Here is a 203,906-nt window from a genome sequence, read left to right as displayed (position 1 = left end):
AACAGACCGCCTAGTCACGCACCCGGGCAGGCGATTCTGCAACAGCCACTATTGAGCAGTGATCCGCCGCATTGCCTATCCGCGGGGTCTAGCTTTCGACGGCCGCCGCGATCAGGAGCGCAGCGGCGGCGTCGACCCGTGATCCGTCCTCGGTGACCAGACCGTCCTGGCACAGCCCCCGCAGCCCGGAGACCACCAGGGTGGCCCGCGCCCGCGCATCGTCGGCGCCGTAGCCGATCGCGGTCAAGGCTTGGGCAATCGGACCGATCATGGTCTCGACCGCGTTGCGGGCTGATCCGCCATAGGTCTGCGGGTCGGTGATGGCCAAGCTGAGGACCTGCAGTAGCAGCCGAACATTGCGCCGTTCACCGCCGAGGGTCAGCTCCCGCCACAATGTCGTTGCCGCATCGACGAATTCGTCGGGGCGGGTGACACGGGCGAACATCTCCCCCAGCTCCGGACGGCTGGCATCGAGGGCCTGTGCCAGGAGTTCGGCCCGGTCACCGAAGTAGTACAGCAGCATGCGCTTGCTCGTGCCCAGGGCCTCGGCCATCGGCGCCAGCGACATCTCGCCGATCCCGTGCTGTTCGAGGTAGCGCACGACGCCCTTCAGCAGCTCTTCACGCTTTGCGGGATCTGCTGGCCGGGCCACCCCTTGACCGTACCGATCGGTACATTTATAGTCAATAGCGTACCGCTCGGTACATTTATCGCGATTGAGGAGAATCTCATGGCTCAGCTACGAGTTGCCGTGGTCGGCGCCGGCATCGGCGGCTTGACCGCCGCGATCGCCATGCGCGCCAACGGAATCGACGCGACCGTGTACGAGCAGGCGCACGAGCTCAAGGCGCTCGGCGCCGGCGTCTCCATCGCGACCAACGGATCCCGCGTCCTGAACACACTGGGGGTGGGCGCTGCGGTTGCCGCGATCGCGGGTCCCGTCACGCATTATCAGTTCCGCACCTGGCAGGCCGAGCCGATCGCCGGTGAGCCGTCTGCCCTCGGCTTCGGGGACCCGGCGACAACGTGGTGCCTGCACCGCGGAGAATTCCAGAAGGTGCTTGCCGACGCGCTGCCCGCCGGCGCCCTGCAGTTGGGTCGTTCCTGCGTCGGGGCCACCGAGCACGGTGACGGGGTCCTGGTCGAATTCTCCGACGGCACAACCGTGGACGCAGACCTTCTGGTCGGCGCGGACGGCATCCACTCCCGCTTGCAGGGCAGGGTGACTCGCCCGGCCGCACCCGTGAGCGAGGGAATCATGGCCTACCGCGGACTCATTCCCGCCGAGCGGCTGCGCGGCGTCGTCGATATGAATGCCAGCGCGATGTGGCTGGGCCCCCGGCAGAGTTTCCTGGCCTACCCGGTGTCCGCCGGCGACCTGCTCAACATCGTCGCGTTCGTCCCCACTAATCTCACCGTGGCCGAATCCTGGACCGCCCCTGGCGATGTCGCCGAACTCGCCGCCGCCTACCAGGGCTGGGACCCGACCGTTCTGTCGATCATCGACGCGATGGACTCCACGTTCCGGTGGGGAATCTACGACCGGGAACCGTTGGACCGCTGGTCCACCGACCGGATCACCCTCCTGGGTGACAGTGCCCATGCGGTCACGCCCCACCTCGGGCAGGGCGCCAATCAGGCCATCGAGGACGCCATGACGCTGGCCGTGCTTCTGCGCGGTGCGCAGCCCGAGGAGATCGCTGCGCGGCTGCGTCGCTACGAAGACCTGCGCATGAATCGCACCCGCCACGTGCGGCGCCAGGCGCGGGCCGCCGGACTCATCTACCGCTCGACCGAACTCGCCCCGCATGCACAGGCAGAGCAACTGCACGCGATCCTCGACAGCGTCGCCATCAACACCTACGACGCCGAGCGGGTCGCCGAGGACGCGGAACTGGCCGCGTGAACCGTCAGGGCCACAACCACCCCTAATTCACCGGGTGAGCAGTGCCGCTTCCTGCTCGGTGACCAGGCGCTCCTGCTTGGCGGGATACCGCCGGCTCTTGATGGGGCAACGGATCAGCGAAAGGGCGATCCGCGTGGTGCGCGTGTCAACTGTTCGGCTGAGGTACACGATGGTTCACTCCGTTCCGCTGATTGATCGTTCTCGGCTTGGTATCGGATACACGGTGCATCGAGGCACTGGGTTCACGGCTCCCCGGGGAGCATCGGGTAGGCACCGCTGGGTTGCTCAACGGTGCCTACCGGTTGCCGAGCAGCGCCGACCGGCCCGCCGAGGCCGGGCTGAGCACTGTGGCCTCCGGTCAGTATCGACAACAGGGACGCGTAGTCGTCGATGGCGTTGACCAACGCGCCCGGGTCGAACGGCACCGCGGGCGTCTGGTCGTCGGACGGCAACGGCGCCCGCGGCGCAGCCGCCGCCATCCCGTGGCTGACCGTCAGTGCCGCCAGCGCGCCGGCGACGCTCAGCGCCGTGTAACCGAACAGTCGTCCGAAGGTGGCGTGCGCCGTCATGGTGGTCCTCCCCGATCTGACGTGGAGTGCATCAGTGCACTTGTGTCACTCGGGCAACACTGGTCCGCAAGGGTCACATTCAGGCCACGACACCATCACGAATCGCACGCTATGGCGTGGCTTGGTCTTTGCCTGCAGTCCGCTGTGAGAAGGTGCCGCACTCCGCGCGAGGTCAGTTGTCCTTCAGCCCCATGGCGCGGGCCATCGTGAAGAACAGGTCGGTCTGGTCGCTGAGGCCGACGACATTGGCCGCGCTCGGACCGTAGGCCGCGATACGCAACTGCGCTCCCGTGTGGCCCTGGTCCATGGCATCGAGGTTGTCCGACGTGCCGTAGGAGATGGTCAGGTCCTGCCCGTCCTTACCGCGCAGCACGCGGGTCAGGCCCGGGTAGATGGCGTCGCGGGTGACCTCGAACGGCAGCTTGGCCTCGGCCGCGGCATCGCGGACGTCATCGACACTCATGGTCTCGACGATCTGGCTGCTGTGGGCGTGGTCGGCGGTCACGATCACCAGGGTGTCCTTGTTCTCCTCGGCGAAGTCGAGGGCCACCTTCGCGGCCTCGTCGAGGTCGACGGTTTCGCCGATCTGCCCGCACGGATTGGCAGCGTGATCCTGCTTGTCGATCGACGCCCCCTCGACCTGCAGGAAGAATCCGTTCTCATTGCCCTTGAGCAGGTCGATGGACTTCTGGGTCATGGCGGCCAGCGTCGGCACCGACGCGCTGCGCTCCGGGTTGTCCTTGCATTCGACGGCCGGTTCCAGGTAGCCGCCCTTGCCCGCCACCGGGCCGCTCCACCGGGTCGGCATGTTGCCCTCGGCGAACAGGCCGAGCAATGGGGCCTCCTGGCCGGCCTTGTCCACCTTGCCGAGTTCGTCGGCGTTGCGCACGATGGTGAAGCCGCGCTCCTTGGCCTGAACCTCGAGCGTCTTGCCTTGGTAGTCACCGGCTTTGGCGACCTGCTGGAAGGTTTCGGCGCCGCCGCCCATCACGACGTCGGCACGCGTGCTCAGCAGCTGCTCGGTGATCGACCCGTTGCCGCCCTTCTCCAGCGCATTGGTCGGGCATTTCGCGGTCGTCTCATCCGGCCCGTAGCACTTGCGTCCGGTGACGTGCGCGAGTTGCACCGCCGGTGTGGCGTCCTGGATCTCGGCGGTGGAGATGTCTCCGGTCGCCTTGCCCGCGTCCTTGGCAAGCTGCAGCAGCGTCTGCTGCTCCTTGCCGTGGATGTCTACCGAGATCGCGCCGTTGTAGGTCTTGGTCCCGGTGGCCCAGGCCGATCCGCTGGCGGCCGAATCGGTCACGTAAGTGGGCTTGCCGTCCTTGTCCAACGAGTAGTGGGTGTACTGGCCGGTCAGCGGGAAGGCGTCGAGACCCGGGAAGGCGCCGCCGGCTCCCTGTGCGTAGTTGCGGGCCACCGTGATCTCTGAATCGCCCATCCCGTCGCCGATCAACAGGATGACGTTCTTGGCGCCGGTGTTCTTGATGGATTCGGCGATCAGCGAGCTGCGGTCGTCGCCGGCGCGGGTCGCTCCACCGTGTTCGGACAGGGTGCCCTTGGCGGCGGGGTCCAGCAGCGGAAGGGACGCGTCGTCCTCCTTGCCGCCATTGCAGGCGGCAACCAGGGCCGCTGTACACACCAACGCTGCCACCACCGGGTACCGCCTGCGCCTCATCCATGTCTCCGTATCGTCGTCATCTCCGTCAAGCCCACACATGGTTGAAGCCGCACGTGAACCGATACTTTCCCGACAGTCGACACCCGGGTAACGACAATCAAACAGATAGCCGGTCTATCGGCACCGATGGTTGCGGTAGCCGGCATGACGCGTTGTTGCAATCGGAACGACCTGTGGTTTCTCGCGTCAATATTGTCCAAACGTCTTTGCCTGCGTTGGTAGCGTGCGGCGAGACGAACGGGGATGCCATGACGAAGCACACCACGACCTGCCTCATCGGGGCGTTGGCAATCGGTCTGGCCGCCACGGCGTGCAGTCCGGTCACCGAGAAGGCCGAGGCCACCACGACGACGGCGCCGGTCGGCACCAGTGCCACCACCACCGCGGGCGGGGGCAGCGCGGCGATGGCGGCACTGGTGCCGACACCCGCGGACGTGCAGCAGACCAGAGGGCCCGACGACATCGCCGACGGCGGAATCCACGTGCACTACCAGGTCAACGGGTCTCCGAATGACGTGATGACCGCGTACAAGGACGCGCTACAGAGCAAGGGGTGGACGGTCACCACGATCATCACTTCGGGCGGCGGCGGAGGCGGCGGTGCCACCTACACCGGCACCCACGGCGACGCCTACGGCGTGTTCGACGGCGGTGGGTACGCCAACACCACTTACATCGACGTGTGCAGTTGGCCTGCCAAGCCGGCGAATCCGAACTGCAGTCGCGGCGATCGTTAGCGACGCTGCGTCGGCCCGGTTGCGCGTCAGGGCGCCGATGCACAGCGGGCAGCGGCCGTCGGCCGTGAGAATCTCATCAGAATCGATAATCCGGGGTTCTGAAATCACAACGTAGCCAACGTGTTGCGTGCGATCTATCCATCGCCGGCCGCTGAGCGCCTTACGCTTGAGGACATGTCCGGCCCGCCACCGCGGTCGCGGTCTACGGTTGCCAAGTTGGCCATGCACTGTGTGCTGGCCGGTTTACTCGCGGCGGTCTTGATGTTTCCCGTCGTCGGCGGCATCGGCATGATGACAGCACGGCTGTCCGACACGGTGGCACAGGATTCGGCGGAGGTGCTCAAAGGGGACGCACCGCTCGTCACCACCATGGTCGACATCACGGGCAAACCGATCGCCTGGCTGTACGAGCAGCGCCGATGGGTGGTTCCTCCCGATCGGATCGCCGACACCATGAAGCTGGCGATCGTCTCGGTGGAGGACAAGCGCTTCGTCGAACACAACGGAGTGGATGTCCAGGGCACGCTGAACGGACTCTTCGGCTATCTGCGAGGCATCGACGAGGTCCGCGGCGGGTCCACCATCGAGCAGCAGTACGTCAAGAACTACAACCTTCTGGTCAAGGCGAACACCAACGCCGAGCGTCTGGCCGCGGTCGAGGTCAGCCCCGCACGCAAGCTGCGCGAGATCCGTATCGCGCTGGCGATGGACAAGACCCTCCCCAAAAGCGAGATCCTGGCCCGGTACCTGAACCTCGTGTCGTTCGGCAACGGAGCCTTCGGAGTTCAGGACGCCGCGCGTACCTATTTCGGCGTCGATGCCGCCGACCTCACCTGGCCGCAGGCCGCCCTGTTGGCCGGCGTGGTGCGGTCCACCAGCGCACTGGACCCCTATACCAATCCCGACGGCGCCCTGGCCCGACGCAACCTCGTGCTCGACACGCTGATCGACTATCTGCCGGACCGCGCCGAGGAACTGCGCGCCGCCAAGGCGACACCGCTCGGGGTACTCCCCCAGGCAGACCCACTTCCGCAAGGCTGCATCGCCGCCGGGAATCGGGCCTTCTTCTGCGAATATGTGCTGAACTACCTGGCGCGCTCCGGTCTCACGATGAAGGACGTCGCGCGCAACGGTTACCTGATCCGCACCACGCTGGACCCCAAGGTGCAGGACAGCGTCCAGTCGGCCATCGAGAAATATGCGGACCCCAACGCCGCCGGGGTCGCGAGCGTGATGAGCGTGATCACTCCCGGCAAGGACTCCCACCGATTGATCGCGATGGGCGACAGTCGCACCTACGGACTCGATCTCGATGCCAACCAGACCGTGCAACCGCAGCCCTTTTCGTTGGTCGGTGACGGCGCCGGGTCGATCTTCAAGATCTTCACCACCGCAGCCGCACTGGATATGGGCATGGGCATCAACTCCCCACTCGATGTCCCCGGAACATTTGCGGGCAAGGGACTGGGCAGCAGCGACACCCCTGGGTGTCCGAGGGAAACCTGGTGCGTGCGCAACGTGCACGGTTTCCGCAGCCCGCTGAGTGTCACCGACGCCCTGGCACAATCACCCAATACCGCCTTCGCCAAACTCATCTCACAGATCGGGGTACCGCGCGCGGTGGACATGGCGGTCCGACTGGGGCTGAGGTCCTACGCCGAACCCGGTAGCGCGCGTGACTACAACCCGGACGGGACAAACCCCGACGAGAGCATCGCCGACTACGTCAAGCGGCAGAACATCGGCTCCTTCACGCTCGGCCCGTTCGAGCTCAATGCGCTGGAATTGGCGAATGTCGGAGCCACCCTCGCCTCCGGCGGTACCTGGTGTCCCCCGAGCCCGATCGACAAGATCTTCGATCGCAACGGGCATGAAGTGGGTGTGGAGACCGTTCCGTGCGATCAGGCGGTGCCCGAGGGCCTCGCCAACACGTTGTCGAACGCTCTGAGCAAGGATTCCCAGAGCGGAACCGCCGCCGGCGCAGCGAGTTCGGTCGGTTGGAAGCTGCCGATGTCGGGCAAGACGGGCACCACCGAGGCCCACCGTTCATCGGGATTCATCGGCTTCACCAATCGGTACGCCGCCGCGAACTACGTCTTCGACGACTCGTCGTCACCGTCGGGACTGTGCTCGTACCCGTTGCGCAAATGCGGCGACGGCACCCTGTTCGGCGGTACCGAGCCGGCGTTGACCTGGTATGCCGCAATGAGTCCCATTGCCGACGACTTCGGCCCCATCGGCCTACCTCCCACCGACCCGCGCTACGTCGACGGCGGCCCCGGCGGCGAAGTACCGAGCGTGACCGGCCTGAAGGTCGACGACGCCCGGAAACGCCTGCTGGACTCCGGTTTCCGAGTGGCCGACAAACCCACTGCCGTCAACAGCAATGCCACGAAGGGTTCGGTGGTCGGCACCACTCCGAGCGGCAGGACCATTCCCGGCTCGATCGTCACGATCAACACCAGCACGGGGTATGTGCCGCCGCCGGTCTACATCCCGCCGCCGGAAGCGCCACCTCCGCCACCCGGAGACCTGCTCAATCAGCTGGGCCCACCCCCGCCGCCCAACGTCATCGAGATCCCCGGGCTACCGCCGATCACGTTGCCGCCGCCCGCACCGCCACCACCTCCTCCGCCGCCGCCGCCCCCTGCGTAACGGCCGACGGACACCTACGTGCCCGCACGTTTGAATATCGACGGATCTGGCAATTCCTGTCGCCGACAACACTTCGGTTGCTACCTAGAAGGATCGGACTGACCATGATTGTGCTCGGCATCATTCTCCTGTTGATCGGCTATTTCGCCGGCATCTCGATCCTCTACACGATTGGCGGAATCCTCGTGGTGATCGGGATCATCCTCTGGATTCTCGGCGCCGTCGGCCGCCCCGTCGGAGGGCGGAAAGTCTGGTTCTAGCTGTCCCGACTGCCCGGCCGCGATGCCTTCCCGCCCACCGTAATTCGGGCGGGAAGGCTCAGCGGTGGCGTTCGAAATACTTCTGGTAGGCCTCGGCGGACGCAGCCAGATCTGGTCTCGCGGCCAGTACGGGCTCCAGCTTCCTGCGGGCCTCGTCTCGCTTGTACGGGATGAACTCCGTCGGGAAATTTCCCTCGTGCGGGTGGTAATCCCTGAGCACGCGGCGGGCCACCGTGGCCTTGTGTACCTCGTCGACGCCGTCGGCGATGCCCATGGTCGGAGCTCCGGCATACATCGCCTGAAGGGGCGTGAGATCAGTGGTGCCAAGCGAACCGAGAATGTGCAGCGCGTTGAACGACACCTCCCGCAACACCTTCGCCATGGTGAACTTGACGGCAGCGATCTCGGTGCGTGCCTCCTGCGTGGAGGTGTTGTCGATCTTCCACGCCGTTTCGAGTACGAACAGCCGAAGCATCTTGATCGTGGCGTAGGACTCGGCGATCTTCTCCTGCACCATCTGATGTTCGGATATGACCTTGCCGTGAGATTTCCGACTGAGCGCCCGCTCGCACATCATGTCGAACGCCAAGTTGCACTGGGCGATGGTGCGCATCGCGTGGTGAATCCGTCCACCACCAAGACGTCTCTGCGCCAACACCTTTGCCCCGTCCTCCGGGCCGAGCAGGTGGTCGAGCGGAACCCGGACATCGCGGTAGACGATGTGGTTGTGATTTCGCGGCTCGGGCATGATTTCGACACCCGGTGTCGTGCGCGGCACCACGAACATGCCGTTGGTACACATCACGAACAGAATGTCGGCCACCCGGCCGGCCGAGGTGAACCATTTCTCGCCGTTGATCACCCACTCGTCGCCGTCACGCACGGCATGCGTCTTGAACAGGCTGGGGTCGCTACCGCCCTGAGGTTCGGTCATCGAATACGCCGAGAACAGGTCCTGGTTGAGCAGTGGAATCAGCCAGCGTTCTTTCTGTTCGTCGGTGCCGTAGGCGGCGAGCATCTCCATGTTGCCGGTGTCGGGCGCCGACGCTCCGAACATGTGCGGTGCGCCCGCGTATCGTCCGATGATCTCGTTGAGCAACCCGAGCTTGAGCTGTCCAAAACCGGGGCCGCCGAGCTCAGAGTCCAGGAAGATGGCCCACAGGCCCTGATCCTTGACCTCCTGTTGCAGCTCTCGGACATACGATTTCACCACCGGATCGGGTGAACGCACCGCATATGGGAAGACGTGGTCGAGCGGCTCGACCTTGTCCTCACAGAACTGCTTGACCCAGTCGAGCTTTTTCTGGAACTCCGGGTCGGTGCTGAAATCCCATGCCATACAGGCCTCCTCGAGTGATGCCCTGATCGTCAGGCATGGCGGTGATTTACCCGCGCGGTGATGGTGGATCCACCTTCGAGGCGATCTGACTCGCGATATTGGTGGCCGAATCCGCCGGGTTGGCACTACAGGTGTTGACGTCGACGACGACGTTGATGTCAGCGGTCAACGCCCGCCCGCAGGCCCAACCGCCTGCCTTGGCCTGCAGTTGGGTGGTGATCACGCTCAGCATTCCTGCTTTGTTCGAGATGGGTCCGACCTGCCACTGGGTACCGGACTGGGTGTGCCTGTACTGGTGGCACTGCGTCCACTGTTGCGCCGACGCGTCGTAGAAGGCCTTGGCCTTCTCGGCGTCGGGGAACAGCACCACCGCCTGGTGGGCGTAGTGGGTGAAGTTGTCACCATTTCGGAGCGTCACATCCTGCACATCGGTGAAACCGCTGTCGGCGTACACCGCTGCCTGCGCGGCACCGTCGACGGCCAGGCACTCCCGTGGTTCCATCGTCGCGCTGTCGTCCGACAGTTCGGTCTGGGTACTGGTCACGGTCAAATCCGGCGCCCCCGTCGCCGCACCGATCTGCTCCGGGGTGAGCAACAGCTTCGGCAGCGCTTTGTTCAACACCGGCGCCGGGGCGAATGACGTGATCATCGGCCTGGTCGGGGTGCTAGCAGCGGTCGGTTCGGGTGACTCGCCGCAGCCCGCGACAAGGGCACAGGTAGCAGCGATGGTGATCACGGTTGTCGCTAAGCGCATTCGTCATTCCCCCATTTCTGCGCTCACACATCTGGTCCGCGGCGACTTTGGCCATGGTGGACATATCCAGAGAAACAGCAAGGTCGTATTCAATACAGAACATCGCTCGTAACGTGTGAAGACTTTTCGAAACCGTAACCGAATCACCATCTGGGTGGTCACCGAACGTGGTCAGGTGCGCTCGCGCGCACCGCTCAACTGCGGTCCGATGTCAGAAACCAGAGCTCACCGACAGGCGGTAGACCCAGACGCTCGGCAACGCGTTGCGAGGACAGGTTGTCCGCAGAGGTGCTGTAGTACAAGCGTGGGACCCGTTTCGCACATTGGGTTGCCCAGGCACCGACCACCGAAGCCGCCAGACCACGGCCACGCACGCCGGCCAGCGTCCACACACCCGCCTCAGTGCCGTGCACTGACCATCGCGCGGTTTCGCAGACCGCCAGCACCTGACCGCCGTCGGTCGCCGCTGCCCAGGGAAACCCGTTGTTCAGCAGCCGTTCCCACTCATGCTGGCCACCCCAGTCCGGCGCGATGCGCAACTGTGCCGCATCGGCTTCATCCGTGACGTCGGCGGTGATCAGACGAATCCCCTCGGGTGCGACGAGGCCGACCGGCCGGGCACAGTCATAGCTCAGGGTGACCTCCCGGCAAAGCGGGCCTGTCATCGGCTCCACCGCGGGGCGCAACCTGTCTAGCAGCGACGATGCAGTCCCGCCAGGCAGGTCTGCTTCGGCCCACACCAGCTGTCTGGCGTCTTTCGGGAGAGCCGGCGAGACGTGGACACGCCGGCTGCTCCCGGCCTGCGCGATCACTACGGGAGGCATCGACTCGGCGCCCACACTGTCGGATCCCCAGATCACTTCGATCTCGATGGCCAGCGATTCCAACGCTGCATCGTCGTTCGGCACGGCTGCAACCTAGCCAGGGGTCCCACATGTTGTCGAAGGATTAACTTCCAGTGGGAATGCAGCTGGTGGGGCTGTTCAGAGTGGGGCGGGCGGGGCTCGAACCCGCGACCAATGGATTATGAGTCCACGGCTCTAACCGACTGAGCTACCGCCCCCGGGCGCATCTGCGCCGCAATATGGTCGCATACAGCGCAGACACAGACGCCAATGAGGGGCCGCAGGCAGGCCGGTCGCGGTTACGCTCACCGCATGGTCCGCTTTCTGCTGCGTATCGCGATCTTCCTGGCCTCATCGGCCCTCGGTCTGTTGGTCGCCGCGTGGCTGGTACCCGGTGTCTCGGTGTCGGCGTGGGGCTTCATCGCGGCGGTGGTGATCTTCGCGGTCGCGCAGGCCATCCTGTCGCCGTTCTTCCTGAAGATGGCAAGCCGCTACGCGTCGGCGTTCCTCGGCGGTATCGGACTGGTCTCCACCCTGGTCGCGCTGGTCCTGGCCTCGGTGTTCACTCGCGGGCTCAGCATCAGCGGAATCGGCTCCTGGATCGCGGCCACCGTGGTGGTCTGGCTGGTGACGGCGGTGGCCACGGTGGCGCTGCCCGCGCTGTTCCTCAAGAAGAAGGCCACCTCGACGTAGCCATCGCCGGTAGGGATCATGGCGAAGGTGCTGTCTCATGCGTTTGCCTCCGACAATGCCGCGCCCGCCCACCCGAAGGTGGTGGATGCGATCGTCGCAGCCAACCACGACTCCGTCGCGTCCTACGGGAACGACCTCGCCACGCCACGCGCCGCCGACGCCATCAAGGCCGTGTTCGACTCCCCGGACGCCGAGGTGCTGTTCGCGCTCACCGGCACGGCCGCCAACATCATCGCGCTGGCCTCGGCGGTGCGGCCGTGGCAGGAGATCCTGTGCAGCGACATCGCGCACTCGCTGCTCGACGAGGCAGGCGGACCGGGCCGGCTCTCGGGCGCCCCACTGACGAAGCTGTCCAGCGATGACGGCCTGATCGACCCTGCCGCGCTCGACACCGCAGTGGCCCGCCGAGGGCCGGTACACCACTCACACCCACGGATCGTCAGCATCACCCAGTCCACCGAGAACGGCCGGGTCTGGACCCCGCAGTCCGTCAAGGACTTCATCGACCACGCCCACGATCTCGACCTGTTGGTCCATATCGACGGCGCGCGGATCGCCAATGCGATTGCCGCCCTGGGCACCTCTCCCCACGAGGCCATCGCCGACGCCGACATAGTCTCCGTGGGCGGCACCAAGAACGGGATGCTGATGGGCGATGCGATCCTGGTGCGCCGCCCCGACTTGTTCGACGGAATTCGGTTCGTGCAGATGCAGATCGGCCAGCTGGCAAGCAAGCAGCGCTACGTCGCGGCCCAGTTCGAGGCGATGCTGCACGACGGACTGTGGCTGCAGACCGCGGCCCACGCCAACCGGATGGCCGCCCGGCTCAGTGCGGGCTTCCACGAGTGCGGCCTGAGGCTGGCCTCCCCCACCGAGGCCAACGAGGTGTTCGTCGACCTCGAACCCGCGGCCTACACCGCGGTCTCGGCGCGATACGCCGTGCACCGCCCCGATGTGTTGGGGCCCACCGTGCGGTTTGTCTGCTCGTGGGCGACCACCGAATCCGAAGTCGACGACGTTCTGCGGCTCCTGTCGTCGATTTCTACCTGCGAGCGGTAGTTTCGGCGCGGCGACGACCCCCAGGTAGAAAACGGCGCACGCCGGGCGAGACCCTAGCTATAGATGGGCTGCCCGTCAGCGCCCAGCCGGTACTCCTCGGTGCCCTCGTCGACGCGTGCCGCGTCGGCGCCCAACGCGACGGCCACCTTGTTGCAGGCGTTGCGCATGACATCGAGGGTCAGCTCGACAGCTTCTTCTTGCGAAAAATGTTGGCGCAGTTCCTCACCCGACACCTGAGAAGGCGTCCAGATCAGCGCGTCGACGTAGCGCAGCGCGGCCTTGTGCCGATCGGACAGCTCGGAGTTCTCGAAGTCGTCGATACCGTCATAGTCGGACTCGGTGGCACCGGCCTCCAAGGCCGAGGCCTCCCGCAGCGACTTGCACAGCCGGCAGTTGTGCTGGCGGGCCCCGCGCAACCGCACGATCTCGGAGGTCACCGGGTCCAGCGCGCGCATCCGCCCCACGGCCGGGATGAAGGTGTCGAGCACGTAGTCGGCGGGATTGGTTTCGTGGTCCCACATGACTGGACCATCCGGCCAGTCCACTCCCAGTGCGGTCAGCCCGGCACGCATCCGAGGCACGAAGTCGGCCACATAGATCAACGTTGTCACGGTGAACACGTCGGCCCCGAGCAGATCGGAGAACGCCGCCCGCTGGGCGGTGGTGATACCGGTGACGTCGATGCTGAACTGCTCGGCGAACTCGGTGACCATGGGGTCGACCGCGCCGCCACAGGTCTCCGCGGGCAGGGGCGGCAAACCCAGCGTCGACGCGCACACCTCACGCACATCGGCGTTGATAGCGGCCAACTTTGGTGGAGACAACGCGACCAGGTGCGTCAACTCATTGAGCAGATCGGCAGACACACCGGCAGTATGCTCCACCGCGTCCCGCATCGTGGGGTTACCGGGCAGCTGACTGTGGGCGACTCCGTTCTCGACGTTCCCATGGCCACGTCATGAGCGCCCACACACCCGCCACCAAGGCACTGGCCACCAGCACATAGACCGGCCATGGCCCCATCAGGTCGAGCAGCGAGGCGGTGGCGGGTTTGGCATTGAGGAAGCCGTAGTTGGTGCCCGCCATGCCGTTGAACGCCATGGTTCCCACCGCCCACACCACGGTCACCACCACCGCGAACCGATAGTCACGCCACTGCGGACGCATCCCACGACCCCAGGTCAGATAGATCGCGGCCCACACGACGAGCAGATGGATCGACCAGAACGCCAGGAATGCGTAGTGCGGGAAGTCCGGGCTCTTCAGCGCCGGCGAGATGAGTGCCTGCGCGCTCAGCACCAGACCCCAGTAGTAGGTGAGCACGAAGGCCCACTGTCGCTGCGACCACAGCGCATACGCACCGGCGACCGTCGCCAGATCGGTCAACTGCAGCGGTACCGACCGCCCGATCGACGGTGGGATCAGGGTGTAGGCCAGGATCGCGGCATAGATCGCGGCCATCGACGCACCGAGGATGCGGCCGCAAAGCCGGGATTGGCGTTCGGTCTGGCGGCGGCCGAGCCAGACGAGTAGCAGGGCCCCGACGACAAACACGGCGATCACGGCCCAGTGCGACGGGCCGTAGGCCGTGAATTGCCTTTGCGCCGTGGTCATTCGCCTGCCGTCGGCCCCCTAGGTCACTGCGCCTGGCTCACCGAGGACATGTGGAAATCCGGGATCCGCAGCGTCGGCATGGACGCGCGCGTCGCCCAGTCACCCCATTCGCGCGGGAGGGTGACCTCGCTGATGCCCGCCTCGGTGGCGCGCCGCAGCAGGTCCAGCGGGCTCTCGTTGAACCGGAAGTTGTTCACCGCGGCGGTCACCTCGCCGTCCTCGATCAGGTAGACGCCGTCACGGGTCAGCCCGGTCAACAGCAGCACGGTCGGGTCCACCTCGCGGATGTACCACAGCGTGGTCAACAGCAGCCCGCGTTCGGTGCCGGCGATCATGTCCGCCAAATCCTTTGCACCACCGGTCATCAACAGGTTGTCGGCGGGCACGGCGACGGGTGTGCCGTATTCGGCGGCTACCGCCCGTGGATAGGCCAGTGCATTGACCACACCGTCGCGGATCCAGTCCACCCGACCGATGTCCATGCCGTTGTCGAAGATCGACACCCGCTCCGACGAACTCGGCACCGCCACAAACGGTTGGCAGGCCAGCGCGTCGGCGAGCGGATCGGAGTAGAGCGTCAGCCCCAGATCGGTGAGCTTCTCTCCCACCCTGGTCCCCCCGGGCGCCGACAGTGCAGTGCGCCCTTCCTGCGCGCCGCGGCCATCCATGGTCCAGGTCAGGTAGATCATCATGTCGGCCACCGTCGAGGGCGGCATCAGTGTCTCGTACCGGCCGGCCGGCAGCTCCACGGTCCGCTCCGCCCAGCCCAACTTCAGCGACAACTCGTCGAGCAGCGAATCCACCCGCACATCAGCGAAATCCGCGGTGCTCACCCCTGCCCAGGCACTGGCCCCGTCGCGCTTGGCATTGATCTCCACCGACCCCGTCGGCTGGGTGTAACGACGACGCAGACCGGTCGAGGTGGCCACGAACGTGGTCTCCAGGACGTGGCGGGCGTATCCGTAGAGCTGGTCGGACCCGGCGAAACCCTTGGCCAGGTCATCGGCGATGCCGGTGAACACCTGCGCCCCCGTGCCCGCCACCGGTGCATCCCAGTCGACCGGCACTACGGAGCGCGGCAGCGGCGGTGCCGCGTCCCGCGCCTCGGGCGAGGACACCGCTGCCCGCTGCGCGGCGAGAACCAACTCCGGGATCACCGCCGGGTCCACCTCGGTGGAGCGCACCGACCCGACATGGGCTTTGTCCCCGCGGCGCACGATCGAGATCACGGTGATGGTGCGGCTGACCGACTCGCCGTTGGTGGTCATCGAGTTGCCGGCCCACCGTAGCGAGGCGTCGGACCGGTCGGTCACCAACACCATCGTTTCCACGCCTGGATCTGCAGCGCCCAAGGCGATCTCGACGACCTGCTGTGCGCCGATCATCGGCCGCCCTCCGTCCGGGTGTTCAGTACGTTGATGCCGCGGAACAGCGCGCTCGGGCAGCCGTGGCTGACCGGCGCCACCTGCCCGGGCTGCGCCTTGCCACAGTTGAACGCCCCGCCGAGGCGCCAGGTGGACGGTCCGCCAACGGCTTCCATCGCACCCCAGAAATCGGTCGTGGTGGCCTGATACGCCACGTCGCGCAACTGCCCGTCGAGACGGCCGTCACGGATCCGGTAGAAACGTTGGCCGGTGAACTGAAAGTTGTACCGCTGCATGTCGATCGACCAGGATTTGTCGCCGACCATATAGATGCCGTCGGACACCCGCGAGATCAGGTCGTCCGTGCTGAGATCCTCCGGACCTGGCTGCAGCGAAACATTGGCCATCCGCTGGATGGGTACATGGTGGGGCGAATCGGCGTATGAGCAGCCGTTGGAACGGGTCTGACCGAGCCTCGGCGCGAAAACCCGGTCCAACTGGTAGCCGACAAAAACGCCGTCGCGCACCAGGTCCCAGCTCTGGGACCGCACCCCTTCGTCGTCGAAACCGACGGTGGCCAAACCGAATTCGACGGTGCGATCGGCGGTCACGTTCATCACCGGTGAGCCGTAGCGCATGGTGCCGAGCTTGTCCGGGGTGGCGAACGACGTGCCGGCATAGGCCGCCTCATAGCCGATGGCCCGGTCGTATTCCGTGGCGTGCCCGATCGATTCGTGGATGGTGAGCCACAGGTTGGACGGGTCGATCACCAGGTCGGTGGGACCGGCGACGACCGACGGAGCCTTCGTCTTCTCGGCCAGCAGCGTCGGCAGCTCCGCCAGCTCGGAGGTCCAGTCCCACACGTCATCACCGGCCAGCGCCTCCCAGCCCCGTGCGGTCGGCGGCGCCAGCGTGCGCATCGTCTCGAACGACCCGGCAGCGGAGTCGACGGCCACCGCCTCCATCGTCGGCATCACGCGCACCCGCTGCTGGGTGAGAGACGATCCGAAGGTGTCGGCGTAGAAGGTCTGTTCCTTGACCGCATGCACCCCGGCCGACACATGGTCCACACCGTCGGAGGCCAGCAACCGGCCCGAGTACTCGCCGAGCAGCGCGATCTTGTCGGACGCCGGGACCGCGAACGGGTCGACACCGTAATCGGACACCCAGGTCACATCCGTATACACCGGCTCGGCGGCCAACTCGATGCGCTCGGCATTCAGCGGCCCCAGTGTCGTCGCCACCTGCACGGCGCGGCGAGCCGTCTCGGCCGCCACCTCCGGCGCCAGTTCGGCGTTGGAGGCAAACCCCCACGCACCGTCGACGATCACCCGGACCGCCAGACCCACCTCGCGGTTGACCACCGACATCTCCAGCTCACCATCGCGCAGCTGGATGATCTCGGTGGTGATGCGGTGAATCCGCAGATCCGCATAGCTGGCGCCGGCTGCGACTGCCGCGGACAGTGCCGCGTCAGCCAACTCGGACCGGGGCAGCTCCAGAAAATCGGCGTCCACGCGTCGTTGAGCGGTCATGATTCCCCACACTAAAGGGTGCTTGTCACCAAACTCATGCTGCGCACAGCAAGAACCCATAGCCTGACTAAATGGCGGAGCTCAGCAGGCGGACGGTTCTGGGTGGCGCGGCAGTGGCCGCCGGCGCGGCCGCGGTCGGATTCGGCGGCTATGAACTACTGGGCAGACGGACCCAGGACGCGGCCGGTCAGCCCAACATCCTCGTCGTCATCGTCGACCAGATGCGGGCGCCCCAGTGGTTCCCCGATACACAGCAACTGGGTGCGCTGCTGCCGAACCTCGACCGGTTGCGGACGCGGAGCACCTCGTTCGGTTCGCACTACAGCGCATCGAACATGTGCACGCCGTCACGCGGGGTACTGACCACCGGGCTGTACTCACACCAGACCGGGTGCCTCTACACCGGCGAGGGCCCCACCGAGTCGACATTGGCGGCCCGCTTCCCCACCTGGGGCACGATGCTGCGCGACGTGGGCTACCGCACCTGGTGGTGGGGCAAGTGGCACCTGGGCAGCGCGGCCGACAACACCCCCGACGGCCTGGACGTCCACGGCTTCTCCGGTGGCACCTACCCATCGCCCAACGGCGCACCGAACCAGGGTCTGCAGCAAGACCCCTCGATCGTCGATCAGTTCACCGGGTGGTTCGATGCCCACGCGAACGAGGGCCCGTGGTGCACCACCGTGTCCCTGGTCAACCCGCACGACATCTGCTGGTGGCCGAAAAACCCGCTGCCGGAGAATGTTCCGCACGTATTCAGCGCAAAGCCAGTGAACTTCGAGACTGCTGACGATCTGCGTCGCCGCGGCAAGCCCCAGCTGCAGATCGACTACATGAACTTCATGTCCCCGCTCATGACCGGCGCGATGGACTACACCGGACCCGACGCCGCCGCGCAGTGGGCCAGGTGCCTGGACATGTACCTGTGGTTGCATCAGCAGGTGGACACCCAGATCGGCCGGGTGCTCGACACTCTCGCCGCGAGGCCGGACATCGACAACAACACCGTGGTGGTCTTCACCTCCGATCACGGCGAGTACGCGGGGTCGCACGGCCTGCGCGGCAAGGGCGCCGCGGTGTACGAGGAGAGCATCCGGGTGCCGCTCTACATCCGTGACCCGTCCGGTCATCTGACACCTGGACCCGGTGATACCCGTACGCAGTTGACGTCCAGCGCCGACCTGGCGGCGCTGCTCATGACCATCGCCCACGGCGGCGCCGGTTGGCGCTCCGACTCCCGCTACTCCTACCTGTCCGAGCGTGCCGACATCGCCGGGATGGCCGCCGACGCAGCCACACCGGGCCGGCCGTGGATCGCGCACGCCACCGACGACATGTCGGTCGAGGAGATGGCGGCGTTGATGAAATCCCCACTGGCGAAGAAGTTCTTCGGCGCCTCCGGCCCGCCGATGGAGATCCCGACGTCGGCGCCCAGCCACATCGTCGCCGTGCGTACCCCCGAGGCCAAGCTCGGCATGTACACGTACTGGAAACCCGGCACCATGGACATCGACACGTCACGGCCCATCCATCACGAACTGTACGACTACGCAACCGATCCCGGTGTGCAGGAGCTCGACAATCAGGCGGGTCGCAGCCCGAAGCAGGCCGATCTGCAGGCGCTGCTCGACCATCAGGTGCTTCCCGAGCTTCGGGCCCCGTTGCCGAGTTTCCTGGATGAGGCGCAGGAGCAGGGGTTGGCGAATATGAAGGAGCTCGCGACGCTTCGCGGAGGCTGAGCCGAAACCGCTTCCCGGCGGCGTAAGACGTACTAGCGTCCTAGCGACGGTCGTCGCTTGCTAGGAGGTTGGCGTCATGCGCGTGTTGGTCACCGGCGGTACCGGATTTGTGGGCGGCTGGAGCGCGAAAGCGATTGCGGATGCGGGACATTCGGTCCGGTTCCTGGTGCGCAATCCAGACCGGCTACAGACCAGCGTTGCCAAGCTCGGAGTCGATGTCTCCGATCACGCCGTCGGCGACATCACCGATCGCGATTCGGTTCTGCGCGCACTCGAGGGCTGCGACGCTGTCCTGCACAGTGCTGCTCTGGTCGCCACCGACCCGAGCCAGACCGCGCAGATGATGAGCACGAACATGGACGGTGCACGAAATGTGCTCGGCGGCGCCGCAGAACTCGGCCTGGATCCGATCATCCACGTGTCGAGCATCACCGCGTTGTTCAATCCCGATGTGGACACACTGGAAGCCGACCTGCCGGTGTTCGGCGGAACCGACGGCTACGGGCGATCCAAGGCGCAGGTCGAGATCTACGCCCGCGGAATGCAGGACGCCGGCGCACCGGTGAACATCACCTATCCCGGCATGGTCATGGGGCCCCCGGTCGGCAACCAGTTCGGGGAAGCCGGCGAGGGGGTGGCCGCCGCACTGCAACTCGGCGCAATCCCTGGCCGCAGCGCCGCCTGGACCATCGTCGACGGTCGAGACCTGGCGGACCTGCACGTCGCGCTGCTCGAACCTGGACGTGGCCCCCGCCGCTACATGGCCGGCGGTCACCGCATCCCGGTGGACCAGCTGGCCGAGCTGCTCACCGAGGTCGGCAACAAGACGATGTTCGCCGTCCCGGTGCCCGACACCGTGCTGCGCATCGCCGGGCAGGTGCTCGACCGGATGGGGCCGTTCCTGCCGTTCCAGACGCCGTTCACCGAAGCCGGGATGCAGTACTACACACAGATGCCCGCTTCCGACGACTCACCGAGCGAACGCGACCTCGGCGTCACCTACCGGGATCCACGAATCACATTGGCCGACACCGTCGCCGGATTCCGAGACCTCAACAGCTGACGGCCGGAAGCTCAGTCGCTTCCGGCCGTCGGCTTTGGTCCAGTCCGCGTCAGTTTCCGGTGACCTCACCCGCTGTCTGCACCATCGTGGCTGCCGGAGTGCTGCCGCCCAACTGCCGGGCCGCGAAATCGGCTGCCTGAATTGCCATTCCGTTGTCCTTGTAGGAGCTGTGGGCGGCGCGGTTCAAACCGCCGGGGAAGCAGATGGGATCGCCGGGGGCGCACAGCTGGATGGTCTTGGCGACGTACGGCGCGCCGATCGCGATAGGCGGTGCGCTGCGGTCGGCCAGGCCCAGAACCCACTCGTCGGGGGTCCCGAACAACGCCACCGCCGCGACGTGCGAGGCGACCGATGCGGGCATCGGACCGCTGATGCCGGCGGGCAGGACGTATCCGGCGGGCACGGAGCTCGAGGTGGTGTAACCGGCCACCGCGGCGCCCTGCGAGTAACCACCGAGCACGATCTTGGTCGCCGGGCAGGTCGCTGCGATCGACTGGATCCGGTTGCTCGCATCGGCGATGCCGTCGGTCGCCTGACCGAAGTTCAGCGATGCCGGGTAGTTGACCGCGTACACATCCACCGACTTACCGGGCAGATCGGCACTGAGTGCGTCGACGAACGCCTGCCCCGTGGCGCCGACGCCCGGCGCTTCGTTGGTGCCGCGGGCGAACACCACCTCGACGTCGGCACACCCGTCGGCGGCATTGGCCGAGGCGATCGGGCCGGCCAGAGAACCGAAGACCAGCGCGGTCAGCGCGAATGCAGTAAAGATCGCGGACTGTGCCACCGTGGAGATCACGCTGCCCTTTCGGGCTGGCTGCGCTGCGCTCATGAGATAACCCCCGGTCCTTCTGTTGCTGTTACCAGCTACAAGCGCGAAGTCCGGACTTCGATTCCGCAGCGGTCAAGTGATGTACGTCATCTGAGCAAATTTCGCCGACGGGGATGAGAGCCCGGCATTTGGGCGTTGAGGTTGCCCGCCGTGGCGGCCGCAGGCCACGAACCGCTTTAATAGCCCGATGGCCACCTCGCGTGTCCGCACGACCGCACTGGGGTACGCGCTTGTCGCACCCAGCCTGTTCGGCGTCGTCACCTTCCTGCTGCTGCCCATGCTGGTGGTGCTCTGGTTGAGTCTGCAGCGGTGGGATCTGCTCGGCCCGATCGAGTATGTGGGACTGGACAATTGGACGTCCGTACTCACCGATTCGTCGTTCGGCACCTCGCTGGCGGTGACGCTGCTGTTCGTGCTGCTGGTGGTGCCGACGCAGACCGTGCTGGGCCTGATCGCCGCGTCGCTACTGGCTCGGGGACTTCCGGGCACCGGATTCTTCCGCACCGTGTACGTGCTGCCGTGGATCTGTGCGCCGCTGGCCATCGCGGTGTTGTGGAAATGGATCCTGGCCCCCACCGACGGGGCGCTGAGCACCGTGCTCGGCCGGCCGGTCGAGTGGCTGACCGACCCGGGACTCGCCCTGCCGGTGGTGTCCGCGGTGGTGGTGTGGACCAACGTCGGCTACGTGACGCTGTTCTTCCTGGCCGGCATCCTGAACATCCCCGCCGACGTCCACAACGCTGCCCGCACCGACGGCGCGACGGACTGGCAGCGGTTCCGCCACATCACCCTGCCGATGCTGCGGCCGACCATGTTCTTCGTGCTGGTCACCGGAATCGTCAGCGCCGCGCAGGTATTCGACACCGTGTACGCGCTGACCGCGGGCGGGCCGCAGGGCCACACCGATCTGGTGGCCCACCGTATCTATGCCGAGGCATTCGGCGCCGCGGCAGTGGGCCGGGCCTCGGTGATGGCGATCGTGTTGTTCGCCATCCTGGTCGGCATCACGCTCGTCCAGCACTTCTACTTCCGCCGCAGGATCAGCTATGACCTCACGTAACGCACTGATCTACGCGGGCCTGCTCCTCGGCGCGGTCATCACGCTGCTGCCTTTCGGACTCGGACTGCTCACCTCGTTCACCTCGGCCGAGCAGTTCGCGACCGATCCCCCGCTGTCGCTGCCCGCGCCCCCGACCCTGGAGAACTACGTCGGGCTCGCCGACGCCGGATTCGGCCGGGCCATCGTCGTGACCGCGTTGATGACGGCGGTCATCCTGCTGGGGCAACTGGTGTTCTCGGTGCTCGCCGCCTATGCCTTCGCGCGGCTGCAGTTTCCCGGCCGCGACGCGTTGTTCTGGGTCTACATCGCGACGCTGATGGTGCCGGCGACCGTGACCGTGGTGCCGCTGTATCTGATGATGGCCGAGGCGGGATTACGCAACACCTTCTGGGCACTGGTGCTTCCGTTCATGTTCGGCTCGCCGTATGCGATCTTCCTGTTGCGCGAGTACTTTCGGTCGATTCCAGGCGAACTGATCAACGCGGCGCGCCTCGACGGCGCCCATACCCTGGATGTGATCACGCACGTCGTGGTGCCGGCCAGCAGACCGATCCTGGTCACCCTGGCGTTGATCACCGTGGTCAGTCAGTGGAACAACTTCCTGTGGCCGTTGGTGATCACCAGCGGCAGCAAGTGGCAGGTGATCACGGTCGCGACGGCCGGCCTCCAGACGCAGTACAACGCGCAGTGGACGCTGGTGATGGCGGCGACCACGGTGGCGATCGTCCCGCTGATCGTGTTGTTCATCGCGTTCTCGCGCAACATCGTCCGCTCGATCGTGGTGACGGGGATCAAGTGATCGTCGAGATCTACACCAGGGCTGCGAATCCGCGGCCACAACGACCCTCACGTCGATCTCGCGACAGGAAGCGGTCATGAGGCGCTCGACGACGACCGCGATCGGCCTGGCACTGACCATGGCCGTTCTCTTGGTGGCCGCCGTGCTGCTGGGCCACACGTCCGAACCCGAGGGCCGCACCGTGGTCACCGTGCGGCTGTGGGATTCGCAGGTCGCGGCCGCCTACCGGCAGTCCTTCGCCGAGTTCACTCGGGAACACCCCGACATCGAGGTCCGGGTCAACACCGTCGCCTACTCGGCCTACTTCGACAGCCTGCGCACCGATGTGGCGGGCGGCAGCGCCGATGACATCTTCTGGCTGTCCAATGCCTACCTGGCCGGATATGCCGACAACGGCCGGCTGCTGGACATCGGACAGACCTTGGGCGCCAACGCCGCCCGGGCCTGGGAGCCCTCGGTGGTCAACCAGTTCACCCGCAACGACTCCCTGTGGGCGGTTCCGCAGCTGACCGACGCCGGCATCGCGGTGTACTTCAACGCCGACCTGCTCGACGCCGCCGGGGTGGACCTCGCCGACCTGACCACCATGCGGTGGTCGAACGGACCTGACGACACACTGCGGTCACTGGCAGCCCGGCTCACCGTCGACGAGCAGGGCCGCGCGGCCGGCACCGAGGGTTTCGACACCGGCCGGATCCGGCAGTGGGGCTACAACGCCGCCAATGATCTTCAGGGCATCTACCTCAACTACATCGGCTCGGCGGGCGGCATCTTCACCATCGGCGATCGTTTCGCGTTCGACAACCCGCAGGCCGTCGAGGCGTTCACCTACCTGGTTCGGATGATCAACGACGATCACGTCGCCCCGCCGGCGGCGGCCACCAACAACAACGGCGACTTCTCGCGCAACATGTTCCTGCAGGGTCGGATGGCGCTGTTTCAGTCCGGCACCTACAACCTGGCCGCAGTGGCGAACCAGGCCCGGTTCCGGTGGGGCGTGGCGATGCTCCCCGCCGGACCCAAGGGACGGGTCAGCGTCACCAATGGCATTGCCGCAGCCGGGAACTCGGCCACCCATCATCCTGCCGCGGTGCGCGAGGTACTGAACTGGATGGGCAGCAAACGCGGCAACGAATTCCTCGGCGCCGGTGGTGCGGCCATCCCCGCCGTGCTGGCAGCCCAGCCCGTCTACCACGACTACTGGAAGGCGCGTGGCGTGGATGTCAGCCCGTTCTTCCGGGTGCTGCGGGGGCCGCGGATCCCGGCGCCGGGCGCGGCCGGCTTCCCGGCCGGATTTCAGGCACTCAAGCCCTATTTCGACGAGATGTTCCTGGGACGTCGCGATGTGGAGAAGTCGCTGGCCGACGCTCAGTGGGCGGCCAACACGGCCGCAGCGCGCTGACCGGGGGAATATTGCCGCCCGGGAACGCCGGCCGGTCGCTTACATTGGGCTGATGCGCAAGCAAACCAGCGGATCCCGTCACCGCCGCATGACGGTGGCACTGTTTGCCGCGGCCATGTTGGCCGTCGCGCCGGCCTGCGCGGCCGGTCACTCGCCCAATTCCTCGGCACCGGCGGCCACCCAGAGCGATGCCGGGTTCGCCCCAGCCGCACCCGCACCGGTACCCGAAAGCGGTGCAGGGCTGAAAGAAGCGCCGATACCCGCCGACGTCAAGCGGGACATCGTCAAAACCGCGTCGATGTCGATCACCACGGGCAACCCGGGCGCAGTGGCGGACAAAGCCGTATCTCTGGCCACCGATGCCGGCGGCCGGGTCGACAGCCGCTCCGAGGATGCCGGCTCCAGTTCCGGCCGCGCGCGCATCTCACTGTCGCTGCGCGTGCCCGCCGCCGAGCTGGAGGGCACCCTCGACGAGTTCAAGAAGCTGGGCACGGTGCAGACCGTCGAGGTCCGCTCCGACGACGTGACCTCGCAGCGCGTCGATCTCGACGCCCGCATCAAGGCGTTGCAGACTTCGGTGGACCGACTGCTCGGGATCATGCGCGACGCCAAGGACCCCGAGGCGTTGATCAAGGCCGAGGGCGCCTTGTCGCAGCGCCAGGCCGAACTGGACAGCCTGCGTGCCCAGCGCACCCAACTCGGCGACCAGATCGACTACAGCACCGTCAATCTCGACATCACCGCCGAGCAGATCGGCGGCCCGGCACCGCAATATCAGGGGTTCTGGGGGCAGGTCGAGCGTGGTTGGCACGGGCTGGTGTCGGCGGCCTCCGGGCTCGTCATGTTGTTCGGCCTGCTACTGCCCTGGCTGGCGGTCGTCGTCATCGCGGCCGCCCTCATCTTCGCCGTCATCCGGCTGACCCGGTCGCGGACCGGGCAGCGGTCAGCGCCGCGGGAGGCTGGTCGGCAGGACGGTGAGCTCCAGCGCCAAGGCAGTGCCGCAGACCAGAACGAGGATGGCGAAGGCGATCCAGTCGCGCGCCCGGGGACCTGACGGCGCGGCCGAGATCTGGCCGGCGCCACCGCGTGCGGTGATGGCATCGCCCATCTCGTCGCCGCGGCGCAGCGCCACGGTGACCGCGGCGGCCAACAGATCGACCAAATTCGCCACCCGCTGTCGACGTCGCGCCCGGAACGTCTCCGCGGGTTCGACCGGCCGCAACCGGTGCGCCGCATACAGGGTGCGGAACTCGTCGATCAGCATCGGGAAAGCCCGCAGCGCCAACGCAATCGTCACCGCCCAGTCGTGCACCGGGATGCGCAGCGCGCGCAACGGACGGCCCAGGGTGGCCACCGCCGGGGCGATGTCGGCGACATTCGTCGTCCAGGAAACGAGTGCGCCCAGTCCCAGTAGCACGATCGCCAGCGCGGTGATGCGCAGGTAGTTGAGCAACCCGCCCAGACCGATCTGCACCGAACCGATGTCGATGAACGGGGACCCGCCGGCCACTGCGGCGAGCGCCCCGCCCAACACCAGCAGGATCCACAGGAAGAACGGGATCGAGGGCAGCGCTCCGCGCGGAATGTGGGCCAGCCGCGCGGTCACCAGGACCAACACGGCGACGGCGGCGATCGGCACCCAGCCGGGATAGAACGTCAGCAGCACGCCGATTCCCGCCACGGAGAGCAGTTTGGTTCCGGCCCACAGCCGATGGATGACGGTGTCGCCGGGGACCGGACGCAACAGCACGACCGGTTTGCGTTGTCCCCGCGTCGGAGCGGTCATCGCGCACCTCCGGCAGTCGTCGGGGCAAGCGCCAGCTCGCCGTGGTGCAGGTGCAGGGTGCGCGGGCAGAGATTCTCCAGACCGGTGAAATCGTGCGAGATGACGACGACGGTGAGTCCGTTGTTGCGCCGCAGGTCCTCCAGCAACCGCAACAGGCCTCGCTGGCTGGCGGCGTCCAGTCCGGCGAGCGGCTCGTCGAGGATCAACGCGCGCGGCGACCGGGCCAGCAATCCGGCCAGTACGACACGACGCATCTGACCGCCCGAGAGTTGGTCGATGCGCCGCTGGGCCAGCGCCGCATCCAGTCCGACCATTTCCAGCGCGGCCGCGATCCGGTCGGCCTCGTGCCGGGAGAAGCCTGCGGCCGAGGCGATTTCACGGCCGACGGTGCTGCGCATCAACTGCAGGCGGGCAGCCTGGAACGAGATCGCCACCGCACCCACCTGCTGTGACACCGGCACGCCGTCGAGCAGGCACGCGCCATACGTCGGGACCGTCAGCCCGGCCATGATCCAGGCCAGGGTCGATTTGCCCGAGCCGTTCAGGCCGTGCACCAGTACTCCGTCACCCTCGTTGACGGTGAACGTGATGTCGCGCAAAGCCGTTTTCGCCCAAGGTGTTCCGCTGGCGTACTCGTGCCCGACGCCGGTCAGTTCGAGTACCGGCGCGCCCTGGTGGTTGGCAGCCGCGTCGCTGACGGGCACCGCAGAGGTCTGCACCATGTCGGTGTTGTCGGCGGTGCCGCCGTTGCCGCTGAGTTGCACCGAGCGGTCGGCAGAATCGGCCTCGTCGTTGTAGTGCGTGATGTGCACCAGCGACATGTCGTGGTGATCGGTCAACCCGGACAACACATTCATCAACGTGTCGCGGCCCTGCTGGTCGACCATGCTGGTGACCTCGTCGGCGATCAACAGCGAGGGCTCTCGGGCCAGCGCCGCGGCCACTGCCAGGCGTTGCAGTTCGCCACCGGACAATCCCCCGGTGTCGCGTTCGGCCAGCCCGTCGAGCCCCACTTCGGACAGCAGTCGCTCGACGTCGGCGGTAGCGCCGACGGGCAATCCCCACACGACATCGTCGGCCACCCGGGTGCCCAGTACCTGGCTTTCCGGGTGCTGCATCACCACGGCGGTGCCGCCGATGCGGCCCAGTCCCACCCCACCGGCCCGCTCGATGCTGCCCGAAGTGGGTTGGCGACCGGCCAACATGAGCATGAGAGTGGTCTTTCCCGAGCCGTTCGGCCCGGTCACCGCGACATGCTCACCGGGTTGCAACTCCATGGACACCGGACCCAAGGCATCGTGATCGATCCCCGGATAGCGGAACCGTACGTCGGTCAGCCGGGCCGGAACCGGTGCGATCACGGCAGAGTCGTCCGCAGCCTCGGCGTCGAGCTTGTGCACGTCGGGCACGCCCAGCAGCCGCGCCAGAATCCGCGACAGCGCCCACCAGCCGACCATGCTGATCGAGGTGATGGTGAAGATGCCCAGCACCAGCATCAGCAGCGGCCAGTAGTCGATCATGGTGGCGACGGTGGTCCTGAGCGGTTCGGCGATCACGTCGAGCACCGGGATGCGATCCAGTACCTTGGCCAGGCCCTCGACGCTCGCGGTCAGCGAGTCGAAGACCAGATTGCGCAGCCGTGACAGCACCGACAGTGCGACGACTGCGGCCATCCCGAATACCGCCCCGGCCACGATCGAGGCTCCGAATGCCATGGCGGTGCCGCGCCCCCGGCGCTTGACCACACCGGTCAACCCGCCGATGTAGGCGCAGTCGACGACGGTCATCAGCCCGCCCATGCCCGCGATCAGGAAGGCGATCGTGCCGGCGGCGACAGTGGCCGCGAGGAGCACGCGCAGTCGGTAGCGGTAGGCCAGCAGGCCCATCGGCACGGTGCCCAGCACTGAAAGGCCGGCCGCGAACGGCACCACCACGGCGATGATCGCAGTGGCCGCACACAGCGCAGCCATCACCGCGGCCTGCGCAAGCTCGCCGGGAGTGAGGCCGCGCCGAGGCGTCGTCGCCGGTGGTATCGCGGTCATCGTTCGATTCTGCCAGCCGCGATCGCCGGCGTCGGCTGCCCGTTGTGTGAGCGAGCGCACGCCGAGCAGGTAGACTACATAGCAAATCTATGTAAATATGGTGGGTATGCCGACCCCGACCGAGGATGTCACGGTAACCGACGAAACCGAGCTTGGCGCCGACCTGCTGGCGGTCGTCGCCCGGTTGAACCGACTGGCCACCCAACGCACCCGACTGCCGCTCCCCTGGGCTCAGGCCCGGTTGCTGTCGACGATCGAGGATCAGGGCGAGGCCCGCATCTCCGACCTCGCCTACCTCGACCACTGTTCGCAGCCGACCATGACCACCCAGGTCCGCCGCCTCGAAGACGCCGGACTGGTGTCGCGCACCACCGATCCCGGTGATGCCCGCGCCGTGCTGATCAGGATCACCGAGCAGGGGCGGCAGACCCTGGAGCAAGCCCGGGCGGACCGCGCCGCGGCGATCAACCCGAGGCTCGAACGGCTCACCCCAGAGGAGCGCCGGACGCTGGCCGCCTCCGTCGGCATCATCCGCCGGTTGCTCACCGACGTCGACGAGCATCCGCTGTCGCACAAGAACTAGTTAGGAGTCAACGCCCCGATGTGGCGCCAACCCAAGGCCGTATGGGCCGTCGCTTTCGCCTCCGTCGTCGCCTTCATGGGCATCGGACTGGTCGATCCCATTCTCAAACCGATCGCCGACAACCTCAATGCCTCGGCGTCGCAGGTGTCGTTGCTGTTCACCAGCTACATGGCGGTGATGGGCGTGGCGATGCTGATCACGGGTGTGGTGTCCAGTCGCATCGGCCCCAAGCGCACGCTGCTGCTCGGCCTGGTGATCATCATCGCCGGCGCCGGTCTGGCCGGGATGAGCGACACCGTGATGGAGATCGTCGGCTGGCGTGCACTGTGGGGTCTCGGTAACGCACTGTTCATCGCGACCGCGCTGGCCACCATCGTCAACTCCGCGAAAGGTTCTGTGGCGCAAGCGATCATCCTCTACGAGGCGGCACTCGGCCTGGGCATCGCCATCGGCCCACTGGTGGGCGGGGTCCTCGGCTCGATCTCCTGGCGCGGCCCCTTCTTCGGTGTCTCGGCGCTGATGGCCTTCGCCCTGGTGATCACCGCGTTCCTGCTGCCGGCCACCCCGCGGGCCGAACGTGCCACCACGCTGGCCGATCCGTTCCGCGCACTGCGCCACCGCGGGCTGCTCGGTGTCGCGATCACGGCGCTGCTCTACAACTTCGGTTTCTTCACCCTGCTGGCGTTCACGCCGTTCCCGCTGGACATGACCGCTCACCAGATCGGGCTGATCTTCTTCGGCTGGGGTCTGGCGTTGGCATTCACCTCAGTGGTGGTCGCACCGCGGCTGCAGCACCGTTTCGGCACCGTCAAGGTCCTCATTCTCAACCTCATCGCCTTCACTGCCGTGCTGGCCGCGATGGCGGTATGGACGGATTCCAAGACCGTGCTGGCCTCGGGTGTGGTGATCGCCGGTCTGTTCATCGGCATCAACAACACACTGATCACCGAGACCGTGATGAAGGCCGCCCCGGTCGAACGCGGCGTGGCCTCAGCGGCCTACAGCTTCCTCCGCTTCGGCGGGGCTGCTGTTGCACCGTGGTTGGCCGGCGTTCTCGGCGAGCAGATCAGTGTCCACCTGCCGTACTGGGTAGGCGCAGGGGCCGTGCTGGCCGGCGCCGGTGTCCTGTTCCTGACGCGTCCGCACTTGCTCGGGATCGACGTCGAGGAAGACGAACTGGACGAGCTCACCGACGAGGCCACTGCGGTCACCGTCGGCAGCGACACCTAGCCGTCCGGCGGCGCATTCCCGCCCTGAATGCCGGCATTGCTCCCCACAATGGGTGAATGTCGCAGCAGTTCGACGGCGAGGCCCGGTTGTCGTGGGTTCTGGCCGGCCTCGCCGGAGTACTGGGCGCCGCGGCGTTCACCCATTCCGCTGGGTACTTCGTCACCTTCATGACGGGCAACACCGAGCGGGCGTTCCTCGGCTTGTTCCAGGGCGAGGAGTGGCTGGCGATCGGTGCCGCACTGCTGCTGCTCGCCTTCGTGGCCGGAGTGGTGATCGCATCGTTGTGCCGCAGGCACCTCTGGGTCAATCATCCCCACGGTGCGACGGTGCTGACGACGCTTGCGCTGGTGGTGTCCACCGTCGTCGACCTCATCGAGCGCGGCTGGACGGCCCGCGATGTTCCGTACGTCCCAATCCTGTTCGTGGCCTTCGGTATCGGCGCACTGAATACGTCGTTCGTGAAGGGCGGCGAAGTGTCCATCCCGTTGAGTTACGTGACCGGGACGCTCGTGAAGTTGGGCCAGGGCATCGAACGCCACATCAGTGGCGGCGATGTGAGCGACTGGCTGGGGTACTTCCTGCTGTGGGCCGGATTCGCCGGTGGTGCGATCATCGGTGGCTTCATCAGCGTGGTGGTCAGCGGATCCCAGATGCTGCTGGTGGCCACCCTGGTCTGCGCCGTCACCGCCAGCTACACCTACTTCTTCTTCGATCGCCACGCGTTGTTGAAATAGCCGCCGCGCGTTGGAGTCGGCCCCGCACCTACAACGCGAACAGCAGAAACTGCGTCACCTGGGTCGGCGAGAAGTTGTCGTCGCTGACGGCGATCACGGATTGCCGTCCGTCGGGCAGCCTGGGCCCCAACGTGATTCCCTCGATGTTGTCCAGCGGCGCCAGGCCCGGCGTGGTGGTCAGGTCCGCCAGCAGCGTCTTGCGCAACTCAGTTGATCCCTCGACCAGGGTCGCGCGGTAGATCCGCACCGCGACGTGCGTGCCGAAGCCGCGCTCGATCACCAGAAAGCTGCTGTCGTCGAGCGCCACCAGATCCGACAAGCCGTTGTCACCACCCGGACCGGCGCTGACCGGATCCAGCGGGTAGGTGTACCGGCCGTCGAATGCCCCGGACTCCGCATCGAAGCGGACGATGCGCGTCAGCGCGCTGTGCTGCGCGTCGGGCGGCGGACCGTCGTCGTAGCCGGGTCCCTCCATGGCCGCCCACAGATGGCGCCCGTCCGGCGTGAGCGTGAGCCCCTCCAGCGTGCTGTTGCGGCGCGGGCCGTGCGCGCCGGCAGACATTCGCAGATCCTCCGGCAGTGCGAACTCGCCGAGGAAGCTGCCGTCGAGTCCGGCGGACCGCACCCACGGGTCGAGCAGGAGCGGCGCCCCGGGTCCCTCGGTCCGCCGCTCCCCCTCGCTGGCCCAGTACAACCGCTGTCGACCGGCATCGAAGGCGATCGCCTCGGGGTCCGGCGGGATCACCGGCGGCACCGCGTCGATATCCAACGGGTGGAACGGTTGTCCGTCACGATCGAGCCACGGATGGGTGCCGACGAATTCGACGTCACCGATACCGTTGTCCGACACGTTGATCCGCGCGGTGTAGAACCGCGCCGGACTCTTGGCGGAGCGGTCGTCGCTGATGATGTAGTACAGGTCCGCGGCCGGGTCGTAGCTGATTCCCGACAATCCGCCGATGACGGTGCCATCGAACAACGCCGCGGAGGCGATCTGGTGCTGGCCGAGAAACTCGAAACGCCCGTCGGCGCGCGCGGTTGCACATCCGGCCAGCAGCAGGAGGCCGGCCGCCAGGATTCGTGTCCGCATCAGGTGACGGCGGCGCCCACCAGGATGCCGACGCCGTAGGTGGCCGCGATGGCAACGGCACCCAGCAGCAATTGCCGCGCCCCACCGAGGGCGACCGGCTTGCGGGTGAACCGCGCTGCCGCGCCACCGACGATCAACAGACCGACCCCGCCGCATGCCAGCCCGAGCCACAACGATTCGAAGCCCAGCAGGTACGGAATGAGCGGAATGATCGCGCCGATCGCGAACATCACGAAGGACGAGCCGCCCGCCACCCACGGCGACGGCTTCTCCGTTGGGTGCACACCCAGTTCCTGCACGAGGTGAAAGTTCAGGGCCCGATTCTGATCGCGGTGGATTTCCTCACTGGCCTTCGTCGCCGTATCGGGCGTCATCCCCATTTCCTGAAGCATCGCCACGAGTTCGGCCTGCTCGGCCTCCGGGTTCTTGCGGAACGATTTGCGCTCGACCTTGACCTCGGAATCGACCTGCTCGTTCGCGGTCATCACCGAGGTGTACTCGCCGAGCGCCATCGAGAACGCCCCGGCCAACAGGCCGGCCACGCCGCTGAGCACCACGGTCTGAGCCGAGGCACTGGCCCCGACGCCGGCGATCAGCGCGGTGTTGCTGACCAGACCGTCCATCGCACCGAAGGTGGCCGCGCGCAACCAGCCGCCCGTCACGTCGGCGTGCCGGTGATAGCTGACGTGCGGCAAGCCCGTGGGAGACAGCGACTTACCGATCGAGTCCGGCATGTTCGCCAGTCTTTCGCGCCCGGGTGATGCTTGTCCAGGAAGGCTTACCTTCGTTCCAACCGCCACGCCCTGACCCCCACGCACGTACGGTCGGGATATGACCTCCACTGCCGAACATCTGCGAAATGCGCTGGACGGCCGCTGGCGCGACGTCAAAAACGCCATGCGAGCCAGGTTGTCCGACGAGATCTTCCGACCGCACTACACCCCCAACACGGTGATCGCCCGGGCCAAGGTGGGCGAGCAACTCAAGATCATGGCCGCGGCCGGGGCTGCCGAGGACGGCTTCCGCAAGGAACACGGCGGCAACGGCGACGTCGGCGCCGCCATCACCCAGATCGAGATGCTGGCCATGAGCGACCTCTCCCTGATGGTCAAGGCCGGAGTCCAGTGGGGCCTGTTCGGCGGCGCCATCGAGAACCTGGGCACCGAACGCCACCACAAGGCCTACGTCCGACCACTGATCGACCTGGACCTGCTGGGTTGTTTCGCGATGACCGAAACCGGCCACGGCAGCGACGTGCAGTCGCTGGAGACCACCGCCACCTACGATCCGGCGACCCAGGAATTCGTCATCGACTCCCCCACGCCCACCGCCCGCAAGGACTACATCGGTGGGGCCGCCGAAACCGCGCGTGTGTCAACTGTTTTCGCGCAGTTGATCACTCCGGACGGCGAGGTCCACGGCGTACATTGCTTCGTGGTGCCGATCCGCGACGACGAGGGCAACGACCTGCCCGGGGTGACCACGTCGGACTGTCATTACAAGGGTGGGCTGCCGGGCGTCGACAACGGCCGCATCGTGTTCGACCAAGTACGGGTCCCGCGGGAAAACCTGCTGAACCGCTACGCCGACGTTGCCCCCGACGGCACCTACACCTCCCCGATCGAGAACTCGGGCCGGCGGTTCTTCACGATGCTGGGCACGCTGATCCGAGGTCGGGTCACCGTCGGCGGCAGCGCCGCCGCGGCAGCGCGGGTGGCACTGGACATCGCCACCCGATATGCGCTCGAACGCAGGCAGTTCGAAGCACCCAAGAGCACCGAGGAAGTCCTCATCATGGACTACCTCGTGCACCAGCGCCGGCTGTTGCCGCTGATCGCCAAGTCCTACGCCTTGCAGTTCGCCCAGAACGAACTGGTGGCCAAATGCCATGAGCTGCAGACCTCGGACGATCCCGACGCCGAGGAGCAACGCGAACTGGAGGCCCGCGCGGCCGGCCTGAAAGCCGCCAACACCTGGCATGCCAGCCGCGCCATCCAGGAAGCCCGTGAAGCCTGCGGCGGTGCAGGCTATCTCGCCGAGAACCGGCTGATCGCCCTGCGCGCCGACACCGACGTGTTCACCACCTTCGAGGGCGACAACCATGTGCTCACGCAGTTGGTCGCCAAGGAACTGCTGACCGCCTACGCCGACGACATCAAGGGCATGAGCCCGGTCGAATGGGTCCGGTTCGCAGCCAACTACGCCGGCGAGCGGGTACTCAAACGCACGGCCGCCGAGACCATCATCCAGACCGTCCTCGACACCCGCCAGGACAACGAGGAGGAAGGCAGCCTGTTCAACCGCGGTACCCAGGTCAAGATGTTCGAGGACCGCGAGGAGTACATGCTGGCCTCGGTGGCGCGCAGGCTGCAGGGCAAGGCCAAGGAGATGTCGGCGTTCGACGCCTTCAACGCCGTGCAGGATCACGTACTGCACGCCGCGCAGGCGCACATCGACCGGGTCATCCTGGAGGCGTTCGTCGCAGGTATCGACGCCTGCGAGGACGACACCGCGCGCGAGCTTCTCCAAGATGTCTGCGACCTGTACGCGCTGTCGGTGATCGAGGGCGACAAGGCCTGGTTCATCGAGCACCGGTTCCTGTCCACCGAACGCGCCAAGGCCGTCACCCGGGGAATCAACGAACGCTGCCGCTCACTGCGCCCGCACATCGAGATCCTCGTCGACGGGTTCGGCATCCCGGAGCAACTGCGTTACGCGGCGATGCTCGACCCCGCCGAGCTGATCAACGGCTGAGGCGCCTCAGGGCTTCGGAATCGGGTCGACGGCAACCAGTTTGCCGTCGTCCCCGATCCGGAACCGCACGGTGGCGATGCCGGTCGGCGCGGTGGGCGAATCATGGCCCTGCTGCCACTGGTAGTTCACCACCACCGTGTCATCGGCATTGGTGACCACGTTGATGTAGGGCCGGGGTTCCGGGGTGGCCGTGCCGAGCGGGGTCTGCCGGTCGAAGAACAGCAGTTGCCCGGTGCTGTTGGGCTCGGGGTTGGTCTGACCCACCTGGACCCAGTACAGCCGGCAATTGCTCGTGTGGCCGGAGCCGATCTGCGTCCACTGCCTGCCCGCTTCAGGGGCCGGAAGTTTGGCGATCTGATCAGTGACCGCGTCGGCGCTCGGGCCGTCGGTCGGTGCGCAGGTATCGGGCTTCGGAGGCGGCGCGGATGACGGTTTCCAGCCGCAACCAACCGCGAGGAGACCGATGAAGGCGACGATGGCGATCAGCCGTGGGTACACACCCCGAGGGTAGCGAATCAACCCGGCTGAGCGAGTGGGCTGACGACGGCGCGTCGATAGGTGACACTGTTTGCGATCCGACCGGCGATCCGACGGCGGACCACCGCTCACGACCATTACCCAAGGAGACACAGATGGCTTGGTTCCTCGCCATGGAAGGCCCTGCCAACAAGGCCGTCCTCTACCAACTGCAGGAATCAGTCAACGTCCAACAACTCGCCGAGGAGATGTCCAGCGCAGCCACCCTCGATCGTGCGGTCCCCGTTCCGGCCGTGTTGGCCAACAACCGGCAACAGGTGACGGTGTACGTGCGGCCGGCGGCTTGGGGCGTGTGGACGTTCTACCAACTGTCCGAAGAGGAGCGGAAAGCTCTCGCGTCGGCGTCCAATCCGCTGGTGGAGGCGCTTACCCAGGCGGCCCGTCAGGCCCAGGCCCGGCCCCAGTCCTAGGACTGGGGTTTGGAGAACTTGCTCCCCCGATTGGACTCGAACCAATAACCGCCCGATTAACAGTCGGGAGCTCTGCCAATTGAGCTACAGGGGACTACCTTCCGCGGAAGCTCCGCGGCCGAGCGTTGACTCTAGCGTACGGACCGCCGCTGCCGCCAACTCGCTCCCAGACGGGCGCGCCGCGGCGGCGGTGAGGCAGGATGGAGCACAGATGTTGGTTCTCTGGGGGCACGCCGCATTGGGAGGTCCGTCGCTTTGGGAGGTATTCAGTGATCCGCTATGCCGCCGTGATCGCCGTCGGCTACGTGCTGGGCGCCAAGGCCGGGCGACGTCGCTATGAGCAGATCGCCAGCACCTACCGCGCGGTGACGGCCAATCCGGCCACCAAGGCGGTGATCGACGCCGGACGACGCAAGATCGCCAAGCAGGTGTCTCCGGATCCGCAGTTCCTCACCCTGACCCCTATAGACGCAGAAACGTCGGTGCTCGCCACGAAGGAGAGCACCGACGGTTCGGCAAGAAAAGTAGCTGGTAGGGGCTAGCCGATCCCCTGATTGATCGACGTTCCGGGCAGCAGCGGCCCAGTGACGAATCCGCCATTGCCGCCGGCGCCGACCCACGGCGTGCCGATGTTGGCGGGCATGCCATTGGAGTACGACAGGCACTTGCCGTCCTCTTTGTTGCCGAACCAGGCCAGGCAGGCCGGCTGGGCCGTGACCTCGGAACCGGATGTGGATGTCGCGACGAACGCCGGGGCCGCCGCTGCGGCCCCCGTGGCCAGCGCAAATGCGCCAACTGCGACCAACCGTCGCGTCCGCGTGCTGAACAGTGTCACCAGGTCTGCCTCTCTCGCCTGAAGATGCCCGACTGCGCCTTACCCTATCGCGATGTGTCTGATCACGCAGTCAGGTCGTCGCCACTGGCCTGCTCGAGCAGGCTGCGCCGGTAGGACTCCATGGCCACCAGGTCACCGAACAGGGCGTGATATTCGTCTCCCTGCTCCACCGGCGACATGCGCTGCAGTTTGGACTTCACCTCGGCGATCTGGCGGCCCACCCAGACTTCCTGCAGGCGGGCCAGCACGCTGCTGATGTAGCGCGGCAGGTGCTCGTCGTCCTCGACGTTGATGGCCTCGACGCCCAGTTCGTTGACCAGGCTGGCTGCCGCCGGAGATGTGGTCTGCTCACGCGCGGCCTCGATCCACTGGGCCCCAGATTTGCCCGACGCCATGCCGCCGGCCGACTCGATCGCCGAACGCACCGCGGCGTACCCCGGATGGGTGAAGCTCTCGACGGTCAGCGAGTCGAACACCGGCCCGGCGATCGCCGGATACTGCAGGGCAGCCTTGAGGGCCTCGCGCTGCGGCCACAGCGTCGGATCGGCCGGATTGGGGCGCGACACGGGAGCCGCCGCAGGTTTGGCCTGTTGCCGCGCCGGCTGGCGCCGCGAATCCTTGCGGCCACCGCTGGCGTCCTCCCGCACCCGGCCGATCACCTGGGCGACGTTGTCCCAGCCGACCCAGCCGGCCAGCTGCCTGGCGTACTCGTCGCGCAGTGTCTGATCCTTGATCCGGGCTGCGATCGGCACGCAGCGCCGCAGCGCGGCCACCCGGCCCTCGGCACTGTCGAGGTCATGCTCGGCCAGTGCGCTGCGAATCACGAACTCGAACAACGGAGTTCGCCGTGCCACCAGATCGCGCACCGCGCCGTCGCCGGAGCGCAGCCGAAGATCGCACGGATCCATCCCGTCGGGAGCCACCGCCACGAACGACTGACCGGACAGGTTCTGCTCGCCCTCGAAGGCTTTCACCGCGGCGGCCTGGCCCGCGGCGTCACCGTCGAACACGTAGATCAACTCGCCGCGGAAGAAGTTGTCGTCCATCATCAGCCGGCGCAGCATCGACAGGTGCTGCTCACCGAACGCGGTGCCGCATGAGGCCACCGCGGTGGTCACCCCAGCCTGGTGCATGGCCATCACATCGGTGTAGCCCTCGACCACCACGGCCTGGTGCCCCTTGGCGATGTCGCGCTTGGCGCGGTCCAGTCCGAACAGCACCTGCGACTTCTTGTAGAGCACCGTCTCGGGGGTGTTGACGTACTTGGCCTGGTTCTGATCGTCGTCGAACAACCGACGCGCGCCGAAGCCGATGGTCTCGCCCGAGGACACCCGGATCGGCCACAGCAGCCGTCGATGGAACCGGTCCATCGGCCCACGCTTGCCCTCCCGGCTCAGCCCGGCCGCCTCCAACTCCTTGAACTCGAAACCCGAACGCAGCAAATGCTTTGTCAGCTTGTCCCACCCCGACGGCGCGAACCCGCACCCGAACTGGGCGGCCGCGGCGGCGTCGAAGTTGCGCTCGGTCAGGTATTTCCGCGCCTCGGCGGCCTCATCCGAGGCCAGTGCCTCGGCGTAGAACTCCTGGGCGGCGGCATTGGCGGCCAGCAACCGGCTGCGGCTGCCCCGGTCCCGCTGGACATTGGTCGTCGACGAGCCGGTGTAGGTGACGGTGTAGCCGACCTTGTCGGCCAACAACTCGACCGCCTCGACGAACGTGACGTGCTCGATCTTCTGGATGAAGGCGTAGACGTCGCCGCCCTCGCCGCAACCGAAGCAATGGAAGTGACCGTGGTTCGGCCGCACGTGGAACGACGGCGACTTCTCGTCGTGGAACGGGCACAGACCCTTCATCGAGTCGGCCCCGGCCCGCCTCAACTGGACGTAATCACCGACGACATCCTCGATGCGGACCTTTTCACGGATGGCCGCGATATCGCGATCTGAAATCCGGCCGGCCACCGGCCTAGTCTATGCGTGCCCGGAGGCGGCGTTGACCGGGTTCGCCGCCACCTGGGGAAGGATGTGAACTGCGGTGACAAAACTCCCACCCGACTGGATCGAACGCGACGACCGCCGGGTCGCCTTCACCGCCTACGGGCCCGACTCCGGGATGCCGGTGCTGTTCATCGCCGGTGCAGGATGCGGCCGGCTGATGAGGTTCGGCGAACAGCACCTGGAGAACCACCACGTGCGGTTGATCTCGGTGGACCGGCCCGGGATCGGTGCGTCTGGTCCCGACCCGGACAAGACTTTCGACAGTGTCGCCGCGGACTTGGCCGCGGTGATCGATACCGTCGCGGGCGTCCCGGTGCCGGTTGTCGCCAACTCTCAGGGCGCACCGTTCGCGCTCGCCCTGGCCGAGACCGGGCGGATCGACGGACTGGTGCTGGTATCGCCGATCGATGATCTCGGCTATCCGCCGGTGACCGCGCTGTTGACCCCGCCACACCGCGAATTCGTGACGGCGATCGCCGCCGATCCGGACGGCGCCGAGCACGATCTCTCCGGCTACACCGCTACCGCACTCTTCGACATGATCATGACCGACTATCCGGTATCCGACCGCGTCGTCTACGACGATCCCGGCTTTCGCACCATGTTGCGGGCGGCCCTTGTCGACGGATTCGCCCAGGGGCCGGCCGGATACGCCCGCGACACCGTGCTGGCGACTACACCGTGGCCGGCGCATCTGCTGACTCCCGCCACCGATGTGCAGTTGTTGTTCGGCAGCGACGACACCGTGCACTCCCCCGATCTCGGCATCACCCTGGCCGGCCGGATACCCGGAGCCAGTCGAACCGTCGTCGACGGTGTGGGCGGCGCGTTGCTGTGGGCGTACCCCGATCTGGTGCTGCGCCGGTTGAGAACCTAGTCGGACATCGGCCTGGGCGAGCGTGCCTCGTGCACTCGCTCCAGCCGGCTCTCGGTGTAGGACGCAATCTGGTCGACCACCACGCGCAGCCGGGCGCCGTCGTCGGCCGCGAGGTCGAACTCGGGCGCGAACTGCGGGTCCAGACTGCCCGGCGCCTGCGCCCACAATGCGAGGGCCACTTCGTGGATGAGCGTGCGCTGATCGGCCTGGATCTGCAGGTGCCGGTGATCGGACATGATGAACTGCAGCGCCAGCATCTTGAGCAGCACCACCTCGGCGCGGACCAGCGGCGGGACGGTCAGGTCCGCATCGAACCGACGTAGCGGTCCCGCCCCGGCAACCGCCCGGGTCTGCGTGATCGCCGCGTTGGCGAAGCGCCCGACGAGTTCACTGGTCAGGGTCTTCAGCGCGACTGACGAAGCAAGGGTTCCGTCGTACTTCCCCACCGCGGCCACCACCGGAACCTGCGACAACCGCTCAGCGGCGGCCAGCAGATCGTCGTGGGTGACGCTGGGGAAGTTCTTGGCACCCAGGTCCGCCAGCGAAGAGGCCGCATCGGGATCGCCGAGCACCCGCAGGTCGATGCGCCCGGAGATCACGCCGTCCTCGACGTCGTGCACGGAATAGGCGACGTCGTCGGCCCAGTCCATCACCTGGGCCTCCAGGCACGGCCGCTCGGCGGGCGCGCCGGCGCGTACCCACTCGGCGGCCTCTGCGTCGTCGTCGTAGAAGCCGTATTTCTTACGGGTACCGAAGCTTGGCCACGGATACTTCGCCACCGCGTCCAGCGCGGCCCTCGTCAGGTTGAGCCCGGCCGAACGCCCCTCGGCATCAAGAACTTTGGGCTCCAACCGGGTGAGGATCCGGAAGTTCTGGGCATTGCCCTCGAACCCGCCGAAAGGTTTCGCGATCTCGTCGAGCGCGCGCTCGCCGTTGTGCCCGTACGGCGGGTGCCCGATGTCGTGGGCCAACCCGGCCAGGTCCACCAGGTCCGGATCACAGCCCAACCCGATCGCCATGCCGCGTCCGATCTGGGCCACCTCGAGTGAGTGGGTGAGCCGGGTGCGCGGGGTATCGCCATGGCGTGGCCCGACGACCTGGGTCTTGTCGGCCAGCCGCCGCAGCGCCGCACTGTGCAACACGCGGGCCCGATCACGGGCGAAGTCAGTGCGGTGCTCGGTGTCGGTCCCGGGCAGCGCGGCACCCTTGGCCGACTCGACCACCAGACGTTGCCGGTCGAAGTCGTCATACCAGGCCTGCGTATCCCCGTTCACCGACGCACAGTCTGCCAGGAACCGACGCGCCAACCCCGCGGCGCACTAGATTGACGGTCATGCGTATCGCCCGTCTGCCGTCCATGCTGCTCGCGATCCTGATGACCGGCCTGCTGGTTGCCCCCAGCGCCGCAGCCGAGCCGCCGTCGCGGTTGGCCACCCAACTCACCGACAACGCCGGGGCGTTGTCGGCGGCCCAGCGTGGCAATGTGCAGCGCGCGATCGACAGGCTCTACGACGATCGCCACATCAAGTTATGGGTGATCTTCGTCGAGGATTTCTCTGGTCAGGGCCAGGACGACTGGGCCACGAACACCATGCGGCTGAGCGATTTCGGTGACGACGACGCACTGCTCGCGGTCGCCACGGTAGACCGGGCCTTCGCCTTCCGGGTGCCCTCCACGGTGACCGGCGCGGCGCGTGCCAACGACATCCGGCGCGACAGCATCACCCCGGCCCTGCGCCGTGAGGATTGGGCGGGCGCGGCCATCGCTGCGGCCAACGGGCTGAATTCCGCACCCGAATCCTCCGCCGCATCCCCTGCCGCGCCCGGCATCTCGTGGCCGGGCATGCTGATCGCCCTGGGCGTGATAGTGGTGCTGGCCGGGTTGCTGTGGTGGTGGTCGCGCCGGCGCCGGGCCAAGCGCCGCCACGCCGAGTTCGAGGCCGCCAAGCGGGTCGATCCGACCGACCCCGACGCGTTGGCGTCGGTGCCACTGGAGGCGCTCGACGAGCTGTCCCGCTCGATCGTCGTCGACGTCGACAATGCCGTGCGCACCAGTGAGGCCGAGCTCGAACTGGCCGTCGAGGAGTTCGGCGCCAAGCGCACCGAGCCGTTCAGCGCGGCCCTGGAGAATGCGAAAAAGGCTCTGGCCCAGGCCTTCAACGTGCGCCAGACGCTCGATGACGACGTCCCCGAGACCCCACTGCAACAACGAGATCTGCTGACCAAGGTCGTGGTGTCGGCGGCCAGGGCCGACCGCGAACTGGATGCCCAGAGCCAGGCCTTCGAGCAGCTGCGCGATCTGGTGATCAACGCCCCGACGCGGCTGGACGCCATGACCCAGCAGATGGTCGACCTGACCGCCCGCATCGAGCCGTCCAGCCAGAAACTGGACAATCTCCACACCCAATTCGATTCCACCGCACTGAGTTCGGTGTCGACCAATGTGGACACCGCCAAGGAACGCCTGGCGTTCGCCGACCGCAACATCACCACGGCCCGCAACCTGGTATCCCGGCCGGCCACCGATCAGACCGAGCTGGTGGACGCGGTGCGCTCGGCCGAGTCAGCCCTCGATCAGACCCGGACCCTGCTCGACGCCGTGGACAGCGCGGCCTCCGACATCAACCGGGCCCTGGCCGGTCTTCCCGCGGCGATCACGGATATTCAAGCCGGAATCGACCAGGCGAATTCGCTTCTGGGGCAGTCCGGTACGCCGCAGGCCGACAAACTGAGTGCGGCACGTGACGCAGCGAAGAAAGCAGCCGATGACGCGACAGCCAGCGGCAAGGCCGACCCGCTGGGCACCTTTACCCGGCTGACCAAGGCCGACGCCGAACTCGATCAGCTGCTGGCCGGAGTGCACGAACAACAGGAAGCCGCCGAGCGGCTGGCCCGCGCGCTGGAGCAGGCGCTGTTCACCGCCCAGTCACGGATCAAGGCGGTGTCGGACTTCATCGAAACCCGGCGCGGCAGCGTCGGACCGGAGGCGCGCACCCGACTGGCCGAGGCGCAACGGCAACTTCAGGCCGCCGAAGCCAAGCGCATCGAGAATGCCAACGAGGCGGTGGCGCATGCCAACGGGGCGTCGACGCTGGCTGCACAGGCTCAGGGCCTGGCCAACGACGACGTGCGGGCCGCACAACGGTCCTACACCTCGCAGTACGGCGGGGGCGGCGGTTCTGACATGGGCGCCGTGCTCGGCGGCATCCTCATCGGCAACATCCTGCGCGGCGGTGGCGGCGGCTTCGGTGGCGGCTTCGGCGGAGGGTACGGGGGCGGCCGCGGCATGGGGCGCCCGACGTCCTACGGTGGCTCGTCACATTCTTCGGGCCGCAGCTACAGCGGCGGTGGCGGCCGGTTCTGATCGCGTTTCCTTGGCGAGCAGACGTGCCGGTACCCCGGAGCGCGCGGAATCGGGTACCCGCGCGTCTGCTCGGCGTCAGGGGGTGAGCACCACCTTGCCGGAACTGGCCCAGACCCGGTTCGGCGCAGTCGACGTCGACGTCGACGTCGTGCAGTACCTCAGTCCACCGAGTTCGTTTTGACTGATGGCTTTCGTGACGCTCAGCCCAGGAACCGGTTGATGTCCTGGGCGAAATCGGTGATGTGCTGGAACAGGAATCCATGTCCGGCATCACTGTAGAGCAACACCTTGGCATCGGGCAGCCGCTGCGACATCGCGTAGCTGGCATAGGAATTGATCATCACATCGTGCGCACCGTTGGCCACCAGCACCGGCAGCTTCAGCTCGGCGAGCTGGTCATAGTACCCGCCAAATGCGGCGATGGCGCCAAGCTGCGCGCGGTAGGTGTCCGGCTGGACCGCAGCATGCGAGTGCCCGAGCCGAGTGTCCAAACGACGCAACGACACCATACCCGCCGACCGACCCTCGTCGGTCTCCGGAAAGAAGAGATACAAGTAGTCCTCGTCATCGTTGACCGCGTGACCGAGGATTTCGCCGACCCGAGGCCCGGGCGCCGGCTGCTCGGGCACCCCGGCCGGGGTGCTGCCCGCAACAATCAAGCGGCGCACCAGCTCCGGGGCCCGCAATGCGATGCCCTGCGCGACAATCCCACCCAGCGACCAGCCGAGCACGTCGACCTGGGGCAGGCCCAACGCGCGGATGAACGCGATCCCGCCGTCGGCGAGGCCGTCGATAGTGGTGGGCGCGGGTCCACTGGATGCGCTGGTCCCCCGGTTGTCGAACACGATGACCTCACGTTCGGCGGCCAGTTCATCGAGCAACTTCGGATCCCAGTGGTCGATCGTGCCGCGCAGCCTCATGCACAGCACGAGCGGAACCGTCCCGGGCCTACCGAAGCGGCGGTAGTGGAAGCGTTCCCCCTCAGGCCCACCGACGAAACGGTCGTCGGCCTGATCGGACAGGTATGGCATCGTGGTTCCCTTCTGGTTGGAATCTCATTCGACGTTCACATCGGGCGGTCTGGTGCGGTATCCGTCAAATGACCATCACCACCGTGGCTTTCCACCGCGGCGCCGAGCAGGAGCCGCAGGATTCTGACGACGCGGTTGATCGAGCACACCGCCGCCGTCGCAGCCAGAAGTCGAGATCGCCCTCCCCCTGCAGCGGGTGGTCGGCGGGCAGGCCCGGAGCGCCCATGTTCGTCCAGTAGATGTGGCGCCGGTCGGTGTCCACCACGATGCCGTCCGGGAAGGTGGCCAGCCCGGTGACGATCGGTGTGATGGAGCCGTCGGCGATGGTGACCCGGACGATCCGTTGCCGCGGAGTTTCAGTGCGATGAGGCGCGTGAACATGTCAGCCCTCAGCCCAAGGTGAGGTCAGTCAGTTCGATGGACACCACGAGTTGCTCTGGGACCGGGTGGTTGTCGGCGTCGCGGACGTAGATCATCCGGGTACGTGGGATCACCAGACCGTCGATCTCATCGAAATCCGAGATGTAGTGCGCGCCCGGGGATCCCCCGGCAATGTCGACCTGGTAGTCGCGTCGCCGGATCAATCCGTCGGCATCGACGTAGAGGATCTGGTGCGGGCTGTGGGTGGCGATGGTGTCGGGATAGTCGACGTGCAGCGTGCGCCACCGCTGCCCGTCCTCGGTCCAGGGTTCACCTTCTTCGGCACGCACTCCGGGGAAGGTGAGGTTGAACGGTTCGGCGGTGTAGGTCCACATGGCATACCCGGTGAAGTACGCCAACTGCAATGTGGTCCAAGGCGTTTCGAGGGTGTGTCCGGAAAATGACGCGCGCGGGTCGTCGAGTACCTCCACCACGTCCCCGTCTGTTTTCTCGATACCCACCCGCTGCGGGGTGTAGGCGGTCTTCAGATCCGGCGCGGTGAAGGGCCCCAGCGAAGTGCGTTGGTCTTTGATCCAGACGGTGATCTCACCGTCGTCGACGATCCCGGGGACGGCCTTGATGTCCCAGATGGCGCCGCCGAACCGCTTGTGTGCGGTGACCGAGGTCAGTTCGCGCCAGCGGTCGACTCCGCCGTAGGTGTTCAGGACAGTGGTGAGCAGGTCGGTCATGAGTTCTCCTTAACGGCCGAGGAATTGGCGGATGTGCTGGCCGAACTCGGCCGGGTACTGGTCGAGGAATCCGTGGCCTGCGTCGGGGTAGATCCGCAGCTGGGCGCCGCGGATCTTCTCCGCCAGCAGGTAGCTGTTCTTGGTGGACATCATGGTGTCGTTGTCGCCGTCGGCGACCAGCGTCGGCTGGGTGATGGCCGAAAGCCGCTCCAGTTTTGACGATTCCGGGATACCCCAGGTCATCAGGGCCTGGTACTGCGCATCACGGCAGGCCAGACTGGTTTCAGGGTCACGGTCGGTGTCGCGGGCATGGGTGCGGGCCAGGTACTCCCGGCCTCGTTGGACGCTCTGGTCGGAGCCGGAGAAGAACAGCGCGATGAATCCCTCGGCGGTGATCTCGTCGGCGCAGGCGTATGTGTAGACGTCCTCGGACCAGCGGTGCAGATCGGGGGCACCCTGCGGCGCGGTGCCCGCGAGCACCAGTCGGCGCGGCAACCGCGGGCGCACCAGGGCGATCTCCTGGGCGATGTGGCCACCGAGTGAGAAGCCCAGCAGGTCCACCGTGGCGATGCCCAGCGCATCGATGAACTTCAGGGCGTCGCGCGCCATATCCGTGACGTTGTCGGGGGTGGTCCCGGTGGAGCCACCGACACCGCGCAGGTCGACGGTGATCACCTCACGGTCGGCGGCCAGAACGTCGAGCAGTGCCGGGTCCCAGTAGTCGAGGTTGCCGCGGAAATGCTGGAGGAGCACCAATGGGGGCACCGTGGCTGATGGGTTACCGACGCGCCGATATGCGAACCGTTCGCCGTCGACCTCGATGTCGAGGTTGAGTGCGTGTGCGGCGCCCACCGCGGTGACGACGTCCGTCATCTGGAATCTCCCTGCCGTTGTCGATGACACCAGCCTCGGGACCTTCGACCCTCCGTGGGTATCCGTCAATTGACCACGCAGCCGAGAGGACGCGGTAGCACCTGGCGATGGTCGTTTGACGGATGACCCAATCGGGTGCTTGAGGTCAGACTTGCAGCCATGCCGTATATGGAGGGCTCCGACGGGGCGCAGCTGTACTACAAGGACTGGGGCAGCGGGCCGGCGGTGGTCTTCAGTCATGGCTGGCCGCTCAGTGCCGACGCCTGGGATGTGGAGCTGAAACTGCTTGCCGACAACGGTTTCCGTGCCATCGCTCATGACCGGCGGGGGCATGGCCGGTCCGAGCAGACGTGGTCGGGCAACGACATGGACACCTACGCCGCAGACCTGGCGGCTCTGATCGACGGACTCGGATTGTCCGATGTCGTCGTGGTGGGGCACTCCACCGGAGGTGGCGAGGTGGTGCGGTACGCAGCGCGCCACCGCACTGGCCGGGTGCGCAAGGTGATCACTGTCGGCGCGGTACCACCGGTGATGCTGGCATCAGCGGAAAACCCTGAGGGCACACCGCTGTCGGTGTTCGACGACATCCGGGCCCGGGTCCTGGCCGACCGGTCCGCGTATTGGCGGGAACTCGCGGTGGCGTTCTACGGTTTCAACCGGGACGGTGCCGCTGTCTCACAGGGATTGATCGACCATTTCTGGCTGCAGGGCATGCAGGCAGGGCTGGCATCGGCGTACGACTGTGTCAAAGCGTTCTCGGAGACCGACCTGGCCGAGGACCTTCGAGCCCTCGATGTGCCGATCCTGATTGCCCACGGTGACGATGATCAGATCGTCCCGATCCACGATGCAGCGTCGAAGGCGATCGAGCTGGTGCGGTACGGCACCCTACGCGTGTATCCGGGTGCCTCGCACGGGATTCACGGTGACTATCAGCAGCAGTTGGGTCGCGACCTGCTGGACTTCATCCGGAGTTGAGCGTGTCGATGAGGGTGACGTCCCGGGTGGTTACGCCGACGCCGTCACGCCGCCGGAATACCACCAGTGCATGCTCACCGGTGGATTTCTCGATGAACCGGTAGCTGCGGCGTTTGGTGGTGGCCCGGTGTTTGTGACCCCACTGCCCCATCGCGGCGAGCACCGGCACCAGATCATGCCCGGCGTCGGTGAGCACGTAGCGACTGCGCGTTCGCTCGCCGGGCTCCCGGTAATCCTCGACCGCCAGGATGCCGGCGTCCACCAGCTCGGCCAGTCGCGCGCTCAGCACATCGGAGGCCACCCCCAGCCGTTCCCGGAACTCGGAGAACCGGGACCGGCCCAGCAATGCCTCACGGATGATCAGGATGGCCCACCGCTGCCCCAGCACCGCCATGGTGCGGGCGATCGGGCAGGCGTCGTCGGACCACGGGTCGGTGCGCATCCTCACACTCTACCTGGGTTGGCAATGCCAATTCAGCCTGCTAACTTGGCGAGGGTGATAATCGGTCGGTCAGCCGAGTTGGCCAGCGTCACCGACACGCTCGCCACGATCTCCACCACCGGCACAGCGCTGGTCGTCGATGGTGAGGCCGGCATCGGCAAGTCCACGTTGCTATCGGCGATCGCCGACTGGGCGGTGGCCAACGGCTACCGCAGACTTGGCTGTTCGGGCCTGCAAAGCCAGAGCGAGGTGGGCTTCGCCGGCGTCCACGAACTCATCCACCCGGTGCTCGACCACACCGCAGCACTGCCACCCCGCCAACGCACGGCCCTGCTGACCGCCTTCGGGCTGGACGACGGTCCGACACCGGACCGGTTGCTGGTCAGTCTCGCGGTGCTCGGTCTCCTCGAAGAAGCCGCCAGCCGACGCCGAATCATCCTGATCATCGATGACGTGCAGTGGCTGGACCAATCCTCACTGGAGGTTCTGGCGTTCGTCGCGCGCCGACTCGGTAACGCACCGCTGATGATGTTGTGTGCCGAACGCACGGGACTCGACGGCGCCGCACCGTATCTGGACGGTCTACCTCGATTGTCACTGGGCCCACTGGCTCCCGAACACGCCCGACAACTGTTGAACACCACCGCACAGCACGCGGACACCTTGCTGCAGCAGCGGGTGCTCGACCAGGCGGGTGGCAACCCGCTGGCAGTCATCGAGCTGTCCGGCGCCGTCGACGAGCGCGGCAACAGCGCGGTTTTCTCCGGTGAGCCGCTGCCCACCACCCGCCGGGTCGAACGGGCCTTCCTGTCCCAGCTCGACGGGCTGACCGACAACAGTCGCCTGCTGCTGTTACTGATCGCGTCCAGTGATGGGCAGCTGCGTGACATCGACGTCGCAACCGATCTTCTCGGCCTGGCACTCACCGATGAACTGGCCCCGCTGGAGCGGGCGGGTCTGATCACAGCGAGCGGCGGCCGGCTCCACATGCGCCATCCGCTGATTCGGTCGACGGTCTATGGCTCGGCCCCACTGGCCGCGAGGACCGTCGTTCACCGGGCACTCGCCGATGCGACGGTCGACCCGGTCCGTGCAGCCTGGCACCGCGCCGAAGCCACCTTCGGCACCGACGAGCAGGTGGCCACGGACCTCGAAGCCGCCGCCCGCCAGGCCCATGCGCGCGGTGCAGGCGCCGAATCCGCCGCCGCCCTGCGCCGGGCAGCCGTATTGTCCCCCGATCCCGCCGCCCGGGTGCGGCGGTTGGCCGAAGCTGCCGAGATCGCCCGTAGCTCCGGGCTGACCGCCGAGTCCATCAGCATTCTCGGCGAAGCCGAGAGTCTGGGTGACCAGCATTGCAGCACAGGGCAATTGGTGCTCACCCGATTCGTCCTCAACGTCACCGCCGCGATACCGGGCCAGTCGGCCACCGAACTCGTCGCGCTCGCCGGCAAGTTCAGTGACGGCGACATCGAACAGCGTCGGTTGCTGTGGGCTGCAGCCATCGAGTGCCGCCTGCACGGCCTCGCCGAGGAACCCCGTCGCGACGTCGTTGCGGCCCTTCGCCACCTCGATGACGGCGCAGACGATCCGGTGGTGCGCATGGCATTGGCGTTGGTGGACGACACCGGCGCCGGTCAGGGCCTGCGCACACGCCTGCCCCGGCTGATCGACGAAGTTGCCGACGACCCCCTGTTGCTGATGGCGCTGGGGTTCGCCGCCGAGGCGGTCGCCGACCGCATACATGCGCTGCAGTGCTGGAACCGCGTGCAGAGCTTATCCAGGAAATCAGGGTCAGCTGCCGACGAATGCGAAAGTCAACGCGGTGCAGCGCAACTGCTGTTGGGAGAGGGCCGCATCCAGGCCGCGGCAATCGCTGCCGAGAATGCGCTGCGGCTGGCTCAGGACATCAACCTGCCGATGACCGCGGCCTCGGCGGCGGCCACTCTCGCCCGGGTGCAGGTATGGCAGGGCCGGTTCGATCAGGCCCGCGAGACGGTTGCCACGGCGCGTCGGCTGCTGGCGCCCGACCCGGCGATCCTGTGGCATGACGATGCGCACTGGGCGGCGGGTCTGCTGGCGCTCTGCACCGCCGACCCAGCCGACGCATTGGGACACCTGTTGAAGATGACTGGGCACCGGACCTCGCGGCGGTGGGCCATCGCCGATCTCGCCGAGGCTGCGGCCGGAAATGACCGTGCCGACCTGGTGCGGCCGCTGCTCGCTGACATCGAGGATCAAGCCCGACAGCTAGGAACAGGCCTGGAATTGATGCTCGCGCATCGTGCACACGCGCTCCTGGCACAGACCGATGCCGAGGCACAAGAGCATTTCCTGGCCGCTCTGGCCGCTGGCGATGACGCGGCTGCCGAACTCGAAACGGCCCGAACGCATCTGGCATATGGGCAATGGCTGCGTAGACAACGCCGGATCACCGAGGCTCGCACCCACCTGTCGTCGGCGCTGGCCGTGTTCGACGCTGCCGGCGCGGCGCCGTTCGCCGACCGGGCCGCCGCCGAGCTGCGTGCCGCGGGCGTGGCCATTGCCGGTACGCCCCGCCAGGGGCCGGTTTCCAGCCTGACCTCCCAAGAACTTCACATCGCTCAATTAGCCGCCGCCGGCCTGACCAACCGGGAGATCGCCGACCGCATCTACGTTTCACACCGCACCGTCGCGGCCCACCTTTACAAGATGTTCCCCAAACTGGGCATCACCAACCGCAATCAACTGCATACCGTGCTGGACGAACAGTAGTCGTTTCACCGATACCTACGACGCCCACCTTCGATGTGTGCTGAGGACAACCCAAAGGAGATCGACATGACAACAGCAGGGACCCCGGTGAAGGGTGCGGTCGCCCTGGTAACCGGCGGACAGCAAGGCCTGGGTAAGGCGATCGTCGCTGCGTTGCTGGAAGCCGGCGCAGCCAAGGTGTATTCGACCAGCCGCCGCAGCGGAAGCAGCGATGACCCGAGGGTGGTCGTGGTGCAGGCTGACATCACCGAGACCGAGTCCGTAAAGCACCTGGCGCGGGTCGCCGCCGACGCCACCATCGTGGTGAACAACGCCGGCACCCTCGGTGGCCAGTCCCTGGTACGCGATGACCTCGACGATATCCGCGCGGTCCTGGAAACCAACTTCTTCGGCGCGATCCGGGTCACGCAGGCCTTTGCACCGCTCCTTGCCGGCAAGGGCGGTACCATCGTCAACATCGCCTCGGTCCTGTCCTGGCTACCCGGCTACGGTTCGTACGGTGTGTCCAAGGCCGCGCTGTGGTCGGCGACGAATTCGGTGCGACAGGAGTTGAAAGAGCAGGGCACCAACGTGATCGGAGCCTACCTCGGCTACACCGACACCGACATGATCGCCGATCTCGATGTCCCCAAGAACTCCCCCGACGATGTGGCTCGCCAGATCGTCGACGGAATCATTTCTGGCGTACCGGAAGTCCTGGCCGACGACCTCACCCGTCAGGTACACGCACCCATGTTCCCGGTCGCCTAATGTCCGCCTACCGCGCCTACCAAGTCACCGGACAACGGCAATTCGCACTCGTCGAACGTGAGATTGTCCCACCCGCACCTGGCCACGTCAGGGTCCGGGTACACAGCTGCGGTGTCTGCCACAGCGATGTGCTGGCCGTCGAGGGCCTGCGTGCCGACCCGCAGCAACCGGTGGTGCCCGGTCACGAGATCGTCGGCGTCATCGATGCCGTCGGCGACGGTGTCCATACCTGGGTGCCCGGCAACCGAGTGGGCCTGGGATTCCTCGGCGGGCAATGCAATGAGTGTGAGTTCTGCCGCCGCGGGGACTTCGTCAACTGCACCGATCAGCCGACGCCCGGCACCAGCGTGGACGGCGGGTACGCCGAGATCGTCTACGCACGTGCCACCGGACTGGTGCGGGTACCGGATGCTCTCGACGCGTCGGTGGCCGCTCCCCTGCTGTGCGCAGGAATCACCACGTTCAACGCGCTGCGTCACGTTCCGGCTGCGCCGGGTGCATTGGTCGGTGTCCAGGGCCTGGGCGGACTGGGCCACCTCGGCGTGCAATACGCTCATGCACTGGGGTTCCGGGTCGTGGCGATCGCGCGCGGACCTGAAAAAGCTCAACTGGCAACCGATCTCGGCGCGGACATCTACATCGACAGCGCTGCCGAAGACCCGGGCGCTGCGCTAACCGCGCTCGGCGGAGCCGCCGCTGTAGTAGCTACCGCAGCCAGCGGGGCCTCGATGAGCCCGTTGGTAGCCGGGCTGGCTCCCCGCGGGCAGCTCGTCGTGGTCGGCGCCGCACCGGATCCGATCGAAGTGAGCACCTCGGAGCTGATCTTCGGGGGACGGAGCATCGTCGGCAGCCTCACCGGATCGGCTGCCGAGAACGAGGACAATCTGGCGTTCAGCGTTGCCAACGGCATTGCGCCGATGATCGAGCCGGTCCCATTCGAGGATGCCCCGAAAGCATACGACCGCATGATGAGCGGCAAGGCCCGGTTCCGGGTGGTCCTGGAGATCGCAAGGTGAGCACCTTCGTCGAACATCTGAGCCGTCGACTGCTGATCAGCCTTCCCGACAGTTATGAGGATGCGCGCGATCGCTACGAAACACTGGTTCCCACAGTAAATCTCGCGGCGTTCACCAATGCGACCAACTGGGACGACGTTCTTTCCGAGGCAAAACGGCAAGCACCACACGGCTTTCTGCGGTACTTCAGCACCGAAGTCGCACCGGCGATGAGCGGCTCAGCATCGGCATGGACGTGCAGCGAGTACCTGATGGGTAATCACACCATCGCCGAACGTATGTACCGGTACGACCCTGGCGTCATGTTGCATGCTCCGCTGCGCACGCTGTTGTACGACGCCGGGCACGGCACTGTCTTCGCAGTCGACCAGCCCAGCCTGTTGTTCGGCAGTTACGGCCAACCCGAGATCGCAGCTGTCGGAATAGAACTCGACGGTCTACTGGCGAATCTGATCGAACTGCTAGGCGGCAAGCTGCCTCGTACCGAAAGCAGGTGACGATATGAACACCATGTCCGCGGTCGGCTCCTTCGCGGGACTGTCGATCGACGACCCACAATCATTGCAGGACATCACCGTCGAACTACCCACCCTGCGGCCGCACGACATCCTGGTTCGGGTGCTTGCCGTTTCGGTGAACCCGGTCGACATCAAACGACGAGCCGCGCTGCAGGTCTCGGATGTCCCGACAATCCTCGGCTACGACGCCGCAGGCATCGTCGAGGCGATCGGGCCGGCAGTTGCCACACTCGCCGTCGGCGACGAGGTCTGGTACGCGGGCGATGTCAGCCGTGCGGGCACCAATGCGGAGTTCCACGCGGTCGATGAACGCATCGCGGCGCGCAAACCGGCATCGCTGTCGTTCGCCGATGCGGCGGCGCTGCCGCTGACGACCATCACAGCCTGGGAGGCGCTGTTTGAGCGGTTCGCTCTGACCGCCGACTCCACCGGCGACCTGTTGGTGCTCGGCGCGGCCGGCGGCGTGGGTTCGATCATGGTCCAGCTCGCCAAGGCATTGACCGGTGTGCGGGTCATCGCCACCGCCAGCCGGGACGAATCCCGGTCCTGGGCAACCACTCTGGGCGCGGACGTGGTGATCAACCACCACCGCCTACGCGACGAGGCACTGGCCGTCGCCCCCGACGGAATCGACTATCTCTTCTCACCGCATTCAGCGGGCAACGTCGACACCTATGCCGAGATCACGCGTCCGTTCGGACACATCACCGCCATCGACGATCCCGTTGGCCTCGACCTCGGGGCACTGAAAGCCAAGAGCATCGCCTGGCACTGGGAGCTGATGTTCACCCGGCCCCTGTTCGAGTACGACATGACCTATCAGCAGCAGTTGCTCATTCGCACAGCACAATTGGTCGACGAGGGCACCATTCGCAGCACGGCGACCAAGACAATCGACGGCTTCGACGCGGCTGGGCTGCGAGAAGCCCACCGTGATGTCGAGTCGGGCCGTATGGTGGGCAAGGTCGTGGTCACCCGTTCTTGACTCTGTGATCCGACGCGGGGCGGCACTCGCATTGCGGGTGCCGTCCGGTGTACGCGACAAGCCTGTCCAGTGCTGCCGCATCGGTGGTGACGGGCACGGGTTCGTCGAACCCGGCGGTGAGGCGACTGTCGGGAGTGATGATCTGACGGGCCAGGCCCAGCACGAAGTCGGCATGCGCGGCGGTGATGGGCAGTGCGCGGTGCAATGCCTGAGCGAAGTCCCATCCGTGCACCACGAGTTCGATCGACAGTACACCCAGCGCCAGGCGGGCGGCCGTGACATGGCCGGCGAAGACTACGTCACCATCGGTACCCCGACGCCGCCAGGCTTCGATCGTGGTTTCGGCCGCGTCTGCGACGCGAACGTCGATCGGCCGACCATCCGTCACCGAAACGTCCACGCCCGCCGAATCACCCACCATCGTCACGGTTCCGACCAGATGATCAGCGAGACCGGCCACATCGAAACCCTCACACGGAGTGGGTAGGTGCAGCATGTCGACGGTGATCGTGCCGAGTACCGGCACCAGTGCCGCCAACGCCACCTCGGCGCTCGATAGTTCGTCCATGCCAAGGAATTCTTGTCGGTCCGTGTCCTTCCCGGCATAGGACACCTGACTGCAATTCGCAGGCTCAAACCCGCCTCTGCCAGCCGGGATCGGTGACGGCCGCACGGAAGTCGACGTCCGCCGAACAACCGTCAATGTGCTCATACCGCGTCCGTCAGAGATCTGGTGACGTGGTGGCTTAGACGCTCAATCAACCGAGAGGCACTGAAACGATGTCTGCTACCTACCGTTCTGTTGAGGTCGTGGAACCCGGCGGCGCACTGCACCTCGTGGATCGGCCGGTGCCGGAGCCGGCCACCGGTGAGGTCCGGGTACGGGTCGAGGCCTGCGGGGTGTGCCATTCGGACTCGCAGATCGCCGCAGGGTATCTGCCCGGCACCGTGTTCCCGGTGACACCGGGGCATGAAGTTGCCGGTCACATCGAGGCGATCGGTCCGGGCGTCATCGACTGGCACCTCGGCGATCGGGTCGCCATCGGTTGGTTCGGTTTCTACTGCGGAACCTGCTACCGCTGCCGGCGCGGCGACTTCGTACACTGCCAGCGGTCCAAGATCACCGGGGCTGCTTTCCCTGGCGGCTATGCCGAGACGCTCATTGTGCACCAGTCGGGCCTGGCGCGAATTCCCGATGTTCTCAGCGCTATTGAGGCCGCACCGTTGGCGTGCGCCGGCGTGACGATGTTCAACTCGCTGCGGCACACGGGTGCGCGGCCCGGCGACCTGGTCGCGATCCTGGGCATCGGGGGGCTGGGACACCTCGGTGTGCAGTTCGCGGCCCGGATGGGATTCGAAACTGTCGCCATCGCCCGCGGTGCCGAAAAGGAGGTCATGGCACGCCAACTCGGTGCACATCACTACATCGACGCCACCGAAGCCGATGTAGCAGCGGAACTGCGCAAGCTCGGCGGCGCCCGGGTCGTCGCCGCCACCGCCACGAATCGGGCGGCGATCAACGCCGCAGTCGACGGTCTGGCCCCGCATGGGGAACTGCTGACGCTGGCCGTGCTGGACGAGGCGCTCGATGTCACACCACTGCAACTGATCAACAGTTCAGGGACCGTGCACGGACATCCCGCGGGCGTCGCGGCCGACACCGAAGACACCCTCGAATTCGCTGCCCTGCACGGGATCCGGCCATGGGTTGAGCCGATGCCACTGAGCGACGCCGCCGCCGGATACGACCGGATGATGCAAAACAAGGCGCGTTTCCGGGTCGTGCTCACGATGGCGGACTCTGCGAATGCTAGGTGAGCATCCCCAGGAGTTGGTTGAAGCACTCCGCCATCGAAGGGTGCGTGTAGATCTCGTCACGCAGAGCGGCTGCCGTGATCCCATGCCGCATCGCCAGCGCGACCAGATTGATGATCTCCTGGGCATCGTGGCACAGCAGAGCGGCACCCAGGATCTGGTCGGTGGCAGCATCGACCACCACCTTCATCATCCCGGCGGTCTGGCCGACGATGCGGGCCCGGGCCACGGTGGCCAGCTCGACCACGGGGCTCGCAGCGACGCGGATGTCGTAACCTGCGGCGCGGGCCTGGGATTCGGTCAGACCGACCCGGCCCAGCGGTGGCGTGAGGAATAGGCAGTTGGGTACCGCAACCCGCTGTGAGGCGCTCCGGGGCGCGGCGGCACCGGTGAGCTGATCGAGAACAATGCGATAGTCGTCGAGAGAGATGTAAGTGAACTGCGGCCCACCATTGACGTCGCCGACGGCGAAAATGTGCGGTGCACTGGTGCGGCGGTGATCGTCGACCACGATCGCGCCGGCGTCGGTAATCTCCACCCCGGCCAGGTCGAGCCCCAAATCGGCGGTCTTGGGTTTGCGGCCGAGCGCAACGAGTACGTTGTCCGCGTCGACAGTGGCGGAACGGCCGTGGATCAGATACTCCACTCGCGCCGCCGGCGGACCGCCAGGACGCATGATCGTCTGTACCCCAACCACACTCGCCTCCGTGATGATGTCAACCCCACGATCGCCCAACAGTGAACGGGCTGCGCCGGCGACATCGGAGTCCTCGTTCGCCAGCACCGCTGGACGTTGTTCCAGCACAGTGACAGCGCTACCGAACCCGGCGTACATCGATGCGAACTCCAGTCCGATGTAGCCGCCGCCCAGCACCACCAACCGGTCCGGCCGCGCGGCCAGCCGCAGCAGTTCCGCGCTGGTGACCGCCACCGGACAGTCGTGCAGCCCCGGCAGGTCCGGAATCACTGGCGTCGACCCGGTACCAATGACGATCCTCTGAGCGGTAACCACTACGGGTCCGGTGTCGGTGCTGACGACCACGCTGTGGGCGTCGACGAAGCGCGCCCTTCCGGTCAGCACCGTCGCCGTGCGCACGAGGGAGGCCAGGTTTACGGCGCGCAAGCCCGCGGTAAGGCGCTCCACCGACGCGACCCCGTCGGCATACGCTGAGGCGCCGGACACGCCGGGCACACGCTGCTCGCCGTGATAGACCATCGACTTGGTCGGGATGCACCCCGTGTTGATGCATGTGCCGCCGTACATCGCGGCCGACTCCTCGACCAGGACCACGTGCTGGCCGAATTTGCCCATATCGGCGGCCAGGGTTTTACCGCCTTTGCCGAAGCCGATGACCAGAAGGTCGGCGTCGATACGTTTCTGTGCTGAACTCGGTTCCATGCCGAAGATGTTGGCCCAGGTGCAGTGCGATCAGGTATCCGTACGATGACTTATTCCAGCGATGTGGTGATCGGCCGAATCCCGGTGTGTCACTGCCAGACACGCACGCCGGCGACAGATTCAGGCGCCCTTGAGCCGCACCGCCAGGTAGTCCGACACCTTGTCCAGCGCGATGCGCTCCTGGGTCATGGCGTCGCGCTCGCGGATGGTGACCGCGTTGTCCTCCAGGGTGTCGAAATCGACTGTCACGCAATACGGCGTGCCGATCTCGTCCTGACGGCGGTAGCGGCGGCCGATCGCACCGGCGTCGTCGAACTCGACGTTCCAGCTCTTGCGCAGTTCGGCGGCCAGGTCGCGGGCCTTGGGTGACAGGTCGGCATTGCGCGACAGCGGCAGCACCGCAGCCTTGACCGGAGCCAGGCGCGGGTCGAGCTTGAGCACGGTGCGCTTGTCCACACCGCCCTTGGCGTTCGGGGCCTCGTCCTCGGTGTAGGAATCGACCAGGAACGCCATCAGCGAGCGGGTCAGGCCGGCTGCCGGCTCGATCACGTACGGCACGTAGCGGGTGTCGGCGCCCTGATCGTAGAACGACAGATCGACACCGGAATGCTTTGCATGCGTGGACAAGTCGAAGTTGGTGCGGTTGGCGATGCCTTCCAGCTCACCCCACGGGTTGCCGGCGAAACCGAACTTGTACTCGATGTCGACCGTGCCGTCGGAGTAGTGGGACAGCTTCTCCTTGGGATGGTCGTACAGGCGCAGGTTGTCCCGGTTGATGCCGAGGTCGACGTACCACTGCAGTCGCGTCTCGATCCAGTACTTGTGCCATTCCGGCGCGGTCTCCGGCTCGACGAAGAACTCCATCTCCATCTGCTCGAACTCGCGGGTGCGGAAGATGAAGTTGCCCGGGGTGATCTCGTTGCGGAAGCTCTTGCCGATCTGGCCGATGCCGAACGGCGGCTTCTTGCGCGCGGTGGTGACCACGTTGGCGAAGTTCACGAAGATGCCCTGAGCGGTCTCCGGGCGCAGGTAGTGCAGACCCTCCTCCGACTCGATCGGTCCGAGGTAGGTCTTGAGCATCATGTTGAAGTCGCGCGGCTCGGTCCACTGCCCCTTGGTGCCGCAGTCGGGGCAGACGATCTCGTCCATGGACACGGTGTCTGGATCCACGGCGGTGTCGCGCGTACTCTTCTTCGCCGCGTACGCCTCCTGCATGTGGTCCTGGCGATGACGCTTGTGGCAGTTCAGGCACTCCACCAGCGGATCGTTGAACACTTCGACGTGACCGGAGGCCACCCACACCTGGCGCGGCAGGATGATCGCGCTGTCCAGGCCGACGACGTCGTCGCGGCCGGTGATCATCGACTTCCACCACTGGCGCTTGATGTTCTCTTTCAGCTCGACACCGAGTGGGCCGTAATCCCACGCGGACTTGGTGCCGCCGTAGATTTCTCCGGACTGGAAGACCAGGCCGCGGCGTTTCGCCAGGTTCGCAACGGTGTCGATGATGGATGCCACGGTGCATCAGAGTAGCGACCAGCGCGCCGGCAGCGATAATCCGCCGCGGCCGGCGGAGCGGTTGACATGCAATATCGCGCATGTATCCTGGCCCGTAATGGAAACGATTTCCAATTTCACGGCGAATCACCACGACGACGCACGCGGGCACAGCACCGCGCCGGCGCCGGAGTTGCCCTCGCGCGAGGTCCTCGACACCGCGGGCGAGCTGTTGCGCGCGCTGGCCGCCCCGTTGCGGATCGCGATCGTGCTGCAGCTGCAGCAGTCGGCGCGCTGTGTGCACGAACTGGTCGACTCGCTCGACGTGCCGCAACCGCTGGTAAGCCAGCATCTGCGGATCCTCAAGCAGGCCGGAGTGGTGTCCAGCGAGCGCGCGGGACGTGAAGTGCTCTACCAGTTGGTCGACCACCATCTCGCCCACATCGTCGCCGACGCCGTCGCCCACGCCGGCGAGGACCACCGGTGACCGGCGCGGTCCGGTCCACCCGGCAGCGTGCGGCCATCGCCGACCTGCTCAACGAGACCGACGGATTCCGCTCGGCCCAGGAACTGCACGACGAGCTGCGCCGCCGCGGCCAGGGCATCGGACTGACCACGGTGTACCGCACCCTGCAGTCGATGGCCAACACCGGCAACGTCGACACGTTGCGCACCGACACGGGAGAGTCGGTCTACCGGCGATGCTCCGAGGACCACCACCACCATCTGGTGTGCCGGGCCTGCGGCGCGACCGTCGAGATCTCCGGCGGCCAGGTCGAGGTCTGGGCTGCCGACGTGGCACGTGAGCACGGTTTCTCCGACGTCAGCCACACGATCGAGATCTTCGGCATGTGCCGCGGCTGCGGCGACGAGGCCAACTGATCCGACTTTCCGCGTATGAAGCGTGGCGGCGATCGCAGGGACAATTTTTCGCCACAGCGCTTCACACGCGGCACGCGCTAAGCCCGATCGCGCACCAGCTCGAGCACTGCGTGCTCGGTCAGCGGCGCCAACTCGACGTCACCGGGCGCGTGGGGGTCGATCCAGGTCATCTCGTCGATCTCGGCCTGCGGCCGCGGCTCGCCGTCCAGGCTCACCCGGTAGAGCCACGCATCGACCACGTGGCCGGGTTCATTGGCGGCGGGTGCGGTGAAGTGGCCGAGTTCTTCGGCCGCCGAAACATCAAAACCGACGCCGAGCTCCTCGCGAACCTCCCGGGCCAACGCCTCGATCGGCTGCTCCCCCGGCTCGATCTTTCCGCCGGGCTGCATGAACGCCGTCGTACCGCGTTTGCGGACCACGAGTAGCCGGTTGTCCTCACCGAGCACCACGGCCGCGACGATGCGGATGACCGGCCGGCTCACGACATCAGGTCCCGACGCACGTCGGCGCCGGTGGCCAGGACCATGAGGATCAGGGTGCGCAGTGCGTCGTCGGTGAGCCCGGCCGCCGGGAAGTTGTAGCGCAGCATCACGTCGGCCACCTTCTTGGCCGGCCGCTTACGTGCCGCACCTTTGGGCGTCGCGCCGTTGGTGGGAGTGTCGACCAGCTTCTCCACCAACACCACGGTGCCCAGCATGGTCTTACTGGCATGGTCGGACACGCGTTCGCGAATCTTGTTGTCAAGCGGCAGATCCCATGCCAACGGCTGAGTCAGCGAGACCATCTCCAGGTCCTCGGCGATGGCCACGACCCGCACCGAGGCCACCGAACCGTCGACCGTCACGGTCAGCGCGTCGTCGTCTTCCTCGACGACCGACATCACCTCGCCGAGCGCCGAGGACAACTGCTGCAGGAGGCCGGGCATGTCAGGCCCTGCCGAAGCGACGGTTGCGGTTCACGTACTCCTCGCAGGCCGCCCACAGGTCGCGTCGGTCGTAGTCCGGCCACAGCTTGTCCTGGAACACGAACTCGGCGTACGCCGACTGCCACAGCAGGAAGTTGCTGGCCCGCTGCTCCCCCGACGTCCGGATGAACAGATCCACGTCTGGGATGTCGGGGCGGTGCAGATGCTTGGCGAAGGCCGCCTCGGTGATCCGGCTCGGGTTGATCTTGCCCTCGGCAGCTTCGGTGGCCAGCGCCTGCGCGGCCTCGACGAGTTCGGTGCGACCGCCGTAGTTGACGCAGTAGTTGACCGTGATGACGTCATTACCGACGGTCATCTGCTCGGCGATGTCGAACTCTTTGATGACGCTGCGCCACATCTTGGGCCGCGACCCCACCCAGCGCATGTTCACGCCCATGGCGTTGAGATTCTCCCGGCGGCGACGCACCACTTCCCGGTTGAACCCCATCAGGAACCGGACCTCTTCGGCGCTGCGCTTCCAGTTCTCGGTGGAGAAGGCGTAGACGCTCAAGTGTTTGATGCCCAGTTCGATGGCACCGCAGGTGATGTCGATCAGCACGGCCTCGCCCATCTTGTGGCCCTCGGTGCGGCCGAGACCACGCTGGGTGGCCCATCGACCGTTGCCGTCCATCACCACGGCGACGTGGTTGGGTACCTGATCCGCCGGGATGCGAGGCGCGACGGCCTTGGACGTGTGTTGGGGCGGGCGGGCGAAGCGGCCGTTGGTGCCGGCCGGAATCTCGGGGAAGACGACGGGCCAGGTCGAGGTGTCCGGAAAGACCGGATAGTCCTCAGGCGCCGGGGGCAGCTGTGGGTAGGTTGTTTTGCCCTGCTTGTCCCGCTTCAAAGCCATGGGTCATATCCTGCCTGACCAGCGTGGCGCGCTGCTCGGCGACTGTCCGATCGATCCGGTACACCCGCTCGACCAGAGGCAATGTCCGCAGCTGGCGCTCCAGGTGCCACTGCAGGTGCGCGGCGATCAGCCCGCTGGCCTGGCTGCGATGCGTCGATGAGGACGCCTCGGCGTACTCCCAGTCACCCTCGTGCAGCGCCGACATCAGTTCCAGCACGGGTTGGGGCGGAGTACTGGATCCGCTGGGCCGGCAGTGCACGCACACACTGCCGCCGGCGGCGACGTGAAATGCCCGGTGCGGGCCCGGCGTGGCGCAGCGGGCGCACTCGGTCAGCGCCGGCGCCCACCCGGCGATCGTCATCGCCCGCAGCAGATAGGAGTCGAGCACCAACTCGCGGGCCCGGCGACCGTCGGCGACGGCCCTCAGTGCGGCCACCGTGAGCCGGTGCAGGTCGGGCATCGGTGCCCGCTCCTCCCCGGCCAGCCGCTCGGCGGTCTCCAGCATCGCGCACGCACTCGTGTAGCGGCCGTAGTCACTGACGATGTCGGCGGCGAACGCGTCGATGGCCTGCACCTGGGTGACGATGTCGAGGTTGCGCCCCGGATGCAGCTGCACGTCGATATGGGCAAACGGCTCCAGCCGCGCGCCGAACTTGCTGCGGGTACGCCGAACGCCCTTGGCCACCGCGCGCACCAAACCATGGTCGCGGGTGAGCAGGGTGACAATCCGGTCGGCCTCGCCGAGCTTGTGCTGGCGCAGCACCACCGCCCGGTCCCGGTACAGCCGCATCGTGACAGTGTCGCACCATGGCCGGACAGGTTCCGTTACGCATCGCCGATATCCTCGAAAGTGATGGCCAAATCTGCGACTTCTGCTCCTTTTTCCCGCAAGCCCCCCGCCCGGTTCCCCACCCTGACCAATCAGCTCTATCAACTCGCCAGCGGCGCAGTCACTTCTGAGCAACTGGTACAGGAGTCGCTGCACGCCATCACCGCGAGCCAGTCCACCCTCAACGCATTCCGCGTCGTGCTGACCGAGCAGGCGCTGGCCGACGCCGCCAAGGCCGACACGGCTCGCGCAGCCGGCAAACAACTCCCACTGCTGGGAATCCCCATCGCGGTCAAGGATGACGTCGACGTCGCCGGGGTGCCCACCCGGTTCGGCACCGACGGCTCTACCCGCGTCGCCACCGACGACGCCGAGGTGGTGCGCCGGCTGAAGGCTGCCGGCGCGGTGATCGTCGGGAAGACCAATACCTGCGAGCTCGGACAGTGGCCGTTCACCGGCGGGCCGGGGTTCGGCCATACCCGCAACCCGTGGTCGCGCAAGCACAGCCCGGGCGGATCCTCCGGCGGCAGTGCCGCGGCCGTCGCCGCGGGCCTGGTGGCCGCGGCCATCGGATCCGACGGCGCGGGCAGTGTCCGCATCCCCGCCGCGTGGACGCATCTGGTCGGCATCAAGCCGCAGCGCGGACGCATCTCCACCTGGCCTCTGCCCGAGGCGTTCAACGGCATCACCGTCAACGGGGTGCTGGCTCGCACCGTCACCGATGCGGCCCTCGTGCTCGACGCCGCATCCGGTAACGCCGACGGTGATCTGCACAAGCCCGCGCCGATACAGGCCGCGGAACACGTCGGCCGCGCCCCCGGGCCCCTGCGGATCGCGATGTCGACGAAGTTCCCGTTCACCGGCTTCCGGGCCACACTGCACCCAGAGATTCGCAAGGCGCTGCAGACCACCGCCGACCACCTCGGTCAGCTCGGTCACACCGTGGAGGAAAAAGACCCCAACTACAGCCTGCGGATGTCCTGGGACTTCCTGGCCCGCTCCACCTCCGGCCTTCTGGACTGGGCCGACCGCCTGGGCGACGTGGTCTACGACGAGCGCACCGCCACCAACATGAGGATCGGCCGGCTGCTGTCACAGGACATTCTGCGCAAGGCCCGGGCACACGAGGTCGCCGCGCAGCGCCGCATCTCCTGGATCTTCAACCTCGTCGACGTCATCATCGCGCCGACCACGGCCCAACCACCACCGCTCACACACGAATTCGACCGCCGCGGTTGGTCTGCCACCGAACGCGCCTCGATCGCCGCCTGCCCGGTGACCTGGCCGTGGAACCTGCTGGGCTGGCCCTCGATCAACGTGCCCGCCGGCTTCACCTCCGACGGGCTGCCGATCGGCGTCCAACTGATGGGGCCGGCCGACAGTGAGCCGTTGCTGATCTCGCTGGCCGCCGAACTGGAGGCGATCACCGGCTGGGCCGCCGAGCAACCCGACATCTGGTGGACCGCCCCGTCGCAGACCGATGCGTCCCAGGCTGCCGCCGCGATCAACGCGCTCGACGGGTAGTTCGAAGGGCGAGGGCTCAGAAGCCCAGCCGGCCCAGCTGCTTCGGATCGCGCTGCCAGTTCTTGGCGATCTTGACCCGCAGGTCGAGGTAAACCTTTGTGCCGAGCAGCTTTTCGATCTGGGTGCGGGCGGCCGTGCCGACCTCGCGAAGGCGCGCCCCGCCCTTGCCGATCACGATGCCCTTCTGGCTGTCACGCTCGACGTAGAGGATCGCGTGGACGTCGATCAGATCGTCACGGCCTTCTCTCTCTTCGACTTCCTCGATGACAACAGCCAGCGAGTGCGGCAGCTCGTCACGCACACCTTCCAGTGCGGCCTCGCGGATGAGCTCGGCCATCAACACTTCCTCGGGCTCGTCGGTGAGCTCGCCGTCCGGGTAATAGGCAGGCCCCGGCGGCAGTTTGGAGACGAGGACATCGGTGAGCACATCGAGTTGTTCGCCCGCGGTGGCCGAGACCGGCACGATGTCGGCATCCGGCCCCAGGAGTTCGCTTACGGCCATCAGCTGTTCGGCGACACGATCCTTGGGCACCTTGTCGATCTTGGTGACGACGGCAATCAGGGTGGTCCTCGGCGCCACAGCGCGGATCTGCTGATAGATCCAGCGGTCCCCTGGGCCGATGCGCTCATCGGCCGGAATGCACAGACCGATCACGTCGACCTCGGAGTAGGTGTCCTTGACCAGGTCGTTGAGCCGTTGCCCGAGCAGGGTGCGCGGACGGTGCAGGCCGGGGGTGTCGACCAGGATGATCTGGAAGTCGTCGCGGTGCACGATGCCGCGGATGGTGTGCCGGGTGGTCTGCGGGCGGTTCGAGGTGATCGCGACCTTCTGGCCCACCAACGCATTCGTCAGGGTCGACTTGCCGGTGTTGGGCCTGCCGACGAAACAGACGAAGCCGGAACGGAATTCGGTCATGATGGGTTTCCCGCCCGATCGGTGACGATCACCGCGGCGTCCGAGGACAGCTCCCGCACCGCGGCGACACCTGCGTCGTCGGCGGAGCCGCCGACCAGCACCGCGGCCTCGATTCCGGTGGCACCGCTGGACACCGCAGCGGCCACTGCCGCCTGCAGGGCGGTCAATTGCAGCGCCGCGAGGGTCACCGGGGCGCCGGCGTAGGTGCGACCGTCCTGGTCGCGTACCGCCGCACCGGCGGGGGCCTCGGCGCGGCCCATCGCGCCGCGGGCCAGCACGACGAGCTTGCTGTCTTCCGCGTCGAGCTCAGTCATCGCTCTCCTTGTTCGTCGGTTCGGCCGGGGCGACCAGAACTGTGCCGATCCGCACCCGACCACGGTGGTCGGAACCGCCCTCGGCGCGTAACCGTAGACCGTCCCAGGTGACTTCGGCGCCGGGCAGCGGCACCCGACCCAGTTCGAAGGCGACCAGGCCACCGACGGTGTCGACGTCGAGATCCTCGTGGGGCTCCATTTCGTAGAGCTCGCAGAGGTCTTCGAGCGGCAGCCGCGCCGACACGCGGTACCGGCGCTCACCCAGGTCCTCCACCGGAACGACCTCGCCGGCGTCGTACTCGTCGACGATCTCGCCCACGATCTCTTCGAGCACGTCCTCGATGGTGACCAGGCCGGCGATCGCGCCGTACTCGTCGACCAGCAGCGCCATGTGGTTGCGGTCGAGCTGCATCTCCTTGAGCAATTCGTCCAGCGGCTTGGAATCCGGGACGAACACCGCCGGGCGCATCACTTGCGCCACGTTGGTGTCACGACCTCCGTTGGTCGAGTAATAGGTCTGCTGGACAAGGTCTTTCAGGTAGACGACGCCGACGATGTCGTCGACGTTCTCACCGATCACCGGGATGCGGGAATGCCCGCTGCGGACCGCCAATGACGTCGCCTGGCCTGCCGACTTGTCGCTCTCGATCCACACCATCTCGGTACGCGGCACCATGACCTCACGGGCCGGCGTGTCGCCGAGTTCGAACACCGACTGGATCATCCGGCGCTCCTCGTCGGCGACGACGCCGCGCTGCTGGGCCAGGTCGACGACCTCCCGCAACTCGATCTCGGACGCGAACGGGCCGTTGCGAAAACCGCGGCCGGGAGTCAAGGCGTTACCGATCAACACCAGAAGGCGGCTGATCGGAGTGAGCAGCACCGAGATCGCCTGCAGCGGCAACGCCGACATCAGCGCGATGGAATAGGCGTTCTGCCTGCCGACCGTGCGCGGGCCGACACCGATGGCCACGAAACTCGTCACCACCATGATCGCGGCAGAAGCCACCAGACCCCATCCGACACCGAGATGCCCGTCCAGGAAGGACGCCAACAGCACGGTCGCGGTGATCTCGCACGTGATCCGAAGCAGTACAACAAGATTGATGTAGCGAGGCCGTTCAGCGACCACCCGGCTGAGCCGGGCCGCACCCGGACGTTCCTCGCGGACCAGTTCTTCGATGCGCGCGATCGACACGGTCGAGAGCGCGGCGTCGATGGCGGCGAACAGGCCACCGAACGCGACCAGCACCACGGCACCTAGCAGCGGAAGTAAGCCCGTCACGGTTCGTCGAAATATCGGGACTTGTCGAGCAGCCGCTGGTCCTTCTCGCTCTGCCGGTCGGCGTGGTACGCCTCGACCTGATCAGCTACCCACTCCTCGAGAAGCTGACGCTGCAGCGCGAACATCTCTTTTTCCTCGTCCGGCTCGGCGTGGTCGTAGCCGAGCAGATGCAGCACACCGTGAACGGTCAGCAGGGCCAACTCCTGACCGAGCGAGTGCCCCGCCTTGGCCGCCTGCTGCTCGGCGAACTCCGGGCACAACACGATGTCACCGAGCATGGCCGGTCCCGGCTCGGGCGCATCCGGCCGACCCCCGGGCTCCAGCTCATCCATCGGGAAACTCATCACATCGGTCGGACCGGGCAGGTCCATCCACCGCATGTGCAGGTCGGCCATCGCCGCGCTGTCCAGCAGCACCATGGACAGCTCAGCCGCCGGGTTCACATCCATCTTGGCGATGACGAAGCGTGCGACGCTGATCAGCTCGTCCTCGGACACATCGATGCCCGACTCGTTGGATACCTCGATGCTCATGATCGACGGGGCCGTCCGTTCGACGAACGGCGTTGGGCACGGTTGAGCAATGCCGGCTCCTCATGTCGGGCATAGGCGTCCACGATCTCGGACACCAGGCGGTGTCGGACCACGTCGGCACTGGTGAGTTCGGCGAAGTGGATGTCGTCGATACCGTCGAGGATGTTCATCGCCGCCCGCAGGCCGGAGGTGTTGCCGCCGGGCAGATCCACCTGCGTGATGTCGCCGGTGACAACGACTTTGGATCCGAACCCGAGACGGGTCAGGAACATCTTCATCTGTTCAGCGGTGGTGTTCTGCGCCTCGTCGAGGATGATGAACGCGTCATTCAGGGTGTTGTGGGTGAGAAGGAAATCCTCGGTGATGTAGAGCGAGTCCGCCGCCGCCACGCTGATGCAGACGGCTTCTTCGGTACCCTCCGGCTCGATCCGATCGATGAATCGCATTGGCCGACCACCACCGGTCTCGTCGTACTTCGCCGCCTTACGGGTCAGTCGGAACGGTGCCACACCTTCGGGCAGGCGAATATCGAGAATATGGGCATCACAACGATGATGAACCTCGCGCCCCCGGGCTAACCCGGGTTTACGCCCCGCAGCTTTCCGCGTCCGCACATAGACCACACCGCCCAGCGACTCGACGAGAAAGACGACGTCGTCACGCAACTGGTCGGACGCGGTCGTGTATTGGACACGACACGTCCGGCCGCCCTGTGTGACCGGACCTCCATCGGTATCGAGCAGACCCTGCAACACAGCCAAGCGGACTTCCGCCGTATTGAACAGGTAGTCCACCGGAACGAACTTGGTGTCCGATTTCTTGCCGGACAAGCCGAGCTGCCGCACGACACCGGTCACCGGGTTCTCGATCGTGATGACCTCGCCGGGCGTGGTGATCCGGTTCAGCACATAGTCGATGTCGGTCTTACGTCGCGCCGTGATGCCCGGTATCAGGCGTTCCAACGCGTCCGCCAACTCCGGATCTTTGGTCGCAAAGGTGGGCGTCGCTCGGCACGAGAAACATCCGTCACCCAGCAGCAGCCCAAGGGCATAGGGATCCATCGGCACGGACCGTCGCTCAAACTCCACCGGCGAGCTCAACAACGGAAGCTCGTATCGGTGGGCATGAGCCGCACGAAGATTCCCGATCATCTCTTTTGTCTCGAGCACGCGGGCCGGCTTGTTCCGGCGCCGGTCCGAAGCCGTGTACACCGCCCACAGGTGATCGCCGGATGCAAGGGTAGATGCACCGTCCTGGGTGAAGACCCGGTAGATCTCCTTGAAACCCTGAGGGTAGACACCCGTTACCTCTGTCGGTGACCCGTCAGAGCCGATCACGAAGTCGCCGACTTTCAGCTCGCCTATCGGACGGAATCCATTGGGCGTCAACACATTTGCGAACAACGGCTGCGCTCGTCCCCGCATATATGCCAGCGGCGCGACCTCGATTACCCCGGCGCTCATCAGCTTCGGAATGAGCTCGGGATCCATCATGTCGTGCAGTGCGTCGTACAGCGGCCGCAGGTACGGGTCGATCTTCTCGCTCAACGTGCCCGGCAGGAAGCCGAGGCGCTCACCTGCCTCCACCGCGGGGCGAGTCAGGATGATCCGGTTGACCTGCTTGGTCTGCAAGGCGCTAACCGCCTTGGCCATCGCCAGGTAGGTCTTGCCGGTACCGGCCGGGCCAATGCCGAACACGATGGTGTGCGCATCGATTGCGTCGACGTAGCGCTTCTGGTTCAGCGTCTTGGGCCGGATGGTCTTGCCGCGGCGGCTCAGGATGTCGAGCGTGAGCACCTCGGCCGGGGACTCGTCCTCGGCGCCGGTGAGGATGGCGACGCTGTGTCGCACCGCCTCGGGGGTCACCGCCTGGCCGCTGGAGGCTACGGCGATCAACTCGGCGACCACGCGCTCGGCTAGTGCCACGTCGGCTGGTTCGCCGGTGAAGGTGATCTCATTGCCGCGCGCGTGGATATCGGCAGTCAGAAGTCTTTCGAGTGCCCGCAGATTCTCATCAGCCGAGCCGAGCAGGCCCACGATGATGTCGGGCGGAACAGTGATGCTGCTGCGGACCGATTCCGATGCGGTGGCCGACGAGTCAGCGGTCGTGTCGCGGGGCGTCACGTGGAGTTTGTGCCTGCTTTCCGTGTTTTCCTGACGGCCGGCTGCCGTCGTACTGTGGCCAGTTTACCGCTGGTCAACCACACGCCCCAATGGTTAAGCGGGCTGACGCCGATCAGAGCTGCGCGGTTAGCGGCCCCGGCTGGCCGGCCGGGTGAACGCACAGGTCAACCGGCGAATTCCGTCATCTTTGCCTCCACCTCGGTGCCATCCGGCTCTCCGTAGAGCTTGTCGGGAACCCAGTCGAAGAAACTGACCGACGGGCACTCACCGGCCGGGCCGTCCACCGTGCCCAGGCTTTTGATGAACCTACCGGTCCTGGCTTCACGGACCTCGATCTCGTACTGGACGGAGTAATGGTCGATGGTGACCGGCTTGTCCCACGCACTCGACTCGTACTGCCCCGATTTCACCTCGGTGTCGGTTTTGCGTGACAGGCAGGCGACAATGTTGATCTCCGACAGCTCCTCACCACGCTGGTCGGCAACCTCGTACCACGAACCATCCTGCATGCCCTGGAAAAACCCGATGTATTTGTACGGCTGGGCATAGGACGCGGCGTTGCTGACCGAGCCGTCCTTACACACGATCTTGAAATCGCTCGGCCATTCGGCCGTCGTCGGGTTCGCCGCGCGTTGTTCATCGCTCACTGCACCGTTTCCGCTCTTTGACATCTTCACGATGAGCAGCAAGGCACCGAACGCAGCGATGACGGCAACCACCACGACGCCGACGATGAGTCCCGAACGACTCGACGGAGGCGGAGGCGGAGGAACTTGCCATGGCTGCCCCTGATAGGGCGCCCAGTGCGGCTGCTGTTGCCCGTATGGGGGCTGCTGCCCGAAGGGGGGCTGACCGTACGGCGGCGGGCCTTGCGGCGGAAAACTCACCAGTGGAGCGTAATGCCTGGCCAGGCCGACCGTCGGCGCTAAATCGCCCAGCGTCCGGTCAGCGCACCGATCGCGCCCAGCGCGACGGCTGCGGCCGTCGAGGTCCGCAGGACGGTCGGGCCCAACCGGACAGCTTTCGCGCCGGCTGCGGCAAAAGCGGCGATCTCTTCGTCGGCGATGCCGCCTTCGGGCCCGACGATCAGCATCAGTGAACTCGCCTGGGCCAGAGGGAGTTCGGCCAGCGGTTCGGTGGCGGATTCGTGTAGTGCGAGCACCACTGCCCCGGCGGACACGGCGTCGGCCACGCGCCGGGTCAGCGCTGCCGTCGAGACCACGCCCTCGACGGACGGAATGTAAGGACGGCGGGACTGCCGGGCCGCGGAGCGAACCACCGCTTCCCAGCGGCGCAGGCCCTTGTCCACCTTCGGGCCTTCCCAGCGGGCCACACACCGAGTTGCCTGCCAGGCGACGAACCCGTCGGCGCCGGCCTCGGTCGCCAGCTCGACGGCCAGCTCGGAACGATCGGACTTGGGCAGCGCCTGCACCACGGTGACACTCGGGCGTGCGGCCGCGATGTCGACCCGCTCGGTCACCCGCGCCGACAACCAGCCCTTGGCGGTGTCCTCGACGACACAGTGGGCCAGTGTTCCGGCACCGTCGCTCAGGTCTATCGGTTCGCCGACCCGGATGCGTCGGACGTTGGACGCGTGAAAGCCCTCGTCGCCGTCGACGACGGCGAGCTCCCCCGCGCCCGGTAGCGCGTCGACGTAGAAAAGCGCTGAGCTCACGTGACAGCCCGCGGCGTCAGCGGCCGGTGAACGTCTCGCGCAACCGGCTGAACAAACCGCTGGAACTCGCGGAGGACTGCGTCGAACGCACCTCCGTGACGTCGCGGGCGCGGTTCTCCTTCAGCTTGCGCAGCAGGTCGGTATCGGTGCTGTCGAGCCTCGACGGCACCACCACCTCGATGTGGGCATGCAGGTCACCGCGGACCCCGGACCGCAGATGCGGCATACCGTGCCCACGCAGTGTGGTCACCGCACCGGGCTGGGTACCGGCGGGCACGGTCAGTTCGGTGGCCCCGTCGAGGATCGCGTCGACGGTGACCGTGGTGCCGAGCGCAGCGTCCACCATCGGCACCGAGATCGTGCAGTGCAGGTCATCGCCGTCACGGACGAACGTCTCGTGCTGCTTCTCGTGGACCTCGACGTACAGATCGCCTGCCGGCCCGCCGCCCGGTCCGACCTCACCCTGGGCAGCCAGTCGCACCCGCATGCCGTCGCCGACCCCGGCCGGGATCTTGACGCTGATCTCACGGCGGGCACGCACCCGGCCGTCGCCACCGCAGCGGTTGCACGGATCGGGGATGACCTCACCGATACCCCCACACACGGGACACGGGCGGGTCGTCATCACCTGTCCCAGCAGCGAGCGCTGCACGGTCTGGATCTCGCCGCGGCCATCGCAGGTGTCGCAGGCGACCGGCTTGGAATTGCCGTTGGTGCCCTTGCCCTGACACAGGTCGCACAGGACCGCGGTGTCCACGGCAACCTGCTTGGTCACGCCGGTGGCGCACTCCGCGAGGTCCAACCGCATGCGCAGGAGTGAATCGGCGCCGGGCCGGACCCGGCCGATCGGTCCGCGCGACGAGGTGCCGCCACCGAAGAACGCCTCGAACACGTCGCCGAGCCCGCCGAACCCGCTGAACCCACCGGGCGCGCCGCCGACCGACTCCATCGGGTCGCCGCCCATGTCTACGATGCGTCGCTTCTCCGGATCCGACAGCACCTCATAGGCGACCTGGATCTCGGTGAACCGGCTCTGGGCTTCCTCGTCGGGATTGACGTCGGGATGCAGCTCACGCGCCAATCGCCGATAGGCACGTTTGATCTCTGAATCGCTCGCGCCCTTGCTCACTCCGAGCAAGCCGTAATAATCGCGTGCCACGCTGACCTTGCCTGACCTTTCTGTGCCGGATCGACCGGCTGCCTTACCGAGTACCTAGGACTTCGCCGATATAGAGAGCAACCGCCGCGACATTGGCGATCGTTCCCGGGTAGTCCATTCGGGTGGGACCGACCACACCCATTCCGCCGTACACCTTGCCCGAGCTGCCGTACGTGGTGCTCACCACCGACGTTCCCAACATCTGCTCGGCCTCGGTCTCATGACCGATCCGCACAGTTACCTTGCCCGCTTCCTGCTGGGCCGCCAACAGCCGCAGGACCACCACCTGCTCTTCGAGCGCCTCCAGCACCGACCGCAGCGATCCACCGAAATCGGCGGTGTTGCGGGTCAGGTTGGCGGTACCGCCCAGCAGCAATCGCTCTTCGGTGTGCTCGACGAGCGTCTCGACCAGAACTGTCGCCGAGCGGCCGACGGCGTCCGCCAGTGCCCCGTGACCGTTGAGGTGAGTGGCCAGATCGCTCACTGCGACCGACGCCGCTGTCAGTGGCTTGCCCTCCAGCGCCTGCCCCAGCATCTCGCGCAGTTTCGACAACTCATGCTCGTCGATGGCATCACCGAGCTCCACGATACGTTGATCCACCCGGCCCGAATCGGTGATGACCACCAGCAGCAACCGCGCCGGCGTCAGTGCCACCACCTCGAGGTGACGCACGGACGACGTGGAAAGCGTCGGGTACTGCACGATCGCGACCTGACGGGTCAGCTGCGCCAGCAGCCGCACCGCGCGCCGCAGCACGTCGTCCAGGTCAACCCCGGACTCCAGGAAGGACAGAATCGCCCGGCGCTCCGATGAGGACAACGGCTTGACGTTGTCGATCCGGTCGACGAACTCGCGGTAGCCCTTCTCGGTGGGCACCCGCCCCGAGCTCGTATGCGGCTGGGTGATGTAGCCCTCGGCTTCGAGCACCGCCATGTCGTTGCGGACCGTGGCGCTCGATACGCCGAGGTTGTGACGGTCCACCAGAGTCTTGGAACCGATCGGCTCCTTGGTGGCCACGAAGTCGGCGACGATGGCGCGCAGCACCTCGAAACGACGCTCGTCGGCACTCCCCACCTGTTCACCTACCCTTCGCAGCAGCGACGTGTGCATTTAGCTCGGTTCATTTTACTGACCAGCAGCAGGTTTACCGATTCTGCGGTGACAGGTCCGCACCAGCACGCCGAGCGACACCGGCGCCTGCGCTTACCCACAAGCGTATTAACCTAGGCAACTATGCCGATGGCAACACCGCGCGCTACTGCGACGGAGGCGGGCCGGCGATGATCTTCAAGGGCGTCCAAGAGGGCAAACCCTACCCGGAGCACGGGCTCTCCCACCGGGACTGGTCCCGCATCCCGCCGCGGCAGCTGCGCCTCGATGAGCTGGTCACGACCACCACGGTGCTCGCCCTCGACCGGCTGCTCTCCGAAGACTCGACCTTCTACGGCGACCTGTTTCCGCACGCGGTGAAGTGGCGCGGCGACATCTATCTGGAGGACGGGCTGCACCGGGCGGTGCGTTCGGCGCTGCGGAACCGCACCATCCTGCATGCCCGGTTGTTCGACATGGACGCGCTCGCCCCCAACCCGGTGTGAGTCCGGTTACCCGCTAGCGCCGGCCAGCGCCTCACGCAGGCTGCGGGGCCGGATGTCGGGCCAGTTCTGCTCGACGTAACTCAGGCACTCGGCCCGGCCGGCCGCACCGAAGACCACCCGCCAGCCCGCGGGCACCTCGGCGAATGCCGGCCACAGGCTGTGCTGATCCTCATCGTTGACCAGTACGCAGAACGCGCCGTTCTCGTCATCGAACGGATTGGAACTCATCGAGTCTCCTCATCGAGGGGTGCACCAGGTTCGCACCCAGTACCCGGTCGGACAGCAGGCCGAGACAACTCAGGTTCGGGAACCCGGGGCCCTGGGTGAGCCCGGCCAGCCCCGGCAGGAACAACTTGGGGAACACATCGGTCAGAGCCAGGTCATGGCCGATGTGCTCCTGCAGCGAATCACTGCTCAGCGGACCGCCGAGGCCGAGCTCGAGCAGGTCGAGCGCATCCTGGCTGAACAACGGGGCGAACCACAACGCGTCGGCGCCGGACCCGTCGATCACCAGGTCGAAGCCGTGGACCGTCTCGACCGCTTCGCCGCCGGTGTTGGTCGACAGCGTCAGGCGGATCCGCTCGTCGCGGGCCACTGCATGGGCGACCCGGCCCCGCAGGTGACGGATGCGGTCATCGGCCAGCAGGGCATCCTGCACCCGCGCCGAGAACACCCCACGATCGGTGCGGGCCAAGGCATCCCGGCGCTCGGCCAGGGTCAGCCCGGTCCACCCGGTCGGATCGGAGAACAGCGTGTTCTCGAAGAATCCCTCGCCGCGGGTGAACAGGGTGACCGTCGGTGAGATCACGGTGATCGTCGAAACTCGGTGGCGGAAAAGCTCGTTGAGCATCGAAGCGGCCGTCTCGCCGCCGCCGATCACGGCGACCCGCTCCGCGGTGATCATCTCGTGCTTGCCGGCCTGATGCCAGAACTGGGCAATCGACATCACCCGGGGATTACCGGGCAGCACCGAACGTTCGGCCTGACCGGGTCCGGTGATCATCAGGCCGTCGGCGGTGACGGAGTCCTCGGCGGTGCGCAGCACCCAGCGGTGCGCACCTGTCGAACTACCGGCACCGCCGGCGTCACCGTCGACCGAGATCTGTTCCACCTCACCGAGAACCACGTTCATCCCGACGTCCTCGGCCACCCAGCCCAGATACTGGCTCCAGCGCCGGTGGGTCGGTGCGGGCCGGCCGCGGTCGACCCATTCGGCGAATCCGCCTGTGGCGATCAGGTAGGCCTGCCAACTGTGCCGGGTCATCCGTTCGTCGAGTTCGGCGTTACGCCGCGACACCAGAGATGACCGGTAGGGGAAACCGACGTCCTTCTCGGGACCGGTGCCGAGGCGATGGTTGCCATCGGTCCAACCACCGACGGCCTGCCAGTTGGCGGCCACCCCGGCACGTTCGACGACGACGACCTCGGGGGCCGGCGCGCCCATCGCGCGCAGTTCGGCGGCCTTGGCCGCCACCGCGATGGCCTTGGGACCGGCACCGATGACGGCCAGGGTGGGGGCCGATGGGGTACTCATGGGGTCACCTCTCGCAACACCTCTCGTAACGCGTCCAACCACATCTCCTGCAGGGTGGCGATGTCCTCGGCGGACAGAATGTCGGGCACGGTCCGCCACTGGGTGCCGAGCACGGCCGACCCGTCGCGGTCGATCACCGCGGCCATGATCGTCAGCTCATGGCGCACAGCGACATTCGGTTCCGGAATCGGGGTTACGCCGGTCACCAACGACCGGTCCTGCAGCAGGGCGTGATCGGATGCATCCAGTTCGATCCGGCCCAGATAATTGAGCAGTACCTGCGGATCCCGATGAGAACCCAGTCGTTCGGCGGTGTCGTCGCGCAGGTAACGCAGCAGCCCGTAGTCGATGGCATCGCCGGGGATCGCCGCCACCTGCGCGGCCACCCCGTGGGCGTCATCGGCACTCAGACGCAAAGGGTAGATCATGCTGAGCAGCCCGGCGGTATCGCCGGTGTCCACCTCGTCGTGGTCCGACACCACCGCATCCGACCTGCCGTGGGTCTCCATCGCCAACAGTGGCGCCGAGGTCGGCTGGCCGCGGTGGCGGCGCCAATCGGTCAGCGCCCGAGCGGTTGCCGCGGCCAGCACCTCGGTCACCGGCACTGCGCCGGTGAGCAGTCGGGCCGTCACGTCGGGTTCGGCGAAGGCCATCTTGACGGTCACACCGGCCATCCGGTCGGAGGCCGGATCGACCCGGCGCGCCCCGATGTCCGGGTCGTCACCATCGAACTGCCGCTCCCAGAAGCCGCAGGTGTCGAGCGTGGCAGCGCGCTCGGACAGCAGCCGGGACCACTGCCGCAGCGAGGTATGTTCCCTCACCGGCAGCGGTTCCCTCCCGGAAGCCAGTGCATGCCAGGCATTTTCGAGCTCACCGACCAGGATCCGCCACGATGCGGGGTCCAGTGCCAGCACATGGGCGGTGAGGATCAGCAGCCCACCCTGCGTCTGCGGGTGATGCAGCCACACCGCATCGAGCATCGACCCGTTCTCAGGATCGAGGCGTTGCACCGAGAGGTCGGCCTGTTCGGCCACCGCGGCATCGAGCTCACCCGAGCCGGTCGCCTCCGAGAGCACCTCACCGCGCTCATGAGGGACGAGCGTCAGGGTCTCCAGGTCCAAACGGGTGCGCAGCACCTCATGTCCGTCGATCACATTGCGCAGCAGGGTTTCCAGCTGAGCCCGGGTGATCCCGCCGGGCAGCCGGAACACCTCGGTCTGGGCCAGCCGACGAGGGTCGCCGTACTGGTACAGCCAGCGCCCATTGGGCAGCAGCGGGATCGGGGTGGTTTCGGGTACGGCGTGGTCGGCCGCATCTCGGTCCTGCGCGACGGCGTCGGCATCGGCATCGATCGCGGCCGCGAGCTCGCGGACCGTCGCACAATCCAGCATCAGGCGGGCACGCAAGGCCACGCCACGGCGCCGCACAGCCTGCACCACCGACAGGGCCACGATGCTGTCCAGCCCGAGATCGAGGAAGTCGGCGGTCACGTCCACGCCCGCGCCGTCAGTGGTCCCCAGCACCTCGGACAGCACCTGAGCCAGCAGCCGCTCGGTGTCGGTGGCGGGGTGCTCGGCCCCTTCCGAGCGGCCGCCGGTACCCAGCGCCGCCAGCGCAGCGTCGTCGACCTTGCCGTTGGTGGTCAGTGGAATCTCGTCGACGGCCACGATGTGGTGCGGCACCAGATGCCTTGGCAGAGTGTCGGTCAGCATCCCCCGCAACTCGGTGACCGGGGTGTCGGTGACCACATACGCGATCAGGCGCGGCCCGCTGCGGTGCTGCCGTACCGCCACATGGGCATGCCGCACCCCGGGATGGGCGTGCAGCGTCGCGGCCACCTCCCCGGGCTCCACCCGAAAACCACGGATCTTGACCTGATCGTCGCTGCGGCCGAGAAACTCGAGGGCATTCGAGTCGACCCGTCGGCGCACCACGTCACCGGTGCGGTACATCCGGGCACCCGGCGTGAACGGATCGGCGACGAACCGTCCGGACGTCTCCCCTGGCCTGCCGAGGTAGCCGCGGGTCAATTGGCCACCGGCCAAATACAGTTCGCCGCACACGCCGTCAGGGACCGGGCGGAGCCAGCCGTCGAGGACGTAAGTCGCGGTCGACTCTGTGGGACGTCCGATACCGGGCTGCGGATATTCGGCAATCGACGCGACGACGGCTTCCACCGTGGTCTCGGTCGGGCCGTAACAGTTGTGGGCCGACATCCAGGTGCGCTCGCATTCGGCCTGGATCCCCTGCCAGGTGACGGTGTCGATGGCCTCGCCGCCGAGCGCCAGCACCGCCAACGGCACCTGGGTGAGCAGGCCGGCGGCCCGCAGGGATGCGAACATCGACGGCGTGGTGTCGATCATGTCGATGGCGAAGCGCCCGATGGTCTCCACCAGAGCCTCGGCGTCGCGCTGCACCTCGTCGGAGACGATGTGCACGGTGTGCCCGTCGAGCAGGGCTGCCAGCGGCTGCCAAGCCGCATCGAACGTGAACGACCACGCGTGGGCGACGCGCAGCGGACGACCGAGGCGCTCGGCCGCCGGCCGCAGCACCTGACGGGCATGGTCGGCGCAATAGGCCAGCAGCGCCTGATGGGTTCCGATGACGCCCTTGGGTTTTCCGGTCGTCCCCGAGGTGAACACGATGTAGGCGCCCTGCTCGGGATACACCGGTGCGGGCCGGTAGTCGGTGTCCGCTCCGGAATCGACAGATGCCAGCAGGGTTTCGTCGACGACCAGCGCGTGACGGCCTGAGCCGATCTGGCGGAGGATCTCGGCAACCCGCTCGTCGGGCATGGCCGGATCCAGTGGCACGATCAGCGCGCCCGCCTTGAGCACCGCGAGCATCGCCACCACGTAGTCGGGCCCACGTCGCAACCGGATCGGGACCGGAATCTCGACGGACACGCCACGGCGGACCAGCTCGGCAGCCAGGCGGTCGGCCGCCTCGTCGAGTTCGCGATAGCTGAGCTCTCCCCCGTCCCAGCTCAGTGCCACCGAACCGAGGCGCTCGGCGGCGGTCTCGCTGAAACTGGTGTGGAAACCACCGTCGCGCTGGGTGATCGGTGGCGCACCGACGGGCCGAGGCTCGTCATCGAGGGTGACCGCGACTTCGCGCAGCGGACGCTCCCAGCTGTCCAACAGCCGCTGGACCACGGTCAGCACCCGCAGTCCCAGAGCCCGCGGATCGAGCTGTCCCAGTGCCCCGTCGAGGGTTTCGACGAGCACCGTGAGCCGGCCATGGGTCGGATGCGCGGCGATGGTGACCGGGAAGTGGGACAGGCTCTCCAACGCCGCGGGCCGCAACACGGCCTCACCGAGAGCGAACTCGTCGCTGCCGACCAGCCCCCCGGGCGGGAAGTTCTCGTAGACGAGCAGCGTGTCGTACAGCTCGCCGATCCCACCGAGTGAACGCAACTCAGTGTGGCTGAGGTAGCTGTGCTCGCGCAGCTCGGCGGCTTCGCGTTGCAGCGCCAGGCACTGACCGCCGACCGGAAGGCCGGGGTCGACCCGGACCCGTAGCGGCACCGTGTTGATGAACAGGCCGACCATCGACTCGACGCCGGCCAGCTCGTCCGGGCGGCCCGACACCGTGACGCCGTACACCACGTCGGTACGGTCGGTGAAGACCGAAAGAATTGTCGCCCAAGCCATCTGGAACAGGGTGTTGACTGTGACGCCACGTTTCCGGGCGGCCTCGAAGATCGCAGCGGACTGTTGCTCGTCGAGGGTCACCTCGGTGCGAGCCGGCAGACCCGGCTCGGCCGCCCGTCCGGACAACGCCGGCGACAACAAAGTGGGGGCGTCCATGTCGTACAGATGCGCCTGCCACCGAGCCCGGCTGTCCGCCTGATCGCGCCCGGCCAGCCAGCCGATGTAGTCGCGATACGGGCGCACCGCCGAGGGCAACGCGGTCGCGTCCCCCTTCGCCCCGTAGAGCGCGATCAGCTCACCGACGAACACCGGCAACGACCAGCCGTCGATCGCGATGTGATGGGCAACGATCACCAGACGCCAACGTTGCCCAGGCTTTTCGATGAGCAGGAATCGGATCAGCGGCCCGCGACCCAGGTCGAAGCGCCGGGCACGTTCCTCGGATTCCAGGACGAGCGTCTGCGCGTCATCGGCCTGCACATGCCGCCACGGCAGTTCGACGGCCGACGGGACCACTGCGACCGGGCGGCTCAGGTTTCCCTGGAAGAAGCTGGCCCGCAGGTTGGGATGGCGCACCAGCATCGCCTCGGCACAGGCCCGCAGCAACTCGGCGTCCACTGCCCCGTCGATGTCGGCGGCCATCGCGATGAGGTAGGGGTCCGCCCCCTCGTCACCCTCGGTCAGACCGGCCAGGGAGTACAGCCCCTGTTGCAGTGGGCTCAGCGCAAGGACATCCTCGACGCCCGGTGGCGTTCCGGTGGTCGTCATGTCGAGATCCCCTGGTCCTGTCCCCATCCCGCGGTCAACGCGGCGAGTTCGTCGGGCGACAGGCCCGAGGCGGACATCGGCTCATGATGCACGTCAGCAGTTACGGTGTCGCCGTCGTCACCGGCGCGGTCGATCGCGGCGGCCAGGTCGGCCAGCCCGGGATACTCGAACACCATGCGGGCCGTCATCGCCACGCCGGCATCCCGGGCCCGCGCCGCGAGTTGCACGGCCAGGATGCTGTCGCCGCCGAGAGTGAAGAAGTCGTCGTACCGGCCCACGTCGGTGGCACCGAGCAGGGTCACCAGCATCGCCGCCAGCGTCACCTCGGTCGGAGTGGCCGGCGGTTCGGCGGGCGCCGTCGTGGTGATCCGCGGACGGGTCAGCCCGGCGGGCTCGATGCTCTCGACGACCGTCAGCACCGCCCCGACGAATTCCTCTGGCAGCGCAGCTCGCACGGTCTCCAGGACGGTCTCGGTGTCGACGGTTCCGGGCTCGAGGACCACGTAGCCGGCCAGGGTGGTGGCACCGCGGGTCTCCCAATGCCGGGTCGCCGCGGCAGCCACCCCGTCGAGCCCTTCCAGGACAGCCTGCAGACGCGGTTCACCGGTGGTGATGGGCTCCAGCCGGCCGTCGACGGTCCAGCGGGCCCGGTCTCCGGTGCGATACAACCGCCCGCCCCCAAACAGGTTGGGCGCGAAGCGATCGGCACCGACGCCGGTGGCCGCGCCGGCTGCCTCGTCCACCGCACCGCCGGCGTAGTAGACGTCACCCACGACACCGATGGCCGCTGGTTGCCGCCATTCGTCCAGCAGGTAGACGCGATCTGCGCCCTCGGTCTGCGGCAGCCCGGCCGGCGGCGCCGCCTTGCGGCTCCAGTCATCGACCAGCAGGTCGCGTTCGGCTGCATCGAGCACCGCGATGTCGCGCACCGTCTGGTCGGCATCACCGGCGAATGCCCCGACGATGCGGTGCAGCCAGTCCACGAGACGCTCTGCGGTGGCCGCCTCGTAGAGCTCGGTGCGGTAGATGACGGTGGCCCGATATCCGGCACCGGCTTCGGCGAAGAAATTGAGCGACAGATCTGCATGGGCCACGTCGAACGTGGGTTCCAGTGCGGTGAAAAGGGTTTCACCGTCGGCACCGGTATCGATGACCTGACTTGCCGGCAGGTCCTCACGCACGTGCACCACCACGCCGAACAGCGGGTTGCGTGCCAGCGAGCGCACCGGGCTCACCGCGTCGACCACCCGGTCGAACGGCAGGTCCTGGTGCTTGTACGCGGCCAGCGCCATGTCACGGGAACGCCGCAGCACCTCCCGCAGTGTCGGGTTGCCGGACAGGTCGTTGCGCAGCACCACGATGTTGATGAAGAACCCGATCAGCGCGTCGAGCTCAGGTGCGGTGCGTCCGGCCACCGGTGTGCCCAGCGCGATGTCGGTGCCCTGCCCGGATTTGTGCAAGGCGATCGCAACGGCGGCCTGCAGCACCATGAACTCGGTGACGCCGAGTTCACGGGCGAGTTCGACGAGCTTGTCCCGGACGCCCACGTCGATGGTGAAATCGAGCGCCTTACCCTCGCCGGTCGGCACCGGCGGGCGGGGAAAGTCCGGTTGCAGGCCGTTCTCGACATCATGGTCGGCCGACAGACCGGCCAGTTGCCTTGTCCAGTAGTCGCGTTGCTCGGCGATCCGCTCGTCTGCGCCCGAAAGCACTTCGGCCTGCCAGTCCGCGAAGTCGGCGTACTGGACCGGCAACGGCGCCCAGTCGGGTGCCGTGCCGGCGCGGCGGGCGTGGTAGGCGGTCATCAGATCGGTGAACAGCACCGCGCCCGACCAGTGGTCGGCGGCGATGTGGTGCACGATCAGCGACAGGACGTGCGCACCCGGAGTGGACAGCACCGCCGCGCGGATCGGCCACTCGTTCTCCAGGTCGAAGCAGTAGCGCCGCTCGGTATCGAGTTCGCTCTGCAACCAGTCCTCACCGGAGCCGTCGGCACGGCGGACCGTGACCGGGGCCGCGGGATGGATGACCTGGTAAGGGACACCGTCGATTTCGCGGTAGGTGGTGCGCAGGATCTCGTGTCGGGAAACCACATCGCTGACCGCCGCTGCCAGGGCCTCGACGTCGCAGGGTCCGGTCAGCCGGGCCGCAAAGGGCACGTTGTTGACCGGGTTGGGTCCGTCGATGCGGAACTGGAACCACTGCCGGTGCTGGGCCGGCGACATCTGCGACGGTCCGCTGTGTTGTGCGGCCACGATCGGGGGCAGGCCGACGCCGGTGCCCGAGGCCTGCAATTCGTCGACCCGAGCGGCCAGACCCGCCACCGTGGCGTTCTCGAACACGTCGGCCACCCCGAGATCGACCCCGAACCGGGCCCGTACCGCGGCAACGAGTTTGGTGGCCAGCAGGGAGTGACCGCCAAGATCGAAGAACGAATCGTCGGCGCCGACACCGTCTCGCTCGAGCAGGTCACCGAACAGGGCGACGATCTCGTGTTCGGTTTCGGTGTCCGGTGCGCGGAATTCGGTGGCCGAACGGATCTCCGGTTCTGGCAGTGCCCGCCGATCGATCTTGCCGTGCGCAGTGATCGGGATCTCGGCCAGCTCGACGAACGCTGCCGGGATCATGTACTCGGGCAGTGCGGCGGTCACCCTGGCCCGGATGCGGTCGATCTCGACCCGTTCGGCGCCGGCGGCCGGCGTGATGTAGGCGACCAGGCTCTTGCCCAGCGACGGCAGGTCGCTGACGACCACCACGGCCTGCCCCACCGACGGGTCGACGGAAATGGCCGAGGAGACCTCGCCCAGTTCGATTCGGAAGCCGCGGACCTTGACCTGCTCGTCGGCGCGGCCGACGAACTCGATGTCACCGTCGGCGTTCCGCCGAGCCAGGTCACCGGATCGGTACATCCGTCCGCCGGGATTGAACGGGTCGGCGACGAACCGTTCCGCGGTGAGTCGCGGGCGGTCGTGATACCCGTGCGCGACATGTGTTCCACCGATGTAGATCTCGCCGATCACGCCGACAGGAACGGGCTGCAGCGCGTCGTCGAGCAGGTGGATCGTGGTGTTGATCTTCGGCGTGCCGATCGGCACGATCCGGGAGCCCTGCTTGCCCTCCACCTTGTAACGGGTGCAGTTGAGCACCGTTTCGGTGGGTCCGTAGAAGTTGTGCAGCAGGGAATCGAAGGTGGCGAGGAACTTGTCGGCGATCTCCCCGGGCAACGCCTCGCCACCGATCGGCACGCGCTGCAGCGTGCGCCACTCGTTGACACCGGGCAGCGACAGGAACAGCCCGAGCAATGACGGGACGAAGTGCATCGAGGTGATGCCCTCGTTGCGCAGCAGGTCGGTGAGATAGCCGATGTCGCCCAGGCCACCGGGCTTCGGGATCACCAGGCGCGCACCCGCGGCGAGCATGCCGAAGATCTCACCGATCGACACGTCGAAGCTCTGCGAGGCCACCTGCAGCAGGCGTTCGTCCTCGGTGACCTCGTAATCGCCGCCGAACCAGACGAAGTACTCGGCGATCGGCCGGTGCGGCACCGGCACGCCCTTGGGCAGGCCGGTGGATCCCGAGGTGTAGATCAGGTATGCGGTGTTGTCGGGGCGCAGCGGGCGGATCCGCTCGGCGTCGGTGGGATCGGTGGCCGGATAGTTCTCCAGCCCGTCGACCGGCTCGCGCAGAATGGTTTTCGGGTCGGAGTCGGAAAGAATGTAGGTGAGCCGGTCCTCGGGATAGGTCGGGTCCACCGGCAGGTACACCGCACCGGCCTTGACGATGCCCAGTGCCGTGATGACCAGCTCGGGCGACTTCTCCAGCAGCACCGCCACCCGGTCCTCGGTGCCGATGCCCTGCTCGATCAGCCAGTGCGCCAGCCGGTTAGCCGACTCGTTGATCTCGCGATAGCTGTAGTGGCGGCCCTCGTAGACCACCGCGATGGCATCGGGGGTACGAGCGGCCTGCTCGGTGACGAGTGCTGCCAATGTGGTTGCGGGCGTGTCGAACTGCTCACCCGTCGACACCGAACGCATCCACTCGGTGTCCTCGGAGGTGAACAGGTCCAGCGCGGCCAGCGGCCGGTCGGGCTCGGCGAGCGCACTGTCGAGCAGTACCCCGAAGTGTCGCAGCATCTGGGCGGCGAGGTCGGCATCCAGCACCTCGGTGAGATGTTCGGCCTCCACCACCGCACCCTCGGCGTCCAGTTCGACCATGAAACCCAACGGCAGCTGGGTGTGTTGGCCGCGTAGCTCTGCGCGTTCGCACGTCACAACGTCCGGGCGGAACCCGCCGCCGTCGGGCTCGCGGAACCCGAAACTCACCCGGGTCATCCGCTCGGCGCCGTGGCGCCGGTCCGGGTTCAGTTCGGCCACCACGCGGTCGAGGTTGACCCGCTGATGTGTGAAGGCACCGATGGCGGTGTCGCGGGTGGCCTCGACCAGTCCTCGGAATCCGAGCGTGGCCTGTGGCCGCAGTCGCATCGCCACCGTGTTGCCGTAGTAGCCGATGGTTTCGTCGGTGTCGCGGTTCAGAACCGGCGTGGCGACCAGGAAGTCGTCGGTGTGGGTGTAGCGGTGGACGAGTGCACCGAACGCCGCGAGCAACACCATGTAGGGGGTGGCCCCGGTGTCGCGGGCCAGTGCCGCCACCTGCCGGACGGTCTCGGCGGACAGCCGGACCGTGCTGCGCTGGGAACGAAACCCGCTGGGCACCACCGAACCCGCGGGTCCAGGGAGCTCCAGAGGCTCCGGCGGAGCGGCCAGCACCTCGCGCCAGTACGCCAGGTCCGCGTCACCGTCCGGAGCCTCGGCTACCGTGACGCGCGGCGTCTCGGCGAGCTGCGCTCCGCCGTACGCCCGGGTCAGGTCGGCGAAGAACACCCGCCACGAGCCGTCGTCCCAGGCAATGTGATGCGCCACAAGCAGCATCACGTGTTCGCTCGGGCCGGTCTTGATCAACGTGATCCGCAGCGGCGAATCGCTACCCAGGTCGAAGGCGGTGCCGAATTCACGCTGAGCCAGCACCTCGAGGCGCAGCTTGCGCGCCCGCTCGGACTTGTCGGACAGGTCGTGCACCGTCCACCCCGGGGTCAGGTCGTCCTGCACCGTCGCCGTCGGCTCGCCGTTCTCGTCGGCCCGGTAGGTGGTGCGCAGGATCGGGTGCCGTTGTGCCACCGCAATCAGCGCGTCGTGCAGGCGCTCGGCGTCGATCACGCCGTCGAGTCGATAGGACAGGCAGATGTTGAGCAGGACCCCGCTCGGATCGAAACCCTGCACGAACCACATCCGCCGCTGCCCGTCCGACAGCACGGTGGGATCGACCGGCGCGCTCGCGGCGCCTGCGTCCCCCTGACCGGACTCCCCCGAGGCTGACGCGAGGCCCCGCTCGGCAAGCCTGCGCCGCATCAGCTCCAGACGCGCGTCGGAGGTGCTTGGGGCTGCCGAATCGGCACTAACCATGTCAGTCACGCGAAAATGCTTCCTTTTCAGGTCTTTCCAAATGCTCGATCACTTCGGCGGCGGTGGCGCCACCGAGGATGGTGGCCAGCGGCACGGCACGGCCGGTGGCCTTCTTGAGCTTCTTACGTAGGTCGATCGCGAGTAGCGAGTCGACGCCGAGATCCAGCAGGGACGCGTCGAGATCCAGTCCGGTGGTGTCGTCGAGCTTCAACACCGCACCGAGCGCGATCCGCATCGCGCCGGTGGCATCGGCCGTCTCCCCGGCGTCCTCGGGCGGAGCCTCGGCAGTGTCGAGGACCGGATCGGGTTGGGCCGCTGCACCGAGGAAGGTCCGCAGCCGTTCGGCGTCGGCCGTGAACACGAGTGGATCGGCCGGGTAATCACGCAGCCCGGCTTCCACTGCCCGGTCGGGTGCCATGGCCCGCAGGCCCGACCGCTCGACCCGGCTGATCTCACCCGAATCGATGATGCCGTCTCCCGGCCACAGTCCCCACCGCACCGAGGTGCAGTGCCGACCGCGTTCACGCAGCTGCGCACCGAGGGCGTCGAGCAGCCGGTTGGCCGCCGAGTACGCGGCGTGGCCATACCCGCCCCACAGGCCGGACACCGAGGAGCACAACACGATCCGGACATCCGGGCGCATCGGCCAGGCCGCGGCCAGGTTGGCCAGTCCGCTCACCTTGGCCGCAAGAGTATCCCGCACCGTCGGCCCGGTCAGCTCGTCGCCGGCGGCGATCGTGGCGGACGCGGCCGCGTGGATCACCAGCGAGGCCGGGCCGACCGCGAGTTCGGCGACCGTCGCGGCGATCTGTGCCGGGTCGGTGAGATCGCACCGGGGAGCGACGATCTCGGTGCCGGGGGCGGCCAGCGCGGCCAGTTGCGTGTCATCGAGGCCGCTGCGGCTGAGCAGCACGATGCGCCGGGCCCCCTGCCCGGCCAGGTGACGGGCATAGTGCAGGCCCACCGCGCCGGCTCCGCCGGTGATGACCACCTCGTCGAACACCCCCGATTCGGCGGTCCAGGACCGGGCATCGGAGGTGTCATCGCGCATCCCACGGTGCCAGACCTCGAGTGCGGAACCGTTGCCCCGCAAGGCGATGTCTTCGGCATCGGTCAGCATGGCGGTGATCGCAGTCACCGCGGTGGCGGGGTCGACGACCGACTCGGCCAGATCCAGGTGGCGGAAGGTCTGGTCGGGCTGTTCGTAGCCCAGGCTACGGTGCATCGCCGCCAGTGCGGCAGCCTCGGGCCGTGGGCGCTGCGCTCCGTCGCCGGTGGTTTCACCACCGACGGTGACCAGCCAGACGTCGCGGGTCTCCGGCGAGATCGCCCCGACATAACCCAGGAGCCCCTCATCGACGCGGCGGCTCAGGGATTCTGCCGCGGCCACGGCACCGTCGTGCTCGGCCACCGGCGCGACCACGACCAGCAGATCGGCGTCGGCGGGGGCGACCGCGGTGGTTACGTCCATCTCCTCGACTGCACGTTGCAGCGTGGCGGCGGGTCCCTGTCCGGCTGCCAGATCGAGCACCGCGATCCGGCGCTGCCCGGCAGGCGCGGTGGGACGGCCGTGGTTCTGCCAATGCTCGACGGCCACCGTCAAGCCGTCGACCGGTGGTAGCGGTTGTGCTGTGGCCCAGAGGTGTTCGGCACGCATCGGCGCGAACGGGAAGTCGCGCAGCGACTCGGCGCCATGGTTCGGGAGATCGCTCCAGCGGTAGCCGGCGTCGGCCATCGCGACGGAGACGATGTTGGCACTGAGCCGGTCGGGGACCGGTTCGTCGCGCCGGCCCGATCCCACCATCACCACCGGCCCGCCGGTGAGTTCGGCAGCGTCGTCAAGCAGGTCGCCCATGGCGAACAGCAGCGCCGGATGTGCGGAGAGTTCGACGAAGATCCGGGCGCCGCGCCGCGCGGCCATCTCGATGGCGCGGTCGAAGCGCACCGTGCTGCGCAGGTTGGTGTACCAGTAGTCGGCGAATCCGGTTCCGGCCGCCACCACGTCGGCGGTGGCCGAGCCGATGAACTGCACCGGTGACTCAGTGAATCCTGCTGAGGGAAGCAGTGATTCGAGCTCACCGCGCGACCCATCCAGCGCAGTGGTGTGTGCCGGGAACCACATCTCGATCTCTTTGGCGAACGCTCCGCGCCCGGCCACGATCGCCACCGCTGCGGCCACCGCTTCGGTCTCCCCCGACACCGCAACCGATGAGCGGGAGTTCACCACCGACAGTTCCAGCCAACCCGGGGTTTCGTCGATCACCTTCGAGGCTTCCTCGGGTGTGATCCCGAGGACCGCGACGCGGTAGGGCCCGGTCAACCGGTCCAACACGGTGGCGCGGGCGATCACCACGGCCACTGCGTCGGGCAGGGTGATGGTGCCGGCCACGTAGGCCGCGCCGATCTCGCCGAGGCTGTGACCGACGGTGATGTCGGGCAGCACACCGCAGGACCGCCACACCCGGGCCAGCGCCACACCGTGGACGAACTGAGCGCCCTGGATCTGCACCTGGGAGAAATCATTGGTGACGGCAGCCGAATCCGGCTCGGCCAGAAGGTAGTCCAGCGGCGAAGCGGCGCCGGCGGCCTCGAACTGCGCGGCACACCTGTCGACCTCGGCCCGATAGGCAGGAAGCCGCTCGTAGGCCGCTACACCCATCGACGGCCATTGACTGCCCTGGCCGGGGAACACAAAGGCGATGCGGGCACTCGAACGTGATCCCGGTGAACCCCCTTGAGCGCGGGTGACCAGCGGATGGTCCGTGCCGTCGGCCAATGCACGCAGACCCGCAGCCAGTTCGTCGCGGTCGGCGGCCCGGACCACGGCGCGGTGGCGGCGCAGGCGCCGGGTGGCCCACAGGGTGGTGGCGACATCGTCCGCACTCACCTCGGGTCGGGTGTCGAGATAGCGCAGGATGGCCGCGGCGTCGGTTCCGATCAGTTCCTCGGCGTGGGCACTGAGCAGGACCGGTGTGCGCCCGTCGGGAAGTGAGTGGACTTCGCACTCAGGCAGCATGATTCGCTCGCAAGCTTCGCTCATGCCGCAGCCTCACCGGCCGCATCGGGCACCGCGACGATCGCGTGCGCGTTGGTGCCGCTCATGCCGAAGGCCGAGACCGCGCCGATGCGCTGGCCGTTGACCGCGGGCCATTGGGTGAGCTTGGTGGCCAGCCGCAGACCTTGGCTGTCCCAGTCGATCTCCCGGCTGACCTCGTCGACGTGCAGGGTGGCCGGGATGGCCGCACGCTCGGCCGCCAGGATCACCTTCGCCAGGCCGAGCCCGCCTGCGGCCGCCTGGGAGTGCCCGACGTTGGATTTCACCGAGCCCAACAGCGCGCCGGACCCGGGCTCGGTGGCCCCGTATGTCTGTGCCAACGAATGTAATTCGGTCCGGTCACCGAGTCGGGTTCCGGTGCCGTGGCCCTCGATCATGCCGACGTCCTCCGGGCGGACGGCGGCCCGCTCGATCGCCTTGGCGAACAGGCGCTGCTGTGCGGCGCCGCTGGGTGCGGTCAGACCGGTGGTCCGACCGTCCTGGTTCACCGCCGTGGCGCGCACCTCGGCCAGGATTCGCCGACCGTCCCGTACGGCCGCCGATTTGCGTTGCAGGACGAACATCGCCGCCCCTTCGGCCCAGACCGTGCCACTGGCGTGTGCGCTGTACGGCCGGCAGTGCCCGTCGTCGGACAGTGCGTGCTGCTTGGAGAACTCCACGAAGTACCCGGGGGTACCCATCACGCAGACCCCGCCGGTCAGTGCCATGTCGCAGTCCCCCGCGCGTACCGCACCGACCGCGGTGTGGAACGCCGTCAACGCCGACGAGCACGAGGTGTCGATGGTCAGTGCCGGACCGCACAGGTCCAGCGTGTAGGCGATCCGGCCGGAGATGACGCCGAGCGAGGTGCCGGTGATCAGATGTCCGCTGTGGTGGGAGAACTCCGACAGCGCCGGCCCGTACTCCAGGCCCGATGCACCGACGTAGCAACCCACGTCGTGCCCGGCTAGATCATCGGGGTTGATGCCGCTGTTCTCCAGCGCACGCCACGCGATCCGCAGCCCGATGCGTTGTTGCGGATCCATCGCCACTGCCTCACGCGGCGAGATCCCGAAGAAGGCGGGATCGAATGTCGCTGCACTGGAGAGGAATCCGCCCAGGTCATGGATACGCTTGAACCCGTCGCGGCGCGAGCCGTCGAACAGTTCGCGAACGGACCAACCGCGGTCGGCGGGAAATCGGCCGAGGGCTTCGCGCTGCTCGGTCAGCAGCGACCAGTAGTCGTCGGCAGTTTCGATTCCGCCCGGCGCCTCGAGGGCCATCCCCACGATCACCACCGGATCACTGCTGTCGGGTCCGGGAAGCTGGCGGCTAGAGCTCATTCACCAGCTCCGCCACGTCCTCGAGCTGGGTGTTGAGGTAGAAATGCCCGCCGTCGAACATCGAGCACGTGTAGGCACCGGTGGTGTGGGTTTCCCAGCGCCGCAACATGTCCTCACTGATGCGGTGGTCACTTTCCCCACCCAGTGCGTAGATGTCCGCGGCGATCGTCACGTCGGCGTCACACGCGTAGCGGTTGAAGGCGCTGTAGTCGGCCCGCACCGCCATCAGCAGTAGTTCGACGAAGTCGTCGTCGGCGAGCAGCGCCTCATCGGTGCCGCCGAGATCGACCATCTCAGCGATGATCTCGGACTCGGCCATCGGCAGTGCGGGCGCAGCGGCCACGGTTGACGGCGCCTCGCTGGCCGACACCCACAGGGCGTCGATCCTCACGCCGTTTCTTTCGGCGATCCGGGCGAATTCGAAGGCCACCACGGCGCCCATGCAGTGTCCGAACAACCGGAGCGACCCGATCCCGGCCCAATCCCCGGCGTCGAAGAGATCCTTGGCGAGGTCACCCACCGTCGGCGCCGCCGGATGCGACAGCCGGTCGCCGCGCTGCGGGTACTGCATGACATAGGCATCGGAGCCGGCCGCGGCCAGTGCCGCTCCGAATCCCCGGTAGGCCACGGCCGCTCCCCCGGCGTGCGGGAAAACCAGTGTGGCTGTCGAACTTTGGGACCCTGGATAACGCTTGACCCAGGGCTTGACGGTGATCTGGGTATCCGGCCCGGTCACGACGGCACAGCGGTGTCGAGAGCGGCCACCGCATCCCGATGCCGCACAGCGAGGGCGAAGCCGTTCATCCCCCGCTCGGGGTTGCGGCGCGGGGCATCGTCGGCAACGACGATGCCTGCGCCTGCGGTCAGTGCGACCAGCATCATCAGGATCGGAGCCGCGGCGCCCGCAGCCGAGAACGCACCGATGCGGTCTTCGGCGTGGACGCCGAGCCGGGCGGTGAGCTCCACGACCGCGTCGTGAGCGGCAGCGTGGGTCACCACCGCATACCCCGACTCGTCGACCGAGCCCAGGAACGCGGGGTCGCCGGGCGCGGAACGCACCGGGGTGACGCCACTGGTGCGGGCCCCGATCCGCAGCGCCTCGGAGACCGTGAGCGCCGGCAGCCAGTTGGGCGGTCCGTCACCGGTGAACAGAGCCATCCGCACGCCCGTGTGCTCCAGCACCGGCTCGGCCGGGGCAGCCGTGTCGATCGGCACGCAGACGCCGCCGGCGGCCAGGATTCCCAGTGAGGCGATCACCGTGTCCAGGCCGGTGGGCCCCACGACGGCGACCCGGTCGCCGACGCGTACCCCGGCAACCGCGAGCGCACCGGAAACCGCAAGCGCCTGCTCACGCAGCTGCCCGTAGGTCCAGCGAGTGGTCGGGCCGACCACCGCGATGTCGTCGGGCGCACCCTGCGCATGCGTGAAGAACCCCTGGTGCAGCGGCTCTGTCGCCACTGCGTGCATGGTCTGCGTAGTCGTGCGACTCACCGCGTCCACAACGACCTCCTGACGATAAGCAAAGCCTGCCCTAACTGAAGTAACTCTAACCTTAGTTGCCGAACGCTGGTTCTGGGGATGTGCGTGCCAACTCGGAGGCCACATCGGCGCTGTCCATGCCCGTGACCTCGAGATACAGCTCCGACACCAGCTGCAGCCGGTCCGCGTTGGATTCCCGGCCGACCAGCAATGCAGCCATCTTCGCCACGGTTCGGGCGGCGAAGACGTCGGCGACCATCACCGTCGACGTGTCCAGCCAGTCCCTGATCCGCGCCACCAGCTGCGTACCCAGCACCGAGTCCCCGCCGAGGGCGAAGAAATCGTCGTCGACACCGACGCCGGACTGCCCGAGAACATCGCCGACGAGCGCGCACAGGGCCGTTTCCAGCGGGTCCGACGGCGCCCGGTAACCCCGGCTCTCCGGAGCACCGAGTGCGGCGAGCATCCGAACCGCTGCGGCGCGGTCGGTCTTGCCGCGGGCATAGGGAATCTCGTCGGCCACCAGCAGCACCTGCGGGATCATGTGCGCGGGTACCCACTCAGCCATCGCTGTGGCGACCACCCCGGCGTCGAGACCAGGCTGACCTGCCCGCACCACCGCGCCCAGCAGATCGTGACCGCCCTCGACCGGGACCAGCACCGCCACCGCCGCATCCACACCAGGAACGCGGCACAGTGCGCCCTCGACCTCACCCAGTTCGATCCGGAATCCGCTGACCTTGATCCGGTGGTCGGCCCGGCCGACGAACTCCAGCGTGCCGTCGGGCCATGACCGCACCAGGTCCCCGGTGCGGTACCAGCGACGCCCGTCGTGCTCGACGAACCGTTCGGCGGTCAGGTCGGGACGTCCACGGTAGCCACGGGCGATACCGCGCCCACCGACCCACAGCTCGCCCGGGACCCAGTCGGGGCAGTCCGCACCCCGCGCGTCGACCACGCGGCAGCAGTTGTTCGTCAGCGGCACACCGAACGGCACCGAGGTCCAGTTCGACTGCAGGGCGTCGTCGTCGAATCCGACTTCGAAGATCGTGTTGTGCGTCGCGGTCTCGGTGGCCCCGCCGAGTCCGGCGAAACGCACCCGCGGCGCCGCGGCGCGCAGCGCCCGCACCAGGTCCGGACGCACCCAGTCGCCACCGGTGGGCACCACCCGCAATGAGGACAAAGGACCAGCGCCTGTGTCGGATGCGCCGGCTCCGCCGGCGACCAGCATCTCCAGCCAACCGGTCAGGAAGTGCAGCACCGTCACCTGGTGTTCGTCGATCAGCGTGACCCAGACGTCTGGATCGCGGCGCTGTTCCTCGTCGACGACCACCAGCGAGCCGCCCGAACGCAGCGTCCCGTAAACGTCGATCACCGACAGGTCGCACTCCAGGTGCGACAGCGCCAGGCACCGGTCGGCCGGGCCGATGTCGAAGTGGTCGTTGATGAACTCGATGGTGTTCATCGCCGCGTCGTGAGTGATCTCGACGCCCTTGGGCTCACCGGTGGAGCCCGACGTGAACAACACATACGCCAAGTCGTCCGGAGTCGTCGCCACCGGCTCGAAATGTGCTGGGTCACCGATGATCTCGGCGTCGGTAACCGTCAGGTGCGGCAAGTCCGGATGGTCGGGACCCGAGCCGCAGACCAGGGCGAAGTCCACCCCACCGGTGTGCAGGATGCGCGCGGCCCGATCAGCGGGCTGATCCACCCCGACCGGCAGGTATGCGGCGCCGACCATCGAGATGGCCAGCAGTGCGACGACCTGTTCGACGCTCTTGGGGCCCAGCACCGCGACCACCTCGCCGCGGCACACCCCGCGGGACTGCAGGGCGGCCGCCACCGCCAGTACCCTGTCGTGCAGCTCGCCGTAACTGAGGTTCCCGGCGCTGCAGAACACCGCGGGCGCGTTCGGGGTTGCGGCAGCATTGGCCAGGAACCCGGCGTGCAGCACGTCGCCACTGGGAGTCGACGTCGACGCGTTCAGCTCAGCCCGCACCCGGCGTTGCGACTCGGAGGCCGCCGGCGGATCGGCCGCATCCCAGGCGGCATCGTCGGCGGCCAGGCGGCGTAGTTCGGCCAGGTGGTAGGCGAACATGGCCTCGGCAACGCCGGGCCGGAAGGCCTCGGTCCGGACGTCCCAGTTGATCATCAGGCCTTCGGCGAGCGGGGTCGCCTGAGCATCGATGAGCACCTGAGGTCCCTGCGAGATGGTCCACACCGGCGCCCCGAAGTGATCGGTGACGTCACCGGCGAAAAGGTCGCCCAGTCCGAGCGCGCTCGTGTAGACGATGGTGGCCAGGGTCTGGCTGCCGCGGTGGCGGCTCACGTCACGCAGCACATCGAGCCCGGACACCGAGGAATGCGCGGCAGTGGCGTGCAGTGTCTCCTGGACCACCCTGGCCCGCGCCGCGGCGGTATCGGCCCCGGTCAGGTCGATGTCGAGCAGCAGCGAGGACGTGAAGTCACCGACCAGCTTGTCCACGTCGGGGTGGTACGGCTCCCTGCCGAACATCGGCAGGTTGAGCAGGAACCTGGACTGCGTCGACCAGCGCGCCAGCGCGTTCGCGTACGACGCCCCGACCGCCATCGCCGGGGTGATGCCGCGCCGCTGCGCCGCCGCGAACAATGCGTCGCGGGTCGGCACGTCGAGGGTTTCCCAGAGCCGGATACTGCGGTGTGGGTTGCGCTGATCGGACAGCGGAACCAGTGGCAGCGCAGGCGGATCCGGCAGATCCGGCACCCGATCGGCCCACCACTGCCGGTCCGGCTCCGGGGGCGGCGGCGTCGTGGCGGTCAGCCGGGCCCGGTACTCGCGGTAGGTATAGCCCAACTCCGGCAGGTCGACGCCGCGATAGAACGCGGCCAGATCAGCCATGAAGTTGCGATAGCTCACCGCGTCGGCGGCCTGCATGTCCATGTCCACGTGCAGCCGGGTACGCCCACCTGGCAGCAGCGACAGGCTCAGCTGGAGCACCTCGTCGTGCAGCATCTGGTGGGACTTGGATTCCCTGATGAGCTCCAATTGTGCTTGCGCTGCAGCCTCATCCAGGTCCTCCAGTTCGTAGACGGTGACCGGCAGCGGGCGGTCGCCGATCCGCTGGGTACCGTCGGGCAGGATCTCGACCCGCAGCATCGGGTGGCGCGCGGCCAGTTTCTCCGCGGCGACCCGAAGTCGCTGCGGATCGACTCCGGCTCCGTCGAACTCGACGTACAGATGCGCGCCGACCCCACCCAGTTGCTGGTCCTGGTTGCGGCCCACCCAGAAAGCGTGCTGGATCGGGGCGAGCGGGAAGGTGTCGCCCTCGGCATCGGCGATGTCCGGGACGGACTCTTCGGCGGGGACATCAGGAGCGTGCTCGGCGACCAGTTCGATCCAGGCGGCGACGGTGGGATTGGCTGCCAGGGCCGCGAATCCGACGTTGATGCCCTGCTTACGCCAGCGGCCGGACAACGACATCATCCGGATCGAATCGAGCCCGGAGGCAATCAGGTCGGCGTCGGGATCGACGGCGTCGGGGCTGACCCCCAGGAGTTCGGCGACCTCGTCGCGGACCGTCTGGGAACTCGTCGCCACCACGCTCACCATCCTCCGAACAATTAGTAAAGGCTGCCCTAACTTAGTGGAGGTTACCCTATATTCGATCTGCCGACACACTCACCCGACGGGAGCCAGAACACCCATGACCACCGGTTTTGACCGTGAACAGGACGAACTGGCAAACGGATTCACCCGATTCCCCGAGGACCGTGCCGAGGTGTACCGCCGGGCGGGCTACTGGCAGGGCAAAGCACTCGACAGCATCCTGCGCGAGGCCGCCCAGCGCTGGCCAGACAAGCCGGCCGTGGTCGACGCCTCGGGTACCTATACCTTTGCCGAACTGGACGCTCTCGCCGACCGTGTCGGTGCGGCGCTCGCGGCCCGGGGCATCAAGGCGGGCGACCGCATCCTCGTGCAACTGCCGAACTCTCGCGAATTCGCGGTCGCCGCTTTCGGTTTGCTTCGCGCCGGGACGGTCCCGGTGCTGTGCCTGCCCGGCCACCGGTCGGCCGAGCTGGGCCACTTCGCCGACGTCAGCGGCGCCGTCGGACTCGTGATCCCCGATGCCATCGCCGGATTCGACTATCGCGAGCTAGCCACCCAACTCGTTTCCGAACACCCCCGGCTGCGCCACGTCCTCGTCGACGGTGACCCCGGCACCTTCGAATCCTGGTCCGCTCTCAAGGATTTCGACGCCCCAGGACCACCGAACATCGCCGTCGACACCAGTGACCCCGCGGTCCTGCTGGTGTCCGGCGGCACCACCGGCCTGCCGAAGCTGATCCCCCGCACCCATGACGACTATCTCTACAACGCCGCGGCCTGCGCGCAGGCCTGCGAAATGGTCCATGACGACGTCTATCTGGCGGTCTTGCCCGCCGGCCACAACTTCCCGTTCGCCTGCCCGGGCCTGCTGGGCTCGATGACAGTCGGGGCGACGACGGTCTACACCGACGACCCGAGCCCCGAATCGGCCTTCGCCCTGATCAACACCCACGGCGTCACGGTGACCGGCCTCGTCAACGCCCTGGCCAAGCTGTGGACCCAGGCCTGCGACTGGGAACCGGTGCTGCCCACCTCGTTACGTGTGGTCCAGGTGGGTGGCTCGCGGATGTCCCCCGAGGAAGCCCGTTTCATCCACGAAGGCCTGAGCCCGGGACTGCAGCAGATCTTCGGAATGGCCGAAGGCATGCTGAATTTCACCCGCCCCGGCGATCCGGCGGACGTGGTGGAGAACACCCAGGGCCGGCCGATGTCGCCGCACGATGAGATGCGGGTGGTCGACGAGGACGGCCAGGAGGTCGCCCCCGGCCAGGAGGGTGAGTTGCTGGTGCGCGGACCGTACACCCTCAACGGTTACTACCGCGCCGACGAGGCGAATGCCCGGTCCTTCAGCCCCGACGGGTTCTACCGCACCGGCGATCGTGTCCGGATCTTCACCGACGGCCCGCGGGCCGGCTACGTCGAGGTGACCGGCCGGATCAAGGACGTCATCCACCGCGGCGGCGAGACGGTGTCGGCCACCGACCTCGAGGATCACCTGCTGACCCATCCCGCGGTGTACGCGGCGGCGGCAGTGGCCTTGCCCGACGACTACCTGGGCGAGAAGATCTGTGCCGCCGTGGTTTTCAAGGGTGCACCGATCAACCTGGTTCAGCTCAACGAGTTCCTCGACGAGCGTGGCGCATCCGCCCATGCCCGGCCCGATGTACTGGTCGCAATGCCAACCTTGCCCACGACCGCCGTCGGCAAGGTCGACAAGAAGAAACTGATCGCCGCGATCACCGAGTGAGGTCCCGCCGGACTCGGCACGGCCATCTTATTGTTTTCATAATTTTCCCTTACTTTTCTTAGAGTTGAGGTAGGCTCGGTTCTCGTACCAGGGGGCCGATGTCGCATCTGCGCTCGGAACGGAGGGGACCGTTATGGCCGAATCGCGTTCACATGCCGTGGTTCTGGGGGCAGGCATCGCCGGCCTGTTGACCGCCCGGGCGCTGGCAGAGTTCTACGCGTCGGTGACACTGATCGAGCGGGACACGCTGCCTGATCACCCAGAACCGCGCAAGGGCGTGCCACAGGGGCGCCATCTACACAACTTCCTCAGTCGCGGCACCCAGATACTCGAGGAGCTCTTCCCCGGACTCTTGGCAGAACTTGCCGCCGCTGGGGCCGCTGTCGACGATGGCGATGACCTGTCACGGATCTACGTGCACGCGGTGGGCTATGACGTCAGGCCGGCAGGACGCCTGAGCGACCCGGGATCACTGGCCGCCTACCAGGCCAGCCGCCCCTTCATGGAGTGTCACATTCGCCGACGCGTTGCCGCGCTGGACAATGTCACCCTCCTCGACAACCACGAGGTGGTCGAACCAGTGCTCACGGACGACACCGTCACCGGTGCACGAATCATCAACCACGACAACGGCATCGCCACCTCACTAGCTGCGGATGTGGTGATCGACGCGACGGGGCGTGCCGCGCGTACCGCGCGTTTCCTGGAGAGTTGCGGATTCGGCTCCGTACCCGAACTGCACGTGCCTTCGGTCGGCGGCTACTCCAGCCAGTTGATCCGCGTCCCGCCCGGCCGGATCGCCGAGCGGATGGCGTTCGTCAACCGAGGCAGCAGGTCACCCGGATTGTTACTGGTGGCCTACGAACACGACACCTGGATGCTGGCGACCACTTGCCCGGACGGGTACGGCACCCCCGCAACCGATTTCACCGCGATGCTGGAAGCGGCCGAGCACATGCTGCCCGACACGATCATGGCAGGGCTACGCGACGCGACACCCGTCGGGCAGGTCTCGATTTCCCGCAGCACCGCCGCCACCTGGCGACGCTATGACCAGATGTCGCGCCTGCCCGGCGGCCTGGTGGTAGTCGGTGACGCGCTGTGCCACCTCAATCCGCTGTACGGACAAGGCATGACGATGGCCGCTCTGCAGGCACTGGCGCTCCGGGACTGCCTGCTCGCCGGCCGTGCCGATCTGCCTGGCCGGTTCTACCGGCTGGCCACCGAACTCATCGAGCCGGTGTGGTCGGAGAACCGAGCCAACGATCTCGCGACGTCCACGAGCGGAAAGCGGAACCCTGCGAAACGGCTGCGCAGCTGGGCCCAGCACGCAGCGTTGAAAGCCGCGACCAACGACATCGTCGTGGCCGAACGGATCTTTCGCGTCCGCGGCATGATCGATCCACCTACGCGCCTTCAGGACCCGGCCCTGCTCATGCGGATCCTACTGTTCAACCTCCGCCATCCGCATCCGAAGCCGTCGGCCGACCCTACGAGGAGCTTACCGATGAGACCCGAACCGACAATGCTTGAGCAGGCTTATCGCGCGGTCCGCGGTCGGGTGAGTGACCTGGCCGCCACGCTGACCGACGAACAGTGTCTGATGCTGGTACCGGCCACCCCACGCTGGACGGTGCACGAGTTGTTGGCGCATCTGGTCGGATGTGCTGCCGACGCGGCCAGTGGACGGTTGGACGGGGTGACGAGCGATCAATGGACGGCGCGCCACGTCGAGGAACGCCGGCACAACCCGATTGACGAACTTCTTGCCGAATGGGATCGGATCGGCCCGGCAGCTGACGCCTGCCTGACAGACGACCAGATCTTCGGACCCAACCTGGCCGCGGATGCGATCTGTCACGAGGCGGATCTACGTGAAGCGCTGGGGTTTCCTCAGGTGGACCGTGAACATTGGCAGCCGTTCCTGGAGGTGATGATGCTGTACCTCGGAAGGCGACTCCGGGAGTCCACGACCGTGCTGATTCACGACGAGCTGGGGCAGCAATGGAATTGCGGCTCAGGGCAGCCGGCCACCCGGTTGCACACCCACGGCTACGAATTGCTTCGCGCGTCCTTCAGCCGCCGCTCCCGGCGCCAGATTGCCGCATGGGAATGGACACCTGACCCCACCGAGCAGATGATCGAAAGCTTCGGATTCTTCGGCCCACGACATGACGACCAGCCGATTCCACCGGCCGAGACGCCCTCCGGCTAGCCCCCGGCCCGAACTTCGCATTCCACCGCGGGGGCCATCAGCTCGATGATCCTGGCGGTGACTGCGGCTGCGGTGGGATGCTCCCACAGCAGGGTCGGCGGTAGCGACAGCCCGGTCTGCTTCTCCAGCTGGCGGCGCAGCCGCACCGTCATGATCGAATCGACGCCCAGCTCCACCAACGGCAGGTCGACGTTCACGTCGGTCTCCGACAGCCCCAATTGGCCTGCCACTGCGGTCAATACGCGGGCGGCGAGCTGTTCGGGATCGTACTGCCCCGCGGTGGACGGCGACGAGTCGTCGTCAGGCTCCTCTTCAGGCGCCACGTCGACCAGGATCGGTACCGCAGCGGCAGGCGGGAGGACCGGGAGCACCACGACATTGGCGGTGTCTTCACGCATCGCCTGATCGAGGGCACGGATCGCATCGTCGGCACCGACCATCCCCATGCCGAGTGCATCGAGCTGGGTGGCCACGAATTCCGACGCCGAGCCCATGCCCAGCCCGCGCCACGCGGTCCAGGCAACCGCGGTGGTGCGGTCCCCGAGTCCACGCCGGTGCCGGGCCATCACGTCGAGGAACGAGTTGGCGCAGCCGTAGGCACCCTGGCCGGGGAAACCGGCCAGATAACCGCAGGAGGAGAACAGCACCATCCAGTCAAGTTGTTCGGGCGGGAAAACCTCGTGCAGGACCAGGGTGCCGTGCACCTTGGGATGCATGGCCGCGGCGAACTCGTCGGAGGTTGTATTCATCAGCAGCGCACCAGCTTCCACACCCGCGGCATGGATCACCCCGCGCACCGGCGGCAGCGGACGCAGCAGGTCTCGCAGAGCATCGGCCGAGCCGGGTGCGCCGATATCGACGGCGGCGACGGTGACCGACACGCCGCGCTCCTCCAGTGCGGTGACCGCACGGACCGCAGCCGACTGCTCGTTGCCCACCCAGGAAGAGCGCTCTCCCAGGCCTGAGCGCGACAGCAGCACGAGGCGGCGGGCACCGAGGTCGGCGAGCCGCTGAGCCATTCGCAGACCGAGCACGCCGGTGCCACCGGTGATCAGGTAGGTACCACCCGGTGTGCACTGCATCGGGTTGGCCTGCGTGGCAACGGCCGAACTCGACGCCGCGAGGCGGGCGGCCTGGGCCACCCCGTCGCGGACCACCAGGACGCCGTGTCCGGCCAGCGATCCCAGCGCCGTCAGCGGCAGGCGTCCGTCGGCCACATCCAGCACGCCGCCCCACAGCTGCGGATGCTCGGCAGCGGCGACCCGGCCCAGCCCCCACAACGGCGCGTGGGTCACGTTGTCGCCCTCGTGCACGCCGACGGTGAGCGCCCACAGCCGGGCTGACAGGCCGAGTTGCTGCTGCAGCGTGAGTGTTCTGGTCACCAGTTCGACGGCACCTTCGGGCGAGTCATCGTCCCGGGGCAACACCAGCACCACCGCGGAATCGCCGAGTTCTGCCGGCAACGAACCGAATTCGACGATCGATGCCAGCTCAGCAGGATCTTCGAACGCACGGTAGGGCACCCCGGCACCGGTCAGGTCATCGACTGCGGCTTCCAGCCGGTCGACGTCGCCGCCAACCAACACGACCCCGCTGGGTGCCCTCTCGTCACGGGCCGATACCGGATGCCAGGCCATCCGGTGCACGATCCGGCGTGTGTCCGCGGCCGACATTTCGCGCCCCGGATTCTCCAGTTCCTCGAAGGTCATCCCGCCGATGGACAGCAGAACCGACCCGGATTCGTCGGCGATCACCACATCGGTGGTGGTGGTCCCGGCCCGGCGCCGGACCGACAGCATCGCGGTGGCCGGCGGTGCGGCGTGCACCTGGACCCGTTCGATGCGGGCGGGCATCCGCAGCCGCGGCGGCCCGTCGAAAATCGTCGAGGCGGCCGAGGTCGCCGCGTCCACCAGCGACGCCCAGGTGCCGGGCTGCGCGCCGTCGGACGCGGAGCTCACCCGGGCCAGCAGTTCGCCGTCACCACGGTGCAGATCCTTGATGTCCCAATCGAATCCCATCGCAGCGACCCCGAGAGCGGCGAGGGTGTCGATCACGTGGCGCGGCGCCAACCGCTCGGGGCAGCGTGCCCGGGCCGCAGCCAGGTCGACGGACAGCTCGACCTTCTCGTCGGCGTCGGCATGACCGACCACCGCACTGCTGTGCGTCAACCATCCGCCATCCTGATCCTCGGCGGCATCAGCCAACCGTGAGGCCAGGGTCAGCTCGCGATCGGCCAGCACCACCTGCAGATCGCGGGCGCGAGCTGGGGCCACGGGCGTGCGCAGCCGCACCTCGGTGAGTGCGGCGCCCGCACCGGACTCCGATACGGCGCCCGCGCCGGCCGCCGTCAGGAAGGTGTTCAACAGCACTGCGGCAGGAACGATTTCGGCGCCCTGCACCGGGTGGTCGCCGGGGTAGGGCCGGGTGTCGAAGTCCAGCCGGGTCTGCCACATCCGGGTGGCGACGGTTCCGGCCACCTCGGTGCGTCCCCCCAACAGCGTGTGACTGCTGGTGTCGTGCACCGCGCTCGCGCCGGCCGCCGCGGTGGGTACCCGCCAGAAGCGGCGGTGCTGCCATTGAGTGACCGGCAGGTCGGCATCCCACGGATCGTCTTGGGCGACACCGTGTTCGATGTCGGCACCGTGGCAGTACAGGGACGCGATGGCGGTGGTGACGGCGGACGGTTCGGATGCGTTACGACGCAGCAGCGGGATGACCGCGTGCTCGTCCATACCCAGGTGCAGCAGGGTTTCGACGATGGAGTGCGACACCACCGGATGAGCGGACACCTCAAGAAACAGCCGGTGTCCGTCCTCGGCGGCCGCCGTGACAGCCTCGGCGAACCGGACCTGCCCGCGCAGGTTGTGCACCCAGTAGGCGGCGTCGCGCGGCGCGGTGGAACGCGGATCGGCCAACGCGGTGGTGTACAACGGGATCGCCGCGTCGCGCGGCGGATGGAGGCCTGCGACATTGTCGGCCAGGGCGCCGGTCAGGTCGTCCATGGCGGGACTGTGGAATGCCACGTCGGTGTTGACCCGACGCACCACGACACCCTGCTCGGCCCAGGCTTCGCACACCTCCTCGACAGCTGCCGTGACACCCGAGATGACGCAGGATTCCGCCGACGCACTGATGGCCGCCACCACATCGGTGCGGCCGGCGAGCCGCTGCTCAGCCTGGTCGAACGGCAGCCGCACCAAAGCCATCGCGCCGCAACCCATCACGGAGCGGAAACCGCGGGCCCGATAGCAGGCCACCGCTGCACCCTGGCGTAGGTCGAACACGCCGGAGACCACGCACGCCGCGACCTCGCCGACCGAGTGCCCGATCACCGCCGCCGGTCGCACACCGCGCTCGCGCAGCACTGCCGCCAGCCCGACCTGCATCGCGAAGGTCAACGCCTGGATCCGGTCCGTGCCACCGAGGTCTTCGCTGCTCAGCGCGGCCCGGGCAGAGAACCCGAGTTCAGGCCCGAACACCTCGTCGACCTCGTCGATCACTCGGGCGAAAGTGGCTTCGGCGGTGAGCAATTCACGGCCCATGCCGACCCAGTGTGAACCGTGCCCGGAGAAGACCCAGACCGCATCCCGAGGCTGGCCGCCCGGCACGGCTCCGGTGACCAGGTTGTCGAGGGATTCGTTGCGGGCCAACGCGTCGAGGCCGGCGATCAACTCATGCCGGTGCTCGGCGACGACCGCGGCCCGGACCGGTTCGTGACTGCGCCGGGCCCACAAGGTGGCGGCCACCGGAGCCACGTCCTGGTGTCCGGCCCGCAGGCGGTCGGCCAGCGCTTCGGCCTGGCGGGCCAGTCGCTGTCCGGAACGTGCGGAGATCGGGACGATCAGTGCACCAGAACTACTGTGCTCCAAAGGATCCGAATCCACCGGGCCCTCTTCGAGGAGTATGTGCGCGATCGTGCCGCCGTAGCCGTAACTGCACACCGCGGCCTGGCGTGGGGTGTCGGTGCGGCTCCAAGGCTCGACTTCGGTGGGCACCCGCAGGCCGCTGTTGGCCCAGTCGACCGCACCGGTGAGTTGCCGCAGTCCGGCGGTGGGCGGGATCGCCTCATGGTGCAGCGCCAGGACCGTCTTGATCAGGCCCATCACACCGGCGCCGCCTTCGAGGTGGCCGATGTTGGGTTTGACCGATCCGATGCGGCACCGGTCCGTCTCGGCCCGTCCGACGCCGTATACCTCGGCGAGTGCGCCGACCTCGGTGGGATCACCTGTGGGAGTTCCGGTTCCGTGCGCCTCGATGTACCCGACGCCGGCCGGGTCGACGCCCGACATCCGGCAGGCGAGCCGGAACATGTCCGCCTGGGCGGCGCCGTTGGGAGACATGATGCCCACGGTGCGGCCATCCTGGGCCGTGGCACCGCCGCGCACCACCGCCAGGACACGGTCACCGTCGCGCTGTGCATCCGCGAGCCGCTTGAGCACGACGACGCCTGCGCCTTCGCCGCGGCCGTATCCGTCGGCGGCGGCGTCGAAGGTCTTGCAACGGCCGTCGGGGGCGGTGGCCCCGGCCTCGTCCAGTACGCGGGTGAGGCCCGGGCCGATCAGCGCGCTGACGCCACCGGCCAGTGCCAGCGACGTCTCACCGGCCCGCAGCATCTGACATGCCTGGTGCACCGCGACCAACGAGGCCGCACACGCCGCGTCCAGCGCCACGCTCGGGCCGCGAAGATCGAGCAGGTGCGATACCCGATTGGCGATACCGCACAGCGAGGTTCCGATGCCTGTCCAGGCATCGATGCCGGGCAGGTCTTCCATGATCAACTTGCCGTAGTCGTCGGAGTTGACGCCCATCAGCACCGCGGTGTCACTGCCGGCCAGTGCCCTCGGTGACACCCCGGCGTGTTCGAGTGCCTCCCAGCTGACCTCCAGTGCCAGCCGCTGCTGGGGGTCCATGACCTCGGCCTCGCGCGGTGCGACGCCGAAGAACTCGGCGTCGAAACCGGGCAGGTCGTCGAGGAAGGTGCCCAGCCGGGTGACCTCGCGCAGGACCGCGGCGTTTCGCGGGTCGCGCCGCAGGTACGGCTCCCATCGCTCGTCGGGCACCTCGGTGACGTTGCTGCGCCCTTCCAGCAGAAAGTTCCAGAACTCTGACGGGGTCGCGACGTTGCCGGCGACGCGGCAGCCCAGCCCGATGACGGCGATGGGCTCCGGGGTCGAAGCTTCGGTTGCCATGTCAGCAGGATTCCGACTGGGTCGAAGTCTGGATAGCCTTGCCTAAATAGGGTGCCGACATGCGGACAATAGTGGCACATCGCCCGACGAATCAGGGGTTGTACCCCGAACCGATCCTGTGAATCCACTGGGAGGCCCTCCAGTGGTGATGACGTGCGTGTTTACTGTTCGATGGGCCCGGAATGCCTACCGTCGTCGACATTGCCCGGGACCGCGGCCAGGTGTTAGCTCACTCACATGTCAGCGGGCCTCCTCCGCCGCGACGAGGTAGGGCGACAACGTGCCCAGCTTCTCGCAGGTCTCCTCGAACTCCCGGTCAGGCGTGGACTCGGCGATGATGCCGGCCCCGGCCCGCAGCCAGGTGTGCCCGTCGACTTCATAGGCCGCCCGGAGCGCCAGCGCGGCATCGAGGGAGCCGTCGGCCGAGAAGATCGCCACCGCGCCCGAGTACAGACCCCGGGGCAGTTCGTCGTGTCGGAGGATCGCATCGACCCCCTCTGCCTTGGGGATGCCGGAGGCCGTCACCGCGGGGAACAGCGCCTCCAGCGCGTCCATGCGGTCCATCGACGGGTCGAGACGAGCGCCCACCGTGGAACCGAGGTGTTGCACACTTCCGCGCTCACGGATCGTCATGAAGTCGGTGACGGTCGCCGTGCCCGGCTCGGCCACCTCGGCAATCTCCTTCAGGGAGCTGCGCACCGATATCGCGTGCTCCACGATTTCCTTGGAGTTGGATTCGAGATCGTCGCGGGCCGCCTGATCGTTGGCGGCGCCGCGACCGAACGCCCGGGTGCCCGCCAACGGCTCGGTCACCACCAGGCCGTCCCCGTGCACGGCGGCGACGAGTTCGGGGCTGTAACCGAGCGCGCGAAGTGAGCCGAGCCGCAAGAGGAATGATCGGGCCGGATTGTTGTGCCTGCGGCCCAGCCGGTAGGTGGACGGGAAGTCGAGGCGGAACGGCACGTCGAAACGCCGCGACAGGATGACCTTCTGGTACCGGCCGCCGGTGATCTCGTCGATCGCGGCCGCCACCCGGTCGCGGTAGGCGCTGCCGTCCTGCCGGATGTCGACGGCGCGCGGGGTGCCCGCGGGCGACAGCCCCTCGGCGATCACCTGCCGCACCACCTCGCGATGGCTCCCGTCGCCGCCGCGCACTGTGACCTGCTCGGCGGTGACCTCGATCTGAGTGATCGGAACGAACACCCGGGCCAGCGGTGTCTTCGGCGCCAGCCGGTCCTGGAGGCCGAACTTGAACGCGCCGAATTCGAATGCGACCCAACCGAACGCGGCGTCAATTCCGGCTTCGGCATCGGCGAGCAGCCGGCCCACGACTTCGCCGAGCGCGACGCCGGGCCGGCCGGTCCACGACCGACTTTCCGTTATGACGCCGTCCCTGGTGAGTCGCAGCTCGTCACTGTCCAATTCGATCCCGCATCGCGCACCGGAAGCCAGCAGCCACCGGTTTCCGCGTTCGTAGACCAAGTAGTCGCTGCCGTCGGCATCGGAAAGGGCACGGGCGATCTCGGCGACCCAGTCGGCCGGGCCGATCGCGTCATCACCCGTGGGCAGCTCGAACGAGGCGGGCGCAACCAAGTCATTGCAGTCGGCTTGGGCATTCGTTGTGAGCATTTGCCGAAGCGTAGCCTCACCTAACTCATTGCGCAGACCTACGTATCTACTACGAAATTCACATCATTCGCATGAGCTTCAGGCACCGAACACAGTTGGCTCACAGGTTCTTCACAGAACACCCGGCAGGGAGGCCCTCTACCCCAGCAGGTCGCGGACGACCCCATCGGCGAGCAACCGGCCACGATCGGTCAACACCAGTGCCTCCCCTTGCCGCAGGAGAAGTCCTTCACCGCAGAGATTCTCAGCCCGAGCCAGTTCGTCGGCGTTGAGCAGCGACGTCGGCAGGCCGTCACGCACCCGGACCCGCAACATCACTTCTTCCATATGCCGGTCGCGGTCGTCGAGCTCCTCGAAATCCGCTATCGGCAAGTGGTTTTCAGCAAGAGCCTGCGCATAGGCATTGGGATGCTTGACATTCCACCACCGGGTGTCGCCGAGGAAGCCGTGGGCTCCCGGCCCGGCACCCCACCACTCGCCACCGTCCCAGTAACCGAGGTTGTGCCGGCACTCCCCGCCGTCGGTGCTCCAGTTCGACACCTCGTACCAGTGCAGGCCCGCCGCCGAAAGGCGGCTGTCGAGCAGTTCGTAGCGCTGAGCGAGCACGTCGTCGTCGGGCCGGGCGATCTCGCCGCGGCGCACCCGGCGTGCCAGGGCGGTACCGTCCTCGACAATCAGCGAGTACGCGGACACGTGGTCGACGCCGGCGCCCAGCGCGACGTCGATCGAGCGCCGCAGATCGTCGTCGGTCTCCCCCGGCGTCCCGTAGATCAGGTCGATGTTGACGTGCTCGAACCCAGCCGCCCGGGCTTCCAACGCCGCCGCGGGCGCGCGCCCCGGAGAGTGCGTGCGGTCCAGGACAGCCAGCACCTGCGGCGCCGCCGACTGCATGCCGAGTGAGATCCGGGTGTAACCGGCCTCCCGCAGCGTCGCGAACATCTCCGGTGAGGTGGATTCCGGGTTGGCCTCGGTGGTCACCTCGGCGTCGGCGGCCAGGTCGAAATTGTCCCGAACCGCGCCCAGCACCGCCGCCAGGCCTGGGCCGCCGAGCAGCGAAGGTGTACCGCCTCCGACGAACACCGTCTGCACCGGCACAGCCCCGACCGTGGTGGCGGCCAAGGCCAGTTCGAGGCGCAGCGCGGCCAGCCAGCCGTCGGGGCTGGCGCCGCCCAACTCGGCCGCCGTATAGGTGTTGAAGTCGCAGTATCCGCACCGGGTGGCACAGAACGGCACGTGGATATATATGCCGAACGCACGCCCGGGCACACGCTCCAACCGGGGTCGGTCGACGGGCGCGGTGCGGGTGCTCATGGTTTTATTTTCCCAGACTGTCCAGCGCGGACTTTTGCTCACCCTGAGCGCAAATATGGCCCGGTTAGGGCAGGTGGCGACAATCGTGGCAGAATGTCGGGCGTGACTGCCGCCCACAACAGCACCACCCGCATTGCGCTGGTGGCTCGTCGGCATGTCGATTTCAAGCGCGTATGTAGCTGTTGCTGTCTGCCTTAATCATGCGTTGATTTCGGACCCCGCCCGCCCCATAGTTTCAGCTGGCACCGGATCTGCGCCGCCGGACAGCCACCGGTGATCTGCGCGTTCTAGTGCCAGCTCCTTTGCGAAGGAGCTCAACAGTGACAACCCCCGAGGCCCCAGCCAAGGCCGACCGGCCCGCCAAGAAACCCCGCGACGAGGGTCAATGGGCGCTGGGTAGCCGCGACCCACTCAACCACAACGAGCAGTTCAAGCAGGAAGACGACGCACTCAACGTGCGGGACCGCATCCTCAACGTCTACTCGCGTGACGGCTTTGCCAGCATCGCCAAGGACGACCTGCGCGGCCGATTCCGGTGGATGGGCCTGTACACCCAGCGCACCGAGGGCTACGACGGCACCTTCACCGGCGACGACAACGCCGACCTGCTCGAGGCCGAGTACTTCATGATGCGGGTGCGCACCGACGGCAAGGCGCTGTCCGCCCAGGCCGTCCGCACCCTCGGACAGATCTCGGTGGACTTCGCCCGCGACAGCGCCGACATCACCGACCGGGAGAACCTGCAGTACCACTGGCTGCGCATCGAGGACATCCCCGAGGTCTGGCGCCGGCTCGACGAGGTCGGCCTGCAGACCATGGAGGCCTGCGGCGACTGCCCGCGCGGCATGCTGGGCTCGCCGCTGGCCGGCGATTCGCTGGTCGAGGTGCTGGATCCGACGCCCGCGCTCAAGGAGATCGAAGAGCGCTACATCGGCAACCCCGAATTCTCGAACCTGCCCCGCAAGTTCAAGACCGCCGTCTCGGGCCTGCAGGACGTCGCCCACGAGATCAACGACGTGTCGTTCATCGGGGTCAACCACCCCGAGCACGGTCCCGGCCTGGACCTGTGGGTCGGCGGCGGCCTCTCGACCAACCCGATGCTGGCGCAGCGTGTCGGCGTGTGGGTACCGCTGGCCGAGGTCGCCGAGGTGTGGGCCGGAGTCGTCGGGATCTTCCGTGACTACGGGTACCGCCGACTGCGCTCGAAGGCGCGGCTGAAGTTCCTGATCAAGGACTGGGGCACCGAAAAATTCAGGGAAGTTCTCGAACAGGAATACCTCAAGCGCCCCCTCATCGACGGACCCGCTCCCGAGCAGGTGCCGCACACGGTGGACCACGTGGGCGTGCAGAAGATTCGCAACGGCCTGAACGCCGTCGGCGTTTCGGCCATCGCCGGACGGGTCTCGGGCACCATCCTGACCAAGGTCGCCGACCTGATGGAAGAGGCCGGTGCGGACCGCGCCCGCCTGACCGCCTATCAGAAGCTGATCATCCTCGACGTGCCCGACGACAAGCTGGATGCCCTGCGCGCCGGCCTGGACGCACTGGGTCTGCAGTCGCAGCCGTCGCACTGGCGGCAGAACCTGATGGCCTGCACCGGTATCGAGTACTGCAAGCTGAGCTTCGCCGACACCCGCGGACGGGCCCAGACGCTGGTACCCGAGTTGGAGGCCCGGTTGGGTGACCTCAACGCCGAGCTCGACGTGCCCGTCACCGTGAACATCAACGGCTGCCCCAACTCGTGCGCCCGGATCCAGGTCGCCGATATCGGCTTCAAGGGCCAGATGGTGGACGACGGTGACGGCCCGGAGGAGGGCTTCCAGGTCCACCTCGGCGGCAGCCTGGGCCTGGACAGCGGCTTCGGACGCAAGCTGCGTCAGCACAAGGTGCTGGCGACCGAGCTCGGCGACTACATCGAGCGGATCGTCCGCAATTTCGTGAAACAACGTGACGCCGGTGAGCGTTTCGCCCAGTGGGCCGTTCGGGCCGACGAAGCGGACTTGAGGTAGATCGCGAGATGAGCACATTGACTGAGGCGGAATTGATCGAGCTTGTCGCCCAGGGCGCAGCCGAGCTGGCCGACGCCAGCGCTGAGGAGCTGCTGCGCTGGACGGACAAGCACTTCGGAGGCGATTACGTCGTGGCCTCCAACATGCAGGACGCAGTGCTGGTCGAGATGGCGGCCAAGGTGCGGCCGGGCGTCGACGTACTGTTCCTCGACACCGGCTACCACTTTGCCGAGACCATCGGCACCCGTGACGCCGTCGAGCAGGTTTACGGCGTCAACGTGGTGAACGTTCGCCCGGAGACTTCGGTCGCCCAGCAGGACGAACTTCACGGCAAGGACCTGTTCGCCCGTGACGCCGCGGCCTGCTGCCGCATGCGCAAGGTCGAACCGCTGGGCAAGGCACTCGCGGGCTACACGGCCTGGGTGACCGGTATCCGCCGCGTGGAGGCCCCGACGCGCGCCAACGCCCCGCTGATCAGCTGGGACGCCGCCTTCGGCCTGGTGAAGATCAACCCGATCGCCGCCTGGTCCGACGAGGAGATGCAGGCCTACATCGAGGCCAATGACATCCTCGTCAATCCCCTTGTCTACGACGGCTATCCGTCGATCGGATGCGCTCCGTGCACCAGCAAGCCTGCCGAGGGCGCCGATCCGCGCAGCGGCCGGTGGGCCGGCCAGGCCAAGACGGAGTGCGGGCTGCACGCCTCGTGAGGTACCTGTGACGCTCGTTCTCACCGCACACGGCAGCGCTGACCCGCGCTCGTCGGCGAACGCGCACGCCATCGGCGGGCATCTGCGCCGCCTGCTGCCCGACACCGAGGTGCGGGTGGCGTTCTGTGAACAGAACGCACCCAACCTCACCGACGTGCTGCCGGACGTCGAGCCGGGCGCCGTCGTGGTGCCGCTGCTGTTGGGCAGCGCCTATCACGCCCGGATCGACATTCCCGAGCTGATCGCCGGCGCCGGCGCCGAGGTGACCCAGGCCGATGTGCTCGGTGAAGACCCCCGCCTGCTGCAGGTGGTGCGGGAGCGGCTGACCGCGGTGGGAGTGTCCCGGTTCGACGCCGACCTCGGTGTGATCCTGGTCGGGGTGGGCTCGTCCCATCCCGCCGCCAATGCACGTACGGCCGCGCTGGCCGGCGTGCTGGCCGAAGGCACCCGCTGGGCCGGCACCGAGGTGGCGTTCGCCACAGGTCAGACCCCGTCCCTGCCGGAGGCCGTCGAGCGCCTCCGCCGACGCGGCGCTGGGCGCCTGGTGATCGCCCCCTGGTTCCTGGCACACGGTCGCATCACTGATCGGGTAGCCCAATTCGCCTGTGCCGCAGGCATTCCCATGGCCGAGCCCCTTGGTCCGCACCGCCTGGTGGCGGCCACGGTGCTGGATCGCTACGAAGAGGCGCTGGCCGCGCGCAGCGCCGGCTTCGCCGCCTGACCCCACCCTTTTCCGACCGACCACGCCCCCGGGCACGCCCCGGGGGCGTTTTCATGCGCTTGACACCTATACCCCTTGGGGTATGTTTGACTTATCGGTATACCCCCCTAGGTATACAAAGTCGTCCACCGAGGAGTTGAACAATGAAGTTCATCCAGTACTACCTGGACTGTCTGTCCCATGCGTCGTACCTGATCGGCGACGAGTCATCGGGGCGCGCCGTCGTCGTCGACCCGCAGCGCGACGTGTCCGAGTACGTCACCGATGCCGAGAAGCTCGGCATGCAGATCACCCACGTCATCGAGACCCACTTCCACGCCGACTTCCTGTCCGGCCACCTCGAACTGGCCGAGGCCACCGGCGCGACGATTGTGTACTCGTCCGTCGCCAAGCCCGAGTTCGATCACCTGGGAGTCGAAGACGGCCAACGCATTTCACTGGGCGAGGTGGTGCTGGAGTTCCGCCACACCCCGGGTCATACCCCAGAGTCGATGAGCATCGTGATCTACGAGCACGCCGATGACGCCGTGCCCTACGGCGTTCTGACCGGCGACACCCTGTTCATCGGCGATGTCGGCCGGCCGGACCTGCTGGCCTCTATCGGCTACACCCGAGACGAACTGGCCGACAAGCTCTACCACTCGCTGCACGAGAAGCTGCTACCGCTGCCCGATGCCACCCGGGTCTTCCCGGCCCACGGCGCGGGTTCGGCCTGCGGCAAGAACCTGTCCACCGAACTGTCGTCCACCATGGGTGAGCAGAAGCAGACCAACTATGCGCTGCGTGCACCGGACAAGCAGTCCTTCATCGAGTTGGTCACCGCAGGCCAGCCGCCCGCCCCCGGCTACTTCGTCTACGACGCGATCCTCAACCGCAAGGACCGCGCCCTGCTGGACGAGGAGGCGAACCCGGAGGCCCTGGACTACCGTCAGGCCACCGAAGCGGTCGCCGACGGGGCCACGCTGATCGACGGCCGCAGCCCCGAGGACTTCGCGCTGGGCCATCTGCGCAACGCGATCAACATCGGCCTGGCCGGGCGCTACGCCGAGTTCGCGGGCTCAGTGGTCAAACCCGACGCCGACATCGTGCTGGTCACCGACCCGGGCGAGGAGCGCGAAGGCAAGAACCGGCTGGCGCGCATCGGGTTCGACCGGGTGCTGGGTTACCTCGACAACCCGGAGCGGACCATGTTCGAACATCAAGACGATGTGACGGTCGCCTCACGGTTGACCGCCGCCGCGTTCGGTGAGCGAGCCGGCTCGGTGGCCGACCTGCAGATCGTCGACGTGCGCAATCCGGGCGAGACCGAGGCGGGCACGATCCCCGGCGCGGTCAACATCCCCGTCGGCCAGCTGCCGGACCGGACCGGCGAATTGGATCCGACCCGCCCGACCGTGGTCTACTGCGCCGGCGGCTACCGCTCTTCGGTGGCGGCCAGCCTGCTGCGCCAGCGCGGCTTCACCGATGTCAGCGACATCCTGGGTGGCTACGGCGCCTGGGTGGACAGCACCCAGGCCGTCTGAGCCGGCGCAAATCGTCTGAGAGACAGGAAAACACAACAAGTATGTCCACCCCAGCCAAGCACGAGGTCCTGATCATCGGCGGCGGCACGGCCGGTATCACCGTGGCGGCGCGGTTGCTGCGCAAGCACTACAGCGACGTCGCGATCATCGAACCGTCCGACAAGCACTACTACCAGCCGTTGTGGACCCTGGTAGGCGGCGGCCAGGCGACGGCGGCCGAAACCGAGCGTGCCGAAGGCTCGGTCATGCCGCGCGGCGCCACCTGGATCAAGAGTGCGGTCACCGCCGTCGACCCGGATGCCAACACGGTCACGTGCGCCGACGGCAAGACCTACGGCTACGACGTTCTGGTCGTGGCGCCGGGTATCCAGCTCGATTGGGAACGCACCGAGGGCCTGACCGACACCCTCGGTAAGGACGGCGTGTCGTCGAACTACCTCTTCGACCTCGCGCCGCGCACGTGGGAGTTCATCCGCAACACCCGCTCCGGGACGGCGGTGTTCACCATGCCGTCGGGCCCGATCAAGTGCGCCGGTGCCCCGCAGAAGATCGCCTACCTGGCCTGCGACCACTGGCGGCGCCAGGGTGTGCTCGACAACATCGACGTGCACCTGGTGGTCCCGACCCCGCGGATCTTCGGCATCCCCGCGATCGCCGACAATCTGGACAAGGTCATCGCCGACTACGGCATCACCCTGCACACAGGAAGTGAAGTGCGGTCCATCGATTCGGCGGCCCGCAAGGTGACGATGACCAACCTCGCAGAGGGAATCGAAACCACGCTGCCCTACGACGTGCTGCACGCGGTCCCCCACCAGTCGGCGCCGGACTGGATCAAGTCCAGCCCGCTGTCCACGAGCCATGTCGGTGGGGACGCCAACGGTTACGTCGATATCGACAAGCACACCATGCAGCACGTGCGCTACCCGAACGTGTTCGCACTCGGCGACGCGGGATCGTCACCGAACTCGAAAACCGGTGCGGCCATTCGCAAGCAGGCGCCCGTGGTGGTCGAGAACATCGGTGCGGTGCTGAGCGGGCGCCCGCTCACCGGGGCCTACGACGGTTACGCGTCCTGCCCCATCGTCACGTCCGCACACGACATGCTGCTGGCCGAGTTCGACTACGACTTCGCGCTGAAACCCTCCTTCCCCCTGCTCGATCCGGTCAAGCCGCACCGGCCGTACTGGTTGCTGAAGAAGTACGGGCTGCCCGCCCTGTACTGGAACCTGATGTTGAAAGGTCTTGCCTGATGTCCACCTCGTCGATCATCGACGCCACCGAACTCAACGAGCTCAAGCAGGCCGGTCCCGGCCCGCGGCTCATCGACGTCCGGACGCCCGCCGAGTTCGAAACCGCCCATATCCCTGGCGCTTACAACGTTCCACTGGACCTGCTGCAGGAACATCGCGACGAGATCGCCCAGCACCTCGACGAGAACGTCGTGCTGATCTGTCGCTCCGGGCAACGGGCAGGCACCGCCGGGCAGACCCTGCGCGACGCCGGCCTGCCGAACGTCTCGATCCTCGACGGCGGTATGACCGCCTGGCAGACACAGGGATTCGGGGTGCGTCGTGGCACCCAACGATGGGATCTGGAACGTCAGGTTCGCCTGGTTGCGGGGTCGATCGTGCTGAGCAGCGTGCTGGGCAGCATCGCGGCCCCCAAGCTGAAATGGCTCGCCGCGGGGATCGGCGCCGGATTGACGACGGCGGCGCTGACGAACACCTGCGCCATGGGCATGATGCTGGCGAAGCTCCCGTACAACCGGGGCGCGTCCTGTGATGCCGACAGTGTCGTCGCGCAGTTGATCGGCTCCAAGCAGGCACATTCGGGCGCATTGGCATGATCGCCCTCGCTGTCGCGCTGGCCGTCCTCGTCGGGGTGTCCCTGGGACTCCTCGGCGGAGGTGGCTCGATCCTGACCGTTCCGCTGCTGGCATACGTGGCCGGCATGGAGGCCAAGCAGGCGATCGCCACCTCGCTGCTGGTCGTCGGGGTGACCAGCGCGGTCAGCGCCCTGTCTCATGCGCGCGCCGGTCGGGTGCAGTGGCGCAGCGGCCTGATGTTCGGCGCGGCCGGCATGGTCGGCGCGTACCTGGGTGGACTGCTGAGCTATGTCGTGCCGGGAACGGTACTGCTGACCGCCTTCACGGTGGTGATGATCGCTACGGGTATCGCAATGATCAAGGGCCGCAAGACGTGCGAACCGACGACGCGGACGATGCCGGTCGCCAAGGTCCTCTCGATGGGTCTGGGAGTCGGGGTGGTGACCGGAGCCGTCGGCGCCGGTGGCGGATTCCTCGTGGTGCCCGCCCTGGCACTGCTGGGCGGTCTACCCATGCCCGTGGCGGTGGGAACCTCCCTGCTGGTGATCACCATGAACTCGGCGGCAGGTCTGGCCGGACATCTGAGCACAGTGCCGATCGACTGGACGATCGCCGGCGCGGTCACCGCGGCGGCGGTGCTGGGCAGTCTGCTGGGCACCCGACTCACCGCGCACGTGGATCCCGACGCGGTACGCCGGGCCTTCGGCTGGTTCGTGTTGCTCATGGCATCGCTGATCCTGGGCCAGGAGATCCACCCCGCCATCGGGCTCACCGCGGCAGGCCTCACCGCACTGGCCGGCCTCGGCAACCTCAGCTGCGCGCGGCTCGGATGGTGTCCGATGCGGTGGCTTTTCGGCCCACCTGCAGCGACAACATGACCACACGCACATACCCCCGAGGGTATGATGAAAGCAAGAAACCCAACGTTAAGGGGACAACATGATCTGCGACGAGGAATCGATCGCCGCCATCCTCAACCGGTTGCGCCGCGCACAGGGACAGCTCTCCGGCGTCATCGCCATGATCGAGCAGGGGCGCGACTGCAAGGATGTCGTCACCCAGCTCGCCGCGGTGTCCCGGGCACTCGACCGGGCCGGATTCAAGATCGTGGCAACCGGTCTGCGTGAATGCATCACCGGCGAGAGCGACGAACCGATGGACGTCGCCGAGTTGGAGAAGTTGTTCCTGACCCTGGCCTGACGGGGTGACGCTGACCGCCTAGCTGACGGTCAGCGCCTCATCCTCGTCACTCGCCGGAACCTGCAGTCCCCCGGCGATCTGCGGAACCCGAGTGGCCCGCACATAGACCGTGTCACCCTCCCGCAACCCGAGCGCCTCGGCGTCGCCGCGGGTGATCTGTGCCGTGAACGGCACATGGGTTGCGGCACCGGTCAGCTCGACCCGCACCTCGAAGCCCAGCATCACGATCCGGTCGATGGTGGCGCGCAGCACCCCGGTGGCCTCGGCCGTACCGTCGCCGGCAGCAACGGCCAGCTCCGGGTTGCGTCCCACCCGAATGTCGTGCGGACGCACCAGGATTCCGTTGAGCTCGGAGACGGCACCGAGGAACGACATCACGAACGCGTTGGCCGGCTCGTCATATACCTCAGTTGGCGACCCCACCTGTTCGATCCGGCCCTTGTTGAGCACCGCGATCCGGTCCGCCACATCCAGCGCCTCGGCCTGGTCGTGCGTCACCAGCACCGTGGTGACATGCACCTCGTCGTGCAGCCGGCGCAGCCAGGTGCGCAGATCGTCACGCACCTTGGCGTCCAGCGCCCCGAACGGTTCGTCGAGCAACAGCACCTGCGGATCCACCGCCAACGCCCTGGCCAGTGCCATGCGCTGACGCTGACCACCGGAGAGCTGGTTGGGATAGCGGGTCTGAAAACCGGCCAGCCCCACCACTTCCAGCAGGTTGTCGACCTTCTCCTTCACCTCGGCCTTGGGGCGCTTACGGATCTTGAGGCCGAATGCCACATTGTCGCGGACCGTCAGGTGTTTGAACGCCGCATAGTGCTGAAACACGAATCCGATATCGCGGCGCTGCGGCGGAATCCCGGTCACATCGCGGCCGTTGATGGTGATGGTCCCGCTGTCGGGCTGATCCAGGCCCGCAATGGCGCGCAACAGGGTGGACTTTCCCGAGCCACTGGGGCCCAGCAGCGCGGTCAACGACCCTGACGGCACCTCGAAGTCGATGTTGTCGAGCGCCGCAAAATCGCCGTAATGCTTGTTGGCACCCCGAACCACGATCGCGTCGGTCATAGTTCTTGTCTCCTTCTCAGGCCTACTGCGCGGCCTTGATTCGGCGCCGGTCGAGGATCACCTGGACAACCAGGACGATCACGGCCACCGCCATGAGCAAAGTCGAGATGGCGTACGCCCCGTACACCGAATCGGCGGTGCCGCGGTTGTAGCGGTCGGCCACCAGCAGGGTCAGCGTCTGGGAGGTACCCGGCAGGTTCGAGGACACCATGATCACCGCACCGAACTCCCCCAGCGTGCGGGCGATGGTCAACACGATGCCGTAGGTCAGGCCCCACCGGATGGACGGCAGAGTGATCCGCCAGAACGTCTGCCACCAGGTCGATCCCAGTGTCGCGGCGGCTTCCTCCTGGTCGGTACCGATCTCGTGCAACACCGGTTCGACCTCACGGATCACGAACGGCACCGTGACGAAGATGCTGGCCAGCACGATGCCGGGGATTCCGAAGATGATCTTGAGACCGAGGTCGTTCTCGACGAAGCCCAGCAGCCCCGCAGAACCCCACAGCAGGATCAGCGCGACACCGACGACCACCGGTGACACTGCGAACGGCAGGTCGATGACCGCCTGCAGGGCGCTCTTGCCGCGGAATCGGTTGCGCGCCAACACCAGGGCGGTGGGAACACCGAACAACACGTTCAGCGGCACCACGATGGCCACCACCAACAGCGACAGGTTCAGCGCCGAGATGGCCGCGGGTGTACCCACCGACGCGAAGAACGCACCGACGCCCGGACCGAAGGTCCGCCACAGGATCAACCCGACTGGGACCACCACCAGCACCGTCACGTAGGCCAGCGCCAGAAAGCGCAGCAGGTAGCGCACCGACGGTGAGAGCGTCATGCCGAAAGCTCCTCACGTTTGGCGGCACGCGAGCCCACCGCCCGCAACACGAAAAGCACCAGGAACGAGATCACCAGCAGCACAATGGAGATCGCCGCGGCGCCCGTGCGATCGTCGTTCTCGATCAGGGTCCGGATCCACTGCGACGACACCTCGGTCTCACCGGGGACGGCGCCACCGATGAGCACCACCGAACCGAATTCACCGATGGCCCGCGAGAACGCCAGACCGGCCCCGGACAGCAGGGCGGGGAGCAACGCCGGCAGGATCACCTTGACGAAGATGACCCGATTGCTGGCGCCCAACGAGGCGGCCGCCTCCTCGGTCTCCTGGTCGAGCTCGAGCAACACCGGCTGCACCGAGCGCACCACGAACGGCAGCGTGACGAACAGCAGGGCGATGCCCACACCCCATTTGGTGTGCTGCAGGTGCAACCCGACCGGGCTGGCCGGACCGTACAGCGCCAGCATCACCAGGCTCGCCACGATCGTCGGCAGGGCGAAGGGCAGGTCGATCACCGAGTCGACCAGCCGTTTACCGGGGAAGTCGTCGCGGGTGAGCACCCACGCCACCACCAGGCCGAAGAAGATGTTGACCACCGTCACGCCGGCCGAGATGGTCAGTGTCACCCGAAACGATTCCAGGGCTGCGTTGGAAGTGACCGCCACCCAGAAGGCATTCCACCCACCGCCGGCCGCCTGCCACAGGATCGCCGCCAACGGCAGCAACACGATGACGCTCAACCAGATCGAGGCCGCCCCCACGCGCAGCGAGGTGCTGCCGTAGCGGCCGGGCCGCGCGCCGGGGGTGGAATCCCCCGGCGCGGGCACAGCCGAACCAGGCTCGGCTGCATCGGTCTGCGTTACTGATGTCATCCAGTCGCCTGCTTGTAGATCTTGGTGATCGAGCCGTTGTCCTTGTCGAACAACGCGGGGTCGACCTCTTTCCATCCGCCGAGATCGGCGACCGTCCACAGCTTCTCCGGCGTCGGGAAGTCCTTGGTGAAGTCCGCCGCCACCGCCGGGTCGACGGGACGGAATCCGGCCTCGGCCCACAGCTTCTGCCCCTCGGCGGTGAACAGGAAGTTCTGCAGCGCCTTGGCCTTGTCGGCGTGGGCACTGGTCTTGACGACCGCCACCGGGTTCTCGATCTTGAAGGTCTGCGGCGGGTTCACGTGCTCGACGTCCTTGCCCTGCCGCTCGACGTTGATCGCCTCGTTCTCGTAGCTGATCAGCACGTCCCCGGTGCCCTGCAGGAACACATCGGTGGCCTCACGGCCCGAGCCCGGTCGGGTCTTGACGTGCTCGGTAACCAGCTTGTTCACGAAGTCGAGACCGGCTGCGGAGTCTTTGCCGCCGTTGCTCTTCGCCGCATAGGGCGCCAGCAGGTTCCACTTGGCCGAACCCGAGCTCAGCGGACTCGGGGTGACGACCTCGAGCCCGGGCTGCAGCAGGTCATCCCAGTCCTTGATGCCCTTGGGGTTACCCTTGCGCACCACCAATGACACCACAGAACCGAACGGGACGCCCTTCGTATTGCCTGCGCTCCAGTCGTCGGCCACCTTGTCGGCCTTGACCAACCGGGTCACGTCGGGTTCGACCGAGAAGTTCACGATGTCGGCCGGCTTGCCGTCGGCCACGGCGCGGGACTGGTCACCTGAGGCGCCGTAGGACGTCCGCACCGCAACGCCCTTGCCTTCCTCACTGGCGGCGAAGGCCGGGATGATCTTGCTCCAGCCCGGCTCGGGCACGGCGTAGGCGACGAGCGTCAGCGTGGTGTCGGCGCCCGCGGCGCCTTGGTCACCGCCAGCGACGTCACTGGCGCCGCCACTGCAGCCGACCGCCAGCACGCCGGTGGCGGCCAGGACGGTGGCAGTACGCCAGAACTTACTGAGATTGGGCTTGTTAACGGGCACTGAGGACCTTTCTTGCGGACAGCGGACATTGCGAGGTCCGTCATGCGGAAAGGCGAGGGAGGCGAGGAGGCAAGAGAACAGCATCCGGGCGCAGAACCGCCACCGACACCAAACCGCGGACGGGTTGGAGTCAGCGACAACAGGCGACGTCTGCAACAGCGCACGAACCCACGGCAATGAGAGCCAAGACATGGCTCTCAGTCTTGCCGGACGCTGAATGCATGGCGCGAAGAATAACAGAATTCCGCCGTCGCGCCCGTCGAGCGATAGGCGTCCCCGCTAGCGGGTCAGCAACCACATCACGATGACCAGGACAACCAGCAGAATCAAGATCAACGTGACACGTGAGCGCGGCATACCGTTCACTCCGATTCCACCTCGTCCGCCGGGGCGTGGCGCAGCCGGCGCAACCCGATACTTCCCCAGCCCAGCGCGCCGTCGAGCACCACCGCGATGCCATAGGCCAACGCCAGCACCACCGGCATCACCACCGCGGTCTGCACGACGAACGGCAGCCCGGTCAGCCACAGTTCGACGCCGTCCCACCAGTTCAGGATTGCCGCCATGGGGCAAGCGTAGGCGATCGCCCACAGCACCCCGTCTTCATCCCGTCGCACCCGTAACGTTCGACACGCGTGTCTTGGGTAGACGGCACCCGTATCCACCCACGATGATGTGCGGATGGTTCTGCAACACACCGAGCCCACGGATGTCGTCGCGGCACTCGACAAGACCCCTGATACCTCGAAGACCCCCGAGGCGCCGCTCACGGCGACGGCGCCCGTGCCGTACTCGTCGGGCGCGTCGCTACGGAACCCTTTCCCGCCGATCGCCGACTACGGCTTCCTGTCCGACTGCGAGAACACCTGCCTGATCTCCTCGGCCGGGTCCGTGGAATGGCTGTGTGTCCCCCGGCCCGACTCTCCGAGCGTGTTCGGCGCGATCCTGGATCGCAATGCGGGCCACTTCCGGCTCGGCCCCTACGGGGTGACCGTTCCCTCAGCGCGGCGCTACCTGCCGGGCAGCTTGATCCTGGAGACGACCTGGCAGACCCACACCGGTTGGCTGATCGTGCGCGACGCCCTGGTGATGGGTCCGTGGCACGACATCGACACCCGGTCACGCACGCACCGGCGCACCCCCATGGACTGGGACGCCGAGCACATCCTGCTACGCACGGTCCGCTGCGTCAGCGGCACCGTCGAACTGGTGATGAACTGCGAACCGGCCTTCGACTACCACCGTGTCAGCGCCTCGTGGGAGTACTCCGGCCCGGCCTACGGCGAAGCCATCGCACGCGCCAGCCGCAACCCGGACTCGCACCCAACGATGCGGCTCACCACCAACCTTCGGATCGGTATCGAGGGCCGGGAGGCGCGCGCCCGCACCCGGCTCACCGAGGGCGACAACGTGTTCGTCGCACTGAGCTGGTCCAAACATCCCGCCCCGCAGACCTTCGAAGAGGCCTCGGACAAGATGTGGAAGACCAGTGAGTCGTGGCGGCAGTGGATCAACATCGGCGACTTCCCCGACCACCCGTGGCGGTCATACCTGCAGCGCAGCGCGCTGACGCTGAAGGGCCTGACCTACTCGCCGACCGGCGCCCTGCTGGCCGCCCCCACCACATCCCTGCCGGAAACTCCTCAGGGAGAACGTAACTGGGACTACCGCTACTCGTGGATCCGGGACTCCACGTTCGCACTGTGGGGTCTGTACACCCTCGGGCTGGACCGGGAAGCCGACGATTTCTTCTCGTTCATCGCCGACGTGTCCGGTGCCAACAACGGCGAACGCCACCCGCTGCAGGTGATGTACGGCGTCGGCGGTGAGCGCAGTCTGGTCGAAGAAGAACTCCATCACCTTTCGGGCTATGACAACGCCCGGCCGGTGCGGATCGGCAACGGGGCCTACAACCAGATGCAGCACGACATCTGGGGCACCATGCTCGATTCGGTGTACCTGCACGCCAAGTCGCGCGAACAGATTCCCGAGGCGCTGTGGCCGGTGCTGAAGAACCAGGTCGAGGAAGCCATCAAGCACTGGAAGGAGCCCGACCGGGGCATCTGGGAGGTGCGCGGCGAGCCGCAGCACTTCACCTCCAGCAAGATCATGTGTTGGGTGGCGCTGGACCGCGGTTCGAAGCTGGCCGAGCTGCAGGGCGAGAAGAGCTACGCGCAGCAGTGGCGCGCGATCGCCGAGGAGATCAAGGCCGACGTCCTGGCCCGCGGCGTGGACGCCCGCGGTGTGCTGACCCAGCGCTACAACGACGACGCGCTGGACGCCTCGCTGCTGCTGGCGGTGTTGACGCGGTTCCTGCCGTCGGACGATCCGCGGGTCCGGGCCACGGTGCTGGCGATCGCCGACGAACTCACCGAGGACGGCCTGGTGCTGCGCTACCGGGTCGAGGAGACCGACGACGGGCTGTCCGGCGAAGAGGGCACGTTCACCATCTGCTCGTTCTGGCTGGTGTCGGCGCTCGTCGAGATCGGCGAGGTGAGCCGGGCCAAGCATCTGCTCGAGCGGTTGCTGTCGTTCGCCAGCCCGTTGCACCTGTACGCCGAGGAGATCGAGCCGCGGACCGGCCGCCACCTGGGCAACTTCCCGCAGGCATTCACTCACCTGGCCCTGATCAACGCCGTGGTGCACGTCATCCGCGCCGAGGAGGAGTCCGACAGTTCCGGGGTCTTCCAGCCCGCCAACGCGCCGATGTAGGGCCTAGCACCGGCTATTGGGCCGCCGCCTTGTCTGCCATGTGCAGTGCCAGGGCAGCGGCCTGGCTGCCACCGATCCCCACCCCACACGCCCAGGTTTCGAGGACGACATTGGCGGCCACCGCCAGCGCGTGATCGCACGGCCACTCGGTCTGTTGCTGTTCGGTCGAGAACTGAGTGAACAGGGATCTATCGGCGACGACATCGTCGATGTCCCAGTGCGTCGCCGCATCTCCGGTACCGATGGAGATCGTGCGTCCGGCACATTCCTGCCACGATTGCCGCGACGAGTCGAAGAATCGGCGAGCCTCATCGCCCGACGGATACAGCACCACCGTCTGTTCCACGCTCTGTCTGGAATCCGGTGTGGTCAGCACCTGATCACGCACCGCGGTCCATCCTGAATCCGCGTATACCGCCTCCTGGGCCCCGAAAACCGCTGCGCGGCAATCTTCCTCAGACAATTTGTTGCGGTTGACGTTCATCGTGTCGCTGATGTCGCGGGTTTTCATCGGTTCCAGGCCCGTCACACCGATGATCTCGTCCGCCTCCTCGGGCGACATCAGGACATCCTCGAGTCCGGACTCGGTGAGCGGCTCGTCGACCACCGAGACGGAGTCCTGCGCTCGCACGGCATTACCGTTGACCATCTGCGCGCATCCCGCCGTCAGCAATGCCACGGTGGCCAGAACTACCATCACGGTGCGGTGGGACATATGGCTATTGTCGCCGACCGGCCACATCTCGCCGGACACAATCAGCGTGCGCGGATCTCTGGATCCGGGGTGGGCGGCCCGGCACCATCAGGTCATGAGCTACAACCGCCTCCGTGCAGACGACACTTCACGCATCAAGATCGACGTGGCGATCGGTGTTCTGGTCGCCCTGCGCGGTTGCGCGCCCGATCAGGCCTTCGCCGAACTGGTGCGGGTGGTCCAGCGCACCGGTATCGGAATCGGCAGCATCGCAAGGGCATTGGTCGACCTCGCTGGCGGCACTTCAGGCACCACGGCTGAATATGCCGAGGCGTTCAACGCCTGGGGTGAGCTGCTGGCCCAGGCCCGGCGGGTTCCCGTCAACGCGCAGTAACGGGTGCCCGGGCCACCAGCCAGGCCTGGCCGTCTCCCTCGGCCGCGCCGAGCCTCTCGAGACCGGCAAAGGCCGCCTCGAGTTCACCCGCCGCGGCCCGGAATCGGCCCGCCTCCGCGCCGACCTCACTGAGCACACAGATCGCGAGAAGGCCGCCCGGCCGTAGGCGGGCCGCCAGGGCCGGGTACAGCCCGGGGTCGCGGAAGCGGTGACACAGCACCACGTCGACCTGAGGCCCGGAGGGTAGGCCGCCGTCGAGGTCGACGACATCGAATCGGCAGCGATCAGCCACTCCGTAATGTGCGGCGGTCGCCGTCGCCTGGGTGATCGCCACGGCAGAGACGTCGATGCCGTAAACGGTCAGCCCGCGCTGAGCCAGCCACACCGCGGCCCGGCCGGTTCCGCACGCGATGTCCAGGGCCGACCCGGACGCGGGAAACTGATCGGCGTGGCCGCTGAACACTTCGGGTAGCGCCGGCGCCCGGTCGGGCTCCCGGTCGGCATAGGCCGCGTCCCAGCGGATGCGGTCCTTCTGGCTCACGTGCGCCACCCTATGGGAGGGAATAGCGCCAAACCGTTCGGGGTTAGCCCCTTCATGCGAGCCCTCGTCTACGACCCGCAAGCTCCTGCAAACCTCCGGTTCGACGAGGTGGCCGAACCTTCGGTCGCCGACTCTCAGGCGCTGATCGACGTGCATGCGATCGCGCTGAACTTCGGCGAGGTGCACTTCATCGATCAGATGCGCCGTCCCGGCGAAGTGCCGGGGTGGGACAGCGCGGGGATCGTGGCCAGGGCCGCGGCCGACGGGACCGGACCGGCTGTCGGGACGCGTGTGGTGGGCTTCAGCGGAGCGGCCGGCTGGGCCGAGCGCCGCGCGGTCTCCACCGAGAATCTCGCCGAGCTTCCCGAATTCGTGGAATTCGAGGAGGGTGCGGCCCTTCCGGTGGCCGGCGTGACGGCCCTGCAGGCGCTGCGTGCCCTCGGCCCGGTGGTGGGCCGCCGGGTCCTCATCACCGGTGCGTCCGGAGGCGTCGGCCGATTCGCGGTGCAGCTGGCCGCACGGGCCGGGGCGCACGTGATCGCCGCGGTCGGCAGTGCGCGACGCGGTGACGGCCTGGAGGAACTGGGCGCGGCCGAGGTCGTGGTGGGGCTCGACGGCTTGACCGAGCCGGTGTTCGGCGTCCTCGACAACGTCGGCGGAAAGCTCTTGGCTCAGGCCTTCAGCCTGGTGTCCGACGGCGGGTCGGTGCAGTCCATCGGGATGGCATCCAACGAACCGACCACCATCGACTTCGAGGCCGAGCGTCGCCTCGGCAACCGGAAACGGTTGGAGCCGTTCACCGTTCGGGCACCGTTCCAAGCTGATCTGGACTATCTGCTGACGTTGGTGGCCGACGGCGAGCTCGACCCGCAGATCGGTCTTCGCGACACGTGGGGCAACATCGCCGCCGCCGCACAGGCCCTGCTCGACCGCAAGGTCGCGGGCAAGGCGGTGCTGCAGGTCGACTGACGACGCCTCAGTTGCCCTGGCCGCCGCGGCCGCGGCTGACCAGATCGGCGACCGGGTCCTTGCCGTTGACGAACCAGTCCCCCAGGATGCGCGCCTTGTAGACCACGGGATTGTGGGACGCCAATGTGCGGGCGTTGCGCCAATGCCGGTCCAGGCCAAGCTCTTCGGACACGCCGGAGGCCCCGAGTGCATCGAACACCTTGGTGGTGGACCGCAGCGCCGATCCGATGATCACCAGTTGTGCCTGTGCGACGGCAACCTCGGCGTCGATCAGCAGCTCGCGGGCATGGTCGTCGCTGCCGGCCAGCCGGCCCGCAACGATCCGGTCGAGGGTGCGCGCACTCAACCCCAGTGCCGCCTCGGCACCGAACGCCTCGGCCGAGATCTCCCCGATCACCTGCAACAGTTGCGCGTCTTCAGCTGGCACCTCGGCAAGGCCTTGCGGATAGTTGCGGGTGCGCCGCCGTAGCGCAGCCGTCCCATCACGGTGCACCGCCCGGGTGATTCCGGTCAACACGGCGAGCATCGCGATCTGATAGAAGTGGGCCTGGTAGCTGAACCGCTCGGCCGCGGGGAACACATTGCCCGGTTCGGCGCGGGCCCCGTCGTACCGCGCCGAACCGCTGGCGGTGGTGCGCTGCCCGAACCCCCGCCAGTCGTCGACCAGCGTCACCCCCGGATCCTCGGCACGCACCAGCGCGGTCCACAGCTCGCCGTTGTCGCCGCGGCCGAGTACATCCAGCCAATCGGCGTAAAGGCTGCCTGTCGCATAGTATTTCGCGCCCGAGACCAGCCAGTGGTCGCCCTGCGTGGTGACCGTGGTGGTCAGGTTGGCCAGCGTGACATTGTTGGCCTCGGTCCAGCCGCCGCCGACGAACTCCCCCGCCAGGAAACGCTTGATCCAGGTGTTGTTGTCCTCGGTCACCGGGGCGTTGAGCCGGTCCTCGACGAAGGCCAGGTGGTTGCGCCAGATGTGGGCGACGTTGGCATCGGCCTCCCCCAGTTCCGCCAGCAACAGGAAGGTCTGCTCCAGCGAGGCACCGAAACCGCCTTGCTCCGCGGGGATCCGCAAGGTGCCGAACCCGGCGTCGACGAGCCACCGCACCTGCTCATGCGGGAACGTCCGATCGCGTTCACGCGCCACGTTGCCTTCCGCGATCCGGTCGAAGATCGGCCGGAACACCGACTGCAACTCGGCGTCGTATCCGGACGGCCGCTTCAGATAGATGCCTGCCCTGCTCATCGGATGCTCCCGTCGTGATCGATGCGGTATGCGTACTGGTCCCGGACCGCCAGGTACCCCAAGCGGCGGTACAGCTCGTGGGCCTTGCTGGCGTTGTCGATGTCGGTACCCAGCGACGCGACCGTGAACCCGCGCCGCAATGCGGCCAGCCAGATCTTGCGCAACAACAGTTCCCCGGTCCCGCGTGTTCTCAGGTCGCGGCGTACCCCGATGTAATCGGTGTGCGCACTGCGTTCTTCGTCGGCTCCGGTGCCCACCGTGTAGGTCGATCCCAGCACGTAGCCGACCACCACGCCGTCGTCGTTGACCGCGGCGATGCTGAAGTCCGGATTGAACGCCCGGCTGCGCAGGTGATGTTCCCAGCGCTGCGGGGTTTTCGACATGTTCCCGAAATGCTCGCTGAACGTGTCGAACTGCAATTGCCGCACCTGCTCGGTGAATCCGCCCGAGGTCACCTCGGGCCAGGACAGGATCGTCAGGCCGTCGATGTGCGCGGCGGACAGCGCGGCGGGATCCTCACCGAGCAACGGCTTTCTGGTCGCGACGAACTGCCGCTCCTGACGAGCGCCGCGTCGCACCAGCGCCTCGATCGCCGCCGGCTGATCAGCGCCGATATACACCCTTAGATATGCGCCACGGGTAGCGACCCGGTGGAACCGATCGACGCTGTCGTCGACGATCGCACCGACCGGCACTTGGCCCACCGTCGGGCTGAACACGAAGTCTCCCAACACTTCCGGTTCAGCCCCGTCCGGCTGGTACAGCGCCGCGTACCCGAGCACGTCGGCCGAGTCACTACGCAGGACCACTGCCGACCCCGGGAACACGCCGGCGAGCTGCTCGGCGACGTCGCGCGAATCGGCGGCGAACTTCCGTCCCCGCAGGCCCGGCGTGGTGGCGAGGAAATCCGCGATCAGTGGATAGTCGTGGGCGGTGACCGGTTCCACGGTCCAGCCGGTGGCCAAAGCCTGGTCGGTGAGCGTCATTTCCGGTCCTCATCGATCAGTGTCGCGTGCGACTGCTGAAGCACCTCGCCGATTCCTTCGGCGGCCAGCCGCTGTTGCTCGTCCTCGGACAGGGTCTGGATGCTGCCGATCCGGTTGGCCACCTCGGGCCTGGTCCGCCTGAGGTACCAGTACCAGGACAGTCCGGCCAGCAGGATGGCCCCGAACACGAAAGGCAGGATGTTGAACGGGAACTCGGGTACCGGATAGAAGTTGCTGACGATCACATATCCCAGACCGATGGTGGCCGCGACCGCGACGGCGAGCCGTGCCGGGGTCAGAGCGCCGATCTTGCGCAGCCAGATCGGCGTCGCGATGACCACCAGCAGGTAGCTCACCAGGAAGCCCCAGTTGGCCACATAGCCGCCGTAGACGTCGAATACCAGCCGGCCCGCGGAGCTGAAGGTGGCCGTGGTCGAGAACGCGAGGGCCAGGATCCCGACGAACACCACACCCGCCCACGGTGTCTTGTAGCTCGGGTGCACTTTGGTGAACACCTTGGGCAGCGCGCCTTCGTGCGCGAACGTGAACAGCGATCGGGACGCCGCCGTGGTGACCGCGGTGACGAACACGATGAACGCGATCGCGACGGCGCCGCTGACGATCTGGTTCACCCATTCCACCCCTACGCTGGACGCCAGTTGCGGCAGCACCGCTTTGTCACCGTCGATCTCACCGAAGTGCAGGATCTGCGGGTAGGTCGCGAAGATGTAGAGCGCACCGATCAGGAGCACCACGCGGAGCAGAGACCGGGCAATGTTGCGGTGCGCGTCCTTGGCCTCGGCCCCGAGCGAGGCGACGCTCTCGAAACCGGCGTAGGAACCCACCGCGGTGACCGCCGCGATGAAGGTCGCGCTGGACCCGAGATGCTGAGGATTCCACTGCTCCCAGTCGATGTGGAATCCGTAGCCGACGTAGGAGGCCACGATGATCACCAGGATCGACGCGATGGCCAGCAGTTCGAAGGCCAGTTCGTACTTGGCGGCCAGCGACACCCCGCGATACGGAAGGTACACCGCCACGCCGACCACCACGATTACCAGTAGCAGCCGGAACCAGACCGCTTGCGAGCCAAGGCCGATCGACTCCAGGAACGCATCGAGGTAGAGCACCCCGCCGAGGGTGCCGGTGGTGGCGAAACCGATGTAGCCGAACAGCAGGCTGAACCCGGCCGCGAAGGCGAAACCAGGGCCCAGACCGTTACCCGTGTAGGTTCCCAGCGAGCCCGAAGACACCGTGCGCTTGGCCTGAAAACTGATCGTGATGGCCACCAGCACCACGATGGACAGGCCGATCACGGCGGCCCATGCCGCACCTTTGCCTGCCGCCACGAACAGCGAGAACGGTACGACGGCCAGGGCCACGCTGGGGGCGGCGGCTGCCAGACCCTGGGCGAACACGCCCCAGGGGCCCAGCGCCCCGGATTCCAGTCCGGTCGATTCGGCCGCGATCAGGGTGCGGCCTGCGGCATCCGCCGTCGGGTGCGCCTTCGGGTCGTCTGTAGTAGTCACGGCTAAGTCCCTTTCTGACCGCGACGCCTCCCGTCCGTGAACCGGTACGGGTGGTTGAGATGTCGGTATGTGTTGCCACACTGCCGCAATCGGATTCGCGTCGTCAGCTATGGAATCGACAGGATTCTATTGCGAATGAACGGAATTCCTGCGGTATGCGGCGGCCGGGTGCCCGGCGGCCAGTAATCCGTCGCCTCCGCCGAACAGCTTCTGCCGCAAGGTGGTCGGGTCGCCGAGCTCGCGGGCGCGACCGCGCCGGCGCAGCTCGGGGATGAGGTGAGTGGCGATGTCGGCGAAGCTGCCGGGCGTGACGTGATAGGCGATGTTGAACCCGTCCACCCCGGTCCGGTCGGCATAGGCGTCCAGGGCATCGGCCACGGTGACGGCCGACCCGACGAACAACTCGCCACCGAATCCGCCCAGTCCCCCAACGTAATCCCGCAGCGTCAAGCGCTCACGGGCACCAGAGTCGCTGACTGCGGCCAGGATGGAGCGGCTCGCGTCGGTGTCGAACTGCCGGATCGGGCGATCGACGCCGTAGGTCGACCAGTCCACGCCGGACAGTGCCGACAACAGCACCAGCCCGCCTTCCAGGTCGTGAAAGTCGGCAAGCTCGCGCGCCTTGGCCTGAGCCGCCGAATCGGTACTGTCCGTAACGATCTCGACCGAGGTGATGAACTTCAGCGATTGCGGGTCGCGGCCGTGTCCGGCCGCCCGGCGACGGATGTCGGCGATGTGACTGCGCAGGACCTCGGGCCGCGGATCGCTGACGAACACCAGTTCCGCGTTGCGGGAGGCGAACTCCCGCCCGGCCGGCGAGGTGCCGGCTTGGAAGAGCACCGGCGTACGTTGCGGCGATGGCTCGACCAGGTGTGCCCCGGGCACGGTGAAGTAATGCCCATGGTGGCCGATGTCGTGCACCTTCGCCGGGTCGGTGTATACCCCTCGCTCCGCGTCGCGCAGCACCGCGCCGGGCTCCCACGAACCTTCCCAGAGCTTGTAGGTCACTTCCACGAATTCCTGGGCCATTGCGTAGCGCTCGTCGTGCGGGATCTGCCGGTCACGGCCGATGATGTTGCGCGCCGCGCTGTCCAACAGAGAAGTCACGATGTTCCAGCCAATCCGACCGCCGGTGAGATGGTCCAGCGTGCTGAACTTGCGGGCCAGCAGGTACGGGCTCTCGTAGGTGGTCGACACCGTGATACCGAACCCCAGACGCTGGGTCGCCGCGGCCATCGCCGACACCGCCAACAGCGGATCGGTCACCGGCGTCTGCACCGCCCGCGCCAGCGCGGCACTGGCATCTCCGCCGAACACGTCGAGTTGCCCGACCGCGTCGGCGATGAACAGCACGTCGAATCCGCCGTCGTCGAGCAGCTTCGCCAGATCCACCCAGTACCGGACGTCGGTGTAGTCGGCGGTGCGATCCTGCGGATGACGCCACAACCCGAAATTGCCATGCGACACCGTCGACATGGTGAACGCCGACAACACATACGGTTCGGTCATCACAGGCGCCGCGGCGGGACGTCGAGCCCCAGGTGGGACCGCAGGGTCGTGCCGGCGTATTCGTGGCGGAACAGCCTGCGCTTGCGCAGTACCGGCACCACCTGTTCGACGAAAAGCTCGTGCTGACCGGGCAATCCGGAGTCCCGCAGCACGAATCCGTCGGCGGCGCCGGTGGTGAACCACTGTTCGATCTCGTCCGCGATCTGCTCGGGGGTGCCCACCACGGCCGCACCCCAACCGTTGACCGTGCGGTACAGGAACTCTCGCACCGTTGGATTCCCGTCGGTTGCCAGCAGCCGGTAGCCGGCCAATGCGGTCTGATGGGTCTCGGTGTGGGCTGGGAAGGCCGACTCCGGAACCGGACCGTCGAGGTCCGCACCGGTGACGTCGACATCGACCTCGAGCAGCCAACCAGCCTGGTACTGCGGGCTGAAGTACTCGTACTCCTGCTGCTGCGCGCGCCGGGCCTCGTCCTCGGTGGAACCGACGAGATACCGCAGCGACGGCGTGATCAGGGGCGGCCCGGCCCGGCCCAACCGCCGTGCCTCGTCGTGGATCTGGGTGTAGAACTCCTGCGCCCGCGCCCGGTTGCCGTGGCTGGTGAAGATCACCTCTGCGTGGCGGCCCGCGAAGCCCCTTCCGGTTTCCGATGATCCGGCTTGGAAGAGCACCGGCTGCCCCTGCGCCGACCGGGCCGCGCCCAGCGGACCGGCCACGTCGAAGTAGCGGCCGTGGTGATCGGTCGGTTGGATTCTGTTGACGTCGTTGAATATCCCCGCCGCACGGTCTGCGACGATTGTGTCCTCGCCCCAACCGTCCCACAGCTTGCGCACCACCTCGAGCGCTTCCTCGGCAATGCGATAGCGCTCGTCGTGGGCCACCACACCGCGGGCACTGAAGTTGTCGGCCGCGGCCTGCGCGAAGCTGGTCACCAGATTCCAGCCGGCGCGTCCACCGCTCAGGTGGTCGAGGGAAAGCAGCTGGCGGGCAAGATGATACGGATGGGCCAAGGTGGCCGATCCGGTGACCACCAGTCCGATCCGCTCGGTGACCGAGGACAGCGCGGCCGTCGCGGTGAGCGGTTCGAAGTCTTCGGTGACCTTGTACGGCCAGGTCGCGGGCGGACCGTAGTTCAGGCCGTCGGCGAAGAACAGCGCGTCAAAGGTGCCCGCCTCGGCGGTCTGCGCATAGCTGATCAGTCGCCGGAGTACCCCGGCAGTGCTGTTGTCGATATCGGGATGCCGCCACGGCCCGGTAGACCGGGTATTGCCGAAGGCCAGCAGATGCAGCTCTCTGGACACCCCGGCGACACTACGACGGTCATCAGCAAGAGCCGAGGGTTGCGCTCAGCACGAAGCTATCCCGGGCGCGGCTACTTCTTGGGTTTGTCCGAAGCGGCATCGGTGGACAGCGCCGCGACGAAAGCCTCCTGAGGAACCTCCACGCGACCGATGGTCTTCATGCGCTTCTTGCCCTCCTTCTGCTTCTCCAGCAGCTTGCGCTTACGGGTGATGTCACCGCCGTAGCACTTGGACAGCACGTCCTTGCGGATTGCCCGAATGTTCTCGCGGGCAATGATTTTCGACCCCACGGCGGCCTGTACCGGCACCTCGAACTGCTGGCGCGGGATGAGCTCCTTGAGCTTGGTGGTCATCTTGTTGCCGTACGCCGACGCCGAATCCTTGTGCACGATGGCGCTGAACGCGTCCACGGCCTCGCCCTGCAGCAGGATGTCGACCTTGACCAGATCTGCCATCTGCTCGCCGGCCTCCTCGTAGTCGAGGCTCGCGTAACCGCGGGTGCGGGACTTCAGCGAATCGAAGAAGTCGAAGATGATCTCGCCGAGCGGCATGGTGTAGCGCAGCTCGACGCGCTCGGGCGACAGGTAGTCCATGCCGCCGAGCTCACCGCGCCGAGACTGGCACAGTTCCATGATGGTGCCGATGAACTCGCTGGGCGCGATCACGGTGGTCTTGACCACCGGCTCGTAGACCTCGCGCACCTTGCCCTCGGGCCAGTCCGACGGGTTGGTGACCACACTCTCGGAGCCGTCGTCTCTGACAACGCGATAGACCACGTTGGGCGCGGTGGAGATCAGATCGAGGTTGAACTCGCGTTCCAGGCGCTCCCGGGTGATCTCCATGTGCAGCAGCCCGAGGAATCCGCAGCGGAACCCGAAGCCCAGCGCCACCGAGGTTTCCGGCTCGTAGGTGAGCGCCGCGTCGTTGAGCTGGAGCTTGTCGAGCGCCTCGCGCAGCACCGGATAGTCCGAGCCGTCCACCGGATAGAGCCCGGAATAGACCATCGGCCGGGGCTCCCGGTAGCCGGTCAGCGCCTCGGTGGCACCCTTCCGCGCCGTCGTCACGGTGTCGCCGACCTTGGACTGCCGGACGTCCTTCACACCCGTGATGAGATAGCCGACCTCGCCGACGCCGAGACCGTCGCTGGCCTTCGGTTCAGGGGAGACGATGCCGACCTCGAGCAGTTCGTGGGTGGCACCGGTGGACATCATCGCGATCTTCTCGCGCGGGGTGATCTTGCCGTCGACGACGCGCACGTAGGTGACGACGCCGCGATAGATGTCGTAGACGGAGTCGAAGATCATCGCCCGGGCCGGCGCGTCCGAATCTCCCGTCGGTGCCGGCACCTGCCGGACCACCTCGTCGAGCAGTTCGGCCACGCCCTCGCCCGTCTTGCCGGACACCCGCAGCACGTCGGACGGCTCGCACCCGATGATGTGCGCGAGCTCACCGGCGTAGCGCTCGGGATCCGCGGCGGGCAGGTCGATCTTGTTGAGCACCGGGATGATCGTCAGGTCGCGGTCGAGCGCCAGGTACAGGTTGGCCAGCGTCTGCGCCTCGATGCCCTGGGCGGCGTCGACCAGCAGCACGGCGCCCTCACAGGCCTCCAGGGCGCGGGACACCTCGTAGGTGAAGTCGACGTGGCCGGGGGTGTCGATCAGGTGAAGCACGAACTCTTCATCGCCGACTTTCCAGGGCAGGCGCACATTCTGTGCCTTGATCGTGATGCCGCGCTCACGCTCGATGTCCATCCGGTCCAGGTACTGCGCCCGCATCGACCGGTCGTCGACGACGCCGGTGAGCTGCAGCATCCGGTCCGCCAGCGTCGATTTGCCATGGTCGATGTGGGCGATGATGCAGAAGTTCCTGATCTGCGCCGGCGCAGTGAACGTCTTGTCGGCGAAGCTGCTGATGGGAATCTCCTGGTGAGCGTGGGTGTCCAGCACGTGCTGTGCCCCCTAAGGGTATCGAGCAACCACCGTCGCGACACAATCGCCAGGGGTCCCCTCGCATATGCTCGACACCATGGCGTCGCAGTGGAAGGCGTTCCAACAGGTTCTCAAGGGCGTGATGGACGGTGCCGAGAACCTGGTGTTCAACGAGGCACCCAAGTTCGTGCGCCAGCTACAGACCACGGACAACGTGCCCCGCACCGTGCAGCAAGGCCTCCAACAGGGGCTTCAGCAGGGCCTCAGGCTGGGGCTGGGCGTCCTCGCCGGCGCGGCCGCCCCGGCGCCCCAGGCGATCACCGCCGGCCGGCCGGTGTCGAAGAACAGCGTGCCCACCGCACACCGGGCCCGCAAAGTCGTCTACGCGCCCGATCTGGACGGGCAGGCCGATCCGGGCGAGATCGTGTGGACCTGGGTGGTCTACGAGGACGATCCGACCCAAGGAAAGGACCGCCCGGTTCTGGTGGTGGGCCGCGATCAGCGCACCCTGCTCGGGCTGATGCTGTCCAGCCAGGACTACCACCGAGACGATCCGGACTGGATCGGCATCGGCGTCGGCACCTGGGATTACGACGGCCGGCCGAGCTGGGTCCGGCTGGACCGGGTGCTCGACGTCCCCGAGGAGGGCATCCGCCGGGAGGGCGCGATCCTGGACCGCGGGCGGTTCGAATCGGTCGCCATCCGGTTGCGCGCCGAGTATTCCTGGAGCTAGCCCGCCGAGCCGCGGCCTCCCACGAACCGGACGTACGGTCCGGCGTCGTCGACCGTGATCCGGCACTGCACGCCGTACACGTCGGCCACCAGGTCTTCGGTCAGCACCGCGACCGGGCTGCCGGCAGCCACCACCCTTCCCGCCGACAGCATCACCACGTGGTCGCAGAACATCGCCGCGAGGTTGAGGTCGTGCAGGGCCACCACGGCGGTGACGTCGAGCGTGCGGATCAGCGCCAGGATCTCCAGTTGATGCGCGATGTCGAGGTGATTGGTCGGCTCGTCCAGCAGCAACTCGCTGGGCTCCTGTGCGAGAGCCCGAGCGATCTGCACGCGCTGACGCTCCCCGCCCGAGAGGGTGTGCCACAGGCGGTCGGCCATACCGTCGAGACCGGTGGCCGACAGGGCGGCCACCACCGCGACGGTGTCGTCGCCACCACCGCCGAACACCGAGCTGTGCGGGATCCGCCCCAGCCGGACCACATCGCGCACCGCGATGTCCAGGTCGGTGTCCGCGTGCTGGCCGACCATCGCCACCCGTCGCGCCACCGCGCGCCGCGACATCCTGTGCAGATCACGACCGTCGAGCTGCACGGCGCCTGAGTCGGGCCGATCGAGGCCGGCCAGCAGTCGCAGCAGCGAGGACTTGCCGGACCCGTTAGGGCCCAACAACCCGACCGTGCTTCCGGGAGCCGGATCCACCGTGACCCCGTCGAGCACGACCCGGCCGGACCGGGTCCAACGCACCTCATCTGCCCGCAGGGTCATCGGTCAACCTTCTTGCGCCGCAGCAGGATCAACGCGAAGGCGGGCACCCCGAGCAGAGCGGTGACCACCCCGGTGGGTAACTCCTGCGGCGCGAACACCGTCCGGGCCAAGGTGTCCACCCACACCATGAAGACCGCGCCGAAGATCGCCGCGGTGGGCAGCAGACGCCGATGGCCGGGCCCGACGACGAATCGTGCGGCATGCGGCAGCACCAGCCCGACGAACCCGATCGCGCCGGCCGCACTGACCAGGGCCGAGGTCATCAGCGCGGTGATCACCAGCAACACGATGCGCGCGGGGGTCACCGAAACGCCCAGGGTTGCAGCGGCATCCTGCCCGAACGCGAAGGCGTCGAGAGTGCGCGCGAAGGCCAGGCACACCACCAACCCGACCCCGACGACACCCGCGCAGAGGAGCACGTCGGACCACGACACTCCGGCCAGCGAACCCAGCAGCCAGAACAACACTCCCCTGGTCTGCTCGGCGTCCGCCGACGACAACACGATGAAGGAAGTCAGCGCCGAGAACAGTTGGGTCCCGGCCACTCCGGCCAGTACCACCCGGTCCGTCCCGCCGCCGGCGGCGTAGGCGAGCAGCAGCACCACGGCGAACGACACCACCGCGCCGATGAAGGCGCCGCCGGACAGGCTCAACGTGCCGGCGCCGACACCAAGCACCGCTACCAGCACGGCACCCGTCGACGCGCCCGAGGACACCCCCAGCACGAACGGGTCGGCCAGCGGATTACGCAGCAGCGACTGCAGAATCGCCCCGCACAACGCCAGCCCGGCGCCACAGATGGCGGCGAGCACGACCCTGGGCAGCCGCAGTTGCCAGACGATGCTCTCCTGTAGTCGGGTGGCCCCTGACTGGCCGAGGCCGAGCCGGTCGCCGACGATGTGGTATACGTCTGCGACCGACAGTGCGGCGGGCCCGATGGTGATGGCCACCGCAGCCGAAAACACCAGCAGCAGGAGGCCGCCAACCCACAGCCCGCCCAGCCACCCGGTGCGCACGCTCACCGCGGTGAACCGAACCCGAGGTCCCGCAGGCCTTTCGCCACCTTCTCGGCCCCGTCCACCGTGCGGATCGACGGGTTGAGATCGGCCCCGTTGACCACGATGTAGCGACGCTGCCGCACCGCGGTCAGTCCCCGGGTCAGCGGATTCGATTCCAGGAACTCGATTTTGGTCGTCAGCGCGTCCCCGTCGATCGTGCGTCGGCTCAGGTCCGCCAGCACCAACACATCCGGGTCGCGGTCGGCCACACTCTCCCAACTCACCTGCGGCCATTCGTCGGTGGTGTCGGCGAACACGTTGCGCGCCCCGACCGTCCCGGCGATCACCCCGGGCGATCCACAGCAGCCGGCGAAGTAGGGGGCGCGGATATCGGAGAACCAGAACGCCATATCGATGTCGTTTTCGGTCTCGGCGGCCGAGGCCATCCGGTGACGCAACTGTGCGATGAGCTGATCGCCGCGGTCGGCGACATCGAAGATCGTTGCCAGATCCCGGATTTCGGTGTAGATCGCATCCATGGTGAACGCTGCGCTCCGCGCTCCGTCACCGTTGACCGAGGTCTTGCCTTCGCAGTCGCTGGGCGCGAGATACGTCGGGACACCGAGTTGCGCGAACTGATCCCGGTCGGCGACGCCACCCGGCCCGAGGGTTCCGCCGAAGGAGGCCGTCACCAGATCGGGTTCGGCGTCGAGCACACTCTCCAGAGACGGTTTGTTCACCGCGAGGCGTGGCACCCGGGCGTTGTCGGCCGCCAGGTCGGATCGGACGGGATCGGTCCAGGTGGCGGTGCCGACCATGCGGTCGGCCAAGCCCAGTGACAACAGGATCTCGGTGGAGCTCTGGTTGAGCGAGACTGCCCGCTGCGGCGGTGCGTCGATCACCACCTGCCTACCGCAATTCTGCACGGTCACTGGATATCCAGCCGCCATCTGAGAGGCCGCGGTCGGGCCGGCCTGGGCACACCCGGCCAGTAGCAGCGCACCCATCCCGCAGGCGATCAGCCGGTTCACTGGGCCAGGCCGAACGTCTTGAAACCGGCCGCCAGCTTCTCCACCGCGTCGATCTCCCGGATTCCGGGGTCGAGTTCGGACCCGGTCAGCACGACATACCGCTTCTCGCGCACCGCGGCCATGTTCCTGGTCACCGGATTCGATTCCAGGAACTTCACTTTCGTGTCCAGGGAATCACCGTCGATGCGCCTGCGGTTGAGGTCGGCCAGTATCAGCACGTCAGGGTCACGATCGGCCAGCGACTCCCAGCTGACCTCCGGCCAGTCCTCGCGGGCGTCGGCGAAGACATTGGTGACACCGAGTTCGGTCGCGTACAGGCCGGGCGCCGAGCAGCATCCGGCCAGGTACGGCGTCCGCAGCCCCGAGAACCAGAACGCCACAGTGGTATTGGACGCCGTGATCGACGGTGCGTCGTCCAGCCGCCGGGTAAGCCGGGTGATCAGGTCCCGGCCACGCTGCTGCACATCGAAGATCTGCGCCAGCTCGGTGATTTCCCGAAACAGCGTGTCGAATGCCAGCGGCTCGGTACGGGTGACGGTCTCACCATCGACCTTCGCTCCGGTGCACACCGAAGGCGATTGATACGTCGGGATACCCAGCTGGGCGAACCTGGCACGGTCGGCGACCACCGCGGGGGTGAAGGTATGAGCGCTGGCCGACGTCACCAGATCCGGCTCCACGCTCAGCACTGCTTCCAGACCCGGGTCGTTGTCGGCCAGCCTGGGCACCTCGGCGTTGTCGTCCGCGAGTTCGGGCAGGACCGGGTCGAACCACGTGGAGGTGCCGGCCATCCGATCGGCCAGACCGAGCGCCAGCAGAATTTCCGTCGACGCCTGGTACAGCGATACCGCCCGCTGCGGAGGCCCGTCGAACGTGACGGTCACACCACAGTTCTCGATGGTGAGTGGATAGCTGGTGGGGCCTGGCCCGGCAGATGCCGCGCCCGCGTTGTCCGCAGGTGGGTCGGGGCGCCCGCACGCCACCGTGAGTGACAGTGTCACAGCCAACAGGGACAACACCGCGAATACCCGCACGGCCAAGACTTCCTTCGATACAGGGCTCGGTCGCGGAGCCGTCGACAGTCACACCCGGCCACAGGTGATCGGACTCGAGGCGGTGCCTCATACCGTTGCGCGTCAGTTCCGGTTTCGCACCGGATTCCCCTGTTGGTCGGTCTTCGCACTGTAACAGCCACGATGTGGCGTGATTGCCTGCCCGCGACGGGCGTTCCGACGCATTAAATCGGCGTCAGCGGGCATTCCTAGGCCATGACCGCGCTACCACCCGATCCCGATCCGGCCGAGATTCCCGATCTGGAACCCGGCGGCGGTGTCGCTCCCGGCGCCACCCCGCCCGACTCGGCGCAAACCTCGGGCCTGGGCGAACCCGCACCGCGGCCCAGGCATCGGTACACGCCCACATCCGTGGCAGCGATCATCGGGGTGGTGCTGCTCATCGCGGTGTTCGTCGCGGTCGGTGTGTTGCTGATCATGAAGATGACCGGCGTATTCGGATAGCCAGCCGCCGGCCGATCTGTCCTACCGCGGTCGGCGCCACATCGCAGTCATCACCGGTCCGCCGTCGGGCAGCACGATCTCGCCGGTGACCTCGAACCCGAAACGCAGGTAGTAGGGAACATTGTCGGGGTTGCTCGATTCCAGATACGCCGGAGCGTGTTCGGCGTCGACCCGGTCCAGCCGGGACTGCATGAGAGCGTGCCCGAAACCGCCACCGCGCACGGTGGGATCGCTGCCGATCACCGCCAGATACCAGTGCGGGTCCTCGGGGTGATGCTTTTTCATCAACCCGGCGATCTGCTGGCCCCGACCGGCCCGGCGCCCGAAAGCCACGGCGAAGCCGGGCATCATCAGCAGCTCCTGCAGTTGGGTGTGCCGCCAGCAGCCGGGTGGATCCCACAGTGCTGCCGCGCCGATGACACCGTCCTGCACCGCCACCTCACTACCTCCTCCGGCGAGGAAATGGTGGCGGGTCATGGTGGCGAACATCCGGGCCAGCGCCCGCTTCCGGTGCGTGTCGTCCGGCAACATCCACGTCATCACCGGGTCGTGGTGGAACGCCCGGCCCAGGACAGCGGCGAGCTGTTTGATGTCTGATTTGTGGGCGGGACGGACGTCGACGGCGGCCATGTGCCCACCATCGCATACCTGCGGACGTGCGCGGAATGCCTGATGTGCGGAGCACGTTGGTTCATAGCCGCATCGATCATCGCGTGGCCGACCGAGTTCGCGGCGCCGCGATGAGCACTCAGGTCAACGGCTCTGGGTGATGTAGGCCTGCAGCTGTTCCTGCTCGGCCTCGAGTTCTTCCATGCGGGTCTTGACGATGTCCCCGATGCTGACGATGCCGGCGAGCCTGCCGCGGTCGAGGACCGGGATATGGCGTACCCGGTTCTCGGTCATCAAGGCGCTGAGGTGATCGACGGTGTCGCGGGGCGTGCACGTCGCCACCACCGTGGTCATGATCTCCGACACCGGCTGCGCCAACAGGCTGCTGCCGCGTTCGTGCAGTTTGCGCACCACATCGCGTTCCGAGACGATGCCGGCCAAACCGTCGGGTCCCATCACGACCATGGCACCGATGTTCAACTCGGTCAGCCCCGCCAGCAGCTCGGTCACTGTGGTCTCGGGCGAGATCGTCACCACCGCCGTGCCCTTGTTTTTCAGCACGTCCGCGATTCGCATCGGCAGCCTCCATCGTGATCCACCTCACACCAGGCTAAAGCGGTGTTCGTCAGTTAGGAAGAAGCCACGCCTGTTTGGTTCGGGACGAGTAGGAATGACCCCATGATCGAGGTCACGCTGCTCGGCACCGGTAGCCCGATTCCCGATCCGGAGCGGGCCGGGCCGTCAACCCTGGTCCGCGCCGGCGGCCAGACGTTCCTGATCGACTGCGGGCGCGGCGTGCTGCAGCGCCTGGCTGCCGCCGGATCGGGCGCCAACCAGCTCAGCGCGCTGCTGCTGACTCATCTGCACAGCGATCACATCGCCGACCTCGGCGACGTGATCATCACCCGTTGGGTGAGCACGTTCACCGCGGATGCCGCTCCCCTGCCGATCATCGGTCCCCCGGGCACCGCCGAGGTGGTCGAGGCGACACTGCGGGCCTTCGGGCATGACATCGGTTACCGCATCGCCCATCACGCGGACCTGACGGCTCCGCCACCCGTGGAGGTACATGAACACACCACGGGTGTGGTCTGGGATCACGACGGCGTGCGCATCCAGGCCGCCCCCACCGATCACCGGCCGGTGACACCGACCATCGGGTTCCGGGTCGAGCATGCCGGCGCGTCCGTGGTGCTGGCCGGCGACACCGTGCCATGCGAGAGTCTCGATGCCTTGGCCGCCGGCGCAGGAGCCCTGGTGCACACCGTGATTCGCAAAGACCTGGTGAATCAGCTTCCGATGCAACGGATCCGCGACATCTGCGACTACCACTCGTCGGTGGAAGAAGCGGCTGCCACCGCCACCCGGGCCGGCGTGGGCATCCTGATCCTGACCCACTACGTTCCGGCGATCGCTGCGGGCACCGAGGACGACTGGCGGGCGTTGGCCGCATCGGAATTCGACCGACAGATCGAATTGGGTGACGATCTGCACCGTGTCCAGGTTCATCCCGGAGTGTGTACCAAGGCGCGCAGCTGATCTGCGGCGTGCGCCACGAAATCCGTTGGCATCGACCCGGGCGCTGCGCTCACACTGAACCGCACCGAGCGGGAAGGGGTGATCGCGATGCAGGGGTCGGGGCAACCCGGAAATGACCCTCTGGACGATTTGGCCACGGCGATGGCTGAGGCGGACGGCGGAGGCAGCCTCTACGCGGCGGCGAACATCCTCGCTCAACTGGCCGCCGACGGGGTTGAGCTCGACAAGGTGATGTCGGTGTTGTCGTCCGTACGCCCACGCACCTGGCTGCGGCTGGACACCGCATTGCGGAAGGTGCGGCATCCGAGTTACCGATGGCGACAGATCATCGAGGCCGCCAGGCACAGGTCCGATTCCGTGGCCCTGCTGCTGACCGCCTGCTCCGGAGACGGTCGGCAGCGGCAGCGTGCTGTGAATTCCCGGTCGATGCGGGATGGTCAGCGGCTGCTTCCCCTGTTGTTGATCCGTACCGCGGATTGGGCGGAACCGGTTCGGGTCGACGCCGCCGCGGCGCTGCCCGCGATGCTCGCCGACGCAGATGCGGATGCGTTGATCGCGGCGACGGGCGTCGCGATGGCAATGCGGGACTGGCGTCGCGGCGAGCACGCCGTCGCAGCGGTCACCGAGGCGTTGCGGACACGGACGGACGGAACGCTCGACGCGGCACGCATGAGCGGCGATGTCCACGTCCGCCGGCTGGCTTACCGCGTGTGGCTCGAGCAGGCTCAGCCCGACTCGACGGCAGTCGTCGAGGCGGCCCTGACCGAGCGGGACAACGTCTGCCAGAGTTTGTGTGTCGAGGCTGTCGTCCGTTCCGCCATACGCCGCGGGCAATCGGACACGTTGGAGCATCTGCTCGGCGCCCGCTTCACGCGGGTGCGCGCCGAGGCACTTGCCGGCCTGGTCCAGATCGGGCGCCCAGAGGCAGGGGAACCAGTCCTGGCCGATCGGTCGGCGACTGTGCGGGCAACTGCCCAGTGGGCCATGCGCCGTGCCGGCCGGGACGCGGCTGCACGTTACCGGGAGTTGCTCTTCTCGGTTGACGACGCACACCTGCGCGGTGTGGTCGCCGGGCTCGGCGAGTGCGGCACCAACGATGACGTGGAGCTGGTCTGCTGCTATCTCGAGCATGACCGGCCGCGGGTGCGAGCCGAGGCGGTACGGACAGTGCGCCGGCTGGGTGGCCCCCTCGACAGGATCTCGGGCATGCTCACCGACCCCGCCCCGATTGTCGTGCGTGCGGTCCTGGCCGCGCTACGCGGTCAGCCAGACCGTCCGCCGACGGATCGGTTGTGGAAATTGCTGCGGGCGGACCAGCCACCACACGTTCGGCAAGCGGCGTTCAGCCTGCTGGTCAGCAGGGATACCTGGGCACGGATCGAGGCCGACCTGCAGGGTGTCGTCGACGTCGACGACAAGCTGCGCGCCCATGCCAGCACAGATCTCAGCGGATGGTTGGACCGCGAGGCCTCGACCGCATACCAGCTGCCGCACCCGTCCACCCTCGATCGCCTGGGTTCGCTCATCGATGCCGCCGAGCCGACCATCGGCGTCCACGAGGCCCATCTCCTGCGCTGGCACCTGGGGTTGTCAGATTAGGTGGCGAGCCGATCCGCTGCGCCCGCAACACAATTGAGGTCGGCACCGGTCAGCGGCCGGCCGCGGGCGATGACCACAACATGCTGGATTCCCGAGTCCGCCAACGCGTGGCAGCGCTCGACGAGCGCCTCAGGCCGCGCATCGTCGTCAAGCGCCGTGGTCACCGTTCGCTCGATCGCGTCGGCCCGCCGTCCGACGTCGGCGCAATGCCGATCGAGAACCTCGAGCTGCCTGCGGATCGTGGCGCCGCCGTCGGGTATGTCGAACAGGTTGCACGCGTCGCCGTACTGTGCGACGAGCCGCAGTGTGCGACGCTCACCCGTTCCGCCGATCAGCACGGGCGGATGCGGTGCGGTGACGGGTAGCGGACTGCCGATCGGCTGTTGCGCAGTCAGATGCTCACCGAGGAACGCTGTTTGGTCGCCGCGCCACATCTGACCGGCCAACTGCAGCAGTTCGGTCATCCGCTCGAACCGTTCCTCGGTGTCAGGTAGGAACAGTCCCATCGCGGTGGCCTCGGCAGCGTTGTAGCCCACACCGAGCCCGAGCCACGCCCGCCCGTTCGACAGCACGTCGAGCGTCGTCACCGTCTTGATCAACAGGGCGGGCGCGCGGAAGGTCGCCGCGGTCACCATCGTGCCCAACCGGATGTGCCGCGTCGCCGCACTGAGGTAACCGAGCACGGTGTACGCCTCGAGCATCGGGGCGTCGCTCCGACAGGAGGGGTCGGCCTGCACGAGATGATCGGCCACCCACAGGGTGTCGACGGCGGTGCGGTCGAGGAACGTCGCCAGATCGGCGAGTCGCTCGTGAATCGGTTCCGGCCACGAATAGTTCGTGACACTCACGCTGAGCTTCATCCGTGCCGCACGTGGGCCCGGCGCGTCGGCAGGAGGGCACCGGCGACGATGAGCCAGATCAGGCCCGTGAACCGGGCGATCGGCAGGATCACCGCGGCTTCTGGCCAGATCAGTACCAGCGTGGCCACCTCGGCCAGCGCGGCGATGCCCAGACCGGTCCAGGCCAGCGCCCGCGGCAACAGCCCGAGGATGAGGCCGGGCACCGCGATCCCGGCCAGCAGCAGACCGAGCGCGACAATGTGCCCAACCCCGCCCGTGAGGAACACCAGGTAGTACAGCGCGTGGATCAGACCGTCGTCGACCACCACCTCGGGTCGCGACATCGTCCAGCAGATCAGCCCAGCCAAGGCGAGTGCACCGGAGGCGAGAACCCCGCCCGCCAGGGCGATGGTCGCACCCGGCGCCGTCACGCCGAGTTGCCGTAACCGGGTGCTCACCGTCGCGGCATAGATCGCCAGCGGTACCGACGCCGCGAACGTGCCCACCGCACTGGCCTGCACCGCCCCGTGATGGTCGTGGACATATCGGAGGACATCTACGGCCGCGCCGTACGGCAACGGCATCACCCCGCCGAGCGCGACGCCGACGCCCAGCCCCACCAGCACCAACGCGAGCGAGACCGCTGCCAGCGGGGCCAAGGGTGGTCCGCCTTGAGGACCCCCCGATCGCGGCGGCCGGATTCGATCAGCTGTTGAATCGTTCATGGATTGAACGATATGCCCGTAGTCACCCCCGCGGCAACCGTCTGAATGTTTTCAGTTTTGAACCATTTGTCAGTGATACGGTTTCGACGTGGAAACTGGGCCGGACACCGTGGCATTCCTGCTGGCGCAACTCGGCCACCGGGCGGCGACACTGTTCACCGAGCAGATGGAGACCCTCGAGCTCACCCCTCCGCACGCCGGCATCCTGCGCGCGATCGGCGGGCAGCCCGGCCTCAGTCAGCAGGCCCTGAGCACCCAACTGAGCCTGTTGCCCAGCCGGGTGGTGAGCTACGTCGACGACCTCGAGGACCGCGGTTACGTCGAACGACGCCGCAATCCCGACGACCGCCGACTACACGCGCTGTACCTCAGCACCGCGGGAAAGAAGACGCTGCGCCGCATCGGAGAGCTGGCGCGCCGGCACGATGAGCGCATGACCGCCGGCCTCGACGCCGCCCAACGGGACAACCTCCACGTCCTGCTGCAGACCCTCGCCGTGCACCACGAGCTGGCTCCGCACGTGCACCCCGGCTTTCGCAACCTGGGTCGCGCGGGTGCGGGCCGGCTCAAGCCAGCCGAGTGACCTCCACGACCACATCGAGATCCGTCGAGCCCTCACCCGAATAGATCCCCTTGAGCGGGGCCACGTCCGAATAGTCCCGGCCCACACCGACACTGACGTACTGCTCGTTGATCTCGGAGTCGTTGGTCGGGTCGTAGTGCCACCAGCCGCCGGTCCACGCCTGGATCCAGGCGTGGCTCTGACCGTCGATGGTGTCGCCCACCACCGCCTCCCGCGACGGATGCAGGTAACCCGACACATACCGGGCCGGAATTCCCATGGACCGCAACATGATCAACGACAGATGGGCGAAATCCTGACACACGCCCTTGCCCTCCCGCAGGGCATCCAGACCCGAGGAGTGCACCCCGGTGGTACCCGACACATAGTCGAGTTCGCTACGCACCCACTGCGCCACCGCCCCGACCGCCTCGAACGGATCGTGCTCCTTGGCAATCCGCTGTCCCACGCTCGCGATCCGCTTGCTGTGCGGTGTGTAGTGGGTCGGACTGAGCACCTCGTCGAACCGGTCGATCACGGCCTCGGTATCCAGGTCATCCCACCCGGCCAGCTCATCGGGTTTCTCCGCGACGTCGGTCTCGACCACCGAGGACCCCGAGACCTCCAACTCGGTGTGCGGAGCGTGCAGGTCGAAAGCTGTCACCGCCGTACCCCAATAGTCGACGTACCGGTAGGACCTGGTCGCCGGGATGGTCTCGACGCGGTTGAGGATGACGTTCTGACGCGAATCCGACCGCGGGGTCAATCGGGCCTCGTTGAACGACGCCGTCACCGCCGACTTGTACGCATATCCGGTCGAGTGCACCACCCGTAGCCGCCACATCTAAACCTCGCCCTCCTCGATCACAACCACATCCCCGTGACCGGCGTCGGTCCAGGCCACCCAGGGTGCGGAGTGGAAGTACTGCAGTGCCAACGCTTCTCCGACGTCGCGGCAGGTCTTCTGCAAGCCGGCCAGTCGGGCATCCAACGATTCCAGCAGCGCCCCCGGCTGCAGGAACTCGAGCTCACTGCGCGCCCGGCCCAGCAGCCGCTGAGCCTCGGCGGTGGCCCCCAGCCGGCTGTGCGGCCGGTTGAGCAACTCGTCGAGACTGTGTTCGGCCAACCGCAGCGAATAGAAGATCGACCGGGGGAACAGCCGATCCAGGAGCATGAACTCGACCACCCGACCGGCGTCGAGCACGCCGCGGTAGGTACGCAGGTAGGTGTCATGGGCCCCGGCCGAGCGCAGCAACGTGACCCAGGCCGGCGACGACCCACTGTCCCCGACCCGCGACAGCAGCAACCGGACGGTCATGTCGACGCGCTCGATCGCGCGCCCCAACAACATGAACCGGTAGCCGTCGTCGCGGCTCAACGTCGAATCGGCCAGGCCCGCGAACATCGCCGCGCGCCCCTCGACATAGGACAGGAACTCGTGGGGGCCAAGGCGTTTGGCCGCGCGCTCCCGCTCGGCGAGCGCGTTGTAGGTGGTGTTGAGACACTCCCAGATCTCGGTCGAGGTGACTTCGCGGGCACCGCGGGCATTCTCGCGGGCAGCCGAGATCGAGTCGACGATCGAGTTACCCCCGCTGTCGCGGCTGAACGCCACGATGTCGGTCAAGGACCACACGTCCAGGCGGCGGGTGGGCGGCTCGATCCCGAGCACCCGCAGCAGCGTGCGTGAGGCCACGTCGGGGTCGACGCTGGAGTCCTCCAACAACTGGTGCACCGTGACATCGAGGATGCGTGCGGTGTCGTCGGCCCGTTCCACATAGCGTCCGATCCAGTACAACGACTCGGCATTGCGCGCCAGCATCTACCCCCACCCCCTGCTACTGCTGTTGTTGAGACGACGAACCATCAGCTGCGCCATCACTTTTGGGCCCGTTGGCGGTTTCCGGCAGTGACCGCACCACCTCGGCCGCGGCGAGTTCGCGATCGGCCGCAGACGTCCGCGATGCCAGCACCCAGGTGTCCTTCGACCCACCGCCCTGGCTGGAGTTGACCACCAGAGACCCTTCCGGCAGCGCCACCCGGGTCAGCCCGCCCGGCAGGACCCAGACGTCGTTGCCGTCGTTGACCGCGAACGGGCGCAGATCCACGTGCCGGGGCGCCAGCTTGTCGCCGATCTGGGTGGGCACGGTGGACAGTTGCACCACCGGCTGGGCGATCCAGCCGCGCGGGTCGTTGCGGATCTTCTTGGCGATCGCGGTCAGTTCCTTGGCCGAGGCGTCCGGACCGAACACGATCCCGTACCCGCCCGAACCTTCCACCGGCTTGATGACGAGTTCGTCGATCCGGTCGAGCACCTCTTCCCGTTCGGCGTCCACCCAGCAGCGGTAGGTGTCGACATTGGCCAGCACCGGCTTCTCGCCCAGGTAGTACTCGATGATCGTCGGGACGTAGGTGTAGACGAGCTTGTCGTCACCGACCCCATTGCCCACCGCACTGGAGATCACGACGTTGCCGGCCCGGGCCGCGTTGAGCAGGCCGGCCACCCCCAGCACCGAGTCGGGCCGGAACTGCATCGGGTCCAGGAACGCGTCGTCGATGCGTCGGTAGATGACGTCGACCTGACGCTCGCCCTCGGTGGTGCGCATGTAGACGGCGTTGTCGCGGCAGAACAGGTCGCGCCCCTCGACCAACTCGACCCCCATCTGCCGGGCCAGCAGCGAGTGCTCGAAGTAGGCCGAGTTGTAGACGCCTGGGGTGAGCACCACGACGGTCGGGTCCGCGACATTGGTGGGTGCGGCGTTGAGCAGCGCCCGCAGCAGGTGCGACGAGTAGTCGCCGACGGCACGCACCCGGTGGGTGGCGAACAGGTTCGGGAAAACGCGCGCCATCGTGCGCCGGTTCTCCATCACATAGGACACCCCGGACGGCGACCGCAGGTTGTCCTCGAGCACCCGGAAGACGCCCTTGTCGTCACGGATCAGATCGATGCCCGCGACGTGGATACGCACCCCGTTGGGCGGAACGATGCCCGCGGCTTCCCGGTGGAAGTGCTCACATGACGTGACCAGCCGACGCGGGATCACGCCGTCCCGCAGAATCTCCTGCTCGCCGTAGACGTCGTCGAGATACATCTCCAGCGCTTTCACCCGCTGGGTGATGCCGCGTTCCAGCCGAGACCATTCGGCCGCCGAGATCACCCGCGGCACCAGGTCGAGCGGGAACGGCCGCTCCTGGCCCGACAACGAGAATGTGATGCCCTGATCGATGAACGCCCGGCCCAGCGCGTCCGACCGCGACCGCAGCTCGGAGGCGTCCGACGGAGCAAGCTCGGCGAAGATCCCCTTGTACGGTCCGCGCACGTTGCCAGAGCCGTCGAACATCTCGTCGAAAGCCTCCGAGTAGCGGCCCAACCGGTTGTAGCCGTCGAAGACGCCCTGATGTCTGACGCGGCGCGCCGAAGCGGCACGCTGTCCGGCTGGGCCGGACCCGTTCGACCCTGGCCCTTGGCTACGGACTGTTCTCAGGCTCACCCTTGCCATGCTGCCGCACCTGACGCCGTTTCGCCGGGTCAACGGCGCAGCCCGTTTCGGCAGGCCAAAGGCCGATTGACGTGGTACAAGTGTCTGGAACCGGGGCGCGGGCAGCCCACGTTCGGCCGGCGCCGCTTTGGGAGTTCGGACGCCTCGCTGGTACCCTGAACAGTCGCTGCCCGCAGTGCGGGTGTGCGCACCCAGACTTCGGTAACCCCAGCTAGAGAATTACGAAGGAATTTTTACGTGGCCAACATCAAGTCGCAGGAAAAGCGCATCCTCACCAACGAGCGTCGTCGGCTGCGTAACCAGTCGGTGAAGTCGTCGCTGCGTACCGCCGTGCGCGGCTTCCGCGAGGCCATCGACGCGGGCGAGAAGGACAAGGCCGCCGAGTTGCTGGTGTCGACCAGCCGCAAGCTCGACAAGGCCGCCAGCAAGGGCGTCATCCACGCCAACCAGGCTGCCAACAAGAAGTCGGCCCTGGCCCTGGCGCTGAACAAGCTCTGATCCTTCGGTTCAACCCGAAATAGTTTTCCCGGTTCACCGGGTGGCGAGTTCCGCCACCCGGCGTACCGCTGTTTCAAGGGCGTAGTCGGCATCTGCCGCTGCGCCCTTTACGTCTGCGTTGAGTGCGGCGACCACCCGCATGGCCTCGGCCACCGAGTCGCGCGACCATCGGCGCGCCTGCTTCTGCGCCTTCTGCACCCGCCAGGGCGGCATCCCCAGTTCACCGGCCAGCCGGTACGGATCTCCCGAGAGCGGACCCACCCGCGCGATCGTGTGCACCGCCTCGGCCAGCGCATCGGCCAGGACCACCTGCGGCTCGCCGGCCAGCATCGCCCACCGCAACGCCTCAGCGGCCCCCGCGACATCTCCGGTCACCGCCTTGTCGGCGATGTCGAAGCCCTTCACCTCCGCTTTGCCGCTGTGATAGCGGCGCACCGCGACCGCGTCGACCTGCCCTGCGGTGTCGGCCACCAGCTGTGAGCACACCGCGGCGAGCTCACGGATGTTCGAGCCGACCGCGTCAAGTACCGCGGTGACCGTGTCGTCGGACACCTTGACCCGCAGTGTGCGGAACTCGCCCCGCACAAAATCTGCACGCTCGGCCGGCTTGCTGATCTTCGCGCACGGATGCACCTGTGCGCCAAGCTTTTTCAATTGATCGGCCAGCGCCTTGGCCCGCCCTCCACCGGAGTGGATGACACACAGCACCGTACCGGGCGGCAGATCGGCTGCGGCCGAGGCGATCAGGGCCACGGCATCCTTGCCTGCCTCGGCGGCCGCCTCGAGCACCACCAGGCGTTCCTCGGCGAACAGCGATGGGCTCAGCAACTCAGCGAGCTCGCTGGTGCTGACCTCACCGGCCCGCATCCGGTCCACCGGAACGTCATCGGACCCGGCCTGCCGGCGCAGCGCCCGCAGCACCGACCCCACCGCACGCTCGACCAGCAGTTCCTCATCGCCCAGAACCAGGTGCAGACCGTCGATCTGTTCGCTCACACCGATGATCGTGTCACGCCGACCCGACAGCCCCGACCACCTGGCCCGCCAGCGCCCAGGCCAGCAACCCGAACACCAGCGCGGCCAACCCGCGACGCATCCAGCGCAGCCGCCACAACACCGTCAACGCCAACCCGCCCAGTGCCACCGACACCACGCCGGCCAACCCCGAGGGCGACGGCACGGCGGCTGCCGGCAGTGCCGAAGCCCAGCGGGCCACCGACAGCAGCCACCACAGCTCCGGTCCGGTGAACCGGATCAACAGTTGGGCTGCACCCGGCCAGACCGTCGAGCACACCGCCGCCGCGGTGCCGAGGATGGTGATCGGCGGAATCACCCACGCCACTGCGAGATTGGCGGCGACCGCCACCAGGCTGACCGTCCCTGAGATCCCGGCCACCAGCGGCGCGGTCACCAGTTGGGCCACGACCGCGACGCTGACCGCCGCCGCCACCGGGCGCGGCCAGCCGCGGGCCTGCAGCCGGCCCGACCATACCGGCGCCAGCACGACGATGCCCGCCGTCGCACACACCGACAACGCGAACCCGACGTCGACCGCGAGTTCGGGGGTGGCGATCATCAGCGCGATCACGCTGGCGGCCAATGCGGGTACCGCCTGCCGACGCCGGTGGGTCAACACCGCGAGCAGGGTCACCGCCCCCATCACCGCGGCCCGCAACACGCTGGCCGAGGGCTGCACGACGATGACGAACCCGACCAGCCCGGCGCCCGCGAGCAGCACGGCCGCTCGCGGCCCGATCAATGCCGCGCCGAGCAGCAGCGCACCGCACACGATGGTCACGTTGGCGCCCGACACCGCAGTCAGATGGGTCAGACCCGCAGTGCGGAACTGTGCGGTCGTCGTGCCGGTGACCGTCGAGGTGTCCCCCAGCACCAACGCGGGAAGCATGGCCGCCTGATCGGCGGGCAGCACCGCCCGGGCCGCCTCGGCGAAGCCGGCCCGGATCCGTTGGGCGGCGCGCTGCACCGCCGATGCCTCACCCAGCGACGGCTGACCCGACGCCGACAGCACGGCCACACTCAGATCCCTGCGGCCCGGACGCCGCACGGATGCCCGGAATGTCGCCGGACGCCCCGGATCGACCGCCCCGAAGCCAGGTGGTGCGAACACCAGGACGTGCCCCGACATCGAGGACTGATCCACCCGACGCAGCGCGGCCCGGAACATCACCCGACCGCCCTTGATCGTCCGCGGAGTCTCGGCGGGAACGACCTCGACCGTCGCGGTTGCGCCGTAGAGACGACCGATCGGGTGATGGTCGACCTGATGTACGCGCAGCCCGACGGCGACGCCGAATCCGGCCGCGACGGCCGCCACCGCCAGAACGGCAGCAGCAACACCCGCGCCCTGGCCGTCTCCCCAGCGGGCGGCCAGCCAGGTCAACCCCACTGCGCCGAGGCCCACCATCACCGCGGCGCCCGCACCCCAGACGATGGCCGCCGCCGACACCGACCACGCGGTCAGGGCGGCCGGGACGAGGCGCAGATCCAGTGGTTGCCCCGCGGCCCACCCGTCGTCGGCGTGCCCGTCCCGGTCGGAGGCATCACGCCCGGACCAGCTCACGCAGTTTCTCCAAGCGCGCCGGACCGATCCCGTCCACGTCGCCGAGTTGATCGACACTGTCGAACCGGCCGTGGGCCGCCCGCCAGGCCACGATCGCCTCGGCGGTCACCGGACCGACACCGGGCAACGCGTCGAGGTCCTCGACCGTCGCCGTGTTGAGGTCCACCGGCCCCGACTGCGCGCCGGCGGTGGCTTTCGCAGCCCCTTTCTGCGGCGCACCGGGTTGCCTCGACGGCGGCGCGTCGCCGGCGACCGAACTGCCCATGGTCGCCGGTTGCCCCGGCGGCGGGTCGATGCCGACCACGATCTGCTCGCCGTCGCCGACCCGGCGGGCCATGTTCAGCCCGATCAGGTCGGCACCGTCGAGTGGGCCACCGGCGGCTTCCAGCGCATCGGCGATCCTCGCCCCGGGTTGCAGGGTCACCAGACCGGGCTTGTGCACCAGCCCGACGACGCTGACCACCACCGGTCCTGGCGGGGCGTTCGCATCCGGTGTCGGGCCCGCCGACGAAACCATTTGCACCGGTGGCAGATTGGCCGAGGCGACCGGCGGTGCCTGCTGACGGATCAAGGTGAAAACGGTGACCAGGATCGCGAGGACCCCGACGCCGGCCAGCACCACGGCCCCGGCGCGGCCGGGGTCGGCCCGGACCCTCGTCAACCAGCCCGGGCCGTCCCCCGGCGCCGTATCGGGCAGCCATCTCGACAGCGCGCTCTCGGAGGCGGTGTCTTGTTCGCCGCTGACGCCCTCGGCGTCGGCCTCATCTCCGCTACCCCGACGACCACCGCCCAGACGACGGAGCCGCTCCACCGACAAATCGGTTCCCATGCCCGCGACGGTAAGTGCGGGCGACGACGATCCCAGGCGCCCGGGGCGCCGGCGCGCACCTCCTGTGGATGAATCGTGCGCTGGGGATTACCGGCTGGTCACCCCACCACTCTGGGGGAAGGCGGCTGGGGCGTCGCCCGCTCCAGGTACCGCAGTAGTTCCACCGGGAACGGCAGGACCACGGTGGAGTTCTTCTCCGCAGCCACTTCGACGACGGTCTCCAGCAGCCGCAGCTGCAGGGCCGCCGGGTCAGCCGCCATCACATCGGCGGCCGCAGCGAGCTTCTCGGACGCCTGCAGTTCGCCGTCGGCGGTGATGACGCGGGCCCGTCGTTCCCGTTCCGCCTCGGCCTGACGCGCGATCGAGCGCTTCATCGAATCCGGCAGCACGACGTCTTTGATCTCGACCCGGTCGATGTGGATCCCCCAGCCCACCGCCGGGTTGTCGATCAGCAGTTCCAGCCCCTGATTGAGTCGTTCCCGGTTGGACAGCAGGTCGTCCAGGTTGCTCTTGCCGATGATCGACCGCAGGGAGGTCTGCGCCACCTGGCCGATCGCCGACATGTAGTCCTGGACGTCGACCACCGCGCGAACCGGGTCGATCACGTTGAAGTAGATGACCGCATCGACCCGCACGGTGACGTTGTCGCGGGTGATGCCGTCCTGCGCGGGAACCGGCATCGTGATGATCTGCATGTTGACCTTCTGCAGCCGGTCGGCCACCGGAACGAGCATCGTCAACCCTGGTTGCCGGACGTTGTCCTGGACCCGGCCGAACCGGAAGACCACGCCGCGCTCGTACTGCCTGACCACACGAATGTTGTTCGCGCCGAGCCAGAGCAGGGCGACCGCGCCGGCCCCGGCCGCAGACAGGGCATAGAGGATGTCCATGATCTGACCTCGATTCATGGCGTCGCGGGGCGAGCCCGCCCCACAGTTCGATTGTGCGACGGTGGTGTGCCTACCGCGAGTGAACAAGTCACCGATAGTGTCTAGAGTCCAGCGCAGGGCTCAGCGAGGAGACGATCATGACCGCAGCGGGTAAGCCGATCCGGGTCATCCAGTGGACCACCGGCAACATCGGACGACGCTCGCTTCACGCGATCATCGGCCGCGACGACATGGAACTGGTCGGCGTGTACGCCTACGGCGCCGACAAGGTCGGCGTCGATGCCGCCGAGCTGGCCGGCTGGCCCGAGCCCACCGGCATCAAGGCCACCAACTCCATCGACGAGCTGATCGCCCTGAAGCCCGATGCCTGCTGCTACAACCCGATCTGGCCCAGCGTGGATGAACTCGTCCGCCTGTTGGAGGCCGGCGTCAACGTCTGTTCCAGCGCCGCCTGGATCACCGGCGGCAAACAGACCGCCGAAGACCGGGAGCGCATCGAGAAGGCTTGCCAGACCGGCAATTCCACGATCTTCGGCAGCGGGGCGCATCCGGGCCTGACCAACATGATGGGCATGGTGCTGTCCAGCGCGTGCGAGAGCGTCGACGAGATCCGGATCACCGAGTCCGTCGACTGTGGGGTCTACGAATCGGCCGGAACCATGGCAGCGATGGGCTTCGGTAAGGACCCGGAGACGCCCGGGCTGGCCGAGAGCGTGCGCCTGGAAAGCGAAGTGTTCGCCGAGTCGGCGGCGATGATGGCGGACGCGATCGGCGCCAAGTTGGACCGGATCACCTTCGACGTGACGTTCACCCCGGCCAGCGAGGACTCCGACCTGGGGTTCATGCAGATCCCCAAGGGCACCGTGGCCAGTGTCTACGGGTATCACCGCGGCTGGGTCGGCGACAAGAACGTCGTCAGCGTCGGATTCAACTGGATCATGGGCGAACACGTCACCCCGCCGAAGCCGGTGGCGCACGGTCACGTGATCCAGGTGTTCGGCGTGCCCAACATGCGCACGGTCGTGTACTGCCTGCCGTCGAAGGACTGGAGCGAGGTCAGCCTCAACGGACTCGGCATGATCTACACCGCGCTGCCGGTCACCAACGCGGTGCCCGCCGTGGTGGCCGCCGCACCCGGCATCCTCACGCTCAAAGACCTGCCACCGGTCACCGGACGGTTCGCCGGCTAGCACCCGTTCTGCTGCGCCGCTTTCTACCGCACGGTTGTGCGCTTCGTCGATCCACAGCCCTCAGGTAGAAAGCGGCGTAGGAGGGGCCAAGCGTCGGGCGGGCTACGCATCCTCCACGGTGATGCAGGCGCCCACCGCACCGCCACCGACGTGTACGGCCAGCACCGCGCCCATGTCCGTCACCGACAGCGACTGCAGATTCGGTAGCCGGTCGGTGAGTGCCGCCGCGATCTCCTCGGCGCCGTCCGGGTTGTCGACATGGTGCACGACCACGCGCACGGCCCGGTCCCCCGCGGCTTCGGCGATCTGATCGACAAGTGCCGCATGCGCTTTCGATATCGTCCGGATCCGCTGGGAGAGCACCAGCCGGCCGTCCACGTCGAGGTGCAGCAGCGGCTTGAGTGACAGAGCGGTGCCCAACCACGATGCCGCCGCACCGATCCGGCCACTGCGCCGCAGATTGTCGAGCCGGTGCACCACGATGAACGCCTGCCCGCGCGGGATCGCGGCGCGCGCCGCCGCCTCAACCGTGTCGAGTGATCCACCGGCACGGGCTGATTCGGCGGCCGCCAGGGCGACGAACCCCACCCCCATGGCGGCGGCCCGGGAGTTCACCACCCGTACGGCCTGCCCGATCTCGCGGGCCACCGCCGCGGCAGTGCTGTAGGTGCCCGACAGCGCCGCCGAAATATGCACTGCGACAACACCGTCGCCACCGCTGTCGGCCAGTGCCTGCCGATAGGTCTCTGCGAGGTCGGCCGGCGATGCCCCGGACGTGGTGACCCGCGGCCGGTCGTGAATGGCCGCAGGTATCGGATCAACACCATCGCGCCAGTCGCTGCCGTCGTCGAGGATGTGCAACGGCACCTGCCGGATCCCCCACTGTTCGCGCAACTCGGGCCGCAGCCGCGCCGTCGAGTCGGTCACCACCATGACCGCCATCGTCAGTCGGTGGAATCCAGTTGTGGCACACCGGCATCGGCAAGACCCTTGAGCATCAGCTCGGCCACCGCCCGGTGGGCTTCGAAATTCCAGTGGATGCCGTCGGGATTGCCGCGCCCGTTGAGCACCTCTTCGGCCACCGCGGCCTTGAGATCCACCAACGGCACGTCATGCTCGGCCGCCCAGTCCGTGATCGCCCTGACCGTGGGCTCACGTCCGTGATGGGCCTTGCCGTACGTATCGGCGATGTGCACCGACGGCAGCGAGGCCACCACCGGAATTCCCGGCCGGTTGAAATCGATGGCGTTGCGCGTCATCTCCAGGTACTCCACCGTCACATGCGGTGGCAGCGCGGCCCGGGCGATCGGCGACAACCGCGGCTGAATCCAGCCGTAGCCGTCCCGCGCCCAGCGCCGCAGCCAGGCCGGACGCACATACCGGATCAGCTCGCGCAGGGCCGTCGGCAGCGGAGAGGGCAGCGAATCCATGCCGCTGGTGGCGAAGACCACGGCGCCGGCGCGCGGCAACGCCGCCCACGCCCGCGGGTCCTGGGTCGAGGCCCACCAGACGTCGCGGGTGGTCCAGCCGATCCGGCCGATGAGTTCTACGTCCCAGCCCAGCTGCTCGGCCACGATGTTGGGCCAGATCCGTGGATCGTCGGACGGCAGACCACCGGTCGGGCCGAAATAGGACAGGGAGTCGGCGAAGACCAGCAGCACCGGCCTGCGGTCGGGCGAGCGATCAGAGGACATCGTTGGCCACCTGCGCCGAGGCGTTCCAGACATCCAGCCGCCATTTGACGACGTCGGACGCGTCACGATCGTCCGCGTCGTCCTCGGAGTGCCCCGACAACTGAACCCAGCTGGCATTACCCATACCGCCCAGCACCGGCCAGTTGTCCACCGGCAGGCCGAGCAGGCCGGCGGTCAGCGCCGCGATCAGCCCGCCGTGAGCGACGAGCACGACCGGACGGTCTGCTCCTCCCCCGACCTGATCCAGACCCCAATCAGGTTGCCCGGCAACAAGTTCAGCAACAACCGGAACACTGCGGCCGGCCACGTCGACGCGGCTCTCGCCACCGTGCGGTGCCCACCTCGCGTCCTCACGCCACGCCGCGCGGGCGCCCGGAGCGGCGGTGTCCACCTCCTGGTGCGTCAGACCCTGCCAGTCCCCGAGATGCGTCTCCCGCAACCGCTTGTCCACGGCCACCGCGATCCCGGCGCGATCGCCGAGGGTCATCGCAGTGTCCAGGGCACGCTTGAGATCCGAGGACACGATCAGCAGCGGTTGACGCTTGGCCAGCACCTCGGCCGCCGCAGCGGCCTGGTCGCGGCCCAGATCGGACAACTCGGTGTCGAGCTGCCCCTGCATCCGGCTGCCCGCGTTGTACTCGGTCTGACCGTGGCGCAACAGCACCAGCCGACGGACCCTCATCGCGCCCTCATTCCGTGGACTCCGGGTCCTCGGGACCACCAAGCTCGACCGGAACGGTCGGGCAGTCCCGCCACAACCGTTCCAGGGCATAGAACTCCCGCTCGTCCTGATGCTGGATGTGCACGACGATGTCCACGTAGTCGAGCAGCGTCCAGCGCCCCTCGCGGGTGCCCTCGCGGCGGGCGGGTTTGTAACCGGCCAGCCGCATCTTGTCCTCGACCTCGTCGACGATCGCATTGACCTGGCGCTCGTTGGAGGCCGACGCGATCACGAAGCAGTCGGTGATCACCAACTGACCCGACACGTCGATGACCACCACATCGTCGGCCAGCTTGGCCGCAGCAGCCTGGGCGGCCACCGTCGCCATCGCCACGGCCTCAGCGGTGGCGCTCATCGAACCGGCTCCATGATGTGTTCACCCTTTCCGTCTGCGGAATACAACCCGCGTTTGGCCACGTACTGCACCACGCCGTCGGGCACCAGGTACCAGATCGGCCGGTCTTCTTCGGCCCGCTTGCGGCAGTCGCTGGACGAGATGGCCAGCGCGGGCACCTCGACCAATGTCAATGTGTCCGGCGGCAGCTCGCGCAGCGCCGCCTCGATGTGTTCACCGTCCAACTCGTAGCCCGGCCGGCTGACGCCGACGAACCTCGCCATGGAGAACAGGTCCTCCCAGTTCTGCCAGGACAGAATGGAGGCCAGGGCGTCGGCTCCGGTGATGAAGTACAGGTCGGCGTCGGCGTTGAGGTCACGCAGATCACGCAGGGTGTCCTTGGTGTAGGTCGCCCCGCCCCGGTCGATGTCGACGCGGCTGACCGAGAACCTCGGGTTGGACGCGGTCGCGATCACCGTCATCAGATACCGGTCCTCCGGCGCGCTGACCCGCCGGTCGTGTTTCTGCCAGGGCTGACCCGTCGGGACGAATACCACCTCGTCGAGATCGAACAGGTCGGCCACCTCACTGGCGGCGACCAGGTGCCCGTTGTGGATGGGATCGAACGTCCCACCCATCACACCCATCCTGCGCCGTCTAGCCACGAACAGGCAGCTTACGGCAGCGTTCACCAGCGGTGCGCAGGCTGCGGCACGGCGGCGCCACGGTGGGCCGTGCTCAGACCGGCAGCAACCCGTCGATCACCGCGGCCAGTTGTTTGGCCGAGCGGCACTCGTGCATCGGGATGGTGTCGGCGTATTTCGGCGCCGCAGAATCGCCGCTGCCCCACAGATGCCTGGGCTCCGGGTTGAGCCAGTGGGCGTGCCTGCTGGACGACACCATGTGCGCGAGCAGGCCGGTCTCCGGGTTGCGGTAGTTGTTGCGGCCGTCGCCCAGCACCAGCAGCGAGCTGCGCGGGGACAGCACGTTGGGGTACTTGTCCAGGAAGGACACGAACGCGTGCCCGTAGTCGGAGTGCCCGTCACGGGTGTAGACGCCGGCCTCTCGGGTGATGCGCTGCACCGCGACCGCCAGGTCGGACTCCGGCCCGAACATCTCGGTCACCTCGTCGGTGGTGTCGATGAAGGCGAACACCCGTACCCGGGAGAACTGCTGACGCAGCGCCGAGACCAGCATCAGGGTGAAGTGGCTGAATCCGGCGACCGACCCGGAGACATCGCAGAGCACGACGAGCTCGGGACGGGCCGGATGCGGCTTCTTGAGCACGACGTCGATGGGCACCCCACCGGTGGACATCGATTTGCGCAGCGTCTTGCGCAGGTCGATCTCCCCGGAACGGGACCGGCGGCGCCGGGCCGCCAGGCGCGTCGCCAACGTGCGGGCCAACGGCTGTACGGTCTTGCGCATCTGACGCAGCTGCTCACCGGACGCCCGCAGGAACTCGACGTTCTCGGCCAGCTGCGGCACCCCGTACATCTGCACGTGGTCACGGCCCAGTTGCTCGGCGGTGCGCCGCTTGGTCTCGGACTCGACCATCTTGCGGAGCTGGGCGATGCGCTGTGCGGCCAGGGCCTTGGCGATCTCCTCCTGGGTCGGCGTGGGTTCGTCGCCATAGGGGGCGAGCAGCCCGGCCAGCAGCCGGCCCTCCAGATCGTCCAGGCTCATGGCCTTGAGTGCCTGATACGACGAGTAGGACGGGCCGCGGCTCGAGTTGTACCGGCCGTAGGCCTCGACGATCCGCGCGATCATCGCCGCCATCCGGTCGTCGAGGTTGGCCAGTTCCTCGTTGTCGGCCAGCATCTGCACCAACGCCTCACGCATCGCCTCGATGTCCTCGGGCGGCAATTGGGGGCGGTTCTCGTCACCGGCATCGCCCTCGTCGTCCTCCGAGAGCGCGGTGCGGTCACCCAGAGCGGCCGGGAAGAACAGGTCGAACATCGCGTCATAGGTGTCGCGGTGGTCTGGGCGGCGCAGCACCGCGCAGGCGATGCCCTCACGCAGCGCCTCACGATCACCCAACCCCAGCACGGTGATCACCCGGCCGGCATCCACCGTCTCCGATGGTCCGACCGAGATGCCTTGCCCGCGAAGCGCTTCGACGAACTCGACAAGGTGCCCCGGCAGGCCGTGCGGGGCCAGCGGCTGCGGCGGTCGAACCCGGCGGGGCACCATCAGTTCAGCTTCAGCTCGCCGGCCGCCCTGACCTGGTCGGACTGGTGTTTGAGCACCACGCCGAGGGTGGCAGCGATCATCTCGTCGTCGATGGTGTCCAGACCCAGGGCCAGCACGGTGCGGCCCCAGTCGATGGTCTCGGCCACCGACGGCACCTTCTTGAGTTGCATGCCGCGCATCACGCCGATGATCTTCACGAGCTCCGATGCGATGTGCTCGGGCAGTTCGGGGACCCGCGACAGCAGGATGCGCCGCTCCAGATCCGGATCCGGGAAGTCGATGTGCAGGAACAGGCAGCGACGCTTGAGCGCCTCGGAGAGCTCACGGGTGGCATTCGAGGTGAGCACCACGAACGGCGGACGCTCGGCGATGATCGTGCCGAGTTCCGGGACGGTGACCGCGAAATCGGAGAGCACCTCCAGCAGCAGGCCCTCGATCTCGATGTCGGCCTTGTCGGTCTCGTCGACCAGCAGCACGGTCGGATCGGTGCGCTTGATCGCGGTCAGCAGCGGACGGGTCAGCAGGAACTCCTCGCTGAACACGTCCATCTTGGTCTGGTCCCAGTCGCCGCCGTTCGCGTTCTGCCCGGCTTGGATCCGCAGGATCTGCTTGGCGTGGTTCCACTCGTAGAGCGCGCGAGCCTCATCGACGCCCTCGTAGCACTGCAACCGCACCAGCTCCGAACCCGTCGACTGGGCCACCGCGCGAGCGAGCTCGGTCTTTCCGACGCCTGCGGGCCCCTCGACAAGCAACGGTTTACCCAGCCGGTCGGCGAGGAAAACCGCTGTCGCGGTGGCGGTATCGGGCAGGTAGCCGGTCTCCGCCAGGCGCCGCGCGACATCGTCGATGTCGGCGAACAACGGAGCGGGGCGAGCGGGCACGCTCATGTGGTCTCCTGGTCTCTATCGGGTCGGCGGCTACGCCGGGCGGGTCTGACCGTCTCCCCACACGATCCATTTGGTCGAGGTCAGTTCGGGCAGGCCCATCGGTCCGCGGGCATGCAGTTTCTGGGTGGAGATGCCGATCTCGGCGCCGAAACCGAACTGCTCTCCGTCGGTGAACGCGGTGGACGCGTTGACCATCACCGCAGCCGCGTCCACCTGTTCGGTGAAACGCTGGGCCGCAGCAAGATCCATTGTCACGATGGCCTCGGTGTGTCCGGTGCCGTACTCGTTGATGTGGGTGATCGCCCCGTCGAGCCCGTCGACCACTGCGACGGCGATGTCCATCGAGAGGAACTCGGTGTGCAACTCCTCTTCGGTGGGATCGGCGTGCACGGTCACTCCGGCCTCCCGCAGCGCGGCGGTGAGCCGCGGCAGTGCGGTCTCCTGCAGCGCCTTGTCCACCAGCAGGGTCTCGGCGGCATTGCAGACACTGGGACGGCGCGTCTTGGAGTTCAGCAGGATCTTCTCGGCCAGGTCGACGTCGGCCGAGGAGTGAACGTAGACATGGCAATTGCCCACACCGGTCTCGATGGTGGGAACCTGCGCGTCGCGCACCACGGCCTCGATCAGGCCGGCTCCCCCGCGCGGGATCACCACGTCGACCAGGCCGCGGGCCTGGATCAGGTGGGTGACGCTGGCGCGGTCGTGGCTGGGCAGCAGTTGCACGGCGTCCAAGGGCAGACCGACCGAAGCCAGGGCCGACCGCAGCGCGGCCACCAGCGCCTCGTTGGACCGGGCCGCCGACGAACTGCCGCGCAGCAGAGCGGCATTGCCCGACTTCAGGGTGAGCCCGAACGCGTCCACCGTGACGTTGGGACGGCCCTCATAGACCATGCCGACCACGCCGAGCGGCACCCGCTGCTGACGCAGCTGCAGGCCGTTGGGCAGGGTGCGGCCCTGCAATACCTCCCCGACCGGATCGGGCAACCCGGCGACCTGGCGCAGCCCGGCCGCAATGCCGTCGACCCGCTGCGGGTTGAGTGCCAGGCGGTCCAGCATCGCCTCGGGGGTACCCGACTCGCGGGCGGCCTCGACGTCGGCCGCATTGGCGGCCAGGATCTCGTGGACATGGGCCAGCACGCTGTCGGCGGCGGCGTGCAGCGCGCGGTTCTTGGTCTCGGCGCTCAGAGTGCCCAAGGTGCGAGCGGCGATGCGAGCACGACGCGCGGCCTCGTGCACCTGCTCGCGCAGGTCTGCTTGCGGCACCGTCGGCGACTGTGTCTGAACGCTCATCTAGCCAGCGTATCGGACCTGTTGACGCCCTTCGACAGGTGTCAGGCGCGCTCTGCGGCTAGCGTTGTCGAACATGGTCGCTGCGCGGGTTTGCGTCGTCGGGAGCATCAACGCCGACCTCACGTTCACCGTCGGCGCACTGCCGCGCCCCGGACAGACCGTGCTCGCGTCGTCCCTGGTGTCTGCGCCCGGCGGCAAGGGCGGCAACCAGGCGGTGGCGGCCGCGCGGGCCGGCGCCGAGGTTGCCCTGGTGGCCGCGCTCGGCGACGACGCCGCCGCCACGAACCTGCGCGAGCATCTCCGGGCCAATGGGGTGGCGACCGACTCCGTGACATGCGTGCCCGGTCCGAGCGGATCGGCGGCGATCCTGGTCGACGGAGTCGGCGAGAACTGCATCGTGGTGGCGCCGGGCGCCAATGCCCGCCTCGAGGTGGACTCCGACGCGGCGCGCACGGCCATCGTCTGGAGCGAGGTCGTGCTGATCCAGTTGGAGATCCCGGTGACGACGGCGATCGCAGCGGCCCGGTTGGCCAAGGCTGCCGGGGCGGCCGTGATGCTCAACGCCTCACCAGGAGGTACCGCCGCCCATCAATTGCTCGCATTGTCGGAACTGGTCGACGTGGTGGTGGTGAACGAGACCGAGGCGGCCGAGTGGCACTGGCCGGTGCGGCATCTGGTGATCACCCGGGGCGCTCGAGGGGCCAGCTACGTGGGCACCGACGAGCGCTTCGACGTACCGGCGCCCGCAGTGCGGGCGCTGGACACCGCCGGCGCCGGCGACGTGTTCGCCGGGGTGCTGGCCGCGAGCTGGACCGCGGGCCACGAACATGCCCTTCGCCGCGCGTGCGCGGCCGGAGCGTTGGCCACCCTGGTGCGCGGGGCCGGCGACTGCGCCCCGTCGGCATCCGACATCGACGCTGTCCTGACCCACTGAGACGGCCAACTGAAGCCGATACCGTTGACGTTATAGTCGCCGACATGACCCAGGGAAACACTCCGCGACCGCCCGAAGGCGACTGGCTCGGCACCCCGTACCTCAGGTTCGAGCGGCAGGGACCGTTCGGCGTGGTGACCCTAGACCGGCCCGAGGCCCGCAACGCGATGACGCCGGCGATGTACTTCGGCATCCGGTACGCGGTCACCCACGTCGAGGCGGACCCTGATCTGGCCGGCCTGCTGATCACCGGAACCGGGGACGTGTTCGCCCCCGGCGGCGACCTCGGCGGCGGCAACGGCGTCGACGACTGGATGAGCTTCGGCGCAGCCCTGTCGATGGACGTCACCCCGTTCGAAACCCTGCGCCAATCGGTCAAACCGGTGGTGAGCGCCGTCAACGGCTTGTGTCAGGGCGGCGGGCTGCAGATCGCGATCTGCAGCGACATGGCCGTGGTCAGCGACCGCGCCACATTCCGGGTGCCCGAGCTGTACCGCGGTATCGCCGACACGTACTACAGCCAGATGCTGGCCCGGCTGATCGGCCCCGTCCGGACCCGTGACCTCATGTTCACCGGGCGCACGCTCACCGCACAGGAAGCCGTCGACTGGGGCATGGTCGCCCGAGTGGTACCGCACGACGAATTACTCTCTGCCGCAACAGAAGTGATCGCCCAATGCTGCCGGACGGCGCCCCGCGCCCGCGGGGTGGTCAAGTCCAGTCTGGACAGTTACCTGGGTCTCTACGACCGGATCGGCATGAAGGCCAGCTACAGCGGCGACGAGGCCGCCGAGGGATTCCGCGCCTTCAAGGCGCGACGCTCCCCGGAGTGGGTCCACCCGGACCTGCGCGCCGAGGGCCGGCTCTAGACGCTGACCAGGTCCTCCCTGGCAGCCGTCGCGGGCTGCACATTGGCTCCGGGCCCAGCGGTCGGCAGCGACACCTCCACACCGGAGATGTCGATGACGCCGAACTGGGTGAAGTTGAGGAACGGCGTCGCCGAGGTGGTGATCTGCACCGTCGCGGTGTGTCCGGGCTCCAGTGTGTAGGCCACGGCCTCCATCGGAATGGTGACGGTGTGCTCCTTGCCGTCGAGCGTGACCGGAATCGGCGTGACCACGTTGCCGATCACCTGGCCGGTCTGATCGTCGACGACCTGGGCGTAGACGTGGCGGCTGGTGCCGATTCCGGAGTAGGTCATCGTCAGCTCGGGCGCACCGACGATCTGGGTGGCGGTTTCCGACGGCGCCGTCACCTTGACGTTCACCGCGTTGGCGGCCTTGGTGCCGTCCCCGAGGCCGAACGGGATCCCCGCCGCGCCCGGTCCGGAACCGCCGAGGATCGGGACGATTCCGAGCAGCCCGCCGCTGCCCGACGCGGTGACCGGGGCCCCGGTGAAATTCGGGTCGGTCGGCAGGAGGTCGGACGTGTAGTGGTCGCCGTTCTGGTCGATCCACTGGAACGTAGGAAGACTGTCCGCGAGGCCGCCATCGACGTTCTCGCCCTTGTGCTTGACGTAGGTGTCCAGCCAGCTCATCGTCGCGGATTCGACCATCTCGGTGCTGTCGCCGGCCGGGGTTTCGCAGTTGCCGTGGCCGCCACAGAACCACACCATCTTCACCGGCACGCCGTTGGCGTCGAGGATCTGCGCGTTGTCCATCGCCTGCTGCAGCGGGAACAACACGTCGACGGTGCCCTGGATGATCAGCGTCGGCGCGGTGACCTTGTTGACCAGCGCGGTGGGGCCACTGCTGGCCAGCAGGGCTTGCTGCTCTGGGGTCAGGATGCCCAGCAGTCCACCGGTGAGGATGCCGCTGTACAGCTGGCTGTTGATGTTCGCGCCCGAGGTCACCAACGACAGGAGCAGCAGCGCCGCATACGACGTCTTGAACGCCTCGTTCGGGTAGAGCGAACTGTTCAGCGAGTTCCACGAGATCGTCGGGACGATCGCGTCGATCCGGTTGTCGGTGCCCGCGGCCACCCACTGGATGCCTCCGCCGTATGACGGGCCCACCATGCCCATCCGCGGATCATTGGCGGCGTCGAGTTGCGTGCCGGGCCGCTTGGCGACGTAGTCGATCATGGCTGACACGTCGCGACCCTCGAAGAACGGATTGTCCAGCTGCAGGATCCCGCCCGAGTCGTGCTCGCCGCGCGAATCCCAGGTGACGACGTTGTAACCCGCGTCGCGGAACGTGCCGACGCCGGTGGCTCCGCCCGAGTACGGGTTCGTGTCGCCCGCACTCGACAGGCCCGCGCCACTGAAGATGGTCGGCGCCTCCTCCCCCGCCTGAAGGCCCGACGCCGGGAAATAGTTCATGCTGATCGGAGTGCCGTCGAAGGACGTCACCTTGACCGTGTAGGCCACCGGGGTGCCCGCCGGCGCCAGCGCACCGACGTCCACGTTGACGTCCACCATCTCCGACTTGCCGATGAGCGGCGCCAACAGATCGTTGACGATCGGTACCTGATGCACGATCACCAGTACCTGCGGCACGAACGATCCCACGATCGGAATCTGTTGCAACGCAGCATCGAACGCGGTGGTCTCGGCGACCAGGACGGTGAACTTCTCCGTGCCGCCGCTGTCGACGACAGTGGCGTAGGGCAGGAACGTGAAGGTGCCGTTGGCCGAGTTGAGCCGGACCTTGCCGCCCGCACTCGGGTCGCCGATCACGGTGTAGGTGAGCGGCAGACCGGTGGAACTCGTGGCCCCCGTGGAGCCGTGGATGATGCCGTCGGTGATGCCGACCGATGGACTGGCCGTGATGCCACCGGTGGCGCTCACCGACGGTGACACGGCGGCCGCGGAGAACTCCCGGCGCGCGGCCGCAAGCAGAACCCATCCGGCGGGCGAATCAGTCGACGGCGCGGTCGGCGAGTTCCCGGCCAGTGTCCTGGCGATGTCGTTGACCACGGTCTCGATCAGGCCCCGCACCGGAGCCACCTCAGCGGCGGGTGGCTCGGCCTTGACCGTGACGGGCGGGGTCGCTGTGGGCTCGTCGGCCACACCGGTGTCGATGCTCTCGTTCGTCGACTCGACGGGCGCCGGGGTCTTGGCGTGATCACGCAGAGGCCGGGGCAGGTTCGGCTTGACGAACGACAGGCCCCGCGCCGGTGTTTCAGCGGGCACGGCGACCTTGGGTTTTTCGATCGCCGGGGCGTCCTGCCCGTTGTCGCTGCCGCCGTGCCGGGTCAGTCCGGCTTCGATCTTGGCCTGGGCCTCCGACAGCCGGTCGGTGATCGATTGCACGACATCGGACTTCGGCGTCGTCGAGCTCACGCGGTGGCGACCGGACTCACCGAGCTTGGTCGGCCGGTCCTTGATCGCCGAACGCACCGTCGCCGGTCGCGGCGTGCGGGTGCTCTGCCGGTCCTTGGCCGGACCCTTCTTGGCCGCGGGGGCAGACGGAGAATCGGACGACGTGTCGCTGGAACCGGGCGATGCCGAGGCCACCGGGGTACCGAGGGCCTGCCCACCCAGAACGACGGCCGACCCGACCCCGAGCGCAACCGCCAATCCGCCTACCCGACCGACGTACCTTGCAGCACCCAACGCGACCTCCTAGACCCAGACATTCGGCAATGACCGAACTGTGACCCGACGCACATTAGCGCGTCGCTGTGACCCAGAAGGTTAGCTTGTCAATTTTTTGCGTCGTCAATTGGGAGCAGCCGCATGGGCTGAAGAAAACTACTGTTCAGGGACGTTTCGCTCGATCTCGTCGAGCCAGATCCGTGCCGACATGTCCGACGGCGCCCGCCAGTCCCCACGCGGCGACAGCGAGCCGCCGTGCGACACCTTGGGCCCGTTGGGCAGCGCCGACCGCTTGAACTGTGAGAACGAATAGAACCGCTGGGCGAAGACCTGAAGCCAGTGCCGGATCTCGCCGAGCGAATACACCGGGCGCTTGTCCTCGGGGAACCCGGCCGGCCAATCACCGTGGGCCGCGTCATGCCACGCATGCCAGGCCAGGAACGCCACCTTCGACGGACGGAAGCCGTAGCGCAGCACCTGGAACAACGAAAAGTCCTGCAGCACATAGGGGCCCACCTTGGCCTCGCTGCTCTGGATCTCCTCGTCCTCGCCGGTGGGCACCAACTCCGGGGTGATCTCGGTGTCGAGTACCGATTGGAGGACTTCATTGACCTCGGAGTCCTCGTCGCCGAACTGACCGGACGAGATCACCCACCGGATCAGATGCTGGATCAGGGTTTTCGGCACCCCTCCGTTGACGTTGTAGTGCGACATCTGGTCGCCGACACCGTAAGTCGACCAGCCCAGTGCCAGCTCCGACAGGTCCCCGGTGCCGAGCACGATGCCGCCGCGCTGATTGGCCAGCCGGAACAGGTAATCGGTGCGAAGGCCGGCCTGGACGTTCTCGAAAGTGACGTCGTAGACCATCTCACCGCGTCCGAACGGATGGTCCATCTCGGTGAGCATCAGCTCGGCGGTCTGCTTGATGTCGATCTCTTCGAACGTCACCCCCAGCGCCCGACTCAACCGGATCGCGTTGTTCTTGGTGCGGTCGCCGGTGGCGAAGCCGGGCAGGGTGAACGCGAGAATGTCACTGCGCGGGCGGTTCTCCCGGTCCATCGCCCGGGCCGCCACGATCAGGGCATGGGTGGAATCCAGGCCGCCGGACACCCCGATCACCACCTTGGGGTATTTCAGTGCCCGCAGCCGCTGCTCCAGCCCGGAGACCTGAATGTTGTAGGCCTCATAGCAATCCTGTTGCAGCCGTGCCGGATCCGCAGGCACGAACGGAAACCGCTCGATCTCGCGCAACAGCCCGATGTCGCCTGTCGGCGGGTCGAGCTGAAACTCGATGCGACGGAACGTATCTACCTGGGGGCCATGGTTTCTCGCGTTGTCGTCGAACGTGCCCATCCGCAGCCGCTCGGAACGCAACAGCTCCAGATCCACGTCGGCCACCGAGCGTCGTTCACCCCGCGGGAAACGCTCACTCTCGGCCAGCAGCAGCCCGTTCTCCCAGACCATGGTCTGGCCGTCCCACGCCAGGTCGGTCGTCGACTCCCCCTCGCCGGCCGCGGCATACACATAGGCGGCCAGGCACCGCGATGAGGCCGAACGCGCCAGCAGCGCACGATCTTCGGCGCGGCCGACAGTGATCGGACTGCCCGAGAGATTCGCCAACACCGTGGCGCCGGCCAATGCCGCCTGGGCACTGGGAGGAACCGGAACGAACATGTCCTCACAGATCTCGACGTGCAGGACCAGCCCCGGGACGTCGGAGGCCACGAACAGCAGGTCCGGACCGAACGGCACCTCGGCGCCGGCCACCCGGATGGTGCCACGCACGTCGGCGCCGGACGCCATCTGCCTGCGCTCGTAGAACTCCCGGTACGTCGGCAGATAGGACTTCGGTGCCACACCGAGCACCGCGCCGCGGTGGATGACGACCGCCGTGTTGTAGACCCGATGCCGGTACCGCAGTGGTGCGCCGACCACCAGCACCGGTGTCAGCACCACCGATGCCGCGACGATTTCGATGAGCGCCTGCTCCACCGACTCCAGCAAGGCATCCTGCATCAGGATGTCGTCGATCGAATAACCCGAGAGCGTCAGCTCGGGGAACACCGCGACGGCCACGCCGTCGTCGTGGCAGGCCTGCGCCAACCGGAGCACCGATTCGGCGTTCGCCGGCGGATCCGCCAACGCCGTGTGGTGGGTGCAGGCGGCAACCCGCGCGAAACCGTGGTGATAGGCGCTGTAGAAGTCCATCGAGCCCATTGTCACCCGAAAAGTGTCAAGATCGGGCCACTGGGTACCAAATGACGCATGAGCGATACCGCCCTGGTGGTTGTGGACATGCTCAACCACTACCGGCACGAGGATGCCGAACTGCTTGCCCCCAACGTGGCGCCGATCATCGATCCGCTGGTCGGGCTGATCGAGAGCGCTCGCGACCGCGACGACATCGATCTGATCTACGTCAACGACAACTACGGCGATTTCACCGCCCAGTTCAGCGACATCGTCGAGGCCGCGCTGGCCGGTGAGCACCCGGATCTGGTGCGGCCGATCGTCCCGGCGGACGACTGCCTGCTCCTGACGAAGGTGCGCCACAGTGTGTTCTATGCGACCGCGCTGGATTACCTGCTGGGCCGCTTGGGCACCCGGCGGCTCATACTCACGGGCCAGGTCACCGAGCAGTGCATCCTCTACAGCGCTTTGGACGCCTATGTGCGACATTTCGACGTCGTGATCCCGTCCGACGCGGTCGCGCACATCGACGCCGGTCTGGGTGAGGCCGCACTGCAGATGATGCGCCGCAACATGAGCGCCGAGATCGTTCCCGCCGCCAAATGCCTGGACTGACGGGCGGCCTATCCTGGCGAGCGTGGATGCTCCCGAACTCGTCGCCCTTCTGCAGGGCCGCCGCGTCGCGGTATTGACGGGAGCCGGGATGTCGACCGATTCCGGTATCCCCGATTACCGCGGCCCGGATTCTCCGCCCAGCAATCCGATGACCATCCGGCAGTTCACCTCTGATCCGGAGTTCCGCCAGCGGTACTGGGCCCGCAACCACGTCGGGTGGCGCCACATGGACGAAACACTACCCAATGCCGGGCATCGCGCCTTGGCCGCACTGGAATCCGCCGGGGTGGTGAGTGGACTTATCACCCAGAACGTCGATCTGCTGCACAGCAAGGCCGGCAGCCGGTCGGTGGTCAACCTGCACGGCACCTACGCGCAGGTGATCTGCCTGGACTGCGGCGCGACGATGGGTCGCGACGAGCTGGCCGGCGCACTGGAGACGGCCAATCCCGGCTTCATCGAACGCGCCGAGGCGGTCGGCGGCATCGCGGTGGCACCCGACGCCGATGCCGTGGTCAGCGACACCGATTCATTCACCATCGTGGACTGCCCGGCCTGTGCGGGCATGCTCAAACCCGACATCGTCTACTTCGGTGAGAATGTCCCGAAAGACCGTGTCGAGCAGGCGTATTCGATGGTGGAGGACGCCGAAGCACTATTGGTCGCGGGCTCCTCGCTGACGGTGTACTCCGGCTATCGATTCGTCCGGCACGCGGCCGCGCACGACATCCCGGTGGGGATCATCAACCGCGGCCCCACCCGCGGCGACGACCTGGCCACGGTCAAGGTCGAAGCGGGCTGTTCGGAGATGCTGACCCTGTTGGCCGGTGAGCTCAGAACGTGCACGGCATCGCCCGGATAGCGTGCACGAAGTTGCCGGCCAGATAGGCCGGCTCGCCCGCGGCGATGTCGGGCAGCTGGTGCAGCAGCTCACCGAAGAGCGCCCGCAACTGGGTCCGGGCGACATGTGCACCCAGGCAGAAGTGACGGCCGCCGCCTCCGAATCCCAGGTGCGGGTTGGGCTTACGGCTCAGATCGAAGACCTCGGGCCGGTCGAACACCTCGCCATCCTGGTTGCCCGAGGCGTAGAACATCACCACCTTCTCCCCCGCCAGGATCTGCTGCCCACCGAGTTCGACGTCGACGGCCGCGGTGCGGCGGAACGTCATCACCGGAGTCGCCCACCGCACGAACTCCTCGACCGCTCCGCCGATCCGGTCGTCGAAATCGGCCATGAGCCAGGCCCGTTGGTCGGGATGGTCGGTCAGCGCTTTGAGTGCGTGACTGGTGGTCTGGCGGGTGGTGTCGTTGCCCGCCACCGCCAGTAGCACGAAGAACGCCGCGACCTCGGCATCGGTGAGCCGGTCCCCGTCGACCTCGGCGTGAACCAGTGCGCTGATCAGATCGTTGCCCGGGTTCTCCCGGCGTTCCGCGGCAAGCGCATTCGCCACCTGATGCAGGTACATCTGGTTCTGCATCAGCACCTCGAGCGGGTGGCGCCCGGCCAAGTAGACCGGGTCGGCCCAGGACACCAGCGCGTCGGCAGCATGGGCCACCCGCTGACGCTCGGCCTCGGGGATCCCGACCATGTCCGACAACGTCCGGATCGGCAGTTCCTTGGCGCATTGATCGACGAAGTCCACACCGCTGCCGACCTCTTTGAGCTCGGCCACGATCTGACGAGCGTTCTCCTTGATCGAGTCTTCGATGCGGGCCACCTGCCGGGGCGTGAACGCGGCGTGGACCAGTTTGCGGATCAACGTATGCCGTGGTGCGTCCATCGCCAGGAAGGACTGTGACGCCTCGAGCAACTCCTCCGGAACGGACTCGAACAACACCCCTTTGCCCGACAGGAATGTCTCGCTGTCACGGCTCACCGCCACGATGTCCGCGTGCCGGGTGACCGCCCAGAACCCGCGATCGTCGGGATCCGGCATGAGCGCGTCCTCGACGGGCGGATGCCAACTGACCGGACGGGCGGCACGTAGCTGCGCGAAGGCAACCTCCCGATCGGCGGCCGTGGTGGCCCAGAACACCCGGGACGACAGGTCGATCGGGTCGTAGGGGCGGGCAATAGCAGGCCAGGAGGCAGCAGATGTGATGGGCGACACAGTCATGATGGTGACGATAAGTCTAGACACTATGTCTAGTCAAGGTGTGAAGCATTCCGATACGCTGGGCCCATGCCATCGGTAACGCGAAAACCGCAGGCCAAAAGGGAGGAACGGCGCGAGCGGATCGAACGCCAACTGCTCGACGCCACCGACCGACTGATGGCCGACGGCACCAGCTTCACCGAACTCAGCGTGGACCGACTGGCCACCGAGGCCGGGATCTCCCGGGCCAGCTTCTACATCTACTTCGAGGACAAGGGCCATCTGCTGCGCCGGCTGGCCAGCCAGGTGTTCGGCGATCTCACCCACGCCGCCGAGCGGTGGTGGGGCGTGGCCGGACGCCGCGACCCAGCCGATGTCCATGCCGCGATGTCCGGCATCATCGCCAGCTATCGGAGCCATCAGCCGGTACTGATCGCGCTCAACGAGATGTCGGGTTATGACCCGCTGGTCGGGCAGACCTACCGTGAACTGCTCGCCGGGATCGCCGACCAGCTCACGAAAGTGATCGAGGACGGGCACTCCGACGGGACCATCCGGCCGCAACTGCATGCCGCCGTCACCGCGAGCACGCTGACCTGGATGGTGGAACGGACCTGCCACCAGAATCTGCCGTCACACCCGGCCTCCTACGACGCCCAGCTGGCGAACACGCTCACCGAGATCATCTGGGGTGCGCTGTATCTGGAGTCCCCACCCCGGTGATTTGGGTGCGTTTGGTAACGGTCAGCGTTACTCGTTGCACCCAAATCGCTAGAGGGCGACCAGATCGTCGGCGTGCACCGCGGGCCGCCGCATTTCGGCCGGCAGATCAGGCGTCGAGCGGCCGATGATCGCGGCCAGCTCCGACGCCTCATACGCTACGACGCCGCGCGCGATCGTCTGCCCGTCCAACGCGCGGAGATCCACCACGTCACCGCCGTGGAAGTGGCCGGCGACCTCGGTGATTCCGGCAGGCAGCAGTGAACGCCGCTGTGTGACGACCGCCCGCACCGCTCCGTTGTCGAGGGTCAATACCCCGTGCGACTCCGCCGTGTGGCGAACCCAGAACCGCCGCGCCGACATCCGCTCGGGCCGCGGCGCGAACACCGTACCCACCGAGGCATCGCTCAGCGCCGCACCGGCATCGGCGGCAGCGGCCAGCAGCACCGGCATCCCGGCGTCGGCCGCCAACAGCGCCGAGGACAGCTTCGAGGCCATGCCGCCGGTGCCCAGGTGGCTACCGCCGCCGGCCACCACCCCGTCGAGATCGCCTTGCGCGCCAACCTCAGGAATGAAGCGCGCGTTCCCTTTTCGTGGATCAGCGTCATACAGGCCGTCGATGTCGGACAGCAGGATCAGTGCGTCGGCACCGACCAGCTGGGCCACCAGCGCCGAAAGCCGGTCGTTGTCACCGAACCTGATCTCGTTGGTGGCCACGGTGTCGTTCTCGTTGACGATCGCGACCGCGTGCAGGGCACGCAACCGGTCCAGGGTGCGCTGAGCGTTGTTGTGCTGCACCCGCATCGCGATGTCATGGGCGGTCAGCAGTACCTGCCCGACCGTGCGGCTGTAGACCGCGAACGCCGAACTCCAGGCATTGACCAGAGCCACCTGTCCGACGCTGGCGGCCGCCTGCTTGGTGGCCAGATCGGTGGGGCGCTTGGACAGCCCGAGCGGCTCGATTCCGGCAGCGATGGCACCCGAGGACACGATCACCAGGTCGGAACCAGCCCGCATCCGGCCCTCGATGGCCTCGACCAGGACCGCGAGACGGCCGGCGTCGAAGACTCCGGAGGGGGTGGTCAGCGCAGTGGTGCCGATCTTGACGACGACACTGCGAGCGGTCCGAACAGCCTCCCGGTGTACCGAGGGCGTCGAGCCTGCGCTCGTCACTCGTCTTCACTCCCGGGCTGGCGCCGTTCACGACGCGCGGCCTTGCGTTCGGCGGCACCGATGCGGTCGGTCTGTTCGAGCCGGATGTCGGTGCCACGTCCGGTGAGCGGCATGTCGACACCGGCGGGAGTCTGCGGTTCCCAGTCGAAGGTCATGTCGCCGATGGTCACAGCGCAACCGGGCTTGGCGCCGTTCTTCCACAACGCGTCCTCGACACCCAAGCGGGCCAACCGGTCACCCAGGTAACCGACGGCCTCGTCGTTGCCGAAGTCGGTCTGCGCGATCCAGCGCTCGGGCCGGGTACCACGCACGATGAACCCGCCGTACCCATCGGTCTCGACGGTGAAGCCGCTCTCGTCGACGGCGATCGGGCGGATCACCGGACGCCTCGGCACCACCTCAGGTTGGGCATCGCGATAGGCCTTCACCATCTCCCACAGCGCAAAGATCAACGGCCGCAAGCCATCACGGCTGACCGTCGAGATCTCATACACCGGCCAGCCGAACTTCTCGGCCACCTCTTCACGCACGAAGTCGGCCAATTCGCGGGCGTCGGGAACGTCGATCTTGTTGAGCACCACCGCACGTGGCCGCGACGCCAGGTCACCCAGGGTTGAATCGCCTTGCAGGGTCGGGGTGTACGCCGCGAGTTCGGCCTCCAGCGCCTCGATATCGGAGATCGGGTCACGCCCGGGTTCCATGGTGGCGCAGTCCACGACATGCACGAGCACCGCGCAGCGCTCAAGGTGCCGAAGGAATTCCAGGCCGAGACCACGGCCCTCGGACGCGCCGGGGATCAGGCCGGGAACGTCGGCGACGGTGAAGGTGTTCTCGCCGGCCGACACCACACCCAGGTTGGGCACCAGTGTGGTGAACGGGTAGTCGGCGATCTTGGGCTTGGCCGCCGAGATGGTCGACACCAGAGAGGATTTACCGGCCGACGGGAAACCGATCAGGCCGACATCGGCGACGGTCTTGAGTTCGAGGGTGAGATCGCGGGTCTGGCCCTTCTCACCGAGCAGGGCGAAACCGGGAGCCTTGCGGGCCCGGGAAGCGAGTGCGGCATTGCCGAGCCCACCGCGACCGCCTTGCGCGGCTTCGAACCGGGTACCGGCGCCGACCAGGTCGGCCAACATCCGGCCGTCCTCGTCGAGCACCACCGTGCCGTCCGGCACGCGCACGATCAGGTCGTCGCCGGTGGCACCGTCACGATTGCTGCCCGCACCCGGCCTACCGGAGGGTGCGGCAACATGGGGATGGAAGTGGAAGTCCAGCAGGGTGTGAACCTGCGGATCGACGACGAGCACGATGCTGCCGCCGCGACCACCGTTGCCGCCGTCAGGGCCGCCGAGGGGTTTGAATTTCTCGCGGTGCACCGACGCGCAGCCGTGGCCGCCGTTGCCTGCACTCGCATGGATGACGACGCGGTCGACAAACCGTGGCATCGGACATCCTCTCCGTCGAATGTGAAGCTATCGCGAAAGTCCTATCGAGAACTCGCAGCTGCTTCACATTCGCGGAGAATCCTCTTGGTCTCAGGCCTCCGGGCGCGGCACGGGAACGATGTTCACGTGCTTGCGACCGCGCTTGGAGCCGAACTCCACCGAGCCGGGGGCCAGCGCGAACAGCGTGTCATCGCCCCCACGACCGACGTTGACGCCGGGGTGGAAGTGGGTGCCGCGCTGACGGACCAGGATCTCGCCTGCCTTGACGACCTGACCACCGAACCGCTTCACGCCGAGCCGCTGTGCTGCGGATTCACGACCGTTACGAGAGCTGGAAGCGCCCTTTTTGTGTGCCATTAGTTCGCTCCCTCGTTACTTGATGCCGGTGACCTTGAGCACGGTCAGCTGCTGACGGTGCCCCTGGCGCTTGTGGTAGCCGGTCTTGTTCTTGAACTTGTGGATACGGATCTTGGGACCCTTGGTGTGCTCGAGCACCTCACCGGTGACGGCAACCTTGGCCAGGTCATCGGCCTTGCTGGTGACCTTGGCGCCGTCGACCACGAGGGCCACGGGCAGCGACACCGACGCGCCGGGCTCGGCGTCGAGCTTCTCAACCTTCACCACGTCACCGGCGGCAACCTTGTACTGCTTGCCACCGGTCTTGACGATTGCGTATGTCGCCATCGTGTCCTCTGCTCTGCTGCTCTCTGCGGGCGCGCGCTACCGGTCGGTGCGTGCGCGGGTCTTGGGTGGCGGGATATCCCGCCGTCACCAGCCTGTGGTCACACAGGCACTGGAGACAACTGGTCAAGGGTACTTGACCAGCGGGTAGAGGGTCAAACCGCCCTCTACTCGTGGGTTGGCGGCCCTGCGGGCCTGGCTGCGGCACGTCGACGAGTGCGTCCGCGCGAGGGCTGCACCTCCGCAATCACCGGAGCCGGCGCCTGGTAGACGTCTTCTTCGGGCTCGTCGTCTTCCTCATCGTCCGAGTCCTCATCGTCTTCCTCGTCATCCGAGTCGTCGTCTGAGTCCTCGTCGTCCGAGTCGTCGTCGATGTCGTCCAGGTCGTCATCGTCGTCGTCATCATCGAGGTCGTCGTCGAGGTCGATCTCGTCCTCGGACTCATCCTCGTCGGAGTCTTCCGAGTCTTCCGAGTCGTCCGCTTCGTCCGACTCGTCGGCGCCCTGCGCATCGAACTCGCCGTCGGTCGATTCATCGGCCTGCTCGGCAGTCGTCTGCTCGTCGCCCTCGGCCTCGTGAACCTCGCCGTCGGTCTGCTCGCGCTCGTCGAAGGCTTCGTGGGACCCATGGCCCTCGTCGTCTTCGTCGTGGCGACCGTTCGCCGCGGCCATGGCCTTGAACATCGGATGTTCTCCGGCGGGATGATCGGGCACCTTGACGACCGGTACCTCTTCGGGCTCGGGACGGGCATTGCCCCGCTTACCCCGCTTGCTGCGACGGCTACCGCCGGTGGTTTCGGCCTTGCGTCCGGTGTTCGATGACGAGGCCGTGTCGACCGGGTCACCGTGCAACACGATGCCGCGGCCTGCGCAGTGCGTGCAGGTGGTCGAGAAGGCCTCGACCAGACCGGTGCCCAACCGCTTTCGGGTCAGCTGAACAAGGCCCAGTGAGGTCACCTCGGACACCTGATGGCGAGTCCGGTCCCGGCCCAGCGCCTCGGTCAGCCTGCGCAACACCAGATCCCGGTTCGACTCGAGCACCATGTCGATGAAGTCGATCACCACGATGCCGCCGATGTCGCGCAACCGCAGTTGCCGCACGATCTCTTCGGCCGCTTCCAGGTTGTTGCGGGTGACGGTCTGCTCGAGATTGCCGCCAGCGCCGGTGAACTTGCCGGTGTTGACGTCGACGACGGTCATCGCCTCGGTGCGGTCGATCACCAGGGTGCCGCCCGAGGGCAGCCACACCTTGCGGTCCAGCGCCTTCGCCAGCTGCTCGTCGATGCGGTGCACGGCGAACACGTCGGGAGCGTCGGCGCCGCCGGCGGGCTCGTACTTCGTGAGCCGGCCCACCAGATCGGGAGCGACGGTGTTCACGTAGGAGTTGATCGTGTCCCAGGCCTCGTCGCCGGAGACGATCAGACCCGAGAAGTCCTCGTTGAACAGGTCGCGGATGACCTTGACCAGCACGTCGGGTTCTTCGTAGAGGGCGACGGCCGCGCCGGCCTTCTTTGCGGTGACCTCGGTGGACTTGGCCTCGATCTCGGTCCAGCGCTGCTGGAGCCGCTCGACGTCGGAGCGGATGTCTTCTTCTTTGACGCCCTCCGAGGCGGTGCGGATGATCACGCCGGCATCGGCGGGCACGACCTCCTTGAGGATCTCCTTGAGCCGCTGACGCTCGGTGTCGGGCAGCTTGCGGCTGATACCGGTCGACGACGCACCCGGCACGTAGACCAGGTAGCGGCCGGCCAGCGACACCTGCGTGGTGAGCCGGGCGCCCTTGTGCCCTACCGGGTCCTTGCTGACCTGGACGACGACATAGTCACCCGGCTTGAGGGCCTGCTCGATCTTGCGGTTCGACCCGCCGAGACCCGCAGCCTCCCAGTTCACCTCACCGGCATAGAGCACACCGTTGCGGCCACGGCCGATATCGACGAAGGCGGCCTCCATCGAGGGCAGCACGTTCTGCACGATGCCGAGGTAGATGTTGCCGACCAGGCTGGCGGACGCCGCGGAGGTAACAAAATGTTCGACGACGACGCCGTCTTCCAGGACGGCGATCTGGGTGTAGCGGGCGCCTTCGTGCGGCGGCTCGGTGCGGATCTTGTCCCGCACGATCATGGTGCGTTCGACGGCCTCGCGCCGGGCCAGGAACTCGGCCTCGCTCAGGATCGGGGGCCGACGACGGCCGGCGTCGCGACCATCGCGGCGGCGCTGACGCTTGGCCTCCAGACGGGTCGATCCGCTGATCCCCTGGATCTCCGAATCGTCGCTGCTCTTGCCGGACCGCTCGGCCCGGGGCGCGCGCTCGTGCACGACGGTGTTCGGCGGGTCATCCGGAGAGCTCGCGTCATCGTTGTCGCCCGAACCGGACTTGCGCCGGCGGCGACGGCGGCGACGACGGCTGCTGCCGTCACCACCTGCGGTGTCCTCGTCGTTGTTCTCGTCCGACTCATCGGAATCGTCATCGGAATCCTGATCGGACTCGCCCTGATCGTCGGTGGTGTCGGTATCGGAATCCGGGCCCGAGTCGGTGTCGTCTGCCTGCTCACCACGACCACGACCACGCCCCCGACGGCCGCGGCGACGCCGGCGGGCGGCCGGACGATCTGCCTGCTCGTCATCGGTATCGGCGTCGGCATCTGTGTCAGTGTCGGCGTCGGTGTCGTCTTCTTCGTCGTCGTCATCCTCTTGGACGCGCACCGGAACGAACGCCACGGGCTGCGGGGCGACGAACAGCGGCAGGTAATCGGCCCGCTCGGTGTGGGCTTCGCGCGCCGCGGGGATGTTGGCGGTCTCTAGGATCAGCCGCGACTCGGGCTCGTCGCCCACCAGGACGGGGTCGGCCTCGGCGGCTTCGCCCTCGGAAGCGTCGACCGCAGCAGCGCCCGAAACTTCGGCAGGAGCCGCGACCGACTCGGCCACGATGACACTGACGGCTTCAACCTGGACCGGTTCTGCCTGCTCAACCGGCTCCGGGTCGGTCGACCCGAGGGCCAGTGCGTCACGGACCCGCTCGGCGTCAGCCTTTTCGACCGTGGAGTGCGCACTGCGCTGACGCCCATCGAACTCGGCCAGAGCGTCGAGCACGCGCCGGCTTGTCGTTCCGAGCACCCGCGCCAGGGAGTGGACTCTCAGCCGCTCGGGCAGTCCCTCCTGTTGCGGAGTCTGGGTTGATAGGTCGTCATTCTGGGCATCTTCGGCCACGAATTCTCCTCAAGCCCCCGGGCGCGTCGTAACGACGCGGCCACGCGAGGGCTTCCGCTATTGGCCCGGGACACTTTCCCCGGGCTTGTTGTGGTCTCGCTCCGGGCGGTTCGCTACCGAACCCACCCGGTGCCTGGCTGAATGATGGCTGGACGGCCCGCGCCGCACCGGATTGCGGTGGTCGCGCTCGTCGAAGTCTTCATTCGGGTGTACAGCCTCGGTTGAGGCTGGCTACCCGCAACCAGTATCCCACATCACTGACGCGGTACAGACCAGACTGCGAGAAGGTTTATCCGGCGGAGGCTTCGCCAGGGAACCACAGGGCGATCTCACGGGCCGCCGACTCCGGCGAATCCGATCCGTGCACGAGGTTGTCCTGGGTCACAAGCGCCAGGTCACCGCGGATGGTGCCGGGCACAGCCTTCTCCACCGGGTCGGTGCCACCGGCGATCTGACGGAACGCCGCGATCGCGCGCGGCCCTTCCACGATGGCGGCGACGACGGGCCCGGAGGTGATGAACTCCAGCAGCGAGTCGAAGAACGGCTTGCCGTCATGCTCGGCGTAATGCTGCTTGGCCAGCTCGACGCTGACGTTCTTCAGTTCGAGCGCCGCCAGGGTCAGACCCTTGCGCTCGATCCGGCCGAGGATCTCCCCGACCAGGTGGCGCTGCACGCCGTCGGGCTTGATCAGGACAAGGGTCTGCTCAGTCACGAGCAGAGAGCGTACCGGTCGGTAACCGCGCCGCGCCATTCGCGGGCCTCCGACCCCGCGCGCACCGTGGTCCAGCTACGGCACGGCTATTCGCTGGGCGGCTGCTGACCGGGCAGCAGACCGCGATCCTGCCTGCGTTTGACCTCGCGCCGCAGGTACACGATCAACAGCCAGACCACGGCGAAGATCACGCCGATGAAGCCGATCGCCCCATGGATCAGCGCCCCGGCGATCACGACCAGTTGGATGCCGAGGTTCGCCCAGATGGCCCACGGCCGGCCCTGGATCCCCGACATCAGGATCAACACGACGGCCAGCCCGACCACGAAGCCACCCGACGCCCAGGTCAGCCCGGCCGCGCTGGTACCCACCACCGGCAGTGCGAGCAATACGACGATGGCTTCGAGAATCAGCGTCCCCGCCATCACCCCACGGAAGCTCTTCCAGGGGTCGGGCGGCGCCGGCGTGTCGCCGGGTGTCGCATCGCCCGGGGTCTGATTGCCAGGGGTCTGATCGTTCATTGCGGGTCCCGTCCGAACAGGGTCCGGGCCGCGCCGGCGGTCACCACCGAACCGGTGATCACCATGCCGGCCCCGGACAGGCCTTCGTCTGCGCCGGCCTCTTCCACCAGCGCGGTCGCCGTTTCGATGGCGTCCGGCAGCGTCGTGGCGGTGATCACGCGATCCTGGCCGAAACGTTCCTCGGCCAGCAGCGCCAGCGACTCGACGTCCATTGCCCGCGGCGACCCGTTGTGGGTGACCACGATCTGGTCGAAGACGGGCTCGAGCGCGGTCAGAATGCCACCGACGTCCTTGTCCCCCATCACCGACACCACCCCGACCAGGTAGCGGAAGTCGAACTCCTGCTGCAGGGTCTGCGCGAGCGCTGCCGCACCGGCAGGATTGTGTGCCGCGTCGATGAAAACCGTTGGCGCACTCCGCATCCGTTCCATCCGGCCCGGGCTGTGCACGGCCGCGAAGCCGGCCCGGATCGCGTCGACGTCGAGCTGACGGTCGGCCCCCGCACCGAAGAACGCCTCGACCGCAGCCAACGCCAGGACGGCGTTGTGGGCCTGATGTTCACCGTGCAGCGGCAGGAAGATATCGGAGTACACCCCGCTCAGCCCCTGCAGCTCCAGCACCTGTCCGCCAATGGCGATCTGCCTGCTGAGCACGGCGAATTCGGAGTCTTCACGGGCGACGGCCGCGTCGGCGCGCACTGCTTCTTCCAGCAGCACCTCCATGGCCTCCGGAACCTGCTTCGCGATGACGGCCACCGTGTCGGTCGGCACCAGGTCGTCGGGCTGCCGGGTGATGATGCCGGCCTTCTCTCCCGCGATCTCGGCGATCGTGTCACCGAGATAGTCGGTGTGGTCGATGCCGATCGGCGTGATCACCGCGACGGGGGCATTGACGACGTTGGTGGCGTCCCAGCGTCCACCCATCCCCACCTCGATGACCCCGACGTCGATGGGGACATCGGCGAAGGCCGCGAAGGCCATCGCGGTCAGAACCTCGAACTTGCTCATCTTCGGGCCGCCGGCAGCCTCGGACTGCTGGTCCACCAGTTCCACGAACGGTTCGATCTCTCGATAGGTCTCGACGTATTGGGCCGGGGTGATGGGCTTCCCGTCGATCGAGATGCGCTCCACCGCGGACTGCAGGTGCGGGCTGGTGGTGCGTCCGGTGCGTCGGTGCAGTGCGGTCAGCAGCGCGTCGATGAGGCGCGCGACCGACGTCTTGCCGTTGGTCCCTGCCACATGGATGGACGGGTAGGCGCGCTGCGGCGAGCCCAGCAGCTCCAGCAGAGCCGCGATCCGGGCCGTGCTGGGATCCAGTTTGGTCTCGGGCCACCGCTGATCGAGCAGGTGCTCGACCTGCAGCAGCGCAGCGACCTCGTCAGGCGTCGGAATCGGGTCGGTCACCGGATCCTCATCCGGCCAGACCGGCCAGCCGTGCGGTGATCCGCTCGACCTCTTCACCGGCCAACTGCTGACGGCCGCGGATCTTGTCGACGACGTTCTCGGGCGCCTTGGCCAGGAAGGCCTCATTGCCGAGCTTGGCCGTGGTGGTGGCGAGTTCCTTCTGCGCGGCGGCCAGGTCCTTCTCCAGCCGTCGCCGCTCGGCCGCGACGTCGACGGTGCCCGAGGTGTCCACCTCGACGAGCACCGTGGCCTGCGTCAGCCGCACCTCGACCGCGGCCGACGGGGTGAACCCGTCAGCGGCATCGGTCAGCCAGGCCAACGCGGTGACCGCGGGCAACTGCTCGGTCAGACCGGCCTCGGCGATCGCCGACAACCGGGCCGGAACCCGCTGCCGGTCGGCCAGACCCTGGTCGCTGCGGAAGCGGCGCACCTCGGTGATCAGCTTCTGCATGTCGTCAATGTGTTGTGCCGCAACCGGATCCAGCGCGATACCGGAGGCCTGCGGCCACTGCGCGATGACGATGGACTCACCATCGGTGAGCGTCTTCCACAACGTCTCGGTGACGAACGGCATCACCGGGTGCAGCAGCTTGAGCAGAGCGTCCAGCACGGCGGCCAGCACCGCCGTTGTATGAGTGACAGCCTGATCTTTCTCGGAGCCGAGCTGCACCTTGGCCAGTTCCACGTACCAGTCGCAGAACTCGTCCCAGGCGAAGTGGTACAGCGACTCACAGGCGCGGCTGAACTCGTAGCTGTCCAGTGCCGCATCCACCTCGGCGCGCACCTTTTCGAGGCGGCCGAGGATCCAGCGGTCGGCGTCGGTCAGGTCGGCGACCGCCGGCAGTTCAGCCGGGGCTGCCCCGTTCATCAGCGCGAACCGGGTCGCGTTGAACAGCTTGGTGGCGAAGTTGCGCGACGCCCTGGCGTGGTCCTCACCGATGGACAGGTCGCCGCCGGGGCTGGCGCCGCGGGCCAGGGTGAACCGCAGCGCATCGGCGCCGAACTTCTCCACCCAGTCCAGCGGGTCGATGCCGTTGCCGCGCGACTTGCTCATCTTGCGGCCGAACTCGTCGCGGATCAGGCCATGCAGGAAGACATTCTCGAACGGCACCTGCGGACCGCGGGCGCCATCGAACGTGATCGCCGGATCGTCGCCGACGAACGTGCCGAACATCATCATCCGCGCCACCCAGAAGAACAGGATGTCGTAGCCGGTGACCAGCACCGAGGTCGGATAGAACTTGGCCAGATCCGGGGTGTGCTCGGGCCAGCCCAGCGTGGAGAACGGCCACAGCGCCGAAGAGAACCACGTGTCGAGCACGTCGCGGTCCTGCTCCCAGCCATCCGGCGGGGTCTCGTCGGGGCCGACGCACACCGTCTCGCCGTTGGGACCGTGCCAGATCGGGATCCGGTGGCCCCACCACAGCTGCCGGGAGATGCACCAGTCGTGCATGTTGTCGACCCAGGCGAACCACCGCGGTTCCAGGCTCGGCGGGTGAATCACGGTGTTGCCGTTGCGCACCGCATCACCGGCTGCCTTGGCGAGGCCGTCGACCTTGACCCACCACTGCAGGGACAGTCGCGGCTCGATGGGCTCGCCGCTGCGCTCGGAGTGCCCGACGCTGTGCAGGTAGGGGCGCTTCTCGGCGACGATCCGGCCCTGCTCGGCCAGCGCCTCGCGGATCTTGACCCGGGCCTCGAACCGGTCCATGCCGTCGAATTGCGTTCCGGTGTCGGCGATCCGGCCCTTGGCATCCATGATGGTCGGCATCGGAAGCTGATGACGCAGCCCGATCTCGAAGTCGTTCGGGTCGTGCGCGGGAGTGACTTTGACTGCGCCGGTACCGAATTCGGGGTCGACGTGGGTGTCGGCCACGATGATCATCTCGTGGTCGACGAACGGGTGCGGCAGAGTCTTGCCGACCAGGTGGCGGTAACGCTCGTCGTCGGGGTGCACCGCGATCGCGGTGTCACCGAGCATGGTCTCCACGCGGGTGGTGGCCACCACGATATGAGGTTGTGTGTCATCAAGTGAGCCGTAGCGGAACGAGACCAACTCGCCCTCGACGTCCTCGTATTTGACCTCGAGGTCGCTGATCGCGGTCTCCAGCACCGGTGACCAGTTGACCAACCGCTCAGCCTGGTAGATCAGCCCGGCATCGAAGAGCCGCTTGAAGATGGTCCGCACCGCGCGCGACAGGCCCTCGTCCATGGTGAAGCGGTCGCGGCTCCAGTCCACGCCGTCACCGAGGCGACGCATCTGCCCGCCGATGGTGCCGCCGGACTCGCGCTTCCAGTCCCAGACTTTCTCGACGAACAGCTCGCGGCCGAAGTCTTCCTTGGTCTTGCCGTCGACAGCGAGCTGCTTTTCCACCACGGTCTGGGTGGCGATGCCGGCGTGGTCCATGCCCGGCAGCCACAGCACCTCGAAGCCCTGCATCCGCTTGCGGCGGGTGAGCGCGTCCATCAGCGTGTGGTCGAGCGCGTGGCCCATGTGCAGGCTGCCGGTCACGTTGGGCGGCGGTAGCACGATCGAGTACGGCGGCTTTTCGCTGGCCGGATCGGCGGTGAAGTATCCGGCGTCCACCCAGCCCTGGTACAGGTCGGCTTCTACCGCAGCCGGATCCCAGGATTTGGGGAGGGCATCGGCACGGTTGTCAGGGGTGGGAGTCACCGAGCCATTCTAAGAAGGACGCGCCCGAATACGCGAAAGCCCCCGATGCCCGGTGCGTTCGCTGGGCGTCGGAGGCTCTCGAGCAGGGTCGGGGCGGGGTTACTTCTTGCCGCCGAGCAGGCCGCCGAGGATCTCACCGATGGCATTGCCCTGACCGCCACCGCCGCCCAGGACACTGCCCAGGATGCTGCCGAGCGGGTTGTTGGCAGCCGCACCGCCACCGGTCGCGCCACCCAGGATGCTGCCGAGGATGTCCCCGAGGCCGCCGCCGCCGGAAGCCTGGGCCTCGCCCGCGGGTGCGGCGTTCTTCTGAGCGAACTGCTTGCCGATGTAGGCCAAGACGATGGGCGCCAGGATCGGCAGCAGCTTCTTGATCAGATCGCCACCGCCGGCACCGGTACCCGCCAACGCCGACGCGACCTGGTTGCTGTCGTTACCGCCGAAGATCTTCGAGACGATCTGGTTGCCCTCGTTGGCGTCGACCTGGTCGACACTCACTCCACCGTCGAGCAGGCCGCTGACACCCTGCGCGGAGACCGCGGACTCGAGATCACTCGAATCGATGTTGTCGGCCTGCACGTTCTCTGCCACGCCGCCGACGAGGGCCGGCACCAGGGTCTTGATAGCGGCGTTCACCTCGCCTTCATCTGCGCCGAGCTTGCTGGCAATATCCGCTACCGGGATCTGTGCGAAGAGATCGTCGAGACCGGCCATTTTTCTATCCCACCTTCGTTGCTGGCGTACTGGAAGTCCTCGGAACCGACACTAGTCGAATCTGATCTTGTCCCACAGGTGTTCGACGCAGGCCGATCCGTTCGCGTTGCGACGGTTCAGCCCAGCTTGGTGGTCTCCAGCGACGCCCCGGCCGCGGGCAGCCGGGTGAGCAGCACATCCCCCATCGCTGCGACGGGTGTCAGCACACCGCGCCGTTCCGACAGGGCGTCACGATCGGTAGCCAGGGCGAGCCCGCACTCGCCGAGCAACACCGCCGTCGACTTGTATCCGGGATCTCCTTGCTGGGCCATGCTTGTCACATACCGGGCGCCCGACGTCGTCGTGGTGTAGGTCTCGACGCGGTAGTGGCCCTGCTCGCGAGCCCGCTCGCTAGGGCCGGTTCCCGGCTTCGGGGCCAGTCGCGCGACCAGCCCGCTGGGCAGCCGGTTGAAGTAACGGCCTCCCACCCCGAGGGTGAAGGCATTGGCTCCGGTCACCGCAGCCGCGGCCACCGGCGCGGCGAGCGACCGCCCCACGCTCATCTGCTCGGCGTACTCGAACCGGCGTCCATAGGCATAGTCCAGTAATGCATTGCTGCGCCGCACGATTCGCGTGTTCGGGGCCGCCATGGCAAAAGCGCCGGTCCAGTAGCCGGCGAGCTCGGGAGCGATCTCACCGCCGCGGCGCCACCGCACGTCGGGCTGAGCACCGAGTTCGGGCTCAGCGCCGCGGTCGGGGCTCAGCGTGTACGGATCGTTCATCAGCGCCCGGGCCTCCGGATCCGACGACAGTGTGTCGAGCAGTTCCAGCATCGAGGCCACGGTGCCGCCCGACACGCCGCCGGCGAAGCTGCGCACCACCAGGTTCGTGTCGCCGAGTTCGCCCGCGCCGTCGGCCGACGCCCGCTGATACAGTGCGTACACCGTGAGATCGGATGGCACCGAATCGAATCCGCAGGAATGGACGATCCGCGCGCCGGTGTCGACGGCCTGCTTGTGATGCAGGTCGATGCTGTCACGGATGAATGTCGTCTCACCGGTCAGGTCGGCGTAGTCGGTGCCGGCCGCCGCGCAGGCCGCGACCAGCGGCATGCCATAGCGCGCGTAGGGACCCACCGTCGTCACCACCACCTGGGTGCGCGCAGCCATGGCATCGAGCGAGGCCTGCGAGGTGGCATCGGCAGTCACCAACGGCCACGACTGCGCGCCCGGCCCCAGACCGTCACGGACCGCGCGCAACCGTTCCTCGGAACGGCCGGCCAAGGCGATCCGGGCCGATCCCCCGGCCCGCGCCAGGTACTCGGCGGTCAGTTTTCCGGCGAACCCTGTGGCGCCGTACAGCACCAGATCAAACTCTCGCTGCGTCACGCTTCCGACGCTACCCGAGCAGTTCCGGCAACTGCACCGGTTGACCGCGCAGGTGATCACCGAGGAATGCGGTCACCACCTGGTACCAGATCTTGGCGTGCTGCGGCGAGAGCACCCAGTGGTTCTCACTCGGGTAGTACAGGAAGCGGTGGGGGCTTTCGCCATTCTCGTCGGCGGGCAACCCCGAATGGGTGAGCAGCTCGTACCACAGCCGCAACGCCTCGCCGATCGGTACGCGATAGTCCTTGTCGCCGTGGATGACCAGCATCGGAGTGGTGATGTCGCCGACGAACCGGTGCGGTGAATTGCGCTGGGCCATCTCGGGTGTCATCTCACGAGCCCACCAGTAGGCGCCGTCGGTGGTGGGTCCGAACTGGTCCAGCGCCCACAGGCTGGCATGGGTGACGATCGCCTTGAACCGATCGGTGTGTCCGGCGATCCAGTTGGCCATGTAGCCGCCGAACGATCCCCCCATCGCCGCCGTGCGCGTGGCGTCGACGCGCGGGTGTGCGCACGCGGCATCGGTCGCGGCCATCAGGTCCGTGTACGGGTCGGCACCCCAGGCGCCCCAGCCGCGCGCGATGAAGTCCTGTCCGTATCCGGTGGACAGCCCCGGATCGGGCATCAGCACGGCGTAACCCTGGGCGGCGAGCAGCCACGGGTTCCACCGCCAGTGCCAGGTGTTCCAGCTGCCCAACGGTCCGCCGTGGATCCACAACACCAGCGGGGCCGGTTCGTCGCCTGCGGGCAGTGTGAGCCAGGAGCGGATCGGCGTGCCGTCGGCGGCGGTCGCGGTCACCTCGGTCAGGGTGCCGGGCAGTTCAGGCGCTTCGAGGCACGGGATCTCGCTGACGGTGCCGTCCGGATCGATGCGGACCGGATGTGCCGGCACGGCATAGGAGCTGCGCAACGCATAGATCACGCCGCCGGGCGCGGGACGCACATCGGAGTAGGTGAAATCGTCGTGGGTCAGCCGGGTGACCGCACCGGATACGGGGTCGACGGAGAAGATCGGGCCACGGCCGCCGTCGTCGGCCGTCACGATGAGCGACGACGAGTCCGGTGTCCAGGCCACCGAGGACGGCCAGCGGTCCCAGTCGCCGGTCAACTCCACCGGATCTTCACCGAACCGCATGCAGCACAACGTGATCCGCGGCGGCGCGGTGGGAGTGGAATGGGTTTCCCTGGTGAAGGCCACCGCGCTGCCATCCGGCGCGATCGCGGGGCGTTCCAGGTCGGCACCGGGTTCCTCGGCGATGGTGGTGCGTTCTCCGGTGACCCGGTCGATGCGCACCAGGGCCACCCGCAGGGCGGTGCCGGGGCCCGGCGCCTGCCAGGACGTCACCACGAATCCGCCGTCGGCGCTGAGGTCGAATGTGGTCTCACGCAACGCCGCGCCCGGCTCGGCGGTCAGATCCCGTGGCCCCTCGGCATCGAGGAGGTGCGGTTGGTCCGGGCCGAGGTCGTGATCCCAGTGCCGCACGGGATAGCCGGTGTGCAGGATCGCCGAGACCTTGGTGTCCTTGCGCGCGTCGCGCTTTGCCTTGTCGTCCTCGACTCCTGTCGACGACGGCAGCAGCGGCGCGGTCACCACGGTGGTGTCGGCGGCCCGGGCGCTCACCGCGCCGGCGACACCGCCGGGCATCGTCAGCACCTCGAATGCCTCACCGCCGCTCGCGGGCAGGCGCCACAGGGCTGCGGGCGGTTTGTCGTCACCCTCACCCGCGCGCACCGCGAGGAACAGGAGGTCCCCCTCGGCGGTGAACACCGGCGCGGACTCCCCCTTCGCCCCGTGGGTCAGCCGGCGCGCCGGTCGAGTTCCGGTGGGGTCCAATTCCCATATGGCGCTGAGGAATTCAGTACGTTTGTCGTTGAGGGTGCTGATCGTGGTGACCAGCCGGGAGCCGTCGGGCGACACCGCAAGCCCTGACACCCGGGGCAGCGAGAGGTAGTCGTCGAGATCGTCGAACACCGTCATGGCTCCCCACCGTAATGGTGCGGCCCGCACCGGAGTCCGGTACGGGCCGCGTGGCAACGCTGTTCCCGGTGGGTCAGACCACTTCGGTGATCTTGCCGGTGACGTCGGCTCGAACCTGCTTGCTGCTGCGCTCGCCCTGGACGTTGATGAACATGACCACGTTCTCGTCGAACGGGATGTTGCGCTTGATGCTCACCGTCTGGACCTTGCCGTCGGCAATCTCACTCGCCGCCACGGCGCCATCGATCGCCGCGGCGATCGCGCTGCTCGGCACGTCGGAGGTGGCGAACAGATTCTGCTGCAACGCCTCGGTGTCGTCGTCGTAGTCGATGGGGCGCGACGGCGCGACCGCGCCGGACGTGTAACTCCATTCGTTGAGCTCGGTCGGGGCCTTGGGATCGACTGCCTCGACCTTGATGACACCCGGGGTGATCACGACATCGACCACCTGCATCGGGTTGGCGCCGACCTTTTCGCCGATCGCCGCCAAGGCGTTGTCGATGCCCTCGGCGGTGAACAGATTGCCCGAGACCGCTTCGGTGATCTTCTCGGTACCCGAGGAGACAACCTTCTCGGCTGCCCCGGCGGCCGCATCCCGGAGCTCGGTGGCCTTCGAGCAACCGCTCAATGCGGAAGCAGCAATCAGTGTGGCGCCAAGCGCGATACCGAAGCGGGTGAGTTTCATCGGGTCCTCTGACTGTGTTCTGGCCCGGCACTTCGGGCGCGGGAATCTGTACAAAGACTGTGCAGACGCTGGAAGGCTACCGATCCCAACTCCGGTCACGGCGAGCCACCTCATCCCACCCGTTAGATTCGACCGATGGCACAGTCCGTCCTGGTCGTCGGTGCCGGTATCACCGGCCTGGCCACCGCAGTCGCATTGCAGCAGCAGGGGTTCGACGTATCCGTGGCAGAGGCCCGCCGCGACGTCACTCCCGGCGCGGGAATCAGCCTGTGGCCCAACGCGCTGGCCGCACTCGATGAGATCGGTCTCGGCGATCAGGTCCGCGGCGCGGGAGGCCGAGTGACCACCGGAGCGCTGCGTCGGGCCGGCGGAGCTTGGTTGCGCCGGCCGGAGGCACAGCGGTTCACCCGGGCGCTGGGCGAACCGCTGGTGGTGATCAGGCGCGCCGCCCTGACCGAAATTCTCACGGGCGCACTCGTGCCGGGCACGGTCCACTACGAGCTCGCCGCCGACAAGGTCGAGATCGGCGCCTCGGAGGTGCGGGTCACCTTCACCGACGGCACGGTCCGCGAGGCGGCCGGCCTGGTCGGCGCCGACGGCGTCGACTCAGTGGTGGCCAGACATCTGAACGGACCGCTGCCCCGCCGCTACACCGGCTACACCGCGTGGCGCGCCGTGGCCGACTGCCCGCTCGATCCCGATCTGTCGGGCGAGACGCTGGGTGCCGGCTCACAGGTCGGACATGTGCCGCTCGGCGACGACCACACCTATTGGTTCGCCACCCAGCGCGCGCCGCGCGGCCAGACCACGCCTGATGGCGAGCTGGCCCACCTGAAGCGGCACTTCGCGGCGTGGTCGGAACCGATCCCGACCCTGCTGGACGCAACCGATCCGAACGATGTGCTCCGGAACGACCTCTACGACCGTGCCCCCGCCCGCATCTGGTCGCGCGGCCGCGCAGTGATCGCCGGGGACGCGGCCCATCCGATGCGCCCGCATCTGGGCCAGGGCGGCTGCCAGGGGCTGGAGGATGCGGCCACGCTCGCCGCCCTCGCGGCCGGCGAGCCCGATCTGGGCAGCGCGTTCTCCCGGTTCGCGACAATGCGGCGCAGGCGGGTCATGACCATCGTGCGGGAGGCCGAACTGGTCGGACGGTTGGTGAACCTGCGCCCGCCGGCACTCAGCGCCGCGGCCACCCGGGCGTCCGTACTGGTGCCGGAGTTCGTGCTGACCCGACATCTGGCCTCAATCGCCGGGCGCGGGGCATTCACCCCGGTGCGTTGAGCTCAGTGCGGCACTCCGAACGCGCCCAGCGGGTCCAGGAACGTCGTGCAGATCCGACGCAGATCGAAGATGCCCAGCACCGCCCCGGAGCGCACGGCCTGACAGCCGGTCGGTGCACTGGGCGCCGCCCAGCCGGTCGGCATCCCGCCGCGGGGGCCGCATGTCGGCCAGGCCCCGATCCCCTGGGTGGCCAGGACGTTCTCGGCGACCCTGATCTGCTCCTCCCGGGAGGCTGAGGCAGGCGAACCGGTGCCGCCGTGCGCGGCCCAGGTGGTGGGTTTGAACTGCAAACCGCCGTAGGCGCCGTTACCGGTGTCGATGGACCAGTTGCCGCCCGATTCGCAATCGGCGATGGCGTCCCAGTTCACCGTGTCCGCACCGGCGGTCGCAGTGCCTGCGAACAGGGGCGTCAGCAGGACGCCCGCCGACGCCGTCGTAATCCAGAAAGTCCTGGTCAACGCACTTCGTATGGTCATCTCACGGCCCTTCCCCGACCTTTGACACCAGGACCGCTGCAGATGCTGATCACGTTCGTGCAACTGTGCGGTCACTAATGGGTTCGTGTGACCAAGGTCACGCGTTACAGGGGTGGCTGAAGTTTTTTCAGAGGTTGCCGGTACTGGAGTAACCGGAGGGCTTTCTGATGAAACAGAAGCGGTGCCGGGCTACTGCCCGGCACCGCTCCATATCAAGTTGTCGGTAGCGCGTATTAGCCGCGCTTGCCGCACACCGGCCACGCGCCGATGCCCTGGCTGCGCAGGACGTTCTCGGCGACCCGGATCTGCTCCGAGCGCGAAGCCTGATGCGGCGAACCGGAACCACCGTTGGCGCGCCAGGTGCCCATGTTGAACTGCAGGCCACCGTAGTACCCGTTACCGGTGTTGATCGCCCAGTTGCCACCCGACTCGCAGGCGGCGACGGCGTCCCAGTTGACGCTGTCCGCATTGGCGGTACCGGCACCCAGTGCCATGGGAGCGACAGCGAGCGCTCCGGCGATGATGCCCAGCCCAAACGTCTTGCGGATGTTCTTCACTTGATTCCTCTCGCCAAGCGCGCACCATCAACACCCGCGCAAGGCGGGTGCGGCAGCCTGAATCCAGGCCGGAAGGGTTGGTTCGCGCCGTCTCGGTCAGGCACGAAAGGGAGGGCCACAGTGCCCGGCCCGGGGTCAGACCCAGGCCCCCGCATCGGGCGTAATCGCCACCGCGGCCCCACTCACACGCAGGTTCTTGGTGTTGAAATTATTTGCTCCGTGTCGGAGACGCTTTGGACCGTACAAAGGTCTCGAACAGAAGTCATCTCGATGTAGAAGCGATCGCGGAAATATCACGGACAGATAACGAGACACTGAACGAATCGTTTGTGCAGGTCAGCGCGGGATGGCCGTCGTTACCGTTTCGTGATCGACGTAAACAGAACGTGAGGCAGATCACGCATTTTTTGTGAACTGGCCCACTTGATTCGGGTCCGACATCGCGAGCAAACAACGCCTGAGACAACAAATGTGCAGGTAGATGCCATCGACGAGTGTCATCCAGCGCTTCGCCGAGCGATTCTGTTCGCTGCAGACGCAGAACTCTCACAACCCGGTCGGACGTCGGATCACCCTGGTGCACAAGGGATATCGCGCCCGCATGTCAGCGCAACCGGGCCGAACCGCAGCGCGCCCGATGGCCGTCCGGATGGTAACTGGTGGGTCAAAACTAATGAACTACAAGACTTTTCGCTGACACCAGCAGAATCGTCAGTCCACTCGGCCAACTCTCCGGCGCGACCCAGAGTCGGCCGCCTCCGACAAACTGAGCGGTCAGGAGTCTTTTGGTACAAATTTAGACAGACTGAACACATGCCGGAGCGAATAACGGGAGGAGTTTCCGCGCTACGCAGAACGATGGATTCTATTGAACACCAGCAACTTTCGCTCCAGCCTGGCGTTCACCTGCTGATGACGTTTCCTGAATTGACCCGGCCCCTGGAGGCCCGAATACGGTTGAATAACCGGTCAATTATCTCGAAACGGTAAATTGCGTCGAGTTCCAGTGCGAATTCGCAATTTGCTGCGCCGTATCCGACCATTAGTTTCAGGCTCCGGCCAGGTCGCCCGCGGTGTTGACATTGGTGAGCGCGCGCTGCGGTGCCATCACGATCTGCTGCGTGTCGACGGACTCGGCCAGCGCCCGCATGCTGCGCCGGCCGTCGTGCACCAGGGCGGAGATCTTCGAGGTAAGCGCACTGCGGTAGACCCCCGCCAGGTAGTGAGTCCTGCCGTCCCAGGGCAGCACGATGTCGGCGGGTACCCGCTCGGCGGAGGCGGCCAGGACGTCGATCAGGTCGGTCGTCAGATACGGCATGTCGACCGCGCAGACGAACGCGTGGTCCAGGCCGGCCTCGGCGACGGCCCGCAACCCACGGCCCGTCGCCACCAGCGGTCCGACCCCGCGCACCTCGTCGCGCAACACCTCGGCGCTCAATTCGGGCAGCGGCTGGCCGGGCGCGGCGATCACAAACACCGGTGAACACCGCCTACTCACGGCGGCGATCACATGCTCGACCATCGTCGAGCCGTCGAACGGCAGCGTCGCCTTGTCGCGCCCCATGCGGCGCGAAGCCCCGCCCGCCAGAACTACCGCGGCGAGCGGGGCTGTGCTCAGTTCGTGTCGGTCGACGAGGTCAGTGCGATCAGTCGACAGTCCAGGTGTCTTTGCCACGCAGCAAGGATTGCAGAGCTGCGGTGTCATGGGGCTTGGATTCGATGGCCGTGTTGACCTGCTGACGCGCGGCGTCGTCGTAGGTGGGTCGGCTGACCTTCCGGAAGATGCCCATCACCATGTGATCGAGGTTCTGCTCGCTCAAGCGCGACAGTGCGAAAGCGTAAGCGGGATCGTCGATCTCGGCGTTGTGGACCACGATGTCCTCGGCTGCGACCTCGGCCGTCTTGGCGACCTCGAGGCCGTACCCGGACTTGACCACGCAGTACTCGCCATCGGTGCCGAACTTGATCGGCTCACCGTGGCTGACGTTGATCAGCCGCTCCTCGGCGCCTTCCTTGCGCAGCGCGTCGAACGATCCGTCGTTGAAGATCGGGCAATCCTGCATGATCTCGACGAGCGCGGCACCGCGGTGCTCGGCCGCGCCGCGCAGCACCTCGGACAGGCCCTTGCGGTCGGAGTCCAGAGCGCGGCCGACGAACGTGGCCTCGGCGCCCAGTGCCAGCGATACCGGGTTGAACGGGTAGTCCAGGGAGCCCATCGGAGTGGACTTGGTGACCTTGCCGACCTCCGAGGTCGGCGAGTACTGCCCCTTGGTCAAGCCGTAGATCCGGTTGTTGAACAGCAGGATCGTGATGTTGATGTTGCGGCGCAACGCGTGGATCAGGTGGTTACCACCGATCGACAGCGAGTCACCGTCGCCGGTGACGACCCACACCGACAGGTCAGGACGGGCCAGCGCCAGGCCGGTCGCGATGGTCGGGGCGCGCCCGTGGATCGAGTGGAACCCGTAGGTCTCCAGGTAGTACGGGAATCGGCTGGAGCAGCCGATTCCGCTGATGAACGCGATGTTCTCGCGCTTGAGGCCCAACTCCGGCAGGAAGTTGCGGATGGTGTTGAGGATGACGTAGTCACCGCAACCGGGGCACCAGCGGACCTCCTGGTCACTGGTGAAGTCCTTGCCCTTCTGCGGCTGGTCGGTGGTGGGCACCAGGGCGTTCTTGGTCAGAGCATCTGTCAGCCCCAGGTCTGCGCCGATCAGGTCAGTCATGCGTTCGCTCCCACAGCATTCGACTCAGTTGGTTCCTCGATGGTGGCTGCCGCCAGTCTCGCGAACTTGGCCTTGTCCGCTTCCTTCTCACCGAGCGTGCCGTCCAGCGCCGCATCGATGATGCCCTCGACCTCGTCGGCGAGGAAGGCCATGCCCTCCACCTTGGTCACCGACTGGACGTCGACCAGGTACTTGCCGCGCAGCAGCAGCGCCAGCTGACCGAGGTTCATCTCCGGCACCACCACCTTCGGGTAGCGGCGCAGCACCTCCCCGAGATTGGCCGGGAAGGGATTGAGGTGGCGCAGATGGGCCTGGGCCACCTTGATGCCCTTGCGCCGGGCGCGCCGGCACGCCTCACCGATGGGGCCGTAGCTGCTCCCCCAGCCCAGCATCAGCAGTTCGGCGTCCCCCGTGGGGTCGTCGACCTCCAGATCGGGCACCGTGATGCCGGCGATCTTCTCCTGGCGCAACCGCACCATCAGGTCGTGGTTCTTGGGCTCGTAGGAAATGTTGCCCGAACCGTTGGCGGCCTCAAGGCCGCCGATCCGGTGCTCCAGACCGGGGGTACCGGGCACCGCGAACTGGCGGGCCAGGGTCTCGGGGTCGCGGGCGTACGGCGCGAAGGGCTCGCCGGACTTGGCGAAGTTGTGCTCGATCGCCGGGTAGGTGCTGATGTCCGGGATCTGCCAGGGCTCAGAGCCGTTGGCGATCGCACCGTCGGACAGGATGATGACCGGGGTGTGGTAGTCGATCGCGATCCGCGAGGCCTCCACGGCGATGTCGAAGCAGTCCGACGGCGACTTCGGCGCCAGGACGGCGACCGGCGACTCGCCGTTGCGGCCGAACAGCGCCTGCAGCAGGTCGGCCTGCTCGGTCTTGGTCGGCAGTCCCGTCGACGGGCCACCGCGCTGCACATCGACGATGAGCAACGGCAATTCGGTCATCACGGCCAGGCCGATCGCCTCGGACTTCAGCGAGACGCCCGGGCCCGAGGTGCTGGTGACACCCAGCGCACCGCCGTAGGAGGCGCCGATGGCGGCGCCGATGCCGGCGATCTCGTCCTCGGCCTGGAAGGTCAGGACGTTGAAGTTCTTGTGCTTGGACAGCTCATGGAGGATGTCCGACGCCGGGGTGATCGGGTAGGTGCCGAGCACCACCTGGATTTCGGCCAGGTGTCCGGCGGCCACGATGCCGTAGGCCAGCGCGGTGTTGCCCGAGATCTGGCGGTATTCACCGGACTTGAGCTTCGCCGGCGACACCTCGTAGGTGGTGGCGAACGCCTCGGTGGTCTCGCCGTAGTTCCAGCCGGCCTTCAGCGCCAGGACGTTGGCCTCGGCCACGTCGGGCTTGCGGGAGAACTTCTCGCGGATGAACCCCTCGCTGTGCTCGAGCTCGCGGCCGTACATCCACGACAGCAGACCGAGGGCGAACATGTTCTTGGCGCGCTGGCCGTCCTTCTTGGTCGCGCCGATCGCCTCGACGGCGCCCAGGGTCAGCGTCGTCATCGCGACGGACGTCACCACGTAGTCCGACAACGTGTCATCCTCTAGCGGATTGCTGTCGTACCCGACCTTGGCGAGGTTGCGCTTGGTGAATTCATCGGAGTTGGCGATGATCAGACCGCCGCGGGGCAGATCCGAGACATTGGCCTTGAGCGCGGCGGGGTTCATGGCCACGAGCACGTCGGGGCGGTCACCGGCGGTGAGGATGTCGTAGTCGGCGATCTGGATCTGGAACGACGACACACCGGGCAGGGTGCCCTGTGGCGCGCGGATCTCGGCCGGGTAATTCGGCTGGGTGGCCAAGTCGTTGCCGAACAGTGCAGCTTCAGAAGTGAAGCGGTCACCGGTCAGCTGCATACCGTCGCCGGAGTCGCCGGCGAAGCGGATGACGACCTTCTCGAGCTTCTGCCGCGGCGCGGCGCCATTGCCGTTGCCGTTCTCACCCACGGCTACCGCCTTTCACACTGCTTTGACCACGTCTTTCCGGGCCGCTGTCTCGTAACCTGCCGCCGGATCGAACGTCCACCGAATTTTGATGTCACTACCAGTACCGATTATTGCACTGCTCTTAGGCTGCGCTTCACCCCGTTGGGCCCCGACACGCGGGTGAGATCCCGACGAAGATGCTGTTCACCGACGTGAACAAGCCCCATTTGAGACAAAACTGTGGTTTTCGTCACGTTTAGGAGAATGTCATTCTCTAAGGAAAAGGCTACTGGCCGGTAGCTCTCCGCTAGCACCGGCAAGCACGAACTTGACACCTGTCGAGTCTAACCCCTGCGGCCAACTACCCACGATCGGCGTGCACCCGCTTGTCCAACTCCCCCGCCACGAGTGCGCTCGCCGCCTCCGCGGCGCGATGCGGATCGTGCCCCGCCGCGCGGTGTGCGACGTAACAGGCGGTGAACATGTCCCCCGCCCCCGTGGTCTGGACATCCAGCACCCGCCAGGCGGCCGGGACCCGCTGCACGGCGCCGTCGATGTAGATGTCACACCCCTCGGAGCCGTAGGTCACCAGGATCTCCGCGACACCGAGTCGTTCTGCGGCCGATTCGTCGAACACCCCGTCTGCGACGATCACCGCCTCGTCCTCGGCGAGTTTGAGGATGTCGACGTTGACGAGCTGGTCTGCGGCAAAGTGACGATCCTCGACCAGCGGCCCCAATCGGTCGGCCCGCACCAGACCTTGCCCGTCATAGGCGACCCGGTGGCCACGTGCCGCCAGGGCAGCGAGCGTCTCGGCCGGGAAATCGGTGCGCAGCAACGGAGCCAGGTGCACCCACGTCGTCGCTGGATCGGCCACCTCGATGTCCGCGGCCGTCCACACCGGCCCGATCGACCGCACGCCCATGTGCCGGTGATCGGTGTCGTCGTAGTCGAGGCTGAACGAACTCGTCTCCTCCGAGGGCAGGATCTGGACCAGCGAGCCGAACCGCGTGCGAAGCCCGTCGAACAGGACATAATCACGTTCCGCACCCATTGCGACGATCCGGCCGGGACCGCCCGCGGCCTGCAGGGCCACTCCGGCGAACGAGGCACATCCCCCCGGGCTCGGCGGTGCCCCGTTGATGATGTCGATCGCGAGGTTGCCGAGCACGGTCACCCCGGCGGCTAGCTCTCGTGGCATGGATGAAGTCTCCCGGTCAGAGCAGTCGCCCTGCTCGTCGGCCCCACCCGATCCCCGACCCGAGATCAAAATGTGACCCAGGTCTCACCCGCTGATATGGAATGCCCCGCGGCGGATGCGCATTGGAGAACACATAGGCAACCGATGTGACGATGAAGGGTATTGCGAAATGCGCATGGATTCGAGAATCAAGCTTCTCCTCTGTACCGCCGGATTTGCAGCAGTAGCAGCCATGGCCGTAGTGGGCCTCGAAACGACCCAGCTCGACACCGCACCCGAAATGTCCGTGCCCGCAGCCGAACCCACCATGCACTTCGGTGAGACCGTCACCCAATCCGTACCGCCATCGGCACCAGACACACCTGCCGCCACCCCTCCGGTCAAGGCCCAACCCGCCCCCACCGCAGAGCCCGGCTGAGCCGGCAGGCTCCACAGCGGCTTACACGGGCCCGGCGCCCGTCTGCCCCGTCTCCTCCCACCCGCCGTCGAGGCGACTCCCGAGGTCGAGATCGGCGGCCACCTCGACGAGCGCCGCGGCCACGATCGAGGCGGGCGCACGGTCGAGCACCACGAGTCCGATCGCCGGGCGCGGACCGTGCTGCACCATCGGCCTCGCGGCGAAACCCGGAGGCACTCCCAGCTGGGGTAACCATGCAGTGGAGGCGATGGTCGCGCGCGGCGAGTTCGTCAGGTGCGCATACAGCGCGTCGACCGAATCCGCCTCCACCACAGGCCGATACCGCACTCCTTCGGCGGCCATGTTGGCATCGAGGATGCGCCGGTTGCGCATCGTGGTGGTCAGTACGCAGAGCTGCAGACCAGCTGCGTCCGCCCACGCGATCTCCGGCTGACTCATCAACGCATGATCGGCCGGTGCCACCAGGACATAGCACTCCCGGTACATCTCCACCGACCGCGTACCGGGCGGGGCTTCGTCGTCGAGATACGTCAACCCGGCGTCGATCTCGAAATCGGCCAGCCGCCGGGCGATCTCGCGGGATGACAAGGCCTCGAAGCGCACCGACGCCGCCGGATTGCGGCGCAGAAACTCCGTGGTGATGAACGGACCCGTCGGCACCGCCGTCGGTATCGCACCGATCCGGGCCGTGACGGTCAACCGTCCGCGCATCCGGTCGATGTCGGCGAGCATGTCATCGCGTTCCGCGACGATCCGCTGGGCCCACGTCACGACCCGCTGCCCCTCTTCGGTGAACCCTTCGAACCGCTGTCCCCGCTGCACGATGACAATGCCCAGCTCGCGCTCGAGTCGCTGGATCGCCACCGACAGCGTCGGTTGACTCACGTGACATCGTGCGGCCGCCCGGCCGAAATGCCGCTCGGTCGCGAGCGCCAGCAGGTAGTCGAGCTGCTGTAGCAGCACATCGCTCGCCATGGCTCCCCGCATTCTTCGCCGTTCGATAGAAAGCATCTATCACTGCATGTGAAATATCGAATATGGAGGCCCGCCAAGCGGCGGGTCCGGCCGTTTTCGGGGACTAGATTGGGTTCATGACCAGCGCCAGAGACATCGATGCCGATTACGACGAGCACCACGTCATCAGCACCGGCGCCAAAGACGAGGCAGCCGGCGTCAAGGCAGTCCTGGTCAGCATGCAGCGCGGGTTCGAGCAGATGGGCCCGCTGCGCACCGCCGCCGCGTTGACCAAGCTCAATCAGCGGCACGGGTTCGACTGCCCGGGTTGCGCCTGGCCCGAGGAGCACGGTGGCCGCAAGCTGGCCGAGTTCTGCGAGAACGGCGCAAAGGCGGTTGCCGAGGAAGCCACCAAGCGCATCGTGACGCCGGAGTTTTTCGCCCGGCACACCATCGCCGAACTCGAGACCAAACCCGAGTACTGGCTGTCCCAGCAGGGCCGACTCGCCCAGCCGATGGTGCTCGCGCCCGGCGAGTCGCACTACCGGCCCATCGAGTGGGACGACGCCTACCGGTTGATCGCCGAACATCTCAATGCGCTGGCCACTCCGGACGAGGCGCTGTTCTACACGTCCGGGCGCACCAGCAACGAAGCGGCGTTCCTCTACCAACTGATGGTCCGCAGCTTCGGCACCAACAACCTGCCGGACTGCTCGAACATGTGTCACGAATCCTCGGGCACGGCACTGACCGAGTCGATCGGCATCGGCAAGGGTTCGGTCACGGTCGAGGACGTCACCGAGGCCGATCTGATCCTGATTGCCGGGCAGAATCCCGGCACCAACCACCCCCGCATGCTGTCGGTCCTGGAGAAGGCAAAAGCCAACGGCGCCAAGATCGTTGCGATCAACCCTCTGCCCGAGGCCGGCCTGATCCGGTTCAAGGACCCGCAGAAGGTGCACGGTGTGGTCGGGCACGGAATCCCGATCGCCGACGAATTCGTCCAGATCCGCCTCGGTGGCGACATGGCTCTGTTCGCCGGCCTGGGCCGGTTGCTACTCGAAGCCGAGGAGGCGGCGCCGGGCACGGTGTTGGACCGGGACTTCATCGACGCCCATTGCGCAGGCTTCGACGACTACGCCCGGCAGACCCGCGCGGTCGACCTCGCCACCGTGACCGAGGCCAGCGGTATCGACGAGACTCAACTGCGCCGGGTCGCCGACATGCTGATCGCCTCGCAGCGCACGGTGATCTGCTGGGCGATGGGCCTGACCCAGCACCGCCACGCCGTGGCCACCATCGGCGAGGCCACCAACCTGCTGTTCATGCGAGGCATGATCGGCAAGCCGGGCGCCGGAGTGTGTCCGGTGCGCGGGCACTCCAACGTGCAGGGCGACCGCACCATGGGCATCTGGGAGAAGATGCCCGAGAAGTTTCTGGCTGCGCTGGACGGCAGGTTCGGCATCTCCAGCCCCCGCAAGCCCGGCTACGACACCGTCGATGCGATCCGCGCGATGCGCGACGGCCGCGCCAAGGTGTTCATCGGAATGGGCGGCAACTTCGTCTCGGCCACCCCCGACACCGAGGTCACCGAGGCCGGACTACGCAGTTGCGCTCTGACCGTTCAGATTTCGACGAAGCTGAACCGCAGTCACCTGGTCCACGGCCGCACCGCGCTCATCCTGCCCACGCTGGGCCGCACCGACAAGGATTTCCAGGCCGGCGGAAAACAGATGGTGTCCGTCGAGGATTCGATGTCGATGGTGCACCTGTCCCGCGGCAGCCTGACCCCGCCGAGCGAGCACCTGCGCAGCGAGGTCGCGATCGTCTGTCAGCTGGCCCGCGAACTGCTGGGCCCGGAGCACCCGGTGCCGTGGGAGCAGTTCAACGGCGACTACGACCGCATCCGTGACGCCATCGCCGATGTGGTGCCCGGCTGCGAGGACTACAACCGCAAGGTGCGTCAACCCGACGGATTCCAGTTGCCCCACCCGCCCCGCGATTCCCGCGAATTCCGCACCACCACAGGTAAAGCCAACTTCTCGGTGCAGCCGCTGGAATGGGTGCAGGTACCGCAGGGCCGCCTGGTGTTGCAGACCCTGCGCAGCCACGACCAGTACAACACCACCATCTACGGCCTGGACGACCGCTACCGCGGTGTGAAGGGTGGCCGCCGGGTGGTGTTTGTCAACCCCGCCGACCTCCAGGCCATGGGCTTGGCCGCCGGAAACCGGGTGGATCTCGTGTCGGAGTTCGACGGGCAGGAGCGCCGCGCGAAGGACTTCCTGATCGTCGAGTACTCCACCCCGAGGGGCAACGCCGCCGCCTACTACCCGGAGACCAATCCCCTGGTCCCGCTTGATCACACGGCCGAGAAATCGAACACACCGGTATCGAAGGCCGTCGTCATCCGGTTGGAGAAGGTCTAGTGGGCCGGGTGACCGCCCGGCGTCGCGCCCACCACGTCACCGGCGCGACGGCCGAAGCCCGGCCGGAAACTCTGGTGGTCGAGGAACCGCTGGAGATCCGGGTCGACGGCACTCCCATCACCGTCACGATGCGGACACCCGGCGCCGATGTCGAATTGGCCCAAGGGTTCCTGCTGACCGAGGGGTTGATCCGACAGCGCGAGGACCTGGTGTCGGTGCGCTACTGCCGGGGTGCCGACGAAGACGGGGTCAACACCTACAACGTTCTCGACGCGACCTTGGCCCCGGATGTGCCCAAGCCCGAGGTCGACGTGACCCGCAACTTCTACACCACCTCGTCATGCGGGGTGTGCGGCAAGGCATCGCTGGAGGCGGTGCGGCTGAGCAGCAGGCACTGCCCGGGTGATGACCCGTCCACAGTCCCTGCGCCGGTGCTCTCGGCGATGCCCGCGAAACTGCGCGAGGCCCAGAAGGTGTTCGCCAGCACCGGCGGCCTGCACGCGGCGGCGCTGTTCACCGTCGACGGCACCATGCTCGTCGTCCGTGAGGACATCGGCAGACACAACGCCGTCGACAAGGTCATCGGTTGGGCGCTGGAGCACAACCGGGTTCCGTCAAGCGGCACAGTGCTTCTGGTGAGTGGACGGGCCTCGTTCGAGCTCACTCAGAAGGCGGTGATGGCGGGCATCCCGATCCTGGCCGCCGTCTCGGCGCCGTCCTCGCTCGCGGTCGATCTGGCCAGCCAATCGGGGCTTACCCTGGTGGCCTTCCTGCGCGGCGACTCGATGAACATCTACACCCGCCCCGATCGCGTCACCCGCTGAGAACTCCTCGAAAATGCACTCAGGGTCGTGATCCGGCTGGGATCACGACCCTGAGTGCTATCTCGACGAAGAGACTTATGCGGTCTTGTCGCGGCGCTCCGAACGTGACGGCTTACGCGGCACGATGGTCGGCAGCACGTTGTCCTGCACGGTCTCCTTCGTGACGACCACCTTGGCGACGTCGTCGCGGCTGGGGATGTCGTACATCACCGGCAGCAGGACTTCCTCCATGATGGCGCGCAGGCCGCGGGCACCGGTGCCGCGGTGGATGGCCTGATCGGCGATGGCCTCCAAGGCCTCGTCGGTGAACTCCAGCTCGACGCCGTCCATCTCGAACAAGCGGACATACTGCTTGACCAGCGCGTTCTTGGGCTCCGAGAGGATCTTGACCAGGGATTCCTTGTCCAGGTTGGTCACCGAGGCGACGACCGGCAGACGGCCGATGAACTCGGGGATCAGACCGAACTTGATCAGGTCCTCGGGCATGACCTCGGCGAAGTGGTCCTGGGTGTCGATCTCGGCCTTGGAGCGCACCTCGGCACCGAAGCCCAGACCACGCTTGCCGACGCGGTCGGAAACGATCTTCTCCAGGCCGGCGAACGCACCCGCAACGATGAACAACACGTTGGTGGTGTCGATCTGGATGAATTCCTGGTGCGGATGCTTGCGCCCGCCCTGCGGCGGAACCGAGGCCTGGGTGCCCTCCAGGATCTTCAGCAGGGCCTGCTGCACGCCTTCCCCGGAGACATCGCGGGTGATCGACGGGTTCTCGCTCTTACGGGCGATCTTGTCGACCTCGTCGATGTAGATGATGCCGGTCTCGGCGCGCTTGACGTCGTAGTCGGCGGCCTGAATCAGCTTGAGCAGAATGTTCTCGACATCCTCGCCCACATACCCGGCTTCGGTCAGCGCGGTGGCGTCGGCGATGGCGAACGGCACGTTGAGCATCTTGGCCAGCGTCTGGGCCAGGTAGGTCTTACCGCAACCGGTGGGACCGAGCATCAGGATGTTGGACTTGGTCAGCTCGACGGGCTCGGAGCGGGAGTCGCGGGACTTCTCCTGCGCCTGGATCCGCTTGTAGTGGTTGTAGACGGCCACGGCCAGCGTGCGCTTCGCCGTGTCCTGACCGATGACGTAGCCCTCGAGGAAGTCCCGGATCTCAGCCGGTTTGGGCAGCTCGTCGAGCTTGACGTCGTCAGCGTCGGCGAGTTCCTCCTCGATGATCTCGTTGCACAGGTCTATGCACTCGTCGCAGATGTACACGCCCGGACCCGCAATGAGCTTTTTGACTTGCTTCTGGCTCTTGCCGCAGAACGAGCACTTCAGCAGGTCACCGCCGTCTCCGATGCGCGCCATATGGGGAGGTCCTACTTCCTGTTCGCAGGTCGGTCGTCACGCCACTTGCTCGGTTACCTCGGGCGTAAACCCGACGCTACCCGTTCGTTCCGTCGCGGTGCGACCGATAAGGCCGAATCGCTCCGGTGGTATTTGTTCGTGTGCAGGAGAACATATCTCTCCTGGCCGCTCGTCACCCGTCGGCGCGCTGACCGTGTCCTTGGCGTGTCGTTGGGGAACACCGACGAATAGTCCAGCGCCACGGTCCTAGCCCGGCATTTATCGTGGTCAACGATACCGGGCGCCTCGCGGAGGCCGGCGTAAACGCAGGTCAACACGGTTCCCGCCGCTGCCCTGACGACGCACGCCCCGCACCGGAGTGACCGGGCAGGGCGTGTGTCATCAGGCGGCAAGTTGTCACCGAAAGGTGGCGCTAAGCCTGCGCGGACAGCTTGCGGTACTCCAACACGGTGTCGATGATCCCGTATTCCTTGGCCTGCTCGGCGGTGAGGATCTTGTCCCGGTCGGTGTCCTTGCGGACCTGCTCGGGATCCTTGCCGGTGTGGCGGGCCAGGGTGGTCTCCATCAGGGTGCGCATCCGCTCGATCTCTGCGGCCTGGATCTCCAGGTCCGAGAACTGCCCCTGGATCACCCCGCCCAGCGACGGCTGGTGGATCAGCACCCGGGCGTTGGGCAGGGCCAGACGCTTACCCGGGGTACCCGCGGCCAGCAGCACCGCAGCGGCCGAGGCGGCCTGACCGAGGCACACCGTCTGGATGTCGGCACGCACGTACTGCATGGTGTCGTAGATCGCCATCAACGAGGTGAACGAGCCACCGGGCGAGTTGATGTACATCGTGATGTCACGGTCGGGATCCAGCGACTCCAGCACGAGCAGCTGGGCCATGATGTCGTTGGCCGACGCGTCGTCCACCTGCACGCCGAGGAAGATGATGCGTTCCTCGAACAGCTTGTTGTACGGGTTGGATTCCTTGACACCGAAGCTGCTGTGCTCGATGAACGACGGCAGGATGTAGCGAGCCTGCGGCTGCACGCGGGGGTCCAATGACGGATGAATGCGATCGGTCACTTGTCCAGTCCTGCCGTCGGGCCCGAACCATTGAGGTTGGCGCTGGTGATGATGTGGTCGACGAAGCCGTACTCCAGAGCCTCCTGCGCGGTGAACCAGCGGTCACGGTCGGAGTCGGCCTCGATCTGCTCGACGGACTTGCCGGTGAACTCCGCGTTGAGCCGGAACATTTCCTTCTTGATGACGTGGAACTGCTCGGCCTGGATGGCGATGTCCGCGGCACTGCCGGTGACGCCACCGAGTGGCTGGTGCATCAGGACCCGGGCGTGCGGCAGGGCGTGACGCTTGCCCTTGGTGCCCGCGGCGAGCAGGAATTCACCCATCGAGGCCGCCATGCCCATCGCGTAGGTGGCGACATCGCAGGGGGCCAGGACCATCGTGTCGTAGATGGCCATCCCGGCGCTGATCGAGCCGCCCGGCGAGTTGATGTAGAGGTGGATGTCCTTGGTCGGATCCTCCGCCGACAGCAACAGGATCTGCGCGCACAGCTTGTTGGCGATGTCGTCGTCCACTTGGGAACCCAGGAAGATGATGCGCTCGGCAAGCAAGCGCTCATAGACGGAGTCGACGAGGCTGAACCCGCTCCCGTTCGAACGCATGTCAGTCACGACTGGATACCTGCTTTCTCTCACGCGTTGGTACTGACGACACTAACGAAACTGGGGCATCACGCACTCCCGTACGGGGGCGCGTTCGCTCACAGCGTCATTCAGCGGCGTCAGTGTCGGTTTCGGCGGACTCAGCGGCCGACTCGTCGTCCTGCTCGCCCTCGGCCTGTGCAGCCTCGGCCGGGCCGAAGAACTCCGTGGTGTCGATCACGGTGCCGTCGGTGTCGGTCACGGTGGCGGCGTGCACCACAGCGGCGATGGTCAGGCCGCGACGCACGTCGGCGAACATGGCCGGCAGCTGGTTGTTCTGCTGCAGGATCTGGATCAGCTGCTGGGGCTCGATGCCGTACTGACGTGACATCAGCACCAGACGCTCGGTGAGGTCGTTCTGGCCGACCTGGATGTCGAGCTTGTCGGCGACGGCGTCCATCAAAAGCTGGGTCTTGACGGCCTTTTCGGCGTTCGTCTTGTTGTCGGCGTCGAATTCCTCACGGCTGCTGCCCTGTTCGGTCAGCTGCTCGGCGAACTTGTCCTCGTCGTGGTCGAGACCGTGGATCGCGTTGTGCAGCGCGTCGTCGATCTGGGCCTGAACGATCTTCTCCGGCAACGGAACCTCGGTCTGCTCAAGCAGCGCCTCGATCGCCTTGTCGCGGATCTGCTCGGCCTGCTGCACGCTCTTGACCCGCTTGACCTGGTCGGTGAGGCTCTCCTTGAGCTCGCCGATGGTGTCGAATTCGCTTGCCAGCTGGGCGAAGTCGTCGTCGGCCTCGGGCAGCTCACGCTCCTTGACCGACTTCACGGTCACCGTCACGTCGGCGTCCTGGCCGGCGTACTCACCGGCGGCCAGCTTGGTGGTGAAGACCTTGGACTCGCCGACCTTCAGACCGGTGATCGCATCGTCGAGGCCCTCGATCAGCTGACCGGAACCGACCTCGTGCGACAGGCCCTCGGTGGCGGCCTCGGGCACCTCGGTGCCGTCGACGGTGGCCGACAGGTCGATCGAGACGAAGTCGCCTTCCTGCGCACCACGCTCGACGCCGGTCAGGGTGCCGAAACGGGCCCGCAGCGACTGCAGCTCGGCGTCGACCTCGTCGTCCTCGACCTGGATCGGGTCGACGGTGATCTTGAGCGCGTCGAACTCGGGCAGGGTGATCTCGGGACGCACGTCGACCTCAGCGGTGAACGCCAGCTCCTGGCCGTCCTCCAGCTTGGTCACCTCGATCTCGGGCTGACCCAGCGGCTTGACGTCGGAGGCCGTGACGGCCTCGCTGTAGCGGCTCGGCAGCGCGTCGTTGACGACCTGCTCCAGCACCGCGCCGCGGCCGACACGGGCCTCCAGCAACTTGCGCGGGGCCTTGCCCGGACGGAATCCGGGCAGGCGGACCTGCTGGGCCAGCGCCTTGAACGCGCGATCGAAATCGGGCTCAAGCTCGGTGAAGGGCACCTCCACATTGATGCGCACCCGGGTGGGGCTCAACTGCTCAACCGTGCTCTTCACTCTTGTGCTCCTAGATATCTTTCTCTGGATGTCTTTGTCGTACCGGCGGTCGCGTCGGGGAGACAGGATGTGGTCTCTCGAACGACGCCCGTAGTTCGCGACCAGGGTAGTTGACTCGGCGCAACCCCCAGTAATCGGCATCCTTCCTCGTTACCGTCGTTACCGTCCAGGGGTTCGGCCGGTTTACGGCCGGTGGTCCGGAAGCCACCGACGGCCAGGAGGGTCAGCGCGACCGCGAGCAGTGCGTACACCACCACGTCGAGCCCGGTCAGCCGCTCACCGAGCACCAATGCCACCCCGAAGAGCAGCACCGGTTCGACGTAGGTCAACAGCCCGAAGACCGGCATGCTCAGCAGGGTCGAGGCGGCGACGTACGCCGCCATCGCCACCGTTCCCGCGAGCCCTACCGCCGCCACGGCCGCGTAACCGCTCCACGAGGACGCACCGCGGCAGACGACGATGAGCAGCACCGACACCGGAACCGTCAGCGCAACCTCGAGACCGAACGCAGCGGAGCTGTCCAGGCCCAGGCGGCGCCGCACCCCGAAGTACAGCGCGTACCCGATGCACACCGCGAACGTGACCCACGAAACCGCGCTGGTGGCAACCACTTTCAACGCCACCGCGGCCAGCGCCAGGGCGGCCGCCATCCACTGCAAACCCGACACCGACTCCTTGAAGCCGAACCGACCCACAAGTACGAGAACGATCGGCAACAGCAGGTAGCCCAGTGACGCGTCGAGGGCATGCCCGTGCACGGGAGCCCAGCTGAACAGCCACATCTGCGCGGAAACCAGGAAGCTCGTCGTGGCGAAGATCATCGGCATCCACCAGGCCCGGGTGAGGGTGCGCCACACCTCGGCGAGTGAGCGGCGGCCGGCCGGGCTGATCAGCACGAGGCCGTAGCAGGCCGTCATGGTGAGCATGCGCCAGCCGAACACCGCCTCCGGCGAGGCGTCGACCACGCCCGAGAGGTAGAAGATCACTCCGAACAGCCCGCTGGCCAGCAAGGAATAGCCGACACCGCGGGCCGGAGGCCCGCCCGAGCCGGGCATCTACATCACCGCCACGGCAGGCAGGGCTGACACTGAATCACTCGATTGCTTGGGATCGGATCGGGAGCCGAGGTCAGGCTCTTGCCGGATGGTCGGGGTGACAGGATTTGAACCTGCGGCCTTCCGCTCCCAAAGCGGATGCGCTACCAAGCTGCGCTACACCCCGTAATGCGTGGTCGATCCGCGGGCGACAACCTGCAAAAGGACCACGCGAGATACTACGGCCTCGACACGGGAAGCCTCCAATTGGATTTGATCGGGGGCACCCCGGTACAGTGCTGATGCTGCACATGCGGGCGTAGCTCAATGGTAGAGCCCTAGTCTTCCAAACTAGCTACGCGGGTTCGATTCCCGTCGCCCGCTCCATTGAACCGCCCCGATGGGGCGGTTTTTTGTTTGTGGGAGCACCGGTCACGGTGCCTCGATCGGTGTCAGCGATATCGGCAGCCGATGGGTACCTGGTCCCTCACCGGGGCAACCGGGTCCCTCGGTGATGAGGGTGCGTTCTCCGAAGAAACTGCCGTCCGGGTTCGGGATCCAGTGATCCGAGCGCCGGGCCTGCACTGCGCTGTTCGGGTCACTGCGATCGCAGAAGTAGGGATACTCACCGCTCGTCTCCCAGCGGTTGCCGTTCCAGCGGTACTCATGTGCCACCGGGGCACCCGGGTTGCGAGCGTGATCGTCCGAATTGTCCATGCGCGCAACGCATCCGTTCACGTCGCAGTCGGTGGTGAATTCGACGGGCACCGTCATCGGATTCATCGGTGTCGGCATACCGTTGAACGTCTGCTTCGAGAAGTCGATGAACAGTTTGT

Annotated in this window: 180 protein-coding genes and 4 tRNA genes (1 of these 184 running past the window's edge); 62 read left to right on the top strand and 122 right to left on the bottom strand. The window is 67.2% G+C overall.

What is annotated here, in order from left to right:
• Window positions 1–88: 88 nt before the first annotated feature.
• Window positions 89–652 (bottom strand): TetR/AcrR family transcriptional regulator, encoded by a 564-nt coding sequence (locus tag AC4LGL_RS26730; RefSeq protein ID WP_491841382.1) that lies wholly within the window; start codon window positions 650–652, stop codon window positions 89–91.
• A gap of 78 nt (window positions 653–730) precedes the next feature.
• On the opposite strand from AC4LGL_RS26730, the gene AC4LGL_RS26725 reads away from it, so the two are divergent.
• The gene (locus tag AC4LGL_RS26725) at window positions 731–1,906 is read left to right on the top strand and encodes an FAD-dependent monooxygenase (RefSeq protein ID WP_491841381.1); all 1,176 of its coding nucleotides are present in this window, start codon (window positions 731–733) and stop codon (window positions 1,904–1,906) included.
• 27 nt (window positions 1,907–1,933) lie between these two features.
• Here the strand turns inward: AC4LGL_RS26725 and AC4LGL_RS26720 are convergent, their stop codons facing one another.
• The 3 genes from AC4LGL_RS26720 to phoA all read right to left on the bottom strand — a co-directional run bounded on the left by AC4LGL_RS26720 (window position 1,934) and on the right by phoA (window position 4,150).
• Window positions 1,934–2,074, bottom strand: coding sequence for a hypothetical protein (locus AC4LGL_RS26720; RefSeq protein WP_491841380.1), 141 nt, complete (start codon window positions 2,072–2,074; stop codon window positions 1,934–1,936).
• Window positions 2,075–2,148: 74 nt separating this feature from the next.
• The gene (locus tag AC4LGL_RS26715; RefSeq protein WP_491841379.1) at window positions 2,149–2,475 is read right to left on the bottom strand and encodes a hypothetical protein; all 327 of its coding nucleotides are present in this window, start codon (window positions 2,473–2,475) and stop codon (window positions 2,149–2,151) included.
• 172 nt (window positions 2,476–2,647) lie between these two features.
• Window positions 2,648–4,150 carry an alkaline phosphatase gene (phoA, locus tag AC4LGL_RS26710; protein WP_491841378.1) on the bottom strand — a complete coding sequence of 501 codons (1,503 nt, stop codon included), beginning with the start codon at window positions 4,148–4,150 and terminating at the stop codon, window positions 2,648–2,650.
• A gap of 251 nt (window positions 4,151–4,401) precedes the next feature.
• Here phoA and AC4LGL_RS26705 point away from each other — a divergent pair, with 251 nt between their 5' ends.
• The 3 genes from AC4LGL_RS26705 to AC4LGL_RS26695 all read left to right on the top strand — a co-directional run bounded on the left by AC4LGL_RS26705 (window position 4,402) and on the right by AC4LGL_RS26695 (window position 7,805).
• Window positions 4,402–4,890 carry a hypothetical protein gene (locus AC4LGL_RS26705; RefSeq protein WP_491841377.1) on the top strand — a complete coding sequence of 163 codons (489 nt, stop codon included), beginning with the start codon at window positions 4,402–4,404 and terminating at the stop codon, window positions 4,888–4,890.
• A 174-nt stretch (window positions 4,891–5,064) separates the two neighbouring features.
• Entirely contained in the window at window positions 5,065–7,545 is a 2,481-nt protein-coding gene (gene ponA2 / locus AC4LGL_RS26700; protein WP_491841376.1) for a transglycosylase/D,D-transpeptidase PonA2, read from the top strand.
• 104 nt (window positions 7,546–7,649) lie between these two features.
• Entirely contained in the window at window positions 7,650–7,805 is a 156-nt protein-coding gene (locus tag AC4LGL_RS26695; RefSeq protein WP_003879572.1) for a hypothetical protein, read from the top strand.
• A 58-nt stretch (window positions 7,806–7,863) separates the two neighbouring features.
• Here AC4LGL_RS26695 and AC4LGL_RS26690 read toward each other — a convergent pair whose 3' ends face one another.
• The 4 genes from AC4LGL_RS26690 to AC4LGL_RS26675 form a co-directional block, all read right to left on the bottom strand.
• Window positions 7,864–9,144: an acyl-CoA dehydrogenase family protein gene (locus AC4LGL_RS26690; RefSeq protein ID WP_491841375.1), complete on the bottom strand. Its 1,281-nt coding sequence runs from the start codon at window positions 9,142–9,144 to the stop codon at window positions 7,864–7,866.
• A gap of 46 nt (window positions 9,145–9,190) precedes the next feature.
• Window positions 9,191–9,898: a sensor domain-containing protein gene (locus AC4LGL_RS26685; RefSeq protein WP_491841374.1), complete on the bottom strand. Its 708-nt coding sequence runs from the start codon at window positions 9,896–9,898 to the stop codon at window positions 9,191–9,193.
• A 194-nt stretch (window positions 9,899–10,092) separates the two neighbouring features.
• Complete coding sequence (locus tag AC4LGL_RS26680) at window positions 10,093–10,806, bottom strand: GNAT family N-acetyltransferase (protein WP_491841373.1); 714 nt, start codon at window positions 10,804–10,806, stop codon at window positions 10,093–10,095.
• 81 nt (window positions 10,807–10,887) lie between these two features.
• A tRNA-Ile gene (locus AC4LGL_RS26675) sits at window positions 10,888–10,961 on the bottom strand.
• A 94-nt stretch (window positions 10,962–11,055) separates the two neighbouring features.
• On the opposite strand from AC4LGL_RS26675, the gene AC4LGL_RS26670 reads away from it, so the two are divergent.
• Window positions 11,056–11,436: a phage holin family protein gene (locus AC4LGL_RS26670; protein WP_491841372.1), complete on the top strand. Its 381-nt coding sequence runs from the start codon at window positions 11,056–11,058 to the stop codon at window positions 11,434–11,436.
• A gap of 18 nt (window positions 11,437–11,454) precedes the next feature.
• The gene (locus AC4LGL_RS26665; RefSeq protein ID WP_491841371.1) at window positions 11,455–12,495 is read left to right on the top strand and encodes a threonine aldolase family protein; all 1,041 of its coding nucleotides are present in this window, start codon (window positions 11,455–11,457) and stop codon (window positions 12,493–12,495) included.
• A 53-nt stretch (window positions 12,496–12,548) separates the two neighbouring features.
• Here AC4LGL_RS26665 and AC4LGL_RS26660 read toward each other — a convergent pair whose 3' ends face one another.
• From AC4LGL_RS26660 to AC4LGL_RS26645, 4 genes are read right to left on the bottom strand one after another with little or no spacing between them, the layout of a single operon-like run.
• A complete protein-coding gene (locus AC4LGL_RS26660) occupies window positions 12,549–13,391 on the bottom strand; it encodes a carboxymuconolactone decarboxylase family protein (RefSeq protein WP_491841370.1) in 843 nt (280 codons plus the stop codon).
• A gap of 7 nt (window positions 13,392–13,398) precedes the next feature.
• The gene (locus AC4LGL_RS26655) at window positions 13,399–14,109 is read right to left on the bottom strand and encodes a YwaF family protein (protein WP_491841369.1); all 711 of its coding nucleotides are present in this window, start codon (window positions 14,107–14,109) and stop codon (window positions 13,399–13,401) included.
• Window positions 14,110–14,132: 23 nt separating this feature from the next.
• Entirely contained in the window at window positions 14,133–15,494 is a 1,362-nt protein-coding gene (locus tag AC4LGL_RS26650) for a metallopeptidase TldD-related protein (protein ID WP_491841368.1), read from the bottom strand.
• Complete coding sequence (locus AC4LGL_RS26645; protein ID WP_491841367.1) at window positions 15,491–17,008, bottom strand: TldD/PmbA family protein; 1,518 nt, start codon at window positions 17,006–17,008, stop codon at window positions 15,491–15,493. The genes AC4LGL_RS26650 and AC4LGL_RS26645 overlap by 4 nt, the downstream gene beginning before the upstream one ends.
• Window positions 17,009–17,079: 71 nt before the next feature.
• On the opposite strand from AC4LGL_RS26645, the gene AC4LGL_RS26640 reads away from it, so the two are divergent.
• Window positions 17,080–18,747, top strand: coding sequence for a sulfatase-like hydrolase/transferase (locus AC4LGL_RS26640; RefSeq protein WP_491841366.1), 1,668 nt, complete (start codon window positions 17,080–17,082; stop codon window positions 18,745–18,747).
• Between the two features lie 76 nt (window positions 18,748–18,823).
• Entirely contained in the window at window positions 18,824–19,810 is a 987-nt protein-coding gene (locus AC4LGL_RS26635; RefSeq protein WP_491841365.1) for an NAD-dependent epimerase/dehydratase family protein, read from the top strand.
• Between the two features lie 49 nt (window positions 19,811–19,859).
• On the opposite strand, the gene AC4LGL_RS26630 is transcribed toward AC4LGL_RS26635, so the two are convergent.
• Window positions 19,860–20,642, bottom strand: coding sequence for a cutinase family protein (locus tag AC4LGL_RS26630; RefSeq protein WP_491841364.1), 783 nt, complete (start codon window positions 20,640–20,642; stop codon window positions 19,860–19,862).
• Between the two features lie 187 nt (window positions 20,643–20,829).
• Between AC4LGL_RS26630 and AC4LGL_RS26625 the strand changes: the two genes are divergently transcribed.
• From AC4LGL_RS26625 to AC4LGL_RS26610, 4 genes are all read left to right on the top strand, one after another.
• A complete protein-coding gene (locus AC4LGL_RS26625) occupies window positions 20,830–21,702 on the top strand; it encodes a carbohydrate ABC transporter permease (RefSeq protein ID WP_055115342.1) in 873 nt (290 codons plus the stop codon).
• Window positions 21,689–22,501: a carbohydrate ABC transporter permease gene (locus AC4LGL_RS26620; protein WP_491841363.1), complete on the top strand. Its 813-nt coding sequence runs from the start codon at window positions 21,689–21,691 to the stop codon at window positions 22,499–22,501. The genes AC4LGL_RS26625 and AC4LGL_RS26620 overlap by 14 nt, the downstream gene beginning before the upstream one ends.
• Before the next feature lie 76 nt (window positions 22,502–22,577).
• On the top strand, window positions 22,578–23,903 hold the full coding sequence (locus tag AC4LGL_RS26615) for an ABC transporter substrate-binding protein (RefSeq protein ID WP_491841362.1): 1,326 nt from the start codon (window positions 22,578–22,580) through the stop codon (window positions 23,901–23,903).
• Between the two features lie 88 nt (window positions 23,904–23,991).
• Window positions 23,992–24,957 carry a DUF4349 domain-containing protein gene (locus AC4LGL_RS26610; RefSeq protein ID WP_491841406.1) on the top strand — a complete coding sequence of 322 codons (966 nt, stop codon included), beginning with the start codon at window positions 23,992–23,994 and terminating at the stop codon, window positions 24,955–24,957.
• On the opposite strand, the gene AC4LGL_RS26605 is transcribed toward AC4LGL_RS26610, so the two are convergent.
• The gene (locus tag AC4LGL_RS26605; protein ID WP_491841361.1) at window positions 24,847–25,689 is read right to left on the bottom strand and encodes an energy-coupling factor transporter transmembrane component T family protein; all 843 of its coding nucleotides are present in this window, start codon (window positions 25,687–25,689) and stop codon (window positions 24,847–24,849) included. The genes AC4LGL_RS26610 and AC4LGL_RS26605 overlap by 111 nt on opposite strands.
• Window positions 25,686–27,731 carry an ABC transporter ATP-binding protein gene (locus AC4LGL_RS26600; protein WP_491841360.1) on the bottom strand — a complete coding sequence of 682 codons (2,046 nt, stop codon included), beginning with the start codon at window positions 27,729–27,731 and terminating at the stop codon, window positions 25,686–25,688. Before AC4LGL_RS26600 ends, AC4LGL_RS26605 begins: the two co-directional genes overlap by 4 nt.
• A 106-nt stretch (window positions 27,732–27,837) precedes the next feature.
• On the opposite strand from AC4LGL_RS26600, the gene AC4LGL_RS26595 reads away from it, so the two are divergent.
• From AC4LGL_RS26595 to AC4LGL_RS26585, 3 genes are read left to right on the top strand one after another with little or no spacing between them, the layout of a single operon-like run.
• A complete protein-coding gene (locus tag AC4LGL_RS26595) occupies window positions 27,838–28,314 on the top strand; it encodes a MarR family winged helix-turn-helix transcriptional regulator (protein ID WP_491841359.1) in 477 nt (158 codons plus the stop codon).
• Window positions 28,315–28,332: 18 nt separating this feature from the next.
• A complete protein-coding gene (locus AC4LGL_RS26590; protein ID WP_491841358.1) occupies window positions 28,333–29,544 on the top strand; it encodes an MFS transporter in 1,212 nt (403 codons plus the stop codon).
• 56 nt (window positions 29,545–29,600) lie between these two features.
• Window positions 29,601–30,278 carry a YoaK family protein gene (locus AC4LGL_RS26585; protein ID WP_491841357.1) on the top strand — a complete coding sequence of 226 codons (678 nt, stop codon included), beginning with the start codon at window positions 29,601–29,603 and terminating at the stop codon, window positions 30,276–30,278.
• A 28-nt stretch (window positions 30,279–30,306) separates the two neighbouring features.
• Here AC4LGL_RS26585 and AC4LGL_RS26580 read toward each other — a convergent pair whose 3' ends face one another.
• The gene (locus tag AC4LGL_RS26580) at window positions 30,307–31,368 is read right to left on the bottom strand and encodes an esterase-like activity of phytase family protein (protein WP_491841356.1); all 1,062 of its coding nucleotides are present in this window, start codon (window positions 31,366–31,368) and stop codon (window positions 30,307–30,309) included.
• A complete protein-coding gene (locus tag AC4LGL_RS26575; protein ID WP_491841355.1) occupies window positions 31,368–32,102 on the bottom strand; it encodes a VIT1/CCC1 transporter family protein in 735 nt (244 codons plus the stop codon). Before AC4LGL_RS26575 ends, AC4LGL_RS26580 begins: the two co-directional genes overlap by 1 nt.
• Window positions 32,103–32,199: 97 nt before the next feature.
• Here AC4LGL_RS26575 and AC4LGL_RS26570 point away from each other — a divergent pair, with 97 nt between their 5' ends.
• A complete protein-coding gene (locus AC4LGL_RS26570; protein ID WP_491841354.1) occupies window positions 32,200–34,122 on the top strand; it encodes an acyl-CoA dehydrogenase family protein in 1,923 nt (640 codons plus the stop codon).
• Between the two features lie 6 nt (window positions 34,123–34,128).
• On the opposite strand, the gene AC4LGL_RS26565 is transcribed toward AC4LGL_RS26570, so the two are convergent.
• Window positions 34,129–34,620, bottom strand: coding sequence for an LppP/LprE family lipoprotein (locus AC4LGL_RS26565; protein ID WP_491841353.1), 492 nt, complete (start codon window positions 34,618–34,620; stop codon window positions 34,129–34,131).
• Window positions 34,621–34,754: 134 nt separating this feature from the next.
• On the opposite strand from AC4LGL_RS26565, the gene AC4LGL_RS26560 reads away from it, so the two are divergent.
• The gene (locus tag AC4LGL_RS26560; RefSeq protein ID WP_039323062.1) at window positions 34,755–35,069 is read left to right on the top strand and encodes a hypothetical protein; all 315 of its coding nucleotides are present in this window, start codon (window positions 34,755–34,757) and stop codon (window positions 35,067–35,069) included.
• Between the two features lie 21 nt (window positions 35,070–35,090).
• Here AC4LGL_RS26560 and AC4LGL_RS26555 read toward each other — a convergent pair.
• Window positions 35,091–35,163 (bottom strand) — tRNA-Asn (locus AC4LGL_RS26555).
• A 175-nt stretch (window positions 35,164–35,338) separates the two neighbouring features.
• Here AC4LGL_RS26555 and AC4LGL_RS26550 point away from each other — a divergent pair.
• Window positions 35,339–35,611, top strand: coding sequence for a hypothetical protein (locus AC4LGL_RS26550; protein WP_064877924.1), 273 nt, complete (start codon window positions 35,339–35,341; stop codon window positions 35,609–35,611).
• Here the strand turns inward: AC4LGL_RS26550 and AC4LGL_RS26545 are convergent.
• Together AC4LGL_RS26545 and dnaG are read right to left on the bottom strand one after the other, a co-directional pair.
• Window positions 35,608–35,904: a DUF7155 family protein gene (locus AC4LGL_RS26545; RefSeq protein ID WP_088304415.1), complete on the bottom strand. Its 297-nt coding sequence runs from the start codon at window positions 35,902–35,904 to the stop codon at window positions 35,608–35,610. The two genes, AC4LGL_RS26550 and AC4LGL_RS26545, sit on opposite strands and share 4 nt — an antisense overlap.
• A 62-nt stretch (window positions 35,905–35,966) precedes the next feature.
• Window positions 35,967–37,865, bottom strand: a complete 1,899-nt coding sequence (gene dnaG / locus AC4LGL_RS26540; protein WP_491841352.1) for a DNA primase — start codon at window positions 37,863–37,865, stop codon at window positions 35,967–35,969.
• 73 nt (window positions 37,866–37,938) lie between these two features.
• On the opposite strand from dnaG, the gene AC4LGL_RS26535 reads away from it, so the two are divergent.
• Window positions 37,939–38,778 (top strand): alpha/beta fold hydrolase, encoded by an 840-nt coding sequence (locus AC4LGL_RS26535; RefSeq protein WP_090431533.1) that lies wholly within the window; start codon window positions 37,939–37,941, stop codon window positions 38,776–38,778.
• Here the strand turns inward: AC4LGL_RS26535 and AC4LGL_RS26530 are convergent.
• Window positions 38,775–40,052 carry a deoxyguanosinetriphosphate triphosphohydrolase gene (locus AC4LGL_RS26530; protein WP_491841351.1) on the bottom strand — a complete coding sequence of 426 codons (1,278 nt, stop codon included), beginning with the start codon at window positions 40,050–40,052 and terminating at the stop codon, window positions 38,775–38,777. The two genes, AC4LGL_RS26535 and AC4LGL_RS26530, sit on opposite strands and share 4 nt — an antisense overlap.
• A 59-nt stretch (window positions 40,053–40,111) precedes the next feature.
• On the opposite strand from AC4LGL_RS26530, the gene AC4LGL_RS26525 reads away from it, so the two are divergent.
• Window positions 40,112–42,142, top strand: a complete 2,031-nt coding sequence (locus AC4LGL_RS26525; protein WP_491841350.1) for a TPM domain-containing protein — start codon at window positions 40,112–40,114, stop codon at window positions 42,140–42,142.
• 200 nt (window positions 42,143–42,342) lie between these two features.
• On the opposite strand, the gene AC4LGL_RS26520 is transcribed toward AC4LGL_RS26525, so the two are convergent.
• The 4 genes from AC4LGL_RS26520 to AC4LGL_RS26505 form a co-directional block, all read right to left on the bottom strand.
• The gene (locus AC4LGL_RS26520; protein ID WP_491841349.1) at window positions 42,343–43,173 is read right to left on the bottom strand and encodes an alpha/beta fold hydrolase; all 831 of its coding nucleotides are present in this window, start codon (window positions 43,171–43,173) and stop codon (window positions 42,343–42,345) included.
• A gap of 64 nt (window positions 43,174–43,237) precedes the next feature.
• Window positions 43,238–43,438 carry a hypothetical protein gene (locus AC4LGL_RS26515; RefSeq protein WP_491841348.1) on the bottom strand — a complete coding sequence of 67 codons (201 nt, stop codon included), beginning with the start codon at window positions 43,436–43,438 and terminating at the stop codon, window positions 43,238–43,240.
• 124 nt (window positions 43,439–43,562) lie between these two features.
• On the bottom strand, window positions 43,563–44,282 hold the full coding sequence (locus tag AC4LGL_RS26510; RefSeq protein WP_491841347.1) for a hypothetical protein: 720 nt from the start codon (window positions 44,280–44,282) through the stop codon (window positions 43,563–43,565).
• A gap of 9 nt (window positions 44,283–44,291) precedes the next feature.
• Window positions 44,292–45,155: an alpha/beta fold hydrolase gene (locus AC4LGL_RS26505; protein WP_055115387.1), complete on the bottom strand. Its 864-nt coding sequence runs from the start codon at window positions 45,153–45,155 to the stop codon at window positions 44,292–44,294.
• A 159-nt stretch (window positions 45,156–45,314) separates the two neighbouring features.
• Here AC4LGL_RS26505 and AC4LGL_RS26500 point away from each other — a divergent pair, with 159 nt between their 5' ends.
• Window positions 45,315–46,136: an alpha/beta fold hydrolase gene (locus AC4LGL_RS26500; protein WP_029121336.1), complete on the top strand. Its 822-nt coding sequence runs from the start codon at window positions 45,315–45,317 to the stop codon at window positions 46,134–46,136.
• Here AC4LGL_RS26500 and AC4LGL_RS26495 read toward each other — a convergent pair.
• The gene (locus tag AC4LGL_RS26495) at window positions 46,123–46,578 is read right to left on the bottom strand and encodes a winged helix-turn-helix transcriptional regulator (protein ID WP_029121335.1); all 456 of its coding nucleotides are present in this window, start codon (window positions 46,576–46,578) and stop codon (window positions 46,123–46,125) included. The two genes, AC4LGL_RS26500 and AC4LGL_RS26495, sit on opposite strands and share 14 nt — an antisense overlap.
• A gap of 54 nt (window positions 46,579–46,632) precedes the next feature.
• On the opposite strand from AC4LGL_RS26495, the gene AC4LGL_RS26490 reads away from it, so the two are divergent.
• The 5 genes from AC4LGL_RS26490 (at window position 46,633) to AC4LGL_RS26470 (ending at window position 52,598) form a co-directional block, all read left to right on the top strand.
• Window positions 46,633–49,329, top strand: a complete 2,697-nt coding sequence (locus tag AC4LGL_RS26490) for a helix-turn-helix transcriptional regulator (protein ID WP_491841405.1) — start codon at window positions 46,633–46,635, stop codon at window positions 49,327–49,329.
• A gap of 66 nt (window positions 49,330–49,395) precedes the next feature.
• Window positions 49,396–50,079, top strand: coding sequence for an SDR family oxidoreductase (locus tag AC4LGL_RS26485; RefSeq protein WP_055120381.1), 684 nt, complete (start codon window positions 49,396–49,398; stop codon window positions 50,077–50,079).
• Window positions 50,079–51,095, top strand: a complete 1,017-nt coding sequence (locus AC4LGL_RS26480; protein WP_055115391.1) for an alcohol dehydrogenase catalytic domain-containing protein — start codon at window positions 50,079–50,081, stop codon at window positions 51,093–51,095. Before AC4LGL_RS26485 ends, AC4LGL_RS26480 begins: the two co-directional genes overlap by 1 nt.
• Window positions 51,092–51,592, top strand: a complete 501-nt coding sequence (locus tag AC4LGL_RS26475; RefSeq protein ID WP_491841346.1) for a DUF302 domain-containing protein — start codon at window positions 51,092–51,094, stop codon at window positions 51,590–51,592. Before AC4LGL_RS26480 ends, AC4LGL_RS26475 begins: the two co-directional genes overlap by 4 nt.
• 4 nt (window positions 51,593–51,596) lie before the next feature.
• Entirely contained in the window at window positions 51,597–52,598 is a 1,002-nt protein-coding gene (locus AC4LGL_RS26470) for a zinc-binding alcohol dehydrogenase family protein (RefSeq protein WP_491841345.1), read from the top strand.
• On the opposite strand, the gene AC4LGL_RS26465 is transcribed toward AC4LGL_RS26470, so the two are convergent.
• Window positions 52,585–53,166: a TIGR03086 family metal-binding protein gene (locus tag AC4LGL_RS26465; protein WP_491841344.1), complete on the bottom strand. Its 582-nt coding sequence runs from the start codon at window positions 53,164–53,166 to the stop codon at window positions 52,585–52,587. The genes AC4LGL_RS26470 and AC4LGL_RS26465 overlap by 14 nt on opposite strands.
• A gap of 212 nt (window positions 53,167–53,378) precedes the next feature.
• Between AC4LGL_RS26465 and AC4LGL_RS26460 the strand changes: the two genes are divergently transcribed.
• Window positions 53,379–54,416, top strand: a complete 1,038-nt coding sequence (locus AC4LGL_RS26460; protein ID WP_491841343.1) for an alcohol dehydrogenase — start codon at window positions 53,379–53,381, stop codon at window positions 54,414–54,416.
• On the opposite strand, the gene AC4LGL_RS26455 is transcribed toward AC4LGL_RS26460, so the two are convergent.
• Both AC4LGL_RS26455 and AC4LGL_RS26450 read right to left on the bottom strand, forming a co-directional pair.
• On the bottom strand, window positions 54,409–55,812 hold the full coding sequence (locus tag AC4LGL_RS26455; RefSeq protein ID WP_491841342.1) for an FAD-dependent oxidoreductase: 1,404 nt from the start codon (window positions 55,810–55,812) through the stop codon (window positions 54,409–54,411). The two genes, AC4LGL_RS26460 and AC4LGL_RS26455, sit on opposite strands and share 8 nt — an antisense overlap.
• Window positions 55,813–55,932: 120 nt before the next feature.
• The gene (locus tag AC4LGL_RS26450; RefSeq protein ID WP_491841341.1) at window positions 55,933–57,330 is read right to left on the bottom strand and encodes a glycine--tRNA ligase; all 1,398 of its coding nucleotides are present in this window, start codon (window positions 57,328–57,330) and stop codon (window positions 55,933–55,935) included.
• Between the two features lie 97 nt (window positions 57,331–57,427).
• Here AC4LGL_RS26450 and AC4LGL_RS26445 point away from each other — a divergent pair, with 97 nt between their 5' ends.
• Both AC4LGL_RS26445 and AC4LGL_RS26440 read left to right on the top strand, forming a co-directional pair.
• Window positions 57,428–57,796: an ArsR/SmtB family transcription factor gene (locus AC4LGL_RS26445; RefSeq protein WP_491841340.1), complete on the top strand. Its 369-nt coding sequence runs from the start codon at window positions 57,428–57,430 to the stop codon at window positions 57,794–57,796.
• Window positions 57,793–58,191: a Fur family transcriptional regulator gene (locus AC4LGL_RS26440; protein WP_491841339.1), complete on the top strand. Its 399-nt coding sequence runs from the start codon at window positions 57,793–57,795 to the stop codon at window positions 58,189–58,191. Before AC4LGL_RS26445 ends, AC4LGL_RS26440 begins: the two co-directional genes overlap by 4 nt.
• A gap of 77 nt (window positions 58,192–58,268) precedes the next feature.
• Here the strand turns inward: AC4LGL_RS26440 and AC4LGL_RS26435 are convergent, their stop codons facing one another.
• The 4 genes from AC4LGL_RS26435 to recO are packed head-to-tail and all read right to left on the bottom strand — an operon-like array spanning window position 58,269 to window position 60,798.
• Entirely contained in the window at window positions 58,269–58,673 is a 405-nt protein-coding gene (locus tag AC4LGL_RS26435; RefSeq protein WP_491841338.1) for an NUDIX hydrolase, read from the bottom strand.
• The gene (locus AC4LGL_RS26430; RefSeq protein ID WP_491841337.1) at window positions 58,670–59,116 is read right to left on the bottom strand and encodes a hypothetical protein; all 447 of its coding nucleotides are present in this window, start codon (window positions 59,114–59,116) and stop codon (window positions 58,670–58,672) included. The genes AC4LGL_RS26435 and AC4LGL_RS26430 overlap by 4 nt, the downstream gene beginning before the upstream one ends.
• 1 nt (window position 59,117) lies before the next feature.
• Entirely contained in the window at window positions 59,118–60,008 is an 891-nt protein-coding gene (locus tag AC4LGL_RS26425) for a decaprenyl diphosphate synthase (protein WP_491841336.1), read from the bottom strand.
• Entirely contained in the window at window positions 59,947–60,798 is an 852-nt protein-coding gene (gene recO / locus AC4LGL_RS26420; protein ID WP_491841335.1) for a DNA repair protein RecO, read from the bottom strand. The genes AC4LGL_RS26425 and recO overlap by 62 nt, the downstream gene beginning before the upstream one ends.
• Before the next feature lie 63 nt (window positions 60,799–60,861).
• Between recO and AC4LGL_RS26415 the strand changes: the two genes are divergently transcribed.
• Window positions 60,862–62,361, top strand: coding sequence for an amidase (locus AC4LGL_RS26415; protein ID WP_491841334.1), 1,500 nt, complete (start codon window positions 60,862–60,864; stop codon window positions 62,359–62,361).
• Between the two features lie 16 nt (window positions 62,362–62,377).
• Here the strand turns inward: AC4LGL_RS26415 and era are convergent, their stop codons facing one another.
• The 9 genes from era to hrcA form a co-directional block, all read right to left on the bottom strand.
• Entirely contained in the window at window positions 62,378–63,277 is a 900-nt protein-coding gene (gene era, locus AC4LGL_RS26410; RefSeq protein ID WP_491841333.1) for a GTPase Era, read from the bottom strand.
• Window positions 63,274–63,591 carry a cytidine deaminase-like protein gene (locus AC4LGL_RS26405; RefSeq protein ID WP_491841332.1) on the bottom strand — a complete coding sequence of 106 codons (318 nt, stop codon included), beginning with the start codon at window positions 63,589–63,591 and terminating at the stop codon, window positions 63,274–63,276. The genes era and AC4LGL_RS26405 overlap by 4 nt, the downstream gene beginning before the upstream one ends.
• Window positions 63,584–64,876 (bottom strand): hemolysin family protein, encoded by a 1,293-nt coding sequence (locus AC4LGL_RS26400; protein WP_491841331.1) that lies wholly within the window; start codon window positions 64,874–64,876, stop codon window positions 63,584–63,586. Before AC4LGL_RS26400 ends, AC4LGL_RS26405 begins: the two co-directional genes overlap by 8 nt.
• A complete protein-coding gene (gene ybeY / locus AC4LGL_RS26395; protein WP_055115434.1) occupies window positions 64,873–65,409 on the bottom strand; it encodes an rRNA maturation RNase YbeY in 537 nt (178 codons plus the stop codon). The genes AC4LGL_RS26400 and ybeY overlap by 4 nt, the downstream gene beginning before the upstream one ends.
• Window positions 65,406–67,532, bottom strand: coding sequence for a PhoH family protein (locus AC4LGL_RS26390; protein ID WP_491841330.1), 2,127 nt, complete (start codon window positions 67,530–67,532; stop codon window positions 65,406–65,408). The genes ybeY and AC4LGL_RS26390 overlap by 4 nt, the downstream gene beginning before the upstream one ends.
• Before the next feature lie 164 nt (window positions 67,533–67,696).
• Window positions 67,697–68,419 carry a hypothetical protein gene (locus tag AC4LGL_RS26385; protein ID WP_491841329.1) on the bottom strand — a complete coding sequence of 241 codons (723 nt, stop codon included), beginning with the start codon at window positions 68,417–68,419 and terminating at the stop codon, window positions 67,697–67,699.
• Between the two features lie 38 nt (window positions 68,420–68,457).
• Window positions 68,458–69,207: a 16S rRNA (uracil(1498)-N(3))-methyltransferase gene (locus tag AC4LGL_RS26380; protein WP_491841328.1), complete on the bottom strand. Its 750-nt coding sequence runs from the start codon at window positions 69,205–69,207 to the stop codon at window positions 68,458–68,460.
• Between the two features lie 16 nt (window positions 69,208–69,223).
• Entirely contained in the window at window positions 69,224–70,366 is a 1,143-nt protein-coding gene (dnaJ, locus tag AC4LGL_RS26375) for a molecular chaperone DnaJ (protein ID WP_491841327.1), read from the bottom strand.
• 43 nt (window positions 70,367–70,409) lie between these two features.
• Window positions 70,410–71,441: a heat-inducible transcriptional repressor HrcA gene (gene hrcA / locus AC4LGL_RS26370; protein ID WP_491841326.1), complete on the bottom strand. Its 1,032-nt coding sequence runs from the start codon at window positions 71,439–71,441 to the stop codon at window positions 70,410–70,412.
• A 206-nt stretch (window positions 71,442–71,647) separates the two neighbouring features.
• On the opposite strand from hrcA, the gene AC4LGL_RS26365 reads away from it, so the two are divergent.
• On the top strand, window positions 71,648–71,962 hold the full coding sequence (locus AC4LGL_RS26365) for a type II toxin-antitoxin system VapB family antitoxin (RefSeq protein WP_003879636.1): 315 nt from the start codon (window positions 71,648–71,650) through the stop codon (window positions 71,960–71,962).
• A gap of 6 nt (window positions 71,963–71,968) precedes the next feature.
• On the opposite strand, the gene AC4LGL_RS26360 is transcribed toward AC4LGL_RS26365, so the two are convergent.
• From AC4LGL_RS26360 to AC4LGL_RS26320, 9 genes are all read right to left on the bottom strand, one after another.
• Window positions 71,969–72,190, bottom strand: a complete 222-nt coding sequence (locus AC4LGL_RS26360) for an MbtH family protein (protein ID WP_491841325.1) — start codon at window positions 72,188–72,190, stop codon at window positions 71,969–71,971.
• Window positions 72,168–73,496 carry an NADPH-dependent L-lysine N(6)-monooxygenase MbtG gene (mbtG, locus tag AC4LGL_RS26355; protein WP_491841324.1) on the bottom strand — a complete coding sequence of 443 codons (1,329 nt, stop codon included), beginning with the start codon at window positions 73,494–73,496 and terminating at the stop codon, window positions 72,168–72,170. The genes AC4LGL_RS26360 and mbtG overlap by 23 nt, the downstream gene beginning before the upstream one ends.
• The gene (locus AC4LGL_RS26350) at window positions 73,493–77,917 is read right to left on the bottom strand and encodes a non-ribosomal peptide synthetase (protein WP_491841323.1); all 4,425 of its coding nucleotides are present in this window, start codon (window positions 77,915–77,917) and stop codon (window positions 73,493–73,495) included. The genes mbtG and AC4LGL_RS26350 overlap by 4 nt, the downstream gene beginning before the upstream one ends.
• The gene (locus AC4LGL_RS26345) at window positions 77,914–83,376 is read right to left on the bottom strand and encodes a non-ribosomal peptide synthetase (RefSeq protein ID WP_491841404.1); all 5,463 of its coding nucleotides are present in this window, start codon (window positions 83,374–83,376) and stop codon (window positions 77,914–77,916) included. Before AC4LGL_RS26345 ends, AC4LGL_RS26350 begins: the two co-directional genes overlap by 4 nt.
• A 1-nt stretch (window position 83,377) precedes the next feature.
• Window positions 83,378–86,416 (bottom strand): mycobactin polyketide synthase MbtD, encoded by a 3,039-nt coding sequence (gene mbtD, locus AC4LGL_RS26340; RefSeq protein ID WP_491841322.1) that lies wholly within the window; start codon window positions 86,414–86,416, stop codon window positions 83,378–83,380.
• The gene (locus tag AC4LGL_RS26335) at window positions 86,413–87,753 is read right to left on the bottom strand and encodes a beta-ketoacyl [acyl carrier protein] synthase domain-containing protein (RefSeq protein WP_491841321.1); all 1,341 of its coding nucleotides are present in this window, start codon (window positions 87,751–87,753) and stop codon (window positions 86,413–86,415) included. The genes mbtD and AC4LGL_RS26335 overlap by 4 nt, the downstream gene beginning before the upstream one ends.
• Window positions 87,743–88,489 carry a thioesterase II family protein gene (locus AC4LGL_RS26330; RefSeq protein ID WP_491841320.1) on the bottom strand — a complete coding sequence of 249 codons (747 nt, stop codon included), beginning with the start codon at window positions 88,487–88,489 and terminating at the stop codon, window positions 87,743–87,745. Before AC4LGL_RS26330 ends, AC4LGL_RS26335 begins: the two co-directional genes overlap by 11 nt.
• On the bottom strand, window positions 88,486–89,211 hold the full coding sequence (locus tag AC4LGL_RS26325; RefSeq protein ID WP_491841319.1) for an AMP-binding protein: 726 nt from the start codon (window positions 89,209–89,211) through the stop codon (window positions 88,486–88,488). Before AC4LGL_RS26325 ends, AC4LGL_RS26330 begins: the two co-directional genes overlap by 4 nt.
• A gap of 94 nt (window positions 89,212–89,305) precedes the next feature.
• Window positions 89,306–92,821 (bottom strand): non-ribosomal peptide synthetase, encoded by a 3,516-nt coding sequence (locus AC4LGL_RS26320; RefSeq protein WP_491841318.1) that lies wholly within the window; start codon window positions 92,819–92,821, stop codon window positions 89,306–89,308.
• 94 nt (window positions 92,822–92,915) lie between these two features.
• Here AC4LGL_RS26320 and AC4LGL_RS26315 point away from each other — a divergent pair, with 94 nt between their 5' ends.
• On the top strand, window positions 92,916–94,565 hold the full coding sequence (locus tag AC4LGL_RS26315) for a (2,3-dihydroxybenzoyl)adenylate synthase (RefSeq protein ID WP_491841317.1): 1,650 nt from the start codon (window positions 92,916–92,918) through the stop codon (window positions 94,563–94,565).
• Window positions 94,566–94,698: 133 nt separating this feature from the next.
• Window positions 94,699–96,780, top strand: coding sequence for a maleylpyruvate isomerase N-terminal domain-containing protein (locus tag AC4LGL_RS26310; protein ID WP_491841316.1), 2,082 nt, complete (start codon window positions 94,699–94,701; stop codon window positions 96,778–96,780).
• Here the strand turns inward: AC4LGL_RS26310 and AC4LGL_RS26305 are convergent.
• The 3 genes from AC4LGL_RS26305 to hemW form a co-directional block, all read right to left on the bottom strand.
• Window positions 96,777–101,969 (bottom strand): type I polyketide synthase, encoded by a 5,193-nt coding sequence (locus AC4LGL_RS26305; protein WP_491841315.1) that lies wholly within the window; start codon window positions 101,967–101,969, stop codon window positions 96,777–96,779. The genes AC4LGL_RS26310 and AC4LGL_RS26305 overlap by 4 nt on opposite strands.
• A gap of 240 nt (window positions 101,970–102,209) precedes the next feature.
• Window positions 102,210–103,598, bottom strand: coding sequence for a salicylate synthase (locus AC4LGL_RS26300; protein WP_491841314.1), 1,389 nt, complete (start codon window positions 103,596–103,598; stop codon window positions 102,210–102,212).
• Between the two features lie 138 nt (window positions 103,599–103,736).
• Window positions 103,737–104,909: a radical SAM family heme chaperone HemW gene (hemW, locus tag AC4LGL_RS26295; protein ID WP_491841313.1), complete on the bottom strand. Its 1,173-nt coding sequence runs from the start codon at window positions 104,907–104,909 to the stop codon at window positions 103,737–103,739.
• 93 nt (window positions 104,910–105,002) lie between these two features.
• Here hemW and AC4LGL_RS26290 point away from each other — a divergent pair, with 93 nt between their 5' ends.
• From AC4LGL_RS26290 to AC4LGL_RS26250, 9 genes are all read left to right on the top strand, one after another.
• Complete coding sequence (locus AC4LGL_RS26290) at window positions 105,003–105,107, top strand: Ms4527A family Cys-rich leader peptide (protein ID WP_350222970.1); 105 nt, start codon at window positions 105,003–105,005, stop codon at window positions 105,105–105,107.
• 122 nt (window positions 105,108–105,229) lie between these two features.
• Entirely contained in the window at window positions 105,230–106,918 is a 1,689-nt protein-coding gene (locus tag AC4LGL_RS26285; RefSeq protein WP_491841312.1) for a nitrite/sulfite reductase, read from the top strand.
• Window positions 106,919–106,926: 8 nt separating this feature from the next.
• Entirely contained in the window at window positions 106,927–107,628 is a 702-nt protein-coding gene (locus AC4LGL_RS26280) for a phosphoadenylyl-sulfate reductase (protein WP_491841311.1), read from the top strand.
• Between the two features lie 7 nt (window positions 107,629–107,635).
• Window positions 107,636–108,349, top strand: a complete 714-nt coding sequence (locus AC4LGL_RS26275) for a sirohydrochlorin chelatase (RefSeq protein WP_491841310.1) — start codon at window positions 107,636–107,638, stop codon at window positions 108,347–108,349.
• A gap of 143 nt (window positions 108,350–108,492) precedes the next feature.
• Complete coding sequence (locus tag AC4LGL_RS26270) at window positions 108,493–109,872, top strand: MBL fold metallo-hydrolase (RefSeq protein WP_491841309.1); 1,380 nt, start codon at window positions 108,493–108,495, stop codon at window positions 109,870–109,872.
• A 41-nt stretch (window positions 109,873–109,913) separates the two neighbouring features.
• Window positions 109,914–111,125, top strand: a complete 1,212-nt coding sequence (locus AC4LGL_RS26265; protein ID WP_491841308.1) for an NAD(P)/FAD-dependent oxidoreductase — start codon at window positions 109,914–109,916, stop codon at window positions 111,123–111,125.
• Window positions 111,125–111,721, top strand: coding sequence for a rhodanese-like domain-containing protein (locus AC4LGL_RS26260; RefSeq protein ID WP_491841307.1), 597 nt, complete (start codon window positions 111,125–111,127; stop codon window positions 111,719–111,721). Before AC4LGL_RS26265 ends, AC4LGL_RS26260 begins: the two co-directional genes overlap by 1 nt.
• On the top strand, window positions 111,718–112,578 hold the full coding sequence (locus AC4LGL_RS26255) for a sulfite exporter TauE/SafE family protein (RefSeq protein ID WP_491841306.1): 861 nt from the start codon (window positions 111,718–111,720) through the stop codon (window positions 112,576–112,578). Before AC4LGL_RS26260 ends, AC4LGL_RS26255 begins: the two co-directional genes overlap by 4 nt.
• Before the next feature lie 61 nt (window positions 112,579–112,639).
• Entirely contained in the window at window positions 112,640–112,900 is a 261-nt protein-coding gene (locus AC4LGL_RS26250) for a metal-sensitive transcriptional regulator (protein WP_055115484.1), read from the top strand.
• An 18-nt stretch (window positions 112,901–112,918) separates the two neighbouring features.
• On the opposite strand, the gene AC4LGL_RS26245 is transcribed toward AC4LGL_RS26250, so the two are convergent.
• From AC4LGL_RS26245 to AC4LGL_RS26220, 6 genes are all read right to left on the bottom strand, one after another.
• Window positions 112,919–113,968, bottom strand: coding sequence for a sulfate/molybdate ABC transporter ATP-binding protein (locus tag AC4LGL_RS26245; protein WP_491841305.1), 1,050 nt, complete (start codon window positions 113,966–113,968; stop codon window positions 112,919–112,921).
• A 22-nt stretch (window positions 113,969–113,990) separates the two neighbouring features.
• Window positions 113,991–114,812, bottom strand: a complete 822-nt coding sequence (gene cysW, locus AC4LGL_RS26240; RefSeq protein WP_055115487.1) for a sulfate ABC transporter permease subunit CysW — start codon at window positions 114,810–114,812, stop codon at window positions 113,991–113,993.
• Window positions 114,809–115,687 (bottom strand): sulfate ABC transporter permease subunit CysT, encoded by an 879-nt coding sequence (cysT, locus tag AC4LGL_RS26235; RefSeq protein ID WP_055115489.1) that lies wholly within the window; start codon window positions 115,685–115,687, stop codon window positions 114,809–114,811. The genes cysW and cysT overlap by 4 nt, the downstream gene beginning before the upstream one ends.
• Window positions 115,684–116,727 (bottom strand): sulfate ABC transporter substrate-binding protein, encoded by a 1,044-nt coding sequence (locus tag AC4LGL_RS26230; protein WP_491841304.1) that lies wholly within the window; start codon window positions 116,725–116,727, stop codon window positions 115,684–115,686. Before AC4LGL_RS26230 ends, cysT begins: the two co-directional genes overlap by 4 nt.
• A 130-nt stretch (window positions 116,728–116,857) precedes the next feature.
• Window positions 116,858–116,950 carry an Ms4533A family Cys-rich leader peptide gene (locus tag AC4LGL_RS26225; protein WP_350222992.1) on the bottom strand — a complete coding sequence of 31 codons (93 nt, stop codon included), beginning with the start codon at window positions 116,948–116,950 and terminating at the stop codon, window positions 116,858–116,860.
• Window positions 116,951–117,089: 139 nt separating this feature from the next.
• The gene (locus AC4LGL_RS26220; protein WP_491841303.1) at window positions 117,090–117,293 is read right to left on the bottom strand and encodes a hypothetical protein; all 204 of its coding nucleotides are present in this window, start codon (window positions 117,291–117,293) and stop codon (window positions 117,090–117,092) included.
• Between the two features lie 115 nt (window positions 117,294–117,408).
• Here AC4LGL_RS26220 and AC4LGL_RS26215 point away from each other — a divergent pair, with 115 nt between their 5' ends.
• Window positions 117,409–119,439: a glycoside hydrolase family 15 protein gene (locus tag AC4LGL_RS26215; RefSeq protein WP_491841302.1), complete on the top strand. Its 2,031-nt coding sequence runs from the start codon at window positions 117,409–117,411 to the stop codon at window positions 119,437–119,439.
• Window positions 119,440–119,452: 13 nt separating this feature from the next.
• Here AC4LGL_RS26215 and AC4LGL_RS26210 read toward each other — a convergent pair whose 3' ends face one another.
• Window positions 119,453–120,154: a sensor domain-containing protein gene (locus tag AC4LGL_RS26210; RefSeq protein ID WP_491841301.1), complete on the bottom strand. Its 702-nt coding sequence runs from the start codon at window positions 120,152–120,154 to the stop codon at window positions 119,453–119,455.
• A 94-nt stretch (window positions 120,155–120,248) separates the two neighbouring features.
• Here AC4LGL_RS26210 and AC4LGL_RS26205 point away from each other — a divergent pair, with 94 nt between their 5' ends.
• Complete coding sequence (locus AC4LGL_RS26205) at window positions 120,249–120,527, top strand: ANTAR domain-containing protein (RefSeq protein ID WP_491841300.1); 279 nt, start codon at window positions 120,249–120,251, stop codon at window positions 120,525–120,527.
• Here the strand turns inward: AC4LGL_RS26205 and AC4LGL_RS26200 are convergent.
• Window positions 120,514–121,068: a class I SAM-dependent methyltransferase gene (locus AC4LGL_RS26200; RefSeq protein WP_491841299.1), complete on the bottom strand. Its 555-nt coding sequence runs from the start codon at window positions 121,066–121,068 to the stop codon at window positions 120,514–120,516. The genes AC4LGL_RS26205 and AC4LGL_RS26200 overlap by 14 nt on opposite strands.
• Window positions 121,069–121,122: 54 nt before the next feature.
• Here AC4LGL_RS26200 and AC4LGL_RS26195 point away from each other — a divergent pair, with 54 nt between their 5' ends.
• Window positions 121,123–122,037 carry a zinc-binding dehydrogenase gene (locus tag AC4LGL_RS26195; protein ID WP_491841298.1) on the top strand — a complete coding sequence of 305 codons (915 nt, stop codon included), beginning with the start codon at window positions 121,123–121,125 and terminating at the stop codon, window positions 122,035–122,037.
• A 7-nt stretch (window positions 122,038–122,044) separates the two neighbouring features.
• Here AC4LGL_RS26195 and AC4LGL_RS26190 read toward each other — a convergent pair whose 3' ends face one another.
• From AC4LGL_RS26190 to lepA, 6 genes are all read right to left on the bottom strand, one after another.
• Window positions 122,045–123,280, bottom strand: a complete 1,236-nt coding sequence (locus AC4LGL_RS26190) for an acyl-CoA dehydrogenase family protein (protein ID WP_491841297.1) — start codon at window positions 123,278–123,280, stop codon at window positions 122,045–122,047.
• Window positions 123,277–124,266, bottom strand: coding sequence for a GNAT family N-acetyltransferase (locus AC4LGL_RS26185; protein ID WP_491841296.1), 990 nt, complete (start codon window positions 124,264–124,266; stop codon window positions 123,277–123,279). The genes AC4LGL_RS26190 and AC4LGL_RS26185 overlap by 4 nt, the downstream gene beginning before the upstream one ends.
• Complete coding sequence (locus AC4LGL_RS26180) at window positions 124,263–125,795, bottom strand: APC family permease (protein ID WP_491841295.1); 1,533 nt, start codon at window positions 125,793–125,795, stop codon at window positions 124,263–124,265. The genes AC4LGL_RS26185 and AC4LGL_RS26180 overlap by 4 nt, the downstream gene beginning before the upstream one ends.
• A gap of 126 nt (window positions 125,796–125,921) precedes the next feature.
• Window positions 125,922–127,304 carry an LLM class flavin-dependent oxidoreductase gene (locus AC4LGL_RS26175; RefSeq protein WP_491841294.1) on the bottom strand — a complete coding sequence of 461 codons (1,383 nt, stop codon included), beginning with the start codon at window positions 127,302–127,304 and terminating at the stop codon, window positions 125,922–125,924.
• The gene (locus AC4LGL_RS26170) at window positions 127,304–128,605 is read right to left on the bottom strand and encodes an NtaA/DmoA family FMN-dependent monooxygenase (RefSeq protein ID WP_491841293.1); all 1,302 of its coding nucleotides are present in this window, start codon (window positions 128,603–128,605) and stop codon (window positions 127,304–127,306) included. Before AC4LGL_RS26170 ends, AC4LGL_RS26175 begins: the two co-directional genes overlap by 1 nt.
• 71 nt (window positions 128,606–128,676) lie before the next feature.
• Entirely contained in the window at window positions 128,677–130,551 is a 1,875-nt protein-coding gene (gene lepA, locus AC4LGL_RS26165) for a translation elongation factor 4 (RefSeq protein WP_491841292.1), read from the bottom strand.
• 79 nt (window positions 130,552–130,630) lie between these two features.
• Here lepA and AC4LGL_RS26160 point away from each other — a divergent pair, with 79 nt between their 5' ends.
• Window positions 130,631–131,266 carry a type II toxin-antitoxin system PemK/MazF family toxin gene (locus AC4LGL_RS26160; protein ID WP_491841291.1) on the top strand — a complete coding sequence of 212 codons (636 nt, stop codon included), beginning with the start codon at window positions 130,631–130,633 and terminating at the stop codon, window positions 131,264–131,266.
• Here AC4LGL_RS26160 and AC4LGL_RS26155 read toward each other — a convergent pair.
• From AC4LGL_RS26155 to AC4LGL_RS26140, 4 genes are read right to left on the bottom strand one after another with little or no spacing between them, the layout of a single operon-like run.
• Window positions 131,263–132,033 (bottom strand): ABC transporter ATP-binding protein, encoded by a 771-nt coding sequence (locus AC4LGL_RS26155; RefSeq protein ID WP_491841290.1) that lies wholly within the window; start codon window positions 132,031–132,033, stop codon window positions 131,263–131,265. The two genes, AC4LGL_RS26160 and AC4LGL_RS26155, sit on opposite strands and share 4 nt — an antisense overlap.
• Entirely contained in the window at window positions 132,030–133,055 is a 1,026-nt protein-coding gene (locus AC4LGL_RS26150) for a FecCD family ABC transporter permease (protein ID WP_491841289.1), read from the bottom strand. The genes AC4LGL_RS26155 and AC4LGL_RS26150 overlap by 4 nt, the downstream gene beginning before the upstream one ends.
• The gene (locus AC4LGL_RS26145; protein WP_491841403.1) at window positions 133,052–134,038 is read right to left on the bottom strand and encodes an ABC transporter substrate-binding protein; all 987 of its coding nucleotides are present in this window, start codon (window positions 134,036–134,038) and stop codon (window positions 133,052–133,054) included. The genes AC4LGL_RS26150 and AC4LGL_RS26145 overlap by 4 nt, the downstream gene beginning before the upstream one ends.
• A 20-nt stretch (window positions 134,039–134,058) precedes the next feature.
• On the bottom strand, window positions 134,059–135,096 hold the full coding sequence (locus tag AC4LGL_RS26140; RefSeq protein WP_491841288.1) for an ABC transporter substrate-binding protein: 1,038 nt from the start codon (window positions 135,094–135,096) through the stop codon (window positions 134,059–134,061).
• Between the two features lie 234 nt (window positions 135,097–135,330).
• Between AC4LGL_RS26140 and AC4LGL_RS26135 the strand changes: the two genes are divergently transcribed.
• The gene (locus AC4LGL_RS26135) at window positions 135,331–135,579 is read left to right on the top strand and encodes a DUF6480 family protein (protein ID WP_491841287.1); all 249 of its coding nucleotides are present in this window, start codon (window positions 135,331–135,333) and stop codon (window positions 135,577–135,579) included.
• Between the two features lie 21 nt (window positions 135,580–135,600).
• Here AC4LGL_RS26135 and AC4LGL_RS26130 read toward each other — a convergent pair whose 3' ends face one another.
• Together AC4LGL_RS26130 and AC4LGL_RS26125 are read right to left on the bottom strand one after the other, a co-directional pair.
• The gene (locus tag AC4LGL_RS26130) at window positions 135,601–136,209 is read right to left on the bottom strand and encodes a GNAT family N-acetyltransferase (RefSeq protein ID WP_491841286.1); all 609 of its coding nucleotides are present in this window, start codon (window positions 136,207–136,209) and stop codon (window positions 135,601–135,603) included.
• Between the two features lie 123 nt (window positions 136,210–136,332).
• Window positions 136,333–136,764, bottom strand: a complete 432-nt coding sequence (locus AC4LGL_RS26125) for a CBS domain-containing protein (protein WP_064882456.1) — start codon at window positions 136,762–136,764, stop codon at window positions 136,333–136,335.
• A 102-nt stretch (window positions 136,765–136,866) separates the two neighbouring features.
• On the opposite strand from AC4LGL_RS26125, the gene AC4LGL_RS26120 reads away from it, so the two are divergent.
• Together AC4LGL_RS26120 and AC4LGL_RS26115 are read left to right on the top strand one after the other, a co-directional pair.
• The gene (locus AC4LGL_RS26120) at window positions 136,867–137,727 is read left to right on the top strand and encodes a ribonuclease Z (RefSeq protein ID WP_491841285.1); all 861 of its coding nucleotides are present in this window, start codon (window positions 136,867–136,869) and stop codon (window positions 137,725–137,727) included.
• A 141-nt stretch (window positions 137,728–137,868) separates the two neighbouring features.
• The gene (locus AC4LGL_RS26115) at window positions 137,869–139,326 is read left to right on the top strand and encodes a HEAT repeat domain-containing protein (protein WP_491841284.1); all 1,458 of its coding nucleotides are present in this window, start codon (window positions 137,869–137,871) and stop codon (window positions 139,324–139,326) included.
• Here AC4LGL_RS26115 and AC4LGL_RS26110 read toward each other — a convergent pair.
• The gene (locus AC4LGL_RS26110) at window positions 139,323–140,174 is read right to left on the bottom strand and encodes a TIGR03560 family F420-dependent LLM class oxidoreductase (RefSeq protein ID WP_491841283.1); all 852 of its coding nucleotides are present in this window, start codon (window positions 140,172–140,174) and stop codon (window positions 139,323–139,325) included. The genes AC4LGL_RS26115 and AC4LGL_RS26110 overlap by 4 nt on opposite strands.
• An 8-nt stretch (window positions 140,175–140,182) precedes the next feature.
• A complete protein-coding gene (locus tag AC4LGL_RS26105; protein ID WP_491841282.1) occupies window positions 140,183–140,890 on the bottom strand; it encodes a hypothetical protein in 708 nt (235 codons plus the stop codon).
• Window positions 140,891–140,978: 88 nt separating this feature from the next.
• Between AC4LGL_RS26105 and AC4LGL_RS26100 the strand changes: the two genes are divergently transcribed.
• Window positions 140,979–141,473 (top strand): MarR family winged helix-turn-helix transcriptional regulator, encoded by a 495-nt coding sequence (locus AC4LGL_RS26100; protein WP_491841281.1) that lies wholly within the window; start codon window positions 140,979–140,981, stop codon window positions 141,471–141,473.
• Here AC4LGL_RS26100 and AC4LGL_RS26095 read toward each other — a convergent pair.
• The 3 genes from AC4LGL_RS26095 to AC4LGL_RS26085 are packed head-to-tail and all read right to left on the bottom strand — an operon-like array spanning window position 141,457 to window position 144,949.
• The gene (locus AC4LGL_RS26095; protein WP_491841280.1) at window positions 141,457–142,296 is read right to left on the bottom strand and encodes a transglutaminase family protein; all 840 of its coding nucleotides are present in this window, start codon (window positions 142,294–142,296) and stop codon (window positions 141,457–141,459) included. The genes AC4LGL_RS26100 and AC4LGL_RS26095 overlap by 17 nt on opposite strands.
• Entirely contained in the window at window positions 142,297–143,271 is a 975-nt protein-coding gene (locus AC4LGL_RS26090; RefSeq protein ID WP_055115532.1) for an alpha-E domain-containing protein, read from the bottom strand.
• Between the two features lie 16 nt (window positions 143,272–143,287).
• Window positions 143,288–144,949 (bottom strand): circularly permuted type 2 ATP-grasp protein, encoded by a 1,662-nt coding sequence (locus AC4LGL_RS26085; protein WP_491841279.1) that lies wholly within the window; start codon window positions 144,947–144,949, stop codon window positions 143,288–143,290.
• A gap of 237 nt (window positions 144,950–145,186) precedes the next feature.
• Between AC4LGL_RS26085 and rpsT the strand changes: the two genes are divergently transcribed.
• Window positions 145,187–145,447, top strand: coding sequence for a 30S ribosomal protein S20 (gene rpsT / locus AC4LGL_RS26080; protein WP_055115535.1), 261 nt, complete (start codon window positions 145,187–145,189; stop codon window positions 145,445–145,447).
• Between the two features lie 33 nt (window positions 145,448–145,480).
• Here rpsT and holA read toward each other — a convergent pair whose 3' ends face one another.
• The 4 genes from holA to AC4LGL_RS26060 all read right to left on the bottom strand — a co-directional run bounded on the left by holA (window position 145,481) and on the right by AC4LGL_RS26060 (window position 149,747).
• Window positions 145,481–146,443 carry a DNA polymerase III subunit delta gene (gene holA / locus AC4LGL_RS26075; protein WP_491841278.1) on the bottom strand — a complete coding sequence of 321 codons (963 nt, stop codon included), beginning with the start codon at window positions 146,441–146,443 and terminating at the stop codon, window positions 145,481–145,483.
• Window positions 146,444–146,456: 13 nt separating this feature from the next.
• Complete coding sequence (locus AC4LGL_RS26070; protein WP_491841277.1) at window positions 146,457–148,028, bottom strand: ComEC/Rec2 family competence protein; 1,572 nt, start codon at window positions 148,026–148,028, stop codon at window positions 146,457–146,459.
• The gene (locus AC4LGL_RS26065) at window positions 148,009–148,857 is read right to left on the bottom strand and encodes a ComEA family DNA-binding protein (RefSeq protein ID WP_491841276.1); all 849 of its coding nucleotides are present in this window, start codon (window positions 148,855–148,857) and stop codon (window positions 148,009–148,011) included. The genes AC4LGL_RS26070 and AC4LGL_RS26065 overlap by 20 nt, the downstream gene beginning before the upstream one ends.
• Window positions 148,858–148,955: 98 nt before the next feature.
• Window positions 148,956–149,747: an SPFH domain-containing protein gene (locus tag AC4LGL_RS26060; protein ID WP_491841275.1), complete on the bottom strand. Its 792-nt coding sequence runs from the start codon at window positions 149,745–149,747 to the stop codon at window positions 148,956–148,958.
• 137 nt (window positions 149,748–149,884) lie between these two features.
• On the opposite strand from AC4LGL_RS26060, the gene AC4LGL_RS26055 reads away from it, so the two are divergent.
• Entirely contained in the window at window positions 149,885–150,937 is a 1,053-nt protein-coding gene (locus AC4LGL_RS26055) for an NAD(P)H-dependent amine dehydrogenase family protein (protein ID WP_491841274.1), read from the top strand.
• Between the two features lie 102 nt (window positions 150,938–151,039).
• Here AC4LGL_RS26055 and AC4LGL_RS26050 read toward each other — a convergent pair whose 3' ends face one another.
• The 8 genes from AC4LGL_RS26050 to AC4LGL_RS26015 form a co-directional block, all read right to left on the bottom strand.
• A complete protein-coding gene (locus tag AC4LGL_RS26050; RefSeq protein ID WP_491841273.1) occupies window positions 151,040–151,879 on the bottom strand; it encodes a DegV family protein in 840 nt (279 codons plus the stop codon).
• A gap of 2 nt (window positions 151,880–151,881) precedes the next feature.
• Window positions 151,882–152,631 carry a diglucosylglycerate octanoyltransferase gene (gene octT, locus AC4LGL_RS26045; protein WP_491841272.1) on the bottom strand — a complete coding sequence of 250 codons (750 nt, stop codon included), beginning with the start codon at window positions 152,629–152,631 and terminating at the stop codon, window positions 151,882–151,884.
• A complete protein-coding gene (gene gpgP, locus AC4LGL_RS26040) occupies window positions 152,621–153,313 on the bottom strand; it encodes a glucosyl-3-phosphoglycerate phosphatase (protein WP_491841271.1) in 693 nt (230 codons plus the stop codon). Before gpgP ends, octT begins: the two co-directional genes overlap by 11 nt.
• A 7-nt stretch (window positions 153,314–153,320) precedes the next feature.
• Window positions 153,321–153,707: a ribosome silencing factor gene (rsfS, locus tag AC4LGL_RS26035; RefSeq protein ID WP_491841270.1), complete on the bottom strand. Its 387-nt coding sequence runs from the start codon at window positions 153,705–153,707 to the stop codon at window positions 153,321–153,323.
• Window positions 153,704–154,351: a nicotinate-nucleotide adenylyltransferase gene (nadD, locus tag AC4LGL_RS26030; protein WP_088304484.1), complete on the bottom strand. Its 648-nt coding sequence runs from the start codon at window positions 154,349–154,351 to the stop codon at window positions 153,704–153,706. The genes rsfS and nadD overlap by 4 nt, the downstream gene beginning before the upstream one ends.
• A gap of 73 nt (window positions 154,352–154,424) precedes the next feature.
• A complete protein-coding gene (locus AC4LGL_RS26025) occupies window positions 154,425–155,879 on the bottom strand; it encodes a vWA domain-containing protein (protein WP_491841269.1) in 1,455 nt (484 codons plus the stop codon).
• Window positions 155,879–156,766 (bottom strand): AAA family ATPase, encoded by an 888-nt coding sequence (locus AC4LGL_RS26020; RefSeq protein ID WP_491841268.1) that lies wholly within the window; start codon window positions 156,764–156,766, stop codon window positions 155,879–155,881. The genes AC4LGL_RS26025 and AC4LGL_RS26020 overlap by 1 nt, the downstream gene beginning before the upstream one ends.
• Window positions 156,767–156,796: 30 nt before the next feature.
• Window positions 156,797–158,056 carry a glutamate-5-semialdehyde dehydrogenase gene (locus AC4LGL_RS26015; RefSeq protein ID WP_491841267.1) on the bottom strand — a complete coding sequence of 420 codons (1,260 nt, stop codon included), beginning with the start codon at window positions 158,054–158,056 and terminating at the stop codon, window positions 156,797–156,799.
• A 73-nt stretch (window positions 158,057–158,129) separates the two neighbouring features.
• On the opposite strand from AC4LGL_RS26015, the gene AC4LGL_RS26010 reads away from it, so the two are divergent.
• Together AC4LGL_RS26010 and AC4LGL_RS26005 are read left to right on the top strand one after the other, a co-directional pair.
• Window positions 158,130–158,990, top strand: coding sequence for a ribokinase (locus AC4LGL_RS26010; RefSeq protein WP_491841266.1), 861 nt, complete (start codon window positions 158,130–158,132; stop codon window positions 158,988–158,990).
• Window positions 158,991–159,034: 44 nt separating this feature from the next.
• A complete protein-coding gene (locus AC4LGL_RS26005; protein ID WP_491841265.1) occupies window positions 159,035–159,859 on the top strand; it encodes an enoyl-CoA hydratase/isomerase family protein in 825 nt (274 codons plus the stop codon).
• Here the strand turns inward: AC4LGL_RS26005 and AC4LGL_RS26000 are convergent.
• Window positions 159,856–162,546: a S15 peptidase family protein gene (locus tag AC4LGL_RS26000; RefSeq protein ID WP_491841264.1), complete on the bottom strand. Its 2,691-nt coding sequence runs from the start codon at window positions 162,544–162,546 to the stop codon at window positions 159,856–159,858. The two genes, AC4LGL_RS26005 and AC4LGL_RS26000, sit on opposite strands and share 4 nt — an antisense overlap.
• 138 nt (window positions 162,547–162,684) lie before the next feature.
• The gene (locus tag AC4LGL_RS25995; protein WP_491841263.1) at window positions 162,685–164,736 is read right to left on the bottom strand and encodes an NAD(+) synthase; all 2,052 of its coding nucleotides are present in this window, start codon (window positions 164,734–164,736) and stop codon (window positions 162,685–162,687) included.
• Between the two features lie 57 nt (window positions 164,737–164,793).
• On the opposite strand from AC4LGL_RS25995, the gene AC4LGL_RS25990 reads away from it, so the two are divergent.
• Both AC4LGL_RS25990 and AC4LGL_RS25985 read left to right on the top strand, forming a co-directional pair.
• Window positions 164,794–165,333 (top strand): cysteine hydrolase family protein, encoded by a 540-nt coding sequence (locus tag AC4LGL_RS25990; RefSeq protein WP_491841262.1) that lies wholly within the window; start codon window positions 164,794–164,796, stop codon window positions 165,331–165,333.
• 22 nt (window positions 165,334–165,355) lie between these two features.
• Window positions 165,356–166,195 carry an NAD-dependent protein deacetylase gene (locus tag AC4LGL_RS25985; protein ID WP_491841261.1) on the top strand — a complete coding sequence of 280 codons (840 nt, stop codon included), beginning with the start codon at window positions 165,356–165,358 and terminating at the stop codon, window positions 166,193–166,195.
• Here the strand turns inward: AC4LGL_RS25985 and AC4LGL_RS25980 are convergent.
• Window positions 166,167–167,450 (bottom strand): cytochrome P450, encoded by a 1,284-nt coding sequence (locus AC4LGL_RS25980; protein ID WP_491841260.1) that lies wholly within the window; start codon window positions 167,448–167,450, stop codon window positions 166,167–166,169. The two genes, AC4LGL_RS25985 and AC4LGL_RS25980, sit on opposite strands and share 29 nt — an antisense overlap.
• Before the next feature lie 66 nt (window positions 167,451–167,516).
• Between AC4LGL_RS25980 and AC4LGL_RS25975 the strand changes: the two genes are divergently transcribed.
• Window positions 167,517–168,152, top strand: coding sequence for a TetR/AcrR family transcriptional regulator (locus tag AC4LGL_RS25975; protein WP_491841259.1), 636 nt, complete (start codon window positions 167,517–167,519; stop codon window positions 168,150–168,152).
• Between the two features lie 48 nt (window positions 168,153–168,200).
• Here the strand turns inward: AC4LGL_RS25975 and proB are convergent, their stop codons facing one another.
• From proB to AC4LGL_RS25910, 13 genes are all read right to left on the bottom strand, one after another.
• Window positions 168,201–169,322, bottom strand: a complete 1,122-nt coding sequence (proB, locus tag AC4LGL_RS25970; protein ID WP_491841258.1) for a glutamate 5-kinase — start codon at window positions 169,320–169,322, stop codon at window positions 168,201–168,203.
• Window positions 169,319–170,767 (bottom strand): GTPase ObgE, encoded by a 1,449-nt coding sequence (gene obgE / locus AC4LGL_RS25965; protein ID WP_491841257.1) that lies wholly within the window; start codon window positions 170,765–170,767, stop codon window positions 169,319–169,321. Before obgE ends, proB begins: the two co-directional genes overlap by 4 nt.
• Window positions 170,768–170,857: 90 nt before the next feature.
• Window positions 170,858–171,124, bottom strand: a complete 267-nt coding sequence (rpmA, locus tag AC4LGL_RS25960; RefSeq protein WP_003879727.1) for a 50S ribosomal protein L27 — start codon at window positions 171,122–171,124, stop codon at window positions 170,858–170,860.
• Window positions 171,125–171,139: 15 nt separating this feature from the next.
• Window positions 171,140–171,451: a 50S ribosomal protein L21 gene (rplU, locus tag AC4LGL_RS25955; RefSeq protein WP_029367319.1), complete on the bottom strand. Its 312-nt coding sequence runs from the start codon at window positions 171,449–171,451 to the stop codon at window positions 171,140–171,142.
• Between the two features lie 164 nt (window positions 171,452–171,615).
• Entirely contained in the window at window positions 171,616–174,654 is a 3,039-nt protein-coding gene (gene rne, locus AC4LGL_RS25950) for a ribonuclease E (RefSeq protein WP_491841256.1), read from the bottom strand.
• Between the two features lie 289 nt (window positions 174,655–174,943).
• Window positions 174,944–175,366, bottom strand: a complete 423-nt coding sequence (gene ndk, locus AC4LGL_RS25945; RefSeq protein ID WP_044522837.1) for a nucleoside-diphosphate kinase — start codon at window positions 175,364–175,366, stop codon at window positions 174,944–174,946.
• An 86-nt stretch (window positions 175,367–175,452) separates the two neighbouring features.
• Entirely contained in the window at window positions 175,453–175,887 is a 435-nt protein-coding gene (locus tag AC4LGL_RS25940; protein ID WP_491841255.1) for a DUF4233 domain-containing protein, read from the bottom strand.
• Window positions 175,884–177,290 (bottom strand): bifunctional tetrahydrofolate synthase/dihydrofolate synthase, encoded by a 1,407-nt coding sequence (gene folC, locus AC4LGL_RS25935; protein ID WP_491841254.1) that lies wholly within the window; start codon window positions 177,288–177,290, stop codon window positions 175,884–175,886. The genes AC4LGL_RS25940 and folC overlap by 4 nt, the downstream gene beginning before the upstream one ends.
• Before the next feature lie 7 nt (window positions 177,291–177,297).
• The gene (locus AC4LGL_RS25930; protein ID WP_491841253.1) at window positions 177,298–179,964 is read right to left on the bottom strand and encodes a valine--tRNA ligase; all 2,667 of its coding nucleotides are present in this window, start codon (window positions 179,962–179,964) and stop codon (window positions 177,298–177,300) included.
• Between the two features lie 99 nt (window positions 179,965–180,063).
• On the bottom strand, window positions 180,064–180,678 hold the full coding sequence (locus AC4LGL_RS25925; protein ID WP_491841252.1) for a DUF937 domain-containing protein: 615 nt from the start codon (window positions 180,676–180,678) through the stop codon (window positions 180,064–180,066).
• A gap of 116 nt (window positions 180,679–180,794) precedes the next feature.
• The gene (locus AC4LGL_RS25920) at window positions 180,795–182,045 is read right to left on the bottom strand and encodes a saccharopine dehydrogenase family protein (RefSeq protein ID WP_491841251.1); all 1,251 of its coding nucleotides are present in this window, start codon (window positions 182,043–182,045) and stop codon (window positions 180,795–180,797) included.
• Window positions 182,046–182,055: 10 nt separating this feature from the next.
• On the bottom strand, window positions 182,056–184,023 hold the full coding sequence (locus AC4LGL_RS25915) for a S9 family peptidase (protein ID WP_491841250.1): 1,968 nt from the start codon (window positions 184,021–184,023) through the stop codon (window positions 182,056–182,058).
• 73 nt (window positions 184,024–184,096) lie between these two features.
• Window positions 184,097–184,708, bottom strand: coding sequence for a hypothetical protein (locus AC4LGL_RS25910; RefSeq protein WP_491841249.1), 612 nt, complete (start codon window positions 184,706–184,708; stop codon window positions 184,097–184,099).
• Window positions 184,709–184,843: 135 nt separating this feature from the next.
• Here AC4LGL_RS25910 and AC4LGL_RS25905 point away from each other — a divergent pair, with 135 nt between their 5' ends.
• The gene (locus AC4LGL_RS25905) at window positions 184,844–185,992 is read left to right on the top strand and encodes an FAD-dependent oxidoreductase (protein ID WP_491841248.1); all 1,149 of its coding nucleotides are present in this window, start codon (window positions 184,844–184,846) and stop codon (window positions 185,990–185,992) included.
• A gap of 2 nt (window positions 185,993–185,994) precedes the next feature.
• On the opposite strand, the gene AC4LGL_RS25900 is transcribed toward AC4LGL_RS25905, so the two are convergent.
• The 6 genes from AC4LGL_RS25900 to AC4LGL_RS25875 form a co-directional block, all read right to left on the bottom strand.
• On the bottom strand, window positions 185,995–186,468 hold the full coding sequence (locus AC4LGL_RS25900; protein WP_491841247.1) for a transglycosylase family protein: 474 nt from the start codon (window positions 186,466–186,468) through the stop codon (window positions 185,995–185,997).
• A gap of 233 nt (window positions 186,469–186,701) precedes the next feature.
• Entirely contained in the window at window positions 186,702–187,025 is a 324-nt protein-coding gene (locus AC4LGL_RS25895) for a transglycosylase family protein (RefSeq protein ID WP_055115595.1), read from the bottom strand.
• 1,048 nt (window positions 187,026–188,073) lie between these two features.
• Window positions 188,074–188,700 (bottom strand): molybdenum cofactor guanylyltransferase, encoded by a 627-nt coding sequence (gene mobA, locus AC4LGL_RS25890; protein ID WP_491841246.1) that lies wholly within the window; start codon window positions 188,698–188,700, stop codon window positions 188,074–188,076.
• A complete protein-coding gene (locus AC4LGL_RS25885) occupies window positions 188,672–189,751 on the bottom strand; it encodes a 2-oxoacid:ferredoxin oxidoreductase subunit beta (protein ID WP_055115600.1) in 1,080 nt (359 codons plus the stop codon). Before AC4LGL_RS25885 ends, mobA begins: the two co-directional genes overlap by 29 nt.
• Complete coding sequence (locus AC4LGL_RS25880; protein WP_491841245.1) at window positions 189,748–191,700, bottom strand: 2-oxoacid:acceptor oxidoreductase subunit alpha; 1,953 nt, start codon at window positions 191,698–191,700, stop codon at window positions 189,748–189,750. Before AC4LGL_RS25880 ends, AC4LGL_RS25885 begins: the two co-directional genes overlap by 4 nt.
• Window positions 191,701–192,040: 340 nt before the next feature.
• Complete coding sequence (locus tag AC4LGL_RS25875) at window positions 192,041–192,856, bottom strand: PfkB family carbohydrate kinase (RefSeq protein ID WP_491841402.1); 816 nt, start codon at window positions 192,854–192,856, stop codon at window positions 192,041–192,043.
• Between the two features lie 256 nt (window positions 192,857–193,112).
• Between AC4LGL_RS25875 and AC4LGL_RS25870 the strand changes: the two genes are divergently transcribed.
• The gene (locus AC4LGL_RS25870) at window positions 193,113–193,298 is read left to right on the top strand and encodes a hypothetical protein (protein ID WP_491841244.1); all 186 of its coding nucleotides are present in this window, start codon (window positions 193,113–193,115) and stop codon (window positions 193,296–193,298) included.
• Window positions 193,299–193,319: 21 nt separating this feature from the next.
• Here the strand turns inward: AC4LGL_RS25870 and AC4LGL_RS25865 are convergent, their stop codons facing one another.
• Window positions 193,320–194,273, bottom strand: a complete 954-nt coding sequence (locus tag AC4LGL_RS25865; RefSeq protein WP_491841243.1) for a LysR family transcriptional regulator — start codon at window positions 194,271–194,273, stop codon at window positions 193,320–193,322.
• A 116-nt stretch (window positions 194,274–194,389) separates the two neighbouring features.
• Here AC4LGL_RS25865 and AC4LGL_RS25860 point away from each other — a divergent pair, with 116 nt between their 5' ends.
• Together AC4LGL_RS25860 and fdhD are read left to right on the top strand one after the other, a co-directional pair.
• Window positions 194,390–196,681, top strand: a complete 2,292-nt coding sequence (locus AC4LGL_RS25860; RefSeq protein ID WP_491841242.1) for an FdhF/YdeP family oxidoreductase — start codon at window positions 194,390–194,392, stop codon at window positions 196,679–196,681.
• The gene (fdhD, locus tag AC4LGL_RS25855; RefSeq protein WP_491841241.1) at window positions 196,681–197,505 is read left to right on the top strand and encodes a formate dehydrogenase accessory sulfurtransferase FdhD; all 825 of its coding nucleotides are present in this window, start codon (window positions 196,681–196,683) and stop codon (window positions 197,503–197,505) included. The genes AC4LGL_RS25860 and fdhD overlap by 1 nt, the downstream gene beginning before the upstream one ends.
• A 75-nt stretch (window positions 197,506–197,580) precedes the next feature.
• Here the strand turns inward: fdhD and clpX are convergent, their stop codons facing one another.
• The 6 genes from clpX to AC4LGL_RS25825 form a co-directional block, all read right to left on the bottom strand.
• Window positions 197,581–198,861, bottom strand: coding sequence for an ATP-dependent Clp protease ATP-binding subunit ClpX (clpX, locus tag AC4LGL_RS25850; RefSeq protein ID WP_055115613.1), 1,281 nt, complete (start codon window positions 198,859–198,861; stop codon window positions 197,581–197,583).
• 412 nt (window positions 198,862–199,273) lie between these two features.
• Window positions 199,274–199,906: an ATP-dependent CLP protease proteolytic subunit ClpP2 gene (gene clpP2, locus AC4LGL_RS25845; protein ID WP_491841401.1), complete on the bottom strand. Its 633-nt coding sequence runs from the start codon at window positions 199,904–199,906 to the stop codon at window positions 199,274–199,276.
• A gap of 20 nt (window positions 199,907–199,926) precedes the next feature.
• A complete protein-coding gene (locus tag AC4LGL_RS25840) occupies window positions 199,927–200,529 on the bottom strand; it encodes an ATP-dependent Clp protease proteolytic subunit (RefSeq protein WP_019345228.1) in 603 nt (200 codons plus the stop codon).
• A gap of 106 nt (window positions 200,530–200,635) precedes the next feature.
• Window positions 200,636–202,036, bottom strand: a complete 1,401-nt coding sequence (gene tig, locus AC4LGL_RS25835) for a trigger factor (protein ID WP_491841240.1) — start codon at window positions 202,034–202,036, stop codon at window positions 200,636–200,638.
• The gene (locus AC4LGL_RS25830) at window positions 202,033–203,091 is read right to left on the bottom strand and encodes an EamA family transporter (RefSeq protein WP_491841239.1); all 1,059 of its coding nucleotides are present in this window, start codon (window positions 203,089–203,091) and stop codon (window positions 202,033–202,035) included. The genes tig and AC4LGL_RS25830 overlap by 4 nt, the downstream gene beginning before the upstream one ends.
• Window positions 203,092–203,180: 89 nt before the next feature.
• Window positions 203,181–203,257, bottom strand: a tRNA-Pro gene (locus AC4LGL_RS25825).
• Window positions 203,258–203,383: 126 nt separating this feature from the next.
• On the opposite strand from AC4LGL_RS25825, the gene AC4LGL_RS25820 reads away from it, so the two are divergent.
• Window positions 203,384–203,457: transfer RNA gene (locus tag AC4LGL_RS25820), tRNA-Gly, on the top strand.
• Between the two features lie 45 nt (window positions 203,458–203,502).
• On the opposite strand, the gene AC4LGL_RS25815 is transcribed toward AC4LGL_RS25820, so the two are convergent.
• Window positions 203,503–203,906: the 3' portion of an MBOE_33420 family protein gene (locus tag AC4LGL_RS25815; RefSeq protein WP_491841238.1), read on the bottom strand. It continues 115 nt past the right edge of the window; 404 of the gene's 519 nt are visible here — the last part of the coding sequence; its start codon lies off the right edge, out of view; its stop codon occupies window positions 203,503–203,505.

It is taken from the genome of Mycolicibacterium arcueilense, from assembly GCF_058536225.1.
The sequence above is the reverse complement of the archived record's forward strand: the minus strand, read 5'-3'. Positions and strand labels throughout refer to the sequence as shown.

Excerpts from the sequence above, each read along its gene's own strand:
- AC4LGL_RS26725 (WP_491841381.1), top strand. The coding sequence starts at position 731 with ATGGCTCAGCTACGAGTTGCCGTGGTCGGCGCCGGCATCGGCGGCTTG.
- AC4LGL_RS26715 (WP_491841379.1), bottom strand. The coding sequence starts at position 2,475 with ATGACGGCGCACGCCACCTTCGGACGACTGTTCGGTTACACGGCGCTG.
- phoA (WP_491841378.1), bottom strand. The coding sequence starts at position 4,150 with ATGAGGCGCAGGCGGTACCCGGTGGTGGCAGCGTTGGTGTGTACAGCG.
- AC4LGL_RS26705 (WP_491841377.1), top strand. The coding sequence starts at position 4,402 with ATGACGAAGCACACCACGACCTGCCTCATCGGGGCGTTGGCAATCGGT.
- ponA2 (WP_491841376.1), top strand. The coding sequence starts at position 5,065 with ATGTCCGGCCCGCCACCGCGGTCGCGGTCTACGGTTGCCAAGTTGGCC.
- AC4LGL_RS26695 (WP_003879572.1), top strand. The coding sequence starts at position 7,650 with ATGATTGTGCTCGGCATCATTCTCCTGTTGATCGGCTATTTCGCCGGC.
- AC4LGL_RS26690 (WP_491841375.1), bottom strand. The coding sequence starts at position 9,144 with ATGGCATGGGATTTCAGCACCGACCCGGAGTTCCAGAAAAAGCTCGAC.
- AC4LGL_RS26685 (WP_491841374.1), bottom strand. The coding sequence starts at position 9,898 with ATGCGCTTAGCGACAACCGTGATCACCATCGCTGCTACCTGTGCCCTT.
- AC4LGL_RS26670 (WP_491841372.1), top strand. The coding sequence starts at position 11,056 with ATGGTCCGCTTTCTGCTGCGTATCGCGATCTTCCTGGCCTCATCGGCC.
- AC4LGL_RS26665 (WP_491841371.1), top strand. The coding sequence starts at position 11,455 with ATGGCGAAGGTGCTGTCTCATGCGTTTGCCTCCGACAATGCCGCGCCC.
- AC4LGL_RS26660 (WP_491841370.1), bottom strand. The coding sequence starts at position 13,391 with ATGCGGGACGCGGTGGAGCATACTGCCGGTGTGTCTGCCGATCTGCTC.
- AC4LGL_RS26655 (WP_491841369.1), bottom strand. The coding sequence starts at position 14,109 with ATGACCACGGCGCAAAGGCAATTCACGGCCTACGGCCCGTCGCACTGG.
- AC4LGL_RS26650 (WP_491841368.1), bottom strand. The coding sequence starts at position 15,494 with ATGATCGGCGCACAGCAGGTCGTCGAGATCGCCTTGGGCGCTGCAGAT.
- AC4LGL_RS26645 (WP_491841367.1), bottom strand. The coding sequence starts at position 17,008 with ATGACCGCTCAACGACGCGTGGACGCCGATTTTCTGGAGCTGCCCCGG.
- AC4LGL_RS26640 (WP_491841366.1), top strand. The coding sequence starts at position 17,080 with ATGGCGGAGCTCAGCAGGCGGACGGTTCTGGGTGGCGCGGCAGTGGCC.
- AC4LGL_RS26635 (WP_491841365.1), top strand. The coding sequence starts at position 18,824 with ATGCGCGTGTTGGTCACCGGCGGTACCGGATTTGTGGGCGGCTGGAGC.
- AC4LGL_RS26630 (WP_491841364.1), bottom strand. The coding sequence starts at position 20,642 with ATGAGCGCAGCGCAGCCAGCCCGAAAGGGCAGCGTGATCTCCACGGTG.
- AC4LGL_RS26625 (WP_055115342.1), top strand. The coding sequence starts at position 20,830 with ATGGCCACCTCGCGTGTCCGCACGACCGCACTGGGGTACGCGCTTGTC.
- AC4LGL_RS26620 (WP_491841363.1), top strand. The coding sequence starts at position 21,689 with ATGACCTCACGTAACGCACTGATCTACGCGGGCCTGCTCCTCGGCGCG.
- AC4LGL_RS26615 (WP_491841362.1), top strand. The coding sequence starts at position 22,578 with ATGAGGCGCTCGACGACGACCGCGATCGGCCTGGCACTGACCATGGCC.
- AC4LGL_RS26610 (WP_491841406.1), top strand. The coding sequence starts at position 23,992 with ATGACGGTGGCACTGTTTGCCGCGGCCATGTTGGCCGTCGCGCCGGCC.
- AC4LGL_RS26605 (WP_491841361.1), bottom strand. The coding sequence starts at position 25,689 with ATGACCGCTCCGACGCGGGGACAACGCAAACCGGTCGTGCTGTTGCGT.
- AC4LGL_RS26600 (WP_491841360.1), bottom strand. The coding sequence starts at position 27,731 with ATGACCGCGATACCACCGGCGACGACGCCTCGGCGCGGCCTCACTCCC.
- AC4LGL_RS26595 (WP_491841359.1), top strand. The coding sequence starts at position 27,838 with ATGCCGACCCCGACCGAGGATGTCACGGTAACCGACGAAACCGAGCTT.
- AC4LGL_RS26590 (WP_491841358.1), top strand. The coding sequence starts at position 28,333 with ATGTGGCGCCAACCCAAGGCCGTATGGGCCGTCGCTTTCGCCTCCGTC.
- AC4LGL_RS26585 (WP_491841357.1), top strand. The coding sequence starts at position 29,601 with ATGTCGCAGCAGTTCGACGGCGAGGCCCGGTTGTCGTGGGTTCTGGCC.
- AC4LGL_RS26580 (WP_491841356.1), bottom strand. The coding sequence starts at position 31,368 with ATGCGGACACGAATCCTGGCGGCCGGCCTCCTGCTGCTGGCCGGATGT.
- AC4LGL_RS26575 (WP_491841355.1), bottom strand. The coding sequence starts at position 32,102 with ATGCCGGACTCGATCGGTAAGTCGCTGTCTCCCACGGGCTTGCCGCAC.
- AC4LGL_RS26570 (WP_491841354.1), top strand. The coding sequence starts at position 32,200 with ATGACCTCCACTGCCGAACATCTGCGAAATGCGCTGGACGGCCGCTGG.
- AC4LGL_RS26560 (WP_039323062.1), top strand. The coding sequence starts at position 34,755 with ATGGCTTGGTTCCTCGCCATGGAAGGCCCTGCCAACAAGGCCGTCCTC.
- AC4LGL_RS26525 (WP_491841350.1), top strand. The coding sequence starts at position 40,112 with ATGCGTATCGCCCGTCTGCCGTCCATGCTGCTCGCGATCCTGATGACC.
- AC4LGL_RS26520 (WP_491841349.1), bottom strand. The coding sequence starts at position 43,173 with ATGCCATACCTGTCCGATCAGGCCGACGACCGTTTCGTCGGTGGGCCT.
- AC4LGL_RS26510 (WP_491841347.1), bottom strand. The coding sequence starts at position 44,282 with ATGACCGACCTGCTCACCACTGTCCTGAACACCTACGGCGGAGTCGAC.
- AC4LGL_RS26505 (WP_055115387.1), bottom strand. The coding sequence starts at position 45,155 with ATGACGGACGTCGTCACCGCGGTGGGCGCCGCACACGCACTCAACCTC.
- AC4LGL_RS26500 (WP_029121336.1), top strand. The coding sequence starts at position 45,315 with ATGCCGTATATGGAGGGCTCCGACGGGGCGCAGCTGTACTACAAGGAC.
- AC4LGL_RS26495 (WP_029121335.1), bottom strand. The coding sequence starts at position 46,578 with ATGCGCACCGACCCGTGGTCCGACGACGCCTGCCCGATCGCCCGCACC.
- AC4LGL_RS26485 (WP_055120381.1), top strand. The coding sequence starts at position 49,396 with ATGACAACAGCAGGGACCCCGGTGAAGGGTGCGGTCGCCCTGGTAACC.
- AC4LGL_RS26480 (WP_055115391.1), top strand. The coding sequence starts at position 50,079 with ATGTCCGCCTACCGCGCCTACCAAGTCACCGGACAACGGCAATTCGCA.
- AC4LGL_RS26470 (WP_491841345.1), top strand. The coding sequence starts at position 51,597 with ATGAACACCATGTCCGCGGTCGGCTCCTTCGCGGGACTGTCGATCGAC.
- AC4LGL_RS26465 (WP_491841344.1), bottom strand. The coding sequence starts at position 53,166 with ATGGACGAACTATCGAGCGCCGAGGTGGCGTTGGCGGCACTGGTGCCG.
- AC4LGL_RS26460 (WP_491841343.1), top strand. The coding sequence starts at position 53,379 with ATGTCTGCTACCTACCGTTCTGTTGAGGTCGTGGAACCCGGCGGCGCA.
- AC4LGL_RS26455 (WP_491841342.1), bottom strand. The coding sequence starts at position 55,812 with ATGGAACCGAGTTCAGCACAGAAACGTATCGACGCCGACCTTCTGGTC.
- AC4LGL_RS26445 (WP_491841340.1), top strand. The coding sequence starts at position 57,428 with ATGGAAACGATTTCCAATTTCACGGCGAATCACCACGACGACGCACGC.
- AC4LGL_RS26430 (WP_491841337.1), bottom strand. The coding sequence starts at position 59,116 with ATGCCCGGCCTCCTGCAGCAGTTGTCCTCGGCGCTCGGCGAGGTGATG.
- AC4LGL_RS26425 (WP_491841336.1), bottom strand. The coding sequence starts at position 60,008 with ATGGCTTTGAAGCGGGACAAGCAGGGCAAAACAACCTACCCACAGCTG.
- recO (WP_491841335.1), bottom strand. The coding sequence starts at position 60,798 with ATGCGGCTGTACCGGGACCGGGCGGTGGTGCTGCGCCAGCACAAGCTC.
- AC4LGL_RS26415 (WP_491841334.1), top strand. The coding sequence starts at position 60,862 with ATGGCCAAATCTGCGACTTCTGCTCCTTTTTCCCGCAAGCCCCCCGCC.
- era (WP_491841333.1), bottom strand. The coding sequence starts at position 63,277 with ATGACCGAATTCCGTTCCGGCTTCGTCTGTTTCGTCGGCAGGCCCAAC.
- AC4LGL_RS26405 (WP_491841332.1), bottom strand. The coding sequence starts at position 63,591 with ATGACTGAGCTCGACGCGGAAGACAGCAAGCTCGTCGTGCTGGCCCGC.
- ybeY (WP_055115434.1), bottom strand. The coding sequence starts at position 65,409 with ATGAGCATCGAGGTATCCAACGAGTCGGGCATCGATGTGTCCGAGGAC.
- AC4LGL_RS26365 (WP_003879636.1), top strand. The coding sequence starts at position 71,648 with ATGATCTTCAAGGGCGTCCAAGAGGGCAAACCCTACCCGGAGCACGGG.
- AC4LGL_RS26360 (WP_491841325.1), bottom strand. The coding sequence starts at position 72,190 with ATGAGTTCCAATCCGTTCGATGACGAGAACGGCGCGTTCTGCGTACTG.
- mbtG (WP_491841324.1), bottom strand. The coding sequence starts at position 73,496 with ATGAGTACCCCATCGGCCCCCACCCTGGCCGTCATCGGTGCCGGTCCC.
- AC4LGL_RS26350 (WP_491841323.1), bottom strand. The coding sequence starts at position 77,917 with ATGACGACCACCGGAACGCCACCGGGCGTCGAGGATGTCCTTGCGCTG.
- AC4LGL_RS26345 (WP_491841404.1), bottom strand. The coding sequence starts at position 83,376 with ATGGTTAGTGCCGATTCGGCAGCCCCAAGCACCTCCGACGCGCGTCTG.
- mbtD (WP_491841322.1), bottom strand. The coding sequence starts at position 86,416 with ATGAGCGAAGCTTGCGAGCGAATCATGCTGCCTGAGTGCGAAGTCCAC.
- AC4LGL_RS26335 (WP_491841321.1), bottom strand. The coding sequence starts at position 87,753 with ATGAGCTCTAGCCGCCAGCTTCCCGGACCCGACAGCAGTGATCCGGTG.
- AC4LGL_RS26320 (WP_491841318.1), bottom strand. The coding sequence starts at position 92,821 with ATGGTGAGCGTGGTGGCGACGAGTTCCCAGACGGTCCGCGACGAGGTC.
- AC4LGL_RS26315 (WP_491841317.1), top strand. The coding sequence starts at position 92,916 with ATGACCACCGGTTTTGACCGTGAACAGGACGAACTGGCAAACGGATTC.
- AC4LGL_RS26310 (WP_491841316.1), top strand. The coding sequence starts at position 94,699 with ATGGCCGAATCGCGTTCACATGCCGTGGTTCTGGGGGCAGGCATCGCC.
- AC4LGL_RS26305 (WP_491841315.1), bottom strand. The coding sequence starts at position 101,969 with ATGGCAACCGAAGCTTCGACCCCGGAGCCCATCGCCGTCATCGGGCTG.
- AC4LGL_RS26300 (WP_491841314.1), bottom strand. The coding sequence starts at position 103,598 with ATGCTCACAACGAATGCCCAAGCCGACTGCAATGACTTGGTTGCGCCC.
- hemW (WP_491841313.1), bottom strand. The coding sequence starts at position 104,909 with ATGAGCACCCGCACCGCGCCCGTCGACCGACCCCGGTTGGAGCGTGTG.
- AC4LGL_RS26290 (WP_350222970.1), top strand. The coding sequence starts at position 105,003 with ATGTCGGGCGTGACTGCCGCCCACAACAGCACCACCCGCATTGCGCTG.
- AC4LGL_RS26280 (WP_491841311.1), top strand. The coding sequence starts at position 106,927 with ATGAGCACATTGACTGAGGCGGAATTGATCGAGCTTGTCGCCCAGGGC.
- AC4LGL_RS26270 (WP_491841309.1), top strand. The coding sequence starts at position 108,493 with ATGAAGTTCATCCAGTACTACCTGGACTGTCTGTCCCATGCGTCGTAC.
- AC4LGL_RS26265 (WP_491841308.1), top strand. The coding sequence starts at position 109,914 with ATGTCCACCCCAGCCAAGCACGAGGTCCTGATCATCGGCGGCGGCACG.
- AC4LGL_RS26260 (WP_491841307.1), top strand. The coding sequence starts at position 111,125 with ATGTCCACCTCGTCGATCATCGACGCCACCGAACTCAACGAGCTCAAG.
- AC4LGL_RS26255 (WP_491841306.1), top strand. The coding sequence starts at position 111,718 with ATGATCGCCCTCGCTGTCGCGCTGGCCGTCCTCGTCGGGGTGTCCCTG.
- AC4LGL_RS26250 (WP_055115484.1), top strand. The coding sequence starts at position 112,640 with ATGATCTGCGACGAGGAATCGATCGCCGCCATCCTCAACCGGTTGCGC.
- AC4LGL_RS26245 (WP_491841305.1), bottom strand. The coding sequence starts at position 113,968 with ATGACCGACGCGATCGTGGTTCGGGGTGCCAACAAGCATTACGGCGAT.
- cysW (WP_055115487.1), bottom strand. The coding sequence starts at position 114,812 with ATGACGCTCTCACCGTCGGTGCGCTACCTGCTGCGCTTTCTGGCGCTG.
- cysT (WP_055115489.1), bottom strand. The coding sequence starts at position 115,687 with ATGACATCAGTAACGCAGACCGATGCAGCCGAGCCTGGTTCGGCTGTG.
- AC4LGL_RS26225 (WP_350222992.1), bottom strand. The coding sequence starts at position 116,950 with ATGCATTCAGCGTCCGGCAAGACTGAGAGCCATGTCTTGGCTCTCATT.
- AC4LGL_RS26220 (WP_491841303.1), bottom strand. The coding sequence starts at position 117,293 with ATGGCGGCAATCCTGAACTGGTGGGACGGCGTCGAACTGTGGCTGACC.
- AC4LGL_RS26215 (WP_491841302.1), top strand. The coding sequence starts at position 117,409 with ATGGTTCTGCAACACACCGAGCCCACGGATGTCGTCGCGGCACTCGAC.
- AC4LGL_RS26210 (WP_491841301.1), bottom strand. The coding sequence starts at position 120,154 with ATGTCCCACCGCACCGTGATGGTAGTTCTGGCCACCGTGGCATTGCTG.
- AC4LGL_RS26205 (WP_491841300.1), top strand. The coding sequence starts at position 120,249 with ATGAGCTACAACCGCCTCCGTGCAGACGACACTTCACGCATCAAGATC.
- AC4LGL_RS26195 (WP_491841298.1), top strand. The coding sequence starts at position 121,123 with ATGCGAGCCCTCGTCTACGACCCGCAAGCTCCTGCAAACCTCCGGTTC.
- AC4LGL_RS26190 (WP_491841297.1), bottom strand. The coding sequence starts at position 123,280 with ATGAGCAGGGCAGGCATCTATCTGAAGCGGCCGTCCGGATACGACGCC.
- AC4LGL_RS26185 (WP_491841296.1), bottom strand. The coding sequence starts at position 124,266 with ATGACGCTCACCGACCAGGCTTTGGCCACCGGCTGGACCGTGGAACCG.
- AC4LGL_RS26175 (WP_491841294.1), bottom strand. The coding sequence starts at position 127,304 with ATGACCGAACCGTATGTGTTGTCGGCGTTCACCATGTCGACGGTGTCG.
- AC4LGL_RS26160 (WP_491841291.1), top strand. The coding sequence starts at position 130,631 with ATGGCGTCGCAGTGGAAGGCGTTCCAACAGGTTCTCAAGGGCGTGATG.
- AC4LGL_RS26155 (WP_491841290.1), bottom strand. The coding sequence starts at position 132,033 with ATGACCCTGCGGGCAGATGAGGTGCGTTGGACCCGGTCCGGCCGGGTC.
- AC4LGL_RS26145 (WP_491841403.1), bottom strand. The coding sequence starts at position 134,038 with ATGGGTGCGCTGCTACTGGCCGGGTGTGCCCAGGCCGGCCCGACCGCG.
- AC4LGL_RS26135 (WP_491841287.1), top strand. The coding sequence starts at position 135,331 with ATGACCGCGCTACCACCCGATCCCGATCCGGCCGAGATTCCCGATCTG.
- AC4LGL_RS26130 (WP_491841286.1), bottom strand. The coding sequence starts at position 136,209 with ATGGCCGCCGTCGACGTCCGTCCCGCCCACAAATCAGACATCAAACAG.
- AC4LGL_RS26125 (WP_064882456.1), bottom strand. The coding sequence starts at position 136,764 with ATGCGAATCGCGGACGTGCTGAAAAACAAGGGCACGGCGGTGGTGACG.
- AC4LGL_RS26120 (WP_491841285.1), top strand. The coding sequence starts at position 136,867 with ATGATCGAGGTCACGCTGCTCGGCACCGGTAGCCCGATTCCCGATCCG.
- AC4LGL_RS26115 (WP_491841284.1), top strand. The coding sequence starts at position 137,869 with ATGGCTGAGGCGGACGGCGGAGGCAGCCTCTACGCGGCGGCGAACATC.
- AC4LGL_RS26105 (WP_491841282.1), bottom strand. The coding sequence starts at position 140,890 with ATGAACGATTCAACAGCTGATCGAATCCGGCCGCCGCGATCGGGGGGT.
- AC4LGL_RS26095 (WP_491841280.1), bottom strand. The coding sequence starts at position 142,296 with ATGTGGCGGCTACGGGTGGTGCACTCGACCGGATATGCGTACAAGTCG.
- AC4LGL_RS26090 (WP_055115532.1), bottom strand. The coding sequence starts at position 143,271 with ATGCTGGCGCGCAATGCCGAGTCGTTGTACTGGATCGGACGCTATGTG.
- AC4LGL_RS26085 (WP_491841279.1), bottom strand. The coding sequence starts at position 144,949 with ATGGCAAGGGTGAGCCTGAGAACAGTCCGTAGCCAAGGGCCAGGGTCG.
- AC4LGL_RS26065 (WP_491841276.1), bottom strand. The coding sequence starts at position 148,857 with ATGGGAACCGATTTGTCGGTGGAGCGGCTCCGTCGTCTGGGCGGTGGT.
- AC4LGL_RS26060 (WP_491841275.1), bottom strand. The coding sequence starts at position 149,747 with ATGGACATCCTCTATGCCCTGTCTGCGGCCGGGGCCGGCGCGGTCGCC.
- AC4LGL_RS26055 (WP_491841274.1), top strand. The coding sequence starts at position 149,885 with ATGACCGCAGCGGGTAAGCCGATCCGGGTCATCCAGTGGACCACCGGC.
- AC4LGL_RS26050 (WP_491841273.1), bottom strand. The coding sequence starts at position 151,879 with ATGGCGGTCATGGTGGTGACCGACTCGACGGCGCGGCTGCGGCCCGAG.
- octT (WP_491841272.1), bottom strand. The coding sequence starts at position 152,631 with ATGTCCTCTGATCGCTCGCCCGACCGCAGGCCGGTGCTGCTGGTCTTC.
- gpgP (WP_491841271.1), bottom strand. The coding sequence starts at position 153,313 with ATGAGGGTCCGTCGGCTGGTGCTGTTGCGCCACGGTCAGACCGAGTAC.
- rsfS (WP_491841270.1), bottom strand. The coding sequence starts at position 153,707 with ATGAGCGCCACCGCTGAGGCCGTGGCGATGGCGACGGTGGCCGCCCAG.
- AC4LGL_RS26025 (WP_491841269.1), bottom strand. The coding sequence starts at position 155,879 with ATGGTGCCCCGCCGGGTTCGACCGCCGCAGCCGCTGGCCCCGCACGGC.
- AC4LGL_RS26020 (WP_491841268.1), bottom strand. The coding sequence starts at position 156,766 with ATGAGCGTGCCCGCTCGCCCCGCTCCGTTGTTCGCCGACATCGACGAT.
- AC4LGL_RS26015 (WP_491841267.1), bottom strand. The coding sequence starts at position 158,056 with ATGAGCGTTCAGACACAGTCGCCGACGGTGCCGCAAGCAGACCTGCGC.
- AC4LGL_RS26010 (WP_491841266.1), top strand. The coding sequence starts at position 158,130 with ATGGTCGCTGCGCGGGTTTGCGTCGTCGGGAGCATCAACGCCGACCTC.
- AC4LGL_RS26005 (WP_491841265.1), top strand. The coding sequence starts at position 159,035 with ATGACCCAGGGAAACACTCCGCGACCGCCCGAAGGCGACTGGCTCGGC.
- AC4LGL_RS25995 (WP_491841263.1), bottom strand. The coding sequence starts at position 164,736 with ATGGACTTCTACAGCGCCTATCACCACGGTTTCGCGCGGGTTGCCGCC.
- AC4LGL_RS25990 (WP_491841262.1), top strand. The coding sequence starts at position 164,794 with ATGAGCGATACCGCCCTGGTGGTTGTGGACATGCTCAACCACTACCGG.
- AC4LGL_RS25980 (WP_491841260.1), bottom strand. The coding sequence starts at position 167,450 with ATGACTGTGTCGCCCATCACATCTGCTGCCTCCTGGCCTGCTATTGCC.
- AC4LGL_RS25975 (WP_491841259.1), top strand. The coding sequence starts at position 167,517 with ATGCCATCGGTAACGCGAAAACCGCAGGCCAAAAGGGAGGAACGGCGC.
- obgE (WP_491841257.1), bottom strand. The coding sequence starts at position 170,767 with ATGCCACGGTTTGTCGACCGCGTCGTCATCCATGCGAGTGCAGGCAAC.
- rpmA (WP_003879727.1), bottom strand. The coding sequence starts at position 171,124 with ATGGCACACAAAAAGGGCGCTTCCAGCTCTCGTAACGGTCGTGAATCC.
- rplU (WP_029367319.1), bottom strand. The coding sequence starts at position 171,451 with ATGGCGACATACGCAATCGTCAAGACCGGTGGCAAGCAGTACAAGGTT.
- AC4LGL_RS25940 (WP_491841255.1), bottom strand. The coding sequence starts at position 175,887 with ATGAACGATCAGACCCCTGGCAATCAGACCCCGGGCGATGCGACACCC.
- AC4LGL_RS25925 (WP_491841252.1), bottom strand. The coding sequence starts at position 180,678 with ATGGCCGGTCTCGACGATCTCTTCGCACAGATCCCGGTAGCGGATATT.
- AC4LGL_RS25915 (WP_491841250.1), bottom strand. The coding sequence starts at position 184,023 with ATGACGGTGTTCGACGATCTCGACGACTACCTCTCGCTGCCCCGGGTG.
- AC4LGL_RS25910 (WP_491841249.1), bottom strand. The coding sequence starts at position 184,708 with ATGAAACTCACCCGCTTCGGTATCGCGCTTGGCGCCACACTGATTGCT.
- AC4LGL_RS25905 (WP_491841248.1), top strand. The coding sequence starts at position 184,844 with ATGGCACAGTCCGTCCTGGTCGTCGGTGCCGGTATCACCGGCCTGGCC.
- AC4LGL_RS25900 (WP_491841247.1), bottom strand. The coding sequence starts at position 186,468 with ATGACCATACGAAGTGCGTTGACCAGGACTTTCTGGATTACGACGGCG.
- AC4LGL_RS25885 (WP_055115600.1), bottom strand. The coding sequence starts at position 189,751 with ATGACTGACCTGATCGGCGCAGACCTGGGGCTGACAGATGCTCTGACC.
- AC4LGL_RS25870 (WP_491841244.1), top strand. The coding sequence starts at position 193,113 with ATGGCCGTAGTGGGCCTCGAAACGACCCAGCTCGACACCGCACCCGAA.
- AC4LGL_RS25865 (WP_491841243.1), bottom strand. The coding sequence starts at position 194,273 with ATGGCGAGCGATGTGCTGCTACAGCAGCTCGACTACCTGCTGGCGCTC.
- AC4LGL_RS25860 (WP_491841242.1), top strand. The coding sequence starts at position 194,390 with ATGACCAGCGCCAGAGACATCGATGCCGATTACGACGAGCACCACGTC.
- clpX (WP_055115613.1), bottom strand. The coding sequence starts at position 198,861 with ATGGCGCGCATCGGAGACGGCGGTGACCTGCTGAAGTGCTCGTTCTGC.
- AC4LGL_RS25840 (WP_019345228.1), bottom strand. The coding sequence starts at position 200,529 with ATGCGTTCGAACGGGAGCGGGTTCAGCCTCGTCGACTCCGTCTATGAG.
- AC4LGL_RS25830 (WP_491841239.1), bottom strand. The coding sequence starts at position 203,091 with ATGCCCGGCTCGGGCGGGCCTCCGGCCCGCGGTGTCGGCTATTCCTTG.